Annotated in this window: 200 protein-coding genes, 1 tRNA gene and 2 pseudogenes (2 of these 203 only partly in view); 90 read left to right on the forward strand and 113 right to left on the reverse strand. The window is 42.0% G+C overall.

All coding sequences use genetic code 11. The features are described from left to right. On the reverse strand, nt 1-452 hold the 5' portion of the coding sequence (locus V7K84_RS05175; RefSeq protein WP_334836786.1) for a dienelactone hydrolase family protein. 289 nt of this gene lie to the left of the window's left edge; 452 of the gene's 741 nt are visible here — the first part of the coding sequence; its start codon is at nt 450-452; its stop codon lies off the left edge, out of view. Between the two features lie 286 nt (nt 453-738). On the opposite strand from V7K84_RS05175, the gene V7K84_RS05180 reads away from it, so the two are divergent. Both V7K84_RS05180 and V7K84_RS05185 read left to right on the forward strand, forming a co-directional pair. After that, nucleotides 739-1,722 (forward strand): GntR family transcriptional regulator, encoded by a 984-nt coding sequence (locus V7K84_RS05180; RefSeq protein ID WP_292732563.1) that lies wholly within the window; start codon nt 739-741, stop codon nt 1,720-1,722. Nucleotides 1,723-1,776: 54 nt separating this feature from the next. Further along, entirely contained in the window at nt 1,777-2,976 is a 1,200-nt protein-coding gene (locus V7K84_RS05185) for an FAD-dependent monooxygenase (protein WP_334836962.1), read from the forward strand. A gap of 14 nt (nt 2,977-2,990) precedes the next feature. On the opposite strand, the gene V7K84_RS05190 is transcribed toward V7K84_RS05185, so the two are convergent. The 4 genes from V7K84_RS05190 to tig form a co-directional block, all read right to left on the reverse strand. Next, nucleotides 2,991-3,908, reverse strand: coding sequence for an alpha/beta fold hydrolase (locus tag V7K84_RS05190; RefSeq protein WP_334836787.1), 918 nt, complete (start codon nt 3,906-3,908; stop codon nt 2,991-2,993). Nucleotides 3,909-4,123: 215 nt separating this feature from the next. Then, nucleotides 4,124-5,464 (reverse strand): ATP-dependent protease ATP-binding subunit ClpX, encoded by a 1,341-nt coding sequence (gene clpX, locus V7K84_RS05195; RefSeq protein ID WP_292730369.1) that lies wholly within the window; start codon nt 5,462-5,464, stop codon nt 4,124-4,126. 9 nt (nt 5,465-5,473) lie between these two features. Beyond that, nucleotides 5,474-6,172: an ATP-dependent Clp endopeptidase proteolytic subunit ClpP gene (clpP, locus tag V7K84_RS05200; RefSeq protein ID WP_069071412.1), complete on the reverse strand. Its 699-nt coding sequence runs from the start codon at nt 6,170-6,172 to the stop codon at nt 5,474-5,476. A gap of 338 nt (nt 6,173-6,510) precedes the next feature. Further along, on the reverse strand, nt 6,511-7,944 hold the full coding sequence (gene tig / locus V7K84_RS05205; protein ID WP_334836788.1) for a trigger factor: 1,434 nt from the start codon (nt 7,942-7,944) through the stop codon (nt 6,511-6,513). Nucleotides 7,945-8,836: 892 nt separating this feature from the next. Here tig and V7K84_RS05210 point away from each other — a divergent pair. The 3 genes from V7K84_RS05210 to V7K84_RS05220 all read left to right on the forward strand — a co-directional run bounded on the left by V7K84_RS05210 (nt 8,837) and on the right by V7K84_RS05220 (nt 12,961). Then, on the forward strand, nt 8,837-9,874 hold the full coding sequence (locus V7K84_RS05210; protein WP_334836789.1) for an aspartate-semialdehyde dehydrogenase: 1,038 nt from the start codon (nt 8,837-8,839) through the stop codon (nt 9,872-9,874). Between the two features lie 148 nt (nt 9,875-10,022). Beyond that, nucleotides 10,023-10,907, forward strand: a complete 885-nt coding sequence (dapA, locus tag V7K84_RS05215) for a 4-hydroxy-tetrahydrodipicolinate synthase (protein ID WP_099103918.1) — start codon at nt 10,023-10,025, stop codon at nt 10,905-10,907. A gap of 281 nt (nt 10,908-11,188) precedes the next feature. Then, entirely contained in the window at nt 11,189-12,961 is a 1,773-nt protein-coding gene (locus tag V7K84_RS05220) for a ribonuclease J (RefSeq protein ID WP_334836790.1), read from the forward strand. Nucleotides 12,962-13,140: 179 nt separating this feature from the next. Here the strand turns inward: V7K84_RS05220 and V7K84_RS05225 are convergent, their stop codons facing one another. Beyond that, nucleotides 13,141-13,755, reverse strand: a complete 615-nt coding sequence (locus V7K84_RS05225) for a hypothetical protein (RefSeq protein ID WP_334836791.1) — start codon at nt 13,753-13,755, stop codon at nt 13,141-13,143. A 520-nt stretch (nt 13,756-14,275) separates the two neighbouring features. Here V7K84_RS05225 and V7K84_RS05230 point away from each other — a divergent pair. Continuing rightward, nucleotides 14,276-14,653 (forward strand): Mo-dependent nitrogenase C-terminal domain-containing protein, encoded by a 378-nt coding sequence (locus tag V7K84_RS05230; protein WP_334836792.1) that lies wholly within the window; start codon nt 14,276-14,278, stop codon nt 14,651-14,653. 110 nt (nt 14,654-14,763) lie between these two features. On the opposite strand, the gene V7K84_RS05235 is transcribed toward V7K84_RS05230, so the two are convergent. Next, a complete protein-coding gene (locus tag V7K84_RS05235; protein WP_334836793.1) occupies nt 14,764-16,641 on the reverse strand; it encodes a caspase family protein in 1,878 nt (625 codons plus the stop codon). 202 nt (nt 16,642-16,843) lie between these two features. Between V7K84_RS05235 and V7K84_RS05240 the strand changes: the two genes are divergently transcribed. From V7K84_RS05240 to V7K84_RS05250, 3 genes are all read left to right on the forward strand, one after another. After that, complete coding sequence (locus V7K84_RS05240; protein ID WP_334836794.1) at nt 16,844-17,335, forward strand: hypothetical protein; 492 nt, start codon at nt 16,844-16,846, stop codon at nt 17,333-17,335. 196 nt (nt 17,336-17,531) lie between these two features. Then, on the forward strand, nt 17,532-17,705 hold the full coding sequence (rpmF, locus tag V7K84_RS05245) for a 50S ribosomal protein L32 (protein ID WP_012407602.1): 174 nt from the start codon (nt 17,532-17,534) through the stop codon (nt 17,703-17,705). Nucleotides 17,706-18,000: 295 nt separating this feature from the next. Further along, nucleotides 18,001-18,606 carry a sulfite oxidase-like oxidoreductase gene (locus V7K84_RS05250; RefSeq protein ID WP_334836795.1) on the forward strand — a complete coding sequence of 202 codons (606 nt, stop codon included), beginning with the start codon at nt 18,001-18,003 and terminating at the stop codon, nt 18,604-18,606. A gap of 69 nt (nt 18,607-18,675) precedes the next feature. On the opposite strand, the gene V7K84_RS05255 is transcribed toward V7K84_RS05250, so the two are convergent. From V7K84_RS05255 to V7K84_RS05265, 3 genes are all read right to left on the reverse strand, one after another. Next, nucleotides 18,676-20,058, reverse strand: coding sequence for an aldehyde dehydrogenase (locus tag V7K84_RS05255; RefSeq protein WP_334836796.1), 1,383 nt, complete (start codon nt 20,056-20,058; stop codon nt 18,676-18,678). Between the two features lie 189 nt (nt 20,059-20,247). Then, entirely contained in the window at nt 20,248-21,393 is a 1,146-nt protein-coding gene (locus tag V7K84_RS05260; protein WP_334836797.1) for a hybrid sensor histidine kinase/response regulator, read from the reverse strand. Nucleotides 21,394-21,793: 400 nt separating this feature from the next. Further along, on the reverse strand, nt 21,794-22,009 hold the full coding sequence (locus V7K84_RS05265; protein WP_334836798.1) for a hypothetical protein: 216 nt from the start codon (nt 22,007-22,009) through the stop codon (nt 21,794-21,796). 375 nt (nt 22,010-22,384) lie between these two features. On the opposite strand from V7K84_RS05265, the gene V7K84_RS05270 reads away from it, so the two are divergent. Continuing rightward, complete coding sequence (locus tag V7K84_RS05270) at nt 22,385-24,667, forward strand: NACHT domain-containing protein (RefSeq protein WP_334836799.1); 2,283 nt, start codon at nt 22,385-22,387, stop codon at nt 24,665-24,667. A 91-nt stretch (nt 24,668-24,758) separates the two neighbouring features. Here V7K84_RS05270 and ureC read toward each other — a convergent pair whose 3' ends face one another. From ureC to groES, 11 genes are all read right to left on the reverse strand, one after another. Next, complete coding sequence (gene ureC, locus V7K84_RS05275; protein WP_334836800.1) at nt 24,759-26,474, reverse strand: urease subunit alpha; 1,716 nt, start codon at nt 26,472-26,474, stop codon at nt 24,759-24,761. A gap of 13 nt (nt 26,475-26,487) precedes the next feature. Beyond that, nucleotides 26,488-27,156: a Coq4 family protein gene (locus tag V7K84_RS05280; RefSeq protein ID WP_334836801.1), complete on the reverse strand. Its 669-nt coding sequence runs from the start codon at nt 27,154-27,156 to the stop codon at nt 26,488-26,490. A gap of 28 nt (nt 27,157-27,184) precedes the next feature. Continuing rightward, a complete protein-coding gene (locus V7K84_RS05285; RefSeq protein ID WP_334836802.1) occupies nt 27,185-27,499 on the reverse strand; it encodes an urease subunit beta in 315 nt (104 codons plus the stop codon). A 14-nt stretch (nt 27,500-27,513) separates the two neighbouring features. Next, nucleotides 27,514-27,816, reverse strand: coding sequence for an urease subunit gamma (ureA, locus tag V7K84_RS05290; protein ID WP_196520369.1), 303 nt, complete (start codon nt 27,814-27,816; stop codon nt 27,514-27,516). Nucleotides 27,817-27,858: 42 nt separating this feature from the next. Then, nucleotides 27,859-28,698 (reverse strand): urease accessory protein UreD, encoded by an 840-nt coding sequence (locus tag V7K84_RS05295; RefSeq protein WP_334836803.1) that lies wholly within the window; start codon nt 28,696-28,698, stop codon nt 27,859-27,861. Nucleotides 28,699-28,775: 77 nt separating this feature from the next. After that, complete coding sequence (locus V7K84_RS05300) at nt 28,776-30,059, reverse strand: photosystem II assembly protein (protein WP_334836804.1); 1,284 nt, start codon at nt 30,057-30,059, stop codon at nt 28,776-28,778. Beyond that, entirely contained in the window at nt 30,052-30,990 is a 939-nt protein-coding gene (locus tag V7K84_RS05305; RefSeq protein ID WP_334836805.1) for an SPL family radical SAM protein, read from the reverse strand. Before V7K84_RS05305 ends, V7K84_RS05300 begins: the two co-directional genes overlap by 8 nt. A 66-nt stretch (nt 30,991-31,056) precedes the next feature. Beyond that, nucleotides 31,057-31,836: a class I SAM-dependent methyltransferase gene (locus V7K84_RS05310; RefSeq protein WP_334836806.1), complete on the reverse strand. Its 780-nt coding sequence runs from the start codon at nt 31,834-31,836 to the stop codon at nt 31,057-31,059. 344 nt (nt 31,837-32,180) lie between these two features. Further along, complete coding sequence (locus V7K84_RS05315) at nt 32,181-32,993, reverse strand: DUF4351 domain-containing protein (RefSeq protein ID WP_334836807.1); 813 nt, start codon at nt 32,991-32,993, stop codon at nt 32,181-32,183. 83 nt (nt 32,994-33,076) lie between these two features. Continuing rightward, the gene (gene groL / locus V7K84_RS05320) at nt 33,077-34,711 is read right to left on the reverse strand and encodes a chaperonin GroEL (protein ID WP_012407589.1); all 1,635 of its coding nucleotides are present in this window, start codon (nt 34,709-34,711) and stop codon (nt 33,077-33,079) included. Nucleotides 34,712-34,820: 109 nt separating this feature from the next. Then, nucleotides 34,821-35,132 carry a co-chaperone GroES gene (gene groES, locus V7K84_RS05325; RefSeq protein WP_094348596.1) on the reverse strand — a complete coding sequence of 104 codons (312 nt, stop codon included), beginning with the start codon at nt 35,130-35,132 and terminating at the stop codon, nt 34,821-34,823. Nucleotides 35,133-35,631: 499 nt separating this feature from the next. Between groES and V7K84_RS05330 the strand changes: the two genes are divergently transcribed. Together V7K84_RS05330 and V7K84_RS05335 are read left to right on the forward strand one after the other, a co-directional pair. Beyond that, complete coding sequence (locus V7K84_RS05330) at nt 35,632-35,790, forward strand: hypothetical protein (protein ID WP_289796905.1); 159 nt, start codon at nt 35,632-35,634, stop codon at nt 35,788-35,790. A gap of 421 nt (nt 35,791-36,211) precedes the next feature. Beyond that, the gene (locus V7K84_RS05335; protein WP_012407592.1) at nt 36,212-36,889 is read left to right on the forward strand and encodes a response regulator transcription factor; all 678 of its coding nucleotides are present in this window, start codon (nt 36,212-36,214) and stop codon (nt 36,887-36,889) included. A 77-nt stretch (nt 36,890-36,966) separates the two neighbouring features. Here the strand turns inward: V7K84_RS05335 and V7K84_RS05340 are convergent, their stop codons facing one another. From V7K84_RS05340 to V7K84_RS05355, 4 genes are all read right to left on the reverse strand, one after another. Further along, the gene (locus tag V7K84_RS05340) at nt 36,967-37,275 is read right to left on the reverse strand and encodes an NIL domain-containing protein (protein ID WP_334836808.1); all 309 of its coding nucleotides are present in this window, start codon (nt 37,273-37,275) and stop codon (nt 36,967-36,969) included. 407 nt (nt 37,276-37,682) lie between these two features. Next, the gene (locus V7K84_RS05345; protein ID WP_334836809.1) at nt 37,683-39,077 is read right to left on the reverse strand and encodes an ATP-binding protein; all 1,395 of its coding nucleotides are present in this window, start codon (nt 39,075-39,077) and stop codon (nt 37,683-37,685) included. Between the two features lie 182 nt (nt 39,078-39,259). Next, the gene (locus V7K84_RS05350; protein WP_334836810.1) at nt 39,260-40,222 is read right to left on the reverse strand and encodes a chemotaxis response regulator protein-glutamate methylesterase; all 963 of its coding nucleotides are present in this window, start codon (nt 40,220-40,222) and stop codon (nt 39,260-39,262) included. A gap of 215 nt (nt 40,223-40,437) precedes the next feature. Continuing rightward, nucleotides 40,438-42,696 (reverse strand): hybrid sensor histidine kinase/response regulator, encoded by a 2,259-nt coding sequence (locus V7K84_RS05355; protein WP_334836811.1) that lies wholly within the window; start codon nt 42,694-42,696, stop codon nt 40,438-40,440. 469 nt (nt 42,697-43,165) lie between these two features. Between V7K84_RS05355 and V7K84_RS05360 the strand changes: the two genes are divergently transcribed. Beyond that, nucleotides 43,166-44,356: an RNA-guided endonuclease InsQ/TnpB family protein gene (locus V7K84_RS05360; protein WP_334836812.1), complete on the forward strand. Its 1,191-nt coding sequence runs from the start codon at nt 43,166-43,168 to the stop codon at nt 44,354-44,356. A 35-nt stretch (nt 44,357-44,391) separates the two neighbouring features. On the opposite strand, the gene V7K84_RS05365 is transcribed toward V7K84_RS05360, so the two are convergent. From V7K84_RS05365 to V7K84_RS05380, 4 genes are all read right to left on the reverse strand, one after another. After that, nucleotides 44,392-45,108 carry a chemotaxis protein CheW gene (locus V7K84_RS05365; RefSeq protein ID WP_334836813.1) on the reverse strand — a complete coding sequence of 239 codons (717 nt, stop codon included), beginning with the start codon at nt 45,106-45,108 and terminating at the stop codon, nt 44,392-44,394. 9 nt (nt 45,109-45,117) lie between these two features. Then, on the reverse strand, nt 45,118-46,890 hold the full coding sequence (locus V7K84_RS05370; RefSeq protein ID WP_334836814.1) for a methyl-accepting chemotaxis protein: 1,773 nt from the start codon (nt 46,888-46,890) through the stop codon (nt 45,118-45,120). A gap of 470 nt (nt 46,891-47,360) precedes the next feature. Beyond that, complete coding sequence (locus V7K84_RS05375) at nt 47,361-48,641, reverse strand: CheR family methyltransferase (RefSeq protein ID WP_334836815.1); 1,281 nt, start codon at nt 48,639-48,641, stop codon at nt 47,361-47,363. A gap of 21 nt (nt 48,642-48,662) precedes the next feature. After that, entirely contained in the window at nt 48,663-49,139 is a 477-nt protein-coding gene (locus tag V7K84_RS05380) for a chemotaxis protein CheW (protein WP_334836963.1), read from the reverse strand. 153 nt (nt 49,140-49,292) lie between these two features. On the opposite strand from V7K84_RS05380, the gene V7K84_RS05385 reads away from it, so the two are divergent. Next, on the forward strand, nt 49,293-50,078 hold the full coding sequence (locus V7K84_RS05385; RefSeq protein ID WP_334836816.1) for an Rpn family recombination-promoting nuclease/putative transposase: 786 nt from the start codon (nt 49,293-49,295) through the stop codon (nt 50,076-50,078). Nucleotides 50,079-50,220: 142 nt separating this feature from the next. Here the strand turns inward: V7K84_RS05385 and V7K84_RS05390 are convergent. The 5 genes and pseudogenes from V7K84_RS05390 to V7K84_RS05410 all read right to left on the reverse strand — a co-directional run. Then, nucleotides 50,221-50,340 (reverse strand): annotated as a pseudogene (locus V7K84_RS05390) (amino acid--tRNA ligase-related protein); the annotation flags it as partial. 44 nt (nt 50,341-50,384) lie between these two features. Continuing rightward, nucleotides 50,385-50,753 (reverse strand): type II toxin-antitoxin system PemK/MazF family toxin, encoded by a 369-nt coding sequence (locus V7K84_RS05395; RefSeq protein WP_334836817.1) that lies wholly within the window; start codon nt 50,751-50,753, stop codon nt 50,385-50,387. Next, a complete protein-coding gene (locus V7K84_RS05400; protein ID WP_334836818.1) occupies nt 50,747-50,977 on the reverse strand; it encodes a DUF2281 domain-containing protein in 231 nt (76 codons plus the stop codon). The genes V7K84_RS05395 and V7K84_RS05400 overlap by 7 nt, the downstream gene beginning before the upstream one ends. Before the next feature lie 83 nt (nt 50,978-51,060). After that, complete coding sequence (asnS, locus tag V7K84_RS05405; RefSeq protein ID WP_334836819.1) at nt 51,061-52,452, reverse strand: asparagine--tRNA ligase; 1,392 nt, start codon at nt 52,450-52,452, stop codon at nt 51,061-51,063. Nucleotides 52,453-52,454: 2 nt separating this feature from the next. Then, nucleotides 52,455-52,817, reverse strand: a complete 363-nt coding sequence (locus tag V7K84_RS05410; protein WP_322677398.1) for a hypothetical protein — start codon at nt 52,815-52,817, stop codon at nt 52,455-52,457. A gap of 44 nt (nt 52,818-52,861) precedes the next feature. Between V7K84_RS05410 and V7K84_RS05415 the strand changes: the two genes are divergently transcribed. Then, the gene (locus V7K84_RS05415; RefSeq protein ID WP_334836820.1) at nt 52,862-53,137 is read left to right on the forward strand and encodes a DUF6439 family protein; all 276 of its coding nucleotides are present in this window, start codon (nt 52,862-52,864) and stop codon (nt 53,135-53,137) included. Nucleotides 53,138-53,227: 90 nt separating this feature from the next. On the opposite strand, the gene V7K84_RS05420 is transcribed toward V7K84_RS05415, so the two are convergent. Together V7K84_RS05420 and rlmD are read right to left on the reverse strand one after the other, a co-directional pair. After that, on the reverse strand, nt 53,228-53,677 hold the full coding sequence (locus V7K84_RS05420; protein WP_334836821.1) for an ATP-binding protein: 450 nt from the start codon (nt 53,675-53,677) through the stop codon (nt 53,228-53,230). Between the two features lie 389 nt (nt 53,678-54,066). Next, entirely contained in the window at nt 54,067-55,473 is a 1,407-nt protein-coding gene (rlmD, locus tag V7K84_RS05425; protein WP_334836822.1) for a 23S rRNA (uracil(1939)-C(5))-methyltransferase RlmD, read from the reverse strand. 239 nt (nt 55,474-55,712) lie between these two features. Between rlmD and V7K84_RS05430 the strand changes: the two genes are divergently transcribed. The 3 genes from V7K84_RS05430 to purF all read left to right on the forward strand — a co-directional run bounded on the left by V7K84_RS05430 (nt 55,713) and on the right by purF (nt 61,327). Then, nucleotides 55,713-56,198 carry an allophycocyanin subunit alpha-B gene (locus tag V7K84_RS05430; protein WP_094348587.1) on the forward strand — a complete coding sequence of 162 codons (486 nt, stop codon included), beginning with the start codon at nt 55,713-55,715 and terminating at the stop codon, nt 56,196-56,198. 844 nt (nt 56,199-57,042) lie between these two features. After that, the gene (purL, locus tag V7K84_RS05435) at nt 57,043-59,430 is read left to right on the forward strand and encodes a phosphoribosylformylglycinamidine synthase subunit PurL (RefSeq protein ID WP_334836823.1); all 2,388 of its coding nucleotides are present in this window, start codon (nt 57,043-57,045) and stop codon (nt 59,428-59,430) included. A 397-nt stretch (nt 59,431-59,827) separates the two neighbouring features. Next, nucleotides 59,828-61,327: an amidophosphoribosyltransferase gene (purF, locus tag V7K84_RS05440; RefSeq protein WP_334836824.1), complete on the forward strand. Its 1,500-nt coding sequence runs from the start codon at nt 59,828-59,830 to the stop codon at nt 61,325-61,327. Between the two features lie 82 nt (nt 61,328-61,409). Here the strand turns inward: purF and lysS are convergent, their stop codons facing one another. Next, on the reverse strand, nt 61,410-62,948 hold the full coding sequence (gene lysS / locus V7K84_RS05445) for a lysine--tRNA ligase (protein WP_334836825.1): 1,539 nt from the start codon (nt 62,946-62,948) through the stop codon (nt 61,410-61,412). A gap of 480 nt (nt 62,949-63,428) precedes the next feature. Between lysS and V7K84_RS05450 the strand changes: the two genes are divergently transcribed. Both V7K84_RS05450 and V7K84_RS05455 read left to right on the forward strand, forming a co-directional pair. Further along, on the forward strand, nt 63,429-63,662 hold the full coding sequence (locus V7K84_RS05450; protein WP_094348581.1) for an EF-hand domain-containing protein: 234 nt from the start codon (nt 63,429-63,431) through the stop codon (nt 63,660-63,662). 344 nt (nt 63,663-64,006) lie between these two features. Then, nucleotides 64,007-65,137: a hypothetical protein gene (locus V7K84_RS05455; RefSeq protein ID WP_334836826.1), complete on the forward strand. Its 1,131-nt coding sequence runs from the start codon at nt 64,007-64,009 to the stop codon at nt 65,135-65,137. A 95-nt stretch (nt 65,138-65,232) separates the two neighbouring features. Here V7K84_RS05455 and V7K84_RS05460 read toward each other — a convergent pair whose 3' ends face one another. The 5 genes from V7K84_RS05460 to V7K84_RS05480 form a co-directional block, all read right to left on the reverse strand. Next, nucleotides 65,233-65,658 carry a hypothetical protein gene (locus V7K84_RS05460; protein WP_334836827.1) on the reverse strand — a complete coding sequence of 142 codons (426 nt, stop codon included), beginning with the start codon at nt 65,656-65,658 and terminating at the stop codon, nt 65,233-65,235. A gap of 54 nt (nt 65,659-65,712) precedes the next feature. Then, nucleotides 65,713-66,834 carry a geranylgeranyl reductase family protein gene (locus V7K84_RS05465; protein ID WP_334836828.1) on the reverse strand — a complete coding sequence of 374 codons (1,122 nt, stop codon included), beginning with the start codon at nt 66,832-66,834 and terminating at the stop codon, nt 65,713-65,715. Nucleotides 66,835-67,028: 194 nt separating this feature from the next. After that, complete coding sequence (gene frr / locus V7K84_RS05470) at nt 67,029-67,577, reverse strand: ribosome recycling factor (protein ID WP_292730245.1); 549 nt, start codon at nt 67,575-67,577, stop codon at nt 67,029-67,031. Continuing rightward, nucleotides 67,564-68,292, reverse strand: coding sequence for a UMP kinase (gene pyrH / locus V7K84_RS05475; protein ID WP_094348577.1), 729 nt, complete (start codon nt 68,290-68,292; stop codon nt 67,564-67,566). Before pyrH ends, frr begins: the two co-directional genes overlap by 14 nt. A 71-nt stretch (nt 68,293-68,363) precedes the next feature. Further along, the gene (locus V7K84_RS05480) at nt 68,364-68,918 is read right to left on the reverse strand and encodes a thioredoxin family protein (RefSeq protein ID WP_334836829.1); all 555 of its coding nucleotides are present in this window, start codon (nt 68,916-68,918) and stop codon (nt 68,364-68,366) included. Nucleotides 68,919-69,386: 468 nt separating this feature from the next. Here V7K84_RS05480 and V7K84_RS05485 point away from each other — a divergent pair, with 468 nt between their 5' ends. Then, nucleotides 69,387-70,286 (forward strand): alpha/beta fold hydrolase, encoded by a 900-nt coding sequence (locus tag V7K84_RS05485; RefSeq protein WP_334836830.1) that lies wholly within the window; start codon nt 69,387-69,389, stop codon nt 70,284-70,286. A 249-nt stretch (nt 70,287-70,535) separates the two neighbouring features. Here V7K84_RS05485 and V7K84_RS05490 read toward each other — a convergent pair whose 3' ends face one another. Together V7K84_RS05490 and V7K84_RS05495 are read right to left on the reverse strand one after the other, a co-directional pair. Beyond that, on the reverse strand, nt 70,536-71,162 hold the full coding sequence (locus V7K84_RS05490; RefSeq protein ID WP_334836831.1) for a pentapeptide repeat-containing protein: 627 nt from the start codon (nt 71,160-71,162) through the stop codon (nt 70,536-70,538). Nucleotides 71,163-71,232: 70 nt separating this feature from the next. After that, a complete protein-coding gene (locus V7K84_RS05495; RefSeq protein WP_334836832.1) occupies nt 71,233-71,934 on the reverse strand; it encodes a diacylglycerol/polyprenol kinase family protein in 702 nt (233 codons plus the stop codon). Nucleotides 71,935-71,995: 61 nt separating this feature from the next. On the opposite strand from V7K84_RS05495, the gene yidD reads away from it, so the two are divergent. The 3 genes from yidD (at nt 71,996) to ychF (ending at nt 73,800) form a co-directional block, all read left to right on the forward strand. Beyond that, nucleotides 71,996-72,232, forward strand: a complete 237-nt coding sequence (gene yidD, locus V7K84_RS05500; protein WP_012412579.1) for a membrane protein insertion efficiency factor YidD — start codon at nt 71,996-71,998, stop codon at nt 72,230-72,232. A 203-nt stretch (nt 72,233-72,435) separates the two neighbouring features. After that, a complete protein-coding gene (locus V7K84_RS05505; RefSeq protein WP_196508711.1) occupies nt 72,436-72,663 on the forward strand; it encodes a hypothetical protein in 228 nt (75 codons plus the stop codon). A gap of 45 nt (nt 72,664-72,708) precedes the next feature. Next, complete coding sequence (gene ychF / locus V7K84_RS05510; RefSeq protein WP_334836833.1) at nt 72,709-73,800, forward strand: redox-regulated ATPase YchF; 1,092 nt, start codon at nt 72,709-72,711, stop codon at nt 73,798-73,800. 170 nt (nt 73,801-73,970) lie between these two features. Here ychF and V7K84_RS05515 read toward each other — a convergent pair whose 3' ends face one another. The 4 genes from V7K84_RS05515 to V7K84_RS05530 form a co-directional block, all read right to left on the reverse strand. Next, complete coding sequence (locus V7K84_RS05515; protein WP_334836834.1) at nt 73,971-74,882, reverse strand: hypothetical protein; 912 nt, start codon at nt 74,880-74,882, stop codon at nt 73,971-73,973. A 144-nt stretch (nt 74,883-75,026) separates the two neighbouring features. Next, a complete protein-coding gene (locus tag V7K84_RS05520; RefSeq protein ID WP_334836964.1) occupies nt 75,027-77,309 on the reverse strand; it encodes a hybrid sensor histidine kinase/response regulator in 2,283 nt (760 codons plus the stop codon). Nucleotides 77,310-77,314: 5 nt separating this feature from the next. After that, the gene (locus V7K84_RS05525; RefSeq protein ID WP_292814634.1) at nt 77,315-77,764 is read right to left on the reverse strand and encodes a response regulator; all 450 of its coding nucleotides are present in this window, start codon (nt 77,762-77,764) and stop codon (nt 77,315-77,317) included. Next, nucleotides 77,749-80,322 carry a GAF domain-containing protein gene (locus tag V7K84_RS05530; RefSeq protein ID WP_334836835.1) on the reverse strand — a complete coding sequence of 858 codons (2,574 nt, stop codon included), beginning with the start codon at nt 80,320-80,322 and terminating at the stop codon, nt 77,749-77,751. Before V7K84_RS05530 ends, V7K84_RS05525 begins: the two co-directional genes overlap by 16 nt. Nucleotides 80,323-81,038: 716 nt before the next feature. Here V7K84_RS05530 and V7K84_RS05535 point away from each other — a divergent pair. Further along, the gene (locus V7K84_RS05535; protein ID WP_334836836.1) at nt 81,039-83,978 is read left to right on the forward strand and encodes a hypothetical protein; all 2,940 of its coding nucleotides are present in this window, start codon (nt 81,039-81,041) and stop codon (nt 83,976-83,978) included. 70 nt (nt 83,979-84,048) lie between these two features. Here V7K84_RS05535 and V7K84_RS05540 read toward each other — a convergent pair whose 3' ends face one another. Further along, nucleotides 84,049-84,480: a hypothetical protein gene (locus V7K84_RS05540; protein ID WP_334836837.1), complete on the reverse strand. Its 432-nt coding sequence runs from the start codon at nt 84,478-84,480 to the stop codon at nt 84,049-84,051. Between the two features lie 510 nt (nt 84,481-84,990). Then, entirely contained in the window at nt 84,991-85,527 is a 537-nt protein-coding gene (locus tag V7K84_RS05545; RefSeq protein WP_334836838.1) for a hypothetical protein, read from the reverse strand. Between the two features lie 726 nt (nt 85,528-86,253). Between V7K84_RS05545 and ppk1 the strand changes: the two genes are divergently transcribed. Next, the gene (gene ppk1, locus V7K84_RS05550) at nt 86,254-88,425 is read left to right on the forward strand and encodes a polyphosphate kinase 1 (RefSeq protein ID WP_334836839.1); all 2,172 of its coding nucleotides are present in this window, start codon (nt 86,254-86,256) and stop codon (nt 88,423-88,425) included. A gap of 211 nt (nt 88,426-88,636) precedes the next feature. Then, nucleotides 88,637-89,053: a response regulator gene (locus V7K84_RS05555; RefSeq protein WP_094348557.1), complete on the forward strand. Its 417-nt coding sequence runs from the start codon at nt 88,637-88,639 to the stop codon at nt 89,051-89,053. Between the two features lie 131 nt (nt 89,054-89,184). On the opposite strand, the gene V7K84_RS05560 is transcribed toward V7K84_RS05555, so the two are convergent. Next, nucleotides 89,185-89,358: a hypothetical protein gene (locus V7K84_RS05560; protein ID WP_094348556.1), complete on the reverse strand. Its 174-nt coding sequence runs from the start codon at nt 89,356-89,358 to the stop codon at nt 89,185-89,187. Between the two features lie 401 nt (nt 89,359-89,759). Between V7K84_RS05560 and V7K84_RS05565 the strand changes: the two genes are divergently transcribed. After that, nucleotides 89,760-90,329 (forward strand): DUF2854 domain-containing protein, encoded by a 570-nt coding sequence (locus V7K84_RS05565; protein ID WP_334719157.1) that lies wholly within the window; start codon nt 89,760-89,762, stop codon nt 90,327-90,329. Between the two features lie 33 nt (nt 90,330-90,362). On the opposite strand, the gene V7K84_RS05570 is transcribed toward V7K84_RS05565, so the two are convergent. Then, entirely contained in the window at nt 90,363-90,623 is a 261-nt protein-coding gene (locus V7K84_RS05570; RefSeq protein ID WP_094348554.1) for a chlororespiratory reduction protein 7, read from the reverse strand. A gap of 645 nt (nt 90,624-91,268) precedes the next feature. On the opposite strand from V7K84_RS05570, the gene V7K84_RS05575 reads away from it, so the two are divergent. Further along, nucleotides 91,269-92,294 carry a PleD family two-component system response regulator gene (locus tag V7K84_RS05575; protein ID WP_334836965.1) on the forward strand — a complete coding sequence of 342 codons (1,026 nt, stop codon included), beginning with the start codon at nt 91,269-91,271 and terminating at the stop codon, nt 92,292-92,294. 24 nt (nt 92,295-92,318) lie between these two features. On the opposite strand, the gene V7K84_RS05580 is transcribed toward V7K84_RS05575, so the two are convergent. After that, the gene (locus tag V7K84_RS05580; protein ID WP_334836840.1) at nt 92,319-93,524 is read right to left on the reverse strand and encodes a histidine kinase; all 1,206 of its coding nucleotides are present in this window, start codon (nt 93,522-93,524) and stop codon (nt 92,319-92,321) included. Between the two features lie 574 nt (nt 93,525-94,098). Between V7K84_RS05580 and V7K84_RS05585 the strand changes: the two genes are divergently transcribed. The 4 genes from V7K84_RS05585 to V7K84_RS05600 all read left to right on the forward strand — a co-directional run bounded on the left by V7K84_RS05585 (nt 94,099) and on the right by V7K84_RS05600 (nt 98,037). After that, nucleotides 94,099-94,308, forward strand: a complete 210-nt coding sequence (locus V7K84_RS05585; RefSeq protein WP_334836841.1) for a hypothetical protein — start codon at nt 94,099-94,101, stop codon at nt 94,306-94,308. A 766-nt stretch (nt 94,309-95,074) separates the two neighbouring features. Continuing rightward, nucleotides 95,075-96,469 carry an S-layer homology domain-containing protein gene (locus V7K84_RS05590; RefSeq protein ID WP_334836842.1) on the forward strand — a complete coding sequence of 465 codons (1,395 nt, stop codon included), beginning with the start codon at nt 95,075-95,077 and terminating at the stop codon, nt 96,467-96,469. Nucleotides 96,470-96,787: 318 nt separating this feature from the next. Then, nucleotides 96,788-97,828, forward strand: coding sequence for an SGNH/GDSL hydrolase family protein (locus V7K84_RS05595; protein WP_334836843.1), 1,041 nt, complete (start codon nt 96,788-96,790; stop codon nt 97,826-97,828). Nucleotides 97,829-97,881: 53 nt separating this feature from the next. After that, entirely contained in the window at nt 97,882-98,037 is a 156-nt protein-coding gene (locus tag V7K84_RS05600; RefSeq protein WP_334836974.1) for a hypothetical protein, read from the forward strand. Between the two features lie 121 nt (nt 98,038-98,158). On the opposite strand, the gene V7K84_RS05605 is transcribed toward V7K84_RS05600, so the two are convergent. The 4 genes from V7K84_RS05605 to V7K84_RS05620 all read right to left on the reverse strand — a co-directional run bounded on the left by V7K84_RS05605 (nt 98,159) and on the right by V7K84_RS05620 (nt 99,122). Then, nucleotides 98,159-98,320: a hypothetical protein gene (locus V7K84_RS05605; RefSeq protein ID WP_334836844.1), complete on the reverse strand. Its 162-nt coding sequence runs from the start codon at nt 98,318-98,320 to the stop codon at nt 98,159-98,161. Then, complete coding sequence (locus V7K84_RS05610) at nt 98,289-98,513, reverse strand: hypothetical protein (protein ID WP_334836845.1); 225 nt, start codon at nt 98,511-98,513, stop codon at nt 98,289-98,291. The genes V7K84_RS05605 and V7K84_RS05610 overlap by 32 nt, the downstream gene beginning before the upstream one ends. Beyond that, nucleotides 98,506-98,709: a hypothetical protein gene (locus tag V7K84_RS05615; protein ID WP_334836846.1), complete on the reverse strand. Its 204-nt coding sequence runs from the start codon at nt 98,707-98,709 to the stop codon at nt 98,506-98,508. The genes V7K84_RS05610 and V7K84_RS05615 overlap by 8 nt, the downstream gene beginning before the upstream one ends. A gap of 341 nt (nt 98,710-99,050) precedes the next feature. Further along, nucleotides 99,051-99,122 (reverse strand) — tRNA-Thr (locus V7K84_RS05620). Nucleotides 99,123-99,155: 33 nt separating this feature from the next. Between V7K84_RS05620 and V7K84_RS05625 the strand changes: the two genes are divergently transcribed. Beyond that, nucleotides 99,156-99,449 carry a DUF3493 domain-containing protein gene (locus tag V7K84_RS05625; protein WP_334836847.1) on the forward strand — a complete coding sequence of 98 codons (294 nt, stop codon included), beginning with the start codon at nt 99,156-99,158 and terminating at the stop codon, nt 99,447-99,449. A gap of 353 nt (nt 99,450-99,802) precedes the next feature. On the opposite strand, the gene V7K84_RS05630 is transcribed toward V7K84_RS05625, so the two are convergent. Continuing rightward, entirely contained in the window at nt 99,803-101,497 is a 1,695-nt protein-coding gene (locus V7K84_RS05630; protein ID WP_334836848.1) for a DUF1565 domain-containing protein, read from the reverse strand. Nucleotides 101,498-101,879: 382 nt separating this feature from the next. Between V7K84_RS05630 and V7K84_RS05635 the strand changes: the two genes are divergently transcribed. Then, nucleotides 101,880-102,416 (forward strand): alpha/beta hydrolase, encoded by a 537-nt coding sequence (locus V7K84_RS05635; RefSeq protein ID WP_334836849.1) that lies wholly within the window; start codon nt 101,880-101,882, stop codon nt 102,414-102,416. Here the strand turns inward: V7K84_RS05635 and V7K84_RS05640 are convergent. The 7 genes from V7K84_RS05640 to V7K84_RS05670 all read right to left on the reverse strand — a co-directional run bounded on the left by V7K84_RS05640 (nt 102,413) and on the right by V7K84_RS05670 (nt 111,256). After that, nucleotides 102,413-102,610: a hypothetical protein gene (locus tag V7K84_RS05640; protein WP_322660560.1), complete on the reverse strand. Its 198-nt coding sequence runs from the start codon at nt 102,608-102,610 to the stop codon at nt 102,413-102,415. The two genes, V7K84_RS05635 and V7K84_RS05640, sit on opposite strands and share 4 nt — an antisense overlap. Nucleotides 102,611-102,804: 194 nt before the next feature. Continuing rightward, on the reverse strand, nt 102,805-103,425 hold the full coding sequence (locus V7K84_RS05645; RefSeq protein WP_334836850.1) for a low-complexity tail membrane protein: 621 nt from the start codon (nt 103,423-103,425) through the stop codon (nt 102,805-102,807). 103 nt (nt 103,426-103,528) lie between these two features. After that, a complete protein-coding gene (infB, locus tag V7K84_RS05650; protein WP_334836851.1) occupies nt 103,529-106,690 on the reverse strand; it encodes a translation initiation factor IF-2 in 3,162 nt (1,053 codons plus the stop codon). Between the two features lie 479 nt (nt 106,691-107,169). Then, the gene (locus tag V7K84_RS05655) at nt 107,170-107,439 is read right to left on the reverse strand and encodes a YlxR family protein (RefSeq protein ID WP_334836852.1); all 270 of its coding nucleotides are present in this window, start codon (nt 107,437-107,439) and stop codon (nt 107,170-107,172) included. Nucleotides 107,440-107,587: 148 nt separating this feature from the next. After that, nucleotides 107,588-108,874 (reverse strand): transcription termination factor NusA, encoded by a 1,287-nt coding sequence (gene nusA, locus V7K84_RS05660; RefSeq protein ID WP_334836853.1) that lies wholly within the window; start codon nt 108,872-108,874, stop codon nt 107,588-107,590. A gap of 237 nt (nt 108,875-109,111) precedes the next feature. Then, nucleotides 109,112-109,573, reverse strand: coding sequence for a ribosome maturation factor RimP (gene rimP, locus V7K84_RS05665; protein ID WP_289796851.1), 462 nt, complete (start codon nt 109,571-109,573; stop codon nt 109,112-109,114). Between the two features lie 234 nt (nt 109,574-109,807). Next, nucleotides 109,808-111,256 carry a hypothetical protein gene (locus V7K84_RS05670; protein ID WP_334836854.1) on the reverse strand — a complete coding sequence of 483 codons (1,449 nt, stop codon included), beginning with the start codon at nt 111,254-111,256 and terminating at the stop codon, nt 109,808-109,810. A 521-nt stretch (nt 111,257-111,777) separates the two neighbouring features. Here V7K84_RS05670 and V7K84_RS05675 point away from each other — a divergent pair. After that, nucleotides 111,778-112,479, forward strand: coding sequence for a peptidoglycan-binding domain-containing protein (locus V7K84_RS05675; protein WP_334836855.1), 702 nt, complete (start codon nt 111,778-111,780; stop codon nt 112,477-112,479). A gap of 35 nt (nt 112,480-112,514) precedes the next feature. Here the strand turns inward: V7K84_RS05675 and V7K84_RS05680 are convergent, their stop codons facing one another. Further along, nucleotides 112,515-113,408: an SDH family Clp fold serine proteinase gene (locus tag V7K84_RS05680; protein ID WP_334836856.1), complete on the reverse strand. Its 894-nt coding sequence runs from the start codon at nt 113,406-113,408 to the stop codon at nt 112,515-112,517. A gap of 105 nt (nt 113,409-113,513) precedes the next feature. Next, complete coding sequence (locus V7K84_RS05685) at nt 113,514-115,415, reverse strand: serine/threonine-protein kinase (RefSeq protein ID WP_334836857.1); 1,902 nt, start codon at nt 115,413-115,415, stop codon at nt 113,514-113,516. A 294-nt stretch (nt 115,416-115,709) separates the two neighbouring features. Here V7K84_RS05685 and V7K84_RS05690 point away from each other — a divergent pair, with 294 nt between their 5' ends. Then, nucleotides 115,710-116,630, forward strand: coding sequence for a Tll0287-like domain-containing protein (locus V7K84_RS05690; RefSeq protein ID WP_094348532.1), 921 nt, complete (start codon nt 115,710-115,712; stop codon nt 116,628-116,630). Nucleotides 116,631-116,972: 342 nt separating this feature from the next. Here the strand turns inward: V7K84_RS05690 and V7K84_RS05695 are convergent, their stop codons facing one another. The 4 genes and pseudogenes from V7K84_RS05695 to radA form a co-directional block, all read right to left on the reverse strand. Beyond that, nucleotides 116,973-118,223 (reverse strand): serine/threonine-protein kinase, encoded by a 1,251-nt coding sequence (locus V7K84_RS05695; protein WP_334836966.1) that lies wholly within the window; start codon nt 118,221-118,223, stop codon nt 116,973-116,975. Between the two features lie 583 nt (nt 118,224-118,806). Further along, nucleotides 118,807-119,635, reverse strand: a pseudogene (locus V7K84_RS05700) (Uma2 family endonuclease). 775 nt (nt 119,636-120,410) lie between these two features. Further along, nucleotides 120,411-121,160: a Uma2 family endonuclease gene (locus V7K84_RS05705; RefSeq protein WP_334836858.1), complete on the reverse strand. Its 750-nt coding sequence runs from the start codon at nt 121,158-121,160 to the stop codon at nt 120,411-120,413. Between the two features lie 133 nt (nt 121,161-121,293). Continuing rightward, nucleotides 121,294-122,817 (reverse strand): DNA repair protein RadA, encoded by a 1,524-nt coding sequence (radA, locus tag V7K84_RS05710; RefSeq protein ID WP_334836859.1) that lies wholly within the window; start codon nt 122,815-122,817, stop codon nt 121,294-121,296. Between the two features lie 170 nt (nt 122,818-122,987). On the opposite strand from radA, the gene rpaB reads away from it, so the two are divergent. Together rpaB and V7K84_RS05720 are read left to right on the forward strand one after the other, a co-directional pair. Then, nucleotides 122,988-123,716 carry a response regulator transcription factor RpaB gene (gene rpaB, locus V7K84_RS05715; RefSeq protein WP_012412029.1) on the forward strand — a complete coding sequence of 243 codons (729 nt, stop codon included), beginning with the start codon at nt 122,988-122,990 and terminating at the stop codon, nt 123,714-123,716. Between the two features lie 161 nt (nt 123,717-123,877). After that, on the forward strand, nt 123,878-124,516 hold the full coding sequence (locus V7K84_RS05720) for a cofactor assembly of complex C subunit B (RefSeq protein WP_334836860.1): 639 nt from the start codon (nt 123,878-123,880) through the stop codon (nt 124,514-124,516). Nucleotides 124,517-124,679: 163 nt separating this feature from the next. On the opposite strand, the gene V7K84_RS05725 is transcribed toward V7K84_RS05720, so the two are convergent. Further along, a complete protein-coding gene (locus V7K84_RS05725) occupies nt 124,680-125,603 on the reverse strand; it encodes a M48 family metallopeptidase (RefSeq protein ID WP_334836861.1) in 924 nt (307 codons plus the stop codon). Nucleotides 125,604-125,963: 360 nt separating this feature from the next. Here V7K84_RS05725 and V7K84_RS05730 point away from each other — a divergent pair, with 360 nt between their 5' ends. After that, entirely contained in the window at nt 125,964-126,482 is a 519-nt protein-coding gene (locus V7K84_RS05730) for a DUF456 domain-containing protein (protein WP_334836862.1), read from the forward strand. A 555-nt stretch (nt 126,483-127,037) separates the two neighbouring features. After that, entirely contained in the window at nt 127,038-127,703 is a 666-nt protein-coding gene (locus V7K84_RS05735; RefSeq protein WP_334836863.1) for a PEP-CTERM sorting domain-containing protein, read from the forward strand. Nucleotides 127,704-127,863: 160 nt separating this feature from the next. Here V7K84_RS05735 and nblB read toward each other — a convergent pair whose 3' ends face one another. The 7 genes from nblB to V7K84_RS05770 all read right to left on the reverse strand — a co-directional run bounded on the left by nblB (nt 127,864) and on the right by V7K84_RS05770 (nt 136,657). Further along, a complete protein-coding gene (gene nblB / locus V7K84_RS05740; protein ID WP_334836864.1) occupies nt 127,864-128,529 on the reverse strand; it encodes a phycobilisome degradation protein NblB in 666 nt (221 codons plus the stop codon). A 101-nt stretch (nt 128,530-128,630) separates the two neighbouring features. Continuing rightward, nucleotides 128,631-129,095, reverse strand: a complete 465-nt coding sequence (locus V7K84_RS05745; RefSeq protein ID WP_334836865.1) for a CBS domain-containing protein — start codon at nt 129,093-129,095, stop codon at nt 128,631-128,633. Between the two features lie 181 nt (nt 129,096-129,276). Continuing rightward, on the reverse strand, nt 129,277-129,693 hold the full coding sequence (gene mutT / locus V7K84_RS05750; protein ID WP_334836967.1) for an 8-oxo-dGTP diphosphatase MutT: 417 nt from the start codon (nt 129,691-129,693) through the stop codon (nt 129,277-129,279). A gap of 542 nt (nt 129,694-130,235) precedes the next feature. Beyond that, nucleotides 130,236-130,580 carry a DUF760 domain-containing protein gene (locus V7K84_RS05755; protein ID WP_099102117.1) on the reverse strand — a complete coding sequence of 115 codons (345 nt, stop codon included), beginning with the start codon at nt 130,578-130,580 and terminating at the stop codon, nt 130,236-130,238. Nucleotides 130,581-130,802: 222 nt separating this feature from the next. Next, the gene (locus V7K84_RS05760; protein ID WP_094348517.1) at nt 130,803-131,759 is read right to left on the reverse strand and encodes an RNA polymerase sigma factor, RpoD/SigA family; all 957 of its coding nucleotides are present in this window, start codon (nt 131,757-131,759) and stop codon (nt 130,803-130,805) included. Nucleotides 131,760-132,304: 545 nt separating this feature from the next. Next, a complete protein-coding gene (carB, locus tag V7K84_RS05765; protein ID WP_334836866.1) occupies nt 132,305-135,571 on the reverse strand; it encodes a carbamoyl-phosphate synthase large subunit in 3,267 nt (1,088 codons plus the stop codon). A 531-nt stretch (nt 135,572-136,102) separates the two neighbouring features. Next, on the reverse strand, nt 136,103-136,657 hold the full coding sequence (locus V7K84_RS05770) for a Dps family protein (RefSeq protein ID WP_322669776.1): 555 nt from the start codon (nt 136,655-136,657) through the stop codon (nt 136,103-136,105). 454 nt (nt 136,658-137,111) lie between these two features. Between V7K84_RS05770 and V7K84_RS05775 the strand changes: the two genes are divergently transcribed. The 4 genes from V7K84_RS05775 (at nt 137,112) to V7K84_RS05790 (ending at nt 139,291) form a co-directional block, all read left to right on the forward strand. Next, nucleotides 137,112-137,369 carry an Asr1405/Asl0597 family protein gene (locus V7K84_RS05775; protein ID WP_334836867.1) on the forward strand — a complete coding sequence of 86 codons (258 nt, stop codon included), beginning with the start codon at nt 137,112-137,114 and terminating at the stop codon, nt 137,367-137,369. A 63-nt stretch (nt 137,370-137,432) separates the two neighbouring features. Continuing rightward, a complete protein-coding gene (locus tag V7K84_RS05780; RefSeq protein WP_334836868.1) occupies nt 137,433-138,101 on the forward strand; it encodes a (2Fe-2S) ferredoxin domain-containing protein in 669 nt (222 codons plus the stop codon). Nucleotides 138,102-138,449: 348 nt separating this feature from the next. Next, the gene (locus V7K84_RS05785) at nt 138,450-138,815 is read left to right on the forward strand and encodes a hypothetical protein (protein WP_334836869.1); all 366 of its coding nucleotides are present in this window, start codon (nt 138,450-138,452) and stop codon (nt 138,813-138,815) included. Nucleotides 138,816-139,045: 230 nt separating this feature from the next. Further along, nucleotides 139,046-139,291, forward strand: coding sequence for a toxin-antitoxin system HicB family antitoxin (locus V7K84_RS05790; protein WP_334836870.1), 246 nt, complete (start codon nt 139,046-139,048; stop codon nt 139,289-139,291). A 108-nt stretch (nt 139,292-139,399) separates the two neighbouring features. On the opposite strand, the gene V7K84_RS05795 is transcribed toward V7K84_RS05790, so the two are convergent. Next, complete coding sequence (locus tag V7K84_RS05795; protein ID WP_334836871.1) at nt 139,400-139,558, reverse strand: hypothetical protein; 159 nt, start codon at nt 139,556-139,558, stop codon at nt 139,400-139,402. Between the two features lie 47 nt (nt 139,559-139,605). Continuing rightward, the gene (locus V7K84_RS05800) at nt 139,606-141,561 is read right to left on the reverse strand and encodes an ATP-binding protein (protein WP_334836872.1); all 1,956 of its coding nucleotides are present in this window, start codon (nt 141,559-141,561) and stop codon (nt 139,606-139,608) included. 111 nt (nt 141,562-141,672) lie between these two features. Here V7K84_RS05800 and V7K84_RS05805 point away from each other — a divergent pair, with 111 nt between their 5' ends. Both V7K84_RS05805 and V7K84_RS05810 read left to right on the forward strand, forming a co-directional pair. After that, nucleotides 141,673-141,960, forward strand: a complete 288-nt coding sequence (locus V7K84_RS05805; protein ID WP_334836873.1) for a hypothetical protein — start codon at nt 141,673-141,675, stop codon at nt 141,958-141,960. 184 nt (nt 141,961-142,144) lie between these two features. Beyond that, nucleotides 142,145-142,363, forward strand: a complete 219-nt coding sequence (locus tag V7K84_RS05810; protein WP_334836874.1) for a toxin-antitoxin system HicB family antitoxin — start codon at nt 142,145-142,147, stop codon at nt 142,361-142,363. A 131-nt stretch (nt 142,364-142,494) separates the two neighbouring features. On the opposite strand, the gene V7K84_RS05815 is transcribed toward V7K84_RS05810, so the two are convergent. The 3 genes from V7K84_RS05815 to V7K84_RS05825 all read right to left on the reverse strand — a co-directional run bounded on the left by V7K84_RS05815 (nt 142,495) and on the right by V7K84_RS05825 (nt 148,565). After that, nucleotides 142,495-145,167, reverse strand: a complete 2,673-nt coding sequence (locus V7K84_RS05815) for a pentapeptide repeat-containing protein (protein ID WP_334836875.1) — start codon at nt 145,165-145,167, stop codon at nt 142,495-142,497. 241 nt (nt 145,168-145,408) lie between these two features. Continuing rightward, entirely contained in the window at nt 145,409-147,529 is a 2,121-nt protein-coding gene (locus V7K84_RS05820; protein WP_334836876.1) for a tetratricopeptide repeat protein, read from the reverse strand. Nucleotides 147,530-148,091: 562 nt separating this feature from the next. After that, entirely contained in the window at nt 148,092-148,565 is a 474-nt protein-coding gene (locus tag V7K84_RS05825) for a hypothetical protein (RefSeq protein WP_334836877.1), read from the reverse strand. A gap of 166 nt (nt 148,566-148,731) precedes the next feature. Between V7K84_RS05825 and tumA the strand changes: the two genes are divergently transcribed. After that, nucleotides 148,732-148,962, forward strand: coding sequence for an antitoxin TumA (gene tumA / locus V7K84_RS05830; protein WP_334836878.1), 231 nt, complete (start codon nt 148,732-148,734; stop codon nt 148,960-148,962). After that, nucleotides 148,952-149,335 (forward strand): toxin TumE, encoded by a 384-nt coding sequence (gene tumE, locus V7K84_RS05835; RefSeq protein ID WP_334836879.1) that lies wholly within the window; start codon nt 148,952-148,954, stop codon nt 149,333-149,335. The genes tumA and tumE overlap by 11 nt, the downstream gene beginning before the upstream one ends. 74 nt (nt 149,336-149,409) lie before the next feature. On the opposite strand, the gene V7K84_RS05840 is transcribed toward tumE, so the two are convergent. Then, nucleotides 149,410-150,717 (reverse strand): Rid family detoxifying hydrolase, encoded by a 1,308-nt coding sequence (locus V7K84_RS05840; protein ID WP_334836880.1) that lies wholly within the window; start codon nt 150,715-150,717, stop codon nt 149,410-149,412. 109 nt (nt 150,718-150,826) lie between these two features. Further along, a complete protein-coding gene (locus tag V7K84_RS05845) occupies nt 150,827-151,258 on the reverse strand; it encodes an NUDIX hydrolase (RefSeq protein WP_334836881.1) in 432 nt (143 codons plus the stop codon). 179 nt (nt 151,259-151,437) lie between these two features. Here V7K84_RS05845 and V7K84_RS05850 point away from each other — a divergent pair, with 179 nt between their 5' ends. Beyond that, a complete protein-coding gene (locus V7K84_RS05850; RefSeq protein ID WP_334836882.1) occupies nt 151,438-151,569 on the forward strand; it encodes a hypothetical protein in 132 nt (43 codons plus the stop codon). Further along, nucleotides 151,556-153,064 carry a 4-alpha-glucanotransferase gene (gene malQ / locus V7K84_RS05855; protein ID WP_334836883.1) on the forward strand — a complete coding sequence of 503 codons (1,509 nt, stop codon included), beginning with the start codon at nt 151,556-151,558 and terminating at the stop codon, nt 153,062-153,064. The genes V7K84_RS05850 and malQ overlap by 14 nt, the downstream gene beginning before the upstream one ends. 278 nt (nt 153,065-153,342) lie before the next feature. On the opposite strand, the gene V7K84_RS05860 is transcribed toward malQ, so the two are convergent. Both V7K84_RS05860 and V7K84_RS05865 read right to left on the reverse strand, forming a co-directional pair. Then, on the reverse strand, nt 153,343-154,155 hold the full coding sequence (locus V7K84_RS05860; protein ID WP_334836884.1) for a helix-turn-helix domain-containing protein: 813 nt from the start codon (nt 154,153-154,155) through the stop codon (nt 153,343-153,345). A gap of 29 nt (nt 154,156-154,184) precedes the next feature. Then, nucleotides 154,185-154,943, reverse strand: coding sequence for a pseudouridine synthase (locus V7K84_RS05865; protein WP_334836885.1), 759 nt, complete (start codon nt 154,941-154,943; stop codon nt 154,185-154,187). Between the two features lie 134 nt (nt 154,944-155,077). Between V7K84_RS05865 and V7K84_RS05870 the strand changes: the two genes are divergently transcribed. After that, nucleotides 155,078-155,791, forward strand: coding sequence for an LmeA family phospholipid-binding protein (locus V7K84_RS05870; RefSeq protein WP_334836886.1), 714 nt, complete (start codon nt 155,078-155,080; stop codon nt 155,789-155,791). A 194-nt stretch (nt 155,792-155,985) separates the two neighbouring features. Here the strand turns inward: V7K84_RS05870 and V7K84_RS05875 are convergent, their stop codons facing one another. Next, the gene (locus V7K84_RS05875) at nt 155,986-156,873 is read right to left on the reverse strand and encodes a phosphatidate cytidylyltransferase (RefSeq protein ID WP_334836887.1); all 888 of its coding nucleotides are present in this window, start codon (nt 156,871-156,873) and stop codon (nt 155,986-155,988) included. A gap of 290 nt (nt 156,874-157,163) precedes the next feature. Then, nucleotides 157,164-157,766: a precorrin-6Y C5,15-methyltransferase subunit CbiT gene (gene cbiT, locus V7K84_RS05880; protein WP_334836888.1), complete on the reverse strand. Its 603-nt coding sequence runs from the start codon at nt 157,764-157,766 to the stop codon at nt 157,164-157,166. 93 nt (nt 157,767-157,859) lie between these two features. On the opposite strand from cbiT, the gene V7K84_RS05885 reads away from it, so the two are divergent. Both V7K84_RS05885 and tatA read left to right on the forward strand, forming a co-directional pair. After that, on the forward strand, nt 157,860-159,263 hold the full coding sequence (locus V7K84_RS05885; RefSeq protein WP_334836889.1) for a serine/threonine protein kinase: 1,404 nt from the start codon (nt 157,860-157,862) through the stop codon (nt 159,261-159,263). Nucleotides 159,264-159,344: 81 nt separating this feature from the next. After that, nucleotides 159,345-159,518 carry a twin-arginine translocase TatA/TatE family subunit gene (gene tatA / locus V7K84_RS05890; protein ID WP_094348761.1) on the forward strand — a complete coding sequence of 58 codons (174 nt, stop codon included), beginning with the start codon at nt 159,345-159,347 and terminating at the stop codon, nt 159,516-159,518. Between the two features lie 41 nt (nt 159,519-159,559). Here the strand turns inward: tatA and cphA are convergent, their stop codons facing one another. Further along, nucleotides 159,560-162,265: a cyanophycin synthetase gene (gene cphA, locus V7K84_RS05895; RefSeq protein ID WP_334836968.1), complete on the reverse strand. Its 2,706-nt coding sequence runs from the start codon at nt 162,263-162,265 to the stop codon at nt 159,560-159,562. Between the two features lie 174 nt (nt 162,266-162,439). Further along, nucleotides 162,440-163,303 (reverse strand): cyanophycinase, encoded by an 864-nt coding sequence (locus V7K84_RS05900; RefSeq protein ID WP_094348499.1) that lies wholly within the window; start codon nt 163,301-163,303, stop codon nt 162,440-162,442. 538 nt (nt 163,304-163,841) lie between these two features. Here V7K84_RS05900 and trmD point away from each other — a divergent pair. The 6 genes from trmD to argH all read left to right on the forward strand — a co-directional run bounded on the left by trmD (nt 163,842) and on the right by argH (nt 169,647). Next, nucleotides 163,842-164,615 (forward strand): tRNA (guanosine(37)-N1)-methyltransferase TrmD, encoded by a 774-nt coding sequence (gene trmD / locus V7K84_RS05905; protein ID WP_334836890.1) that lies wholly within the window; start codon nt 163,842-163,844, stop codon nt 164,613-164,615. A 31-nt stretch (nt 164,616-164,646) separates the two neighbouring features. Continuing rightward, nucleotides 164,647-165,132 (forward strand): 2-C-methyl-D-erythritol 2,4-cyclodiphosphate synthase, encoded by a 486-nt coding sequence (gene ispF, locus V7K84_RS05910; protein WP_334836891.1) that lies wholly within the window; start codon nt 164,647-164,649, stop codon nt 165,130-165,132. Nucleotides 165,133-165,195: 63 nt separating this feature from the next. Further along, nucleotides 165,196-166,977 (forward strand): ABC transporter substrate-binding protein, encoded by a 1,782-nt coding sequence (locus tag V7K84_RS05915; RefSeq protein ID WP_334836892.1) that lies wholly within the window; start codon nt 165,196-165,198, stop codon nt 166,975-166,977. Between the two features lie 78 nt (nt 166,978-167,055). Continuing rightward, complete coding sequence (larB, locus tag V7K84_RS05920; protein WP_334836893.1) at nt 167,056-167,844, forward strand: nickel pincer cofactor biosynthesis protein LarB; 789 nt, start codon at nt 167,056-167,058, stop codon at nt 167,842-167,844. Nucleotides 167,845-167,950: 106 nt separating this feature from the next. After that, on the forward strand, nt 167,951-168,157 hold the full coding sequence (locus V7K84_RS05925) for a hypothetical protein (protein ID WP_292780927.1): 207 nt from the start codon (nt 167,951-167,953) through the stop codon (nt 168,155-168,157). Nucleotides 168,158-168,261: 104 nt separating this feature from the next. Further along, a complete protein-coding gene (gene argH / locus V7K84_RS05930) occupies nt 168,262-169,647 on the forward strand; it encodes an argininosuccinate lyase (protein WP_334836894.1) in 1,386 nt (461 codons plus the stop codon). Between the two features lie 169 nt (nt 169,648-169,816). Here argH and V7K84_RS05935 read toward each other — a convergent pair whose 3' ends face one another. After that, nucleotides 169,817-169,984, reverse strand: a complete 168-nt coding sequence (locus V7K84_RS05935; protein ID WP_012412073.1) for a hypothetical protein — start codon at nt 169,982-169,984, stop codon at nt 169,817-169,819. Nucleotides 169,985-170,699: 715 nt separating this feature from the next. Between V7K84_RS05935 and V7K84_RS05940 the strand changes: the two genes are divergently transcribed. Continuing rightward, nucleotides 170,700-171,194, forward strand: coding sequence for an NUDIX hydrolase (locus V7K84_RS05940; protein ID WP_094348491.1), 495 nt, complete (start codon nt 170,700-170,702; stop codon nt 171,192-171,194). 192 nt (nt 171,195-171,386) lie between these two features. After that, entirely contained in the window at nt 171,387-172,229 is an 843-nt protein-coding gene (locus V7K84_RS05945; RefSeq protein WP_334836895.1) for an alpha/beta fold hydrolase, read from the forward strand. Here the strand turns inward: V7K84_RS05945 and V7K84_RS05950 are convergent. Beyond that, the gene (locus V7K84_RS05950) at nt 172,221-172,376 is read right to left on the reverse strand and encodes a hypothetical protein (RefSeq protein ID WP_334836896.1); all 156 of its coding nucleotides are present in this window, start codon (nt 172,374-172,376) and stop codon (nt 172,221-172,223) included. The two genes, V7K84_RS05945 and V7K84_RS05950, sit on opposite strands and share 9 nt — an antisense overlap. A 152-nt stretch (nt 172,377-172,528) precedes the next feature. Beyond that, the gene (locus tag V7K84_RS05955; RefSeq protein WP_334836897.1) at nt 172,529-173,377 is read right to left on the reverse strand and encodes a pantothenate kinase; all 849 of its coding nucleotides are present in this window, start codon (nt 173,375-173,377) and stop codon (nt 172,529-172,531) included. Between the two features lie 109 nt (nt 173,378-173,486). Here V7K84_RS05955 and V7K84_RS05960 point away from each other — a divergent pair, with 109 nt between their 5' ends. Together V7K84_RS05960 and V7K84_RS05965 are read left to right on the forward strand one after the other, a co-directional pair. After that, nucleotides 173,487-175,211: a diflavin flavoprotein gene (locus V7K84_RS05960; protein WP_334836898.1), complete on the forward strand. Its 1,725-nt coding sequence runs from the start codon at nt 173,487-173,489 to the stop codon at nt 175,209-175,211. A 157-nt stretch (nt 175,212-175,368) separates the two neighbouring features. Further along, complete coding sequence (locus tag V7K84_RS05965; protein WP_334836899.1) at nt 175,369-177,081, forward strand: diflavin flavoprotein; 1,713 nt, start codon at nt 175,369-175,371, stop codon at nt 177,079-177,081. A 70-nt stretch (nt 177,082-177,151) separates the two neighbouring features. On the opposite strand, the gene V7K84_RS05970 is transcribed toward V7K84_RS05965, so the two are convergent. Then, a complete protein-coding gene (locus V7K84_RS05970; RefSeq protein WP_334836900.1) occupies nt 177,152-179,071 on the reverse strand; it encodes a M48 family metallopeptidase in 1,920 nt (639 codons plus the stop codon). Nucleotides 179,072-179,137: 66 nt separating this feature from the next. Between V7K84_RS05970 and V7K84_RS05975 the strand changes: the two genes are divergently transcribed. From V7K84_RS05975 to V7K84_RS05985, 3 genes are read left to right on the forward strand one after another with little or no spacing between them, the layout of a single operon-like run. Beyond that, on the forward strand, nt 179,138-179,227 hold the full coding sequence (locus V7K84_RS05975; RefSeq protein WP_334836901.1) for a BrnT family toxin: 90 nt from the start codon (nt 179,138-179,140) through the stop codon (nt 179,225-179,227). 12 nt (nt 179,228-179,239) lie between these two features. After that, nucleotides 179,240-179,416, forward strand: a complete 177-nt coding sequence (locus V7K84_RS05980; protein WP_334836969.1) for a BrnT family toxin — start codon at nt 179,240-179,242, stop codon at nt 179,414-179,416. Continuing rightward, on the forward strand, nt 179,397-179,606 hold the full coding sequence (locus V7K84_RS05985) for a hypothetical protein (protein WP_334836902.1): 210 nt from the start codon (nt 179,397-179,399) through the stop codon (nt 179,604-179,606). The genes V7K84_RS05980 and V7K84_RS05985 overlap by 20 nt, the downstream gene beginning before the upstream one ends. A 166-nt stretch (nt 179,607-179,772) precedes the next feature. On the opposite strand, the gene V7K84_RS05990 is transcribed toward V7K84_RS05985, so the two are convergent. After that, the gene (locus tag V7K84_RS05990; protein ID WP_334836903.1) at nt 179,773-179,940 is read right to left on the reverse strand and encodes a type II toxin-antitoxin system HicB family antitoxin; all 168 of its coding nucleotides are present in this window, start codon (nt 179,938-179,940) and stop codon (nt 179,773-179,775) included. 92 nt (nt 179,941-180,032) lie between these two features. After that, complete coding sequence (gene ribBA, locus V7K84_RS05995) at nt 180,033-181,706, reverse strand: bifunctional 3,4-dihydroxy-2-butanone-4-phosphate synthase/GTP cyclohydrolase II (protein WP_334836904.1); 1,674 nt, start codon at nt 181,704-181,706, stop codon at nt 180,033-180,035. Between the two features lie 306 nt (nt 181,707-182,012). On the opposite strand from ribBA, the gene argC reads away from it, so the two are divergent. Continuing rightward, nucleotides 182,013-183,071 (forward strand): N-acetyl-gamma-glutamyl-phosphate reductase, encoded by a 1,059-nt coding sequence (gene argC, locus V7K84_RS06000; protein ID WP_334836905.1) that lies wholly within the window; start codon nt 182,013-182,015, stop codon nt 183,069-183,071. 70 nt (nt 183,072-183,141) lie between these two features. Here argC and eno read toward each other — a convergent pair whose 3' ends face one another. Continuing rightward, nucleotides 183,142-184,431 carry a phosphopyruvate hydratase gene (eno, locus tag V7K84_RS06005; protein ID WP_334836906.1) on the reverse strand — a complete coding sequence of 430 codons (1,290 nt, stop codon included), beginning with the start codon at nt 184,429-184,431 and terminating at the stop codon, nt 183,142-183,144. A gap of 269 nt (nt 184,432-184,700) precedes the next feature. Between eno and gloA the strand changes: the two genes are divergently transcribed. The 11 genes from gloA (at nt 184,701) to V7K84_RS06060 (ending at nt 201,362) form a co-directional block, all read left to right on the forward strand. After that, nucleotides 184,701-185,135, forward strand: coding sequence for a lactoylglutathione lyase (gene gloA / locus V7K84_RS06010; protein ID WP_334836907.1), 435 nt, complete (start codon nt 184,701-184,703; stop codon nt 185,133-185,135). 602 nt (nt 185,136-185,737) lie between these two features. Continuing rightward, nucleotides 185,738-188,380 (forward strand): ATP-dependent chaperone ClpB, encoded by a 2,643-nt coding sequence (gene clpB, locus V7K84_RS06015; protein ID WP_334836908.1) that lies wholly within the window; start codon nt 185,738-185,740, stop codon nt 188,378-188,380. 931 nt (nt 188,381-189,311) lie between these two features. After that, complete coding sequence (hpsA, locus tag V7K84_RS06020; RefSeq protein ID WP_334836909.1) at nt 189,312-194,219, forward strand: hormogonium polysaccharide biosynthesis protein HpsA; 4,908 nt, start codon at nt 189,312-189,314, stop codon at nt 194,217-194,219. A 204-nt stretch (nt 194,220-194,423) separates the two neighbouring features. After that, a complete protein-coding gene (hpsB, locus tag V7K84_RS06025; protein ID WP_334836910.1) occupies nt 194,424-195,071 on the forward strand; it encodes a hormogonium polysaccharide secretion pseudopilin HpsB in 648 nt (215 codons plus the stop codon). Nucleotides 195,072-195,136: 65 nt separating this feature from the next. Further along, the gene (hpsC, locus tag V7K84_RS06030) at nt 195,137-196,132 is read left to right on the forward strand and encodes a hormogonium polysaccharide secretion pseudopilin HpsC (RefSeq protein ID WP_334836911.1); all 996 of its coding nucleotides are present in this window, start codon (nt 195,137-195,139) and stop codon (nt 196,130-196,132) included. A gap of 38 nt (nt 196,133-196,170) precedes the next feature. Next, entirely contained in the window at nt 196,171-196,848 is a 678-nt protein-coding gene (locus tag V7K84_RS06035; RefSeq protein WP_334836912.1) for a prepilin-type N-terminal cleavage/methylation domain-containing protein, read from the forward strand. Between the two features lie 185 nt (nt 196,849-197,033). Further along, a complete protein-coding gene (hpsE, locus tag V7K84_RS06040) occupies nt 197,034-197,993 on the forward strand; it encodes a hormogonium polysaccharide biosynthesis glycosyltransferase HpsE (protein WP_334836913.1) in 960 nt (319 codons plus the stop codon). Between the two features lie 21 nt (nt 197,994-198,014). Further along, the gene (hpsE, locus tag V7K84_RS06045) at nt 198,015-199,016 is read left to right on the forward strand and encodes a hormogonium polysaccharide biosynthesis glycosyltransferase HpsE (protein ID WP_334836914.1); all 1,002 of its coding nucleotides are present in this window, start codon (nt 198,015-198,017) and stop codon (nt 199,014-199,016) included. Continuing rightward, entirely contained in the window at nt 199,009-199,974 is a 966-nt protein-coding gene (locus V7K84_RS06050; protein ID WP_334836915.1) for a glycosyltransferase, read from the forward strand. The genes hpsE (V7K84_RS06045) and V7K84_RS06050 overlap by 8 nt, the downstream gene beginning before the upstream one ends. 53 nt (nt 199,975-200,027) lie before the next feature. Further along, entirely contained in the window at nt 200,028-200,678 is a 651-nt protein-coding gene (locus V7K84_RS06055) for a pilus assembly FimT family protein (RefSeq protein WP_334836916.1), read from the forward strand. A 30-nt stretch (nt 200,679-200,708) separates the two neighbouring features. Continuing rightward, complete coding sequence (locus tag V7K84_RS06060; RefSeq protein WP_334836917.1) at nt 200,709-201,362, forward strand: TIGR04282 family arsenosugar biosynthesis glycosyltransferase; 654 nt, start codon at nt 200,709-200,711, stop codon at nt 201,360-201,362. Between the two features lie 130 nt (nt 201,363-201,492). On the opposite strand, the gene V7K84_RS06065 is transcribed toward V7K84_RS06060, so the two are convergent. Next, nucleotides 201,493-202,149 (reverse strand): NAD(P)H-binding protein, encoded by a 657-nt coding sequence (locus V7K84_RS06065; RefSeq protein ID WP_334836918.1) that lies wholly within the window; start codon nt 202,147-202,149, stop codon nt 201,493-201,495. A gap of 178 nt (nt 202,150-202,327) precedes the next feature. Between V7K84_RS06065 and V7K84_RS06070 the strand changes: the two genes are divergently transcribed. Further along, on the forward strand, nt 202,328-202,999 hold the full coding sequence (locus V7K84_RS06070; RefSeq protein WP_334836919.1) for a DUF1997 domain-containing protein: 672 nt from the start codon (nt 202,328-202,330) through the stop codon (nt 202,997-202,999). An 81-nt stretch (nt 203,000-203,080) separates the two neighbouring features. On the opposite strand, the gene V7K84_RS06075 is transcribed toward V7K84_RS06070, so the two are convergent. Continuing rightward, complete coding sequence (locus V7K84_RS06075; protein ID WP_099099590.1) at nt 203,081-203,551, reverse strand: DUF4079 domain-containing protein; 471 nt, start codon at nt 203,549-203,551, stop codon at nt 203,081-203,083. Between the two features lie 196 nt (nt 203,552-203,747). On the opposite strand from V7K84_RS06075, the gene V7K84_RS06080 reads away from it, so the two are divergent. Beyond that, entirely contained in the window at nt 203,748-205,031 is a 1,284-nt protein-coding gene (locus V7K84_RS06080) for an ankyrin repeat domain-containing protein (RefSeq protein ID WP_334836920.1), read from the forward strand. Nucleotides 205,032-205,602: 571 nt separating this feature from the next. Here V7K84_RS06080 and V7K84_RS06085 read toward each other — a convergent pair. The 6 genes from V7K84_RS06085 to hpsJ-B all read right to left on the reverse strand — a co-directional run bounded on the left by V7K84_RS06085 (nt 205,603) and on the right by hpsJ-B (nt 214,586). Beyond that, complete coding sequence (locus tag V7K84_RS06085; RefSeq protein ID WP_334836921.1) at nt 205,603-206,994, reverse strand: PP2C family protein-serine/threonine phosphatase; 1,392 nt, start codon at nt 206,992-206,994, stop codon at nt 205,603-205,605. Between the two features lie 1,364 nt (nt 206,995-208,358). After that, complete coding sequence (gene ftsY / locus V7K84_RS06090; RefSeq protein WP_334836922.1) at nt 208,359-210,032, reverse strand: signal recognition particle-docking protein FtsY; 1,674 nt, start codon at nt 210,030-210,032, stop codon at nt 208,359-208,361. A gap of 254 nt (nt 210,033-210,286) precedes the next feature. Continuing rightward, a complete protein-coding gene (gene nusB, locus V7K84_RS06095; RefSeq protein WP_292787087.1) occupies nt 210,287-210,928 on the reverse strand; it encodes a transcription antitermination factor NusB in 642 nt (213 codons plus the stop codon). A gap of 280 nt (nt 210,929-211,208) precedes the next feature. Beyond that, nucleotides 211,209-211,973 (reverse strand): DUF502 domain-containing protein, encoded by a 765-nt coding sequence (locus V7K84_RS06100; protein WP_334836923.1) that lies wholly within the window; start codon nt 211,971-211,973, stop codon nt 211,209-211,211. Between the two features lie 736 nt (nt 211,974-212,709). Beyond that, nucleotides 212,710-213,618, reverse strand: coding sequence for a glycosyltransferase family 2 protein (locus V7K84_RS06105; protein ID WP_334836924.1), 909 nt, complete (start codon nt 213,616-213,618; stop codon nt 212,710-212,712). A 125-nt stretch (nt 213,619-213,743) separates the two neighbouring features. Then, nucleotides 213,744-214,586: a hormogonium polysaccharide biosynthesis protein HpsJ gene (gene hpsJ-B / locus V7K84_RS06110; RefSeq protein ID WP_292814800.1), complete on the reverse strand. Its 843-nt coding sequence runs from the start codon at nt 214,584-214,586 to the stop codon at nt 213,744-213,746. A 782-nt stretch (nt 214,587-215,368) separates the two neighbouring features. On the opposite strand from hpsJ-B, the gene V7K84_RS06115 reads away from it, so the two are divergent. Then, a complete protein-coding gene (locus tag V7K84_RS06115; protein WP_334836925.1) occupies nt 215,369-216,016 on the forward strand; it encodes a glycoside hydrolase family 24 protein in 648 nt (215 codons plus the stop codon). Between the two features lie 17 nt (nt 216,017-216,033). On the opposite strand, the gene menH is transcribed toward V7K84_RS06115, so the two are convergent. From menH to metG, 6 genes are all read right to left on the reverse strand, one after another. Then, the gene (gene menH / locus V7K84_RS06120) at nt 216,034-216,852 is read right to left on the reverse strand and encodes a 2-succinyl-6-hydroxy-2,4-cyclohexadiene-1-carboxylate synthase (protein ID WP_334836926.1); all 819 of its coding nucleotides are present in this window, start codon (nt 216,850-216,852) and stop codon (nt 216,034-216,036) included. 157 nt (nt 216,853-217,009) lie between these two features. Next, the gene (locus V7K84_RS06125; RefSeq protein WP_334836927.1) at nt 217,010-217,312 is read right to left on the reverse strand and encodes a hypothetical protein; all 303 of its coding nucleotides are present in this window, start codon (nt 217,310-217,312) and stop codon (nt 217,010-217,012) included. A 359-nt stretch (nt 217,313-217,671) separates the two neighbouring features. Further along, entirely contained in the window at nt 217,672-218,073 is a 402-nt protein-coding gene (locus V7K84_RS06130) for a metal-sensing transcriptional repressor (protein WP_334836928.1), read from the reverse strand. Nucleotides 218,074-218,233: 160 nt separating this feature from the next. Continuing rightward, nucleotides 218,234-219,445, reverse strand: a complete 1,212-nt coding sequence (gene lptC / locus V7K84_RS06135) for an LPS export ABC transporter periplasmic protein LptC (RefSeq protein WP_334836929.1) — start codon at nt 219,443-219,445, stop codon at nt 218,234-218,236. Then, nucleotides 219,445-220,074 (reverse strand): LabA-like NYN domain-containing protein, encoded by a 630-nt coding sequence (locus tag V7K84_RS06140; protein WP_094348455.1) that lies wholly within the window; start codon nt 220,072-220,074, stop codon nt 219,445-219,447. The genes lptC and V7K84_RS06140 overlap by 1 nt, the downstream gene beginning before the upstream one ends. A 166-nt stretch (nt 220,075-220,240) precedes the next feature. After that, nucleotides 220,241-221,845, reverse strand: coding sequence for a methionine--tRNA ligase (gene metG / locus V7K84_RS06145; RefSeq protein ID WP_334836930.1), 1,605 nt, complete (start codon nt 221,843-221,845; stop codon nt 220,241-220,243). A gap of 379 nt (nt 221,846-222,224) precedes the next feature. Here metG and V7K84_RS06150 point away from each other — a divergent pair, with 379 nt between their 5' ends. The 8 genes from V7K84_RS06150 to fabD all read left to right on the forward strand — a co-directional run. Then, on the forward strand, nt 222,225-222,950 hold the full coding sequence (locus V7K84_RS06150; RefSeq protein WP_334836931.1) for a lysophospholipid acyltransferase family protein: 726 nt from the start codon (nt 222,225-222,227) through the stop codon (nt 222,948-222,950). A 186-nt stretch (nt 222,951-223,136) separates the two neighbouring features. Beyond that, the gene (locus tag V7K84_RS06155; protein ID WP_334836932.1) at nt 223,137-223,955 is read left to right on the forward strand and encodes an alpha/beta fold hydrolase; all 819 of its coding nucleotides are present in this window, start codon (nt 223,137-223,139) and stop codon (nt 223,953-223,955) included. Nucleotides 223,956-224,053: 98 nt separating this feature from the next. After that, on the forward strand, nt 224,054-224,275 hold the full coding sequence (locus tag V7K84_RS06160) for a type II toxin-antitoxin system PemK/MazF family toxin (RefSeq protein ID WP_442940927.1): 222 nt from the start codon (nt 224,054-224,056) through the stop codon (nt 224,273-224,275). A 152-nt stretch (nt 224,276-224,427) separates the two neighbouring features. Further along, on the forward strand, nt 224,428-225,594 hold the full coding sequence (locus V7K84_RS06165) for an EcsC family protein (protein ID WP_334836933.1): 1,167 nt from the start codon (nt 224,428-224,430) through the stop codon (nt 225,592-225,594). Nucleotides 225,595-226,346: 752 nt separating this feature from the next. Next, the gene (locus V7K84_RS06170) at nt 226,347-227,828 is read left to right on the forward strand and encodes a leucyl aminopeptidase (RefSeq protein ID WP_334836934.1); all 1,482 of its coding nucleotides are present in this window, start codon (nt 226,347-226,349) and stop codon (nt 227,826-227,828) included. 242 nt (nt 227,829-228,070) lie between these two features. After that, nucleotides 228,071-229,093: a phosphate acyltransferase PlsX gene (gene plsX / locus V7K84_RS06175; protein ID WP_334836935.1), complete on the forward strand. Its 1,023-nt coding sequence runs from the start codon at nt 228,071-228,073 to the stop codon at nt 229,091-229,093. Nucleotides 229,094-229,275: 182 nt separating this feature from the next. After that, the gene (locus V7K84_RS06180; protein ID WP_334836936.1) at nt 229,276-230,268 is read left to right on the forward strand and encodes a beta-ketoacyl-ACP synthase 3; all 993 of its coding nucleotides are present in this window, start codon (nt 229,276-229,278) and stop codon (nt 230,266-230,268) included. A 95-nt stretch (nt 230,269-230,363) separates the two neighbouring features. Further along, on the forward strand, nt 230,364-230,686 hold the start of the coding sequence (gene fabD, locus V7K84_RS06185) for an ACP S-malonyltransferase (RefSeq protein WP_334836937.1). It continues 559 nt past the right edge of the window; the window shows 323 of its 882 coding nt (coding positions 1-323); the start codon lies at nt 230,364-230,366; its stop codon lies off the right edge, out of view.

Here is a 230,686-nt window from a genome sequence, read left to right on the forward strand (position 1 = left end):
CCGTAGAAGGAAGCAGTAGCTTTAATATCTGGCAAGGTGGCTGCAAGATATGCGACATGACCGCCAAAGCAGAAGCCAATACAGCCAAAACCATCTTTTTTTACTTGAGAGAGATTTTTGAGGTAGTCAATTGCTAATTGAATATCGCTCAATAACTCTGAGGCTTGGGTTTGCATGGCGTAGCTTCTGCCCGTTTCAATATCTTCGGGTGTGTATCCGGTTTCAAAGCCAGGGGCAATCCGTTGAAAAAGTGCAGGTGCGATCGCTACATACCCAAGTTTGGCAATCCGTTCTGTAACTTCCCGAATGTGAACGTTGACACCAAAAATCTCTTGTAATACTACAACTCCTGGGTAAGAACCAGATTCTTTTGGCTCTGCAAGATAAGCAGACACTTGAATATTATCTTGCAAAAGATTAACCGTTGTGGTAATTGTTGCTTCCTCTGTCATAATAATTTTTACCAGTGCTATGTGATTAGCCGTGTGTTTATTTGATATAACTATGCCAGTATGCCTAGCTTTTTTCTAATTAAATTATCAATTACCAATAGTGAGAGCATTAAAAATTTGTATCAGAAAAACTTTATATGTAAATAGAATATTAAATATGTAGCAAATGCATCTGGATAGCAAAAGAGTGCTGAGTTAAAAGTGCTGAGTAGGCAAGCAACACTTAATACTCAAACCTCAGCACTCAAAACTCAACACTCAGCACTTAGTATTAGGAGGTTTGGTGATGATTCAATTCCGTATTCAGCCAGACAGCGAAATTCCCGCATCAACCCAGCTGTTTAATCAAATCCGATTTGCGATCGCTTCTCGACAATATCCCCCAGCCTACAAATTACCAAGCACACGGGCGCTGGCAATGCAAACGGGTTTACACCGCAATACCATTAGTAAAGTTTACCGTCAACTGGAGGAAGACGGATTTGTTGAAAGTATGGCTGGTTCGGGTATTTATGTTCGCGCCCAAGGTCATGAGGGCGGTAGTAGGTTGCAATCACCAATTCTCAAACAAAATCCTGATGCATATCAAGTTGTCCAGCAAGCACTTGACGAACTGCTCTCCCAAGGATGCTCGCTGAATCAAGCTAGAGAGCTATTTTTAGCGGAAATTGACTGGCGCTTGCGTTGTAGTGCGCGGGTACTGGTTGCAGTGCCATCTTATGACATGGGTGCTGGTGAATTGATGGTGTATGAATTAGAGCGATCGCTAAAAATTCCAGTCCAGTTGGTAGCAATGGAAGAATTAACAGCTGTGCTAGATAAAACTACCTCTGCGACAGTAGTCACCAGTCGGTATTTTATCAGTAATGTAGAAGCGATCGCAGCTCCAAAAGCCGCACGAGTAATTCCTCTAGATATCTACGACTACAGCAAAGAACTCAGCATATTGAAAACCTTACCAAAAGAAAACTGTGTTGGGATAGTTAGCCTCAGTTCTGGGATTGCAAGAGCCGCAGAAGTCATTCTCCACGGTTTGCGCGGTGATGAACTATTGGTGATGACTTCGCAACCAAAAGATGCTTACAAACTTCAGGCAATGGTTAAACGGGCTGAGGTAATCATAAGCGATCAAGCCAGTTTTGCGGCAGTGCAAGCAGCCGTGCAAGCATCTGATGAAGATATTATTCGTCCGCCAAAGCTGATTAAGGTTGAGAATTATATCGGCGCTAACTCAATTAACTTGCTAAAACGAGAACTGGGTTTAAGTTAATCTCAAGATAATTCTACCAACATCTTTGAGAGCAACTGATACAGGAGGGATAGGATAGTGCAGATTGTGATTGTGGGCGCAGGCCCAACAGGTGTAACCCTTGCCCTGCTTCTTGTAAAACGTGGTATTGCTGTAACGTTAATTGAAGCAGCAAAAGACTTTCATCGTGTATTTCGCGGTGAAGGATTAATGCCCAGTGGCTTAGATGCCCTAGAGCAAATGGGTCTATCGGCGTTGTTGGAACATATTCCCCATCGGCAACTCGACGCGTGGGAATTCATTATCGGGGACAAGCAGTTGTTTCGAGTTGATGAACCAATGGGGGCAACCCAACCCTGTACGCTAGTTTCACAACCACCACTGCTCAAAGCACTGATTTCGGAAGCTCAAACCAATGATGGGTTTCAATTTATCCAAGGTGTTCCTGTCAAGGATTTGCTGTGGAGTAACGAACGTGTCGCAGGTGTAGTACTGAGCGATGGGAAAGAATTTGCTGCTGACTTAGTGATTGGGGCAGATGGTAGAAATTCTCTTGTGCGACAACGTATAGGATTAGAATTGGTACGCCAGCCCAAAAATATTGATATTCTCTGGTTTAAACTTGCCGCCAGCCCTGAGTTTGCAGCCGATAATGTGTTTCGTACAATTGTAAATGGCGATCGCGTATTTACCATCTTTCACGGAGCAGAGTCAGGAAAACTGCATCTAGCTTGGGTGATGTCGGCAACCGAAAATACTGACTCCAAACAAGCCAACTGGGCAGAGATTTTTGCCTCACTGTCGCCCTCATGGCTAGCAGAGCATTTCTGTAATCATGCAGACACCATAGAATCTCCCATTCGGCTCTCTGTTGTGGTTGGTTATTGTCCACAATGGCACGTACCAGGGGTACTGCTTTTAGGCGATGCTGCACACCCAATGTCTCCCGTCCGTGCCCAAGGAATTAATCTCGCATTCCGTGATGTGATTGTCGCTGCTAATCATCTTGTGCCACTGTTGCAAAAAGAAGCTGGACACCAGGATATTGACATGGCACTATCGTACATCCAAGCAGAACGTCAGCCAGAAATTATCCGCGCCCAGCAACTCCAGTTAGAAGAAGCTAAACAAGGCGAACTACTGCGAAAAAATGCACTGCTGCGATCGCTGTTAATTCAACTTGCTCCCTTACTCCGTAAAATAATTAAAAAGTCTTGGTTAAGGCGACAATATAAAATGCGTCAAGGTATCACACAGGTACACTTAACTGTCTAAAAAACCGCCATCAGTTATCCAACTTGTGGTTGTGGGCTGTTAATTTGCAAAAACTCTTGTACCCGTTGCATATAAGTTGGCGCATCCTCCAACATTGGGAAATGCGCTGTGTTACGAATCATCACAAATTCCACTTTGTCATTCAATGCAGCCGCTTGACGCCCCATCTCAGCTGGAATAATTTTGTCATACTCCCCTGCCACAAGCAGAGTCGGCACTGTTAACTTGGCAAACTCTTGCGGCATCACTTCAGATTGAGCCTTACTGACTGAAGTAAAAATTGTTCCTAAAGCCGCATCGTAATCTGCTTCGAGAAAATCTTCCAAAAAAGCTTGCCGCTCAGAATGTGGTATGGAACTATATAAAAATCTGGCCATAAACATCCGGTCGACAAATGGGATTTTGCTTAACCATTTGGGACGGAATTTCACTACATAGCCACCAAATTTATGAAAGGCACTAAAAGATTTTTCGTCATACTCAAAAATGCCGCTACAAGTTAAAATTCCTCGTTCTACTCGTTCGGGATAGCGGTTAAAAAATAAAGTGGCAACAGAAGCGCCCATCGAGTGAGCATTGATATACACACGCTGAAGATGCAACCCATCTAACAAAGCTGCCAAATCATCAGCGTATTCCTCTAATTCATAGGTTAACTCTCTGATTGCCTGTGATTCCTGGGGAGATTCAGATTCGGCAACAGCTTCACTTGCTTCGGCTATGGTTGGCTTTCCACCAGAACGGCCAAATCCCCGCATATCGTAGAGTAAACAATCAAATTGCTCTGATAAAGCATCGGCAGTATTTTGCCAATATCTAGCCGAACCAGCCCAACCATGCATGAAAACCATCACTGGTTTTACCAAAGAACCGGATGGTTTTTTCACCCATTCGTAGTAATGCTCAACGCCACGAACATTAATATAAGGCATTAGTCATTTGTCCTTTGTCAGTTGTCATTAGTCCCTGGTATATGGTTATTATTCCTTATTTTTTGACCAATGACTAATGACCAATACAACTCTTGGAGAGGCTACACTTCGACTAAGCTCAGTGACCACGCCAACCACTACGCGGTAGTTGAATCTCGATTTCGCTCGATTTCCGCGCAGTCGAAACTCAGTTCAGTACAAGTGACTAATGACTATTAAGCTGATTCTGGCTTCGGTAGTGAAGACGGATGTATTATCAGTTCAGCAGTCGATCGCTTCTCGACCATCTCCCTTGTAACTGTACAGCGTGTCACATCCTTACGGGATGGTAACTCATACATTACATCCAACATTAATTCTTCGACAATACCACGTAATGCTCTCGCACCAGTTTTACGGCGGTAAGCTTCTTGAGCGATCGCTCGTAAAGCATCTGCTTTAAAATCTAGTTGGACATTATCCATCTTCAGCAGCTTTTGGTACTGCTTCACAAGGGCGCTGCGTGGTTGAGTAAGAATCGCCATCAGCGCTTCTTCATCTAGCGGATCTACAACTGCTACCATTGGCATCCGCCCAATAAACTCTGGAATCAGGCCAAATTTTACTAAATCATCCGGTTCTAGATGCCGAAGCGTGTCTGCTGCTCGTTTCTCCTTAGATTGGCCTTCTCCCGGTTGCACAAAACCAATTGCTTTTTTGCCAACTCTCTGATCTACAATCTTTTCTAAGCCTACGAAGGCACCACCACAGACGAACAAAATATTACTTGTATCAATCTGGATGCAGTCTTGATAAGGATGTTTACGCCCTCCTTGGGGTGGTACATTAGCGATCGTTCCCTCTAACATTTTCAGCAAGGCTTGCTGCACGCCTTCGCCAGAAACATCGCGGGTAATTGACGTGTTCTCACTCTTACGAGCAATTTTGTCAATTTCGTCAATGTAAATAATTCCCCTTTGCGCTTCTTCTATATCCAAATCTGCCACCTGCAACAGTCGCAGCAAGATATTTTCCACATCTTCTCCCACATACCCTGCTTCCGTCAGCGTCGTCGCATCGGCTACGGCAAAAGGTACATCCAGGATTTTCGCTAGAGTTTGCGCTAAGAGAGTTTTGCCGCAACCAGTCGGGCCGATTAACAAGATGTTGGACTTTTGCAGTTCTATGGCATCATCTGACCCAGGTTTGCCACTGGCCTTAGACTGAATGACTGCCAGCCGCTTGTAGTGATTGTAAACAGCTACTGACAGAACTTTCTTCGCTTCGTCTTGACCAATGACGTGTTCGTCTAGATACTTTTTAATCTCTCTTGGCTTGGGTATTTGATTAAACGAAATACTAGCAGAGTGGGTACGCCGTTTTTCAGGTGGCTCTGCTCTTGGTGCTGGTTGTGCTGCCGCACCATTGGTATCGAGTAACTCCTCGTCTAGTATTTCATTACACAAGTCAACGCATTCATCGCAGATGTAGACTCCCGGCCCTGCGATTAATTTACGCACCTGCTCTTGAGACTTGCCACAAAATGAACATTTTAAATGGGAGTCGTACTTAGACATACCAGCCTCTTATTTCAGAATGGTGACGTTTTCCCCTGCTACGGGAAGATTTTGCCTGGAAATGACTTGATCGATCAAACCGTAGTTTTTTGCCTCTTCAGCCGACATAAAAAAATCGCGCTCAGTATCTGCTTCAAGTCTTTCTAAGGGTTGACCAGTATGGTGAGCCATTAACTGATTCAACTTAGCCTTAACATAAAGAATTTCTCTGGCTTGAATTTCAATGTCAATGGCTTGACCTTGAGCGCCACCAAGTGGTTGGTGAATCATAATCCGGGAGTCGGGCAGAGACATTCGCTTACCGGCAGCTCCTGCTGTCAACAAAAATGCCCCCATGCTCGCGGCTAATCCAAAACAGATGGTAACAACATCAGGGCGAATTTGCTGTATTGTATCATAGATTGCCATCCCTGCGTAGACGGAGCCGCCAGGAGAATTAACATACAGTTGGATGTCTTTTTCTGAGTCTTCGGCGTCTAGGAATAACAACTGAGCCACAATTGAGTTGGCTACGGCATCGTCTATTGGCGTTCCTAAAAAGATAATCCGCTCTCGCAGCAGGCGGGAGTAGATGTCGAAAGCTCTTTCTCCCATGCCAGATTGCTCTATCACCATCGGTACGATGTTGCTAGGGCTGCTTAACTGGGAGTTAATGTTTATTCGACTTAAGTTGCTGATTGGGGAATTTCCCGACTGCGATTCAAGCATACAAGCTTTCTTTGACGATTATTTAGGACAAATGTTTCAGCAGCGGATACTGCCTTTTCAACGAATGGAATTTTATAAGCTACGTGTTAACCATTATGCCTCATATAATTTCCTCTCGTGTAACACAGTATCAAGCTCAAGTGATAACAGGTGTCACTATTTGCCGAAAATTCATTAATTCTTTAATTATTTTGACTTCATCCCTGAGTTATTGGGCATTGGGCATGGGGCATGGGGCATTGGTTATTTTTCCCTTTACTTCCTCATCTCCCTTACCTTACCCATTTCACCAGTACTTTAACTCAGAACTGGTGAACTCATGGTTGTGGGATTTTTTATTATCCTTCTGTAACTTCTGTAGAAGTTTCGCTGTTTTCTTCCTCTGTCTGAAGTGCATCAGCATCAGATTCTGTGTCTTCCGTTTCTTCTGCGGGACTCAAAGAACCTTCGGGTACAAGTTCAACTGAAGAGTGTTCTAAGAGCCAATCGATGATTTTTTCGGTTAACAGTTCGTTTTCCACGATTGACCGCAGTTTATCTTTATCAACGTCCTGTTCCTCTGGGTACTGCTCTAAAAGTTCTGTGACTCTGGCTGCGATTTCTTCTGGTGTTACCTCGATAGATTCGCGTTTCCCGATTTCCCGCAAGGATAAAGAGCGTTTGATGCGTTCAATTGCTTCAGTACGCGATCGCTCCCGCAATTGCGGAATAATATCTTGAGTAAACAGCTTTTTCACATCCAATCCCTGCTGAGACAGCCGCATTGCTGTTTGCGTTAGCATCGCATCCACTTCTTGCTCAATCAAAGTTGCTGGTAAGTCAACTTCTACGTGCTTGAGCAGTTCCGTTAACAAAGCTTCCTGCTTATTGGTTTTTGTTTTGTCGTCCGCCTCTTTCTGATATCGCTCTACCAAAGAAGCGCGTAACTCTTCTAAGGTTTCAAAATCGCTGATTTCCTGGGCTAAATCGTCATTTATTTCTGGTAGTTCCTTTTCTTTGATTTCTTTGAGCGTCACGGTGAAAGTTGCCGCTTTTCCAGCTAATTCTTCATTAGCATAGGGATCTGGGAACTGTGCCGCAATTTCTTTGGTTTCTTCAGGATTCATCCCCACTATTCCCGAAATAAATCCTGGAATAAACTTATCTTCCTGCAATTCAACTTGAAAATCAGTTGCTTCGGCTCCGGGAATCGGTTCTAGTTCAGTTGTTTCGTCCTCGCCCTCAACTCTGGCGAATGAACCTTTAAAATCGACTACAGCAATATCGCCAATTTGGGCTGCACGTCCTTCCACAGGAATCAATGTCGCCAATTCTTGACGTTCTTTATCCAGAGTGTTCTCCACTCGCTCTGGAGCGTACTTCACTTCTTCGGCTTTGGCTTGCAAATCAGTGTACTGCACTAGATTCACTTCTGGTTCTACATCGACAGCAGCGGAAATCGTCAGGGGTTTTCCAGGTTCATAATTATTAATCAAATCCTCAAAAGAGGAGCGCAATTGCGGCTGACCGATTGCTGGGATGGCTTCTTGTTTGACTGCTTGCTCAATACCATCTTGAATTAGTTCTTCCAGCGCCGCTGCCTTGATTCGAGTTGTACCCAGCCGTTGTAATAATATCGGCCGAGGCACCTTGCCTTTCCGAAACCCAGGAATATTGGCAGTACTCGCTAAGTTTTTAATGACCTGTTCGTAAGTTTGCTTGGTAATTTCTGGCGTAATCTCTATTTCCAGGCCAATTTGGCTGGCGGGAAGTTTTTCCTGGGTGACTTTCATGCTTCGTCTCTAGTTTTCTGGTATTTTATACTCCGAGTACACACAAAACGCAATAAAATAAATTGTTTGCGTTTATGGCTTGATGTCTCTTAGGGGTAATGGGAGTTTGCCAAAAGGTCTTGTGACATCCAAGGATGGATGTTTGCCCCAGGACAAACATCCAGTTTACTGCCAATTATCAAGGACTTGACATTTTACCTTCATAACAATTTGATTAATGGGGCATTGGGTATGGGGAAGAGAACAAGGGGACAAGGGGAAAACTTGTTGTAAGTTCTCACCTCTTGTCTCCCGACTCCCACTCTCACTCTAAAACTTGGGAATTAATTATTCAGTGGGCTAACGCCGTGATATCCTGGTTCTCAAAGAGTGGTTAGTACCCCCAGGTTAAAGTTATAGTATTGAGTCTAGCTATTATCTAGCTATTATTAAATTGTTTGTAGTACGAGAGTCTATCTGTTAGTTAACCGCATAGCTCAGTTTTACGTTGTGCTGGCTTTATGCATTTAGATCCTAGTATATTCATCATCTTAGTAAGAAAGTTTGCAACCAATCATTTGTTTCTTTACGGGTAGGAGGCTTGTTAAACGCAACTCCTAAGTGCAGATATCTCCGCTCTTCTGATAAATGGCGGTTTGTTGTATAATATATAGTTATAGTTAGAATCGATGAAAAAAATAAATCACCGCTACTCTAAAATGCAACATCACTTAACTTAATTAAACAACCAAAAAAATAAATGTCTTAAATATCTAAAGATAGACTAAATTAAAGAAAAATCTAAACCTATTAAAAAAAATATTTCCAGACTGCGATCGATATCTAAATATAACTAAATTGTCAATTGTTCCAAGAAATTGCAGATTAAGTCTCTTATAAGGAGGAAGCAAGTTTGTCGAAATCCTATCGTTTAGCTATTTTAGGAGCGACTGGTGCAGTCGGCACAGAGTTGCTGGAATTATTAGAAAGTCGTAATTTCCCGGTTGCTGACTTGAAGTTATTGGCATCAGAGCGGAGTGTGGGGCGATCGCTGCGCTTTAAAGGTGAAAATATACCAATAGAGGCAGTAAGCGATCGCGCCTTTGAAAATGTCGATATAGTACTAGCTAGTGCAGGCGGTTCCACATCCAAAACTTGGGCAGCAGTTGCCGTCGAAAAGGGCGCAGTGGTAATTGACAACTCTAGTGCCTTTCGGATGAACCCGGAAGTACCCTTAGTAGTTCCAGAGGTGAATCCCCAAGCCGCAGCGCATCACCAAGGCATTATTGCTAACCCCAACTGCACAACGATTTTGATGGCTGTGGCAGTCTGGCCATTGCATAAAGTTAAACCAGTGCAACGCATCGTCGCTGCAACCTACCAATCTGCTAGTGGTGCTGGGGCTAGGGCAATGGCAGAAGTCAAAACCCAAACAAGCGCTATACTACAAGGACAGCCAGCGATTGCCGAAATATTGCCTTACCCATTGGCATTTAATTTATTCCCGCATAACTCCCCATTAAACGATTTGGGTTATTGTGAGGAAGAAATGAAAATGGTCAACGAAACTCGAAAAATATTTGGTACGCAGCAAATCAGAATCACTGCAACCTGTATACGGGTTCCCGTACTCCGCGCCCACTCAGAAGCCATTAATTTAGAATTTGAGACTCCCTTTAGTGCGAAGGAAGCCAGAGAAATTTTAAATTCCTCCCCTGGAGTAAAATTGGTAGAAGATTGGGGAACGAATCATTTTCCGATGCCAATAGAAGCAACCGGTCGAGATGAAGTTTTAGTGGGAAGAATTCGCCAGGATATTTCTCATCCTTGTGGCTTGGAATTATGGTTATGTGGCGACCAAATTCGCAAAGGTGCAGCATTGAATGCAGTACAAATCGCTGAGTTATTAGTAGAGAAAAATCTACTCAAACCATTAGCTATTAGTCATTAGTCATTAGTCATAGGTCATTGGTAAAGTGACAAAGGACAAATGACTAATGACAAAGGAAAAATGACACTTGAAAGCAATTTGCAGATAGGTTATTACAATAGAGAACCACCAAGATATAAAAACATGGGTAATCAGGAGTGAAAAAAGGGTGGGAGATTTTGGCAATGTTTTAACCGCTATGATTACGCCATTTAAAGCAGATGGTAGTGTCAACTATGATGTAGCGGCAGAACTGGCGGCGCATCTAGCTAACAACGGTACAGATACATTGGTGATGTGCGGCACAACCGGAGAATCCCCGACGCTAAGTTGGGATGAAGAATACCAGTTGTTTGTCGAAGTATTGCAGTCCGTGGCTGGAAAAGCCAAGGTAATTGCGGGTTGTGGATCGAATTCCACCAAAGAAGCGATCGCAGCCACCCAAAAAGCGTCTAAGATAGGAGTACATGGTTCCTTACAAGTTGTTCCTTATTACAACAAACCGCCGCAAGCGGGATTGGAAGCGCACTTTAAGGCAATAGCACAAGCCTGTCCCGACTTACCGTTGTTGTTATATAATGTCCCCGGTCGTACCGGACAAAACCTTCAGCCAGAAACAGTTGCCCGGTTAGCTGAGGTTAGCAATATTGTCGGGATTAAAGAATCCACTGGTAATATAGATCAGGCAAGCGAAATTCGTCGCTTGACACCAAAAGAATTCCACATCTATTCTGGTGATGATTACATGACTCTGCCCTTGTTAGCGATCGGGGCAAAGGGTGTGGTAAGTGTGGCTTCTCATCTGGTAGGAAACCAACTACAGCAGATGATTCAAGCTTTTAGTGCGGGAAAAGTTGAGGTAGCAAGCGACATTCATCTCCAACTGTTCCCGTTGTTTAAAGCTCTATTTCTCACTTCAAATCCCATTCCAGTGAAAAAAGCACTGCAACTTCAAGGTTGGGAGGTTGGTTCAACTCGTCCGCCGCTATGTGAAGCTGATTTAGAAGTCAGTCAAAAATTAGAAGCGGTTCTCAAAGAACTTAGTTTAATTTAACCACCAACTTATTTAAATGCTGGTAGTCTCCTCCTTGTCAAAGATACATATAAACAACGATCATAATTGTTCATAAGTTGCAATTTAAAAACCTGTGCTAGGACTGATAGATATACTATGAATCCTTGAGTCTTACAGTTGATTTTATTGAATAAAAAATTGAAATCTTCAATTAAAACTTGATTGCTTTGGGACTGACTTAAGAGACAGATGATGTTGTCTTAAATACAAGTTCGTTAACTATCAACTTAATTAACCACAAGTAACAATCTAAGGAGAAAATGGCTAAAAACGAAGCTAATAATTCCGCCTTGAAAATTATTCCTTTGGGCGGTTTGCATGAAATTGGTAAAAATACCTGTCTTTTTGAGTATGACGATGAAATTATCCTGTTAGATGCAGGATTGGCTTTTCCCACAGAGGCGATGCATGGAGTCAATATTGTTTTACCAGATACGACTTATTTGCGGGAAAATCGCCACAAAATTAAAGGGATGATCGTTACTCATGGTCATGAAGACCATATCGGCGGGATTGCTTTTCATCTCAAGCAATTTGATATCCCGGTGATTTATGGGCCCAGATTAGCAATGGCAATGCTAGAGGGTAAATTAGAAGAAGCAGGAGTCCGCGATCGCACAGAAATCAGAACAGTTCTACCACGTGATGTAGTGCGGATTGGCAAAAACTTTTTAGTTGAATATATCCGCAACACTCACTCCATCGCTGATAGTTTCACTGTTGCCATTCATACTCCCCTGGGTGTAGTCATTCACACCGGGGATTTTAAAATTGACCATACCCCAGTGGATGGTGAAAAGTTTGATTTGCAAAGGCTAGCAGAACATGGTGAAAAAGGCGTTCTTTGCCTCCTAAGTGATTCTACTAACGCTGAGATACCAGGGTTTACACCTTCGGAACGTTCAGTTTATCCCAATCTTGAGAGAGTATTTAGTCAAGCACCTGGACGACTATTTGTCACGACCTTTGCTTCTAGCGTCCATCGCATCAACATGATTTTGGATATCGCCAAGAAGCAGAACCGTGTAGTGACGGTTGTAGGGCGTTCCATGCTGAATTTGATTGCTCATGCCCGCAATTTAGGTTACATCAAGTGTGAAGATAATTTGCTGCAACCATTGCACGCAGTTCGTAATCTCCCTGACGAAAAAGTTTTAGTCTTAACTACAGGTTCTCAGGGTGAATTAATGGCAGCAATGACCCGCATTGCCAACAAAGAACATCCTCACATTAAAATCCGCCAAGGAGATACGGTAGTATTCTCTGCTAACCCAATTCCCGGAAATACGATCGCAGTAGTCAACACCATTGATAAGTTGATGATTCAAGGTGCAAAAGTGGTCTATGGACGAGATAAAGGAATTCACGTCTCCGGTCACGGCTGTCAGGAAGAACAAAAACTGATGATTGCCTTAACTCGACCCAAATTCTTTGTGCCATTTCACGGCGAACATCGGATGCTAGTGAAGCACGCAGAAACGGCTCAGAGTATGGGCATTCCCGCAGAAAATATGATCATTATTCAGAATGGTGATATTGTCGAACTGACTGAAGATGCTATTCGTGTCGCTGGGAAAGTGCCATCTGGTATCGAATTGGTGGATACTACTAGTTCGGGTATGGTAAGTGCCAAAGTGCTGCAAGAACGGCAACGCATGGCTTCAGAAGGGATTATCACCATTGCCGCTGCCATTGATTGGAATGGTAAACTGTTAGCAAAACCAGAAACTCACCTGCGGGGTGTAGTTACAAGTGTAGAGCGATCGCTGTTACAAACCTGGGTAAAACAACGCATTGAAGAAATCCTCACTGTGCGCTGGACAGAATTTGCTCCTGAGCAAGGTGAAGCAGCAGATATAGACTGGGGTGGATTGCAAGGAACTTTAGAACGAGAATTGCAACGTTCCATCCGTCGGGAATTGCAATGTCAGCCATCTGTGACTTTGTTGATGCAAATCCCTGATGAGCCACCTGTAAAAGTTGCTGATGGCAGAAGACGGCGGACTCGGACTGCTGCTCAGGTAGCATCATAGAGAATTTAAGGTAAAAATCTCATACAGAGAGAAGTTTGAGCAGTGGCTTTCACCGCTCAAATTTCGATTGGCGCAAAGACACAGAATTTTTCTGAACGTCTTTGCGCTTTCTTTTATTATGAGTATAGAAATTATCTATAGTTATTGGAGGCGATCTGACTTGTTAGGTTGCTGTCGCCTCAAGCAACTGCAACCAATATCTCCTCATTTTTCTCGGCTGCTAAAAGATACAGATTTCTCCACCGCTCGAAGTCTTCAAAACACGATTCATCTCTTGTAAACAGTGTTTCAGGATCGATCTGTCGAAAAATGCTGGCTCCTTGACTGACTAGCTCAAGAGATATAAGTCCCAATGACTCTTCTGTTGATAACAGAGTTGGAGCAAGAGTTCGATCTCCGAACATGAGCTTTTCAACAATCTCATCGGCATTCGCAAACTTTCTTCTCGATAGCTCCTGCGACAAACGTTTCTCGATCTCAACAGATGTTTTTTCTAGTAATGCTGTTCTATCTTCAATCCCTGGATAGGCTTGACGAGTAAGCCTTAACTCAGACCGCAATTCAGCAATTACCCAATCTGCTTCTAGTTCAGATCCAAAAATCTCTTGGTGTGTTTCGATAAAATCTTCAAGGATTTCATTAATCTCTTCAGGATCAATCTCAAAAAAGCGGAAAATACCGCAGCCATAGGGGAAAAGATAAACTACAAGGATGCTGAGTGCCTTTTCACGTTGAAGGCGTGCGTACAGCGTACTGCCAGGAGGAATTGCGCTGTAGAGTACAGAAACACCCATAAGCAAGTTCATCTGAATTTTAACGCTTCAGACTATATCATTCTCAAATCGCACTGCCAACCTAAGTTTTGTGAAATGCGATCGATTCTACCCAATGAAAAATCACTACTTTTACGGTATTCAGTTAGCGATGAACAAGACACACTTACGTGAGAAAGTGGGAACACGGAGAGGAAAAATGCCTTCTAGGATATTACTGATGTTTATACTTAGCAAAAATTCTTTTAGAAAGACCTTATATTAAGTTCTGTAAATGTTACACTAAAACCTATCCAATGACGGATGTCTTTATTAAAATTTAAACTGTGTCAAGTTATGAACAAGATCGTAATATTACACTACCGATCCCCAGAAATTTGCGATTAACTTGACGTAGTAATAAATTAGGTTCTGACTTAAGTGGCTAATCAGGTATTACATTATATCGCAGTCAGAACGCGATTTTTCCGGGAAAGTTCGTTGCCACGTTGTATATATTCATCAAAAAGGTGAATAGCCTCAATAACACAGAGGGTTAACCATGAAGGTATTTGACAATACCACCAAAAAGATTTTTCTGGCTAGCTGGGTATCAATCAATCAAGCAGAAACTACTGACCATAAAGCAACCCAGCTAAACCATTCTGTTTCCAAGCCTTACTGGGATATTCTCCAACCCTTACGGCAGCGAGTAGAAAACATTCAAGTCCGCGATCGCAAACTAGCTCACCGCTTGTGCAAACTGATTCCATCTCAGTGCCCCTTTGAGCGCGATGTCAAATTATTTGGGAAGACCTTATTTCACATCCCGCCCATGTGCAAGCTCAACCCCTTATATGAAGAAGTGGTTGGTTTACGTTTCCGAGCGTTGTGCTATCTAGCCGACGAGTGTGGCGAAGATGTATCGCAGTACTGCTAATACTGAGATATGAACGCTGAGGAAAAAGTTAGGAGTCAGGAATAAGAGGTCGGGGATCAATAATGTAACTCCTAATTCCTAACTCCTAACCATTTTTTATTATTTTTTTACTATTTCTTTTGCCATTTTTGAATGGCATCCTGAGCATCTTCATAAGCACCTGTCTCCTCTGGCACTAAAGCTGCGGTGGCAATTGCGGCTTTACGTTCTCCTTCGGCGGCGCGACGCTTGGCCAGGTCTAAAATTTTCTCACTCCATTTATTGATCGATTTTTGGGCTGCATCGAAGCCTGGTTGATCGGCTGGTACTTTCTTGGCAACTTCAATCGCCCGATTGTAGGTAGATGCCTGTTCGGGCTTAATTAAGGCATTAGCTGCATCTAAAAGAGTTTTGTTACTCACATACTGCTTACCCTCTAAGCGCCACAGGTTAATTGCTGCTTGTGCTTTGGCGTAGGGGGCTTCGTCTTTGGCGATTAATCGAGCCGCAGCAATCGCGCTGGCATACTGTCTTTGTTTAGCACGACCTTCTGCTAAATCTAAAATCATCTGGCTCCAAATCTGAATATTCTCTTGAGCTTGTTCGTACAGTGGTTCGCCAGGTTGAATTTTTCGGGCTGTAGCGATCGCCATGCTCAAATCGCTAGCCTGAGTTTGTCTGAGCGACATTTTCGCCAGGTCTAATACTGCTTGATTTCGCTTTTTTGACTGGAAACTAGAGGCTATTTGAGCGCTAGATTGGTTGTTAAGCCTAACTGGTGGAGTGCGTAGGCGTAGCCCGTCGGAGACATCGCTTGGTAAATTTTCGACAATCTGGCGATCGCTAACAGTAGCATTGGGTGATGCACTTGATATTTGCTTAATTCTAAAAGTTTCTTGATTACGAAGAAAAACTACAGCGATTAAACCCGCTACTAGCAAGCTGCCTCCGCCCCACAAGATAAACTGTTTCCAAAAAGGGATGCTTGGCTGATTCGCTGGCAATCGCGAGACGTAACCTTTCGAGGAATTGGGGATAAATCTTCCTCTGGTATTCACTCCCAAGGAAGTTTCTGCCATTGGCTGGACAACTAATCCGCTACCTGATTCCTGGACTTTTTTACCTTTCACCTGTTGGGAGGGGTTCACACTAACTTCTCCCCGTCTGCCTCGATCTGCTGAAGTTCTAGCGGAATCATCCAGGGGAGGAGCTGCAAGGGCAATAGCAAAAGATTCTTCAGGATAAATCACCGCTTCTAGCTGAAAATCAGTTTCCATTGCCAATTTTGGCAAGATTACTTGCTGCCTTGATGGGATGATAGTGGCAGGGTTTTGGATAGGACGCCAGTGGTGATGGCATAACTTTGGCACGATCAGGCTTAGGTAGGTTTCTAAATCTGCCAAGTTGCTGCCATTACCAGAACGTAAAGCTTCTAACAAAGCTGCTGTAAAGAATCCGTGGCCTAGTTCGCTACTCTCATGGGAAAATTGCTCTGGTTGGCAAGAAAGAATTGTCGTCAGTTGTAGCTCTTGGGCTAGTTCTATTGTTTCTTCACCAACGGGAGCATCTGCTTGAGTACCAAAGGCGCGGTTGATATCGAGTAGTAGCAATACATTCAGATCGGCAAGTTGCAGACTTTGCATTAGCGATCGCAATTCTATGCCAGTCTCTTGTACGAGTTCCGGGTTGCCCTCTGCTGGCATTAAGTAATCTTTGCCTTTGTAGTTGACTCCATAACCGCTAAAGAATAACCACAGATAGTCTTCCGGTTGCCAACTTGTTGCTGCCAAATCTTCAAGCAGCAGCAAAATATTCTCCTTCGTCGGGTAAGTCGATCTATCCCCAATCGGCGGCGAAGTATCTGTCATCACTAGACAGTGCTTGGGGAAAAAACCTGCCTCTGTCACCAAAAAATCTTCTAGTGCCTCAGCATCTGCTTGGGCACAACTTAAAGGTTGAAATAACTGATATTGATTGATACCAATCGCGATCGCCCAGTAATTTGCCATCCCGCTCTTTGTCAGTTATTGTTGTTTGCTGGTCTTAAAATTGTGGTTGGCTTTGCCAAAAAAACAAAGCTAACCTATGTCTTATACTCTAGGTGATTCTAATTGAATCTTAAGTTAGAATGTAATTTTTATTACGTTAATTGGTCGGAAAATACCTTTACCTAATTTCAATAACAGATCATTACTAAGGAGATAGAAGGTCATGAGCAAAATTTCTGCTCACCTACCATCATCGCTCGCTCCCTTTTCAGTTATTAGCCAAATTGCCAGAAGAATCCGGATAATTCCTTTAGTAGTTTTGCTTATATCTACTGTCCCTGCGTGGTTTTTGATGGAAGCGATCGCACCGCAGGTTGTGCGAGCTTACACCGCTAGAGTCGATCTAGCTATTGACCGCTTGCCAGAAGAAAACTATGAAACCGTTCTCAGGAGGGCGGAAGCGGTCGCTAGGGCAGCTGCTCAAAGGAGCTTCGACCAAGATATCTTGGTGACAGATGTTTCCATTATTGTGTCCGTACAAAATTATGGAGCGATCGCACCAGTCCTGACATTAGATGTCAGTCGTCCCCAATGGCGATCGCGCCCTGATGCTCAAAATTGGGCCACTTACTTCAAAACTTCGCGATCTTTACTTTTCTTTGAAAATAATTCCAATCAAGTTCCAGCAGCTAGCGCTGTGTCAACACCAAAATGACGGGTTGAGTTTGAAGTCCGAGCCAAAGCTTTCTTGGCTCGGAACCTTGGGGGATTTAAAGAAAGTCATTCTTGCTGTTCCTGCGTCCTGGCGTCAGTCTTAACCCAACTTACTTATTCCTGACTCAACTGTTGTCTTTGGCGTCAGTGGATGGCCTAGAATAAGAAGGTTGTCAAGAATCGCGATATCTGCTGACATGGCTGTTCCTAAGAAGAAAACTTCCAAATCAAAACGAGATAAACGTCGAGCTACCTGGAGGCATAAAGCCGTCGTTGAAGCTCAAAAAGCCCTATCTCTGGGTAAGTCAATTTTGACTGGACGTTCTACATTTGTTTATCCAACTGCTGAAGAAGAGGAAGAAGAATCATAATTTCTCAATCAGGAAAAGCACGAACAGCACCGATAGATTTGATTGCCAAGCTCAACAATCAAAGTTCCGATCGCTAGATAAATGCTTTTTCTTAGCTTTCCTGATTGCATTATGAATCATAGACACTCTACATAAGCTCATTAGATCGAAAAAAATTGGTAGTGAGTAATTGGAAATATCCATTACCCATTACCTATCATTCAAGAGTTTATATAAAGAGTAAAACATCTGATACTGTTGGCAACTCAGCAAAAAAGCTTGTAAACATCTTGAGAAAACTTATTTTTCTCTAACTATGCTAGGAAAATTTTTTCAGAAACCAGGCAAAGAAGAGAGCGATCGCGTCCCTCCTGGTCAACACTTAGCTAAAGGTTTTCCCGTATTAACTTACGGTGAAACTCCCCAAGTCAGCGCTGAGGAATGGGAGTTTCGAGTTTGGGGTTTAGCAAAATCTACCACCTTTAGTTGGTCAGATTTTATGGCGCTACCTCAACACGAATTCACAGCTGACTTCCACTGTGTAACGCGCTGGTCCAAACTTGATGTCAAATGGACTGGCATTAAAGTTACAGATTTCATGGGTCTGATTGAATTAGACCCGAAAGTAGCCCACGTTATGGAACACTGCTATGGCGGCTACACCACCAATATTTCTGTAGAAGATTTTCTGCGCGAAGAAAACTTCTTTGCCTTTAAAGTCTTTGGTGAAGACCTTCCATCTGAACACGGTGGGCCGATGCGGCTGGTTGTACCCCACCTCTACGCTTGGAAAAGTGCTAAGTGGATTAATGGTTTGGAATTTTTAGCTGGTGAAGAACTTGGTTTTTGGGAGCGCAATGGCTATCATCGCCGGGGTGAACCCTGGGCTGAAGAGCGTTACAGCAACGCTTTTGGGATTTAATAGTTAGGAGTTAGAAGTTTAGAGTTAGGAGTTAGGAGTGAAAAATTCATAACTCATAACTCATAATTTCTAACCTAGAAGTTTCTTGATTAGCGGCAATTTGCCCTGATATGGAGCATATCGCCATTTTAAATCGAGCCAAAAAGAGTTTTGCAATACACTTTTCTTATGAGAAAAGGTGTCAAAGCTAGCTTTGCCGTGATAGTTGCCGATACCGCTATCTCCCACTCCACCAAATGGTAAAGACGAGACACCAACCTGCATCACTGTGTCATTAATACAAACTCCACCAGAGGAAGTTTCCTGCAAAACTCGCTTTTGCAGGTTCTTGTCTTGAGAAAATAAGTATAACGCCAAGGGTTTGGGTCTAGAGTTAATCAAAGCGATCGCTTCTGTAATGTCAGTATATTCAATGATGGGTAAAATGGGCCCAAAGATTTCTTCCTGCATGACAGAATCTTCTAGTGAGACATTATCAATTAGTGTTGGAGCGATATAACGCTCTGAAGGTTGATTTTCTCCACCGATGACGACTTCACCGTCCTTGAGAAAACTCACCAATCTTTCAAAGTGTTTTTCACTGATAATGCGGGCATAATCAGGACTGTTTACAGGATTATCACCATAAAATTCTTTTAAAGATTTTTCCAGACCATCTATTAAATCTTTCTTGATTGTTTTATTAACTAAAAGATAGTCAGGGGCAATACAAGTTTGTCCAGCATTAATGAATTTTCCCCAAGTAATTCGTCTGACAGTGTGTTCAAGATTAATGTCAGTATCTACAATGCAAGGACTTTTGCCACCCAATTCTAAAGTAACTGGTGTGAGATATTTTGCTGCTGCTGCCATGATGATTTTGCCGACAGCTGTGCCACCAGTAAAAAAGATATGGTCAAACTTTTCTGCAAGTAGTTTTTGACTTGCTTCCACGCCTCCTTCAATCACTACAAGATAAGCAGGATCAAAATGTTTGGCAATAATCTTAGCAATGACATCAGACGTATGAGAAGCAATTTCTGAAGGTTTGATAATTGCACAATTACCGGCTGCGATCGCACCTATTAACGGTGAGATAATTAACTGAAATGGATAGTTCCAAGGGCCGATGATTAAGACTACACCCAATGGTTCTGGATAAATTTTCGCTGAGTAGGAAAAAAAATCCCAAGAAACCGCTGCTTTTTTGGGTTTAATCCAGTCTTGAAGATGTTTGATGGCGTAATCAATATCCTTAATTACACTGATTTCTGTAAGGTAAGTTTCTACTTCTGGTTTATGTAAATCCGCTTTTAATGCCTCGACTATTAACTGTTCATGCTCGATAATTGCCTGCTTAAGATTTTTCAGTTGTTCAATGCGAAAATTCACATCTTTAGTTTTGCCCGTTTGAAAAAAATCTCGCTGAGTCTGGATAATATTGCCAACGTTAGATAATTCAGTAGTAATCATTGTTTTGTCCTATCAAAAACTATTTAATCCTAATGCTATTATCTCAGCCTATTTGATTCTTCAAGTTTTAGCGTTTATTTTCTAAGTGATTTTTTACTTTAAATCACCGGGAGATAGTAGTAAGGTTATAAATCATGAATTACGAGGATAAAAAACTCTACAATTCATAATTTATAATTACTATTTTTTTCATGCTTTGGTGGGTAGAAGCACAATAAATACACTACCTTTGCCCAACTCGGAATTAAGCAGAATAATGCCTTGATGTGCCTCGACAATTCGACGAGCAAGATACAATCCTAAGCCACTACCAGAACTCTTATGGCTGCCTTGGCGAAATCGTTCAAAAATGGTGGCTTGTTCTTCAGGGGGAATACCTGTGCCAGTATCCGCTATTTCAATTCTAATGTAGTCAACGGAATTGGATGTTCCAGAGAATTGAGATTGATTGCTTTTATCGAACTGGCGTTGAGAAGTAAAACGAATAGTAATAGATCCAGCTTCGGTAAATTTGATCGCATTTCCGATGAGATTGGTAAATAGACGATGCAGTTCCAAGCGATCGCCCATCACTGTATTTGTGACTGACTCTTCAGTAACGTCCAAATTTAGGGAGAGTTTTTTATCTTGAGCTAAGGGTGACAATTCTCCAGTCACTTCATCTAGCAATTGACCCAAATTAACTGGTTGAAATGCCAAACTTTTGCGACCTGCTTCAAAACGATAAACTTCTAATAAAGTATTCACCATAGAAAGTAGGTTGATATTGCTACGCGCCATGATAGCGATTACTTCTTGCATTTGCGGTGATAATGTTCCCAATGCACCTTGCTGAAATAGCATCAACATGCGATCGGCGGCTACCAAGGGAGTGCGTAAGTCGTGGGTGAGGCGGGAGACAAAATCTTCTCGCTGACGGGCAATTTCATCACGTTCATCCATACTATGCTTCAAACGTAGGAGCGATCGCACTCGTGCTAGCAATTCATCTACTGTTACAGGTTTGCGGATAAAATCATCAGCACCCAAGTCTAATCCGTGGGCGACATTAGGCGCATCGTGGGCAGTAATCAGCAGTATGGGGATATATTGCGGCAATTTCATATCACCGCGAATGTGCTTGGTGACTTCGTACCCGTCCATACCTGGCATCATCAGATCCAGCAGAACCAAGTCACAAGGAGAAGCTTTCAATTCTGCCAAAGCCGAAATCCCATTTTCTGCGGTGCTAATCGTGTAACCTTCTTCCTCCAAAATAGTTTTGATCAAAAACACGTTATCAGGAGAATCATCAACAACGAGAATTTTGTCAGAGCGAGAAGATTGTGAAGTCATATAGATGCAAGGTACGGGATAAAAGTAATTTTTTGTAAGACTAGCTGTATTTCTAACAATTTGTCTACCAATTTTTTTAGTAAGCCTCCCTACCTAAGAAGTATTTTTAACTATTAAATTATGGCTGGTAGAATTTTAGCTTTAGATACAGCAAATGCTTGAATGACTTATGTAGCCTTCGATGTATCGGTTTCGGTAGGGGACTAGAAATATAATTGCGTAGGCGATCGCCCAAGACTAAGAGTGCCTTCTGACTTTATTAAGGCAACATACTTCTTATGGTAGAGTGAGCTTTCCCGTATGTAGAATAATCCCTGTTAAGCATTCTGTGCAATTTGTTTTCAAAGTAAGACCATAGAGAAAACCCTTGCTTCCCTCACCTAAACTAGCCAGATGTGTGTCAATCATTCTCTTTTGCTGGCTCCGGCAGAAATTTTAGAGATGTTTTGAGTAAAATCCAATCCAGATAGAATGCAAGAATCTGCATTTTCAGAAAGTGGTTGAAACGTTGGAAGCTTTCATCCCTCAGCAGCCATGCCCAGACTTTTTTCAGCAGTAGCACTAGGATAACTTCAACAGATTTCTTGAGAATCAGAGTAATTAATATTTCTAACATTGCGATCGCCTCAGTTGCTTGACTGAGTTCAATGTCGCAATTTTGTTTTGTAGTTATTTATTTGACTTGTAGTGACTTATCTTGACTTATCTTGACATCTGATGACTTGCCGTAATTCTACTTGAAACGCACGCTAAACTGAACTTGAAGCTGATTTTACAATAGGTATATGTCGTTACTAAAAGACTTCCTGACACAACTAAAGCAATACAGCGAATTGTCAAACCGAGAAAAGGCAGTCTTTTTGGAAATCTTTGGTAATGTAATGGCAAGAGTCGAGTTCAAGTTGCACAAGTGCTTAACATCTCTAACAGCAATCTCAACAGTTTTCTAACGGGGGTTTACAAAAAGTTCAGTATTTGCGGCAGTGGGCCTGTGAAAGAAAGCCGCTTGCGAGAGTATCTTGAAAAGCGATATTCCCAGCAGAAACCTTCTGGTGGCTCAACTGCTGACATTGCAGAAGATGATATTGATGGTCTAGTTCAAGAAATCCGGGAAAAGATTAAACCCAGCATCAAAGAAAAGTGTGGAACGATGCGCGTGCTGGATATGGATCAACCTGTTGAGTTAACTGGAGAGCGAGGGATCTATACTAACGTCAACATTCTGGAGAAAACCACAAAACGCAGGCGGGTGAAAATTGGGCAACTGCTGCAAAAGTTTGATAGGCAGGACTTTGATCATTTTGGACTTCATGAAGCCAGTGAGAAGCGAGTACCAGGACTGCAAGCAGTGCAGCATCACAATAAACTAATGGTTTTAGGTAAACCGGGCGCAGGAAAGACTACATTTTTGAAGTATTTAGCAATGCACAGTATCGAAGGGCAGTTTTTGACAAACCGAGTTCCCGTATTTATCATCCTCAAAGACTTCGCACAAGACCCTAAACAGCTAAATATTCTCCAGTACATTACTCAACAATTATTTATCTGTGGTATCCAAAATAGCAGCGTGAAAACTGAGCAGCTGTTGAGACAGGGTAAAGTTTTGGTTTTACTGGATGGTCTGGATGAAGTTAGAGAAGAGGATACAAAGCGTATTTTATGGCAAACTCGGAATATTTCCGAACAGTTCCACACCAATCAATTTGTTATAACCTGTCGGATAGCTGCCAAAGAATACACTTTTGAACAGTTTACTGAAGTGGAAGTAGCAGATTTTGACGAAGAACAGATTGCTATTTTTGCTCACAACTGGTTCCGGTTAAACTGTCAAGTGAAAGCTGAAAGATTTATTGAAAAACTACAAGATAACAAACGAATTTTTGAACTGGCAACTAATCCACTATTGCTAACCTTGCTGTGTCTGGTATTTGAGGAAAATGAAGATTTTCCAGCAAACCGTTCAGAACTTTATAAAGAAGGGTTAGATATATTGCTTAAGAAATGGGACTCTAAACGGAACATTGAGCGCAATCAAGTTTATAAGAATTTATCTTTGGACTGTAAAGAAGATTTACTAAGTGAAATTGCTTTTACTACCTTTGAGCAGAAAGACTATTTTTTTAAACAAAAAACTGTAGAGGCATATATCGCCAAGTTTATCAGTAATTTACAGGATGCTAATTTAGAACCAGAGGTTTTGAAAGTTGATAGCGAAGACGTTTTGAAATCTATTGAAGCCCAGCATGGGTTACTGGTGGAAAGAGCAAAAGGAATTTATTCTTTTTCGCATTTGACTTTTCAAGAGTATTTTTGTGCTAGAAAAATTTTAGCTACTTTAGCATATAAAAATTTAGTGCATCACATCAATGAAAAACGCTGGCAGGAGGTGTTTTTACTCACAGTTGGAGTTATGGAATATCCAGATAATTTAGTATTATTAATGAAGCAAAAAATTGATAATTTAGCTGCTTCAGATGAAAAATTACATCATTTTTTAGAATGGCTTGATTGTAAATCTAGTTCATTTGAATCTTTTTACAAGCCAGCAGCTATCAGAGCATTGTATTTTACAATGACTTTAGATAGCGAACAAAATAAATTAGATAATGCTCTTGAATGGGATTCAAAAAATACTTTATCTGGTTTAGATAATGCTCTTGGATGGGATTCAGAAGATACTTTAGATGATATAGAGATAGATTGGTTACTCAATCATGCTCTCACAAATACTCTTGTTCTTAGTGATGACTTAGCTAACGCTTTTTTTCAAGGTCTTGATGCTACTGATATTCTTGATGAAACTATTGATAAATCATCTCGTGGACAAGCGTTAGTTGCTCGGGATGATGCTTGGTGTAATATAGCTGATCTTGATGATTTTCTTATACATGCTATAGATTTAGCTTCTTCTTTTCAATCAGAATTGAAGACGGCATTGCAGTTACTAAGAGATAAACTCAATGAGGCAATACCAGAATGGGAAAACCTATTTGAGGAACTAGAAGGATTTGGAGAATGGTGGGATAAAAATAGTCAAGCCTGGACTGAGCAGTTAATAGCTTTAATGATTGAACACCGTAATATTGGTCATAACTGGCAATTCAGTTATAGACAAGCTAAACTACTACAGCAGTATTATAATAGTAATAAGCTCCTGGTTAACTGTTTAAACAGCGATTGTAATATTAGCGATAAAATTAGACAAGAAATTGAGCATAACTTGCTATTACCAATAAGTAAATTAGAAACGGAAAATAACAAAGAGATTTCCTAATTTTGCATTTTAAACCTTTATCTACGTCTTTAGAAGTTTCGATAATCCTTTCTTGGTAACTTCTGACTTCAGTAGATTGATCTGTGATGAATTAAAACAAAAAGTACCTCTGTGCCATTGGTAAAACTGTCGCAGGTTCACAAATCAGCAACTCACCATCTGTCCTGACTTGGTATGTTTCTGGATCTACTTCTATGTGAGGTAATGCATTATTCAGCTTCATATCCCGCTTACTCAATTGGCGTGTCCCAGAAACTGCAACTGCTGCCTTTTGTAAACCTAGCTGGCTGGGAATTTCTTTCTCTAAAGCTGCTTGCGAAACAAAAGTTAATGATGTGGCATGGCGCGCACCTGCAAAACTACCAAACATCGGCCGCATATACACTGGTTGCGGTGTGGGAATACTGGCGTTAGCATCGCCCATTTGCGACCATGCAATCATTCCGCCTTTAATCACTATCTCTGGTTTAACGCCAAAAAATGCAGGACGCCACAAACATAAATCTGCTAATTTTCCTTCTTCCACTGAACCCACATATTCAGCAATTCCGTGAGCGATCGCAGGGTTAATCGTATACTTAGCAACATATCTTTTTGCCCGAAAATTATCTGCTTTTTGCTGAGTTCCTTGTGGGTTAAGAGTTCCCCGTTGCACCTTCATTTTGTGAGATGTCTGCCAGGTGCGAATTATCACTTCGCCTACTCTTCCCATCGCCTGGGAGTCGGAAGAAATCATGCTAAATGCGCCTAAGTCGTGCAAAATGTCTTCAGCAGCAATGGTTTCCCGACGGATGCGAGATTCGGCAAAAGCGACATCTTCAGCGATCGCAGGGTCGAGGTGATGGCATACCATCAACATATCCAGGTGTTCGTCTAAGGTGTTGAGGGTGTAAGGGCGTGTGGGGTTAGTGGAAGATGGCAGAACGTTGGCTTGGCCGCAAACTTTGATGATATCTGGTGCATGTCCTCCACCTGCGCCTTCGGTGTGGTAGGTGTGGATGGTACGATTTTTGAAAGCTGCGATCGTATCTTCAACAAATCCGGCTTCATTCAGGGTATCAGTATGAATCGCTACTTGCACATCATAAGCATCGGCAACGCTGAGACAAGTATCAATGGCTGCGGGTGTGGTTCCCCAGTCTTCATGAAGTTTTAACCCCATTGCACCAGCGGCTACTTGTTCTACAAGTCCTTGGGGTTGACTAGCGTTACCTTTGCCCAAAAATCCTAAGTTGACGGGAAAAGCATCAGCAGCTTGTAACATTCGGTAAATATTCCAAGGGCCTGGGGTGCAGGTAGTGGCATTTGTACCCGTAGCTGGGCCTGTACCGCCGCCGATCATGGTGGTAATACCGGAAGCGATCGCCACTTCAATTTGTTGGGGACAAATAAAATGAATATGGGCATCAATACCGCCAGCAGTGAGAATCATTCCTTCACCAGCTAAGGCTTCGGTTCCAGGGCCGATAATAATATCTACATTATTTTGAATATAAGGATTTCCGGCTTTACCAATTTTGAAAATCTTGCCATCTTTAATGCCGATATCGGCCTTGACAATACCCCACCAATCGAGAATTAAGGCATTAGTAATTACTAAATCTACAGCACCATCGGCATTAGAAATGGGGGATTGTCCCATACCGTCTCTGATGACTTTACCGCCGCCAAATTTTACTTCATCGCCGTAGGTGGTGAAATCTTGTTCAACTTCAATAAATAATTCTGTGTCTGCAAGTCGGATGCGATCGCCTACTGTTGGCCCGTAGGTTTCGGCGTAGGCGCGGCGATCCATTCTGTAACTCATTATCTCATTCCTTTTAATTTAAAATATCTGAATCAATTCCTAATTCAGTTCTCCATTCTAATAAAGGTTTATCCCAATGTTCTTCCCACTTTTGCGCTAATAATGGTTTTGCTTTTGAACCCATTGTGTAACCGACAGCTATCTGTTCTAATAAATTAGGGAGAACATCTGGTGATTTTACAAGGATAGATAATAACCCGCCTCCTACTAAGAAAACAGCTAAATTTCTCCGAGTTTGGGCTAATTCAAAAGCTTTAAGACCTAGTTCTCCTAATCCATCAGTTTTAAAACCTGTAACTACATGCCAAATATCATGAGTTTGACGGCTGCGTAACAGCACATAACTCACATCATCTTCTACTTGCATTTGACGATAAAAACCGGGATCAAAACCAGAGTTTTTAATATAAGACGCATAGGCATATCCTAATGAATCTTCAGGATATTGCAACAATACTTCGATATTAGGATATGGTGCAATATAACGTTCTTGAATTAACAGGGATACTTCCGGTTGAGTTTTTAACCACTCAACAGCTAATAAACTCGCTTGAGTGGAACGCAACTCATCTTCCAGATTGTAAATATAGTCTAGATTAGTTGGTTCTCTAAAAAGACACACCATTGATTTCAATATAGTTTTAAAATCACGGCTGATGCGTCGCTGTTCTGCTATTAACATATAATCCTCAATGAAGTCTGAGTTTATTTTAGATTCTTGGCAAGTTTCCGTTAATTTTGGCGTTGAAGCCGTAGACTTGGCGAGTACCAACTAAGGGGATTAAAGTTACTTCTTTTTCGTCGCCTGGTTCAAAGCGAACTGCGGTTCCTGCGGGTATATCGAGGCGCATTCCTCGCGCTTGTTCTCTGTCAAAATGTAAAGCAGCATTAACTTCATAAAAGTGAAAGTGAGAACCAACTTGTATGGGGCGATCGCCTGTATTTGAAACTTGTAATTTTATAGTTGGACGACCAACATTTAGTTCAATTTCACCTAATGGTGTGATAATTTCCCCAGGAATCATAATAAATTCAAAAGTTAACGAATTGGATTATGTACTGTCACTAACTTTGTGCCATCAGGAAAAGTAGCTTCTACCTGTACTTCATGCACCATTTCTGATATCCCTTCCATGACATCATCCCGCGTCAATAGAGTTGTACCATAACTCATTAATTCAGCTACAGTTTGCCCATCCCTTGCACCTTCTAAAATAGCAGCAGAAATATACGCGATCGCTTCAGGATAATTCAGTTTTAAACCCCTTCCTTTACGTCTTTCTGCTAATAAAGCAGCAGTAAAAATTAATAGCTTATCTTTTTCCTGCGGCGTAAGTTGCATTCTTACCTCTTCCTTCGCGTCCTTCGCGCCTTCGTGGTTCGTTCAAAGCTGCCACACTCTTGGTATACAATTACCACAATTCAAAAAAGAAACTCGCAGCAGCTGCCAAACATCAATAAACCAGTTTCTCACTTCAGATGTAGAAGAACCGCGATATCGACACAATAATCCATGTTGTAATCGGCTAACACCCGCTTCTCCTTCCCCATTCCATAAATTTCGCGTTTTTTGGACAATTTCTGCTGAAACTGCACCACCAACCCAAACTAAACTACCTACTATTGGTTTTCCAGCCAAGCCGTGGGGACTGTGGAAAATTTCTTCGCTACCCCGTAACCATTGCCGATCAATCCATAAAGGAATACCTTGCTGCCATATTTCCGTGTGCGATCGCCATTCTCCCTGTAAGAATTTTTCTCCTCTAGCACTGCGACCAAATCGGGTAATTTCCCAGCCTAACCAACTGCCCCCGGTTGCTAATTCTACCCGTAAATCTTGCCGATAAATCGCGTCGTTAAACAAAATTGTCTCTTGCGGCAACCATTCTAAACAAGCACCAGCATCAACTTGCATCTGGATGGTTTGTCTAGCTTGTAAGGCATTACTGCGATATATTTTGCTTGCAGCAGCTGTAGTGATTAAGGCTTGGGCTTGGGGTTGGAGGTGGATGTTAGAGGATAAGCGATCGCCTCCCACCATTCCCCCAGCTGTATGTAAAATTACGCTATGACAAACTTTTTCCCCTTCTGGATAGAATGGGCGTTGTACCTTCAAGGGCGCTTGTTGGTGATTATAAATTAATTGAGTTTTACCTTGGCGATCGGCATAGACTAAATTAAGTTTGCCATGCCAACCTTCTGCTGCTTGCGGATTGCAGGTCATTTATAAATTAAAGGTTAAAGTTCATATACCTTATATTTATTTAATACATTTTCTGCTACTTTACTTGCAATTTCTCATTATTTTCTCGCCAAGATTACATAATCATCTAATGTATAGTGTAAGTGATGCTTCTGACCAAAATACTGTTGAAGTATTGGACTCATATACAGTTGCTTTGGTAATTTTTCTCTAGCAAACTTACCAAATTCAACACCAGGCAAAGGTTTTCTTGAATCTGTTGAGGTTAAATATTTATACCAGACTAACTCTAATCCAAGTTCTGCCAGAAATTTCTCCACTACATTTTTTTCTTGCTCTTGATTTTCAACTTGGTGAACGTCGTAAATTTTGAATAATTTCTTATCTTGCACAATTAGTAGAATATAGCCTGATTTTTTTAAGCTACTGGCAAATATTTGCTTGTAAGTATTATTAGCTTCAACCCTCTTAGCTTTATCTATAAAGAAGCAGTGGGAAATTACGATAAAGTCGAAAAAATCTTTGGGTAGATTATTCGACTGAGTTTTCCAAGTAAAAATATCAGTAGTAACAAAGCGGAAGAAAGCATTTACTGGGGTTAGACGTGATTCTATATATCGTCGCCAAAACTGAAGTCCACGAAATTGGAAGGCATCTTGTTTTTCTAAAGAGTAGTAAGATATGTGCATTTGCGGGATATGAAAAAAACCGCTACTACTTTGGAGAAATAAAGCTAAACCATAAGCAACTGTTCCTGGCCCTGCTGCAATATCAAGGATATTAACCTTACTTGGTAGAAAAGCATCCTGGTAAATGAGAAACCAAGCTAAATATATGCAATATACATTGTCTAAAAAATACTTCATAAAGTAGACATGAGGAGTTAGACTAAAACGGTAGCCTGGATCTTGTCCAATTTTTAAGTTATTAATATCTTCAAGAGCATCTTCTAGCTTAATAAATAATTTTTTTTCAGGAATCTTACTAAATTCTTCTTTGAGATATTCAACTAGTTTTGATTCAAAATCATCAAATATACGTTCATCAATACCAGTAAATTGCAGTTTAGATTCATCGTGCTGTATTAAATGAAAAGCTTTATACATATATTTAATAAACTCATCATCTGGGATTAATATCAAATCATCTTTTTGCTGAGATGCTTCTGTTAGTTGTTTACTTAAAGTTTCTGTTTGTCGTTTATATTCTTGGGAATAACGTTCAAGTTGAAGTTTATCCCTAAATAGTTTTTCTAACCATGATAATGTTGCACCCGATTTTTGAATCTCTTGCAATAATTGGGTTGCACGTCGGATATCCCCGCGCTTTAAAGATAATTTAAACTGCTGACTTCGCCACCAATTTACGATAGGATTATTCATAACCAAATCCTTCTTTGCCTTCCATAATTTCTACACCTGGAAGCCGAGAAACTAACTTTTCCTTAAATTTAATATAGTTTAATTTCTCATCCTCATACCACCAAGAGTATTTTTGCTTAATTTCTTCAGCTTCTTGGCGAGTTGATGCTATAAGAGAACGACTGTTACTAGCATGAAAAGCTTGAATTACAACCCTATCGGCGATAGCTAATTTGTCAATAAAAGCAGTTTCATCAGTTGGGAAAGTAGGAAGTAGAGGGGTAATAGTGATAGAAATTTTAGGAAGAAAACCTTTGAAGTAATCAATACTTTGTTTGATTTTAGTGATAGCATTTAGTTTAGCTTTAATACTGGGCGATCGCGGTTCAAAATCTTTTCTTACTAATTCGCTCCCAGTGGGAATACTCATATTAATTCGCAATCGCTTAAATCGTTGTAAATAATCAATATCTCTAGTAATAATTGGGCTACGAGTTTGAATCACCAAGGTTGGAGTTGGATAACCGTCAATCCTCACATCTAGCATTACCTCCAACAACCGACGAGTCAATTGATGTTTAGACTCAAGTGGTTGATAAGGATCGGTAACGCTACTCATATATATACTAGGAGGAGTCTGGGGATTTTTTACATACCATTTTTTTAATTCTTTCGCTAAAATATCAGCAGAATTTTCCTTAAAAATTACCCATTTACCCCAATCTTGGCGCATTTGAGCATTAGGAGTAAATGCAGCAGCATAGCAATAACTACAACCGTATTGACATCCCCTGTAAGGATTTAGAGTGAAATCATAATTACCAATAAAACCAGTAGCTTTTGTTAAGAGTGATTTAGCGTTTTGAGCATAAACATTGACATCTCCAAATTTTTCTCGGACTAATTTCGTAGGAGTGCATTCGCAATAACCTTCATATTTTGGTTGTGCCATGTGAATCCTGATATTTATTGAGAGTGAATTAACGCACCCTACTTTTTATGATTCCCATTTTTATTTTTAAATTACTTCCCCAAGGTGTACGCTAGTGCGATAGCTCATATAGACAAAACCACTCTCATCACGAAAGCGCTGATATAATTCTTGAAACCTATCAATAAGCTGTTCGTATGCCAAACCTTCACGCGGAAGGTAAGAAACACTCATTGCTCGTCCAATAAGTCCTGTTAAATCTAACTGTTGTCTATAAGTAAAATTATATTCACGGATGTCAATAAAATAGGGAGTTACTAATAGTGGCTCTACCGACTGCATTCTAGATTCTGCTGGATGATTATTAGATGCTTCGCGGACTATGCGGCTATATTCTGTAGTGAATGCATCTTCTCGATCGCGGTTATTCCACACCACAGCCAAGCGTGCTGATGGTTTTAAAATGCGCTTAAATTCCAATAAAGTTGGTTCGGGATTGAACCAGTGGAAAGCTTGAAAACAAGTAACTAAATCAACTGAATGATCGGGGAGTTGGGTAAATTCTGCTGTTCCATCGCAAAACTCTATCAAAGGATGTGGTTTAGCAGCTTCTCGCATCGCCGCGTTTGGTTCTATGCCTATGACATTAACCCCCCGTTCAGCTAACAATCTTGAAGCAATTCCTGTACCTGCGCCAATATCTGCTGCTACGAGTTGTGAATTTTCACCTAATCCTTCCAAGATAATATCAATTGCATCTATGGGGTAACTTGGTCGATATTTTACATAATCTTCTGCTCTGTCAGAAAATCGGTTGAGTGGGTTTAAGATATGTAAGGGGGTTGTTTCAGGATTAATTTGGCTCATGGGTTTTTATGGAAAATAGAAGTGCGATCGCTCTAGTCCAGAAAAGCGATACGATAAAAATTAAAGTCGTTAAAACACGATCGCCTCTTAAGGTCTATGCCAAATCGATAAACCATGTAGACAAAATCACAGTCCTTATGAAAACGCTGATACAAGGTCTGCAAATAAATATAGATGTAAATTTATTTTTTTAAATACAGTGCTTAATTACTCTAAAGGATGCGTCAATTTCTTAAAAAGGCTGATTTAGTAGACATCAGATTATAGTTTATTAACCTAGTTTTATTGCTGCAAAATATCTTGATAAATTGCAGACTATTTAATAATATCCTTCTGTAAAAACTTTAGTCCCTCTCCTGCCGCTCTAACCAAGCTATCAAATCAGCCACTTCCGAAAAATCTAACAACGCCTCTCCCAAATTCTCTAACTGTTCAGCAGATAAATTCCGAACCTGCTCAACTAATGATCCATCAATATCACCAAAACGCCGTTTCAACTGACGACTAATCAATTTAAACGCTTCTTTCTGAACGATATCTTGATAAATTACAGACTCTTTCATAATATCCTCCCGCAAAAATTGCCGAACCAAATCCTTATCAAACCGCAAACCCGCCAAAATTTCTACACAACCTGCAATATTTTGTCGCTCCTCCCTATCTGGAATTGTAGCGACTTGTTCAGCTACTTGTGCCAGCAAAGTTTGTGGCGAGTCAGTTCGCGTCAAACTTGCTAAAGGTAACAGCGCCGGATTAACTAAAAATAGTGTTGAATCTTGCTCCCAAAGACGAACAACCTGATATTGGTGAATCGTCGTGTTGTCCCGATATTCTTCAGTAAAAGCCATTTCATTAGTAGTTTCTTGCAAAAAGATTAGCACTTGCACTACAGGACAACGGTATTGGCGCTTCAATCTCACAGAATAATCAAGCATTCGGAAATTAAGCGCCGGATTAGATTTCGCCAAAGTTTGAAATTCAATGTGCAAAATTTGGTTAGCTGCTTGCAAAAATGTCACAGAATCCGCGCGAATTGGTTCAAGCGTGAGTTCCGTTTTTAATACTTCAATTTGTTGCACCTCTACCCCAAGTAACCAACGCACAAAATCAGCAGGGTACTGTTCAGCTAAATATTTACAAGCGTTGTCGTAACTCACCCTTTTCCTCTTCTTTTGACACAAAAAAACAGCCACCTCCACAAGGGAAGCAGCTGTTTTTCAACTTATGTAACTACAAAGTATTAGTAATCGAAGTCACCGCCGCCAGCACCAGCGCCAGCAGGAGCGCCATCTTTAGGCTCAGGCTTGTCAACTATAATACATTCGGTTGTCAACACCATACCAGCGATGGAAGCAGCGTTTTGCAGAGCAGAACGAGTCACTTTCGCAGGGTCAACAATACCAGCAGCCAACAAATCGACGAATTCGTTTGTTGCAGCGTTGTAGCCAACGTTGAATTCTTTCTCTTTCACGCGTTCAGCGATCACAGCACCATTCTGACCGGCGTTTTCAGCAATCCGCTTCAGAGGTGCAGGTAAGGCGCGAACGACAATCAACGCACCAATCAACTCTTCATCCTTAAGATTGCTCTTTGCCCAAACTTCCAATTCAGGAGCAAGGTGAGCCAGAGTTGTACCACCACCAGGAACGATACCTTCTTCCACAGCAGCTTTAGTAGCGTTGATAGCGTCTTCTAGGCGCAACTTCTTGTCTTTCATTTCGGTTTCGGTCGCTGCACCAACTTTCACTACAGCAACACCACCAGAGAGTTTAGCAAGACGCTCTTGTAATTTCTCTTTGTCGTAAGAAGATTCGGTTTCATCGATTTGACGACGAATCTGTTCTACACGAGCCTTAACAGCAGCTTCGTTACCTTCGGCAACAATTGTGGTGCTGTCCTTGGTGATGGTGATCCGGCGAGCTTTACCCAGGCTATCTAGCTTGGTGTTATCTAGCTTCAAACCAGCATCTTCGGTAATTAGTTGACCACCAGTTAAAACAGCGATGTCTTCTAGTAGTGCTTTGCGGCGATCGCCAAAGCCAGGAGCCTTAACAGCAGCCACGTTGAGTACACCGCGCAAACGGTTTACTACCAAGGTTGCCAAAGCTTCTTTTTCAATATCTTCGGCAATAATCACCAAAGGACGACCAGCACGAGCTACTTGCTCTAACACTGGTACGAGGTCTTGTACCAAAGCGATTTTCTTATCGGTTAGCAGTATGAAAGGCTCATCAAAAACCGCTTCCATCCGCTCAGGGTCAGTAGCGAAATAAGGAGAGATGTAGCCTTTGTCAAAGCGCATCCCTTCAGTGATTTCCAACTCGGTGAACATAGATTTCCCTTCTTCTAGGGAAATTACGCCTTCCTTACCCACCTTGTCCATTGCTTGGGCAATCATCTGACCAACTTCTTCGTCATTACCAGCCGAGATCGCACCAACTTGGGCAATGGCTTTGGAATCTTCCACTGGACGGGCGTGTTCTTTGATTTTGTCTACCAAAAAGGCAGTAGCTTTATCAATACCACGCTTCAGGGAAATTGCGTTAGCACCAGCTGCAACGTTCCGCAAGCCTTCTTTGACGATCGCATGAGCTAAAACGGTAGCAGTTGTGGTGCCATCGCCCGCAGCATCATTGGTCTTAGAAGCAGCTTGACGAATCAAAGCTACACCAGTGTTTTCAATATGGTCTTCTAATTCGATTTCTTTAGCGATCGTTACACCGTCATTGACGATTTGCGGTGCGCCAAATTTCTTTTCTAGAACTACGTTACGACCTTTGGGGCCAAGGGTAACAGCTACAGCCTCAGCCAGGATGTCAATGCCTCGTTCCAAGGCGCGACGGGCGTTTTCGTTGTAGATAATGCGCTTTGCCATAGGTGTCTAAATTCCGGGAGTAAGTCAATTTTTTTCTTGAATTGGGTATTGGGTATTGGGCATCGGGCATTGTCTTTGACGTTCCCTATTGCTTATTCCCCACTCCCCACTAGATAACAACTGCTAAAATATCTTTTTCAGAAAGCAGTACATATTCTTCAGTGCCGAGCTTGATGTCAGTACCAGCGTACTTAGAGTACAGCACCTTATCGCCGACTTTAATTTCCAATTCCTGACGGTTTCCATCGTCATTACGCTTGCCAGGGCCAAGGGCCACTACTTCCCCTACTTGGGGCTTTTCCTTGGCGGTATCGGGCAAATACAGACCACCTGCGGTCTTTTCCTCAGAGGCGCTCACTTTTACGAAAACGCGATCGCCTAAAGGTTTAACTGTAGAAACGCTTAGAGATAAAGCTGCCATAATTATTTTCTCCAGTTTAGCACTCTCAACTCCTGAGTGCTAATTTACCGAAAAGTGGCGTCTAATGGCAAGAATGCCTTGAGTACGGGTTCCCGAACTAGAGGGTCATAGATGTACTTAAGTATAAATGCTTAATTATTTCTACTTTGCGGGTTTTGTTCCATAAGTTACGAAGAGAGTAGGAGTAGGGAGGTATGAGAATTCTTCTCCACTCCCCAGTCAACTTTATTTGCAAAGCTTGCAAATTGTTATAGAACTGTAATCAGGGAGCCACTCGATAAGTAACAATACAGTGACAGCCAGCCAGTCCAGCCATAAAATCCCCAAAACTACTAAGTCTCTGGAACATAAGACCCTGAGTAATTGTGTAGAAAGCTTAGGACTTGCAAAAATTCAGCAATACATTTTTATTTGCGCTAACCAGGCAATTGCTGCCCAAAAGGAGCTAGTCTGGAATTCTGGGATTACTTAAAAAAGCGACTTAAAGATTTAAAACTCGATGAGCCGCACTAAAGTTATTCTATTTGCGTCTATCAAAACTAAAGCTAATTGCTTGCGTGTTTCTTGTTCTAGATCGATAATGGTGGTTTACCCTGATGGTGTCTGGTATCGCCAAGCAAACCCGGAAGTTACCCTGCGGATCATCCGAGAACACTGAATAGGCAATAAGGTGGTAGAAGAATATGCGTTTTCAATCCATCTTTTGCCAGAAACTTCCCTAGTTTCTTGTGAACACCTCATAGAGGCTTAACAACTAAAGGATATGGTATAGCAGTAAGCTTTAAGAAAGTGCGGGTTGGTTTTGAGGTAGGGTCATCTTTAAGCCAATACTTACTTGTGAGTCCGAAAGATTATTATTTAATCAGTGTTTTTTACCCCGCCCCTTTCAAAGCGATATATAATAGCGCATTATAGATACTACTGCTATACGTATCCTTGCTGGACTTTTGCTATCGAGCTACTAGTCTATTGAAAGTGCTCGGCATTTTTGAGACTTCGAGACAGCAAAGGCAAGTTAAGTAGGAAAAAGGACAACATCTCGAATAACCCACCATAGAGGATAAATATTCAAGACTTTGATGGACCGAAGCGCGACAAGTGCCACTGCTATGAAAGAGCCCAGCATGAAAGATCACAAACGACTTCTATTGATTGATGATGACCCTAACCTCATCTTGCTGGTGAAGGATTACTTAGAATTCCGGGGATATGAAGTCATCACCGCTGAAAATGGACGTGAAGCTCTGGAAATTTTAGAGCAAGATGTTCCAGACATGATCATCTGCGATGTGATGATGCCGGAAATGGACGGATATACTTTTGTGGAACAAGTCCGGCAAAACGAACGCACCAGCTGGATTCCGGTTCTTTTCCTTTCAGCTAAGGGACAAAGTGCAGACCGAGTTAAAGGTCTGAACAAAGGTGCTGATGTTTATATGGTCAAGCCCTTTGAACCAGAAGAACTCGTCGCCCAAGTTGAATCCTCGCTGAAACAAACTATCCGTTGGAAAGAACACCAAGCAAAAGGAGGCGAAAACGGTTCCCGTATCCAAGTTCCCTTCGATGTGCAATTAACCCCAACCGAACTGAAAGTAGTTCAGTTTGTTGCTAGGGGTTTAGCTAACCGTGAAATTGCTGAAGAACTCAATGTTAGTCAGCGCACGGTTGAAAGCCATGTGTCCAATATGTTGGGCAAAACTAATCTCCACAATCGCACTGAACTAGCGCGGTGGGCGATTGAAAATCAAATGGCCTAAAATCAGCAACGAGTGCTGAGTGCTGAGTGCTGAGTGTTTTTGACTCAGCACTCATAACTCAGGACTTAGCACTCAATTTACCAACCATCTTCTTCAGGGCTGGATTGGTGCAAAACTTCTAAATCCAGTTCATCCAGGTAAGTTAGGGCGCTTTCAATCTGAGAAACAGTACCTCGCAGTTCCAGATCGAAGCAGCTATATTGTGGCACGTTTGCACTTACCTCGGCATCAGCAATAATGACTGTTACTCCATAGTGAGAAACCAGTCGTGAAATGACTGGTTCCTCATGCAGGTCTTCAGGAATGCGAACCTGGATGCGAGTTTGGGTGCGTCTATTATCTAAAATATCAGTATTAGATTTTACTTGTTTATCTGGAATTGCCATTGTAGCTTCCTATTCGATTTGTTGGATAAGGGTTTAGCTTTGCACGATTTCTTTTAACACTAGCGTCACTCATCCCATGTACGCAAGCGGTAGCAAATGATTCATAATTCATCATGAAGATTAGATGAGATGAATTACGGATTCCGATAAACAAGTGCGATAGCATCTAATGCAATACGGTTCGGTTAAGGTTTTTTGATAAAAATTATAGAGCGCAAAGATGCGATAAATTATTGTAGAGACGGCGATTCATCGCGTCTCTTGTCTTAACCAAATAGTATTAGCATTTAATGGATTATCTATTTATTAAAACAGAATTCAGCATTCTTATTTAGAAACTTATAAGTTAAATTTTGTTAGAAGATAAATCAACGCCCTAAAAAATAATTATCCGGTGAAGTCTTAATTTAAATGTCGCTTTTATGATTAACAGCTAATGCTATTGGAATTTCAATCGCAAATTCAGTTCCATAGCCAAATTCAGACTTTAGCTGGATATTTCCCTGATGTTTCTGAATAATTTGATGGCTAATTGCTAAACCTAGCCCCGTTCCTTTGTTGATGGGTTTAGTTGTAAAAAAAGGATCGAATATCTTGCTTTGAATCTCGGAATCTATTCCATCACCGTTATCTCTAAATGTAATTATGACTGTTTCTAATTCAGTTACTTCAGTCTGAATCACAATTTGCTTTTGGATATGATTATCTAGCTCTAGTAAAGCATCAATGCCATTACTAAGGATATTCATGAATACTTGGTTTAGTTGTGCTGGATAACATTGAACTGGTGGGAGATTTCCATATTTTTTTATAATTTCAATTTTTGGTTGTAGTCGATGATTTAAAAGTAATAAAGTACTTTCAATACCTTCATGAATATTCACAGCTTTTTTCTCTGACTGATCGAGTCGAGAAAAGTTTTTTAGCGATAGCACGATGTCACGAATCCGATCGGTTCCTATCCTCATGGATGAAAGAATTTTTGGTAAATCATCGATGATAAAATCAATATTAAAGTCGCCAAACTTCTCTTCAAATAAAGAATACGAATCTGGATGTTCTTGTTGATATAGTTGGATTAAATTTAAAAGACAGTTTACATGGTTATTAAGATGATTAAAATTCCCGTGAATAAAATTAACAGGATTATTAATTTCGTGCGCTAAACCTGCAACCATCCGGCCCAAGCTAGACATTTTCTCTGTCTGGATCAATTGAACTTGGGTAGTTTGTAATTCTCGTAAGGTATTTTCTAACTGTTGTGCTTGAAGTTGGGCAGTAGCAGTTGCAGTAGTGAGGGCTTTGAGGTTATTGTAAGCTTTGGAATGATAACGAATGCGGGCAATTAACTCAACTGGATCTGGTAATTTGATTAGGTAGTCATTCGCGCCTTCAGTAAAAGCTTCTGCTTTGAGCTTTGCTTCTTCTTTACTGGATAGCATGACGATCGGAATATCACGAGTTACTGGATGAGAGCGAAACCAACGCAGTAACATTAATCCATCGATATCTGGCATGATCATATCCAAAAAGATCGTCGTTGGTTCTATGGCGATCGCATCTTGAATAGCTTTAGCTGGATTACTTGTGTAGTGAAGGGAAATATCTGTTTCTGTCGCAACCATCCGACGGAAGGCTTCGCTGATAATTACCTGATCGTCAATTAGCAAAAGTCTGACTGTGCATATTTTGGTATCCAGAATAAATGGCGCAGTTTGTGGGGTTTGTGGTTCACTCCACTTTGGTGATAATCTTTCTGTCTTTTGAGATATTTGTAAGAGTGCTGTTTCTTGCGGGTTCATTTAGCACCTCTAAATAGGTCTTTGTTTTCACGACTACAAACTAATAAGTTAAATATACTAGCTTGTGATTGTCGCAATTATATCTCAGTAAATCATTATATTAGTGTTTTGAAATAGTTCGTAAAGATATTTTAAGTATTTGCTTTAACACAAATATGTGTATTACCGTGATATAAAATTTGCTATTTAATTAAGTATTTTCCCGTAAAATTGATGCAGGCTGATGCGATCGCCTCAACTGGCAAAACCTCCACCGCAGCTTTTAATTCCACTGCTACTTTCGGCATACCATAAACAACGCAAGTTTTGCGGTCTTGAGCAATAGTATGCCAACCTGCTTCGCGCAATTGTTTTAAGCCTTGAGCGCCATCTCCACCCATCCCCGTCAGCAACGCCCCAACCCCCTTTCCAGTCCAATTTTTAGCCACACTCTTGAAGAAAACATCAACTGATGGACGATAGAAAAAATGTAGTGGTTCTTTGTCATAGCCAATAGTGAGGTCGGGACGCATCACTAAATGATGGTTTGTGCCAGCAAGCAGAACTTTACCAGGCTGTGGTGTAGAACCTGCGATCGCTAGTTGCACAGGCAGAGGAATTTGCTCATTCAACCAGGCGGCAAAACTTTGAACAAATTGGGCATCTATATGCTGAACAATAACCACCGCCGCCGAAAAGTCTTGAGGAAATTGGCAGAGAATAGTTTTCAATGCCTGGGGGCCACCAGTGGAAGCCCCGATAACGATTAGAGGTGGAAGTGATTTTGAGTGATGGACAGGCGGCGATCGCCGATATGAAGATTTACCAATTAAACGGGCGATCGTGGCAATTTTATTTAGTAGCCCATCATCACCTAAGATTGGCGTATTGATAGCATCCAAGGCTCCATACCCCATTGCTTCAAAAACCTTGGCTGCATAGCGATTAACGCTAGCTGTTACCATCACAATCGCACAGGGAGATTGCCTCATGATATGCCGTGTAGCTTCTACTCCATCCATACTGGGCATCAGCACATCCATCAAAATCAAGTCAGGAGTATCAGCCGCACACTTGCTCACAGCTTCCGCACCATCGTAGGCAACCCACGCCAGCTTGTAACCTGGTATTTTTACTACAGCCCGCCGCAGTACCTCTACAGCCATGAACATATCGTTAGCGATCGCAATTCTCACAGGCTATACCATTTTGGATTTTGGATTTTGGATTGTCAAAGGTTTATTGTTAATTTTATTTGTGGTTGATTCCTTGATTTCTTAATTTAAAGTTGACACAATAAATAGTTCGGTTAAGGCAAGAGACGCGATAAATCGCCGTCTCTACAAAAGATTTATTCCAAAATCTAAAATCTAAAATTGGTTTATGCTTCTCCAATTAAATCAATCACCGCCTTTAACAGAGTGTCGTCATGAAAGCTGCTCTTAGTTAAGTAGTAGTCTGCACCTGCTTCTAACCCTTGCAGTCGGTCTTCTTCCCGGTCTTTGTAAGAAACGATAATCACAGGTATTTGCTTCAGCTTGGCATGAGTTTTTATCTGGCTGGTGAGTTCAAAGCCGTTCATCCGGGGCATATCAATATCTGTCACCACCAAGTCATAATCGCCGCTGCGGATTGCATTCCAACCATCAATGCCATTAACCGCCACTTCAGCTTTGTAACCATTGTTTTCCAAAAGTTTGCGCTCCATTTCGCGCACAGTTATTGAATCATCTACTACTAATACTCGCTTGTAAGTTTTGGTAACTGCCTGATGAGCAGACTGATTTACCTGAGAAAGTTGTCCGCTGGAAAACACCTTCGCAATGGAACGGACTAAATCTTCGACATCGACAATCAACACCGGAGAACCATCATCCATCAGGGCGGCGGCGCTAATATTCGGGACTTTACCCAGGCGGGGATCTAGGGGGCGGACAACCAAATTGCACTCACCGAGAAACCGATCTACAACTAATCCATAACGATTGAAGCGATCGCTAATTACAATCACTGATAGCGATTCTATATTCACCGCAGGCGAGGCTAACTCTAAAACTTGACTTGCTAAAATCAACTCCACAGGTTGATTATTTATGACGAAAAATGGGCGATTTTCCGATACAGCAATCTTAGACTTCGATAATATCAACACCTCTTCAATGCGTGTCAGTCCAAAAGCATAAGGTTCGCCAGCAATTTCCACCAACAGGGTGCGAATCACAGATAGTGTCAGGGGTAACTGTAAGTGAAAGGTCATACCCCTTCCCAACACAGAAACCGCCCGCAGCGTGCCGCCAACTTCCCGCACTGTGCTATGGGCGATATCCAGCCCCACACCTCTACCCGAAATTTCAGTTACAGTCTGGGTTGTGGAGAAACCAGGTAAAAATAGGAACTCCATCAACTCAACTTCGGTAAGTTGGGCTGCCATTTCCGGGTTTGTCAGTTGTTTGCCGATCACAACTTGGCGCAAAAACTCGATATCGATTCCCCGCCCATCATCTGCAACGGTGATAAACAGCATTCCGGCGCGATGTGTAACTTCAATCCGAATAATTCCTTCTTCTGGCTTTCCTGCTGCTAGACGTTCTTGGGGCAATTCAATCCCATGATCGATCGCATTCCGCAGGATATGAGTCAAGGGAGCTTCTAGACGTTCTAGAATATCTCGATCTACCAAAGTAGACTTACCAACGATTTCCAGTTTCACCCGTTTACTCAATTGTCTAGCTAAGTCGCGCACCATTCGCGGAAATCCCTGTCCCCCATCTGCAAAGGAACACATTCGAGTAGCAATAACTTCTTGATAGAGGCGCTGGGCAAGGTTAGCAGAACGCTGAGAAAATTGTTCTAGTTCGTTTTGGCGATCGCTCATCATCTGGTAACATTCGTTAGCTTTTTGATGAGTTGCACTCAAGGTTTCCTTAATTTGCCGATCCAGATGATAGTTGCCCAATAACTCCTGCAACTTCTCCAGCAAGTTGGACAATTCCCCCTGATTGCTTCTCAGTTTCAGCAAAGAGTTAGCAAATGGTTCTAATAAATTCGCCTCAACTAAAGACTCTCCTGCTAAACCCATCAAGCGATTCAGATTTTCAGTACTCATTCGCACCGCCCGATTTTGGGTGATGCCCAGTTCTTCTAATGGGGATGGGGAAATCAGGGTTGTCTGTTGGTTGTCTTCTAACTGCGCTGTTGTTACTAGGGGATGAATTTCTGTAGAGGTTGCCTCTAGAGTTAGGATATTAGCGATCGCACTCACCAATGATTGAATGCCGATATTTTCTAACAGCTGCAAATTTGGGTTGGCTGTAACCGTTTCCGCTATCCGCAGGAGCATATCTACCCCTTGCAACAATACATCAATGCGATCGGCAGTTAAGGTAACTTTTCCCTCTTGAGCCGCCACAAAGCAGTCTTCCATGACGTGGGCAAGGTTGACAACCGGATCGATTTGGACAATTCGCGCAGCGCCTTTGATACAATGGGCTGCTCGCATTAAAGCTGCCAGTTCTAGTTGGGGATCGGGCTTAGTTTCCAGTGCCAACAGGCAATCGTTCAATACCACAACTTGAGCTTTTACTTCCATGTTGAATAAATCAAGCAAGGAAAGATTGCTGACATCAAATTCTTCTAACATTACTGCACCTTCCTAGACACACCGATTCATTAATCCTGGAAGAACCTCTCCCCCTACCCCTCTCCTACGAAGCTACGGTGGTGTACACAAGTCTCTTCATCTGCACGTTTGTTGCATCGCCCTGCACGTTTGTTGCATCGCCCCGCACCTTTGTTGCATTGCCCTGCACGTTTGTTGCATCGACCTACAAAAATTAACCCACCCTACGTTACGCAGCAACTTTAAAAGACTTGTGTATACACGGTAGCTCCTACGAGGAGAGGAGAGTTTAGCTCCCCCTTCCCTTGTAGGGAAGGGGGTTGGGGGGTTAGGTTTTTGATTACGAGCCGTGATGCGTAAAGCCCCCGTCATTCATGCGGGGGATATAAGCGAATAGCTGAATTTATTCAGCCGTCAAGATTGAAAAACTTTCATCTTCCTTCCTAGTATCTTATACCAAACGTGGTAGTATAAGATACGAGGTAGAAAGATGCTTGTTTTTGAGTTCAAAGCTTATGGAAAGTCAGCGCAATTAGTTGCAATAAATGATGCAATTCGGACTGCAAAGTTTATTCGTAATAGCTGTATTCGGCTATGGATGGATGTTAAAGGTACGGGCAAAAACGATTTGCAAAAATATTGTGCTGTACTTGCAGCTAACTTTCCCTTTGCTAATGAACTTAACTCAATGGCTAGACAGGCTAGTGCTGAACGGGCATGGTCTTCTATTTCTAGGTTTTATGACAACTGCAAGAAGGGTATTCCCGGTTTAAAAGGGTATCCTCAGTTCCAGAAAGATTGTCGTTCTGTTGAGTACAAATCGACTGGGTGGAAGCTTGCAGATAACCGAAAATCAATAACCTTTACTGACAAAAAAGGTATTGGAAAGTTAAAACTTAAAGGTACTCGTGATTTGCACTTTTACGAAATTAACCAGATTAAACGGGTGAGATTGGTAAAACGTGCAGATGGTGTGTATGTTCAACTCTGTATTGATGTAGCCCGTTCTGAAGACATAGAGCCAACTGGTAATACAGTTGGGCTGGATGTAGGTTTGAAAGAATACTACACCGACTCTGACGGCGTTATGATCCAGAATCCTAAGTTTCTTCGTGTTGGAGAAAAAGTTCTTAAACGTTCACAACGTCGAGTTTCAAGGAAGATAAAAGGTTCAAAAAATAGAGGCAAGGCTAGACAGATTTTCGGGTTACGCCACCTCAAAATAAGTAGGCAACGTAAAGACCATGCTGTGAAATTAGCACGGTGCGTAGTTCAGTCTAACGACTTGATAGCCTACGAAGATTTGAGGATTAAAAACATGGTGAAAAATCATTGTTTAGCCAAGTCTATTAATGACGCATCTTGGTATCAGTTCCGTGTCTGGGTTGAGTACTTTGGTAAAGTATTTAAACGTGTCACGGTTGCGGTTAATCCGCAATACAGTAGCGCTGTTTGCTCTAGCTGCGGTGAAATTGTTAAGAAAACTCTATCCACTAGAATACACGTATGTTTATGCGGATGTGTCATGGATAGGGATGAAAACGCAGCTAGAAATATCCTTAGTCGAGGATTGGGTACGGTAGGGCATATCGGAACCTCTGCGCTAGACGTAGGCAACGCTTGCGGAGATGAAACCTCTACTCTTGTTGGTGCAAACCTGCAAGAGCAAGTTATGTCTTAGATTCAAGAATCCCCGTCGATTTATCGCGGGGAGTGTCAAAGCACCTTCCTTGCTAAGGTGGTGAATAACAATTCATCATCCAAATAACTGACACTGTGCGATCGCTCCATTGGTGACACGCCAGGTTGCCAGTGAAATAATCCTTTTGTATAAGTTTGAGTCAGACTCTTGGGCGGATCTTGTAACTCATCCCGGTGAAATCGGTGTACTCCATAAAGTTCATCTACACCAAACACCCAAGTTTTATCTGCCTTTTCCAGCACCACCATGCGCGAATACACCACTGGACTCAGCGATTGTACTGCTGTATCGGCAGTTTCCAGATTCAACAGATCGCTCAAAGAAATACACAATCGCAATTCGCCTCGGATACTTACCAATCCCCGCAAGATTTGGTTGCTGCGATGCGGTAGGGTATGAACCACGCTGGGAGGAGAAATTTCTTTGAAGATTTGGGCAGAAAGTGCCAGCCATTCCCGTTGCAGACGAAAAATCACAACCGTGATTTGAGTGGTGGCTAAAGTATGGGATATCTGGGAATTTTCATCAGTTCTAGATTTAGCTAGTAACTCAGTCCACTCATGCCGATAATTTTCAGGTATGGAGCGCTCTAGCAAATAGCGTCCAGCAGTAGAGTAAACGGGGCAATTGCGGCAATGGGTATAGGTGGCTAATTGCGGACAAGAGCGATCGCCCTCAATACCGATAAAATTCCAACAACGTTCAATATTTAATGGCGTAGCGGGGTTCATAAGGGCTGCTCAAGAGAATTGGTGAATCAGGGGTATAACGTCTTCTGTTTTCACCTGAAAGCGGGCAATCTCTTGACGCAATCCCTGCGCCACTTGGTTAAGTTGGGCTATTGCATGATTAATTTCCCGCAAAGAATCTGTACTTTGCACAGAGGTACTGCTCAACTGCACCATCGCCTCACTAATTTGTTGCGCTCCCACAGATTGGGTTTCCATACCCTGGTTGACAAACTCAAATCGCGGATTCAAGTCTTGCACTTGCTGGATAATTTGCCCAACCTGTGTACTAATACTGGCAACATCTTCTATATTCCGCCCAACTTCTGCGGCAAACTTGTCCATTTCCATCACACCTGTAGAGACTGACGATTGCATCTGCTTCACCATCTGCTCAATATCGAGGGTAGCAACGGCGGTTTGATCTGCTAGCCGGCGAATTTCTCTAGCAACGACAGCAAAGCCCAAGCCATACTCTCCAGCTTTTTCAGCTTCGATCGCCGCATTTAACGACAGTAGATTCGTTTGGTCTGCTACCTTGGTAATTGTGACGACAATAGTATTAATGCTATTTGCCTTTTCGCTAATTACTCCCAATCGAGCAGCGATCGCATTAGTGGCTTCTGCCAACTGCCGCATAGTGGTTTCCATCCGCACTATATCTTTTTGACTATCATTCGCTGCTGTCGTTGTGATTTGTGAAATGGCCGCAACTTGTTCCATTGCACTTACTAATTCTCTAGAGGTAGCGGAAATTTCTTTGGTAGCAGCAGCTACCTCATTAGTAGAGGCGACCTGTTCCGTGAGCGTCCCTTCTAATTGTTTACCCGAAACTGCTATTTGAGTAGCTGAGGTAGTCACTTGGATACCTGAATGCTGTACCTGACGAATCAGAGTGTTGAGATTCTGAGTCATGGTTTGGAAAGCAGTTAAGAGTCTATTCATTTCATCTTTGCTGTTGGCATCAGCCGTGACCTGAGTTGTTAAGTTCCCCGTAGAAATTTGCTCTGCAACCCTAACAACACCAAGAATCTGAAATGCAATTTGTCGAGCGATTACAAACCCAAAAATAATCGCAGTTATGGGGCCAATGGCAATTCCGACAGAAATCCAGAAAATACTGCGGGCCACATTCTGTTCAACTTCTTTTTGTGTATCTGATATGTAACCTTCATTAAGTTTCAAAAGTTTACCTGCTTGATCGTCAGTTATTTTAAATAACGGTTCTTCTCTATTTGCTCCCTCAGAATCCATGCGATTACGTAATTGAATTGGTGCTTGAATAATGGCAAAATCTGATGTTTTTTCTTTTCCTTGACGCATTAAGTCAATTTGTTTTTTCCAAGGATTGCGAATACCCAGTTGAGTGAATTGTTGTTCAATATCTAACAATTTTTCATGAGCTTGCTTCCAGGCATCCAGTTGTTCTTTAAGTAAGCCATACTCTTTTTTTTCTTGCTCGCTTAAGGGCGTTGCTTCGTACTGTTTAATACCTTCATTAATCTGTTTCCAAGCATCCTGGATTTGAGTAATTGCACCTTGTCTTTCACTAACAGTGATTTCAGGATCGAATAGTAACCGTTCTGCTGATTGGATTTGTGTCTGACCTTCGTTAATCTTCCATATCCCGGACACACTGGGGATGTTATCCGTCGCCAGTATGTTAATGTACTGATTTAACTCGTTGGTGGTGAACCATCCTAGCAAGGCCATCGTGAGTACAATCAGTCCCATGAAAAAAAATGAACCGATCAACCGTGTTTGCAAGGTCATGTTCTTGAACATTGGATATCCTATTGTTCCTCTGTTGCTGTAAAACGCATTCATCTCTTAAAATTCCCAAATCATAAACAAGATGAACAGTCTGTATTTTTATTTTTAAACAAATTATTAAGTAGCTAGCTTAGTTCAGAGACTAGATTTTACTGATGATGTAAAAGTGTTGAATCCTGAGTAAGAAGTTTGAGTATCTGAGGTGGATAAATCCAGTTCAAAGGTGGATGAACGGAGTTCAAAGGTGGATGAATCCCAATACTGCTCGGTTAAGAATATAGCGGTTCTCAGTTGAGTCCAATACAGACCTAACCCCCAGCCCCTTCCCTACAAGGGAAGGGGAGTAAGACTCAAAGCCTCTCTCCTTTTAGGAGAGAGGTTTGGAGAGAGGTCAAAGTTTATTGCATACAAACGAGAACTTAACCTACACATTTCTATTTTTTAGGCAAAACCTACACAGTATTGCCTTCTACTCGCTCTCCTCAGAACTGCTTATCCTTCGTTAATCGATGAATTCGCTGCCAGAGAAGATTAGCACTATCCGCATTCCCTTGATTTTCTTTGAGTAATGCCAGATGAGTCAGCGCCTCTTGGTGAGTCGGTTGTAAATAAATTGCTTTTTGAAAAGATTGTGCCGCCCGCTCATTTTGTGCCATCGCTTGCTGCACCTGACCTAGTAAAAGATATGCTTCAGTACTCGCCTGATTTTGGTTGAGATAGTCGTTGCATAGTTTAACCGCCTCATCTAATCGACCTCGATCGGCTAAAGCTCTAGCTGTTTCTAACAAATTTACCTTCAGGTCTATTGGCAATATCGGATTCTGGGAAGCAACACTTAACCTCTCTTGGGCGACAAACTTGGAATGGTTTTTTTTCGGTAGCTGTCGCTTGTTGAGAACATCTATATTTTTGCCTGTAAAGCCTTGTCTCTGAAGATTTGGATGATGATTTTTACGAACATTTTCGCCTCCCGTGGACTTTCGATGAGCAACTACTGAATTTTGACGAACTGAGATCAATTGAGTTTTAAACAATAACCAAGTTTCAGCGTGTCCCACAAATAGCAGGCCTTCTTCCCTTAGCAACCTTTCTAAGACTTGAATGCTGCGCTCTTTTGTTGTCACATCGAAGTAAATCAACAGGTTACGGCAAAAGACTACATCGTAAAGCGGCGTGTCAGCTAGAAAAGCCGGATCTGCCAAGTTGCCATTAATAAAATTCACCATACTTTTCACCTGTTCGCACAGGCGATATCCTGCCTCAGTTCCCTGAAAATAGCGCTTTTGAAACGATTGGCTATTGCCGCGAAACGAGTATTGATTGTAGATTGCTCGTTGGGCTTTTAGTAGGCACTTGTTGCTAACATCAACAGCATCGATGTGAATGTTTGTCGGATTTAATCCTGCTTCCAAAAGAGCGATCGCAATGGAATATGGTTCTTCACCCGTTGCACAGGGTACACTCAAAACCCGCAGTACGCCTTGGGGATTTTTTGGCAACCACTCAGATAATACGTAATGCTTCAGAAATGCAAAAGACTCTGGTTCTCGAAAAAACCAAGTTTCTGGAACAATTACATTGTCAATCAGTGCTTCCCATTCCTGGGTAGATACCTGTAACTTCCCCAGATAGTGAGCAATATCCGTGATGCCGCAATCTGCCATGCGTTGATAAATTGCACTAGCGATCGCATCAGCACCAATAGAATTTGCATCTAAACCAATCTTGCTTTTTAGTAAAGCCTCAATAACAGATTGTGCCATTTATAGAATGTTCAGACCAATCTAAAATCTAGTATTGTGATGACTTTCTGGCAAGAGATTGACTTGCTGCGCTTCTGACAACAAGTACTCAATGCGAAGACACTGAATCATCCCTAGATCATCTACAATCATCTTGCCCAAATATGGCGCTGTATCTATCTGGATATTGGGATTAACAAATTCAGACTCAGACTTATGTAATGTTTCTACAACTTGTTCTGTCATCAAACCCAAAATATAGGGAGCCTGAAGTTCTATATTATTACTCCCCCAATAATTGACTAATACAATCCTAGTACTCAGGTACTCACTGGAAGGTTTACCACGCATCAACTGACATAAATCAATTACTGGTACAATGCGTCCGCGATAGTTAAAAACACCAGCGATATGCTCAGGCTGGTGGGGCAAACTTTTGAGTACAACAAGTGGTATTACTTCTACAACCTGTCGGCTTTCTATGGCATATCGCTCATTCCCAATATTGAGAAGTAACATTAACACTAATTTTCATCTCCAGTGCTAGCTTTTGTATTACTTGTTTAACATAAAATAAAATCGTAGCAATAGATTGGGTTAACTAAAGGAAACCCAATACCAACAAATTTAATTTTTTTCAAAAATACTCGATACCTTTACTTGAAGGCTGCTATGTATGACAATATCTGTAAATTCATTGCCGAAAACTTCAAAGATGACTTGGCAACATGGTTACTAGGTTCACCGATTAAATTAACAGAACTTAGCCCTACTGAATTATCAAACGAACCAATTCGTGCCGATTCGTTAATTTTATTGCAATCTGATGATTTAGTTCTACATACCGAATTTCAAACCGACCCTGATGAAGATATCCCCTTTCGGATGTTAGATTATCGAGTTAGGGTTTATCGCCGCTTTCCTAATAAAGAAATGCGTCAAATAGTAATCTATTTGAGAAAAACCAGTTCAGAATTAGTCAGTGAAAACAGTTTTAGATTAAACAACACTTACCATCAGTTTGAAGTAATACGTCTGTGGGAACAACCAACAGACAGGTTTATGAGTATTCCAGGTCTATTACCCTTTGCCGTGCTAAGTCAAACAAACGATCCTACAATGGTATTAACCCAAGTCGCCAAAGCAGTTGAAGCAATTAGCGATCGCCAGCTACAACGAAATATAGCTGCTGCCAGTGGCATCTTAGCAGGTTTGGTATTAAAGAAAGATGTAATTAGCAAGATTTTAAGGAGTGAGATTATGCGCGAATCAGTCATTTATCAACAAATCCTAGAAGAAGGCGAAGCTAAAGGTGAAGCCAAAGGCAAAGCAGAAACAACAAGAAAATTGGCTTTAAATTTGTTGCGAATTGGAATGAGTTTAGAACAAATTGCTCAAGTTACTGAATTATCTATTGAGCAAGTTCAAGTTTTACAAGAGGAGATTCAAAATTCTTAATTTTAATTAATCGCTTTAGAAAAGTAGATGCCTATACAAGCAAAACCCGCTAATGCGGGTTTCAAAGTTTTTATAAGTCCGTGCAGACGGACTTGGTTTGTGTAGATGCTATTTATAATCGCCTAGTTTTCAAATTCTCAAACTAAAACTCAGCACTTTGCGGTGTACGCGGGAACGGAATCACATCACCGATATTTCCCATCCCCGTCATAAATTGCACGAGTCGTTCAAAACCTAACCCAAAACCCGCATGGGGGACAGTTCAATAACTATGTAAATAAATGATGTGAGAATACCTAATATTTATCAATCATTATCATTGTTCATAATCCTTAACCCAAGGATAGTACATAAAGCTATTGCCAATTCATCTAAATAATTATCATCCAAATGACCAATTACTCTGATAATTCTTGATTTATCAACAACTCTAAGTTGCTCACAAAGCACTACAGAATCTTGACTTAAACCACCGATACCAGCAGGTACAAACACATGAGAGGCTAAAATAGCCCGTCTAATTTTTGAGGTGAATGGTGCAATAATGGTATGAGGACTAACAGCATTTGCCCGATCAATTTGCACCACTACAACAGGTCTAATTCCTGCTTGTTCTGTACCAACAACAGGATTGAGATCGCACAAAAGCACATCTCCCCGTGTGATATCTACCACTGAATTTCCCCACGCGCCAAGCGTTCTTCATAATCTTCTAAATTAGATAAATAGTCAGAAAAATCTGATTCCACTATTTCCACTGACTCGCTAAACTGAAGCCATAATTCCCAGTTATTGCTGCTATGCTTCATTAATAGGAAGTCGATAAAATCACTTACTTCCTGAACTAAAGCTTCTGGCATTTGTCGGATTTTACCAATGGTTTGGTCTTGTATACTCATGATAAATGTTTTCAGTTAGATTTCTCTTTATCCACAAAAGTCAAAAACCTGGCGATTATAAATGGCCAGGTCTAAAATTTAAACTAAAACTCAGCACTTTGGGGTGTACGCGGAAAGGGAATCACATCACGAATATTTCCCATACCAGTTATAAATTGCACGAGTCGTTCAAAACCTAGTCCAAAACCCGCGTGTGGAACAGTACCATAACGACGCAAATCAAGATACCACCACAAGTCTTCTGGATTTAATCCTTGCGCTAATACACGACGTTCTAAAACTTCTAGGCGTTCTTCGCGCTGGGAACCGCCGACAATTTCACCAATTTTCGGTGCGAGAATATCCATTGCGCGGACGGTTTTTTCATCGTCATTCAAGCGCATATAAAAGGCTTTGATTTGCGCTGGGTAATCTGTGACAATTACTGGCTTTTTAAACTGTTGTTCAGCTAGGTAGCGTTCGTGTTCTGATTGTAAATCTAAACCCCAACTGACTGGATATTCAAATTTAACATCAGCTTTTTCTAAAAGTTTGATGGCTTCTGTATAAGTTAAGCGTTCAAACTGATTATTAATAATATTTTCGGCTGTAGCCAACACAGATTTATCAATGCGTTCATTGAAAAATTCCATATCTTCTGGGCAAGTTTCCAACACATATTTAAAAATGTGTTTGAGAAACGCCTCAGCTAAATCCATATCGCCTTCTAAGTCACAAAAAGCCATTTCTGGCTCAACCATCCAAAATTCTGCTAGGTGGCGGGAAGTATTGGAATTTTCTGCACGAAAGGTAGGGCCAAATGTGTAGACATTGCTAAACGCCATCGCCATGACTTCCGCTTCTAACTGGCCGCTAACTGTTAAATATGTGGGTTTAGCAAAAAAGTCTTGGCTATAATCTACTGCTTGGTTTCCTGTGCGGGGAATATTCTTTAAATCTAAACTGGTAACGCTAAACAGTTCACCCGCGCCTTCGCAATCGCTAGCGGTGATGATGGGTGTGTGTACCCACAAAAAGCCTCTTTCTTGGAAAAATTGGTGAATTGCTGCCGAACAAGCATTTCTAACGCGGAAAACTGCACCAAAAGAATTAGTACGCGATCGCAAATGTCCAATGGTTCGCAGAAACTCAAAGGAATGGCGTTTCTTTTGCAGGGGATATGTATCGGGATCAGCTTCGCCGTAAACTTTCACTGTCTCGGCTTTCAACTCAATCCGTTGTCCTTTACCAAGGGAAGCCACTAGTACCCCTGTTGCTTCGACAGCAGCACCCGTATTCAATTTTTTCAATATAGCTTCGTAATCTGGCAAATCCTGATTAATGACGACTTGCAAATTAGCTAGTGATGAGCCGTCATTGACTTCAATAAAAGCAAACCCTTTGGACTCGCGCTTCGTCCGCACCCAGCCTTGAACTTGGAGGGACTCATCAGGTTGGCCACTTCGCAATATTTCTGCAATCCGTCGATTTACCATATTTACCCAGCATAAGACTTTAATATCCAGCCTATGATAACGCCCATTCCACCAAAGCGGACGACTTGCCAGAAAGGTTTTTTGAGGCTACGCCAAGAAAATAACTGGCTTTCTAAGTTTAGTTCTAGCCTTTCTAACTGCTGTTGAATGTGCCGTAACTCTGCTTTGATTTCTGGTGTCTGAGATTTATTGTGCTTTAGTTGATCGCGGCGCTGTTGCCATTGTGCCTGTTGTTGGCGATCGCGTTGCACTTGATCATAACGTTCTCTTAAGGATAGGAGCGATCGCTCTACTTCCTCTAGTTCTTGTTCAAAATCTGGTTCGGGATTTTCTGCTGACGGCTGTGATTGTTTAGGCGGCTTCATTTACAAGTAGTAAAGTAGAAGTAAATGCAAATGTGCCAATAGTTATGTCCCAATCTACCCAGCTGCCGAAAACCAGTCAACTGAATGAACTTAGTACTCTAGAACTTGCTCAAGCCCTGATGGAAAGACTGAGCATTTCCCCTAACGATTGGCATCGCCTCAAGTCTAACCGCAATTCCCGCGCTAATGAACAAGTGGCAGCAGCTATTGTGTATCTTTTAAAGGATCAGCCACAAGAAGCTCAAGCGAGATTAGAACAGGCAATTGGTTGGTTAGATCGCTCTATTTCTGCCCCTCCCTGTCCAAGTCACGGAAAATAAGGAATAGGGAATAGGGAGTAGAGAATAGTTAGTCAAAAACAATCAACTAATAACTTTTCCTACTCCCCTTTACCATTCCCCACTCGCCTCTTATCGTCGCAGAGATAAACGGGGACGATTTTCCACTTGTTTACAAAGCCTCAATTCTGTGCCTTTGCGGTTCCACTCCACCCGATCAAAAATTTGATGTAGAAGACATAAACCACGACCATTTTCTGACTCATCTGGTGGAAGATAGTCTGTTGGTTCTTCATTACTAGTAGATGAAGGAGTAAAGCCACTACCCTGGTCTGATATTATCCACCAATATTGATTATCTATTACGGAAAAACGAACTACGACTGTTTTACTCGGATCGAGATTATTACCATGTTTAGCTGCGTTGACTAGAGCTTCTTGAAGTCCTAGCCGCAGTTCTGCTTGTAATATTGCTGGAATTTCTGCCAACAATAAGTCTAATATGGGACAAAGGTAGAGGGTTGAGGCAAAACTAATAGTGCCCCAATAACGTCCAACTGGACGGAGTGAAATAGTAATCACAAGAGAAACCCCATAGCTTTCAGTTAGCTAGACATCAGTTTGCTATTACAGTCACCCTGATAAAACTTGAGGTGGTCATGCTGCCTTCAAACTTGCGTCTTTAAAACTAAATTTTGAAAATGCTAGGGAGCATTGGCTCTATAACTATGAATTGGGATTGTTTCGAGATATCGGCTGGAATAAGTTTGATAATGAAGTCAGCAAATTAAGAATATGCTGTTAATTTTAGAGAGTATTGGCATACTCTAGTTAGTTGCCGATTTATAATTTACGCAATCTTCTTCATGTTTTTAATAACCCATGCAACTTGAATTTATTTAAACAAAATGAATTTTTATTTTTGCCTTAATTCAATTTTAGCATCTTTAGTATGCACTAGACTAAAATTTTCAAATTTCAGTTTTTTTGAAGGAATTACTACCCTTGTCAAAATGTGATAGCACAAGAAAGGCGGCAGTTTCAACATGAGCAGTTTGAGGAAAAAAATCAGCAGGTTGTACCCGTGTGATGGTATATTGCCCATCTTGACAAAGCAATTTTAGGTCACGGGCGAGGGTAGCTACTTTACAGCTGACGTAAACAATCCGAGATGGTTTCAATTGCCGTAAAGTGTCGATGACTGCGCGATCGCACCCCTTACGTGGTGGATCGAGTATTACTACTTCTGGTATTGTGCCCATTTGGGGAAGCAATTTCTCTACTGCCCCGACAAGGAAAGTCACATTATCAATTCCGTTGCGGTGGGCATTCAAAATTGCTTGTTCTACTGCTGCTGCTTGCACTTCTAATCCTGTAGCAACACGTACTTTTTTGGCGAGCGGTAAAGTTAAAGTCCCAATACCACAGTAGGCATCAACTAGCAACTCATGCCCTTGAAGATTGAGTTCTGATTGAATTACCTGCAATAGTGCCTCTGCTGTTTCGGTATACACTTGGAAAAATGTATCTGGGCGTACTTGAAATTCCAGTCCAGCAAAATTTTCACGCAGGTGGGGTACTCCAGCGATGCAACGGGTTTCCGATCCAAAGATAGCATTTGTGCGATCGCTATTGCGATTGAGCGACACTCCCACTAACTGCGGATAGCGCTTTAACCATTCCTGGGCTTGGGTTTCAATTCCTGATAAATTCCAATCCTTTACCACCAAAGTCAGCAACATTTCTCCAGTGTGTCGGCCAATGCGTAAACCGAGATGGCGAATTTGTCCAATATGGCGCTGTTCGTCATAAATTTGCCAACCCTGTTGTTGGATATCCTGCTTAACTTCGGCAAGTAAGGGATTTAATCGCGCATCTTGAACTGGACATTGATTTAAGTTAATTAATTGGTGACTACCTTTTTGATAGTAACCAGCCTGTACTTGTTCTGTTGCCGATAGCGAGAGAGGATATGTAGATTTGTTACGGTAGCCAAAAGCAGAAGGGGCAGCAAGTACCGGATCTACTGGTGGTTGAATAAAACCGCCAATGCGTTCTAAAGCTTGGATAACTTGATTTTGCTTGGCTACTAGCTGGTAATCATAATTAATATGCTGCCACTGGCAACCACCGCACTTGTCAGCCACAATACAACTAGGTCGGATACGGTGAGGAGATGGTGACAATAGCTGTTGGAGCTTACCGTGGGCGTATTTCGGTTTAACATGAACCAAGCGAACAATGACGCGATCGCCTGGAACAGTATCTGGGACAAACACTACACGCTCATCAGCACGCCCCACACCATCGCCTGTATCACTCAGATTAGCGATCGTCACTTCAATTAATTCACCCTGTTGCCAAATTATTTTAGTCATTAGTCATTAGTTATTGGTCATTAGTCATTAGTCATTGGTCATTGGGAAAACACTTTCTTCGTTCCCAATCCCCATTACCCCTTATCCCCAGAGGGGGCCCCACCATCCCCAATCCCCAGTCCGCAGTCCCCAGTCTCCCCAAACAGATAAATTCAATACATAAGTAGCTCCGATCCCTTCACTTGTGTACCTCCAACTCGCTAAACTAACAGATAATATTTCAGGTGATTTCAATAATCATGACTGTAATTAGCCAAGTTATTCTCAAAGCCGACGACGAACTGCGTTATCCCAGCAGTGGCGAACTTAAAAATATCAAAGACTTTTTGCAAACCGGCGTACAACGGACGCGGATTGCGGCTACCTTAGCCGAAAACGAAAAGAAGATAGTTCAAGAAGCAACCAAACAACTTTGGCAGAAGCGTCCTGACTTTATCTCCCCTGGAGGTAATGCTTACGGTGAACGCCAACGCTCTCTATGTATCCGTGATTTTGGCTGGTACTTACGCCTAATTACTTATGGTGTACTTGCCGGTGACAAAGAGCCAATTGAAAAAATCGGTTTGATTGGTGTGCGGGAAATGTACAATTCATTGGGCGTTCCCGTGCCTGGAATGGTAGAAGCGATTAATTCCCTCAAAACAGCTTCCCTTAGCTTACTGAGTGCGGAAGACGCTGCTGAAGCAGCACCTTACTTTGATTACATCATTCAAGCGATGTCTTAATACAAAGTGTGTGCTGGTTCTAGAAGTTTACTTCCGGTCTACTAGAGTGAGTGCAAGATATTAGCACTCGATAGGCATAAGATCCCCAATTTGATCATACCCTCCCCACATTTGGTAGTGACTATGGCAAAATCTCTGTCAAGTTACCAAGCAATTGTGGGGAAATTTTATGCATATGGGCATGGGGCACTTGCGTTCGGCTTCTCTACGAGATGCTACGCGTAGCTTGCTTCCCCCCAGGGGTACGCTCAGGGGAAGTGGGCATTGGGCATTTAACTGATGACAAATGATAAATACAAAAAACCGACAGTCCTTGATTAAGGCTGTCGGCTATTAAGTGTGTTCCCTATTAATGACTCGGCTAGAGTTCAGTTGTCATTAATTATGCCTAGTTAGCGAGATGAAGGAGACGATCCTAATCATCGATATGTGTGATTCTCGTCACTTGATTGTTACATCTAAACTGCATATACCCGAATAATCTCTGAGTGAGACTAGACTCACGTAAGTAAAGGAGCTAGAAATTTCACCAAGATTAAAAAATCAAGTTATCTTTAAAGACTAAAGCATTTGGTGTGCTAATTATCTTCATCTTGTCTAGTTCATGGTCAGAAGCAATCCTGTTGACTGCATTCTGAGGTTGTACTACCTCTCGATACAATAAACAAGTTTGCTTGTAAGAAAGGCTGCACAAGCATCTTCTGCCAGTATTTATCAAGATGGAAATACTGCTATTTAGTTAGAGTTTAAATTGAAGAGCGATCGCGCTTCAATTAAGAACTGCACTTACAGGGCAAGTAAATCGATAGAATAATGCTCTGTCCCCCCAGAGTGCATTACTTCCATGACTGCAACCTCAAAACCAGCCTTTTCCCCCCAAGAAATTGCTGCTGAAGGTCTTAAACCAGAAGAATACGCAGAAATTGTCCGTCGGCTAGGCCGTCATCCCAACAAAGCTGAACTGGGAATGTTTGGCGTCATGTGGTCTGAGCATTGTTGTTACAAAAATTCTCGACCCCTACTCAAACAATTTCCCACCGATGGCCCCCGCATCCTGGTGGGGCCTGGTGAAAATGCTGGTGTTGTAGACTTGGGTGACGGACTCCAACTAGCTTTTAAGATTGAATCTCACAACCATCCCTCAGCAGTTGAACCCTTTCAAGGAGCCGCAACGGGAGTCGGAGGTATTCTCAGAGATATTTTTACAATGGGTGCGCGTCCCATTGCCCTATTAAACTCGTTACGCTTCGGTTCCTTAGAAGATGCCAAAACTCAAAGGCTGTTCCAAGGCGTAGTGGCAGGAATCTCTCATTATGGTAACTGTGTGGGAGTACCCACCGTTGGCGGCGAAGTTTACTTTGACTCTGCTTACTCTGGTAATCCTCTAGTGAACGTTATGGCATTGGGGTTGATGGAAACCTCAGAAATCGTCAAATCTGGAGCATCTGGCTTAGGCAACCCCGTGCTGTATGTTGGTTCCACTACTGGGCGCGATGGTATGGGAGGCGCGAGTTTTGCTAGTGCAGAATTGAGCGATCAATCCATAGACGATCGCCCTGCTGTACAAGTGGGCGATCCATTTTTGGAAAAGTCGTTGATTGAAGCTTGTCTGGAGGCGTTTAAAACGGGTGCAGTTGTCGCCGCCCAAGATATGGGAGCTGCGGGAATCACCTGTTCTACCTCAGAGATGGCTGCAAAAGGCGGTGTGGGAATTGAATTAGATTTAGATAAAATTCCCGTCAGAGAAATGGGAATGGTTCCTTATGAATATCTGCTTTCGGAATCTCAAGAACGAATGCTGTTCGTTGCACACAAGGGACGCGAGCAAGAATTAATTGATATTTTCCACCGTTGGGGACTTCAAGCCGTTGTGGCTGGGACAGTTATTGCTGAACCTATTGTGCGGATTCTCTTTCAGGGTGAAGTAGCAGCAGAAATTCCCGCTGAGGCTTTGGCGGAGAATACCCCACTATATAACCGGGAGTTATTGGCAGAAGCGCCAGAATATGCGCGTCAAGCTTGGGAATGGACTCCTGATTCCCTACCTCTTTCTACAATTGCTGGGATAGAACTTCCAGGAGGACTGCAAAGTTGGAATGATATTCTCTTAACTTTGCTCGATACACCCACGATCGCTTCTAAAAATTGGGTATATCGTCAGTACGACCATCAAGTACAAAATAATACAGTAATGCTGCCAGGTGGCGCAGATGCGGCTGTTATCCGTTTGCGCCCTCTGGAAGAGGACAAGGGGACAAGGGGACAAGGAGACAAGGAAACCCTCAATGCCCAACGCGGTGTTGCAGCAACGGTAGATTGCAATCCTCGTTATGTTTATCTTGACCCTTACGAAGGAGCTAAGGCAGTGGTGGCAGAAGCTGCACGCAATCTTAGCTGTGTGGGTGCTGAACCTCTGGCGGTGACGGATAATCTAAATTTTGGCTCTCCAGAAAAACCCATTGGTTACTGGCAATTGGCAGAAGCTTGTCGCGGTTTGGCGGAAGGTTGTCGAGAATTGGCAACACCCGTCACGGGCGGAAATGTCTCTTTGTACAATGAAACTTTTGATTCTCAAGGCATCCCACAACCCATTTATCCCACTCCTGTTGTCGGAATGGTGGGCTTAATTCCCGATATAACCAAAATTTGTGGTCAAGGTTGGCAAGCAGCCGACGATGTGATTTATCTTCTCGGATTGCCTCTGGCATCGGAAATCAGTTTGGGAGCATCTGAATATTTAGCCACTATCCACGATACTGTTGCCGGAAAACCACCACGGGTAGATTTTGGCTTGGAACGTCGCGTCCAGAAAGTTTGTCGTGAAGGAATTTGTAATGGTTGGGTACGTTCAGCCCACGATTCTGCTGAGGGGGGAGTGGCGATCGCACTAGCCGAATCTTGTCTTGCTGGCAATCTGGGTGCTGAAATCAATTTAGAAATAACACCAACACAGTTAAACCGCCTTGACGAGGTGTTGTTTGCCGAAGGTGGTGCCAGAATTTTAGTTTCTGTAGCATCAGCACAACAAGAAATTTGGGAATCATATTTACAGGAACATCTGGCTCAAGAGTGGCAAAAACTGGGTGTAGTTAGTAATTTTGAGACGGGTTTGGGGGTTTTCACCACTGATAACCAAACCTTAATCAAAGTTAGTATCGAAGATATGAACGATCGCTATTCCCATGCGATCGCCAAACGTCTCGCCATCCATACCACTACTTCTGAGCGCTGAATGCGGAGTATTTAGACTTCACTCACAACTTTTAGCGTCTCTGAGCAAATTTACGGTACTGTTTTAATGGATGGTTAAAGATTTGTTAAGAACTCCCCAGCCATCTATATAATCCCAGTGACTGACTACCAATTTTAGATTTTGAATTTTAGATTTTGGATTAGAGGCGTTGCTTCTAGTTCATATCTTGCTCTTACTGGGCAAAAAATCTAAAATCGCCATTCTAAAATCCCAAGCCGCATCTTTACTACGGTGCGATCAATCCAAAAGACGCTCTCTACGAGACGCTGCGCGAACGCGGACTCGCTAACGCTCCGCTATCGTCAATCGTTCGACTGAGCGTAGCCGAAGTCTCAAATCCAAAATTGATTGACCCCCCACCAGGAGCAAAGCTAGCATGATTTCTATTCATTCTGTCACTTCGGATGAATACCCCGACCAGACCAACAACCCAATCAATAGTCATGAAAATCAACCTGACAAGCCCGAAGAAGCTTGTGGTGTTTTTGGCATCTACGCCCCAGGAGAAAACGTTGCTAAACTGACCTACTTTGGATTGTATGCCCTCCAGCATCGGGGTCAAGAATCAGCTGGTATTGCCACCTTTGAGGGGACAAAGGTACATCTCCACAAGGATATGGGTTTGGTGTCTCAAGTTTTCAATGAATCTGTCTTGGATCAATTGCCCGGTAGTCTTGCTGTTGGTCACACTCGTTATTCCACCACAGGTTCTAGCCGCAAAGTTAATGCCCAACCCGCAGTACTAGAAACCCGTTTGGGTTCATTAGCTCTTGCACATAATGGTAATTTAGTCAATACTGTGCAACTACGTCAAGAGTTGCTTGACAATAAATGTAACTTAGTGACAACAACAGACTCAGAAATGATCGCTTTTGCGATCGCAGAAGCCATAGATACGGGCGCTGATTGGCTAGAAGGTGGAATTCAGGCATTTCAACGTTGCCAAGGAGCCTTTAGTTTAGTTATTGGCACTCCCGTCGGCGTTATGGGTGTCCGCGACCCTAATGGAATCCGCCCCTTAGTAATCGGCACTTTGGCTGGTAATCCAGTCCGTTACGTTTTGGCTTCCGAGACTTGTGGTTTAGACATCATTGGAGCCGAATACCTGCGAGACGTAGAGCCAGGTGAATTAGTTTGGATTACTGAAGAAGGTTTAGCTTCTTATCATTGGAGTCAAAAATCTGAGCGGAAATTGTGTATTTTTGAAATGATTTACTTTGCCCGCCCTGATAGCGTTATGCACAACGAGAGTTTGTACAGCTATCGAATGCGATTAGGACACCAGCTCGCTAAAGAATCTTTTGTAGATGCCGATATTGTCTTTGGTGTTCCTGATTCTGGTATACCTGCTGCTATTGGATTTTCTCAAGCGTCTGGTGTCACTTACGGCGAAGGATTGATTAAAAATCGCTATGTTGGGCGAACCTTCATTCAACCAACCCAAACCATGCGGGAATCGGGTCTGCGGATGAAACTCAACCCCCTCAAAGATGTGCTGGTAGGTAAACGAGTAATTATTGTAGATGACTCGATTGTACGGGGTACTACCAGTCGTAAACTAGTCAAAACCTTACGTGACGCAGGTGCAGTAGAGGTACACATGCGAATTTCTTCTCCGCCTGTAACTCATCCCTGCTTCTATGGCATCGATACCGATTCTCAGGATCAGCTAATTGCTGCTACCAAGTCAGTGGAAGAAATTGCCAAGCAACTGGAAGTAGACAGCCTCGCCTATCTGAGTTGGGAAGGAATGCTAGAAGCGACACGAGAAGACACCAATAGTTTCTGCTCTGCCTGCTTCACTGGAGATTACCCCGTCACCATTCCTGAGCAAGTCAAACGTTCTAAGCTGATCTTAGAAAAAGTAGTGGTATAAAAACTGGGAGATTAGGGAGATGAGGAGGAAGGGTTAAAATCTTCCCCAGTACCCAATCCCTAGTCTCTAATCCCCAGTTCAATTACGAATTGTTACTACTGGCTTCATCTGGGGATGATTCTGATTTTTCTGGCTTGAGTAAAGGGAAGGCGATCGCATCTCGAATACTGGCACAATCAGTTAATAACATCACCAAGCGATCGATCCCAATCCCTAAACCACCTGTAGGCGGCATCCCGTATTCCAAAGCTGTCAGAAAGTCCTCATCCACACCTTGGGCTTCCAAGTCGCCAGCAGCTTTCCGCGCCGCTTGTGCTTCTAAACGTTCTCTTTGATCGATGGGATCGGTAAGTTCTGAGAAGCTATTCCCAGTTTCTCGCCCGACTATAAATAACTCAAATCGTTCTACCAAACCAGCTTGAGAACGGTGAGGTTTTGCTAGGGGCGAAATTTCTACAGGGTAATCAATTACAAAGGTAGGTTGAATTAAATTGGCTTCTACCTTCTCTTCAAAGGCTAAATTTAGTAACTTACCAATTGATTGGGCTTCATCTATACCAGGAATGCCAGCATTTTTACTTGCTGTTTTTGCTTCTTCCAAACTTTGGAACGAATTAAAATCCAAGCCTGTAAATTCTTTAACTAAATCGTGCATTGTCACCCGCCGCCAAGGTGGTGTCAAATCTATCGGTTCCCCTTGGTAGGTGATTTCCAATGTGCCGAGTACCTCTTGGGCAACAGTAGTAATAATCCCTTCAGTCAACGCCATCATATCGTTATAGTCGGCGTAGGCTTGGTAAACTTCAATCGTCGTAAATTCAGGATTGTGTCGAGTCGAAATTCCCTCATTGCGGAAAACCCGCCCCAATTCAAACACCTTTTCAAAACCACCCACAATCAACCGTTTGAGATGAAGTTCTGTGGCAATTCGCAGATACAACTCCATTTCCAAAGTGTTGTGGTAGGTGATAAATGGACGCGCATCTGCACCTCCAGTTTCACTTTGCAAAACTGGCGTTTCAATTTCCAGAAAATCCCGCTGTTCTAAATAGCGGCGGATACCAGCAGTAATTTGAGCGCGACGGCGGAAAGTTTGCCGCACTTCTGGGTTAACAATCAAGTCAACGTAGCGCTGACGATAGCGCTTGGCAACATCCGTTAATCCATGCCACTTGTCGGGTAGGGGCAACAGGGATTTAGTAAGGATAGTATATTGTTTAACGTAGACAGATAACTCGCCCTTTTCAGTCCGTTTAATAGTACCTTTAACTCCCAGGATATCGCCTGCATCTGTGAGTTGTTTTAAATGATTGAAGGCATCAGCATCAATATCTGCCATGCTTTCTTGGATGCGATTTTTATCCAAATAAAGCTGAATTGTGCCAGTTTCATCTTGCAAGGTGAAGAAAGCCAGTTTACCAAAAACGCGACGCGCCATAATGCGTCCGGCGATCGCAACTTCTAAATCAACTTCTTCACCACTGACTAAATCGGCAAACTTTTCTTGCAACTGCGCTGTATGATGGGTAGATTCCCAACGATAGGCATAAGGATTAGTCCCTAGCTGCTTGAGTTGTTCTACTTTCTCCAGCCTTGCGGCTCGGATATCTTCTTCCGACATGGTAACGAACTAAATAGGGCAAGATTAATTATAGATGCTGCCAAAGTTGAGAGTAAGAGATAATCGCCTAAAAGTGATATGCGATGGCCAAAGGAAATCCAATGATACAAACTAGAGTGCGCCTGTAGACTGTAAACGAATATCATCGAATATTTGAAACGGGTATTATTACAGAGGATGAACGGGTAGAACTGATTGATGGACAAGTTATCCCGATGAGCACCAAAAATCCTACCCATGCAGCGACAACGCTTTGTACATCTGACTATCTCAAGCGGCTGCTAGCAGAAGTTGCCTTAGTTCGCGTGCAAAATCTCCCAATACCCCGAACCTGAGCCAGATATCGCTGTTGTCCGCACCGATTCGCGAAAGCATATCGATCGCCATCCCGCACCCAATAAAATCTTTTTATTAACTGTCCTTGCGTATTTGTCAAGATTTTGAGATATTAAATTGAAAAATCAATTCAGATAGAAACTTATGACAACCGAGCAAGAGCTTCAATCCCTTTTTAATAGCTTAGATGGCGATCGAGACGGCAAAATCTCCATTAACGATCTTTTTTTAAGTCCTGGCTTAAGTGCAATCATCTCATCAGAAACAAATACCACTAGTCCCCAAGAGTTACTAGTACAGTATGATTCGGACAAAGACGGTAGTATTACCTTTGAAGAGTTAAAGGAAGCAGTTGAGAAAGCAAATAATTTAAACTAGCAGTCAAAAAATCAACGCCACACTCACCCCAAAATCTCTTTCTAGCCCACACTAAATCCCTCTCTAGGCAACTATTGAGGGATTTGCCTTTATTTGCCCCTTAGTGACACTTTGCTATCCTCTACATGAACTTCATTCTTGCTAGTAATAACCTACCATCGACTCTGTAGCCATCTCTCAGAGGGTTTTCGATTGGTTAATGATTTTGACTATAGTCTTGATGAACTCCGAATTAGACTTTTGTCAACAGCAGAATTAACAATGACGCTTTTACTAATGACAGGTTACAACAGAATATTGTATAAAACGAAACTTGTTTTATTCTGCTGAAGCCATAAATAGCTATGTTCCTAACCCCTGTTATATTGGATGTCCTCTTTACCCTGCTGAAAAGTGCTGCTTATAGCCTTGGGCAAAAACTTGGAGAAGTTGCTGGTGACTATATCGGCTCCAAGGTTGAGCGTTCGAGTATTTCTGCTTTGTTACCATCTTCAGTGAAAGAAGACCCTCGTTATGTGGAAGCATTAACAAAATATGAGCAAAGTTTTACTCATGCCAATCAGCTTAAAGAACAAGAATTACAACAGCAGAAGGAGTTTAGTAAACAACTTTTGGAACTGTTGCGGGAATGGCAAGCAAATCAAATTCAGGGCAAGCTCAAAGAAATTCAGGCAATTTTTGACCAGAAAAACTTAGCGACTATTTTTAGTCGAGAAGAAAGCTATAACATTTTGGTAGAGGGGCAGAGAAAACACCGTTTATTAGTATTAGTTTCACCGCCAAATGTGAGTCCAAGTTGCCCATCATCTTTACAACATGACCTACAAATAGAACTACCAGAGAAGTTAAAAACTTTCTTGAATCAGTATTATAGTCTCGATAGTAATTTATGCCCTGTTGAATGTTTTGGCGACTATTTTAACCGTGCAATTGGGGATGCAGATATTCGTCAGTTACAGACAATTTTAGCTCCCGTGCCAACAGTTATATTACATAGCAAAGTTACTGATTATGAAGTTTACTTTCACGTCAATTTTTGGAATCCGCAAAGCAGCGCTATTGCGAAGTTTTCTATAGCAGCTTGGAACTGGGAAGACGCAAAGGAATCTTTACAAACAGTAGGTAATAACGAGACGCAAGCTATCCGCATCATTCGGCAAATTATCGTCACAGTTCAACAACTTTTAGCAGCTTTTGTTGCTGATTGGTATTATCTAAATCTCAACCCAACTTATGAACCACAATTATTTTATCTAGAGTCAGCTTTTGTATCGGGTGGTTTAACAAGAGACTTGGTGAAACCGTACATTAACAGTTTACAAGAAATTCAGCAGCAGCAACGGGAAGCTTATGAGCAGAAGTTAATGGGACTCAGACGAAAAATAACCAAAAAAGAGCCTAAAAACTATACACAGAATGATTTGGACATCGTTTTGCTTAGTTTCTTGATATATATGGGTTTCAGCCATTTTTGAACATTTGCTGTATTTCTCTTACCCATACATAAGTTTGAGCCTTCTTTCTCTCTTGAAAATGTTTAAGTCTCGATTTACTAGTATTATTGAACCCTTTACTTCTGTTTTATTTTTAGCAAATGTCTAGATGAAACAGCCTTCATTTTCAAGTTAGTAAATTGCACGATCGCCTTTACTAAATCTTGCTGTTCTGGTTGCAAATTTAGTTTTTCTAGGGCTTGATTAATATTATTACCAGCCCGGAGATTGTGATTAAGTTGGGCGCGCTGGGATGAGTTTAAGACTGCCGCAATTTCCCTGTTTCTTCTCTGACGCACAGCCTGGAGTTCCTGGCGTTGTAGGGGAGTCAGGTTAATCTCTGACGAGGTGGAGTAGCTTGCAGTTTTGGTAGTTTGGGCGAAAATAATACCAGAAGTAGTATTGATTTGAACGGGTGCAGCTACGGCAATTCCCGGCATGAAGAGGACAAGAGCAAGAATATTAGCTAACACAGATAGCCGTTTTGTCAAGTAAATTGCCATATTGAGAAATATCTAGTACACTGCGGCGGAAGTTTGCTTACTTTAACAAGTTGCTCAAGTCCCAAAACCAGGAATTAAACGCTTGAGGGCACGACCAGCAACGTCGCCATAGCGCAGTTCTCCACACAGAATCTTACCCATAATTTTCGCACCGGAAGGACGCTTAACACCAACTTTGTAGCCAATGCCAGGAAAGCGATAAAATGCTCCCCCTAATTTTTGCGCCCAAGCCATCTCAGTACCCCATTCTTCATTAATCGCTTCGCTATATTTTTCTAAAGCGTTGGTATCACCAGAAAGTGCCTCATTAATGGCTCCTGCTGCCATTAAACCGCTAAAAATTGACGGACGAATGCCTTCTGCTGTCATTGGATCGACTACACAAGCAGCTTCCCCAGCTAAAACTGCATTTTGAGTATGCAACTTTTGGTTGCCATCCCACAAGCAAAGAGGATAACCATATTGCTTGCCAGTTTTGATATCTACATTAAACGATCGCGCGTACTCATCTAAAATTTTCTTAAAATCCTGGGGTTTGCCGCCGACAAATGTACCGACACCAATGGAATAACCGTCCGCTTTCGGGAAGTTCCAAATGTAACCGTTTTTCACCAAGCCAAACTCGAAATGAATTGTAGATTTATCCTTGACCTCCGCGGCAACTTCTGCTTCCAAAGCTCCTGCTAAACGGCGTTTACGATCTTTGAAGCCTAGCCATTTTGCCATTGGCCCTTTGACACCATCAGCCGCGATTAAGTAGCGACCTGTAACTGAGCCATTAGCTGTGTTAACTTGCCAGTAGTCGCTTTGAAACTCAATACCTGTTACTTCCGTATTATCTCGTAGTTCAGCTCCTTGCTTTTGCCCTTGCTGCACTAGGAAATGGTCAAAAATATCTCGTCGCACCATCCAGACTGGTTCTTTTGTGGCGATTTTTGCTTCTACGGGGTCGCCCAAATTCCAGGTAAAGCGAAGGGAGTCAGCTTTTACAGAAATTACTGGGCTAAAATCAAAGTCGAACCATTGAGCGATCGCTGGAGATACACCACCACCACAAGGTTTATATCTTGGCAGAGACTCTTTTTCCAACACTAATACTGAGCGACCTTGTTTGGCTAAATGATATGCAGCTGTTCCACCAGCTGGCCCAGCGCCGACGATGATGCAGTCGTACATATTGAATTTTTGCTCCAGAATTAGTTTATTTTCTATTGAGTAGGGGCAATTTATGAATTGTTCCTACTTTAATTATTCATGTCTACTTACTTACTCGATCAATTTTTCTAAGATTTATGCAATAAGTTAAGAAATGATAAAGGCTGAAGAATTTATCCATTATCCTTCAGCCTTTATGCTTAAGACTTAAGACTTTAAACAGTCGTAATGTCTTTTTCTTTTTCTGCCAACAGCGAGTCTATTTTGGCAGTATACTCATTTGTCAATTTTTGCAAGTTGTCTTGTTGGTCTTTTGATTCATCTTTGGAGATTTCAGAGGCTTTTTCCTGTTTGCGAATGGCGTCTATGGCATCGCGGCGAATGTTACGAATAGCAACACGGCCCTCTTCAGCATATTTGGATGCCATTTTGACGAATTCTTTACGGCGTTCGCTGGTTAAGGGCGGAATATTTAACCGGATTACAGAACCGTCGTTACTGGGTGTTAAACCCACATCTGAGAGGGAAATAGCCTTCTCAACGATGTTTAGGGTGTTGCGCTCGTAGGGTTGAATTAAGATTGTCGTAGCATCTGGCGTGCTAATATTTGCCAGTGATTTCAAGGAAGTAGGCGAACCGTAATAGTCCACCAATACCTTATCTAATAGACTCGCATTGGCGCGACCAGTGCGAATCGAGTTAAAAGCTCGTTGAGTTGCCTCAACAGTTTTTTGCATCGTACTTTCAGCTTCAGCTAATTTCACAAGAACCTCCCACAAGGGTGCCGATGGATTCTCCCAAGACTGCTCGGTGGATATTTCCTCGCACCGTTAGGTCAAATACCAGAATTGGGATATTATTTTCTTTACACAAGGCGATCGCAGTACTATCCATCACCCGCAAATCTTGGGCTAAAACGTGCGCGTAGGTTAAGCTATTGTAACGCTTGGCGTCAGGATAAATATGAGGATCGGCATCATAAACTCCATCTACTTTGGTGGCTTTAAAAATCACCTCAGCATCGATTTCTGCTGCTCTTAATGCCGCAGTCGTATCTGTAGTAAAAAAGGGATTTCCAGAACCAGCACCAAAAATTACCACCCGTCCTTTTTCAAGATGACGGATGGCACGACGACGAATATATGGTTCTGCTAATTCTTGCATAGCGATCGCGGTTTGTACTCGCGTCTGTACTCCTATGCGTTCTAGCGAATCTTGCAGCGTCATGGCATTCATTACCGTGGCAATCATCCCAATATAGTCAGCGGTTGCCCTGTCCATCCCCGCCGACGCTGCTTTGACGCCACGAAAAATATTGCCGCCGCCAACAACTATGGCGATTTGAGTACCAGTGGCTATCACCTCTGCTAATTCTTGTGCTATTCCTTTGACCACTTCGGGATCAATGCCATAGCCCATGTTGCCCATTAAGGCTTCACCGCTCAGTTTGAGTAAAACCCGTCGGTAATTCGTTCCCATGAAGTTACGCTTTATCAAAAAAGTTGCAATTGCCTCCAATTTAAGATAACAGTTACAGGGACTATCTATGTCTAGTTACGCCAAATCAATGTAGTACCTACTGGTTCTGTTTGTGGTATGGCTATTTCTTCACCTTTAAACAGAGAAGCGATCGCACTTCTCAAATAATCCTCTCCCACTGAAAATGGCTCTTGGGGATGATTATCAATTTTACCTTTATAGCGGACTATACCGTTAGTATCTATGAGAAAAGCCGTTGGTGTTTTTGTTGCGCCGAAACTACCGGTCACATCTTGCGTTGAGTCCCACAGGTAGGGGAAGTTCAACTGGTGACGTAGGGCAAAAGCTTTCATATTTTCAAAGCTTGACCTAGTGTCGTAGTCAACATTACTACCATTCAGTCCAATTAGTGTGAAGCCTTTTGGGGCAAATTCGGCTTGAATGTTTTTTAGTCTGCCTAAATACCGATCGACATAAGGGCAGTGGTTACACATGGAAATAACGCCAACTGCTCGGAACTTCTCAAGATAACGCCTGAGATGGTGTACTTGACCATCAATTCCTGGCAATTCAAAATCTGGTGCGTAGCTCCCAACGGGAGTATCAATTGTTTCTAGTAGATTCATGATTTCTGGCCCGCAGAACTAGGAACAAGAAAAATATTGTTAAATTCAGCGTCAGTTTCCAGTTGCAAACCACCCCTTAGCCGATGCCTCATATTCGCCAATCTTATAGACCAAATTTGCGATCGTAAATTGTGAAACTACTGAATCTAGCACTGATGCTAATTCACTCAAATCTAAAAAATAGCCCAAATATTACTCACATTAGAGAAGTTATGATTTCTAATACTGACATAATCTCAGTTGTGAGTAAATTATCTCTATAAAGAAGACGAAAACTCTCTACACTGGATAAATTTATCAGCTTAATGCTAGTATTATCGGCCTATAAGCTTTTGTGGTATATGTATAGGCTATCACTAGAGCCAAGGATTTATTTTGAAAATCTGATAAATTTTATGCAAATTCAAAACAATTTTACTTGTGCCTTGCTGCTAAAAAGCTTTTAGCATTCTTTACATCAAATTTATCATGACAACCTCAAGTTCAAAAACAGCACTTAACTCTACAAAAACCTGGATTTGGCAAGATTTTCCGATCTGTTACCAAACCCAAGGGACTACTGGGCCAGCTGTTGTCCTGGTGCATGGATTTGGTGCTTCTTGGTGGCACTGGCGAAAAAATATTCCGGTATTAGCGGAAAATTGCCGTGTTTATGCGATCGATTTGATTGGTTTTGGGGCTTCTGCAAAACCTCAACCTGGTGAAAAAATTACCTACACATTAGAAACTTGGGGACAGCAAGTCGCAGATTTTTGCCGTGAAGTTGTCGGTGAGCCAGCTTTTTTAGTGGGAAATTCCATTGGCTGTATTGTCGCCATGCAAGCAGCAGTAAGTAATCCAGATATTGCCTTGGGAGTTGCTTTACTCAACTGTTCTTTACGGCTGTTGCACGATCGCAAACGGGTAACTTTACCTTTATCTCGTCGTTACGGAGCGCCTCTACTGCAACGCCTGTTATCTATCAAACCAGTTGGCGATTTCTTTTTCAATCAACTCGCCAAACCGAAAACGGTGCGGAAAATTCTGCTGCAAGCTTATGCAAATGCTGACATGGTGACAGATGAGTTGGTAGATATTCTCACTTCACCAGCAAGCGATATGGGGGCTAGTGCTGTGTTCCTGGCTTTTACTTCTTATTCTACAGGGCCATTACCTGAAGAACTTTTGCCACTGTTACAGTGTCCAGCGATTATCTTGTGGGGAACAGCCGATCCGTGGGAACCAATTAAGTTAGGGAGAGAATTAGCTAACTTTCCGCAAGTAGAAAAGTTTATTCCTTTAGAGGGAGTGGGGCATTGTCCGCAGGATGAAGCGCCGGAGTTAGTCAATCCGATTTTACTCGATTGGATTTTGGAGCGATCGCGGTAATAAACTCTGCTCAATTTTAATGTAATGGCTGGTATTGAATATAATCAAAAAGATTTATTTTTTGTTGATTGAGCCGATACGAAAAATTTACTTTCTACTACTTTTTTGTACCCAGATTATATTTGGGGTATGTTTATCGAGAGTTTAATCACTTTAAATGTTCTCCTTCTTTAGAAGGAGAATACTAGCCTTGCCAGGATCGGGGCGACTTTGCTGTTCCCACGCTGTTCAGAATCTATAGTTTTTGACTCAAGTTCGCTCACAACCGTCATTGCAAATACTTCCATCGGGCAGGACAGTGTTGCAAAAAATAGCACCTCCTTTCTCAATTCGGTTCAGGTTGATCGGCTTGACAGGAGTATATCTCAGATAAGTGGCAAAAATGTAGATATCATCAATGCTGGCATCTCTAGCACCTCTGAAGTCAGCATCTCTCAAGTTGGCGCTGTCGAAGTCAACTTCACTCAAAATAGTATTTCTGAAGATAGCTCCAGAAAGGTTGGCATACAGGAGACGGACAATAGACAGAGAAGCACCACTCAAATTAGCCAAGGCCAGATTAGCACCTACGAGACTGCTTTCGCTCAAACTAGCACCTCTCAATTTGGCACTGCTCAGGTCAGCATTCTCCAAAACGACATCTACCAGAACAGTACTTTCCAAGTTGCTACTACTCAGATTAGCACTTATCAAGCCGCTTTCTTCGCAGTAGCAGTTCCTCAAACTAGCACCTCTCAGGTTGACATTGCAGAGATTTACCATTCTCAAAGCAACATTCTCCAAAATGACACCACTCAAATCGGCTCCTCTCAAATCAACCCCACTAAAATCTCTCTCCCCAGCAGCATATCGACTCAGCAGTTCCTCTCTATCCATAACTCAATTCCAGGATTAATTTACACCTGTCTCTTATTTGCTCAATTAGGAATAGCACTCAAGGCAATTACTAACTTAAAACTAACTGACTTAAGAAGAAGGCAAGTGCTGCACTGCCCAAAGGAACTGTCAAATTGTCAATACCCAAAAATGAAACAGCTTCTAAAGCCGTAGCTATAACTGCGACTAAGAGTGATACTGCCCAAGTTTGCCAACTGTTTCCTTGAGTTCCAACTAAAATCAAACTACTGACGACATAGCTAACGAGCATCATAGTTAGGGAGCCTTCCCAACTTTTTTCTGTGCCAAAAACTTTATACTTATGTTTACCAAAACGTTGCCCAATTAAGGCTGCTAATCCATCTCCCCAAGTCATTACCAAAATTCCGAGTGCTGCGTACTGGGGTTGTTGTAAATACCAGAACCAGGCAACTAAAATACCGAAACTGACAGAGTAAAAAAATGTCCCTAAGCTTTGCCGTCCAACGCTATTAATACCAGGAAGAATTGGTAATCGGTAGGATAATAAGGTGATTGCACTCGCTAAAATAGAAGCTGCGATCCCTACACTGGCGGGAATATCTAGCCACCAAGCGATTAAAATCACATTACCAGTGCCAATATGAACTATCTTCCGCACGATTTCTGGCTTGTCGGCAAAGCGGTTTACTACCCATGCAATCAGAAGGATGAGTAACACCCAAATTGCAGCCGACGCGATTTGCAGCCAGAAAACCGGAATTGAGGTGGAGTCAGAAAATGTAATTAGCAAAGATGCAACAAAATGAAAATTTTTACCTCTGTTACTAATTTATAAGATTTGGGTAGCTGCAATGAAATTATTATTTATTTGGCTGATTCGGGGCTACCGAATGTTTATCTCGCCGTTGTTTCTCCCGACTTGTCGCTTTCAACCAACTTGTTCGATGTATGCTATTGAAGCTATTGAACGATTTGGTGTGTTGCGTGGTAGCTGGATGGCAACTCGGCGGATTTTGCGCTGTCATCCGTTTCATCCAGGTGGTTACGATCCAGTGCCAGAGGTGGTGGAAAAAGTGAAGGAGGAGTAGTTTTGTGCAAATGGTGGGGAATTGAGGGGTGAAATTTAAACGCAAAGGGGCGCAAAGGGAAGCGCAGAGGGACGCAGAGAATGAGAAGAGGGGGAAATTATTAAAGGATGTGTTCGTGGGTATAGATAGCTATTTGGGGAGATGTCAACAGATGAGGTTGTCATCTAGCGTGGGAAGGTTAAATAATTTAATTTAGACTTACGATGATTAATCCTACTGCGATTTCTATACCTGAACCACAAATTCCTACTCCTGGGCCGAGTCCGCTACCTAGTCCCAATCCTGAGCCGAATCCGCTACCTAGTCCCGAACCTGTACCGGGACCAGCGATACCCCAACCCTTACCGGGGCCTGTACCAGAACCAGTACCTGCTCCCATTCCTCAGACGGTTCCAGGGCCAATTCCCCAAACCATACCGGAACCTGTTTAGATTACCTTGGTAATGTAATCCAAAATCTCAAATCTAAAATCCAAAATGCTAAGAGCCGGAATTGTCGGACTTCCCAACGTCGGAAAATCTACTTTATTTAATGCTGTAGTTGCTAATGCCAAAGCAGAAGCAGCTAACTTCCCTTTTTGCACGATTGAACCGAATGTCGGCGTTGTCGCAGTCCCGGATGAACGGTTAAATGTTCTTGCTAAGATTGCCAGCTCGGTACAAATTATCCCGGCGCGGGTTGAATTTGTAGATATTGCCGGTTTGGTTAAAGGTGCTAGTCAGGGTGAGGGACTAGGGAATCAATTCCTGTCCCACATCCGGGAAGTTGATGCGATCGTCCATGTGGTACGTTGTTTTGAAAATGACGATATTATCCACGTTGCTGGTTCTGTTGACCCAGCACGAGATATTGAAATCATTAATATAGAACTGGGTTTATCAGATTTATCACAAATTGAGCGGCGAATTGACCGTACTCGTAAACTAGCTCGTACTAGCAAAGATGCACAGTTTGAAGTCTCAGTTTTAGAAAAATTAGCTGCGGCTTTAAATGAAGGTAAATCGGTGCGTCAGGTGAGCTTGAATGAAGAAGAAACAGAAATTATTAAAGGATTAGAACTGCTGACTTATAAGCCGATTATCTATGCCGCCAATGTATCTGAAGATGAGTTGGCAACTGGTAATCATTTTGTGGAAACAGTCCGGCAAATTGCATCGACAGAAAATGCTCAAGTTGTGATAGTTTCGGCCCAAGTTGAAGCCGAATTAGTGGAATTACCAGAAGAAGATAAAGCTGATTTTCTTGCGTCTTTAGGTGTGGAAGAAGGGGGTTTGAAATCATTGATTCGGGCAACTTACACGCTTTTAGGCTTGCGGACATATTTCACTTGTGGCCCTAAAGAAACCCGCGCTTGGACAATTAATGCGGGAATGTCTGCACCTCAAGCTGCTGGTGTAATCCACAGTGATTTTGAGCGGGGATTTATTCGCGCCGAAACTGTTGCTTATAAAGATTTGGTAACAACTGGTTCGATGAATGCTGCGAAGGAGAAAGGGTTGGTTCGCAGTGAAGGTAAAGAGTATGTTGTGCAGGAAGGGGATGTAATGTTGTTCCGATTTAATGTGTAGGGGTAATTAATTAATGTGTGGCCGTTATCTTTGAGATAATGGTCAACCTACACGAAGTTGCGTAGGCTTTGCCCCCCGTAGGCATCGCACCAAATAAATTGACAAATATTCTATAATATGCGTCAAAATATGCAAGGCGATCGCAAATAAACCAGCAATCCAAAATCTAGTTAGCTACTCCCACCCACAATATACAGATAAGAACCCAAATTCTCGTCGTCTGTACCAACTACTACACCGCCTTCTGCACCAGGAACAAGTTCCATAGCTTCAATTTTGTGATAATCAGAGCGGTAGAGAGGAACAAATTGAGAATTTTGCCGCCATACAATTTTGTTTTCACGCAATCCCAAGTAACCAGCGATATATACAGCTGAATGAAATGGCCCATCATCCCCAGCATCACTTGCTGAGGTGATGTACACAATTCCTACGGGGTCTACTTTAATATCTGAAATATGGCGAACATTGCCAGATGGAAACGGTACTTTCAGATTGGCAGAACCTGCGATAGTAATTTGATATTTAGCTAAATCAAATATTCCCCAAAAAATAGTTGCTGGTTGTTCGCCTTCACCTCGATGCCCCCAGATAGCAACTAATTTCCCATCTATATTTTGTAATCCAAATGCTTCAAAATTATTTTTTTGAATAATTCCTGGTAGATTGAATTCCTTAAGAACCGAGATTGTCTTATTGGCAGGCTCTAACCTGATGTAATAAGCTTTTCCAGAACTGCTTAAAGCGATAAAAGAGGATTTTGTCTTTTCTGGAACAGATGTTAAAGCTTCTAAGTCAATGGGCAATTCTATGTTATTCGGCCAGCTTAAAGGGAAATATTCAGGTTGGTTTTTACCCTTAATGCTGATGATTGCTAAACGACCTTGGTTTTTTTGTTTGTTGTCATGGGCAATCAGAAAATTTAGTGTATTGCTTTGTTGCTCTATCAAAGCCATACCACTGATACCGAAAGGGATTCCACCGCGAACCGGACGCCAATCTTGCGCCCAAACTTGCTGGGATATAAGTAACAATATACCCAAGACTACTATATTGATGATTAACCTAAGAAACCTAGGCATATTGATTTAGCCAAGCTGTGAGTATAGGTAAAAGGAGTGGGTTAACGGATGCTCAATCATATCAAATCCAGGCAATTCGTACCCACATCAATAAAGCAGCCTTTTGTACTCACTGCTAACAGGATATTTACGTAATTTATTGACTCACAATAAAACTTTCTGTAAAGAAAGCAATAATTCGTTGACAGTATAGGGCTTCGACAAAAATGTATTGACACCAATAGCTGCTACTGCACTAAGCTTATTGTCAGACATGAGTCCACTGCTGGCGATAATTCTGACTTGGGGGTTGATTTTTTGTAAGGTACGTATGGCTGTTAAACCATCCAGTGAGGGCAGCATAATATCCATGAGGACGGCACTAATTTTGTCTCTATTTTGAGCATATAGTGCGATCGCCTCAATGCCATCACTGGCAACTAAGATTTTGTAGTTGTGAGCTTCTAATGATGTTGTCGTAATCTCTTGAATGGCGGCTTCATCATCCACAACCAAAATCAATTCTCCATGTCCTGTCTGTGGTGGCAAATTTTCGGGGTTGCGTGTTTCTATTCCCCCCACTGCTGGCAAGTAAACCTTAAAGCTAGTGCCACTTTCCAGTTCACTATACACGTTCACAAAACCTCCGTGACTTTTAACAATTCCCAATACTGTGGAAAGTCCTAAACCCGTGCCCTGTCCGACATCTTTTGTAGTAAAGAATGGCTCGAAAATTCTATCTAGCATTTCTTTAGGAATCCCAACTCCGGTATCGGAGACAGTAATCACTATGTAAGGCCCTTCTTTGGCTTCTAGGTTCATGCGGGCATAATTTGCGTCAATCAACATATTTTCAGCAGAGATACTCAAAGTACCGCCATTGGACATAGCATCGCGGGCATTAACGCAGAGGTTCATCAGCACTTGATGCAGTTGAGTACTATCTCCAGAAACCATCCACAAATCTTGCGGTATATTAGTGCTGATTTCTATCGATTTGGGAAATGTCTCTTTAAGAATCTTGGCAATTTCCACAATTATATGTCTGAGTTGCAAAGTGATGTGCTTCCCTTCTACACCCCGCGCAAAGGACAGCACCTGTTTAACTAAATCAGCACCGCGTCTAGCGTTAATTTCTAAAATTTCTAGGAGATGACGAGTCCGCTCATCTGCATTAGGAAATTTCAGCGGTAGCAGTTGCGCTCCTGCCAAAATCGGTGTCAGGATGTTGTTGAGGTCGTGAGCAATACCACTAGCTAAAGTGCCAATACTTTCCAGGCGTTGAGCGCGAAATAATTGGGCTTCTAGGTGCTTTTTCTCGGTAATATCTGTGTCAACGGTGAGAATTGATTTGGGTTTTCCTTGTTCATCGCATACCAGAGTCCAGCGACTAGCCACAAGGACTTCTTTGTTCATTTTAGTAAGTTTTGTTAATTCGCCCTGCCACTTACCTTTACTAATGGCTTGCAATAGAGCCGCTTCAATTTCCGGTGAAGGTTCGTCATACAAAAGTTCGCTAGCATTTTTCCCCCAAGCCTCTGTAGCTTGCCAGCCGTAAAGTGTTTCTGCACCTTTATTCCAGAAGATAATTTGATTGTTTAAATCTCGGACGCAAATGGCATCTGTGGTGACATCTAGTAATGCTGCTTGTTCGCGAATTTTTTCTTCTGCCAATTTGCGATCGCGTAGCGCAGCTTGTCGTTCGCTAATATCTATACTGGCGCATGTCACCCCAACAATTTCTTGGGTTTCATTCCGTAGCGGCTCGACGGTTAAATCATAATATCGCGTTGTATCTTTGATGGTAATTGATACTTCCTCTCGCGTTCCGATACCTGTAGTCAGCACTCCACGTTTAATTGCGATTAGACGTTGAGCATCTTCTACTGGGATGATATCTAAGTCTTGTTTGCCCAATATTTTCTCAACTGTCAATCCAGATGGGGGATTGTAAACCCAGGTGTACCGTAAATCTCTATCCTGGTTATAGACAAAGATTGGAGAGCTTTTGAGAGCAACTCGAAATCGCTCCTCGCTCTGCTGCAGTGCGTTGTCTGCCCGTTGGCGTTCGATGGCATAACGCATAGATCGCACCAGCAAGTCACCAGTTACTTGCCCCTTCACTAAATAATCTTGCGCTCCTTGTTGCATTGCTCTAGTTGCCAGCGTTTCATCATTTATACCCGTTAGCACAATGATTGGAGTTGCTTTTGCCTGATTGTGAGCAATGACAAAGGTTTGTAAGCCCTGGCTATCTGGCAGCGAGAGGTCTAATAAAATAACATCAAAAGTTTCGTTTGTTAGCTGGTTGACTGCTTCATAAAGCCGTTCAACGGGCATTAACTCAACTACAACTGTGCTAACTTCCTTAAATAACTCTTGTAACAATAAGACATCACCAGGGTTGTCTTCTACTAACAAGACTTTAATAATATTTTTACCTGCCATTTCCACTACTCCGGCGGCAGTTTTACGATCGCAAACCAAAAATTTTCTATTGATTGGACAATTTTCACGAATTGATCGAAATCTACTGGCTTGGTTATATAACAGTTGGCAAAAAGGTTATAAGCTTTGAGGATATCTTCTTCAGCTTGGGAAGTAGTCAAAACTACTACAGGAATTCGTTTGAGGTTTTCATCTCCTTTTATTTCTGCTAATACCTCTCGTCCATCTTTTTTCGGAAGGTTAAAATCGAGCAGCACAATATCTGGATGAGGTAATTTAGCATATTTTCCCTGTTTTCGCAAGAATGCCATTGCCTCTACACCATCCTCGACTACGTTCAAGTGAATTGAGATTTTACTATCTTCTAGGGCGATGCGTGTAAGTTGGACATCGCCAGGGTTATCCTCTACCAACAAAACCTCAATAGGCATAATCGCTGTTATGGTGTTGACCATTGCTTACCTACTCTATCTGGAATTGTGAAGTAGAAAGTCGAGCCTTGACCTAGCTTCGACTCAACCCAAATCCGCCCGCTGTGGCGTTCGATAATTTTCTTACAAATTGCCAGACCAATTCCAGTACCTGGATACTTGTCTCTACCGTGCAGGCGCTGAAAAATTATAAAAATACGCTCAGTATATTGGGATTCCAAACCAATTCCATTATCACGCACTGAGAACAACCATTCATCCTCCGAACGGGTAAAATTTAAATTTTTTCCATCTAATATATCTGCATCTCCCTTACGTACCCCAATGTGAATTAATGGCTGTTGATGCTCGCAAAATTTGATCGCGTTGGCAATCAGGTTTTGAAATACTTGTGTCAATTGGGTAGCATCAGCCATCACTTGAGGTAGAGTATCGTAGGTGACAACTGCCTTTCGATCTGCGATCGCAACTTGCAGATTAGCAAGCACCTGTTCTAAGACAACACTACAATCAACTGGTACAAAAGGCTGTCCACGCGTGCTGACGCGGGAATAGTTTAACAAATCGTTGATTAGGGTCTGCATTCGGCTGGCCCCATCTACTGCATAGGCAATAAACTGATCTGCATTGGCATCCAGTTTGTTTTTGTATCTCCGCTCCAGCAGTTGTAAATAACTAGTTACCATCCGCAATGGCTCTTGTAAATCATGGGAAGCTACGTAGGCAAACTGTTCTAATTCTGCATTAGAACGAGTAAGTTCCTGACTTTGCTGGGTTTCTTTTTCTAATAGTTTTGCCTGAGATAAAGCAATCCCAATTTGGTTCGCTAATTGCTGTAACAAATCCATCTCAAACTGATTCCACTGTCGAGGTGCGCTACATTGATGAGCTAGCAATAAGCCCCAAATATCGTCCCTGACAAGAATCGGCACTACCAGATTAGCCCTAACAGCAAACCGCTGAAGAAATTCTCGATGGCATGGTTGGATATGAGCAGATTCAATGTCTTCAAGGGCACTTACTCTTCCCTGGCGATATCTTTCTATATATTCTTCTTTAAAGCAGGGGTCAAAAAGATTTTCTCCTAGAATTACCGGCCAACCAGGCAGAACTGCCTCTTGTACGACTGTTCCCGAACCGTCAGGTTCCAGCCGAAAAATCAACACCCGGTCAGCTTGCAGTAATTTTTGTACCTCTGTGACAGTGGTTTGAAGAATTTCATCTATTTGTAAAGATTCTCGAATTTTTAGGGTGATTTCGGCAAATAGTTGCGATCGCAGATTTTGCCGCTTTAATTCTTCATCTGCCCGCTTGCGAACTGTGATATCAGTATAAGAACCAACCATCCGTACTATATTACCCAATGCGTCCCAAAGTGCCTGTCCTCGATCTAGAATCCATTTATAGCTGCCATCTTCGCACTGGACTCGATATTCACAGACGTAAAACGGTGTTTTCTTGGCAAAGTGGTCTTGGAAAGACTGAAGTACCCAATCTCGCTCATCGGGATGGATTCGTTTTGTCCATTCATCCCAATGGTTGGAAACTTCGTGGTCTTTATAGCCGAGCATTTCCTTCCATCGAGTTGAGAAGAACACTTCATTAGTCTTAAGGTTCCAATCCCAAATACCATCATTATTACCATGTAATGCTAATTGCCAACGCTCTTCACTTTTTTGTAGTGCTTCTGCTGTTTTCAGTCGTTCAGTAACGTTTTGGAAATAAACAGACAACCCATCTTTTGCCGGATAGGCATGGACTTTAAGCCACTGCTGCTGTGGCAGATAGAACTCCTCAAATTCGACACTAACCTGTTCTAAGATTGCCCTGCGATATTCACAATCAAATGTTGTGCCGATAATTTCTGGAAACACCTCCCAGATATTTTTACCTAAAAGCTCATTGTGAGTTTTTTGCAACAGCCGTTCTGCTTGACCATTAATATAGGTGAATTGCCACTTTCGATCCAGGGCAAAAAAACCATCAGTGATACTTTCGAGAAGATTGGTGATGCGGGTTTTGGCAGCTTCAGATTGGGCGCGGGCTGCTTGCTCGTGTGCCACTAGTTTTTCAGTAACTTTAGATACCTCACTTACATGACGTCTGAGTTCGAGTTGGTCGATTACCAAGCGACTCAAACCCACAAACGCCTCCACTTGTTTTTGGCTTAGTTGTCGTGGAACTTGGTCAATTGCACACAGAGTTCCCACCATATCTCCCTTCGGAGTAATTAAGGGTACACCTGCATAAAACCGTATATATGGATAGCCAGTTACTACCGGATTACTTGCCAACTTTTCATCAGCTAGGGTATCAGGAACCACCACAACATGACGCTGCTCTTGGCAAAGATAAGATAATCCAACACTCCGAGGCATTTCTGATACATCTAAACCTATTTTTGCCTTAAACCATTGACGGTTTTCATCAATAAAATTTACCAATGATATGGGAGTGCCACAAATAAAGGCCGCTAACTGAGCAAGATTGTCATAGGCTTCTTCGGGTTCTGTGTCAAGAATTTGATACTGGCGGAGGGCTTCTAACCTCGCTACTTCTGTATCAATATGTCTAGGTTTCATTAACTTTTTTTAATAAATCTAAATGTGATATCGAGTCGTCAGAATGTTTATCTTAAAAATAGCTTAACGTTTTTTAATAATTGTTAGCCCTTTCCTCACCTTTGGCTGTTCGGGAAAGTCTGTTAAAAACGATTCTTGAAGGATGTTTCAAGGATGTTTGAAAAGTATTTTTCGTAATATCTAAGCCTTAGAAACCTAACTCTCCCAGCCCCTTTGCTTAAAACTCTAGTACCACTACATGACTAAGGGTATCCTCAATTCGCTCAATCAATGTACTGCGCGGATGTATAAATAAACTCCGCTAGCAAACAGCAGTAGTAATATGAAAGTTAGCGAAGCGTATCAAATTATCAGACAGAAGTGAGTAGTCTGAAGTATATTTTTTACTTTATTTTGGAAATTAATAGCCTTTAATTACGTATTTATACGGCTAAATCACGGCTCAATTTTTGAGTTGTGGTGATTTTGCTGATGTTGAATTTTTGCTCAAGAATTACACTCTTGTTGCAGTAAATCTGCTTAATCATATTTTATTCTTTGCGCCAGGATAAGAAATCAAACTTTTTTGACTATCTATATTTACTGAAACACTGTTGAATCCATCGAATCAAATAAATCAATAATAAATTCAAAGACTAAGTATTAAATAATGGTTAATTTTCGACATTAGCCAATGCTCAATAGTTTGAATCGCCAAAAATTTTATTCTGAAAACATTGAAAAATTCAAATCGAAAAGGTATCAATATCTCCCTAACGAGATTCAAAAAAAATCTAAAAATTCTTGGAATTTGTTTATTGTATTCAACAATTCTATACAAAATTGTATTTATTAAATTACCTGCGATCGCTCTAAGCATAAACAGGCAAAACAATATTGATTTAATCGCTAATCATAACAAGTTATTAATCAATTCCGATCAAAAAACGAATAACTTATCAAGCCAAGAACTGTTAAAACAGGCTTTAAGAAAGTCTAACTCTAACCTAAAGAAACCAAAACGGTTACGCCAATTCACCATTGCTGATGTTATCCCGATTGAAGAATACAAAGAAAAGCCTCCCAATCTACCTGAAGAAGATCGAGAAAAGCCTCAACTTAATACAATTCAACCATCAAATTCAAATCCGTTAAAACCATACACACCCCAGCAACAAATACTAATAGAAAAATTACGTCGAACAAAAAAGCAACCACAAGCAATCCAAAAGACAATAATTCTTGATGCTCTAACATTTAGTGCCAATAAATATCCTTGGATTGTTAATCCTACAGATAACCTTACTTTTTCCACAGAATTATTTAAGCCAAATAAAAATGAAAATTATATAGATACGGATATAAGAGTCAGATTTTCTGGAGAGAATCAGATTATTGATAAGTTTACTTATGCCAAATTTCCCAAGGCTGACCAGTTTTACTGGGTTTTAGATCGCAATAGAATAGTAGTTGAAACGAAAGGCTCGCAAGCCGGTATCCTCTATCAAGGAAGACAAACTAATACTTATATTACCCAAAATGTTACCTCACAACAAGCATTTTGGGGATTGCAAACTCTGTTCGCTATACCGACAGATTTTCGAGAGTTAGCTGGAGAAGTTGATACTAATAACTTTTCTGTAACTTCAATAGCCGGACAATTGATAAATCCTGAAGGAATACCTGCTGGCAGAGTTATTATTAATAGCGGAATTGACTCAAACAATCCTAATGTCACAGTTCTAAAAAACTCTATTCCAGCTATTGGTAGTGGCTCTACCTTGAGTGTTGATGGTGGGCAAGCTTTATTTCAAGTTTTAGATGCTACTAATGCTCCCAAAATTCTACAAGGCTTTCCAACGACAAATATACAACCTTTGCTAGACGATGGAAACGTCAGGCTCCAAGAAGGCGAAATAATTCCTAATAGTGCCCTAGAAGCTGCTGGCATCTTTTGGGGAGATGTCTTGACGGAAAAAGGTTTTGGTTTTACTGCTCCTGTCTCTTCCTTTCCAGGTATTAAAGTTGCTCAACTTGGAAAATTTGATAACTTTGATTTGTTAAATGTAGCAGTCAATCCTTTTCTTTCTCAATCCGAAAAAGATTTTCATTATCTTAACTCTTTACAGTGGCTATCTTTAGGAAAAAGAGATCCTGTATTTGAGACACTATCTCAAACTCAAGAAAGTTCTGATTGGCACAGACTGTATGTTAGCCATCCTCATAATCGGAGCTTAATTCAATACGATCCAGTTGCAAGTAAAGCTACTTATTCTAACATTTTTTCTGCTCCAGGATTATCCCTAACAGCTAAATTTAGCGATACTAGTATTGATGCTATCCAATCAGTGAATTCTACATTAGGTTTGCTATTAGGTGGAGTTTTTGAAGCTATTAAAATTGATAAGATTCAACAAGGTTTAGAAGAAGCTAGACAAAAACTAAAAAATGGGGAAGGTTTTGTTCCTTTAAATACATCTGTTACGGCTGATCAAAGAAGACAAATTAATAACAGGCTGAATCGCACTTTATCTTATGCCAATGCATCTAGTGGGTTAGAGCAGGTATCTGGAACTTACACATTTCCCAGTCAAGTCACTCCTAACAACTCTAACATCCTGCAAATTAGAACAGGAAACCACAAACGAGCAGTTCAGTTTCTTGAAAGAAATATTTCTATTTTAGATGAAGGTGATACATTTTTTTCCGATCTCAGGCTCTCTAATGAAAAATTTGGCCCTCTAACATACATTGGGATTCCAATCCCTTTAAATGGTACTTCCATCGATCCTATTAACGAAGCCTCTGCTGTAGAAGTCATTTTAACAAACCCTCAAGGGCAAAGATTTGTACAAAAATATAATTCAGCAGATTCAACACTAGTACCACTGCAAATAAGAGCAGCCGATTTAGCATTCGATTATATGGAACTCACTAGAGTTAGCAAAATAGGTGTTGATTTTAATAGCTTTAACGGTTATCTATCTTTACCAACAGTTGAATTGTTAGCAGCAGGTTCTTCTGGAAATTTTAACTATAGTGCTAATGTTGGAACGTGGTTTAATATAGATGCTAACTCAGCACCAGGCGTTTCTAATAATAATTTAGGAACGGAAGAACCAACATTAGGTTTATATACTAATATACTTCTCAACTATATTAAAACTGATATACGGTTAAATTCAGCCAAAAAACCTGTAGCTATCAACACTCACGTACCATACTTGAGAGTTGATTGGAATAGTGCCTCTAATAAAAATAATCCTTTTTCTACTTATTTAAGTTATTTATATCAACACCAAGAAAGAAATTTTGGTTTTTCTTTAGCTCCTGGCATCGCTTTTGTTGAGAATAATAGTAATGGGGAATTTTTAGGTCTTTTCAATGGAGAGTTTAGTACTAGTCATGGTTTGAATCTCAAGACAAATTTAGAGATGGGCAAAGAGTTCTTCTTTGAATTTCAGGGTTTACACAGAGTCAGTAAAAATATTTCTGCTGGTGTTTATCTAAAAAATTATGCTATTAATAATCTGGGCTTGAGCAGCCGAGTTTCTGGCTTTAATTATGGAATTATTATGAGACATAATTTCCCCGACAATAGTGTGTTTATAGAAACTCAAATTGGTACAGGTGAGAATGGATTTGACTTAAAACTTCAAGGTGGTTATCGATTTTGATAGCATTATCAAATATCCCCAAATTATTTGAAAATTCGGGGATCTAAGATTTTTAATTTGCCAATTATGTCTAATCTAAAGCACCTAAACCATTATTACCAGCACCTGCTTGGATTATAGATGTTAAATCTTCAACAGAATTACTATTATTTAATAAATTTGCTGCTGTATCAATAAATGGATTTGGGTTAGAGATGATAGTAGTTTGAGCTACTCCTGGAGTTATAGTCAGACTAGTTATGGTTTCGTTATTTCCACCTGCTATACCTCCATAGGTAGGAGAAATTGTTAAACCTCTTTCATAGTAAGAGCCAGAAGGTAAAGTTACTTCACCACTGACACTGAGAAAAGTACCAGAAGGTCTAATAAGAGTAACAGCGCCACGAGCAGTAGCTTGTTGTGCATTTGCCGATGTCGCTAAAAAATATTCCCCACTCACTAAACCTAATAAACAGATACTTCCTCGAATAATTATAGATAATTTGTTAGATAAGCTATTCATGTTTTATAAACTCCTCATGTTGTTACCTTAACTTGTTTCCAGATTTTGCTTGCGAATGCAAAATTAACCTCGACTAACAAAAGTAGAGGTGGAATGTTTTTTATCTTGTTTATTACTTTCATCATAGAAAAATATAGAATTCCTGACATGAGCATTTTGTTAACAATGAACATTTTGGGGATTCGTATTATTACGCAAGTGCTGGATTCATTCTTTTCTGGGAGTTTCAGGGTTTATATTGATTCTACTAAAGCTATGTAAAGTGATGATGAGGAGTCGTATGATAATTTCTTAACCCAAAAACCTGTATAACAAACAAGATTCCCGACTTCTTAGAGAAGTCGGGAATCTGAGCCGCAAAGAAGCGTCGTATCATATATATAAAAATAAATATAGGGAACAGATATAGCATTGCTATTTCTCCTCCCTACGATCGATTGATTTATTCAACTGTTCTGTCAGTTGCTAAAAATTTTGTAAGTACTTACAAGACGAAAGCAAAAACTTAATCTATTCTAAACCGCCTAAACCATTAGAACCAGAACCAGCCCGAATGATAGCTGCTTGTGCGCCAATGTCGCCAGCAGTTACAGCTGCGTCTAAGGCTGCTGCTGCTGAAGCAACGAAAGGATTGCTGCTAGTAGAGAGGTTTGTAACGTTAGGTGTGCCTGGAGTTAGAGTTAAATCTGTTATAACTTCATCGTCTGCGGCTGGTGTGCCAGTAATAGTGGCTTTAACGACTAAATCCTGATCGTAGTATGCGTTGTTGGGCAAAGCTAATTCACCACTAACACTGATAGAAGCGCCTGAAGCTCTAACAATAGTTACAGCACCACGAGCAGATGCTTGGCCTGCACTTGCTGGTGCAGCCAGGATATTACCAACGCTAACCAAACCTAATAAACAGATGCTTCCTTTAACGATCGCAGAAATTTTCATGATTAACAAACTCCCCGTGTTGTTTTTCTTTACGTTCTCAATATAACCATTGACTCCCAGAAATATCTCAGCAACAATACTGAAATTTTTATAAATTGCAGAGGTCATAAATTAAAAAAACTAATAGATAGAAGTATTGGTGTGGCTCTGAATAAAAGCTTCAAATACCTCATTAAAATAGAGTTGCAGTAACGCTTATGCCTACTAAATATCTGTATTAAAGTTGTGGCAATGATTACCAAAATTGGGATTTTGGAAAGCCCAATCCATAAAGACTTGGAGGTAAGCCTTTAGACTGGTTCCAATGCCTCAATTCCCTGTAAACACTGCTTAATAATTTGTTAAAACTTGTCAGATATGGCTATGTCATATCTTTGCTAAATCTTAAGTGCATCTTTATAGGTAATATGCTGTGGGTAACGATTTGAATCCCAGTCCGATCGCAGTTATTGTATGGATGCAATATTTTGAAAGGGCAGATAACTATACGCCAACACCATATTCCACAAAATTGAAACCGGCTATAAAATCTAGTTATAGGTTGGGTGGGTAGGGTGATTATCTGGAAGATACCCAAGGTATCGCGCAAAGCGCCCAAAAATTTCTTAGTAATGTTGGCTTTCGTGTCTACACAAGTTAATTTTTGAATCTTTGACTAAAGTTATTTGAATACAAATAGATTTTTAAAAGTCTGATGTCTGTCCTTTACCAGTAGTGAGCTAGATAATAAGCACAGCAAAAAATTGCCTCAGCGTTTTGCTCAAGCACCATTTAACTTACTATATTTATTGTCCCCCAGTTGAATGGGCTACATCTGCCTGCCTTTAGGTCATTATGGCAAAATCTAAGAAAAGCGCTACCCCCATCAATCTCAGCGATCCACAATATTATCTTAACCGAGAGTTAAGCTGGTTAGAATTTAATGCCAGGGTATTACATGAAGCCTGTGACGATCGCACCCCACTTCTGGAACGTCTTAAATTTTTGGGAATATTTAACTCTAATTTAGATGAGTTTTTTATGGTGCGCGTTGCTGGCTTAAAGCAACAAGTAGAGGCAAAAGTTAGCCTGTTAACTCCCGATGGTCGCACACCACAACAACAGCTAGACGATATTAGGTCTACCCTCACTCCCCATGTCAACAAACAGCACCAACATTTTGAGGAAGTACTTCGTCCTCTACTAGTAAATCATGGCATTCATATTCTGAATTACATAGATTTAAATCAAAAGCAGCGGACTCATCTCAATAGCTATTTTGAGGAACAAGTTTTTCCAGTTTTGACTCCTCTGGCTGTCGATCCCAGTCATCCCTTTCCGTTTATTTCTAATCTGAGTTTAAATCTGGCTGTTGTGGTCAAAAACCCAGACACCGAAGAAGAATTTTTTGCCAGAATCAAAGTCCCTAGTGTTCTACCACGATTTTTACCGATACCACCTGAGTTGGGAGATCAAAATAACGAAAAACCTGCCCACTGGACTGGAGTACCTTTAGAACAGGCGATCGCTCATAACTTGGAATCTCTATTTCCAGGGATGAACATTCAAGAATATCATCCGTTCCGCATTACCCGTGATGCCGATTTGGTCTTAGAAGAAGATGAAGCAGATGATTTGTTGTTAGCGATCGAACAGGAATTGCGAAAACGGCGTCTGGGTGGTAGTCCAGTCCGGCTAGAAATTCAATCCCAGACTCCAGAAATAGTGCGATCGCGATTATTGCAAGATTTGGAATTAACAGAAAGTGATGTTTATGAGGTAGATGGTCTTTTGGGACTGCGGGATTTAATGTACTTTATGTCCTTGCCATTGCCAGAACTCAAAGATCCACCACGCCAATCTGTTGTACCGTTACGCCTGCAAAGGCTGAGAGAACCGAGTTTAGACCCAGATGCGCTGGAGACGGACGAAGGAAAAGACTTTTTTGCTGTAATTCGGGAAAAGGATTTACTAGTACACCATCCTTATCAATCCTTTTCGGCTACAGTAGTCCGTTTTATTACCCATGCTGCCTACGATTCAAATGTGTTAGCTATCAAGATGACCCTTTACCGGACTTCTGGTGACTCGCCCATCGTCAACGCCTTAATTGCCGCTGCTGAAAATGGCAAGCAGGTATCTGTGCTGGTGGAATTAAAGGCGCGATTTGATGAAGAGAATAATATTTACTGGGCAAAACGACTAGAAAGAGTTGGAGTTCATGTCGTCTATGGTTTAGTCGGGCTAAAAACTCATAGTAAAACCGTCATGGTGGTACGGCGCGAAAAAGACCGGATACGTCGCTACGTGCATATTGGGACTGGTAACTATAACCCTAAAACAGCACGGCTGTATACAGATTTGGGATTGTTTAGTTGCCGTGAAGAATTGGGCGCTGACATTACAGATTTATTTAATTTCTTAACCGGGTACTCTCTACAAAAATCTTATCGAGAGTTGCTGGTTGCACCTGTGAATATGCGCGATCGCTTTTTGGCACTAATTCACCGCGAAATCGAAAATGTTCAAAATGGATTTTCTGGACGGATTGTCGCCAAAATGAATTCCTTAGTCGATCCAGAAATTATCGCCACTTTATATGAAGCTTCCCGCGCTGGAGTGCAAATCGACTTAATTATCAGGGGTGTTTGTTGTTTACGCCCAGGAATCAAAGATATTAGTGAAAACATTCGTATCATTAGCATTGTCGGTCGCTTTTTAGAACACTCTCGAATTTATTATTTTCATAACAATACACAGGAGGAAATATATATCGGCAGTGCTGACTGGATGCGTCGCAACCTAGATCGCCGAGTCGAAGTAATTACCCCAGTAAAAGACCCAGATATTGCTAAAGATTTGCAAGAAATTATGGGAATTATGCTCGCAGATAATCGCCAAGCTTGGGAATTACAAGCTGATGGCACTTACATTCAACGGCGTCCTTATGATGATTCTCCAGAAGCTAATTCACAAAAAATTCTCATGAACATGGCATTGCGCTCAACTGGTGTAGTCCCAACCTGAGTCCCAACCTGATTGATAAAAAATAAGTTACTTATACCTTGACAACTAGCTCAACTTAGTTCTTTTTGGAAAAATTGAATTTTTTGAGCAGTTGTCTAAGTTGTTTATCATAGGGTTCACACAAGTTATTCAACCATAGGATAGAGTCAGTGCTGGCACTTGTTCTCATAAACTGGAGAGGCTATTCTGAATAAATTTGTCTTTCCCCTCAATGTTAATGTTATCCTGCGAGCTTTCTACCTTGCGTGTTTTAGTAGTTGATGACCACGAACTGACTCGTTTAACCTTACAATTGGTTTTTTCTTGCCAGGAAAATATTCAAGTAGTAGGTTTAGCCAGTAATGGTGAAGAAGCTATAGAAATGGTTAAACGTTGCCATCCTGACGTAATTGTTCTAGATTTACAGATGCCAGTCATGGATGGCTGGAGTGCGTCCAGTCACATTAAAGCTATATCTCCGAACACCCAGATACTTGCTTACTCCTCAGTGGAAGATGTCAATTTTCATGGGACAAAGGCAATGTCTAGCTTTGATGACGTTTGCAAGAAAGATGTGCCTACAAGCGAACTTATTGCCTTAGTTAGGCAGCTGGGTCAGCGTGCAGGAGATGGTTCAGTGGCAGGATAAATGATGCAGTCATTATTGCTTCGCCAACTCAGGCTTAGTTCAATTCTGGGGATTGAAGACATGATACTACTGAAGAAAGAACGTCGGTCTAGCCTGAAGTTGAGGTTGAACCGACGTATTTTTGATAACTTCTACTCTACCGGAATAGTGCGTGTAAATTCATCAATTAGTTCATCCAGTTCTTCCAAAGCCTGATTTACGTCAATTCTCAAAGTTCCCAGGTTTGGTTGCTCCAGTAAGCTTAATAGGTAATCGCGTTTACTTTGAACTGCGACAATTCGTTCTTTTATAGTCTGTAAATCCATTATTTTTTTCCTATCTTTAACTACCTTTAAATTTAAAGTTAACTCAAAATCTAATATTCTGGCACACTATACGCCGTTAGTAGTCAACTTAGAGCTACCTGCCTTCTCTACGAGATGCTGCGCAAATAGTAGACTAAGGAAAAATTGAGTGTTTGAAAATCACAAAGACAAAAGTGGGTAAAGTCTCGTTTAAACGAAGCTAGTGCTTTGGGCGGAAATGCCTGACTTGTTGGCTCTTGGTGTGTTGCCTTCCGGCTCTTTAGTAACTGCCGTGCGGTTTAACCGCCTTAATATGGCAATGTTGAATACTAGCGCCTGGAGACGATATTCTTTCCTAATTTGTTACTCATAGCCGATGATAATAAAACTAAGGTATTCAGACTTTATACTAATTTAAGCTCATGCTACGCCAAATCTCTTTAGGAACACTCGGTCTAACTATCGGTGGCATATTAACCATCATTGGCTTCGTCGCCTATGCTGATAATAATGCCACACTCAATCTTGTCGGATTTTTTTACGGGATTCCTCTATTATTGGGAGGGCTGGCGCTAAAAGCTAATGAACTTAAGCCAGTACCATTTACCCAAACTACGTCACCATCAGCATTGATACTGCGCCAGCAGCAAGCAACTGATACGCAAAATAAAATTCGCAAAGACATCACCCGATATTGCTACGGTCAAGATGCTCATCTAGATACAACACTTTCTTTTTTGGGTTTGAGTCCCACCGATCAGGAACGGCCAACAGTCACAGGGTTACGAGAAACAGAAGTTGATGGGAGCTATGCCCTAATTTTAGAATTTGATTCACCGTTAATACCAATTGATGTGTGGCAAAAAAAGCATGAAAAAATGACCAATTATTTTGGTCCTGGATTGGAAATTCAAATAACACAGCCATCTGAAAATACAATTGAGCTAGCGCTAATCAATATTCAAAAAGAATCACTAGTCACGAGTCAATAGTCAAGAGCAAAATCTTAAGCATTTACCAAAAAGTTACTTTTCTAAACGAACTGCGTACCACTGTAAATATTTCCCAGGCCCAATATCTAATTCGCAACTAGTGTCAATTAAATATTGGGCTTGAGTTTCCACTGTATCAAACTTTTGCAAGTCAGGTGGTAAATCTTGAATTATGAGTTGTTGAAGAGTTATTTTGAGCTTTTCTAATAGCTCTGATGGTGTCATAAATTGTTCTGGTTGATTTGTTTCTAGAACAACAAAATGATCCTGCTGGTACATTAATGAGTCTGGCATTTTAAAGATTTAGCGAATGTCAATAGGTTTGGATGGTTTTTGTAACAACTTTTGCTTGTTTGTGTAATCAACTTGAGTTCTGAGTGGTTTATGACTAGAAATCAATGGTTATGAAGTCGCTTGAAAATAAAGTTTTGCACTAAGTTTTATCTCAATCTTATGTAATTATACTAAACCTCAGCAAGCCTTGTCGGATATACTAAATAAATTTCAGTCAGGTGATATTAGTATTTAGTATTAGCTATCTTCTGAGGGTACTTTGGCAATTGCTTTTCCTTGTCTCACTAGGTTTACAAACTAACTACATAACTAAATAATTAGGGTGTGTATTTGTAATTCTCAAAAAAATCGTAATTTGACTTTAACAATAGGGAAATATAAAAGTAACATTTTCTCCCATAACCATCGCTGAACAAAAAGGCAGCAATTGCCTTCGTGTTCCAATTACAGATTGTCTATGCAACTTATTTATCTACCGCTTGCTTGGCCCAACAACATTGGGCAGTCCATTGTCAAAAAACAGTTGATTGTGAAGCCAGACACGCCTTTGCCGCAAATCCTGGCATTGATGAAAATAGCGATCGCCCCCATGCGATTGAGTTGCACAGCCTTTTTCAGGATAGTTCCGCAAGTGGAAGGCAACTCATGTCAGGCATAAGCCCATTTACTGTTTCTAAGCAACCACCACTGATTCTAGTGGCTGATGATGACAAGACCATCCGGGTATTGTTGCGTAAAGCAATGGAACAAGAAGGTTATCGAGTAGTCGAGGTCAATGATGGTAAGCAATGTTTAGATGCTTACGAGACTATCAAACCGGATATAGTTTTGCTAGATGCTGTAATGCCTGTGATGGATGGCTTTACCTGCTGTAAGAACTTGCTCCAGATTGCTAGGAATAATTTAATCTCAGCCCTTGCCACCTTTGATACTGACTCGACTCTTAACAATACAGTCATCTCCAAGATATGGGAGCGCACTCCCATCTTGATGATCACATGCTTGGACGATGAGGAATCTGTAAACCGTGCTTTTGAAGCGGGAGCAACTGATTATGTTACTAAGCCAATTCACTGGCCTGTATTACGCCAGCGGTTGCGCCGACTGCTACAGCAAGCACAAGTATACAAACAGTTAGAGGCGGCAAACGAAGCTTTGCATCACCTTGCCAATGTAGATGGCTTAACTGAGTTGGCTAATCGTCGCCGCTTTGACGATTATCTCAATACTCAATGGATTAATCTCGCACAAGAGGGATTTCCTTTGTCAATGATTTTGTGTGATATCGACTTTTTTAAATTTTATAATGATAAATATGGCCATCCGGCAGGGGATGTCTGTCTACAAAAGGTGGGTGCTGTCTTAAGCCTTAAGGCACAAAAACATCAGGATTTAGTAGCGCGTTATGGTGGTGAAGAATTTGCTGTAATTATGCCATACACTCCTGCATCTGGCGCACTTCACGTTGCCGCCGCAATCCAAGCGGGAATCAAAGATTTGCAAATTGTCCATGACGGTTCTGCGGTGAGTCAGCACGTCACTCTCAGTATGGGCGTGGCAACTGTTGTCCCGACTTGGGAATCTTCACCTTCAGAGTTGATCGTGCTGGCAGATAAAGCACTCTACCAAGCAAAGGCCGGGGGACGCGATCGCTTTGTCTCAAGTTCTTAATTGTCATTTGTCAATACCCAATACCTAAGAAGGATAAACTGGCAGTGTGAAGTGAAACCATGCTCCGTTATTGGGGGCAGAATCCACCCAAATTTGACCATAGTGTGCCAGAACGATGCGTTGGCATAGACAAAGGCCAATGCCGTAACCTTCTGTACCTTCATCCCGTTGCAGGCGGAAGTGGTTTTCAAAAATGCGATCGCGATTTTCTACAGGAATACCAGGCCCAGTATCGCCAATACTAAACTGAACTTTTTGAGTAGTGCGGTGCAATCCGGCGATGCTAATCTTGCCACCTTCTGGGGTGTATTTGATGGCATTATCCAACAGATTCACTAGTACTTGCCGGATGCGTTCTGGATCGGCATATACATAAGGTAGGTCGTTGGGAATATCTGTTTCGACCTCTTGGGATTTGGCGGTGTAGCGATCGCACAATTCTTCTAGTACATCTAAGCACAGTTTACCTAGTTGCACCTTTTGTGGTAGAATTGGAAACTCAGTATCTTTGCCGCGACCTACCTGCAAAAGGTCGGCAATCATCCGGTCGATGATCTTAGTTTGATTACGGGCTTGTTTTAATAGATGCGCTGTCAAGGATGGTTTGAGGCGCTGAAATTGGCCTGTCTCTAAATTGTAGTTAGATTGGAGAGTTTCGATGGCGATCGCGGCAGCAGTTAGGGGATTACGGAGATCGTGTGCCAGCATCGCAATCACCCGATCTTTAAACTGTAGCTGCTCTTGGAGGTTATCTTTTTCTTGTTTTAAACGAAAAATTTCGTCTGAGAGTCGGATGAGTTCGGCAGAAACAGCAACTGAACGAATAGTGGATTTGGGTGATGTCACTCTAGCAGTATCGTCTATCCGTTCTTGTAAGTCTTCCTGTAATTTTAAATAGGCGTCTACAGCGGCTTGCCAGCGAGGCCACCAGTTTTTCAATTGCGCTATGATATTACTCCCAGCCAAAACCTGTCGTGGTTCCGGGTGAATTTTGATTAAAGCTGGCGTTGCTACCAATTTAAAGTGTTCTGCTAAGTAAGGTTGTTGTCCAACATCAATAGTTTGAAGTTCAAAACTATACTCAGCCTGCAATTCTTTTAAGTAAGCACGTATTCGCTGCACCTGTTGACGGGACTTGGGGCGTCCATCGACAAACAGTAACAGCTGGAGTGGAGCCTCAGAATAAATAGGCTGATCCTGGGAAACTTGCATGTAATCGTGTTTCAGCACTGGTAACAACCCGGTGACGCTTTACAGAAAGTAAAAAAGACTGACGGTTGTCAATGGTCGTTGTTTTTTCTTAATATCTATTTTAGATTTTTATACTCCTATCCGATCTGCGTTTTTGACATCAAACATATCTTATTCAGCCTTTTGCTCCCGTTTGGTTAACTTTATCTCCAAGAAACACCCAAGCCCCTTGAATATAAGTCTTAATTTGCCCTGAATCAAAAATTTTCGCCAGAGCCAGCAGGTGAAAGGCTTAGTAGTATGTCAAATCGGCTAGTGCAGCACCATATCGATTTGAGCAGATCGCCCAAGAAAACACAGATGCTAATTGTATCTAATCTATCAGGAAGCTGTTAACTGTTCAGACCAAGTTTGTAGAGGTTTTTTTCAACCGCCAGTGCATTTGATGAAGTGTCTTTTTCGCCTCAAGCCAATCATTAACTAGGATTGGGAAAAACAGCCATAGCTAACTATGTACTACTTCTATAACTTGCGAAGCGCACCTTCCAGCTTTCCTAAAAGAACCACAGCACTATCCCAGAATAACAGGGGATGGGTTGATTGAGGGAAAGTTTTGGATAACATCGAGGCGGTGCCTACGGCGGTAGACTACGCACTTTTAGAGCAAGCACTCACTGCTTTCGAGGCTGTCAAGAAACCCTTGACTACAGCACAAGTAGCACTTTCTCCAGAAAATCAATTTAGAAATACTAGGGAAACTGCTGCAACTCTTGACTGCTTTACCTATTTACCCCAGTCGCCAAGAATAACGAACTTACGCTAATTTCCTGGAATTGTTTGAAACTGGCATTTTCCAGAGATTCCCTTACTCAGCTTACCATCGTCAGATGAATAATTTCCAGAATCGATTGTTGGCCAGTGTTAGCGAACTCGAACTATTCCCCTCTTTGGGTGAGGCTAAGGGGGGCTTTATTCCTAGTCTATCACTTCAGTTGTTTGGCGTAGGCTTTGCCCACCGTAGGCATCGCATTACAACTAGTGCATCTGGAAGTAGATTCCAGGTTTTGCTAGCTAAACTGTTTTTTGGCCAGTTATCGAATCAGTTATCTGCTCTACAACTTGGATGTTTAAGTAACTATCTGAAAAATTGGTTCGCAATCAAGTATCGATCGGTTTGTAGTCGGTGGCTCGAGTCCTCATCTAAAGACTAAATTCTTTACTACGAACTTTCAATTCCTAAAACTCTTATCTAGCAAGGATTTCAGATTTATTTATGTTTTTTCTCAAAAATGTTAGTTTTTCAGAATTTTAGGGAATTCTATAAATAAGCATAGGAACTATCAAAACCTAATGGCTGTAAAACGAAGACAATACGGTAGCTTTTGCTACCGTTTACTCATTTTTGGAGATATCATCGCTAAAATAGACATTTAGGAAGAAGACGTAGTAAGTCGGTAGTGTCTTTTAGTGATATGGATAGTCAGAGGAGGGCAGGGGAATAAAGGAGAATAACCATGTCCCATGCCTCATTCCCATTTAATGGACAGTCTGCGCTAGGGTAGGAATTGAAACTCAATTTGTGATTTCCTGTGCTTCCCTGTAAACGTCCAGCTGTATTTCTAATTTGGGCTGTTATACTCACTTCGTTAACAGCCTGTGCTAATAGTCCAGTCGCCAAAAACCTTGAAGAATCTTTGGCGGCAGATCCGAAACTGCAAAGCAATCCAGTTGTCTTTGGAGAATCTCAGAGTAACCAACCGCAAGCACAGCAAAACGAATCAACTGTTCAGCTACCAGCTGATTTTCCTAAAGATATCCCTTTATATTCCAATGCCAAGCTACAGGAAGTTACACCTGCTAGCGGCTCAGAAAACAAAATCTCAACTCGTTGGTTAACTTCTGACCCCAGTAATTTTATTGCTAGTTTTTATCGCAGCGAATTTCAAACAAATAACTGGCAGATTTTCCAACAGCCGACAGATGATACAGGAGGAGCTTTTGAGGCACGTCGCAACGATTTGCTGTTGAAGGTTTCCATTCAGCCCAAATCAGTTACTAACGCCACACCTAATCAACCCCAAACAGCCACTGAATTACTGATTGATTACGTACCGAATAGTACTGTAACAGCACAATCTACTTCAACTACAAATCCTAACGAAACTGCTAACGCCGTTCCTCAACCGGGAAATTCACAGTTCATTGGCCCAATACCACCAACAAACTTGGCAGCACAGCCACCAAGCACAGCTAATAACCAAACAATCCCTACAGCCACCCCTAAATCTCAGGTATTCAACGATCTGAATAAGGCACCACAAGAATGGCGGCAACATATCCAAGACTTGGCTGCATTAGGTGTTTTATCTATAGAAGCAAAGACAACTAAGAGCAACTCCACGACCACAACTAATCAGTTTGAACCCGGTAAAATCGTTACACATCGAGAATATGCCCGTTGGCTAATTGCTGCTAACAATGCTGTATATACCAACAATCCAGCTAAACAGATTCGTTTGGCATCAGAAAGTACTCAACCAGCTTTTAGTGATGTGTCAGCAAAAGACCCTGATTTTCCAGCAATTCAGGGATTAGCAGAAGCTGGATTAATTCCCAGTCCTTTGTCTGGAGATTCTACAGTTGTTTTGTTTCGTCCTGATGCACCTCTAACGCGAGAACAGTTGCTGCTGTGGAAATTACCCCTAGATAGTCGCCAAGCTTTACCCTCTGCTAACTTAGATGCGGTCAAACAAACCTGGGGTTTCCAAGACGCAGCGCGAATTGACCCCAAGGCTTTAAGAGCAGTGTTGGCTGATTATCAGAATGGCGAACAATCGAATATTCGGCGGGTGTTTGGTTATACGACTCTGTTTCAACCCAAAAAATCAGTAACTCGTGCTGAGGCTGCCACAGCTTTGTGGTATTTCGGCAGTCAGGGTGAGGGTGTATCGGCTACTGAGGCTTTGAAATTAAAGCAAAGTTAAAGCTATGTCTACGACGGTCTACCTAATTTAGTTGCGGTTAGTCCAGCATCAGCATAAAAGTAGGCAATTCCGTCCTTTAGGATATAAATTTTGCTATTTCTTTGTAATATACCTATTTTTCATCAAGAAAATGTAAATCTAAGTGTTTTAAGCGTTTTTACCTGTGTTTCATAAATTTTTGAGGCATAGTTAAGTGAAACAACGTAAATTAACTCAATAGACGTACTTAATTTTGAAGTATCTCAAAAGAGTAAGTTGTCAGACTATCGCCCTTTCATTGCTTTTAAACAGGTTAAAAAGACCACAGGTAAAACAAATATGAAAAAACAAGCTGTAGCAGCAGGATTTGTTCTTCTATCTTTCATGTTGCCGACCAAAGCCTCAGCTGCGAGTTTTGATCGGCTTTATGTATTTGGTGATAGTCTTTCTGATACAGGCAATATATATAATGCTACGAGTAAAACATACCCTGCAAGCCCACCTTACTTTGAAGGACGTTTTTCGGATGGGCCGATCTGGATAGATTATCTCGGAGATCAGCTAGGATTAAAGCCCACTTTATTGACTACTATTCCTTCCATACCTCCTACTCAAGGGATAAACTTCGCTTTCGGTGGTGCTAGCTCTGGTTTAGATAACGCTGTCGTTCCTAATCAAAATTTACCGGGAGTACTCAAACAAGTCCTTGGTTTTGCTGGAACTCTGCAAGCAAATAATCAAACTGCTGATCCAGATGCACTTTACACATTGTGGGGAGGTGCTAATGATTTCTTTTTTCTTAACCCGGAAGACTCGAAGACGCCAATCAGTAATATATCCCTGGCGTTGAATACTCTGGTAGGAGTTGGCGCCAAAAATATTTTGGTGTTTAACTTGCCAGATTTGGGACAGCTACCAGCAGCTAAAATCAACGGTCGCAACCCTACAACCCTCAGTAAATCGACTAGTGAGTTTAACTTGGGTTTAGCACAAACTGTGAAGGCTTTGAATCAAAACCCAAATCTCAACATCATCTCTGTTGATACTTATTCTTTATTTAATCAGGCAAGTGCATTAGGTTTTACAAATGTAACCGAGTCTTGCCTATCTAGGCCAGATATATGTAAACCAGGGGACAACAAGTTTCTAGTCTGGGACGGCTTCCACCCAACGACTGCTGCTCATAAGGAGATAGCAGACACCGCGCTGGCGGCGATTGAGGCTAAGTCTGTCCCGGAACCTGCGATAAACTTAGGAATTTTAGCCCTTGGTGCTTTTGGTGCGGTAGGAGTGCTGAAGCGTCAACAAAAAAGATCGGCACTTGTATCAGTAGGTCGGGTTATTGATGCACAATTGTCTCAAACAACAGTTAAAAACTAAACTAATTGATGTGAGATTGCGATCGCTTATTTCAAATTATTGAAGAATTAGTTATGCACCATTCTCCGAGTGGTGCAGAAGCCGAGATTAACCAGTTGTTGATGCAACGATTTTCGGCGCTGGGTGTAGAAGTCTGGTGCGTAGCTTGCCGCCGTAGACATTGCGCCGATAATATTATTGCCAAGATTCCAGGAAAAAATCCAGACTGAGCGATCGCTAACTGTATTGATTTGTTAAAAACTTTCTGCGAAACTGAGTTTGAGTGATATTTAGAGGCTTTGATTTGAAGGAGCGATCGCAAAGTTCTGTTTTTCAATTGATACGCTATTCTCATTGCCATTGATTCAACCAACGTATTTGCCCAGACCAGTCTTCTGCTTGAGTTTCTGATAGCAAGCGATCCAATGCTTGAATGAGGTCAGACAAATTCCAACTATTTTGTGCCCCTAGAATAATGCCTCTATGCTGCGGATACTGAATAACCAAGGACAAGAAATCTTTGATGTTGAAGGTAATAAATACACCGTCCGTTATCTGTGGCTTTCAGCAGTTGCATTTCATCGCTAGCATCTTCTGGCATCCATTCATTGGGAGTGCGAGTCACATCATGACCACGAGCAACTAGAGCCGTATGCAATGCTTTAATGGAGGTGTCTGCATCTAAATGCAGCAGGAGTTTAGACACCAGCAGTTTCAATAGCTTGTTCTGTAGCGATCGCTTCATCAATCTCGGTACGATGGGCAGTGTAAAAACCCAGTGCGTCATCGATCTGAGCTTCAGTAATACCATACTGTTGGACAATTTGCTCGCAAGACCAGCCCCACTGATGAGCAGCAATCGCTAGAGTTTGCACTCGAATTACTGCTAAGTGGAGTTGCAACTGTCTACGGCAAAAACAGTATAGAGTATTCCAAGGCTGGCGGCTCCAATCGAAAACGAAGTAAACAATCTAGTTCAAAAGTTACTCCACTTGTAGCGGTTCTTACGAAACCTACTCAAGCTGCAATTGCGAATGCCTCAACTAACGGTAATGGCACAACTCCTTTGCTGCAATAATCCACACCTACTTAAACAAGAAATCAGATCCCCGACTTTTTAGAAAAGTCAGGGCTCTTTTTGTCGCCAACATTTTGTTATATCGAGGATGCCCGACGACAAATAAATAGTCACTCTACAACATGATTTGTGTCAAACTTGACTATTGAGCAATACTTTTATCAAAGCCGATGATGGGATTTGAACCCACGGCTTGCTGATTACGAATCAGCTGCTCTACCACTGAGCCACATCGGCGTACACAATCTAAGAGTATAACATGATTTAGTCATGGTAGATCAAAATCCCAAAAATCGCCTTAATCCCGAACAGTATGCCAGCCTCAAAGCAGAAATAGCTGCTCCTTTTCGGGGTTTACGACAATTTTTTTACATTGCTTTCGCTGCTTCTGGTTCGCTCGGTGCATTCGTCTTTTTCTTCCAAGTGCTTGCCGGACGCAATGTTGAGAGTGCTTTACCTAATTTAGCTCTCCAAGTAGGAATAGTTGCCTTAATGGTTTTCCTTTGGCGCTGGGAACAGCGTCGGCAACAACGCCCCCAATCGGGTAAAAATTCTAATTCCTGAAGGGAGAAATTTTAGCTAGTTAATCTTTGACTACTTTCTTTTGATATATCTTTATATTCTTCAAATTTATTAATGCTTTTATGAAGATTAAAATATCTAGAAAGAAAAAATCAAAAAATTATTAGGAAATCCTAAAAAGCAAAAAATTCTGGGAAAATAGAAATCATTGAAACGGGGTCAGCCAATATAAAGACCCTGACCATAAACCAAAGAACGTTCAAATGGGGTCAGCTATATTTAAAGACCCCAAACTTTATGTTTAAAAACTCCCAAATTTAACAAAACTCATATTATTTGGAAGCGCCAGACTAACAAATTATTAGTCTGGCGCTTCTAATTTGCTAACTAGACATTTACTGGGCTGTTACCAAATAAGATGAAGGAATTGGTTGGGCACGTCCAGCATTTACAAGTGCCTGGTAAACAAAGGCAGCAACCTCGGCTCTAGTTGCCTGACGATTAGGATTGAGTTGCTTCACTGTGGGATAGTTGATTACTAGTTGCCGTGCAGTTGCCGCAGCAACAGGAGCGATCGCATAATTAGGAATCTGGGCAGCATCGGTGTAAAAGGAAAGGATATTTTGATTACTCGCAGTTAAGCCCAAACCATTAGCTAAAGCAACTAACGCTTGTACTCTGGGAATTTGCTGCTGTGGTTTAAAAGTGCCATCGGGATAACCAGAAACAAATTGACTCTGGTAAGCAGATTGAATGGCAGCGTAAGCCCAAAAATTGCTTGCTACATCCTTAAACTGAATGCCTGGGCGTTTGGCTGCTGGCGTTAAAGCTTTAGTAACAATAGTGGCGAATTGAGCGCGGGTTACAGGTTCATTGGGTTTAAAACTGCCATCAGGAAAGCCCGCAATAATATTTTGGGAAGCTAAAGCTTCGATGTAGGTTTTTGCCCAGTAATTTGCTGGCACATCTTTAAAGGCAACAGGCCCTCCGGGGGGTACGTCAACACTTGCAGCAACAAAATCTACTGAGCCAAAAATCTTTTTCTGATCGATATCGTTGCCAACAGCGACAATCTTACCTGTTTTGGTGGCGTTGTTCACATCATAACGAGTGTTGTTGCGAATAAGATTGCCACCAGGATTTTCGTTAGTGCCAAGGTCGGGTAAAGCACTAACAGTTGCTACAACTCCATCCCGCTTATTATTTTGAATGACATTCTTTCGCAATACGGGCTTCGCTGACTCTGAGATAAAAAGACCGTCTTGGTTTTCGATAATTTGGTTTTCTACAACTAGAGGTGTGGAAGTGCCACCGATCGCAAGACCAAAACCGGTATCCTGAAATAAGTTACTCCGAATTTCTCCTTGAGCAGCTTTAGCAATTGAAATCCCATTGCCTTTGTTTTGTACAAAGAGGTTACTTTCAATTTTGGGATTGCCTGTACCCGTCACAAAAACACCTTCTCTGACACTGTTAGTAAAAGTACTGTTTTTGATAATCGGATTAGTTGACTCTACCCACACACCCGTACCCCGGCTATTTGGGTTGGTAACGGTGACACCAGCGATCGTGGTATCTTGCTCGGCCAGGATGGTAATGTCTTGTCTGGCAAAGGTGCGGCTAGTGTAGAAACCTCCACCTGTAATCAATATCGGCTGACCTTTTGTAGCTTCATCACCCCGCAATGTCACCCCTGGTTTAAGTAAAAGCGGGAAGGTTTCACCACTTTCTTGGTTATAGTTACCAGGTGCTAATTGAATCACTGCACCTGCTTGGGCTTGACTAAGAGCGAAACTGATGCTTTTATAGGGTGCAGCTGAGGTGGCACCAGCACCAGCCCTATCTGCACCAGTTGCTGGATTAACGTAAATTGCTGCGGCAGTTGCAGGAGCTTGCGCTGTGAGAGGTGGGGCGATATTTTCTGGATGAGTGGCACCAGCATTAACCTCATTAGGTAGTAGTATTGACCCACTAGAAACAACAAGTATTGCCGTTAGTCCGGCTCCTACGCGCAAAGTATATCTGAGATGACTGCTAGAAAGAAGGCGAAAATTTTTCGCTAGAGAAATGTGATAACCCCGATATTTCATTTTTTGAGTCTGTGATGTGCTGAATTACGGTATGTCGAACAAGGTTAAAGGTAGCAGCTTTGTAGCTGCTGTAAAACCCATGCAAACTATACTGGATGATTAGCACTGATTCAGCTCAATTCCCTAGATAGATCACAGAACTTATACATTGCTTATATTTAGGACTTACGCACAGTCATGGAAAATCAAACCACAGAGGACGCAGAGGAATAAAAGGTAGAAAGTTTTTTTGCGTAAGTCCTAATATTGTGTTATCTAGAAAATTTTCTTATGGGTACTATGGTGATGAGGCGATTTTTAGTATTCTTTAAAGCTAGATACCGCGACTAATTCTGCTGGAATACGATCGCAGGAAAAACAAACCTATTGGAAATCGGGAGAAATGTGTTTTAATTTTTTGGGGCTGCGTCGCGTCTTAATTTTAGTAGGTAGTATCTGTCTTCTATTTTTGTCCACTCCTGCCTTTGCTGCGGAACGAGTAGTGCTGAAGTATGGTATCTTCCGTGAATCAATTTCTGTAGAGGAACTATCCACCTTTTCCCAAACAGGTGAACTCTCACGTTCACTAAAAGTGAACTTAGCTTTGGCGCGACAAGACCCCAAAACCATTCGTCAGTATTTAACAAAGCCAGTGAAGGTAAACCCTGTATTTTTAGATAGAGCGCTAAATAGCCAGATTGGTAATATTATTTTGGATCGAATTAGTCAAGTTATTTCTACACCGTCTCAAAGAGCAAATCGGCAAGCTTTACGAGCCGCTTTGGTACTTTCTGCGAATCAAGACGGGCAAGTGTCGCTGATTGAAGTTATTAAAAATTATCCCACAAATGAAGTGGAAGTTGATGGCGATCGCTTGCAGGGTGCATACCGTCAACTCCGCCGCTTGCAAACAAACCTACAAGATTTATTTGGTCTTTAGTAAGCTAAAGTTTCTAAAGTTTCTCTTAAATACCGTTGTACCTGATGTTCCAAGCGAATTCCCTCTAATTGAGCATCGCGTTCTAGTTGCCAGCGTTGAAAACCTGAACTAGTGGAGATCGCACATTTGAGGCTATACCAAATTTCAGTATCGGCAGAAAATTGGCGATCGCTAGAAGCTGGAATTTGAGCCATAGTTCCTTATTCCTTTATTTTAAACTTTAACGGTAACTGAAGATAGGGGAGCCAGCGCCGTGGGCGGGTTTCCCGACTTGAGGCGACTGGCGTCATTGGGCATTGGTTATTTATTCTCCTTTGCTCTTCTGCCCCCTGCCTTCCCTGCTCTTCTCTCTAGCCCTTGAAAGTTAAATAATATACTTTACGAGCTACTAAGAATCTGGATTTATCCTAAACAAGGATTGCAATAATCGGGGCACGATTTGATTAACCCGCACTCCTAAAATGGTGAAATCTTGCTTAATCTTTTCTAAAGATAATGGCTCAATGCCAGCGAATTCTGTCTCATTAATCACCAAAACTCGCATTACACTCACAGGTATTTGTAAAAATAGATTGCTGCCCAAAAAGGCTAATCCCGCAAGCACTAGTGCAAGGCTGCGCCATTGTGGGAGGAATTTAGCTGAATTTGCTACTAATGGGGCAATTTGGTAAAGATTCCACAGTATCCAAACCGACAATACTGCTGCCACTAATGCCAGGACACGATTTAATTTTGTATTAATTAAACAAAGAATTTTCCGCTGCCGTTCAGTCAGATTTTCTGGCTTTAGGGCTATTCCTAAAAGAGCAAATATATAAAAGGGGCGACGCAACTGCATCCATAGCAGGGGGAGAACACCAATGGCGGCAACTAAGAATAGCTCCATCCAGACTGGCAAAAACGGTTTGCCTACAGACAGGAACAATAAGCAGAGTATTAAAAAAACAGGCAACGTCGCCAATCCAGCGACGTGAATCCACAAAATAGGTTCAGAGCGAAATGAATGCATAATAAAAAGTTATGAGTTAAGAGTTAGGAGTTAAGAATTAGTAGCCTTTAACTCCTAACTCCTAATTTATCACTCCTAACTTCTAACCATTTTACCCTTAACACTATCTCGTTAAGGTGAGAGTGCGGCGTTTCGTAACCATCTGATAGGATTCGATGATGTCACCTTCAACCCAATCATTGAATTTATCCATGCCGACACCGCATTCATAACCGGCGTTGACCTCACGAGCATCTTCTTTCATCCGTTTTAAGGAGTCAAGGACGCCTTCAAAGATCACCTTACCACCGCGTCGCACCCTGACTTTACAGTTGCGAACTAGCTTGCCAGATTGAACGTAGCAACCGGCAACCGCACCACGACCAACTGGGAAGACGGCACGGACTTCGGTTTGACCCAAGGGTTCTTCCACCAACTCTGGTTCCAAAAGACCTTCCAAGGCATCTTGGATATCTTCTAGGAGTTTGTAGATGACGTTATATTCTCGGACATCGACACCTGCTTCATCGGCGGCTTGTCTAGCGCCACTGGCAAAGGTGGTGTTGAAGCCGATAATTACAGCATTACTGGCAGCAGCTAAATCGATATCTGTCTCGGTGATTTCCCCAGCCGTAGCCAACAGCATCCGAATTTGGACTTCGTTTTGCGGGATTTGCTTGAGCGCTCCCACAATAGCTTCCACCGAACCTTGTACGTCTCCCTTCAAGATCAAGTTGAGTTCTTTCAACTCGCCTTCTTGTGCTTGAGCTGACAGGGTTGTGAGGGTAACACGTCCTTGTAACAGGCGGGATAGGCGTTGTCTGTCTGCGCGATCGCTAGCGAGTGCTCTGGCTTCTTTTTCGTTCTGGAAGACCTCGAACTCGTCGCCGGCGGCTGGCACATCACTTAAACCTAGTACCTCGACAGCAAAGGAAGGAGAAGCAATGTCTACTCTCTTACTTCTGTCATCCACCATCGCCCGAACTTTACCAAAGGCCGAGCCAGCTACTAAGATATCTCCCACATGCAGGGTGCCATTCTGAATCAGCAGGGTAGCAACTGCTCCCTTGGCTTTATCCAGATGTGCTTCAATGACAGTTCCTTTGGCGGTACGATCTGGGTTGGCAGATAGTTCTGCAACCTCTGCTACCAATAGAATCATCTCTAAGAGCGTATCCAGATTTTCACCTCTGATGGCGCTCACGGGAACCATGATTGTCTCACCACCCCAGTCTTCTGATGTCAGACCATACTGGGTCAGTTCTTGTTTAACCCGCTCTGGCTGTGCTCCTTCTTTGTCAATTTTGTTGATGGCAACAACAATTGGCACTCCCGCAGCTTGGGCGTGACTAATGGCTTCAATGGTTTGGGGACGGACACCATCATCAGCAGCCACTACTAACACGGCAATGTCTGTTACCCGCGCTCCTCGTGCCCGCATAGCTGTAAAGGCTTCGTGACCAGGAGTATCCAAGAAGACTATCTGCTGAGGTTTGCCCTCATGCTCCAAATCTACATGGTATGCACCAATGTGTTGAGTGATACCGCCAGCTTCGCCAGCAGCCACTTTGGTTTTGCGGATTGAGTCGAGCAGAGTTGTTTTACCGTGGTCTACGTGACCCATAATTGTCACGACAGGCGGACGACGGTGAAGGTATTCTTGGTCTTCTGCGCCGACCATTTCCGTGATTTTGCGAGCTTCTGCTTCTCGTTCGACAGTTTCAACTTCTATTTCTAGTTCTTTTCCTACTAGGGTAATTGTGGGAATATCTAGATTTTGAGTGATACTCACCGCCATACCTTTAAGGAAAAGGATTTTGACAATCTCTGTATCGGCAACGCCTAATACGTCAGACAGTTCTTGCACAGTCAATGGCCCTGTGATCGTCACTTTTTCGGGGCGATCGCGCTTTGTCTCGGCTTCTTGGCGACGGTTTTGGTGATGGTCGCGGCCCGAGGACTTGGAACCAGACCTAGAACCAGATTTTCTCCCTCTTGCAGTTGGGGCGCTAGCAAGGGTTGCACCTGGCATCTGTACAGGTCGAGTCGCTTTCGGTTTGGGAGGACGAGCGATAGAAAGGCTGACTTGGACTGTGGCTGGTGAATCTATATCGTCATCATCAAGCAAATCTTCTTCAAACTCATCATCAAGTATGGGTTTGATCCGCTTGCCTTTGACGCCAGCTTTTGCCTTCTCTTTAACTTCGTCAATTATTTCCTCTTCTACCCATTTTTTGCCGCCTTTGGTCGGTCGAGGCGGACTTGGGCGTTTCAAATCGAGGAGATCCGGTGTGACTGGTTCATCACCCAATCCTTGGGATTTGCCCGCTATGCCTGACATCTGTCTGGGTGGAGTAGCGATCGGCATTGCGGCTGCTACTGCTTCACCTGGACGTGCCGGTCTGGGTCTTTGTCCCTCTCCCAGTTGTGATGGTGCAGATGGTCTATTGCCTCTCTGCTCTGGTCTGCTGGGTGCAGGGGTAGGACGACTTGTCCTTTGTGGCGCACCTGGTGCGGATTGGTCTGTTGGCAGTTTAGCGACTCTCGGCTTAATTTGTTCGCGATCGCCTTCCGCGGGACGTAGCCGTTGGTCGCGTTTGAGGATCGGTTTATCTGCCTGAGATACTGGCTGCTCATCTACCACCTGGGCAACTTCTGCCTCAGGTCTGGCTGGAGGAGCAACTAGTTGTGGTTTGATCGGTTTTTCCGATTTCGGTCTGGGCGGAACTGTTTTTTCCGGTTTTTGGGATGCTATTTTTTCCGGTGCCGGATTTGGATTAGGCGTTTGTTCCAAGTCAGCGATCGGAGGTTGCTCTTGAGTCTCAGATTGAGTCCGGGGCACAGGTCGAGTTGGTGCTGCCGGTTTCAGGGGTGAGACTGGTGTAGCGAAAGGCCGTGGAGGAGAGGGAGGATTAGCTTCAGACAAGGCAGCTTGGGTATTGTTAGCAAGTGACGCCTCTGGGGCGTTGGGAGTAGTATTTCTCAATATTTTGGGTTTGCGTATTTCCAAAATTTGCTGTTTGTGGGGTGCAGCAGGTCGGTTACGTCCGCCGTTGGGTGGTGAATTTGGCTTATGGCTGGTTGTACCTAATTCCTTTTTGGCTGACACATTCGTAGCTGCAAGCTTTTCTGCTGCGGCCCGGATGTTTTCTGCCTCGGATTCGGAAATCGTGCTGCTATGGCTTTTGACCGCAATATCGAGCTGGTCGCAAATTGCTAGTAGCTCTTTGTTATCCAAATTCAATTCCTTTGATAATTCATAAATTCTAACTTTGCCGTTGGTCATCCACTCTTCCCCTTTAATTTACAGTTTTAGCGGATGGTTGCCTGGTTTGCGACATCTCCATCCTTGGATTACTGTTTTTAGACTGCCGTTCAGTTTTTGCCGGTGCCTCCAATCAGGAAAGAGAGATGTTTCGGTTTAATAATGGCATCCCCACCAGGAATGATGGTTGAGGGATACCCATAAAAATTTCTTAAATAAAAGATTTTTATAGGAACCCTTGACGCCGAACTGCGCCTGAGCGCTACCAGGTTGCCATTTTGTAGTTTCTTGTTTTGTTGATTCTGAGTCTTCCACAACACAATCGATTACATCTTGTTCTGGGAATCTTGCCTCGCCCCTCGTTATTGGAGAGCCGAATGCCTTTTACACCCATTTACTATTTTGGCACTAACCTTAACGATCGACAGAGGGTGTGATGAAAGCACGACTTCGGCTTTCGACACAATTCCGCTAATGATTACGTCACAAAGTTGTTCCAACTAAATTTGGTTTTGGGTATTACTGCGGGCTAGACGTTGCGACAAGCTTTGGTACAGTGCTTCTGGCACTGATGCATGTAGCGATCGCCCTAGTCGATTTTTTTTTTGAGCTGCTTGTAGGCAACTCATTTCTGGACAAATATAGGCAGAACGCCCCATGCCCTGATCTAATTGTACCTTTCCATCGGGAAAGACGCGGACAATCCGCCAAAACTCATCTTTTGAGCCTACTTTACGGCAACTAATACAGCGCCGATAATTTGGTTTCATCGGTTCTTTGCGATCTCAGTCCAGGATTTGGGGTGTAAAAAGAAGTTTATTATTACTATTTTTTACTTATACCAAGTAGCTTTTGAGAAAATAATCCTTGAGACTGAGACTACAATCTACAGTATCAAAACTTTACAAAATTAATCAATTATTCATCATCGTTATTGTCAAAACTATCTTCCTCTTCTAATTCTTCCTGACTTTCATCCTCAAATTCTTCCTCATATTCCAGATCGTCTTCTTCTGATTCCTCTGATTGATATTTTGTTCTGACAGCTGCAAATTTGGCATCCTCTCCTGCAAAGTCATACTTAGCTTTGTCTTTGATATCTATTTTCCAGCCAGTCAGACGGGCTGCCAAACGGACGTTTTGCCCTTCCTTACCAATCGCCAAACTCAATTGATCTTCGGCTACAAGTACGTGAGTTTGCCGCGATTCTGGGTCCATTAAGCGTACTTCATCTACCCGTGCTGGACTTAAGGCATTAGCAATGTATGTTGCTGGGTCTGGCGACCAGCGAATTACATCTATTTTTTCACCGCGTAATTCGTTGACTACCACTTGAATTCGCGATCCCCTGGCTCCAATACAAGCGCCTACTGGGTCTACATCGCGATCGAGAGTATCTACTGCTATTTTAGTCCGGGGGCCGACATAACGGGAAGGGGGGTTTGCCTCCCTAGCTACGGCAACAATCCGTACAACTTCATCTTCAATTTCTGGGACTTCGTTGGCGAAAAGATAAACTACCAAACCAGCATCAGCACGAGACACAAGCAACTGTGGCCCTCGTTGCTGACCTTGGGAGACTTTTTTCAGATATACCTTGAAGGTGGCATTCGCCCGATAATTATCGTTGGGCAACTGTTCCCGCTTCGGTAATTCGGCTTCTACTTCTGGCTGACCAAAATTACTGGTGACTGCCAAAACCACTGATTGCCGCTCAAACCGCAGGACTCTTGCTTGGAGAACAGTTCCTTCTAAATCTTGGAACTCTTCTTGCACCATCTGGCGCTGTTGATCCCGTAATTTTTGCGCCAATACTTGCTTAGTTTGCATCGCCGCCATCCGACCAAATTCTCCTTGATCGGGGGTAACATCCAGCACCACAGAGTCTCCTAACTGCGCTTCGGGAGCGACTTGTTGAACTTCGTCTAGGGAAATTTGGTGGTCTGTATTATCTACTTCTTCAACAATGGTTTTGGTGGAAAGAACGCGAAATCCTTCTCCTTCAATATCGAGTTCTACCTCAAAATTTTCAAAATAATCTTCGTCAAACTGTTTGCGCTCTAAATTTTGGGCGCGGCGATAACGTTCATAGCCTTTGAGTAGTGCTTCTCTAATCGCTGATTGAACTGCAAGCCGGGGTAAATTCCGTTCGCGACTTATACTTTCAATTAATTCTTTTAATCCAGGTAAAGTAACCATTGACATAAGCAATCTCCTTTAAAAATTAGGGAGTGGGGAGAGACGCGATTAATCGCGTCTCTACTGAGTGGCGACTGGAGACTAGGGACTGAAAACTACGCACTAGAGCCAGGGATTAGAGAATAGCTTTAAACTAATCTCTAACCTCTAGCCCCTAGCCTCTAACCTTTAGCCCTTAGTTCCTAATCTTTAGCCTTGAGCTAAGGTGCTCTAGTCTCTAACTCTTGAGCCATAGCCCTTTGTTTATCGGCGCTCCTCTAACTGCACCTTAGTAATTAGGGAGCGGGGAATTTCGACTACACGACCTTTTTGGTTTAAGTAAAGTGCTGTCTCATCCCGACGAATCAACAGACCAATCCACTCTTGTTGTCCGTCGTAGGGGGGCGTTGTGGAGATAATGACAGGAAATCCTTTAAAGGAAATAAACTCCCTGTCTGTTACCAGTTGCCGCGAAATACCAGGACTAGACACTTCCAAGACGTATGTATCTGGAACGATTTCCGCAGCATCTAAGGAGGCTTCTAAAGCACGGCTCATCCTCTCACAATCGTTCAACCCAGTGTCTTGCTCAGGATTGCGAATGTCTACCCGCAAAACTGGTGGACTTTGGTTGGTGTGAAAAACCACGCCAACAACTTCCAATCCCAGTTCTTCTGCTACTGGTGTCGCCAAATCAATAATTTGTGGAACTAAAGGATGAGCCATGAGAGAATTCAATAAAAAAAGTGGGCATCGACCCACTTCCTGCGATAGGTATATCTTTCAAGAAGTCTTGTGACGAACCAAATGATGATTCGCCTAATTCGAGTTTAGCGCATTTCTTTTATAGTCGTGCATTGGGCATTGAGCATTGGGCATTGAAAAGAGGCAGAGGGGCGGGGTGTGGGGGGCGGAGGGGAAAACTCTTCTCCCTTGCTCCTTGCTTCCCCTGCTTCCCCTCTACCCTTCCCGGATTTTTGGGAGAGTATTACCTTTATTAACTACTGTGGAAACTGATGTTTGTGTTCTTAGCTTCCGAGTTTGCTCGATAATTTGGTCTATGTCTTCTTGGGATAAACGCTGGACGTAGTTGAGTTTGATTTCCTCTAAGAAGTCAAAAAGTAAACTCTGAATTTCTGAGAGTACATGTTTTTCCTTGATTTGAGATCCCAATACTTTAGTGAAGCTTTCTACTAGTTGACTGGTGAGTTTTGCGGCCACAGGGTCTTCAACAGCACTAACTAACGTTTTGTAAAGATTAGTTGTGATTTGAGTCGCCAATTGTTCGCTTAATTGGGTTTGGGCCTGTCCCACGCCAGGGAGATTCTGGAGGTTGCGGTAGACGGGGACTTGATGGAAGACGGTTTCGATGTTGTGGCGCAGAATGGCAACGATCGCAGGTTGGATATCAGGTAGCACTTGGTAAACAATTGTTTTTACCAAAAGACCTGCGATCGCTTCCACTTCATTCACATTATTAATATCTATGTAGGGACGTAAATTTTCTTGTTGCGAGAGCCAGCTTGTCAATTCACCCCGCTGAATTGAACCCTGAATCTGATTAATCACTCTCACCACGACAATTTCTGTAAGTTCTTCGGCAAAATTAGCGACAATCCCCTGATTAATTTGCTTTCGTACTGGATGCAGATTCAATAACCGCGCTTGATCGAGGCGAATTAATACAGGTATGATTCGCAACTCTCGCCAAAATGGTATTAGTAAAAATAAATCGTACCAACGCCACAATAGTGCTTCTAACCAGCTAAAACCAGGATGTTGGCGTCTGAGCAAGAAGGTGCGCCCCAGCAATTCTACGCCAAATAAAATCACAAAGGGTAAGTCAATAATCCAGAATTTATCGATAAAATCGCCATTCTCTCCGATTTGGCGGTAGTAGTTACTGGCGATCAAAGGGCGAATGCTTTTGTTAAAAAAATTAATTTCTTCAAGCCAGCCATTTTGTGATAAATGCGGCTGACTCCAAAAAGTAGCGAAGGACTGTTTTGCAGATTCTTTGCGGATGTGCGATCGCATCCTTTGTTTGATTTTTTCCAGCGTCCCACTCTTATTCGCTCCCGCAAACGGGTTACTGTCAATCATCTCGCTGCTAAGACGACTTATTTGTATTAGCCTGCCATTTACTTGAGGCGACTGTAACCCTGTTTGTCTAACTTCTTCTTCTAATGCGTCTACTGTTTCTAGATAACTTTTTGTGTCTCGATGACTTTCAATACCTTTGATTGGGTCATAAATCTTAGTAATTTGGGGAAGTTTTCGCAAGTAGAAATCTCGCCAAGGTACGTAACTTAAATCAAACAACACTAAACTTAAATTTACGGTGGCAGCAATTGCCATAAATCTTTCAAACCAAAGATTACGCTGCTTAGAAGATTTTACATGTTTCATTTTCTGTAAAATATGATACTGGTTTGGGTATTTAAAACATAAACTCTTTCATTTATTTATTTTCTTTCTGCCCTTTCTAACCAATTACAGCAATTTCCAGTGCAGTAGAACCCTAGCACAAGGACACATCTGTTATGGATGTCAACTTCAGCCCAAACCAAAACCCCTTTTTCAACCTTAGGCTAAAAATACTCCTGATTGAAGCATAGCCATAGGTCAAGAGACTGCCTTTCATCTTAAGTTGACATCAATGCACAGATGTGATCTACACGGCAATTTAGTGTTAAAAAGGTGTATTCGATTTAAACGAGCGGATCGCTGCTGCACCCCTGCCAATGCAAAATACTTCTTTTGATAGATGACATAAATTACTTTTTAAGAGGCTGGCTAAATTTAACAAAAAAAAATCACAATTTGTTCAAAATTCATTAAAAAATCGTGAAAAAAGTTATTAAACAAACTTAAAATGCAGCTGTTAACGTTTATGATCCTGCTGATTTAACCCAAAGGAGTTTTTAAGTATGTGGTGTGGGTTTGGAAAATCAAGCGCAACCTTTGCTGTTACTTGCCTGATGACTGCTAGTTTGGTAATTGCAGACACAGGTTTTGCAGCCCCTCAAAAAAGTTATACGCCCCAGCAATTCCGTGAAGTATTGCGGGGATTAGGCTATAACGTCAAGGTAACAAATACCGCTTTGACAGACGCAGAAACTAAAAAGGCAATTCGAGAATTTCAGACTGGTTACAAGCTAAAACCAGTTGATGGCATCGCAGGACCAAAAACCCAAGATTTTGCTGCTAACATTGTTCAAATTCTGCACAGAAATTTGAATGTAGTGGTGAAGCCAAATCCTCCCCTGCCGCGCGATCATTTTTATGGTTCCCGCACGGAAGAAGTGGTGAAGGAGTATCAGAAGAAATATCAGTTTCAAGAAACTGGAATTGCTAATTTAGCACTCCGCCAAAAGTTGAATGAAGAAGCAAAGACACTCTTCAGCCAGCCGACAACTAAACCAACAACTAAGCCGACAACTAAACCGACAGCTAAACCAACAGCTACACCGACAGCTACACCAACAGCTACACCAACAGCTACACCGACAGCTACACCGATGTCTACACCGATGTCTACACCGATGGCTACACCGATGGCTACACCGATGGCTACACCGACAGCTACACCGATGGCTACACCGACAGCTACACCAACAGCTACACCCTAGTCCCCACAAAAAACTCCTACCCCAAAACTAGCCCCTCAGGTCATCTGATTTGGTTCCTCTAAGGGTCTGCCCTTGGGTGTAGGTAGAATTGGACGGAGATCGTTGTAAGGCATAGGAATGTACTGCACGCTGGGTCGTCCTCCTTGTGACTGTGGGTACAGATCCATGAGATCGTAAATAGAATGGGGCAGTCCGACGGTTACGGGCAGCCCCATTTCTGTTGCTTCTTCAATGGTGATGGGATAGTCGTGAGTGACGCGCCCAGTTGTCAAGGCTTCGATAATCGGTTCGATATTTTCTGGCAGAACTTTTTGTTTGGGTATACTGTCTTTTAGCAAAGCTCGCACAAATCGCTGTACCTGCTGTATGGCTTTGCGTGAGAGGTCGGCCATAATTAGAGTTTGGTCATCAATCTCACTGATGGGTTTATCTTCAACCACTTTCAAGATACTGGCTGCGGGGTAATTACCCAGTTGGGGATCAACTGGCCCCAAGACAGCGTTAGCATCCATAATAATTTCATCAGAGGCGATCGCAAGCATTGTACCGCCACTCATAGCATAGTGTGGTACAAAGACTGTAACTTTTGCTTGGTGGCGAATTAACGCTCTGGCGATTTGTTCTGTAGCCAAAACCAAACCACCAGGAGTGTGCAAAATTAAGTCAATCGGTACATCTGGGGGTGTGAGGCGAATTGCTCGCAATATTTGTTCTGAGTCTTCAATAGTAATGTAGCGAGATATGGGAATTCCCAAAAAGCTAATGGACTCTTGGCGGTGAATCAGTAAAATCACCCGACTTTTGCGTTCCTGCTGGAATTGTTGTAAAGCACGCAAGCGCCGATATTCTATTTGACGTTTTTGCCAAAGGGGTTGCAAAGAAGTCAGAAGCAGAAAAATCCAGAATAAATCACCAATACCAAAGCCCATATAATTTATTTTTGTTCAAAAATAACGGTTGCCGTCATTATTGTCACAAATTTGGGGCGATCGCAGTTCTATCTGTAGATTCATAGAAAAATTACGAATTATTTACTACCCCCTTCGCCAAATTTTAATAGTGTCGTCATCACTACCGCTAACTAGGGTTTGGCCATCGGGACTGAAGGCAACGCATCTAACATAGTTGGAATGCCCTGTAAGTGTGCTGATTTCTGTACCACTGTGTATGTGCCACAGTTTGATAGTGTTGTCCCAACTGCCACTAGCGAGAAATTGTCCATCCTGGCTAAAGGCGACTGACCAAACTGAATCAGAATGACCTGTGAGAGTACGAATTTCTCTGCCTGTATTTACATGCCAGAGTTTAACCGTGTTGTCACCACTACCACTAGCAATAATTTCTCCATTTTTGCTGAAGGCGATACAGTTGACAAAGAAAGAGTGGCCTGTGAGTGTGTAAATGTTTCTGCCTGTGTATACTTGCCACAGTTTAATAGTGTAATCATTACTGCCACTAGCCACTAGTTGTCTATCCTGGCTATTGGTTGCAAGCGTTCTCGGAGAGTAGGCGACTGACGAAACTGGGTCGGAATGACCTGTGAAAGTTTGGATTTCTATGCCTGTGTGTACCTGCCACAGTTTGATTGTGCAGTCAGCGCTACCACTAGCCAGAAACTTGCCATCTGGACTAAAAGTAACGGAATTTACCCAATTAGCATGACCAGTGAGAGTACGAATTTCTTTACCCGTCTTGACATCCCACAATTTGATTGTATTGTCCCAACTCCCGCTAGCTAAGATTCCCCGGTTCAGGTCTGCAACTCCCGCAGATTTCCCGGATTCGCCTTGATAAGAAAGGTTTGAAGAGATTGGGCTAAAGGCGACGGAATTAACCATACTGGAATGACTAGAAGACCAACGACCCAGTTGACGCACTAACTTGCCAGTGCCTACTTGCCAAAGCTTGATAGTGTTGTCATTACTGCCACTAGCAAGAAATTGTCCATCGGGGCTAATGGCGATCGCATGAACCATACTAGAATGACCTTTGAGGGTCTGTACACATTGCCAGTTCTGCCGATCTAATACAACAGGTACAGGTACAGCTACAGGTAGTTTCACTCTAGGCGTTATCACTAAAGTAGATGATATTTTAGTTATATCTTCCCCAGTATCAGGACCCAATAAATCCAACCACTCCTGTACAGACTGGGGACGATACGTTGACTCCAGATCCATGCCGCACATAATAGCCTGATTTACCCTGTTGCTGATGTTGGGATTAAAATATTGTGGTGGTTCTAAATTAATATTGTGACGTCTATCATCTGCACTAGTTGGTACAACTGCGGTAAGCAAGTTATACAAAGTAGCGGCTAGGGCGTAAATATCAATGTATTCTCCTCGCGGCGCTTCTGATTCATACTGTTCAGGTGGGGCAAAACCAGGAGTACGATACACTGTATGCCTTTGGATCATATTAGGAACAAATTCTCTAGCGATGCCAAAGTCTATCAGCACTGCTTCTAATTTATCAATGCGGATCATGATGTTGCGTGGTTTAAGATCCCGATGCAACAGTCCTTTAGAATGGATTAGGGTCAAAGCATCGCCAATTTGCCGGATGTACAGTAGTGCTTCTGCCTCTGATAGCACCCCTATTCGCCTCAAGCGCTGTGCTAAGTCTTCCCCTTCGATGTAATCCATCACCATGCAGGGCAAATTCCCCTCATCAAAGATGGTTTCTATCTGTACTATATGAGGATGGTGGCACACAGCCAGCCGAACTGCTTCATCACGAAAGTCTTGCCGTAACTTGTTTCGGTGGAGTATCCAGGCGGGGTGATTCAGGATTTCTTCTTTGAGGGTTTTAATCACTCGCTGTTGATTTCGTTGATTTCTGGCAAGATAAGTAATGCCAATTCCGCCTTCACCTAATTGGCCTTCAATAATGTAGCGTCCCCCGAATAAAGACTTTCCTGCATTCCACACCATTAGTAATATTTGACAATTGCTGGTATTTATTTTGGCAAGGTATCAGAACAGCCAACACGAATTTTTGGGAATTCCATTTGAATTGCTGTTGTAGCTTTTTGGAACTTAATTACTTAGATAACATTTTCATTAACCTCAATAATTACTAATAGTATAAAGTTGGATATACCCTCATAGTTTTGCCTAAACTATGCCTTTATACGAAAACATGAAAGTTGATTGCTCATGGTAGAGTAAACAGTAACTTTAGACATATTTGTTCATAATAATTTGACTTGTAGGTAATCTAAAATTATGCTAAAGAATCTCAATTTGAAACAAAAATTTACAATTCTGCTACTGGTAATTTTGACATTTGGTCTGAGCTTGAGTGGATTTACTCTTTCTTCTCTACTGAGGGAGAATGCTAAACAAGATATTAGCTCCACTGGTCTCATGCTCATCCAAACAATGAGTTCTGTTCGTAAATACACCAGTACTCAAGTGAATCCAGAGCTAGTTGATAAATTAGCTACTGAATTTTTGCCGCAAACCGTTCCTGGATACTCAGCACGAGAAGTGTTTGAAATTTTACGTAAAACAACAGACTACCGTGATTTCTTTTATAAAGAAGCAACTCTCAATCCCACAAATCTTCGGGATAAGGCTGACGGTTTTGAGACGGAAATTGTAGAACAGTTCAGAAATAAATCAGACCTTAAAGAAGTTAGTGGATTTCGTTCAATTCCTGGAGGGGATATCTTTTATATTGCTCGTCCCTTAGCAGTTTCTGAACAAAGCTGTCTGGTCTGTCATAGTGTACCTGAAGCTGCACCTCAAAGTATGATTAGTCTTTATGGTGCTGCTAATGGATTTGGGTGGAAGCTTAATGAAATTGTTGGCGCTCAGATTATATCAGTACCTGCAAAGAATGTCATCAGCAAAGCAAATCAGTCTTCCTTACTAATTATCTTGATTGTATCAGCTATATTTATAGCGACTATCCTGTTAGTCAACTTGTTCTTGAATCGACAAGTTGTGATGCCTCTCAAACGCATGACTCGCATAGCCGAAGAAGTTAGTACGGGACATATGGAAGTTGAATTCGAGCAGATGTCTAATGATGAAATCGGTAATTTAGCTAAAGCCTTTAAACGGATGCAGTTAAGTTTAGAAATGGCGATGAAAAGAATCAAACGTACTCAAGGAGGTACAAGCGATTACAATAATTCGTAATCATGCTCTCTACGAGACAATGGGTTTAGTTTGCTTAAGAGCAGTGGTACGTGGACTAGCTACAGCTACGCTAACGTAATAACTTTCTGTAATATCATGTTCGGCTAATTAGTTATAATTCCCTTTCTCTATGCAGAAAACCCAAAAACCCCTCCCCTTTGCCCCCTGCCCCTCTGCCCCTCTGCGGTCTTAATGATAAGTCTTTAACCGGACATGATATAAAAGACGTTGCGTGTACCTTTACCAAAAAACTTTTTTACTTTTATTAGCTCTCTTGACTTAAACTTACAGAATTAGTTAAGAGATGAAAAATTATTCATCAATTTCATGATGTCTAAATCTCTATGAAAATAAGCTTTTTTTGAATTCAAAAGCTGCTTGAAAGTTAGGAATTTCCTTAGTTACAAGTTCAATGAATTGGTCAGCTGAAATATAAGGATTGTGAGCTAGTATTTCTTCTATAATCAGATTTGCCATTGGTCCGATGTGGTAGGCTAATTCTTGCTGGCAATGTTTGATAAATGCTGGTTGGAGTGATGATTGTTGTTGCTGTTGTTCAATTTGACGCCCAGTTTGTGGGCTAGTAGGTAAACTAAAAATTGTTTCTTTAGATTGGTTATATGACTGCGATATGGCTGACATAGCCTGAAATTCAGGGTTAAATACCGTGGCTGGCAAATCATCAACCATGATTGCAGAAGATATTGCTATTTCTGGTTCTCCAATACGCTCTAAATCTCTAAGAACTTCGCTGGCTGTTTGGTATCGCTTGTTAGGTCTATCTTCCAACATACAATCAAGTACTTGAGCAAACCCATCAGTAACATAGGTATAATCACGCCAGTTCCATTCAAGTGAGTATTGATCCATTAATAAAGATGGATCTCTAGCTGTGAGTAATACAATGGCAGTTACACCCAAAGCATAAAGGTCACTAGAGGGTGAACATAAACCCAAACTAATCTGTTCGCGGGGAGCATATCCAACTTTGCCTACAAGAGACATTTTGCCAACAAACGTTATTTGGTGGTTGGAACTTCTCCCCTCGTTAATATCAGCAATTTGCTTGCCTACCCCGAAATCAATCAGCACTGGCAGATCCTTGCCATCGGGTAACATAATGTTGTCTGGAGAAATATCTCGGTGGATGATGTTGTGCTGATGGACATATTCCAAAACAGGCAGCAGATTCTTTAGCCACTGTATAACTTCGTCTTCAGAAAAATTTCTTCCTTGACGTTGAAGTTCTCCTAGCAGTCTTGAATATGTTTTACCGTCAACATACTCTTGTACTAAAAATAGCCGGCCATCTCCTTCAAAGCAAGCCAAAAACTTGGGAATTTGAGGATGTTGCAATTGATGAAGAATTTTTGCCTCTCTTTTAAATAAGTTACGATATTGTTCCAGTCCACTTTCACCTGTGCCAATGGGTGCAAATTCTTTGAGAACACAGGCTTCGTTAAACCGACGAGTGTCAAATGCCAAGTAAGTTCGCCCCAATCCTCCCTGTCCTAGAAGTTTTTGGATAATATAGCGGTTATCGATTAGAGTTCCAGCAGCTATTTCTGGTCTTGTCATAGGGGACTGTGACATCATCATCGCACTCCTAGCGATTTTGTTATTGATAAATTATCTAATTTGCTGAAAGTCAGAAACTCTAGCAGATAAGGGCTGATAACATCCTTTAAATTGAGGTTAGCACCACTATCAAGTCAAGGAAATACACTTTTCTACAATTTTCTGATGGTCTTGTGTTACCAAATAGACAATTTTAACCTGAGTAGTTAGATCCTACTACTCATACTTAAGTATTTTAGCCGCCGCAACATAATCAGTGTCTGCGGTAATATCTGCAAATGTTCAGGGCATCGCCTTTGAGATTTGCTGCTGAACCTTATTTTCCCTATAGTTACCCAATTGAAACTGGGTTGAGGAACAGTAAGGATATAGCGTGACATCATGGTTTTTCATAAAAACTGAGGTTGCTATAGACTTGCCGAAAGGAATATTATATGTATTTCAACTGCTAAATATGCGATCGCTCTCAAAAATTAATCTTTCTGAGAGCTAATATCGTTAAGAGATAGCTGTTTCGGCATCGGCTATGAAAGTTTTCAGTACAGGTGATTCCTCAACAGCAGGAAATTAGGCTGTGTATAAAAAACTACTCCTGAAGCTACAATAGTTCATCTAGTTCATCAGGATTCACGCCTAACTGACGCAAACGTTCTGCTAATTGTTCTGCTTTTCGTTTGGCTTGAGCAGCTTCTTGTTTAGCTTCTGTAGCTTCTTGTTTAGCAATCATAGCTCGTTCAGTTGCAGCCGCCGCTTCCTCTGTGGGTGCGGGAATTAATTCTCCTGTCAAAGTGAACCACCTTAACCACAACCTTTCAATATCTCGAAATGAACCTTGCCATAAGCCTAAACTTAAATCTATCTCTGGTATTAGTACGTATCCATCAGTCAAGTTCATCGATTCATAGTGACCGCCGACTAACTGAAAAGCCCGAAGTTCATTAGTGTAGCGACTAAATACAACATAGTAAGGAATCCGCAAAATTCGCTCATAAACTTCCCATTTGCTAGGAGGTTTATCTGCTGCACTTTCTTTTCTTGTGCCTAAATCTTCGTCTTCCGTACCTGGAGATAATAACTCAACAACTACAAAGGGATTTGCTGGTTCTTGCCAAGTTACATAACCTTAAGTCTTGCCCTTTGTATAACTTTCCTACACCTACTACACCAAACCAATCTGGACGCTTATACCACAAAGGATGCTGGAGATCATAGTAGAGATTAAGATTAGCAGCACTGTAAACTAGTTCGGGATTCCAGTTAATGGGCTGAAAAGTTAAGTATAAAAGTAAGGGTTGTAAAAAGTGAAAATCGTCTGGCAAACCTGGTTCCTCTGGGTTGTCACTTGGTAAATCATACATCGTTGGTAGAGTTTCCCAAGGAGGAAGCGGTGGGTCAGATTGAGGGATGTAATGGGGAGAAAAAGTCATAGTAAAAATTGGGTTTGATATTTTTCGGCTATTACTTTTATGGCTTTACCGTACTGATTATGCTAAATTTACAGCTTCCAAAAGGGAATAGGGAATAGGGAATAGGGAACATAAGCGAATACATGTGTGCTGAGTTTTTTCAGGCAATCAAATAGGATTGCTATAGTTAGGACGGTATAATTTATTGATATGTGTTTCTACAAATGTGTTTCTACAAAGATTTTGTATCAAGGAAAATTTATATAAATATTTTTACGATGTGCGACTCTTTGACAAATTAATGTTTGTGTTTCTTTGTCAACACTAATACCTATTCTGTAATCACCTACGCGAATTTTATATTTATCGTCGTAGCTTTTCATTTTTTGCAAATAGCCTAAATCAAAGGGATTTTCTGATTCTAGTTATTGAAAGACGATTGGTTCAATCCGAGCTTGCACATCTTGTGGTAAATCTGCTAATTATTTTAAGAATTTTTTATATTCAACTTTCCACATTCTTTTGCTTTAATGATTGGTAATATTCCCATCCTTCGTGTTTAGAGAGGCGTTCATTATCTTCCGATTTTGGCAAAGGATATTTGAGGCAATTTTGATGCAGCCTACAATAGCAGTATATTCAATCGTAATAAACCTATGGCGATCGCAGTTGTTAAACCCTCATCTTGTCTAACAACTGGTATTCAGCTTTACTTAATGATTCGTGAGAAATAAGATCCCCGACTTATCAAACAAGTCGGGGATCAGTGGCTTTTAATTTTTCCTAAAACATTTCATCACACTTCTGGCTCAATCCCCGCCGCCCGCAATTGTGCTGCTAGTCGTTCGGCGCGTTGGCGTTCTTGTTCGGTACGTTGGCGTTCTTGTTCGGTACGTTGGCGTTCCTCTTGGGCTAACTCAGAACCCCAAGGTAAAAGGTTTCCTTGTTCATCCCACCACCGCAACCACTTTCCGACGCGGTTTTCACGAGTACCTTGCCACACCCCAAGGTAAAGATTCATTTCTGCTATCCAGTAGCGTTGATTTTCATCAGGTTCTTGCAAAATGTACTGTTCTGTGTTTTGTAAGCGATACATCTCAAAACTGCCGCTATCTGGTTCAAAGATGATGTAGTTTGGTACTTTTAAGATGCGCTCGTAGAAAAACCATTTTCCTGGGGGATATGTCGCTTTGATAGAATATTCTGTTTGCTGTGTATCGGAAACAAATTCCATCACAATTACGGGAATGTCACCTTGTAATTGAGGTGTGTAACTGCGTATTACTTCTTCTCTACTAACATTAATTTTGGCAATGAAAGCCCAATCAGGAGCTTTAATGACCATTTTGTTGTTTAGAGTGACACAAATGCCGTAATTAGTTGTTGTTAGGGCGTTAGCGGAAATTTTTCCAGCTAATTGTAGGCTTTCTGTAAGTGCAGCAGCTAAGGCTGGTTGGTTGATGTTGTCCACTGGATCATCTGGGAGTTTGTAATCATCAGGTAGTTTTTCCCAAGTGATTTGGTAGCCTTTGGTGAGGGTTGTCATGAGGGTTTTCCTTTAGGATTGGGCATTGGGCATGGGGCATGGGGCATTGGGCATTGGGCATTCGGCATTGGGGAATGGTTATTAATTCTTGATCCCTCACTCCCTCATCTTCCCAGTCCCCAGTCCCCAATAGTTACTCATCTTCATCGGGTTCTAAATCGTCGGCTGTTAATTCCTGATGCGGGATGGCGGCGATAATCGCATCTATTACTTTAGATACTGGTAATATCTCAATATTTAAGTCGGGAAATTTTGTCCCTTTTGGCACGATCGCTCGTTTAAATCCCAACTTAGCAGCTTCTTTCAACCGCAGTTCCATTTGGGAAACCGATCGCACTTGTCCACCTAACCCAACTTCACCGATTAATACTGTACCGGGATCGACGATGCGATCGCGGAAACTTGCAACGATCGCGATCGCAATTCCCAAATCTACCGCCGGTTCTTCCACATTCAACCCACCCGCAGAAGCAACGTAAGAATCCAATTTCGACATGGGAATTCCCACGCGTTTTTCTAAGACGGCAAGAATTTGCACCAAGCGGTTGTAATCTACGCCAGTTCCAGCACGACGGGGTGAGGGGTAGCTTGTGGGACTCACCAAAGCTTGCAATTCTACAACTATCGGGCGAGTACCTTCACAAGCAACCACAATGGCAGTACCAGGTGCAGGATCGTCACGGTTGCCTAAAAATAGCTCTGAGGGATTGGAGACTTCTCGCAATCCCTCGGCTACCATTTCAAAAATGCCGATTTCGTGAGTTGCGCCAAAACGGTTTTTCACTGTCCGTAATAATCGGTGGGAGGCAAAGCGATCGCCTTCAAAATACAACACTGTATCGACTAAATGTTCTAAAACTTTTGGCCCCGCGATCGCTCCTTCTTTGGTAACGTGTCCGACAATCAGCATGGTGACATCTTCGTGCTTCGCCACCTTCATCAGTGCTGCGGTACATTCCCGTACCTGAGCTACTGAACCTGGTGCAGAAGTCAGCGCCGGAAAAAACACCGTTTGGATACTATCAATCACCGCCACATTTGGCTTGAGAGAGTCTATTTCCCGTAAAATTTCTTCTAAATCTGTTTCTGGTAGTACATATAAATCTGCACCAATGCTGTCAGGATCTATGGGAAGTGCTGGATCTACTACTTCAACCTTCCCCTCATTAACCACACTTAGGGGTTTTGATACTCCCAAACGAGAAGCTCGTAATTTTACCTGCTGCCCTGATTCTTCACCAGTGACGTAAAGGATGCGATATTTCTGTGCTAATTGATTAGATACTTGCAACAATAAAGTCGATTTACCAATACCTGGATCGCCACCAATCAGCACCATAGAGCCAGGGACAACCCCACCTCCAAGCACTCGATCTAATTCTTCATAACCAGACTCCCAACGAGCGATTTGGCGATCGGTAATTTGATCGAATGTTAAAGAGGCTCGCGCTTTAGCTGGTTTATTGTGAGATTTGCCATTGCCTTGAGCGGATTGCCAACTACTCACTCCTCCTCGACTGGGTACATCTACTGAGGATTGAATAGTAATTTGTTCTTCTAGAGAGTTGTAAGTACCGCAAGCTGGACACTTACCAAACCACTGGGGCGATTCTGCTCCACATTCGTTACAAGTGAAAAAGGTTTTTGGCTTTGCCATTCTTAAATCTTATTAAATAATCTTAATATTTACTTAATTCTTGAAAAAAACTAAAAACTAATAATAGTGGTATTTAGAGCTTTTTCCAAATCAATTCATGGAATGATATCTTAATATTATGGTATTAAAAATTAATCATGTAAATTTTTAGTCAAGGAGCCTAGAGAAACTTGGAAAGCCATAAAGAAAAAATCTTGGTGGTAGACGACGAAGCCAGCATTCGCCGGATTTTGGAAACGCGCCTTTCCATGATTGGCTACGATGTAGTGACGGCTGGCGACGGGGAAGAAGCTTTGGAAACTTTTCGCAAAACTGAGCCTGACCTGGTAGTTTTAGATGTAATGATGCCAAAGCTAGACGGCTATGGTGTATGTCAAGAATTACGAAAAGAATCAGATGTCCCCATTATTATGCTAACAGCCTTGGGTGATGTCGCCGATCGCATCACCGGGTTAGAATTGGGTGCTGATGATTATGTAGTTAAACCATTTTCCCCCAAGGAGCTAGAAGCCCGGATTCGCTCGGTGCTGCGGCGAGTAGATAAAAACGGTGCTTCTGGAATTCCCAGTTCTGGGGTAATCCATGTCGCTAATATTAAAATCGATACGAATAAGCGACAAGTCTACAAAGGCGATGAGCGCATTCGATTGACGGGTATGGAGTTCAGCTTGTTAGAGTTGTTAGTCAGTCGCTCTGGAGAAGCTTTTTCTCGTTCGGAAATTTTGCAGGAAGTTTGGGGTTATACACCAGAACGTCATGTGGATACCCGTGTAGTAGATGTGCATATATCACGATTGCGGGCAAAATTAGAAGACGATCCTAGTAACCCAGAATTGATTCTCACTGCACGGGGTACTGGTTATCTTTTCCAGCGGATTATTGAACCAGGAGAGGAGTAAGGGGGAGATGAGGGAGCAGGGGAGCAGAGGGGCAGAGGGGCAGGAAAGCAGAGGAGACAAGGGGACAAGGGGAATTATTGAACAAGTCTCTCCCTTGTCTCACTCTCTTCATTGTCTGCCTTGTCTCTTCTCCATACTCAATGCTCAATTCCAAATTTCTAATGACTAAACCTGATCCTAATCGAGTTTTGCGGCGTCTACCTATTGTCGTGGGTGGGCTAGGCGCTGTACTTTTATTGATTAACCGTTTATTGACACCGGAATTAACCCAGTCTCAATCGCGTGGTGATGTAGTGGGTGTGATTTTGAGTGCGGTGTTAATTTTGACGGGTTTAATTTGGCAGCAAGTTCAGCCGCGATCGCCTGATATTGTAGAACTAATTGGAGAAGAAGGTTTTGTACTTGCAGCAGATTTACCCGAAGCCGTGAAAACAGAGCTAGCCTGGGCATCTCATTTATTGTTGACTAATACAGTAACGCGATCGCTTGTGGTTTTTTATCAAGGTAAAGTTTTGTTGCGTCGTGGAATTCTGGGTACTAAATCTGAAGTTGTGCCAGGAGTAATCTTAAAACAGGTACTCGAAAAACAAAAACCGATTTATCTAGTTGCTCTAAAAATATATCCAGGTAGGCTTGAATTTGATTATTTACCAGAAAATACTCAAGGTGTAATTTGTCAACCTATTGGCAACCAAGGTGCATTAATTTTGGGAGCAAATGCTCCTCGCAGTTACACCAAACAAGATGAAAACTGGATTGCGGGAATTGCTGATAAGTTAGCCGTTACTCTTAGTACTTAGGTTGTCAGCTAGTTTAGGAGCCAGCCAATTTTAGTGAGACAAGGGGCTTAAGCCCCTTGTTTGGGAGCAAGCTCACAGCTAATCGGTATTAGCAAGTTATTAAGTGTCACAAGCGCATTTTAAATTTAAAAATTAAATCTCAAATTTAAAACTTAAAATTCAATCACCAAGAAGTTAAAAAATTCCAACCTTCCTTTTCTTGCGGTGTCTTTCCTTCTTTTTCTTCTAGTTCTTCTAGTTCTTCCGGTATCTTTAAATTTGTCTGTTGAATTAAATTATTATATTCTCCTGAATCAACCCATTTCAATAACTCGCCAGCCCGCATAACTACCCAAGAAAGCCCAGATTCTGTATAGCTTAATATTTTGGTGACTTTATCCACACTATCAAAGTTATTGGATGCAAACTCACGGGCTTGGATGAGAAAATCTTCAATTACAGCAGTAGTCAAGTACTCATCTGGTAAACCCGCGAGCTTCATCAGTGTAGTAGTTGCTACGTCAATATCTTGACAAGCAAGCAAAGCAGCCCGATCGGCAGTGAACCTAGCCATCATCCGCCAATTATACAAACCTAGTTCCATTCCACCAGCTACCAAGCCACCTACACCCAGTGTGGTACTGCTCAACAAATTTTTCAACGTTGGCATAACAATTGCCATTTGGTGATAAACCATGTGCTGACTCTTGATTCGAGCAACTTCATGTCCGAAAACGTAAATTAATTCATCCGAATCAAGCCACTCCATTGCATCTAAATTGATACCGACAAGGGGTTTTTCCACGCCAACAATGTAGGTTTGAATGTTACCTGTGCCTCGAAATAGATACAATTCAGGAAGTGGATCGACATCAAGAATTTGGCAAGTTTCTACAAATGCTTGATGTAATTGGGGAAAATTACGAGGTGAAATTCTGATTTCACTACCAAGGCTTTGCAGTCTGAGTAGGCGATCGATACCGTATTCGTTAATTTTTTTGAGTAGTAGGGAAACACCGGGCATATTTTGCAAAGAAGCCAAGGCTTTGCGATCGAAGGGGTGCTCGTAGGCTTTAGAACTTAGTCCACTTAATATTTTTCTCGTCATAGGTTTTGAGCTTTTAAATAGCAGTTTAGAAGCATTAGGCAAACTTGCACCACATTGTACTAAGCATTTTTCGCTATCTTACCCAGATAGAATAAACAGTAGGAGCGCGCAGATGTGCATACGTGTCAACTTAACGCTAAACCCGCTTGGTGACAACGTTTTGCCCTCACCCCCAGCCCCTCTCCCATCCGTGAGAGGGGAGCTAGATATTTGATTCCCCTTCTCCCTTGGGAGAAGGGGTTAGGGGATGAGGGCGTGAGGGATTTGCAAAACGCCTGTCCGATATAGTTTTCGGCTTAAGTTGACACTAATGAAAGATGTCCGCCCCTATGGGAAAATTTGGCAATTTACAATTGATCTATGCAAATTATTTATTGGCTATTAGTCGCCGTAATGGTTGTGGGTATTATTGGTGCTGTAGTTCCCGCGATTCCCGGTAGCAGCTTAATTTTAATTGCAATTATCATCTGGGGAATCGTTAGTAGTTCCTTTGCTGCTATCAAGATTCCACTAATTGTGACAATTGTAGTTTTACTGCTCAGTGTCGGAGTAGATTTTTTAGCTAGCTATGTAGGAGCAAAACAAGCAGGAGCTAGCAAGTGGGGGCAAATTGGCGCAATTGTCGGCTTAGTGGTAGGATTTTTGGGATTATTGCCAACTTTACCTTTTGGGGGGCCACTGTTAGGAATTTTACTAGGCCCCCTTTTGGGAGCAATTATTGGTGAGTACCTTTACCGGCGCGAATTTGGGTTGGCGGTTAAAGCGGGTATAGGAATTGTAGTTGGGTCTTTGGTTGGAAATTTGATTCAAGGGTTGTTAGCGATCGCCGCAGTTGTAGTTTTTGTTGTAACAACCTGGCCACAAGTCTTTGGCTCTTAGCATTTGAAAAATCTGACAGATTTGAGAACAGCGTTAATAGCTAGCAATTAACTATTTGTTACAAACATTCAATTTGAGCGCAAAGACTATCCGTAGTAAACAAATACAGCGGTTTCTCCCATTTATTCTATGAGAGGAACCGTTTCAGTAAATATTGGCAACTCGAAAGATTATAGATACACTGCATACTCCATTGAACTAAAATCTGGTTTAGTAGTATTAAGTATAAATAATTACTTTTTTTGGACATTATGCAGATAGTTTTGATTAAAGTCAGAGCTATTGTCAATAATTTAAACCCTAGAGAGTAAGAGATATACGAAGCGCAGATATGTAAGAAATTAAAATTTTATGAAGACTATTTATTAGTTGAAGATGTGATGAAGACCACTCAGTAAATATTGCAGGTTCTAAGTCTATGTGATTTTATGGAGATAAGAAATACATCACGCAAGTTTTGCTTTCACTGACAGTATTTTAGATAGATTACTGAATAGTAAAAGTCAAGCAATCAATTTCTCTGTTCCAGGTTATTATTAGGACTCTCAAAGGCTCATGATTAATTTTAAATCTAAATTACTAAACGCTACTCTGGCTGCTAGTTTTGCAATCCCTTTGGCAACTGCTGGGTTGTTTACATCTGCTGGTTCGGCTCAAGCTGTAACCTTGAACGGAAGTATTGGTCTTACTGGTACATCTATCGTTCCTAGTGATGGAATCAATCCAGCTACTACCAGTATTAAATTTGTCGATGTTGATAGTGTTGATACTGATGGTGATTTTGCAGCCTTCTCACCAAGCTTATCAGGCGCAGGTATTAACATTAACACTCTAAATTTAACCAAGATAGCTAATATATCAAACACAACAGCTACATATTCTACAGGCGTTTACACTCCGTTCATTAATTTCGGATCGCAAACCTTGGGTAGTACTACTGCGCTTCTCACTTTTGATCTAGATGATTCTGTAGTTACCAGAACTCGGAAATCAGCTACCAACATTAATGACGTAATATTGGATGGGATTACGGGGAAATTTAATTTCAATGGAAAAACTATTGGGGTTGGCAATTTGGGTGCTTCTCTTAATGGAAAAACAAGCGAGTACCACTTAACTCTCGAAGCAGTTAGCGTTCCTGAGCCAACCACAATGCTAGGTTTAGGTTTAGTTGGTGCTGGCATGGTTATGTCTCGCCGTCGCAAAAGTGTCATTCAATAGTCCTATCCTAAATATAAAAAAGTTACTTTTAATTGCTAAAAGTAACTCTAATTAATCTATTTCGATCTGGCTGGAATGCAAAATTTACCAACCAGGTCGAATTTTTTATACTGCCAGATAAATCTATATGAATGGTGAATTTTCTTAACCTTAGATAGACTTAAACTGACTGCAAAGAATTTTTAGCTTCGCTTGCGATCGCATCTACTTCATCATTAGCCAGAATTTCTAATATAGATTTGGCTTCTGGATTACCTAAACGAGCCAAGGCTTGTACAAGTCTGTAACGAATTTGCCAATCTGGGTTGGTAGCATAGGGAGCCAACAGAGGAACTGCTTGTACATCTCCCAAGTCACCCAAAGAACTAATAGCAGCAGTTTGGACTAATTCATTTTCTGATGAAAGTGCCTCTTTGAGTAGTTCAAAGGCTCGTGGATCGCCCAACTCTCCTAATGTAGCAATAATACTGAATTGTATTAGCCATTCCCCAGTTGTATGATAAAGCTGCTGTAAATCTTCAAAAGCTTCACGTAACTTTAGAGCGCCCAAGCAGTCTGCTGCTGCTGCTTGTACATCTACTTCGGAGTCATGAAGTAAGCGATCGCGCAAAATATCCAAGGATAACTGTAAATCCTGCGTTCCCAGTGTATCCATTTGACTAACTGCTGAGTAACGGACACGGGAATTGCGATCGCCAATAGCACTTTGAATTAATTCAAAGCCAATCGCAGGTTCCAATTCGCGGATTTGATTTACTGCACGTAAGCGATCGCCTAAATCCTCAGAACTGAGCAATTGCTTAACAGACTCCGGAGTAATACTCATTTAGTTATCCTTGATTTTCAAATGTATAAAAAAGACAGACGCGATTAATCGCGTCTCTATTTTTGGCTTTTGTACGCGATTAATCGCGTCTCTATTTTTGACTAATCTTGACTAGCAGCCATAGCCCGAATAATATCACCACGAGTGAGGATACCAATTACTTGACCTGCACTATCAAGTACTGGCAAGCGGTGAACGCTGCGATCGTGCATGATTGTAGCTGCTTCTTTTAAAGTTTTATTAGGGGAAATAGCGATCGGGTTTTTACTCATCACCTCCCCAACGGTTTGCCCTAGAGCCTTGTGCAAATCACGGTCATACGTAGCAGGATTTTTTAAATAGATAACACTATCAAGAAACATAATGTACGCAGGTGGAGTAACACCAGTTTCTTGCCACATCAAATCGGTTTCCGAGATAATGCCCACCAATTTACCGAGATCGTCCACAACAGGTAGTCCGCTGATATGGCGTTCTGCGAGAATTTGGATAGCTTCCTTGAGTGGAGTTTCCTCCCGAACAACAATAGGATCGCGGCTCATCACATCGGCAACGGTTTTAGGCATTTATTTGCTGACACCTTAAATCAAAGTCCCTGCGCCTATTGTAGAAAATTGCGGGACTCAACCTGATGCAATTAATAGATTGTTACGGGATTAGTAATTTCTCATTTGTCATTTGTCATTGGTCATTGGGCATTGGTTATTAATTATTCTCCTCTGCTCCCCTGCTCCCTCTGCTTCTTTCCTAGCCCTCAGTCCCTTTTAATGCAGCAATAATTTGAGTATTTGCTTTCGGAAAAGTAAAATGCTCCAGTTCTTCCAAAGTTACCCAGCGAATTTCATCGGATTCCAAAGGTTGGGGGATACCTGTAAGATGGCGGCAGTGATGTACTGTAAGGGTAACGCGCAAGTTTGTATAGCTGTGGTCAATAGTAATCAGATGCTCTCCCACTTCAATCACTATTCCCAGTTCTTCGGAAATTTCCCGTTGAATACATTCTTGGATGGTTTCACCAGCCTCAATTTTACCACCAGGAAATTCCCACAAACCACCCATTGCTCCTTCTGGACGACGGCGGTCAATTAAAATTTGCTTTTGGTCATTCCAAATTACTGCAACACCAATGATTTTATGGGGTGGGAAAGAACTGGTTTCACTCATAGTTGAATGGGGAGTAAGGAGTAGGGAGAGAATTGGTGAATTTTGACTCTTGACTAATAACAAAACTCGGCAGACTAGTTGTAACTCTGCCGAGTTTTGATTTATTGCAAAGGTCATTTAGCGCTGTTCGTTTATCCACAAATGTGAATTCATCATTTATAAATAAGCCTCTAATACCATATTCGGTTAAAGACTTATTATTCAGGCCGCAAAAAAGGTTTAGAGGAGAGATTTTTATGCTTTCTGCATAGGTTTGGGAGTTATAACTAACTAGCCTGACATCCCTGACATCATATAATTGATTGAATTAATCACAAAATTACAGGAGTTTACAGAGAAGCGAAATCAAAGACTCCGCGTTCCTCTGCGTTGAAATTTCAACCTGAATTTGTCACTAATTTTGGATATTTGAAAAAACTTAGCTAGATGTATAATTGGGGATTATTGGCAAACATTTAGCAGAGATTTATTTTCAATTCGTATCACTGTAACTCTGATTAGCTCTCAACCCAACAATATTGAATTTCCCAAATTTTACATTTCTAGTCAATTTCGCTGTTGTCGGTTTCAGATCCTTGTAGGGCCATTTCAAAATTCATTCTCTGTTCAGCGTTACGCAAGAAATAACCACTAATCATCGCAGAAGCAAGAAGCCTACCTAGATTTTCCCGATTTGTGGTTACAGTAACACCAAAGTGTTCTGAAGGTAGATTACCTAATAGTCCTGTAATATTCCGTTCCATCACCTGAAAGACTTCGGCAGACGTGGGTTTGGATAGCTGGGTAACTGTCTCTGGACTCAAGGATTTAACGTACTGCCAGAGTAAATCGTTAGTTTCTGATTCGCTATTAAAAAATTCTGAGACACGATTGGATGGGTTACTCATTTTTTAGCTCCTTAACTACCACTATTGGCTGCGGTGCTTGTGATTTGAATATTAAATGTCTGTTTTGGATTTGACTTAGTTATTTTGTCTTCCTGTCAACTAATGTAACAGCCTAGCGCAAGAGTGGAAGTAGGTGTAACCGTACCAAAGTCAGCGTATTTTCTCACCCTAATAAATAGGTGAGGAGTGGGGAGTTAATTACAAACTCATCACTCCTAACTTCTAACTTGCCAAATATTCATCCATGTTGGCTTTAGACTTGCGAAGTTTGCTTAAGGCTTCCCGTTCAATTTGGCGGACTCGTTCTCGACTGATGTTCAATATTTCACCAATTCTAGCCAGAGTCAGAGCTTGCCCATCAGTTAAGCCAAAGCGCAGTGTGATTACTTCCCTCTGTTGTGGTGTTAGATCGCCCATCAGACGATCTAAGTCATAAGATAGGGAAGATTGCATAACAAACTCTTCGGGAGAAGCTCCTGGATCTTCCAGCATTTCTCCGAGTTCGGTGTCGTAGTTATCACCCAGCCGCAAATCCAAAGAAAGAGGCAAACGCGCCTTTTCTAAATACTCTCGTACTTGTTTGGGGGTCAATTCTAATTCTTCAGCTAGCTCCCCAGCCGTAGGAGCGCGTCCCAATTTTTGAGACAGTTGGCGCTGTGCCTTTTTAATCTTATTTAATTTTTCGGTGATATGGATCGGCAGCCGAATAGTGCGAGCTTTTTCGGCTATAGCACGAGTAATCGCTTGCCGAATCCACCAATAGGCATAAGTAGAAAATCTGTACCCTTTGGTGGGGTCAAACTTTTCTACGCCCCGTTGCATACCAATGCTACCTTCTTGGATCAAGTCCAGTAAATCGACATTGCGCTTGATATATTTTTTGGCAACGGACACTACCAGCCGCAAATTGGCTTCTACCATCTTGCGCTTGGCAATTTCACCATCTGCGATCGCTTCGTTCAACTCTGCTGGTTCTAAGTTTGTTGCTGTGGCCCACTCTTCTAGAGTCGGTTGACGATCTAGCTGGGTGGCAAGAGATTCCCTTGATTCGTGCAAAGCACAGGAACGTTGCACCTGTTTACCATAGAAAATCTCTTCCTCGTGTGTTAACAGTGGCACACGGCCAATCTCACGCAGGTAAGTCCGCACGAGGTCTGTGGCTGTCTGAGCGGTCTTCATGGCGCTACTCTTTGGTAATGATGGGGTTGGCGGTAGGGTCATTAAGGGATAGATGCTTTCTTTATTTATTAGGGTGCTACCCAGTCAGACTGGGAACCCATGTTATGGTTTGCAACTTACGCGCCTGAGAAACTCGGCTGCTCATAATCATCAAATTTAGGCTTCTTAACTGCTAAAACTACAGTTATTTCCTAGTTTTCACAAGTATCTACAGTTAGATAAAAGGTTGCTTTTTAAACATTTTTTATGGAAGTCTTATTAAAAATTGTAACATTTATGAGAAGATTTTGGCTAGATAACGACATGAAATCTCCTGGTTTTTCCAGTTAATGCAACGTTGCCCTCTATCTTAAGGCTGACTAAAAGTCAATTTAAGAAATTATCTGGTTCAAATAATTTTCCTCATATTTGTTAAAGTATCTCAATGAGAACTATATTCATTCCCTTCTAACAATTGTTTAATTTTTTCTGAGAATTGGGCATGGGACATGGGGCATTAGTTATTTATTAATTATTCTCCCCTGCCCCCGTGCCCCCCTACATCCCTATTCCCTCGCAATCGGGCAGTACTCTTGGATAGTTTTTACATCCAAAGTCGTATTTTGTAAGGAACGGATGGCGGCGACGGTAGCTTTTGCACCGGCGATGGTAGTGATGATGGGAATTTTGTAAGCTAAGGCTGTGCGGCGGATTAACCTAGCATCAGTCTGGGCTTCTTCCCCTGAAGGTGTGTTGATAATAAGTTGGATCTTCTTGTTTTTGATCGCATCAAGCACGTGGGGACGACCTTCATGGAGTTTTAAGACTAATTCAATCTTTAGCCCCTGTTCCAGAAGAACTCGGCGTGTACCAAGGGTAGCCATCACTGTAAAGCCCAAATCGATAAATTCTTTCACCACACCACTTGCAGCAGCTTTATCGCGATCGCTCATTGATACAAATACAGTTCCCGTTAGCGGTAAACGCTCCCCAGCACCCAATTCCGCTTTGGCAAAGGCACGGCCAAAGTCGCTGTCAATCCCCATCACCTCACCAGTGGATCTCATTTCTGGGCCCAATATTGTATCAGTTCCTGGGAATTTATTAAAGGGTAATACTGCTTCTTTTACAGCAATATGTGTGGGAATGACTTCCTCAGTGAAATGTAGCTCCTCTAAGGTTTTCCCCGACATAATTAAGGATGCTAGTTTCGCTAACTGTATACCCGTTGCTTTAGATACAAAGGGCACTGTGCGTGAGGCGCGGGGGTTGGCTTCTAGAATGTAAACTTGGGGAGAATAGCTGCTTGCACCGACAACGGCAAATTGAATATTCATCAACCCTACGACTGACAATGCTTGTGCTAGCTGCACCGTCCAAGTGCGAATTTGATTGAGAACTGCTGGTGATAGGGAAATGGAAGGTAGGGAACAAGCAGAATCTCCTGAGTGAATTCCTGCTTGCTCAATGTGTTCCATGATGCCACCAATCACCACCCGTCCTGTATGATCTGCGATCGCATCTACATCGACTTCAATGGCGTTTTCTAAAAACTTATCAATCAAAATCGGATGTTCTGGTTCTATGAGTACCGCAAAGCTCATGTAGCGTTCCAACTCAGAATCGGAATAGACGATTTCCATCGCTCGTCCCCCCAACACATAGCTGGGACGCACCACCACCGGATAGCCAATGCGTTTGGCGACAATCAGCGCGTCTTCGTAACTCCGCGCGATACCATTAGGCGGCTGGGAAATATTCAACTGTTGGAGAATCTTTTCAAACCGCTCCCGGTTTTCTGCCATGTCGATGGAATCTGGCGATGTACCCCAAATTTTAGTGAGCAGTCCAGAAGTTTCATTTCTAAGAAATTCTTGTAATGGTAGAGCCAACTTTAGCGGTGTTTGTCCGCCAAACTGAATTATTACACCCACTGGATTTTCAGTTTCAATGATGTTAATAACATCTTCTTTTGTTAACGGCTCAAAGTAAAGGCGATCGCTGGTATCGTAATCTGTCGAAACTGTCTCTGGGTTAGAGTTGACCATAATCGTCTCATACCCCGCTTTCTTCAAGGCATAGGCGGCGTGACAACAACAATAATCAAACTCAATTCCTTGTCCAATGCGGTTGGGGCCACCACCCAAAATTAATACTTTTGGCTTGGTTGCGGGCATTACCTCTGTTTCTTCTTCGTAGGTAGAATAGTAGTAAGGAGTAAACGCTTCAAACTCAGCAGCGCAGGTATCTACGGTTTTGTAAACTGGGATAATCCCTAGTGATTTGCGGTAAGCGCGAACTTCATCTTCGGTGGTTTTGGTGGCATAAGCAATCTGGCGATCGCTATATCCGTCTCGCTTCACTTCATAAAGTTGCTCTTTTGTCAATTGCTGCAAAGGTGTCCGCTTCAGGAATTTTTCGACATCTAGCAGTTGCTGAAATTTATCTAGGAACCACGGGTCAATACCAGTTAGTTCATAGATTTCCTCAGCACTAATTCCTAGTTGCAAGGCATGGCGCACGGAGAAAATGCGATCGGGGTTAGGTGTCCGCAGTTGGGCGCGAATTTGTTCGCCACTAGGTAATTTTTCGGCTTTGTCGCAACCCCAACCAGCGCGTCCGGTTTCGAGCGATCGCAGTGCCTTTTGGAAGGATTCATTGAATGTCCGCCCAATTGCCATTGCTTCCCCGACTGATTTCATTTGGGTTGTCAGCACTGGGTCAGAACCGGGGAATTTTTCAAAGGCGAAGCGGGGGATTTTTGTCACTACATAGTCAATTGTCGGCTCAAATGACGCGGGAGTTTTCTTGGTGATGTCATTTTTAATTTCATCCAAGGTGTAGCCCACAGCCAATTTTGCAGCCATTTTGGCGATCGGGAAACCCGTGGCTTTGGAAGATAAAGCCGAACTACGGGAAACGCGGGGGTTCATTTCAATTACAACCACATCACCATTCAGCGGATTGACGGCAAACTGGATATTAGAACCGCCAGTTTCCACCCCGATCTCGCGGATGATTTTGATTGCCATATCCCGCAGCCTTTGATATTCTTTATCAGTGAGGGTTTGCGCGGGAGCGACGGTAATAGAGTCCCCTGTGTGAATGCCCATCGGGTCAAGGTTTTCGATGGAGCAGATAATCACCACGTTATCAGCCAAGTCACGCATCACTTCGAGTTCATATTCTTTCCAGCCTAGTAAAGACTGGTCAATGAGAATTTGCGAAACGGGGCTGGCATCTATACCCACTTGTGCCATTTCTTCAAATTCTTCTTGGTTATAGGCAATGCCACCGCCACTTCCTCCCATTGTGAAGGCAGGACGAATAATTAGGGGATAAGTACCAATTTGGCGGGCAACAGCTTTGGCTTCTTCTAAAGATTCAGCTGTGTCGCTAGGACAAACAGCTACCCCAATCCTTGCCATTGCTTCACCAAAAAGTTTTCGATCTTCGGCTTTTTCGATCGCTGGGAGTTTAGCGCCAATTAACTCAACGCCGTACTTTTCCAACACGCCATTTTTGGCTAAAGCAACGGCGAGATTGAGGGCGGTTTGTCCTCCCATCGTTGGCAGTAAAGCGTCGGGGCGTTCTTTCTCAATGACTTTTTCGACCAATTCCGGCGTCAGCGGCTCAATGTAAGTGCGATCGGCCGTTTCCGGGTCGGTCATAATCGTTGCAGGGTTGGAGTTGACCAAAACCACTTCATAGCCTTCTTCTCGGAGCGCTTTGCAGGCTTGAGTGCCAGAGTAGTCAAACTCACAGGCTTGTCCGATCACAATTGGACCAGAACCTAACAGTAGAATCTTCTGGAGGTCATCACGGCGGGGCATAGTCGTTGCCTTGGAATATGAGAATAGAAATCCTGATCATTTTAAGGGTCTTTACCCCCTCTGGTGCTTTTTATTATTAAGTTTTCTAAGTTTGATGACAGGAAGGAGTGGGGAACGGGGAGCAGGGGGGCAGGAGAGCAGGGAAGCAGAGGAGAATAATTAATAACCAATGCCCAATGCCCAACAATTATTTTGTATTTTTAATTTTATTTAATTATGAACCTAAAATTTCTAAAGCTTTTGCGAATCTTTATTATTTAATCTGATGAAACTTGCAATAAATGATGATTTATTTTGGTGTATATCTGCCTGCTTATTTATGCACAAATAGAGTACTTAGATAAAAATTTATCTTAACTAGCTAATTGCTAAATATTTTCAACGTTAAATATTATATAAATATGTTTACTTAGATTAAAAATGGCAGAGAAATAGGGATACCATTCTCTGCCATTTTTTATAATATTTTAATAGTTGGTGCTGCCAACTTTTCCTTTCAGTCTAGTTAGACAAATCTAGATTATGAAAATTTTAGCTTTGAGCCGCTTGGACAAACCCTAAAGTTAAGCTGTCTTTGGCGAGGAAGTGAGATAAATGATACGCACGTTCCTCAGTTTTCAACAAAATCTTTTCGTATAGATAGCGTGTGCCCCGATCGCCTAAACTCTCTGCCTGAGCGGCTTGGCGACGAATTACGCCAATGATTGCTTGTTCGGCAGCTAGGTCATTTTCCACCATTTGGCGAGAGGAATATACGCCTTCAGATTCTTGCTCAAAACAGGTTAATTCTGCTAATTTGCTGAAGGTAGCTACTGGCACACCACCCAGTCCATCCAAACGTTCTCCAATTTCATGAACGTGGTCTTGTACTTGGTTGTAGCTTTCGTTAAAAAACTCATGCAGAGAGTAAAATTCTGAGCCTTCAACTACAAAATGATGCTTTTGGTACTGCAAGTACAGTGCCTGGAAACTAGCTAATACAACGTTAAATCCTTCTGTAACTGGAGCGGTTACACTGCGATCCAGCAACACAGGATTGTCATATACATGACCAAAGTTCCGTAACAAAGTTTGCGTTTCAGACATTGTTCTCCTCGCTATTTAGCAATTATAGATTTTAACTGCTTATTCTTTACATATTAACATTTTCGCAATAATAGCAAGCCAATTTGCCATCACAAGATTTTGTATTTTTGTTTACTAAAAGTCTTAAGTTGATCGTTGGCTAAATTATGGCAAGCTCATCAAGTTGTGTATATTTCTCATTACTATTGACATAAAAAGTTAAATGTGCATATATTCCGAAAGAGTGAGGGGAGATAGAGAAGTAAATACCTCCTTGCCCTAATACTCCTTGTCATCCCCCGGATCTCTCTCATGGGACGATCGCAAGAATTTTATTTTTTTTGCAAAATTAATGAGAATTGTTTGCACTTAAGGTATGCTGGTTTTAAGAAGCTAGACTACTAAGATTTTCAAAAAGCAGGGAGTTAAATGGCGGTAGTTACTGCAAGTTTGTTGCACTTTGAGGGCAATTCTCTTGAAATCGCATAGTTCAGAAATAGAAATAAACCACCTTGTAGAGGTGAATTGGGTAGACCGCTGGCAAGTCTATCAACGCTTAGAGGAGTTAGACATTCCCTGTAGTTGTGCGGCTAACCAGCCATTAAAAGTTGAAATTAGCAATCCGACTGCGGCTGTTCAACTTTGGAGTGTAGTACAGCGATTTACAGCCTCTCGTCAAGACCAAATTTGGACTCTTGAGTGTTGCTGGAAAAGTCGCTATCAACAGTTCTAATTTTTTGCTACTGCTGAGAATATCTCGCTTAATAGCTTGTACTAGTTAAAAGGAGGTTAAAAAATGGGTGCATCTCACAATATGGAAGTATCAGAATTTTGCCTTGAGGGCAGATTTATAGATTTTGTGATTAAAGACGGCTATAAGCTGAAAGGTTTGCTGCTAGGTACTCATGAGGGTGAATGCTACATTAAACTTGCTAAACACTTACGGGCTGGTTTTGACTTGCGGCTACCAGCAGGTACTTGGCTACAAGTTGTTGGTTATAAAGAATACGATATAAAAAAAGACAAAGTTACACTGAAAGCTGAACGTGTGATGGCGGCGCGTTCTGAAATAGCAACAATTCAAACGATCGCAGCACCACAAGAACCCCCATCTATTGATAATGTCAAGGTAAAACCAGCTAAGGCTAAGGCCACTATTTTGGTATGTCAAAAGTCTGATTGTATGAAACGCGGTGGTAAAGCAGTTTGTCAGGCGTTGGAGGCGGCTTTAAGCGATCGCGGTTTAGAAGACCAAGTTACAATCAAGGGCACTGGTTGTATGAAGAACTGTAAAGCTGGGCCGAATTTAGTAATGCCAGATAAAACACGCCATAGCCGAATTCAAGCTGCACAGGTTCCAGCCTTGATGAATCAGCATTTTGGCGACAAAAATTTAGAAGCACAGCCTGAGAATTTAAGGAAAGTAGCGATATCTAATGGCAAACTTTGGGGAACTAGTTCATAAAATCTTGACATTTGAATGAGAAAGCTTAATAATATCTTCTCAAGTGTGTTCCGTTAATACTCGGCCGTAAAATCCGTTAGAAGTTTCCAATAAAATCAAAAAACTGGCTTTCATTAAGGCCAGTTTTTTGAATGAATAGAGTTTAAATTAAGCAATTTTTAACCGGAATGCTTCGGTAATTTGGAAAGATTCAAAGGGATGTGATTGATTGATGAATACGTAGACGCACTGAGGCTTGTTGTTAAACATCGCTTACAGTGGAAGCGTCAATCATCAATGACTTAAAAACAAATGCCACACACCCCGCAGTGGATATACATCGTTTTTTTGACATTTTCTACGATAGTCATGATTTTTGTATTCCGTCATGACTGGAATCGCCTCGCTAAACTCTACAGCACCCAAGAAGCGCCGCCACAAAACTTCTCCCGAATGCAAAGCGGTTCTGTGGGTTTGGTGTATTACAAAGGAACTTTAAACGTTGGTACAAATCCTCAAGGGATTTATCTGAGTATTTTCCCGTTGTTTAGCTTGGGACTTACGCCGTTGTTGATTCCCTGGGGTTCTATTAGGAAGATTGAACCTGCTAACCAACTTTTTATTGAGCGTTTTCGTTTGTATCTTAGTTCTCCAAAAGTCAAACTGATTTTAAGCAAAGATATTTTGGAACCAGCTAAAGAATTTTTAGCCACACAGGGATTTGAGTGGATTTAGACAAATCTCTTTTTTACCTGGCTGATAACGTAGGGATACATCATTGCGGCAAGCTACGTCTACGAAATGCTGCTTGTCATCACAAAGGTAATAATCCATTGCAATCATTTTCAAATGGGGATTAGAACCGCAAAACAGCATTGATTCCTAAAGCGAGAGACAGTATCATGCCTCTATGACAGTTCCACAATGACACCTGCGGAGTTTTTGCAATCTATTGGAGCATTGTCATGAGCAACCTGAGCGTCCAACTTCCTGACTCTTTGTACAAAAGTTTGCAGGAACTTGCCAAACAAGACGGCATTTCTATCGATCAGTTTGTGGCGACAGCAGTTGCGGAAAAAATCGCTGCACTAACAACTGAAATTTATCTAGGGAAGTTAGCAAAGCGAGGCAGTCGAGAAAAATACGACGCAGTTTTAGCGAAAGTACCAGATATTGAACCGGAATCTTACGATCAATTACCGACAGCCTAACAAAGCAGTGCAGGGTATTTACCTTTAGGGGTAATTTTTCCCAAGTGTTTGCAAGAGTTTTGACTTAAGCAATGCCTGCGGTTCTTACTAGCCTACGCCTAAGATTTGTCATGAGAAAGGTAAAGTAGTAGTAGCGTAGACGTAGCCCACCGCAGGCATCGCTTCATATTTGTAGGCAATTAGGTTTAGCCCAGTCTCCCGAATACAAGTTAACTGGGATATTGCGCTTACTCGTTTTTGTGCCAGAGTTTGAAATCTCAGGCTCATAGTGTAAGTCCACTCAAATAGACTTGCACTATGAGAGAGAGAATTGATTAGCAGTTTGTTGTTGGGACTTGTAGGTTTTCTGGGGGGGTAGGTTGAAAATTATATGACTTCGTTAGAGAAGACTGCAACAACTTTAAGATGAATGTAGCTTGCAGATGATTGGGCAAGACAGTTAAAAAGTCATTTAGGTCTTGGATAGCTTCACTAATAGATTCTGAGGAAGCACCCTTTAATAAAGCATAGCGATATAAGTGGTCTGCTTCTTGAGTATATTGAGCAGCCAAGTAGTAAAGAGCTAAATTAAAGGCATTATGCCAGTCTTTAGCATCTTTTTTACAATGCTCTGTGGCAAGCTTGATGGCAGGCACTAGGCAAGTTCGTGCATTGTCTGGTTGCTTAATAGCCAAGTAGACTAAAGCGCGATTATACACAGCATCTTCATAGCGTTTTTCCTCATAAGCTTTTAACATATTTGCTAAGTGCTTACCCCAATACTTAACTTCCGCAGAATCCCCATCTTTACCAGCCTGAAGCATTGTTTTTGCATATTGCTGGGCAAAAGTTGGTTGATTTTTGAGTAGAGCAAGAAACTCATTAAGAGCTATAGATAAATTTCTTTGCGGTGACTGACATAATTTATGGTACAAAACGTTTAATGTGTGACTTTGCCAGCTAGGATCGCGCTGTTTGTTATCTTCCTCTAATTGCAAATCGTTCCGTAGGCTGTCATAATATTGTGCCAACTTCCCATGTATGTCAGCCCAACCTTGCGGCGATGAATGGCGTTTGTGGCATAACATTTGGGTTTTGACCACATCATGATAAACCCAGCCGTTGCTATGTTCTTTGAGAAAAGATGTTTCTTTGAGCCAAGTAAATAGCTCATCAGCTTCTTCTTCCGATCTTAACTTGGCTATTACATCCCGGTTCAAACACCGAGGAATAGCAGCATCAAGCGCCACTTGTCGCCGTTTAGGATCGTCAATCCATCTTAAAAAGCTTTTTACAGCACTGCTGCTAGGCTCAATTACCTGGTTGGGGTCATTAGGACGAGCATCTGCTAACATTTCCATTAGCAGGGGTAAGTTTCCAGAAACGTTTTCAATCACTTCAATAATGCGATTGTCCGTAATGCCTTTGCGAGTTAGATATTGTCGGGCTTCTTCTTCTGTAAAGGGTTCCAGAGGTAAACGAACTATTAATTCCTCGTAGGATGCCCAGTTATTTTTATCTAATTCTTGCCGACCGGCGATGATTATTAATATATTGGCAGATACTTTACCGTGCTGGTTCTCAAAAATTTCCCGTAGCCAGTTATCTAGGAATTCTTCGGTGCGCTCTGAGGTATCGAAAAACAGGAATAAAGGAGTTTTATCAGCAATTTTAGAAATATCTTGCAAAAATAGCGGGGTCAGAACTTCTTCAGGTTCTTTAACTAATTGCACTTCATCTCTATTTGTTATTTTTTTAGCAACATAAGAAGCCCATTCTCCAGCTTGGGTAGCCAAAGCATCCTCATTTACAAAATCAAATACAGCACCGCCAACTGGAACTCGACGCGCCAGATGCACACTAGTTTTTACTATAGTTTTCCCGACAAAAGCGGAAAAACCTTGAGGAGCATCTGGATCTGTTTCTAATTCTTGGCACTTTTGGCGGTAAACTTTGTAGCGATCGCTAAACTGCGTTAGTTTATAACTTTGCTGTTCTAACTCCTCAGCTAAACGACCCATGACTTCTGGTATAGTTTTTTCAGCTTCATCAACATAAGCCGAAATCATTTTTGCATCGTCAGCAATTTTACGAAACTGTCGCAGCAAGGTACTTTTACCAATTCCGCCTTGACCACAAACGTTAAACAAAAAACAACGGCGATTGTCTTCTAGGGGTAGTGCTAAATTGTGGCGAAATTGGTTTATTTGGTCTTCACGACCGATAAAATTTGATTGTTGACGTTGCTTAACAATATCTTGTAGGCTTTTAGGCTTATCTTGTGCGTTCATAATAAGATTTAATTTTGAAGCGTCTATGTTTATAGACAGAACTACTAAATATAAATGCTGTATTTCGGAATTTTCTCAACTTTTTTGAGGTAATTTTTAGGCGTTGACCTTTTGAGGCTCGAAGTTGACCTTTTGAGGCTCGAAGTTGACCTTTTGAGGCTCGATGTTGACCTTCTGAGGCTCGATGTTGACCTTCTGAGGCTCGATGTTGACCTTCTGAGGCTCGACGTTGACCTTCTGAGGCTCGACGTTGACCTTCCGAGGCTCGAAGTTGACCTTCTGAGGCTCGATGTTGACCTTTTGAGGCTCAATGTTGACCTTCTGAGGCTCGATGTTGACCTTCTGAGGGTCAAAAATGCCTTGGCGATTAGAAATCGCGGCTATACAGACTTGTGTTGAGCGGAGTCGAAATACAAAACCCGCACTTCTCTACGAGACGCTGCGCGAACGACAAGCTCAGTAACCACCTGCGCGGGTTTCAAAAATCTTTGGATACAAAATGCAAAAACTGCATAACATCAGAGTTTTTGCAATCTATTGGAGCATTGTCATGAGCAACCTCAGCGTCTAATTTCCTGACTCTTTGTACAAAAGTTTGCAGGAACTTGCTAAACAAGACGGGATTTCTATCGATCAGTTTGTGGCGACAGCAGTTGCGGAGAAAATCGCTGCACTCACAACTGAAATTTATCTAGGGGAGTTAGCAAAGCGAGGCAGTCGAGAAAAATACGACGCGGTTTTAGCGAAAGTACCAGATATTGAACCGGAATCTTGCGATCGCTTAATATTTGTATGCAATTGAGTTGAGCGATCACCTGCACATTGTCATGAAAAGGAAAAATCGCTTAATATTTAGCTGTGTCACGTCACTACAAATTTTTAATATTTGTAAATCGCTCATCGGAGTCTTAACTAGAATCTTCTTCAAGTCTGCTACCTTTTCGACTCTTTAAGATTCGCCCGTTCAAGATTCGCCCCTTCAAGATTTGCCCCTACAAGAAACGCCCGTAGAAGATTCGCCTCTTCAAGATTCGCTCGTGCAAGATTTGCCCCTTCAAGATTCGCTCGTGCAAGATTCGCCTCTTTAAGATTCGCCCTTTCAAGATTCGCCTCTTTAAGATTCGTTCGTACAAGATTCGCCCCTTCAAGATTTGCCTCTTCAAGATTTGCTCTTTTAAGATTCGCTCGTACAAGATTCGCTCCTTTAAGATTTGCATTTTCAAGATTCGCCCTTTCAAGATTCGCCTGAACAATATCTTTAAAAACTAAAACGCAACCTTGTAAATCCAAAAAACTCAGGCAATTCAAGCAAAACACATCAGTATTAGTAGTGATTCTTTGCCCTTGCAAGCGGGAAATCCAGATACCGAAAGCTTCAGGAGTATGCCATTGAATCTTTGAAACTGTCTCTGTCACTCTAGCGCAAGCATTTAACACAGCCAACAGCGCTTCTTCTGCATTTCGTGCTTGTCTGTTTTCTTCTTGAAAATCAGGTCTGGGAGTCAAGCGTTCCATCGGCATTCCATGATGCAACATAAAACCAATCAGATGGCATAATGTCTGCTGCCAATTGCCAACATCCGATGCATTCTGTAAACGCATTTCATCCGCAACAAACTTAAAAAGGTATTCATCTATATGGGATGCACCGCACAGAATTGCCCACCTTTTTAAAGCCTCGCGCTCATCCCATCCTTCGTCTGGATCGTTCTGGCGAGCCTTCAGCTTTTTATGAATAAGTCTAACTTCTCGCACGATGCGTTTTCCTGCCAAGTATTCACCAAAACTTTTGTGAGTAAATTCAAAAGTTTTTTCCTGTTCCTTAACTCCACTCTCACGAAAATAAAAGGCAATCAAAAGACGAATTACGCCTAATTTTGCACTTTTCTGAAACTTGTCTAAAAGACGTTTTAAATTACCGTTTTCACAATGGGCTTCAATTTCTCTGACTGTTGTTGTTCGTCCATCTCCATGCCAAGAAGCTAAAGCAATTTCTTCCAAGATGCGAACAAAGTCTGTTTCCTCAATTCCACGAATAGCCGGATGTTGATAACCAGCCCAACCACGCTGATAAACTGCCGTGAGTAAATTTGCATAAATTGCATTTAGATTGCCGTCTGTAGGAAATTTATTTTGCTGGTTAAAACTCAATGCCACCAGGTAATTCAGTAAGGGTTGGGCAGTAATTTCTGTAAGGTTATCTTGGTTTAACTCTTGTGGTAAACCATCATAAGCTCGTCCGCTAGCATTGCCGTATTTCTGCCACCAAATTTGACGTTGATCTTGCTGCAACAAGTTTTGATCGTCAATGTAATTATTTCTTTCATCTTCAGTCACAAAATAAGGCAATATATGCAAGATTTGCTGTGGTTTGCGAAAGTCGCTAATATTTGCTTGCACTACCAGTTCTCGACTACTGATTAATACTTGTAAGCAATTTTCACGCGCATTAAAGCGCTCTACTTTTCTTTGGACTTCGCGCACAAATTGTTTAGCAGTTTCAGTGGCAATTTTGCCCTGTATGGCAAGCTCATCCAAACCATCAAATATAATGAGTAAGCGTGAATCAGCCTTATCTTTATCTAGCGGATTATATTTGAGAAAGCCATCGTCTCGCACAAACTTACCAACTGCATCAACTAAGTCATCCGAGGGTTCAAAATGGTGCAAGGGAATAAATAAAACTGGAATTTTCCCTTTTTGTGCTTGGTTAGCTGCAAAGATTTTGGCAAAGGAGGATTTACCACTTCCTGGGCCACCACTAATCACTCTAATTGCATCATGGCAATCGCCTTTTTCTAACCAAGCTTCTAGTTCAATTTCTAAGTCAAGAACAATTCGCTGATATTTATCATCATCTCTCACGCTGCGTTCAAATTCTTCTGATTTTTCACCTGCAACTTTCCGCTTATAGTAGGCGTGTAAAGGAACATAAACCTGTTTTAAACTAAAAGCTTCTAAAAACATCGGTTCTTCAATCTGTTTTTGTAGCCAAGCTAAATAACACTGCCATGACTGTTCCCGTTTATTGGCTTGAGTAAAGGGGGTATCCAGTTCTTCTTTTAAACAAGCATATTTCTCTGGATGTTTTGCCCACTCTTCATGTAAAGCAAATACAAAATAGGTAGGAAGACGATGACTAATTGTTAGTGCCTGTGCCGGATTGACGCTAAAGTATTTTAACCAGTCGGCAAAAGCAGTTTTAATCACTTCCAAAATGGGCAACTCTTTAGGACGGTTAAAAAAATCTTGGTCAATACGCAATTCTATACTTTCTAGGGAATCGTTGAGGCGATCGCACAATAGCTCAAGATCGCTCTCGTTTGGTTTTTCAAACAGTAACTCTTGATTTCCTTTTATCAAACTAACTATTGCTTCTACCAAAGAACGGTAAATTAGTAACCAAGCAACTTCCTCTGGTGCTGATCCTAAACCTAGTGCTGCTGTAGCTTCTACTGCATCTTTGGCTACTTCTCCCCACTGACCTAAGACCCCATTTATCACACCTTTTCCTAGTGATTTGAATAGTTCTTTAAAGTCAGCGTTAATGGGTTTATTCCATAATGCAACAGGTTTGCTAACTGAAAATCCAGAGGTATTGCTCATAGCTGTTGTATGACGCTGGTAGATGTACCGAGTTCGTATATTTCAACAAGGTTTTATCAGATTTTTCCTGAAAACCAGTAGTAAATTTAACAATTTATCTAGATATACTTCTAATTTCAGCCTCAAAGGCTCAACATTGGGGATAAAAGGCTCAACGCTGAGGTTCAAAGGCTCCGCTTAATATTTGTATGTAATTGGGTTGAGCGATACCTGGGTTGGGCTACGCACACGCAAAGAAGTTTTAACTTAGAGAAGACTGCAATAACTGTCGTATAGATGTAGCCTGCACATGGTCAGGGAAGACGGTTAAAAAATCATCTAGGTCTTGGATAGTTTTACGAACAGATTCTGAGGAAGCACCCTTCGATAAGGCATAGCGATATAACCGCTCTGCTGGTTGAATATATTGAGCAGCTAAATAGTAAAGGGCTAAATTAAAGGTGTTAGACCAGTCTTCAGCATCTTTTTCGTAATGCTGTTTAGCAACGTTGATAGCAATTGCTAGGTCAGCCCATGCTTTATCTGGTTGGTTAAGGGCTTGGTAGGCTAAAGCGCGATTATATAAATACCAATTACTGTCAGAATGTAAGTCAATAGCGCGGTTAAAATCTACAAGAGCCTCATTATATAGCTTCAGCATCAGATAAGTTTGACCGCGATGGGCGATCGCCGAGTCAAGTTTAGGGTTAAGTTCGATTGCGCGGTCAAAATCTTCTAGGGCTTCTGGGTAACGCTTCATTAATCGGTAAGTTTGACCGCGACGTGCGATCGCCCAGTCATATTTGGGGTTAAGTTCAATATAAAGGTTCTCTTCATAAGCTTTTAACCCATTTGCTAATTGCTCACCCCAACGCTGAACTTCGGCAGAATCGGCATCTTTACCAGCCTGAAGCATGGTTTCTGCATATTGTTGGGCAAATTTGCGTTGATTTTTGAGTGCAGCAAGAAATTCATTGAGAGATACAGACAAATTTCTTTGCGGTGACTGACATAAATTGTGGTAGAACACGTTTAATGTGTGGCTTTGCCAGCTAGGATCGTGCTGTTTATTCTCTTCGTCCAATTGCAGATCGTTTCGCAGGTTTTCATAATAGTCTGCTAACTTGCCATGTATGTCAGCCCAACCCTGCGGCGATGAAAGGCGCTTGTGGCGTAACATTTGGGTTTTGACGACATCATGATAAGCCCAGCCATCAGAGCGTTCATTGACAAAGGATGTTTCTTTCAGCCAAGTAAATAGCTCATCTGCTTCTTGTTCTCCTCTCAACTTGGCTATAACATCCCGATTCAAGCACCGAGGAATGGCAGCATCAAGCGCCACTTGTTGCCGTTTAGGGTCATCAACCCATTTTAAAAAGCGTTCTACAGCAGTGCTGTTAGGTTCAATTACTTGGTTGGGGTCATTGGGATGAGCATCTGCTAGCATTCCTACTAGCAGGGGTAAGTTTCCAGAAAGGCGCAAAATCACTTCAATAATGCGATTGTCTGTAATGCTTTTGCGAGTTAGATATTGTTGGGCTTCTTCTTCTGTAAACTGTTCCAGAGGGAAACGAACTATTAACCCCTCGTAAGGTGCCCAATGATTTTTATCTAATTCTTGCCGACCGGCGATCGCTATCAATATATTGAGAGATACTTCACCATGGCGACCCTCCAAAATTTCTCGTAGCCAGTTATCTAAGAATTCCCCGGTGCGTTCGTATGTATCAAAAAACAAAATAACAGCAGTTTCTTTTGCAATTTTAAAAATATCTTGCAAAAATAACGGGGTCAGAACTTCTTCAGGTTCTTGAACTAATAGCACTTCATCTTTATTTGTTATTTTCTTTGCAACATAAGAAGCCCATTCTCCGGCTTGGGTAGCAAAAGTATCCTCATCTACAAAGTCAAATTCAGCACCGTCAACGGGAACTCGACGCGCTAAACGCACACCAGTTTTAAAGACAGTTTTTCTCACAAAAGCCGAAAAGCCTTGAGGAGCATCTGGATCGGTTTCTAATTCTTGGCGCTTTTGACGGTAAACTTTGTAGCGTTCTGTAAACTGCGTTAGTTTATGACCTTGCCGTTCTAACTCCTCAGCTAGACGACCCATGACTTCTGGTATAGTTTTTTCAGCTTCATCGATGTAAGCCGAAATAATTTTTGCTTCATCAGCAATTTTACGAAACTGTCGCAGCAAGGTACTTTTACCAACTCCGCTTTGACCCCAAACGTTATATACAAAACAACGGCGATCGTCTTCTGGGCGTAATGCTAAATTTTGGCGAAATTGGTTTACTTGGTCTTCACGACCCACAAAACCTGATTGTTGACGTTGCTTAAGAATATCTTGTAGACTCTTGGGCTTGTTTTGTGGGTTCATTACAAGATTCAATTTCGGGATATTAATGTTTATAGAATAACTACTAAATATAAATGCTGTATTTCGGAATTTATTAAACTTATTTTAGGTAATTTTGACGTGTAACCTTAATTTAATTCCAATTTTGACCTTCTGAGGCTCGACGTTGACCTTCTGAGGCTCGACGTTGACCTTCTGAGGCTCAATGTTGACCTTCTGAGGCTCAACTTTGACCTTCTGAGGCTCGACTTTGACCTTCTGAGGCTCAATGTTGACCTTCTGAGGCTCAACTTTGACCTTCTGAGGCTCAACTTTGACCTTCTGAGGCTCAACTTTGACCTTCTGAGGCTCAACGTTGACCTTCTGAGGCTCAACTTTGACCTTCTGAGGCTCGACGTTGACCTTCTGAGGCTCAAAAATGCCCTGGCGACTGAGAAGTCGCGGCTACACAGACAAAACCCGCCTGCGCGGGTTCCAAAAATCTTTGAATTCAAGACGCAAAAAGGGCATAACATTGTTATGCCCCTACAAATGAGGTGTATTTTACTAAGTTGACAACTGGTATAGTTGCCTGTTTCAAGCTTTAGCTAACTGGGACTTCGGATTGCTTTTTCTTAGAACGGCGGTTAAACCTGCGTCCCATCTCATCAATTACTGCATCTAAACCTGCGACATCACCGCTAGCTTTGGCATAACTATAAACTGCTAGTGCTGCTGCATACGCTTCACTAGCAGCAGCTATACAGGTATCATCCACCAATTCTTGCAGTTGCGTTAGAGACAACAGCACCGGATACAAGTCCTCATATATTTCCAAGTCCCGGCGCATTTCTTCTAAATCAAAGTAACGAGGCAAAAAATTAGGGTTTTGTGTTGCCACTTCTAAAGCTTTGCCGACAAAAGCCCGACTTTTATCTCCCATCTTCAGCATTGTTCGCCGATCTTCAGGGGTCAAATCAACCAAAAACGGTAACTTTTCTCTAATTGTAGCGATCGCCTGCATGACCGCTTCTTTGTCTGCTGGGGCTAAACTGGCACTGATACGATTTTCTGCCATTTTTAATACTCCTTTAAGGTACTTAATTTCAGTATTCCCAAAGTTAGAAAGGCGATCGCGTTTGTTGAGAGGTAATTAACAGAATTTTATCTAGATTTGCAAAAAAGAGACGGGAGTTTATAAGAAGAGGCTTAGGATAAACTAATGAAACTGAATCAAGAAATCAATGCGCAAACAAATTATCGAATATACATCTCCACTAGATGCACTGATTGCTCTTACTAAACAGTTAAATACTTATGAAATAAAGTACCAAATAAATTCAGAAGAATTTTTTGCTAAATATAGCCAAGGCGAAACTTCTGACGATGAAGTGTTTGTCGAATGGGCAGCAAACTACCAACATTATTTAGCTCTACACCAAGAAATAGAGAGCAAACTCAGAGATGTCGCGTGAAGTTATTCAAGCCTATTTAGATGAAGTTGAGCAACTTTTACTCAACTGCCATAACACATACGTTGAGGAATTTAGTGCAGTAATTTTAACGACAGAGAGAGCTAATCTCCGCATTAGGATACGTTTCGCTCTTAAATATTTACTGGCAGTCAGTGAAGCCTTTGTTATTGTAGATAATCAAATTACATATATTGATTACCGCTATCACTTTCAAGATGAGCAAAATAGTCTGATTTTCCGTTATGACAGTACACCGCACTTTCCCAACTTGCCTAGCTTCCCGCACCATAAACATCTTTTAAACGACGTAATTGCTTGCGATAAGCCACATATAGCCGATGTGCTACAAGAAGTGATGGAGTTTCTAGAGTAAGAATATGAAATTTGCATTGCAAAACAGAACCATTAAATGGAACAGTTAAGATTTTACTTATTGTTCTATTTCTCCTAACCGCTAATTACAGCGATCGCATCAATCTCTACCAACACATCTTTAGGTAAGCGCGATACCTGCACACAAGCCCGTGCTGGGGCTGTATTTTCCGGGAAATATTTCGCATATACGGCATTCACTGCCGCAAAATCATTCATATCAGCCAAAAATACAGTAGTTTTTACCACATCTTCAAAAGTCGCACCAGCTGCTGTGAGAATGGCTTCAAGATTAGCTAATACCTGCTCAGTTTGCTTTTTGACATCATCAGTGTAGACGACATCACCAAGGCGAGGATCGATGGCAATTTGTCCAGCGATGAATACAAATTGACCTGAAGCTGCGATCGCTTGATTATAAGGGCCGACTGGTGCGGGTGCGTTATCAGTATTAATTACTTTACGGGTCATAGATATTACTTTCTCTAACGATGTTTCCTGTTTACCGATTTCTGCTTCAGCTGCGATCGGTTTGTAGACTTCTCCATCTGGCATTATCGCACCAGTTAGGTCAGCATTTTTAAAGGTTGCCTCATAGATATTTGCTCCAGTTAAATCAGCCCTTCTCAAATTTGCTACATCTAAATTTGCCTTGGTTAAATTTGCCCATCGCAGATTGGCTTTTTCTAAATTTGCTTCTTGGAGAAATGCTTTTGTAAGGTTTGTACTTTGAAGAGATGCTGCTGTAAAATCTATACCAGCCAAATTCATACCTGAGAGATCAGCTTGGTACAGATTAGCTCTATGAAATATACTTCCTTGGAGTTTGGCACTTTGCAATATTGCCTCAGTTAAGTTTGCCAGAGTTAAGTTTGCTCCAATCAAGTACGCCTGACCGAAATCTGCCTTAGTTAGATTAGTTTTACTGAGATTAGCTTCAGCTAAGGAAGCCGCAGTCAGGTCTGCACTACTAAGATTTGCTCCACTTAAATTTGCTGTATCTAAGTTCGCATAAATTAATTTTGCACTACTTAGGTTTACACCTGTCAGGTTTGCCTGTTCTAAGTTTGCATAATTCAAATTTGCGCTATTGAGAGTTGACCAACTTAAGTCAGCACCATACAAGTCTGTCCAAGCAAAAATTGCTGAAGAAGCACTTACTGCATTTAACTTTGTATTTGCTAGAGACGCTTTAGTAAGATTTGTACTATTAAGCTTTGCTTGGGTTAAATTCGCTCTACTTAAATCAACTCCAGCCAAATTTGCACCGTATAGGTCTATTTCACTGAGGTCTGCACCTTTGAGATTTTCTTCACTCAAATTTTCTGAATGAAATTTCCGTTCCCCTGCGGCGTATTTCTCCAATAGTTCCTCAGCGTCCATAATGCACCTTTAAATACCACTGACACAGTATAATCACAAAAACTTTGTGTCATAGGTATTCCTCTCCTCTCTTCCTTCGCGTCCTTCGCGCCTTCGCGGTTCGTCCCTCTTACCCCAACCTCGGACGTATCCCATAATGCCGATACCGCCAATAATCGCGCAGAATGCGATCGTGGTCAAAACATAAATTACCAGGCACACGCCAATACTCAAAAATGCCTACACCCTGAGCATCATCACCAGCCTTTGGTTCCCCCGTAGCTGTCGCCAAAAACACAATACTAATGGTATGCTGACGCGGATCGCGATTTGGGTCAGAATATACCAGTAATTGTTCAACTAATTCCACCTGTAAACCCGTCTCTTCCTCAGCTTCTCGCCGCGCCGCCACTTCCACCGCTTCGCCATAATCTACAAAACCACCAGGAATAGCCCAACCTAAAGGTAGATTATGTCTTTCAATTAACACTATTGGCCGATGAGGTCGATCTACTAGTTCAATGATGATATCAACTGTTGGTGTAGGATTTCGGTAAGTCATATTTATTTAGTCATTAGTCATTAGTCATTAGTCATTGGTCATTAGTCACTTGTACTGAGTTTCGATTGCGCGGAAATCGAGCGAAGTCGAGATTCAACTACCGCGTAGTCATTGGCGCAGCCTCTCCAAGAGTTGTATTAGTCAATGGTTATTCCCAAAGGACAAATGACAAAAGACAAATGACAAACAAAATGAGTTTACTTGATTTCCCCTACAAATACCGTTCAGTGATAAATTTGATGCGATCGCCTAGCGTTTCCATCAGACAATTGCTCCCTCTCATAATTCAGGTTACTTATGCCTTTTCCTAGATCCAGTGGCATTTTGCTGCATCCTACCTCCTTTCCCAGTCGATTTGGCATTGGGGATTTAGGCTTAGAAGCCTATCACTTCATTGATTTTCTTAAAGAGAGCCATCAACAATATTGGCAAGTTTTACCACTGGGCCCCACTGGATACGGCAATTCTCCGTATATGTGCTACTCGGCAATGGCAGGAAGTCCTCTGTTAATTAGCCCAGAAAAGCTCTTAGAAGAGGGTTTGCTATCTGAAGAAGACTTTGCTAATTTACCAGAATTTCCGTTAGAAAAGGTAGATTTCGAGCAGGTTGTGCCGATTAAGATTGGGCTACTCAAAAAAGCCTGTGAGAACTTTAGAACCAATGCTACGCCCATCCAGCAGAAAGAGTTTGCAGGTTTTTGCGACAGTAAAGCTTATTGGCTAGATAATTACGCCTTATTTATGGCGCTGAAAGATGCCAACGAGAATGCAAACTGGCACGCATGGAAGCCAGAATTTGTCAAGCGCGATCCCCAAGCATTGGAGCAAGCACAGCATCGGCTCAATGGAGATATTTATTATTACAAATTCGTCCAATTTGAGTTTTTTCGCCAGTGGTCAGAACTAAAAAGTTACGCTAATATGCGCGGCATTAACATTATTGGCGATATCCCCATCTACGTATCTCATGATAGTGCCGACGTGTGGGCCCATCCCAACATTTTTTGCTTAGACGAAGAGACAGGTGCTGCTGCTCAAATGGCAGGAGTTCCACCAGATTACTTTAGTGCCACCGGTCAATTGTGGGGCAACCCGGTTTACAACTGGGAGGAATTGCAAAAACAAGACTTTAAATGGTGGGTACAGCGCTTTGAGGCAATGCTGGATTATGTAGATATAATTCGTATTGACCACTTCCGCGGCTTCGAGGCTTATTGGGCTGTGCCGCAAGGCGAACAAACTGCCATAAATGGTAAATGGGTGGAAGCGCCTGGAGATGCTTTTTTTGAAGTGATTAGGCAAAAGTTGGGCAAGCTACCCGTCTTAGCAGAAGATTTGGGAGTAATTACACCGGGGGTAGAAGCGCTGCGAGACAAGTATGAATTTCCGGGGATGAAAATTTTGCAATTTGCCTTTAGTGCTGATTCCACTAATCCATTTTTACCATTCAATTATCGGCACAATGCTGTAGTTTATACCGGAACTCACGATAATGATACAACTATAGGCTGGTTCAATACAGCTGAGGACGAGGAAAAGCAAAACTTGTTGCTTTATTTAGGTTCTATCAGCCCTGATGGCATTCACTGGGATTTGATTCGCCTAGCTTTGAGTTCTATAGCCAATCAAGCGATTATTCCCTTGCAAGATATTTTGGGATTAGGAAACGAAGCGCGGATGAATTTTCCCAGTATTGCTGAGGGTAACTGGGAGTGGCGCTATCAACCAGGAGCGATAACAGACGAATTGCGCGATCGCTTAAAAGTTCTTACCAAACTCAATGGACGCGCCCCAGAAGCACAATAAGGTAGTTCTTGATCGGGGAAGCAGGGGGAGATGGGTAAAAGAAGGCAGACAAGGAAGACAAGGGAGAGGGAAGAATAAATGCTTCCTTTTCCTCCTTTTCTCCTTGTCCCCCTTATCCTTCTCATCTTCCACAGTCTTTTTGTTCTCTATGAGACGCTGCGCGTAGCTTGCTTCTCTGTAAGAGTAGAATTTTGAGTTTTGTTAGCGCAGCGTTAGCGAGTCCGCGTTCGCGTAGCGTCTCGTAGAGAGCGTCATTTTGAATTGATTTCTCCCTCATCTCAAAACTTAGGCTTGGCAGCAATCCTAACTTCTTCCTCTTTCCCTGGTTCTCCCATTTCCTTGGCTTTCTCTTGATTGACGCTCACCAACACACCGCCAGCATTATCAGTTTTCACTGTCAGTTGCTCTTGGGCTTTCCAAACTCGGTGAGTTCCCTCTGGCAGGATACCCTCAAACTCGGTTTTGCCATCGGCTACTACACGAATCCAAGATGAGGCTTTTAAAGTCACACCAACCTGTACAACCTGTCCCTTTTGGACACCGCTCAGGGTATCGCTGACAGGTTGTACCTGTGTTGACTCTTTTAGTTGAGCTAGTTCTGGTTTAACAACAGACTTTTGTTTTGGATATTGCTGGTTTGGGCTATTACCTGCTTGTAGTAAAGCGTTATTTAATAACTGAGACAACCCATTTACAGAGCATACTATTAGCAATATGTAAAGAAAGTAAAGATGAATCGGACGTAGTTGAGCCAGGGGTGAAGTATTCCCCCTACTGAGAGGGCTAACTTGTGCAGAACTGATTGGAAAAGTGCCAGAAAATTCTACTCCATTCAAGCCTAGTGCATCGGCAAATTGCCTGATTAAACCCTGAATATAGACTGGTTCTGGTAGATCGTTTAAATTACCTTCTTCGATCGCCTGCAATAATCTTCGGGGAATCCGAGTCAATGCAACCACTTGCTCTAGGGATAGACCCTGTTCTTGACGCAATGCCCAAAGTTGAGCGCCTAATTCTGCCAACTTTTCGGCTCGTTGTTCCTCTAATGAAAGTGATGGCTGGTGCTTATTCTTCTTTCTTAGCCATTTCATGCCTACTGACACTCCTTAACTCCACTGAATCAATAATTAGGTTGCGTTATCTGATCTTGCAAAAAGTGAATCTCACGATCTTTGAGGGAACGATATTTACCCTCTGACAAAAAGGGTTGCTTTGGAGTTTGTAATTGAATTGGGCCGATAGCAGTCCGATGCAGTTTGATTACTGGGTATCCCAACTGTTGAGCTATACGGCGAATTTGGCGATTTCTTCCCTCCTGCAACACTATTTCTAAAACGCTTTCCTCGGTACGACGTTCTATTAGGCGTACCTTAGCGGCCCTGGTTTTTCTACCCTCCAATATCACACCTTGACGCCACGTCTGTAGTACTGTTTCTGGAGGATGTCCTTTGACCAAAACATGATATGTCTTGGAAATACTGTGACGTGGATGGGTTAGTCCAAATGTCAGTTCTCCGTCATTAGTCAGGATTAATGCTCCTGTAGAGTCTGCATCTAGACGGCCAACTGGGTGAATACCTGAACCCTCCCGTAATTCTTTCGGTAGTAGATCCAGGACTGTTGGTCTGTGATGAGGGTCGTAGCAAGTCGAAACCACTCCCGCTGGTTTGTGCAGCAATAGATATATTAAAGGCGGACGCTGCTTTTCGGATACAGCCTTACCATCAATTGCGATCGCATCTTTTTCGGGATCGACTTTTTGACCTAAATGTGCCAATACCCCATTAATCCGCACCCGTGAGTGCCTAATCATTTCTTCGGCTTCACGACGTGAGGCGATACCCCATTGAGCAAGAATTTTTTGTAACCGTACCTCCATGTGGAAATTGCTTATTTACTGCTATCAATTAAATGATATTTGCATTTTGTAGCGAGTAGGCATAAATGTTACATTTAAAGCTTATTTAATTTCGGTTCGGTTGTTGAGCAAATACTCCTAAATAGATTGGTTAAATGCCAGAGCAAAATCCCCAAACAACAAGTGGAAATAAAATCCGCATAATTACGCAGGTACTCACAACAGCAGTCAAGCTCTGGTTGAGAGCGCAGGTCAGCCAAATATCGGAATTAGAAGTAGAGATTAAAGCTAGCGATCGCCAACTTTTCTCTGGACGCATTCCTTCGGTATCTGTTTTTGCTACTCATGCAGTTTATCAAGGTCTCCTAATTACACAAATTCAATTAATAGCAGAAAATATTCGAGTAAATATCGGTTCCGTACTCAAGGGTAAATCTCTGCGACTGTTAGAAACAGTACCAGTGGTTGGCGATTTAATCATAGACGAGAAGGATCTGAATGCTTCTCTCTCATCAGACTTATTATCGACTGCTTTGAACGATCTATTGGTTAAGGTTTTACCAAAAGATTATCCCCAGTCACAACCAATCAAGTGGCAAGAAATTCTCCTTGGGAACAACCAAATTATACTGCGAGGTTTGAGAGTAACCAATAGTGAAACAACGCCTCTAGAGATTTGTCTGGGCTTACAATTACTCAGTGGACATGAGTTGCAACTGGTAGATATCCCAATCAAACCAGACCAAGGAGATATATTAAAAGACAATTATGAGTACAATCTGGATCTTGGCTCAGATGTAGATATCGAAGAATTAACGCTGATCCCAGGAAAGCTGGTATGTCGTGGGCGGATTAACGTTAACCCTTGACGATCGCAAATTAAAAAATATTAATACCCTATTTTAAAAGATGTGGCATCTCTTGGAACAAGAGGCAGGGGAGCGGAGGAGCAGGGGAGCAGGGGAGAAGTAAGTTGCAGTCAGTTTTATCTCCTCTGCCCCTCTGCCCCTCTGCCCCTCCGCCCCTCTGCCCCTCTGCCTCTTCTTCCCAATACCCAACTCACCTATTTACTAAGTAGTGGCAAAAGTAATGTCACAAAATAGTAAACCAAAGGAGCAGTAAAAATATAACTATCGGTACGGTCTAAAATACCACCATGACCGGGGATTAACTGCCCAGAATCTTTAACTCCAGCATCCCGCTTGAGCATAGATTCTGTCAGATCCCCTAAAAGACTAGCAATGCCAATCAGCAAACCCAATGCCAAACCTGTGAAGAGGGATTTGGGCAAGTGAAGATAATAGGCTCCTGCTATGGCTACGGCAACACTTGAAGTGATACCAAAGACAGCCCCTTCGACAGTTTTTTTCGGGCTAATATCAGACAAACGGGTTTTCCCAAAGAATTTGCCAATAGTATAAGCACCGATATCAGCTGCCCAAATACACAAAAAAGTCAGTAGTGTGGCTGTAAAACCTTGTGCTAAAGAAGCGGAATTTGCCTTTTCCCAGAAATCTGTCCAGGTTGTGGGCCAGTAACCTCCGAAAGGGAGATTGCTAAAAGCAGCGCTATCAATTGCTCGTAATCGCACCCAGTAACTTGGTAAATAACCGACGTAAAACAGCCCCATAATAGAAGCGGAAACATCAGCGATCGTGGCAAATTTGGGTTGAAACAGCAAGTAAAAACAAATAAGTGTGCCAGCTATTGGCATCACAGCGTCAGCTAAACTGCCATCAATGGTACAAATCACCAGCAAGACTTGGCTGACACCCATAGTGGTTTTAGCGGCGGGAGCGATGCCTCTGGCTCGCACCAAATTAAAATATTCCTGTTGGCCCAAAAAGATGATGACCGCAAAGATGATGGTAAAGTACCAACCCCCCAAAAGGGTTGCGGAAAGAGCAAGAGCGATCGCAACAATTCCACTAATAATCCGAGACCAAGGCATAAAAGTATTTTGGATTTTGGATTTTGGATTTTGGATTAGAGATTAGGTATTCGAGATTAGGGATTGGTAATTGTGGCTTGGTTTCTGATGACATATCACCTAAATCCCCAATCTAAAATCTAAAATCGTTCGACTGAGCGACTTGCCTTGACTTGTGCCAAGCCTGTCCTGAGCGTACCCGTACCCCTCCGGGGAAGCAAGCTACGCGCAGCGTCTCCGACAGGAGAAGGGCAAAGCCGAGGTAGCGAAGTCGAAAGCAGCCGAAGTCTAAAATCTAAAATCTTTTTGATTTAGTCTAGTTTCTCACCACTGAGGATAAAAATGGGATCGACGGCGGTAAAGGTTTGAGAAAAGCCGCGTGTCTCTAGGCGGTTAACCGCAGACTGAACGACTTCGATATTTCTAGCTCTTAATAGGGAAAAGCTCTGGGAAATAGCATACAGACTTTCTAGATTAGCAGCTGTGGCTACAACCCGACCGGATGGCGGCAAATAATGCCAAGCTGCTTGCAGAATTTCCTGAATAGGTCGTCCTCCCTCAATACAAACGCGATGAGGGGTAATTTTGAGGTCATGTAAACACTCTGGGGCGCTGCCTTCGACAACTTCGACATTTTTCACATCAAAGCGATCGCAGTTACGCTTGATCAGATTAGCGACTTCTTCATCCCTTTCGATAGCGATAATTTGTCCGCCTGGACACAATAGCCCCACCTCTACCGGAATTGTACCTGTCCCTGCACCAATATCCCACAACACAGAATCTGATTTTAGCCGCAGTTGAGAAATCAATAGCAGTCGGACTTCTCGCTGGCTCAGGGGAATTCCTGGCAAATGCTCAAATAAGTCATCGGGAATACCTGGAGTAATATAAGGCCAAAGTTGGGAGGTCATAGAATTACGCAATTATACTAAAGATATCGATTTGCCAAATTGAAAAGCTATCAGCTATAAAACTTTTCAACCGTAGCATTATAAGAAAACATAATGATTGGTGAAATATTAGGCGAACGCTACGAAGTTCAGCAGCTATTAGGAAAAAAAGCAGGGCGACGGACGCTATTAGCTCGTGATTTGCAAACTCAAAAATTAGTTGTCATTAAATTACTCTCTTTTAGTAGTGACTTTGAGTGGGATTCACTCAAGTTGTTTGAGCGAGAAGCTGAAACTTTAAAAAACCTAGCACATCCCTCAATTCCTGGCTATTTAAACTATTTTGAGGTAAATTTACCAACCATCCAAGGATTTGCTCTAGTACAAACTTATATCCCTGCACAAACTTTAGAGCAATGTTTACAAACTGGGCGGACTTTTACCGAAGCTGAAGTCAAACAGATAGCCAAAGCACTTTTAGAGATTCTCGTTTACCTACATGAACTACATCCGCCTGTAATTCACCGTGATATTAAGCCTAGCAATATTTTATTGGGGGAGCGTTCTGGAAATAGTGTCGGTCAAGTTTATTTGGTAGATTTTGGCTCAGTGCAGACTGTCCTAGCTAGCGAAACCGGCACAAGAACTGTAGTAGGAACTTATGGTTATATGCCACCAGAGCAATTTGGCGGACGCACTGTTGCAGCATCAGACCTTTATAGTTTAGGCGCAACCTTAATTTACTTGGTGACGGGGACTCATCCAGCCGATTTACCCCAAAAAGATTTTCGCATTCAGTTTGAACAATTGGCTAATCTGAGTCCCAGCTTTAGCAATTGGTTAAAGTGGATGATTGAACCTAGTTTAGAACGGCGTTTGAGTTCTGCTAACCAAGCGATTGCAACTTTAGAGAAACCACAACCGACAAATTTGCCTACTTTGGTTGTTGGCAAACCAAATGGAAGTAAGATTCAACTAACCAAAAATGGGGATTCTTTAGAAATTATCGTTCCACCATCTGGTTTCGATCCATCAATAATATTTACAGGTTTGTTTGCGATCGTCTGGAATTCATTTATCTTATTTTGGACAATTGGCGCACTCTCAGCACCTTTTCCTGTCAACATCCCCTTTGCCTTGTTCTCGCTTCCATTTTGGGGTGCTGGCTTTATGATGGTGTATAAATTTTTCTTTCATTTTTTTGGACGCATCTGCTTACGCCTGAATCCCGAACAAATAACCCTAACCTGGGAGTTGTTTGCTTGGAAATTTTATCGTCCCCGTGCATTGCCAAGACACAGTATTAATAAATTAGTTTACATTCCCAAACATTTTACAAAAGATTCTGAAGGCACGAGAATTGCTGTTCCCGCACAATTGGATATTTGGGTAGGAGTAAAAAAATATCAACTTGGTGGTAGTGATGGTGCAATTAAATCGGAAGCGGAATTGGAATGGCTAGCTCATGAATTAAGCGATTGGTTAGGTTTGCCAATTACCAATCCAATGAAAAGTTAGTTGCACTCATCAGTGGCGAACTTATGGGATGTGAGCCATCAATGTCTATATTTAATTACAGATGCCTTAGAGGAAATTTATATGTTTGGACTGGGATGGCCAGAAATAGCTGTAATTAGCATAGTCGCTATTCTAATTTTCGGCCCAAAAAAAATTCCTGAACTGGGGACTGCACTGGGCAAAACCTTACGAGGTTTTAAGGAAGAGATGAAAACTCCCAGTGAAGAAACCAATCAGGAAGAAGAAAAACAGTAATTAAAATAGTCAGGAGAAGTCAGCGCACTGACTCCTCCTGACTACAGCAAGGTATTAACAACAGAAGAAGGCGCGATCCCATTTTGGGAATCAATGACAGTTGTGCCGGGATTTTGTTGGTGTGTCTCTTCCTTGGCTAAACCACGCAGCTTAATTAACTTAATCGCGCGAGTAACACTTTCTGGCAAAATTACGACCAGGCTGTTATCAGGAGCCATGTCTAAGCCTTTATTGATCGCTTGGGTTTCATCCAGAATTGATTCATAGCGGATATCAGGTTTAACTTCCGTGATGCCTTGAATAATCAACTGGGCGGCTGATCCCCGTAGTCTTCCCCGTGTATCATCATCTTCTTTGATGATGATGTAATCAAAAATTTGCGCTGCTAATTTGCCCAAAGTAACAAAGTCTTCGTCGCGGCGATCGCCTGGCCCGCCAATTACGCCAATCCGTTGTCCTGTAGTCCAGTTCCGCACAAAGGAACCTACAGCTTCATAACTGGCTGCGTTGTGGGCATAGTCCACCAAAGCGTGGTAGTTGCCTAAATTAAATAGATTCATTCGTCCCGGTGTTTGGCTAACTGAAGCCCGGAAGGTCTTCAAACCAGCACGAATCTGCTCAATTGTGACGTTTTGCACAAACGCTGCCAAACTTGCTGCTAAAGCGTTGGCAATCATAAACGGCGCACGTCCGCCCATTGTTAAAGGTATATTTTCGGCTCTTTCTATGCGGTGTGTCCAATCACCTTTAACAATTGACAAATAGCCATTTTCATATACTGCCGCTACTCCACCCTTTTGGATGTGCTTCCGCACTAATTCCGAATCGGGATTCATGGTGAAGTAAGCAATATTAGCTTTAGTTTTTTCTGACATAGCAGCAACGCGGCGATCGTCGGCGTTAAGTACCGCATAGCCATCAGGGAATACAGCTTCCGCTACTACACTTTTGAGGTTAGCTAACTGCTCAATGGTATCTATATCGCCGATTCCTAAGTGGTCGGATGCTACATTCAATACCACCCCCACATTTGCGGCTTCAAACCCCAATCCAGAGCGGAGAATGCCACCGCGAGCTGTTTCCAGCACTGCTACCTCTACTGTGGGATCTTGGAGGATGACGTGGGCACTTTGGGGGCCTGTATTATCACCAGCTTCTACTAAGTAATCACCGATATATGTTCCATCGGTAGTAGTATAACCTACGACTTTCCCCGTCTGTTTATAAATATGTGCTAGCAGTCGAGTAGTGGTGGTTTTGCCATTAGTACCCGTGATGCTGAGGATGGGAATTTGGCTAGATTGCTCGTTAGGAAACAGCATATCCATCACTGCGCCAGCGACGTTGCGGGGAATACCCACGCTTGGGGCAACGTGCATCCGAAAGCCGGGAGCGGCGTTAACTTCAACAATCACGCCATCAACTTCCCGCAGAGGACGGCTAATATCTGTGGTGACGATATCAAGTCCGGCGATATCCAAACCGATTATCTTGACTACTCGTTGTGCCAACCAAAGATTTTCTGGGTGAATTTCATCGGTACGATCGACGGCACTACCACCTGTACTTAAGTTTGCCGTTGCTCTGAGATAACAAATAGTACCCTTGGGTGGCACGCTATTTAGGGTGTAACCTTGCCTTTCTAGCAACTGGTAGCTGGTGCGGTCTAGTTCAATTTTGGTCAGGACGTTATCATGTCCTTCACCGCGATTTGGGTCAAGGTTGGTTTCTTCGATTAGTTCGGAGATGGTGGATCTGCCGTTGCCGATCACATGAGCCGGGACACGTTCGGCTACTGCTACTACTTTTCCATTTACCACTAGTACCCTGTGGTCGCGCCCAACGTAATATCTTTCGACAATAATTGACCGGGAAACTTGTCTGGCAGCTTCATATCCAGCTTCAGCTTCTTCCCAAGTTCTGATATCAATGGTGATCCCACGTCCATGATTGCCATCTAGTGGCTTGATAACGATGGGATAGCCGCCAACGAATTCAATGGCTTGTTCTAAGTCGTCTAAGAAGTTGATTACTGTACCTCTGGGTACTGGCGCACCAGCAGCAGCGAGGATACGTTTAGTGGCTTCTTTATCGCAAGCTAGCTCTACGCCCAGAATGCTCGTGTTGTCCGTCATCGTGGCCTGCATCCGCTTCTGGTTGACGCCGTAGCCTAGCTGAATCAAAAAGCGGGCTTCCAGCGACATCCAGGGAATGCCTCTTTTTTCTGCTTCTTTGACGATCGCTTCCGTAGAAGGACCTAAGGAAGCATCACGCGTGAAGTCTTTCAGGTCTTGGATATCTTGCTCTAGTTCTGCCTTGGGATAACGTCCTCGATCGACGATACTCTGGCACAGCCGTACTGCGGCTCGTCCAGCGTAGCGTCCCGCTTCCTCATTCAGGTATTCGATTACTACTTGGTAAATTCCGGGTGTGGCAGTTTCGCGGGTGCGACCAAAGCCGACATGCATACCAGCTAATTCTTGGAGTTCTAAGGCTACGTGTTCCACTATGTGGCCAATCATAGTGCCTTCTTTGACTCGCATTAGAAAACCACCACGACAGCCAGGCGAACAATAGTGGCCCTCCAGACTTGGCAGCGCCTCAACTAATCCTTCATAAAAGCCAGGGATTTCATTCGAGGGCGTCTCGCCAAGGGTTTCTAAATCGAGGCGCATGACGATCAGCTTGTGGCGTCGAATGCTCCAATAGTTTGGGCCGCGTAATGTCTGGATCTTGAGGATTCTCATGGGAATAGGTAGATGGAGATTCGGAACCAAAATTCTAGTTTCTTACTGGAATTGACCGCTAAACTGTTCGCTAGAAACAGTTTTTTCTTTTTACATGGTATTCTTATCATTTTTCTACGGTAAGAAATAATAAATGTGCGGTCAACTCAGTGTAACCTCAGATACTCTATCCCGTCAGCTGGAGATTCGGTGTACAGCAGGCAATACAGTCCGCTGGTACAAGTGGAAGCGATCGCCGTAGCTGAGGATATGAAGACGTAAATTATGTACGGTTAAGGGTTCATTAGCGCCGACATGGGGTTCGTTGGTGTGGGTTAGCTCAGTGGGATCGACAATGGTGACACTGCCTTTGCCCATGACTTGTAACCAACCATCACGTTCAAACACAGCACAAGTATCTTCGTCAATGCCAATACCTAAGCGATCGGGATGAGCTGCGATCGCACTAATCAGTCGCCCCATCCGATTACGGTTGTGAAAATGTTGGTCAACGATCACTTCTGGAATAAATCCCAAACCCGTTGCCATATCCACTAGGGAACGATTGGGCGTCTCTCCACTACCGCCGCCTGCAATCATGTGATGCCCCATCACCGCTGCTCCTGCACTGGTACCTGCTAACGTCAGTTGCCCCGCCCTCACCCGCTGACGAATAATTTCCATTGCTGGCGTATCTGCCAATACGCCACAAAGACGCAGCTGGTCTCCTCCTGTCAAAAATACCCCACTACAGGCTTCTAAGGATGCTTTGATCTGGGAAGCTTCACACTGTTCTCGTTCGCGGATGTCTAAAATCTCTACCTTCTGGGCACCCATTTCTTCAAAAATGCGAATATACCGACCACCGATGATGGCAGGTTCGCGAGAGGCAGATGGAATAATTGTAATATAAGCCTTACTAGCACCGGCACGTCCAAAAAAAGTTCGTAGGATTTCGCGTCCATGAACTTTATCTTCTGCACCTCCGATAACCAGAACGGCGGTTTTTGTTGCTTGGGGTGTCCTCATTTCTAGCGATTTAGCTTGTAATTGCGGCATTTTGGTTCTCCTGTCAACAACTTCAGGTGAATTTAACAAGGTTCAGTTGCCTGATAATTTTTGCGCTTTGCAACTTTCGAGAGGACACTTTTTGGAAGTTTGGAACTGGATCGGCTACTCTCCAAATTCTCGCTTAACGCACACGAAACCTCAGTCTAAACGTGTTTGTTGCTATTCCTCAAAGCCAGCGCCTTGTTTTTCACCTGTCCACTTGTAGCAGGGCAAAATAGTCTTTAAGTGGCTATATTCCCCCTTTATGGTTGGGGAAGAGCAGTTAAGACTACGCTTTTTTCTGAGGCTGGCTCGATGCATCCTGGAAGTTGTTAACTTGATATGATTATTAATTTAAATGTAGTTGTGACAACATTTAAACATAAATTAAGTAATTAGAAAAACTTTTGATCCCATCTAAAATCCAGGAGGTCTGGTAGTTTTAGATACTATTGATAAAGTTTAACTGGAGTTTAACCCGACCTTGGCTTGCTGGTGTTTGCTAGACATTCAAATTTAAGATTAGTGTCCTCGAATACGAATAACTGTGCGCTTTGATATAGTTACGCTTTTTCCTGACTGTTTTAACTCTGTTCTCAATTCTGGGCTGCTAGGTAAAGCCTTAGCCAAACAGATTGCCGAAGTGCATCTGATTAATCCACGGGACTTTACCACTGACAAGCACCGAAAAGTAGATGATGAACCCTACGGCGGTGGTGTTGGGATGCTAATGAAGCCAGAACCTATTTTTACCGCTGTGGAGTCGCTGCCGATGCTACCCCGAAGAGAAGTAATTTTGATGAGTCCACAGGGTCAAACAATTAATCAACCTCTTTTGAAAGAATTGGTGACAAATTATGACCAGTTAGTAGTTATTTGTGGGCATTACGAAGGAGTTGATGAAAGGGTACTACATTTGGTAACTCGTGAAGTATCTTTGGGCGATTTTATTCTGACTGGTGGGGAAATTCCAGCAATGGCTTTGATTAATGGCGTCGTGCGGCTGCTCCCAGGAACCGTTGCCAAAACTGAATCCCTCATAGCAGAAAGTTTTGAGGAAGGGTTATTGGACTATCCCCAATATACTCGCCCTGCGAATTTTCGCGGGTTGAAAGTGCCTGATGTCTTGCTTAGTGGGAATCATGCAGCGATCGCCCGGTGGCGTTACGAACAACAAATTCAAAAAACCCGCGATCGCCGCCCCGATCTCTTGGAGAAATTGACGCAGGGGGAGCAGGGGGAGCAGGGGAAGCAGGGGAAGCAGGGGAGCAGGGGAGCAGGGGAGCAGGGAGAGAATAATAATTTCATTTCTAACTCTTGACTAATGACCAATGACCAATGACTAATAACTAATGACTAAAATTCGTATTGGTAATGGCTACGATATTCATCAACTGGTGAGCGATCGCGCTTTGATTTTAGGTGGAATTAAAATTACCCATGAACTCGGTTTATTGGGGCACAGTGACGCTGATGTGTTAACACACGCAATTATGGATGCCATGCTTGGGGCATTATCTTTGGGAGATATTGGTCATTATTTTCCGCCTAGCGATCCTCAATGGGCAGGAGCAGATAGTTTAATACTATTAACTCAAGTAAATCAACTAATTCGGGATCGAGGCTGGCAGGTGGGAAATATTGACTCGGTGATAGTAGCAGAACGTCCAAAATTAAAACCACATATTCACAATATGCGTGACAAACTAGCGGCGGTTTTAGAATTAGAACCAAATCAAATTGGCATCAAAGCTACCACTAACGAAAAATTAGGCCCCGTTGGACGTGAAGAAGGTATATGTGCTTATGCTGTTGTCTTACTAGTTGTTTCAGAGTAACTTTTGTTTTAACCTCTGATCGAGATATTGAAGGCTGATTAGGATGGAAATAAATTTGGAATTATGAAATTTTTTAGACAAATTTTTCTGGCAATTAATTATTTTTGGTTGCCAATAATTTTGACTTCAGCAACAGCACTTACACTTACCGCCTGCAACCCCACTAACTTTAAAAGTGCCGCTGCTCAAATGCCGCAATTGGTAAGTGCCATTCTTAGCGATCCCAAAACCTTCAACTATCCTTTGAGTCAGGAATCTCCGAATGTTTTTCCTCTGATTTATGAAGGATTAACTTCTGAAAACCCCATAACTGGCAAAATTGAGCCTTCTTTAGCAGAGTCTTGGGAAATTTCTGATGACAAATTGCGATTTGTTTTTACCTTACGTAAGGAATTGAAATGGTCTGATGGAGAACCTTTAACAGCAGATGATGTAATATTTACCTTCAACCAAATTTACCTGAATGAAGCGATTCCCGCAGATGCTAGAGATGTGCTACGGATTGGTGAAAGTCGGGCTTTACCAAAGGTACGAAAAATCGATACTCAACGGATTGAATTCACAACTCCAGAACCATTTGCACCATTTTTGGGAACTCTAGGACTACCAATTTTACCTGCTCACACCCTAGAACCATTTATCAAGACAAAAGACCAAGAGGGTAAGCCCATATTTTTGTCAAAGTGGGGTGTTGATACTCCTCTAGATCAAATTATCGTTAACGGCCCTTACAAGCTAGAGCGCTACGACACCAGTCAGCGTGTAGTGTTCAGGCGTAACCCCTATTATTGGCGCAAAGGGCCAAAAGGAGAATCCCAGCCTTATATTGAACGGATTATCTGGGAAATTGTGGAATCAACAGATACCTCCTTGCTACAATTTCGTTCTGGTGGATTAGATACTGTGGGAGTCTCACCAGATTATTTTTCTTTGCTAAAGGTGCAAGAAGAGCAGGGAAATTTCAAAATTTTCAATGGTGGCCCAGCAACTGGTACGACGTTTGTTTTATTCAATTTGAATAAAGGTAAAAGGAATGGAAAACCGCTGGTCGATCCAGTTAAATCGCGTTGGTTCAATACTGTAGAGTTTCGGCAGGCAGTAGCCTATGCAATTGATCGGCAAACAATGATTAACAACACTTTTCGTGGCTTAGGTAAACCACAAAATTCGCCAATTTCTGTGCAAAGCCCTTATTATTTGTCGCCAGAAGAAGGTCTAAAAGTTTATAACTACAATATAGAAAAGGCCAAGGAACTGCTATTAAAAGCAGGATTCAAATATAACAACAACCAACTAATTGACGATCGAGGAAACCGCGTCCGCTTCTCGTTACTCACCAATGCTGGTAACAAAATCCGCGAAGCAATTGGATCGCAAATTAAACAAGACCTGAGTAAAATTGGTATTCAAGTCGATTTCACTCCTCTAGCATGGAATACTTACACAGATAAGCTGTCAAATTCATTAGACTGGGAAGTTTCTATGCTGGGTCTGACTGGTGGTTTAGAACCAAATGATGGGGCTAATGTCTGGTCTCCCGAAGGTGGATTACACATGTTTAATCAGAAACCCCAAGCTGGACAAAAGCCAGTGCAAGGTTGGGAAGTGGCTCCTTGGGAAGCAGAAATTGCTAGGTTATACATTCAAGGAGCAAGGGAATTAGATCCAGCAAAGCGGAAAGAAATTTATGCCGAAACCCAAAAGATTACCCAAGAAAATTTACCGTTTATTTATCTAGTTAATGCTTTATCAATGTCAGCAGTGCGTAATCGCTTTGAAGGCATCCAATACTCTGCACTTGGTGGCGCATTCTGGAACATTCATGAAATTAAAATCACGGATTAATCATGGGGCATTATAAGGTATTGGAAATTAGTTATTGAACTACTGAATAAATGACAAAGAACAAAGGGCTAATTACCAATGACTGATGAAAAAACTTTGCGATCGCTACTCGTCGCGGTTGCCAATGGTAAAGTTACCCCAGATACGGCTTTAGACTCACTCAAAGACTTAACTTATGAATCTGTGGGTGAGTTTGCCAAAATTGACCATCATCGCCAGCTAAGAACTGGTTTCCCAGAGGTGATTTGGGGCCCTGGTAAAACTCCCGAACAAATTGCTCAAATTATGGAAGTGATGCGCCTCCGCAACCCGGTGGTGATGGCGACTCGGATTGAACCAGCAGTTTATGCCGTATTAGAATCAAAAGTTAGCGGTTTGCGATATTACGAATCGGCGCGAATTTGTGCGATCGCTCCCCTTACTATCGAACCACAATTTGCGGGTGAAATTGGCATTCTTTCTGCTGGTACCGCCGATTTACCCGTTGCTGAAGAAGCAGCTGTCACTGCTGAACTTTCTGGTTTTCGAGTACAGCGTCTCTGGGATGTTGGCGTTGCTGGGATTCATCGGTTGCTGAGTAACCGCCATCTGATTGAGTCAGCATCAGTGTTGATTGTTGTAGCTGGGATGGAAGGCGCTTTACCCAGCGTTGTCGCAGGTTTAGCAAGTTGTCCCGTGATTGCCGTACCCACCAGCATTGGTTATGGCGCAAGTTTTGGTGGTTTAGCACCTTTATTGACAATGCTTAACTCTTGTGCAGCGGGAGTAGGCGTAGTAAATATTGATAATGGTTTTGGCGCAGCAGTTTTGGCGGGACAGATTTTGCGGACTGCCGAGAAATTGCGGTTGGCATCGGCTACATCTTGAGTTAAGACATTGAAGTTACATCCAATATTTCAGTAAATATCAGTAATTAATGTAAATAATAAACTGATGCTGAAATTTGCCACCCCTAACTTCTTAATCACCAAAGATGAGCAATTACAGCGATTTGACATCTCAGTTACTTTGGCATTTGCCTGTAAATTGGACAGCCCTAGCACAAACAATCACCGATCCAAACGTTATGGGTCAGATGCAAAAAGCTTGGAGCCACTTTATACAAACAGGTCAAGTATGGGCATTGTTGATTGGTTTAGTCATTGGCTATATGATTCGGAATCTAACTAGCTACGGTTAAATTTAAAAGTTAGGAGTTGAAAGTGAGGAGTGAGAAGTTAGGAGTCAAAAACTCATAATTCCTCACTCTTAACTCTTAACTCTCGCCCACTCTTTTCATAATTTATGACCAAAAAAGAAACTTGGAGCCAGCGGTTTGAATCAGCGTTGCATCCAGCGATCGCTCGTTTTAATGCCAGCATAAGTTTTGATATTGAATTAATCGAATACGATCTCACTGGTTCTCAAGCTCATGCCAAAATGCTTGCTCACACAGGCATTATCTCCCCAGAAGAAGGAGAGCAACTGGTTGTCGGTTTAGAACAAATTCGCCAAGAGTACCGCCAGGGAAAATTTCAGCCCGGTGTCGATGCTGAAGATGTACATTTTGCAGTTGAAGGCCGACTGACAGAAATTGTTGGCGACGTGGGTAAAAAGTTGCATACAGCGCGATCGCGCAATGACCAAGTTGGTACTGATACCAGACTCTACCTGCGCGACCAAATCCAACAAATCAAAAGCGAATTGCGAGAATTCCAAGGCGTTTTACTGGATATAGCCGAAAAGCACGTTGAAACCCTGATTCCTGGTTATACCCACCTCCAACGCGCTCAACCGGTGAGTTTAGCTCACCACCTTTTGGCATACTTTCAAATGGCGCAACGTGACTGGGAACGCTTAGGAGATGTTTCTCGCCGCGTGAATATTTCACCTTTGGGATGTGGTGCTTTAGCGGGAACTACTTTCCCCATCGATCGCCACTACACAGCCAAACTCTTGAATTTTGACGATATTTATGCTAATAGCCTCGATGGAGTGAGCGATCGCGATTTTGCGATCGAATTTTTGTGTGCTGCTAGCTTGATTATGGTTCACCTCAGCCGCCTTGCAGAAGAAGTCATTCTTTGGTCATCTGAAGAATTTCGCTTTGTCACCCTCAAAGATAGCTGTGCTACTGGTTCCAGTATCATGCCCCAAAAGAAAAACCCCGATGTCCCAGAATTGGTGCGGGGGAAAACAGGACGTGTATTCGGTCATCTCCAGGCGATGTTAGTGATTATGAAGGGGCTACCCCTGGCATATAACAAAGACTTACAAGAAGATAAAGAAGGTCTATTTGATAGCGTTAACACAGTCAAAGCGTCTCTAGAAGCAATGACGATTTTGCTCAGGGAAGGCTTAGAATTTCGTACCCAACGGTTAGCATCAGCGGTGGCAGAAGATTTTTCTAATGCTACCGATGTAGCAGATTATCTGGCAGCACGGGGCGTTCCTTTCCGGGAAGCTTACAACCTTGTGGGTAAGGTAGTAAAAACTAGTATTGCCGCAGGTAAACTCTTAAAAGATTTGAAATTGGAAGAGTGGCAACAACTACATCCGGCATTTGCAGCAGATATTTATGAGGCGATATCCCCCCGTCAAGTTGTTGCTGCGCGTAACAGTTACGGTGGCACTGGCTTTGCACAGGTAAACAAAGCACTCATAGCCGCCCGTGCTCAAATTGCTCAATAGAGGGAGTGGGGAGTAAGAATTTTAGATTTTGGATTTTAGATTGAAATTGAATCCAAAATCCTCAATCCAAAATTGAATTGTCCAATGCCCAATAATAAATAAGGGCGTACAAATAAATGTGCGCCCCAAAAGGTAAATAACCCAAACAATAAGGATTTAGGCAAGCACCTTAGTCAGTGTCAGCTGCTGTTGCTGCGCCTTCTTCTTCTTCACTCTTTGGTGGTCTTTGTTGGAACCTTCTCTGCATTCTTCCTGTCGTAGTCCGTTTACGAAACTTTCTGGCATACGCCTGGTTACGTAGCGCCTTTTCTTTTTTCGGGTTACGGCGCTTGGCCATGTTCACCTCTATTAATAAACAACAAAAAAGTAGCAACTAGGCATCACTTAGGCAATATTAGCTACCAATGTTATTGATATACTTCTAGCCTAGTGCAGCAATAAATACGCTTTAAACAGTGTACTAGTCTATCGCATTATACCTAAGTTTGTCAATAAAAATTATGAATTTTCCCTGCTAGCAAGACGAAAAATATCTTTTCTGAGATTCCAATCTATTTAATAGATTGGAAATTAGCTCATTAGTTATTGTTCTTGAAACAAACCAATATTATCAAGAAATAATTCATAAGGCATAGCTGGGTTTAAGAATAGAGTCTAAATATTTGATTTAGCGATCTTTAATTAATTGTAGGTTTTAAACCCTACTTAATTGCCTCTTATAAATTCAGAATTCAGAATTTTGGATTTTGACTCATTATTCATATTATTTTTTTAATGTGTTCTAAAAATCTATTAGTAACAGCTGCTTTCAGCAGCACTAATGCTACCTATAAACTGGAAATTTACCTTTTTCAAGAAATATTATGTATATATAAACACAGTGCTGCTCTTGAAACTTGATGTTAGAATTGATAATATTCTACGTAAATCGTGAGAATAAAATCTCAACCCACAAACATTTTTGTATAAAACAAAACTCAGCAAAAATTTGATTAGTTGAGCCTATGTTAAGTGGTAGGGAACTACAGAATACAACACATAAATTTTGAAGATTGAACGTTATTGCTTTTTTTCCGGCAGCTGTAGAGTCCACACGTAGCTTATGGCGTATTGGACAAACAGTATTGGGTATAATATTTCGTCATCCCATTACTGGCACTAGTATCATCCCAATTTTACCCGATGGTCGGATTGTACTGATCCGGCGGCGCGACAATGGTCTTTGGTCATTGCCTGGAGGGATTGTAGATTGGGGAGAAGATATTCCCAATACAGTTCGCCGGGAATTGATGGAGGAAACCGGGCTAGAATTGGTGAAAATTAACCGTTTGGTAGGAGTTTACTCTGCACCAGACCGCGATCCCAGAATCCATTCAATTTGTATTGTGGTTGAAGCCGAAGTGTATGGGACAATGGAGATTCAAGACACTTTAGAAGTCATGGAAATCCAAGCTTTCTCTCCCAGTTTACTACCTTCAGAAAAGATGTCTCACGACCATACTAGGCAGTTGCAAGACTACTTGAATGGCTTGACAACACTGGCATAATAATATTTTGTCATTTGTCATTTGTCATTGATCATTTGCCACCAAAGTTACGATTTAAGGAATCTTCTCTACGAGAGGCTCCCTCAAGGAGACGCTAAACGAATCGCACCACATCTTTGTGTTTGTAATTTGACTAATGACTAATGACAAATGACTATTTATTATGGTGCTAAAAGTTAACTACTAAATAAAATGGATACACTATTCCGTAACTCCCGGAGAAAGCTCTCTCAAGGGCTACTTTTCTGGCGTGAAGTCGGTGAAAAAACTCCTATAATTTTTTTACATGGTGCTTGGAATGAGAGCAGTCAATGGTTATCTGTGATGGAATCCCTTGCACAAGATTTTCATTGTTTTGCACCTGATTTGTTAGGATTTGGTGAATCAGAAAATCCCAATATCCACCATTCGATAGATTTACAAGTTGAATGTCTAGCTGAATTTTTGCAAGCTGTGAAGCTAGAAAAAGTATATTTAGTGGGGCATTCTCTTGGGGGTTGGATTGCTGCTAGCTATGCTTTAAAGTATCCAGAGAAAGTTGATGGTGTGGTACTGCTAGCACCAGAGGGCGTGGAGATACCAGGACAAGAAGAGTATTGCCAGAAGATGCGGCGATTATTGAATTATCCACCACTAGTAGTTAAGTTGTTGCGATCGCTAACTCCCTTGACTAAAATCCTGGGTTGGCATGAAAAAATTGCACAAGACTTGCAGTTGCGTCAATCGCTATTGCCGTATCCTATAGGTTGCCAGTTACTTTTCAAACGGCGACAAGTAGAAATTGAGGCGGAATTACTGCAAAAGCAGCTTTATATGATAGATGTCCCAGTTTTTATTTTACAAGGTGGACAAGATACACCAGATGCTTTAGCCAAAAGCCGTGTTTATGCTCAACTGATACCGAAAGTCGAGTTGAAAATGATTGCTCATGCTGGAAACGATTTACCAGAATCTTGTGCTGAGGTTGTGGCAACCGAAATTCAGGAGTTTATTCAAGGTATTTTAAAAATCCATAATTTCAACGAGTTAAACTAACTCATTCAGGGTTTGTTGCCAATCCACTACACATATTCCTTCGCTGTTCCGAACGTTACGCCAAGGAAAAAAAGGTGGTAGAACTTTACCCAATGGCAAGGATTGTGCCTCAATCAAGGCATCGATTTTTGCCCTAACTACTAGCAATTATGCTGAAGAAAGGGTATCCAATTGCTGCATAATTACATCTAGCTGTGAAGTTTTGGGCATAGTTTATTTAGGGGCAAACTTCTCTTTTAATTCTATGCTATCTGGGCTTTGGATTTTGGATTGTCTCTTTGCCGTGAAAAATCGGATTCCTATTGCTTATTCTCCATTACTATTTCCCGCATTCCCCAAAAAATCAAATTTTGTTCCACAATTAAACGTGCTGCAATTTCAGGATATAAAGCTTGCAAATAGTTAATTAATAAAGTGCGATCGCCTCCTTTAATGGCAATTTTTCCATCAGCAAATAAATCCCACCATGCTTCAATAAAATTTTTAATTCCAGCTAATACTGTGTAAATTACTCCACTTTTAATTGCTTCTGTAGTATTGAGAGCAAAACGTGGTGGTAGAGACGAAAATTTTTGCATTTCCACTAATGGTAATTGTCCTGTTTGTTGACCGAGAGTTGCAAATTGCAAACCTAATCCCGGCAAAATTGCACCTCCAACTAAAGACTCATTCGCATCCGCAGCTGTAAAAGTTAGCGCTGTCCCAGCATCAATTACCAACATCGGAAAACCCCAAGTTTTCGCCGCACCCCACAAAGCTAAAGCGCGGTCAATTCCTAGTGTGGGATACACGCCTTTTAGTGGTATTTGGTTTAAGGTAATAACGCGAGTATTTGGGTAAGTTTGCCAAATAGCAGTTTGGCTGGGAACTACCGAGGCGAGGAGAAGAGGGCACGGAGGCAGAGAGACAAAAGCGCAAAGGGGTGGAGTATTTGTGAGAAAATTACTTTGTTGATGGGGTGGAGAAATTGCTAGCAATAAATCATCTAGGGTTTGACATTCAGCTAGATGTTGTATGACAGACTGAGGAAAATAGTCGGTATCCCAAGCTGAGTAAAGTGTCTCGCCAATAAACAATGCCCAATGCAGCCGCGAATTCCCAATTTCCAAGGCTAGCCAAATTTCCTCTCTGTGCCTCTGTGGGTTCACACTTTTAACTTTTTTAAGTCAAGTATAGGTTTTTTAATAAAAATTAACATTAAAGCCGTGTAACAATAAAAGGAGAGGAAGAAATACTCATTGTGTCAAGGAGGGAGTTATGGTAGCGCTCACCGAGAAAACTGAAAAACGGCTCACCATACAGACTGTAGAGATTGCTCAAGAGACGACGGCTATTCGCTCTTTGGATTGGGATCGCGATCGCTTCGATATTGAGTTTGGTCTGCAAAACGGTACTACTTATAACTCGTTTCTCATTCGTGGAGAGCAGACTGCCTTAGTTGATACCTCCCACGAAAAGTTTCGTCAACTATACTTTGATACGCTCACCGGACTAATCAACCCAACAGAGATTGATTATTTAATTATCAGCCACACTGAGCCAGATCATAGCGGTTTAGTTAAAGATTTGCTGCAAATGGCTCCAGAAATAACCGTTGTCGGTTCTAAAGTGGCGATTCAGTTTCTTGAAGATTTAGTACATCAGCCATTTAAGCGGCGGATTGTGAAAAATGGCGATCGCTTAGATTTGGGCAATGGGCATGAATTTGAATTTGTGATTGCTCCAAATTTACATTGGCCGGATACCATTTTCAGCTTTGACCATAAAACCAAAGTTCTCTACACCTGCGATGCCTTTGGGTTGCACTATTGCTCAGATAGCACCTTTGATGAAAACTTAGCAGCGATCGAAGAAGACTTTCATTACTACTACGATTGCTTAATGGGGCCGAATGCCCGGTCAGTTCTGTCTGCCCTGAAGCGCATGGCGGAACTGAAAACTATCGACACGATCGCCACAGGGCACGGCCCATTATTATCTCACAATGTAGAAGAACTAGTTGGACGTTACCGCACTTGGAGCCAAAGCCAAACCAAGGCAGAAACAACAATTGGCATATTTTACGTTTCTGAATACGGATATAGCGATCGCCTCGCCCAAGCAATTGCCAACGGTATCGGTAAAACTGGTGTTGCCGTGGAAATTGTCGATTTGGGATCTGAAGTCGATTTACAAGAACTACGGGAACTAGTTAGCCGCTGTGCTGGACTAATCGTTGGTCTACCTCCGGCTTCTGGTGCTGCTAGTATCCAAGCTGCACTCAGCACAGTTTTAGGATCTGCCAAAGAAAAGCAAGCTATTGGCGTGTTTGAAAGTGGCGGTGGCGATGATGAGCCGATAGATCCTTTGGTGAGTAAATTCCGCAATTTGGGTTTGACAACAGTTTTTCCAGCGATTCGGATTAAACAAACGCCTACGGAAAATACTTACAAGTTGTGTGAAGAAGCGGGTACAGACTTAGCTCAATGGGTAACACGCGATCGCACTATCAAAGCCATGAAATCCCTTGGTGCTGACTTAGATAAAGCATTAGGTAGAATTAGCGGCGGATTATATATTATTACTGCCAAAAAAGGCGATGTATCCAGTGCCATGTTAGCCTCTTGGGTTGCTCAAGCTAGCTTCAAACCCTTGGGATTCTCCATTGCAGTCGCCAAAGATCGGGCAATTGAATCACTCATGCAAGTAGGCGATCGCTTTGTCCTCAACGTTTTAGAAGAAGGCAATTTCCAACCATTAATGAAACACTTTTTGAAGCGGTTCGCCCCTGGTGCCGATCGTTTTGAAGGTGTGAGAACTCAGCCAGCCGAAAATGGTGCGCCCATCCTCAACGATGCGCTTGCCTACATGGAGTGCGAAGTAATCAGTAGAATGGATTGCGGCGACCATTGGGCAGTATACAGCACAGTCTACGCCGGACGGGTTTCTAAGCCAGAAAGTTTGACTGCTGTGCATCATCGTAAAGTCGGCAACCACTACTAAAAAGTTAGGAGTTAGGAGTTAGAAGTTAAAAATTAGGAGTTGTAGGGACGAGTTTAACAAAACATATCGTCTGCACAACGGAAGTTACAAGATTTAGATTAACGACTTTCTTCAACTCATAACTCATAACTCATAACTCATAACTCTTGTTTTAGCCATGTCAAAAAATAAACCCCGCGACGTTCAAGTTTTCCCCATTGCTACAGATACAAGAATACTGCGATCGCGTAGTTGGTCAAGGCTCAGATTTGAAATTGAATATGCTCTTGCTAAGGGTACAACTGCTAATTCTTATTTAATCGAAAGTGAGAAAACTGCCATTATCGATCCTCCAGGGGAAACGTTTACGCAAATTTATTTAGAAGCTTTACAGCAACGTTTTCATCTCGAAGATTTAGATTATGTAATTTTGGGACACGTAAATCCTAACCGCGCTGCAACTTTAAAAGCTTTGTTAGAAATTGCTCCCCAAATCACCTTTGTGTGTTCTAATCCAGGAGCGATAAATTTACGTGCGGCGCTGGAAAATCCAAATTTGCAAATTCTCGTCATGCGGGGCGAAGAAACTCTAGATTTGGGTAATGGGCATAATTTACAATTTATTCCCACTCCCAATCCCCGCTATGCAGATCAACTTTGTACCTACGATCCACAAACAGAAATTCTGTACACAGATAAGTTATTTGGGGCGCACGTTTGTGGAGATCAGGTATTTGATGAAGGTTGGGAAGTATATAACGAGGATCGGCGCTATTATTTTGATTGCCTCATGGCTCCCCACGCCCGTCAAGTTGAAACAGCGCTGGATAAACTTGCTGATTTTCCCGTGCGAATGTATGCCAATGGACACGGCCCTTTGGTACGCTATGGCTTAATCGACCTGACCAAAGCTTATCGAGAATGGAGTCAGCAGCAAACTTCTGCTGATTTGACAGTGGCGTTAATTTATGCCTCAGCTTATGGAAATACAGCCACATTAGCCCAAGCGATCGCTCGTGGGATCACAAAAGCTGGCGTTGCCGTAGAATCGATTAACTGCGAGTTTACTGAACCAGAAGAAATCCGGGCGGCTGTGGAAAAAGCCGGTGGTTTCATCATCGGTTCTCCTACCCTCGGCGGTCATGCACCAACACCTGTGCAAACAGCTTTAGGAATTGTGCTATCCACCGCTACTAACAATAAACTCGCTGGTGCTTTTGGTTCCTTTGGCTGGAGTGGAGAAGCGGTTGATTTAATTGAGAGTAAATTGAAAGATGCTGGCTATCGGTTTGGTTTTGATACAATCCGCGTAAAATTCAAACCCGACGATGCCACCTTACAATTATGTGAAGAAGCTGGAACCGACTTTGCCCAAGCACTGAAGAAAGCCAGAAAAGTGCGATCGCCAAGTCAACCTGCAACAAATGTAGAACAAGCAGTTGGTCGGATTGTCGGTTCTCTTTGCGTTCTCACAGCAAAAGAAGGCGATCGTTCCAGTGCCATGTTAGCTTCTTGGGTGTCTCAAGCCAGCTTTAAGCCACCTGGTTTAACCATCGCCGTTGCCAAAGACCGCGCAGTAGAAACACTGACTCATACAGGAAACAAATTTGTCCTCAACATCCTTAAAGAAGGGAATCACTTGGGATTGATGAAGCATTTCCTTAAACCTTTTGGCCCAGGACAAGACCGATTTGCTGATGTCGCATCCCAAGAAACTGAAAGCGGTTCTCCCATACTTACCGATGCCCTAGCATATCTCGAATGTTCCGTACAAAATCGGATGGAATCTGGCGACCACTGGCTGGTTTATGCAACTGTCGAGAGCGGCAAATTGCTAGATACTGATGGCGTTACAGCCGTGCATCATCGCAAGTCGGCAACTCATTATTAATTAGCGTTTTGGATTTTGGATGAATTATTTAAAATCTAAAATCCAAAACAGTAATTTTAATCTCGCAAAATTACTGTTTGTAATAAATAAGAGATTGTTTTATTTTTTGCATCTTTTTGATAACTTTGGAATTGCCATTAGCCACGACTATAATCTCCCAATTTGGCTGAATTTGGAGTTTATTTTTTAAAATTGTTGTTAGCTCTAAATCAGCATCACTAGACTCTAGTCGAAGGAAGCTTGAGTGGCGAACAATCCCCAAAATGAAAAAAGGTATATTCGAGAAGTGATTGATGACTTTTTGCACTAAGAAAGCTTTTTTAACTTGGGGACATTGGGATATCAAAGTGCGAATTTTGCGTGTTTCAGTTTTTTCTAATCCGTGCTGACAGAAAGTGTCTTGATGACTCACAATAGAACGTTCCTTCTTAGCTTTGCTCAATTGCTCATTAAAAGCATCTAGCCTATCCCGATAATAGTTAGATTTTTCTACTTCACCGCGTTGCCAAAACAATTCATACAGAATTTGTAGACAACGATTTGTCAAACTAACATCTTGGCTTAAAGCCGTTTCTAAGTGCTGTACTCCATCCAAATTATCTTGTTTGAGCAAAATTTGTCCTAGTAAGTAATGTACGCTCACATTATCCGAATCCATGATGAGTAAATGATGTAGCCTTTGCATAGCTAATTCTTCTTTGTTTACTTCTAAACTCAAATTAGCTAACTTCCAGATATCTTCTAAACTTAAATTATCCTGAGTTTCCTTTTCTTCCAAGATTTTTATTTCTTGCAGAACTTCTTGTACAACCGCATAGCGTTGTCTCCAGGAACTCTCCACTTGCTGTTTCCAAACCTTATCTAAATCAAGGGTAAACTCTTGTAATGCCTGTTTACCCAATAGCACTTCTGCGGCATTTTCTTTAAGCACAAAACAGTGTGAAAGAAGTTCCTGAGAAACTGAAGTAAAACCTAGTATTTTCAAACGTTCATTCAGGCAAGGATGGGTATCTATATTATTGGTTTTGCGAGCTAAAGCTTGTTTAAGAAATTTATAGCTTTCCTGTAAGTTATTGGGTTGGAATAAAACTGTTAGTAGTTTGGTGTATGCATCAGCAGGTGGTTGTGATTTATGTTCTACCTGCTGGTATAGATTAGGCCAAAAAGTATGCAATGCAAATCCACCTGTTAACTGCATTTTAATAAGTGACACAGCACAAGTTTCAGATCCTGCTAACTTAAGAGCGCACTTGTCAGCATCATACTCATTAATTCGAGCAAGTACAAACGAATAAGCATTAAAAAACGGAATGTACCATTTAACAAAAGGTGTAATGAAGATAGAGGGATGTCCTTCATTGATTTGCTGCATGTGTTTAACGGTATCTGCTAAAGTTTGTCGCAACAGATAAATCCATCTATCAAATTGAGAATGATTTCCTGACAAATGCGCTAATTCATGAATCAAAACAGCCTTTAATTCATCACACGATAGAGATGCCACTAGAGGAAGCCCCAAAATAAGATAATTATCATACCAACCAAATATCCCTAGTCTAGGAGCTTGTATAACAGAAGCATTAAATTCCGCCGTCAGTAAAACTTTCTTTAGGGAAGTAACTTTGACTTTGACTTGTAATTCATCAATCAAGCTAAATAGTTTTGGAAACTGGGAGCGACTTAGACATTTTCCATAAATTGGCGAACTATTTCTCAAGAGAGCTGGTAAAGTTCCTATAGCAAACTGAACTCCAGGAAAACTAATAATAATTACATAAAACCATGCCCAAATATTGAAAGGCTGCTTGAGTATCACCAATCCAAGTACTAAAATTGCTGGTGATAGTAAAAAGACGAGCATAAACAGTAGATATCCATAACCCAGAAGGGCGAACAGAGCTACTTGTAATCTATATAAATTGGGATGCTTTCGGGCAAATTTCTCTGTACGCTCAATCAAACTATCGAACTGAGCTGTATTCCAAAGCATTTTAGACGACTCCCTGTTAAACAAATCTCTTTGTTTAGAATTCCCTAAATCGCATACGATCCGGTCATGGAGTTCGAGTGGGATAAATCAAAAGCAGCCGCAAATTTGCAGAAGCACGGTGTCAGCTTTGAAGAAGCCAAAACTGCCTTTCAGTAATTCTCGGCAGTCATCTTTGATGATGAAGCGCACTCTATAGATGAGCAGCGAGAAATCATTATTGGTCACTCTCAACAAAATCTCTTGCTGTTGATTTACTTCACTGAGCGTTCCAATGCTATCCGTATCATCAGCGCCCGTCTAGCTACTCGAAAGGAACGTGAAGATTATGAACGAAACGCCTTTTGAAAAATTGCAAAATTCTGACGATGAGCTTCAGGCTGAGTATCGCTTCGATTATCAGAAGGCAAAGCCTAATCGCTTTGCTTCCCGTAGTGGAACGCAACAATTAACAGTTGTGGTCTTAGACGGACGAAGATGTAGCTCAGGTTTTCACCACACCAGAATCGGTCAACAAAGTATTAAGGGCGTTGATTGAGTCAATGCCACAAGCAGCAAAGGGCGAGACAGCTTAACACTCCGTTGCATCGGAAGCTGTCTTATTCTGATAACTCATCGCTCTCTGTTAGAAATTATTACCATGACTTTGCGTGAACTTGAAAATCAAGCACTGAGATTATCTGCCGAGGATTGTTGGCAGTTAATTAATACCCAAATATCTCTATATGGCAGTGGATAGCAGATTTAACATCAGCGAGTGCTTCTTCATAGCTGTCACCTTCGCCAACTACAACCCCCTTGATACCCAAGGGATATGCTACGTAACCGTCATTATGTTTTTCAACAATAATTTTAATTGCTCTCATTGTCATATAAAAGAACCGCTGAAAAGTTCAGGAGGAATGTAGGACTTACACACAATAAATCCTCCAACCCATTAAAAAGTTGGCTTTTAGGGTTGTGACTATTTGCTAAAGCTGTAAATTTGCTGCGTCTCCAAGCGATCGCTAATTGATGAAGGCAATGTACCATCCGCGAATGTCTGCCGATCTAGTTGGACTTGTAAATTACTCAAAGGATCGCAACCAGAAGAAATCAGAAATTCTAGTTTTTGGATGTATGGCAAAGTAGCGAGGTTGTCCAAAATTTGGAAGATTGCCTGTATGTAAGGATGGCCACTTTGCTGATACCAATCACAGCTAGCAACTTTTGCCTGATCGAAACCTAAGTGTACTGTTAAAGATGGCTCGTCAAATATAGCGAGCGCTAACGGACGCGCTTCTTCCTGTAACAATAGATCGTTACTTTTCGCTAAATGCCGCAGTTTCTCCAAGCGTTCATAACGTTCCGTCACAGCTTCCGGGTCATCTTGCCAATGGATTGCTACTGTCACTAGATAAGTCTGTAACAGCATGTGACCCAGCTTTTTCGCCTTTGTCGCTAGATAATAGGAATTGTACTCGGTTGCCTCTATCAACAATGGCACGCGATCGACTACTTCCAACCCATAACCCTTGACTCCAGCAATTTTGCGGGGATTATTGGTAATCAAGCGAATCTTTTTAATGCCCAAATCCATGAGCATTTGTGCCCCCATCCCGTAGTCCCGCAAGTCAGCAGGAAATCCCAAACGCTCATTTGCCTCTACTGTATCTAATCCCATATCCTGCAATGAGTACGCTTTCAGCTTATTAATCAAGCCGATTCCCCGCCCTTCTTGGCGCAGGTATACAACTACACCTTGACCAGCAGCCTCAATCATTTTCAGTGCGGCTTGCAACTGCATCCGACAATCGCAGCGCAAAGAACCCAAAGCATCACCAGTTAAGCATTCTGAGTGCATCCGCACCATCACAGGCTCATCTTTGAAGTTAGCTGGATCGCCCTTGACAATTGCAACGTGTTCTGTATTATCCAGAGTATGGCGATAGGCGTAAATTTCAAACTGACCGAATTGACTAGGCAGCTTGGTAATTACCTCACGATACACTAGGCGATCGTGCTTTAGGCGATAGCTGATTAAATCCGCAATACTAATTATTTTTAAATTGTGACGTTTCGCGTATTCAACTAACTGCTGCAACCGTGCCATTGAACCATCGGAGTTTTGAATCTCACAAATTACCCCCGCCGGGTATAGCCCTGCTAATCTAGCTAAGTCCACAGCAGCTTCCGTATGTCCTGCGCGTTTGAGTACGCCTCCAGCCTTAGCCCGAATCGGAAAAATATGACCAGGACGACGTAAATCGGTAGGTTTTGTGGCTGGGTTGAGAGTAACCTGGATAGTTCGGGCGCGGTCTTCTGCTGAAATGCCTGTGGTGACACCTAATTCTGGCCCGGCATCAATACTGACAGTAAAGGCAGTTTGGTTAGTATCTGTAATATTACTTACCATCAAGGGTAAGTCTAGCTCGTCTAGGCGATCGCCTGTCATTGCCAAACAAATTAGTCCTCTTGCTTCCACCGCCATAAAATTGATCGTGTCGGGTGTGGCAAATTGGGCAGCACAAATTAAGTCGCCTTCATTTTCTCTATTTTCATCATCTACCACTACAATGACGCGACCAGCTTTTAGGTCTGCTAAAGCGGCATCAATCGAATCAAATTTAAAAGCTTGGGTAGGATTAGGCTGTGACACAGAAGATTTCCAGCTATAAACGTAAATTTTTTTAACAATTTCTTCTTTTAGATTGTAGCTCCTTTATAAGGCAGAGAAGTAGACTAGCAATGATTTGATAACGGGGCAAAAATTTTTGCCATAAAAAGTGGAGCGACAGTACAAAAATGAAGGGGATGAGGAAGAATAATAATCGTTTGTTTGCTCGCCCATCTTCCCAGAACAAAGTAGAGGGGTTTAAGACGTTTTGTGCGCTGTGCGTCTGGTCGCTGATATTGTTGATAGCTGAGAACGAATTAACCATTCATGGGATAAGGATTTCAGATCATGGGCAAATTTAGACGCGTACCGGTTGGGATTGTTGGCGCGTCGGGCTATGGTGGAGTGCAGTTAGTACGACTACTGATGGATCACCCAGAAGTCGAAATGGTTTATTTAGGCGGTGAGAGTAGTATCGGGAAATCCTTTGGGGATCTCTACCCACACTTGGCTCATGCAACTAACCTGCTAATAGAAGCGGTAGAACCAGAAATAATTGCTCACCGCTGTGAAGTAGTTTTCCTGTCTTTACCAAATGGTCTGGCTTGCCAAATCGCACCTAAACTTTTGGAAAAAGGATGTAAAGTACTAGATTTGAGTGCAGACTATCGATTCAGTGATTTGACAACTTATACAAATTGGTATGGTACAGAGAGAAGCGATCGCACAATTGCAGCTACAGCAGTTTATGGATTACCAGAACTTTATCGCGATCGCATTGCCGAAGCTCAACTCATTGGCTGTCCTGGTTCCTATCCTACTGCCAGTCTCCTTGCACTTTCGCCACTTTTAAAGCAAGGCTTAATCGTACCAGAAACAGCTATTATCGATGCCAAGTCTGGTACATCTAGCAGTGGACGACAGCCTCAAACCAACTTATTACTAGCTGAAGCAGACAACTCGATAGCCGCTTTCAACGTCGGTCGTCACCGTCATACCCCAGAAATTGAGCAAATTTGCAGTGACTTAGCTGGTCACGAACTCATGATTCAATTTACACCGCACCTGATTCCAATGGTACGCGGTATTTTGGCAACGGTATATGCCAAAATGAGCGACCCCGGTTTAGTGCGAGATGACTTAATCACAATTTTCTCAGCCTTCTACCGCAACTCTCCTTGGGTAAGAGTCTGCGGTAGCGGCGTTTACCCCCAAACCAAATGGGCTAACGGCAGCAATCTTTGTTATATCGGTGTAGAAGTTGACCCACGGACAGGTCGCGTAATTGTCATGTCAGCAATTGACAATCTAATTAAAGGACAGGCGGGCCAAGCGATTCAGTGTCTAAACCTGATGATGGGCTGGGATGAAACCTTGGGGTTGCCCAAGTTGGGGTTTTATCCGTAAATCAGTTAGGAGTTAAAAGTGATGAATTATGAATTAAAAACTCCTAACTCTTAACTCCTAACTTCTAACTCTACTTCGGCCCTAACCCTACAGCACCAGCATAAACGGCGCGATCGCCTAGTTGATCTTCAATTCGCAGCAAGCGATTATATTTTGCTACGCGTTCGCTGCGACACAGAGAACCTGTTTTGATTTGACCGGCACGAGTTGCTACAGCTAAATCAGCGATCGTTGTGTCTTCTGTTTCACCAGAACGATGGCTAATTACTGAACGGATACTATTGCGAGTTGCCAAATCAATTGTTTCCAAGGTTTCAGTAAGCGAACCAATTTGATTGAGTTTAATCAAAATGGCATTAGCGGCTTTTTCCTGGATGCCTCTTTGCAAGCGAGTAGCGTTAGTCACAAACAAATCATCCCCTACCAACTGCACCCGCGAACCTAACTTCTGGGTTAGCAATTGCCAACTTTGCCAATCTTCTTCGTGCAAGCCATCCTCAATTGATACAATGGGATATTGATCGACTAGTTGTCCTAAATAATCAATAAATTCAGCCGGGGCGTGAGGTTTACCATCGTAAACATACTGGCCATTTTTGTAAAATTCGCTAGCTGCCACATCTAACGCCAAAGCGACTTGTTCCCCTGGTTTGTAACCAGCTTTCTGAATGGCAGCAACCAGCAATTCCAAAGCGACCTGATTAGATTCTAGGTTAGGAGCAAAGCCGCCTTCATCACCTACACCAGTAAGCAAACCCTTTTCATCTAACACTTGACTGAGGGTAGCAAACACCTCTGCGCCCCAGCGCAATGCTTCCCGGAAGGAAGTTGCGCCAATTGGGACAATCATAAACTCTTGAAAATCGACGTTATTTGAGGCGTGTGCGCCACCGTTAATCACGTTCATCAACGGCACTGGGAGCAAATTCGCTAAAGGACCACCCAAATAGCGATATAGAGGAATTTCTAGAGACTCAGCACCGGCTTTGGCTGCTGCTAAGGAAACCCCCAAAATTGCATTCGCCCCCAAATTGGATTTGTTAGCAGAACCATCTATGCCAATCATTGTCCGGTCTAGCAGTTCTTGGTTGAGGGCATCCAAGCCTAGTAATTTTGGTGCAAGTGCTTCTCTGACGTTTTGTACTGCCTTGAGTACGCCTTTGCCCCCATAACGGCTTTTATCGCCATCACGCAGTTCGTGAGCTTCAAAAGTGCCAGTAGAAGCACCACTGGGAACTTGCGCCAGTCCGACAACACCGTTAGCTAAATGCACTTCGGCTTCAATTGTCGGTCTACCGCGTGAATCAAGAATTTCACGGGCTGCGATCGCCTCAATGGCAGTATCTAGAAATTTACTCATCTGTACTTTATCCTTTATTCGAGTGTGTTACGCATCCAGTCCAGTTGCCTAACCCAATCGCTAGCATAGGCGGTTAAGAGACTTTCTCGGCTGAGATTAAAGAAGATTTCCATTATAGGGATAGGAAGCAATGCCCAGAATGGGTAATTGTTTATCCTGCCCTTTCGGCTTTTAATTCTTTCTGTGACAGCATTTTTACCTTAAGACTTTGAGCTAGGTAAAATGTTTGCAGAGAATAACACTAAATCAATTACAGAGAAAAGGTCAATATGCGATTACTACACACAATGCTGCGGGTGGGCAACCTTGAAGAATCCTTAAAGTTCTACTGTGAAATTCTCGGAATGAAACTGCTGCGCCAAAAAGATTATCCAGGCGGAGAATTTACCCTGGCTTTTGTTGGCTATGGCGACGAAAGCGATAACTCGGTAATCGAACTAACCTACAACTGGGGTGTGGAAAAGTACGAATTAGGTAATGCTTACGGTCACATTGCTCTTGGCGTTGATGATATTTACGCTACGTGTGAAGAAATTCGCAATCAGGGCGGTAAAGTTGTGCGCGAACCAGGGGCGATGAAACATGGTTCGACAGTAATTGCTTTTGTAGAAGATCCAGATGGGTATAAAATTGAACTGATTCAACTGGGAACTCAAAGTTCGGCAGTCAAACAAGAATCACAAGAGCAACTTGTAAGTCAGTAATTTTATCAGGGATTTCCAAAAAATCAATTATCTAGTAGGGTGAAATGTCGCTTATTTAAGCTGGATTCAGATCCTCAACTTCTTTAAGAGTTCGAGGATCTGGGGAGTAACTTTTGCTTAAGAGCGATCGGAAAATCCACACTGATGTCTTGAAAAGTTGAGCTAGAGGGAGATTGATTCTTCTGACATACTGGCATCTCGTGCCAATCAAGCCAGACACGCCAGACTTCCCCTTTTTAGCCGGGTTAAAGGATCATTTTCTGGGTAGATCCGATTAATATTACCCCATACTCTCGTTAATGAGCAACACTAATAACGCTCGGTCCAACAATACCATTGGGGAAAGTCTGCTCATAACAGTGTTTTCGTTTTAAATTAGGAAATAGGTAATGGATTAAACTATCATCAATTGCCAATCCTAAATCGCCACCGGAGATACACGCGGATATACGCTAAGAATGTTTGGATAATTAGGGACTGGGGACTAGGGACTAGGAATTAGTGACTAGGGAAAAGTTTTTCCAATGCCCAATCCCCAATCCCCACTCCCAATCCCCACTCCCAATCCCTAAACTAAAAATCCAAATTCCAAAATTTTAAAGATGCAACCTACAGATCCCAATAAATTTACTGATAAAGCCTGGGAAGCAATTGTTAAATCTCAGGATATAGTCCGTGCTTATCAACAACAGCAACTAGATGTTGAACATTTAATTATTGCCCTGTTAGAAGAACCCACTAGTCTAGCAATACGTATCCTAGCTCGATCTGAGGTCGATCCAATCCGCTTACAACAGCAGCTAGAAGCCTTTACCCAACGCCAGCCCAAAGTTGGTAAAAGCGATCAGCTTTACCTTAGCCGCAATTTAGATATTTTACTAGACCGAGCCGAGGAAGCTAGAACTAGGATGAAAGACTCCTACATTTCCGTAGAACACATACTTTTGGCCTTTGCTGAAGACGATCGCATTGGACGAAAGATTCTCAAAGGCTTTAGCGCGGATGCACCTAAACTCGAAGCTACTATCAAAACGGTTCGCGGTAGCCAAAAAGTGACAGATCAAACCCCAGAATCCCGCTATGAAGCCTTACAAAAATTTGGCAGAGATTTGACAGAACAGGCAAAAGCTGGAAAACTCGATCCGGTAATTGGGCGGGATGACGAAATTCGGCGGGTAATTCAAGTATTGTCTCGTCGTAGCAAAAATAACCCCGTACTCATTGGTGAACCTGGGGTAGGTAAAACTGCGATCGCAGAAGCATTAGCACAACGGATGGTAAACGGTGATGTTCCTGAATCTCTGAAAAACCGCAAGTTGATCTCGTTAGATATCGGCAGTTTAATTGCTGGAGCAAAATTACGAGGTGAATTTGAAGAACGCCTAAAAGCGGTTCTCAAGGAAGTTACTGAATCTAACGGTGACATTGTTCTGTTTATTGACGAACTGCACACCGTAGTCGGTGCAGGCTCTACTCAACAAGGGGCAATGGATGCGGGAAATCTGCTTAAACCAATGCTGGCGCGGGGAGAATTGCGTTGTATTGGCGCAACTACCCTCGACGAGTTCCGCAAACACATTGAGAAAGACGCTGCTTTAGAACGTCGTTTTCAGCAAGTATTTGTCGATCAGCCAAGTGTGGAAAATACTATTTCCATTCTGCGGGGATTGAAAGAACGCTACGAAGTGCATCACAACGTCAAAATTTCTGATTCGGCTTTGGTAGCAGCAGCCACTTTATCAGCACGTTATATTAGCGATCGCTTTTTACCAGATAAAGCTATTGACTTAGTAGATGAAGCAGCAGCACAGTTGAAAATGGAGATTACCTCCAAACCAGCCGAATTGGAAACCATCGATCGCCGCCTCATGCAGTTAGAAATGGAAAAGCTGTCATTAGCTGGCGAAGAAAAGGGTACTCCCCAAACGAAAGAACGTTTAGAGCGCATTGAACAAGAAATTGCCAATTTAACGGTAAAGCAGCAAATATTTAATGAGCAATGGCAAGGTGAAAAGCAGATATTGGAGGCTATAAGCGCCTTAAAGAAAGAAGAAGATGCGCTGCGAGTGCAAATTGAACAGGCAGAACGCGCCTACGATCTAAATAAAGCTGCCCAACTAAAGTATGGCAAATTGGAGGGAGTGCAGCACGAGCGCGAAGCCAAAGAAGCGAGTCTTTTAGAAATTCAAAACCAAGGTTCCACTTTACTGCGAGAACAAGTTACTGAATCCGACATTGCCGAAATCGTCGCTAAATGGACAGGAATTCCCGTCAACCGCCTGTTGGAATCGGAACGACAAAAATTACTGCAATTAGAAAGTCATTTGCATCAACGAGTCATTGGGCAAGAAGAGGCTGTAGAAGCAGTAGCAGCCGCAATTCGCCGCGCCCGTGCGGGGATGAAAGATCCCTCTCGTCCCATTGGTTCATTTCTGTTCATGGGCCCCACAGGCGTAGGTAAAACCGAACTCGCCCGTGCCTTAGCTCAGTTTCTCTTTGATTCTGATGATGCATTGGTGCGCTTGGATATGTCTGAGTATATGGAAAAACACTCAGTTTCTCGTCTTGTGGGAGCGCCTCCAGGATATGTCGGCTATGAAGAAGGCGGTCAACTTTCCGAGGCAATTCGCCGCCGTCCTTACTCAGTGGTGCTGTTGGATGAAGTGGAAAAAGCGCACCCCGATGTGTTCAATATTCTATTGCAGGTGTTGGATGATGGGAGAATTACTGATTCTCAGGGAAGAACGGTAGATTTTCGTAACAGCGTTATTGTGATGACCAGTAACATTGGTAGCGAACATATTTTGGATATATCTGGTGATGATTCCAAGTATGAGACGATGCGGGTTAGGGTAATGGAAGCATTGCGATCGCATTTCCGCCCCGAATTTCTCAACCGCGTCGATGATATTATTCTCTTCCATACCCTAAATCGCACAGAAATGCGGCAGATCATCCGCATTCAACTCAAACGAGTAGAAAATCTCCTCCGCGAGCAAAAAATCTTCTTTGAGATATCCCAATCAGCCTGCGATCACCTTGTTGAATCAGGCTATGACCCAGTTTATGGTGCGCGTCCACTCAAACGGGCAATTCAGCGAGAAGTAGAAAACCCCCTCGCCACCAAATTATTGGAAAATACTTTTATCTCTGGAGACACGATTATCATTGACAAAAATGAAAATGGTCTGTCTTTTAGCAAAAAAGTGCTTGTGAAGGTGACAGTACCACAGATTGCTACATAGCACCTAGCGTCTCCCTTTCACTCAAAGGGAGACGCTAGCGCCTGCCGTATGATACCCAAAGGGCTGTAGGGAAAGATCACACTGCCTTCACAAACAAAGTTTAAGAAGAATTGAGGGTTTGAACCCACCTCCGTGGGTAAACCCTGTGTAGTTGCGGTTTCTAACCGTCTTTTTTAATGTTAATTTGACTGTCTTGTATCTATGATGCGTAGTAATATAAAGTCCGGGTAATTAGTTATGATTTCCACAATCATTGTACCCCACCCCCAGCCCCTCCCCGCAGGCGGGGAGGGGAGACGAAGCGTAGCTTTGGCGGGGTGGGGTTCTTGGGGTTTAGTAAGTAATCAAGCGAACATTATATAACATCTGCTACAGGGTACGAAAAATTAGTACCCTGTGGCAGAGGCTTGCTTGCCTTTAAAGGTAGTAGTGGGATTTACGCCAAGTCGTACTAGTAAGTAATTAGTAATTAATCAAAACAATGTGAACAATAAGATTCCCGACTTCTTTAATCAAGAAGTCGGGAATCTAAGCTGCACATCTGATTATTTTGCACCTAACTGATATCTTTCTTTTAACAGATGGGTATTATAAGTCTACATCTGCTAATAACATCTTCATAAACTTGCCTTACAATAAAACACATTTACGCAAATCTACTGTGAGGTAATGCTCTTATTATTTACCAGACTCGAACTAAATAATTCTGAAAAAATCAGTGTTTCCCGGATAAAATGAACAATTCATAAATGATATAACTTTAATAAATTATCTTTTTTGATAACTACTTTATTTGGAAGTTATTCAAGTCAAATAAAGTAGTTAGATAAATATCATCTGAACTAATGCCTGTAAGAATACTTTATAGGCATGAGTGAAAACTTTGAATAAATAGAAAATTCGCTATAATCCACTTGACCAGGAAGCAGATATGTCTCGAAAACGTCACCTATTCAAGGTAATTCAAAAAAACTTCAGACAAATTAACAAGCAGCTTTTATCTGCAATTAACAAGCAGATTATTTTGCTTTTGCGAACTATCTCTGGTACTCAAAGAAGACGCGGTTCGGTTAATTCTGGCTTTGTATTGCCAACAGTGGCGATGGTAATTTTGGTAGTCGTACTGTTAACAACTGCAATTTTGTTTCGGTCTTTTGAGCGTTCCAAAAATGCTAGTAACGTCCGCGTGAATGAAGCAACAATGCAAGCTGCCACCCCTGCTTTAGACAGGGCTAAAGCCAAAATAAGTGCACTGTTTGCCGACCCAACTTTACCACGCTCTGTCCCATCAAATCTAACCCTATACAATACCTTAGTTAATAAACTTTCTATCTATACGTTTGGTGATGAAACTCCTATAACCCTGGCTTATAACCTTAATGGAAGTACTTCAACTCCGATGATTGAAGCAGCTAGTAGTATGGCTTTAGAAAATCAAGAAAACATACAAACAGCCTGGAAATTTCCTGCCGATACAGATAATAACGGTAAATTTGATAGCTTTATTCTCTATGGTCTTTACTTCCGCACTCCCCCCCAAACTGGTACACTCCGAAAGAGAAGCCCACTAGATGCTAGAACCCCTCCGATGTTACCAACTAAGGCAGGTGGAGCTTGTGACGTAGCTGGTGATACTAGCGCCAGCTTAGTAGGTAGTTCGGGTTGGTATAAGCTACCAACTGGCGAATTGAAAAAAAGCTTTTTCGTATATGCAGTCACAGTTCCCATTAGTGATATTGCTCAAGCTACTTCTCTTGATACAACCAAATATGAGAAGTATCGAGGTAATAAGGGCTTCTCGGCATTAGAAATGCAACAAGATCGTAGTCAAGTTTCTATTACTAATAATGCCGTTGTTTATGAAGATGATTTAGATATTACACCTGGGCCTAGATTCCGTCTCAATGGACGCATCTTTACCAATAGTAATTTATTTACTGCTAAAAGCGATCAAAATATAACCCTATTTCAGGTCAGTAGTAGGTATTCATGTTACTACGAACGAGAAAATGGCAAAATAGTTGTTGGCGGTAATGTTGCAAATAGTAGCCCAATTAGTGCAACTGATACAGGTGGAACACGCGTAGATTTATTTGTAGAAAATGGTCTACCTGATACAAGTAAAACGTTGGGAACTTCTGCTACAAATACTAATAAAACTACCTCAAATAACTCAAATGACATTGCCTATAACACTCAGGCTTATGCTCAACGTATAGACTTATTAGTGAAGGCACAACTTAACAATGATGCTACTACTGATCCTCAAGAAATCAGAACTAATATAACCAACCGGATTCTAAACGATCCAAGTTTAGATACGACTAAAGTACGTAAGGAAGAATTAGAAAACTGGTTCCGTAAGCGTACTAGGCGTGTACCATTTAAAGAAGTTCTTTATGGTAATTCTGCTATTGAAAAATCTGCTGGTGTCGATTACACCACAGCAGATGCAGCAACTTTTATGAAAGGTTCTGTTAATACGCTACGTCCAATGGATGCCTGGATTTATCCAACAGATACTAATACAAAATTAACACTAAATACAGCGCAACTACCTACCAGAGATCCAGACGTTGTAGATAATACTCCCGTAATAGAAACACAGTTAGGCGATCGCATCGTAGTAGGCAACAACCTGCCTGAACTTATCTGGGATAGCACAAAAGGAGACTTTGTAGGAGAGAATGATCCCCAAACCATCAGCCCTGCTGTGAGGTGGACAAGTAGTACTACCAAAGATCGAACTCGTACCACTCGCGTCAGACAGTTATCAGATTTAGGGGTAACTGGACGTGATGGTTTTTGGGAAATTTCAGCCGCTTCACCCCGATCTAATCCCCTTGATGTGGTCGGTGGACTGAGGGTGATTACAGGTGCTGGAGTATATAGGCCTACAGGTTCCGGACTAACACTTACTCGTCCAACACCACCTGATGATCCAAGCACGCCAGTGTCGGTAGTCAACGAAAGTGCTGGCACAGTAGTCTGGCCTGATACTATGCCTATGCTTGTACCCGATCCGACCGATCCTCTGAATGCGAGTAAACAAAAACGTGGTGATTTGGTAATGCGTGCCACGGCAGTGTATCACTACAATTTTGATTCCTACGATCCTGAGGCAGCTACACCAGACGATTATCAAACACCGATGGCCTGTGTAAGCAGCTACTACGATCCCACAAACAATGAGACAGCAAGAAATACAGATACACTACCAGATGTGAGCGGTGACACAAGTGGTACTAGACCTGTCGGAGCTAGATCAAATAATGGGGTTGTTTACGCTGCTCCCGCTACTACATCTGCTGGCATAACTAGAGGACAGACAGTAAATAGCAATGGTTTTTTTGCAGCTGCGACTAGCGCTGATGATGTGACTAACACTGGTGTAACTTTGCTAGATCGCTTGAAATATCAAGCCAACTTGGTATTTCCCAATGGACGCCTTGTGAATCCTCTGCTACGGCAAGCACTAGCCAAAGCAACTACCAGCAAACTCACTCTCTCTGAGCAATCAGCAATTGACTCTGCCATCTGTGCGATAAACATTGCTGATGGCACTCTAGCTCAGAGTACTACTTACATTCCTCATGGTGCAATCACAGAAAGGGCATTTCTTGATGCCCGACAAATTAAAGCTACAGATAAAGGTGGTGCATTAACTGGAAACTACAATCTGGAAGTCGAACAGCGTCAGCCTCTAGAAATTCGTGCCACTACCATAGATTTAAGTAAGCTTCGTACACAAGCAATCGGCGCTGCATCTGATAACGAATATCTATTGCCCAATAGCGGCATTATCTATGCCTCTCGTGATGATGCTCAAAAAGATACCAGTAACTCAGCTAGTGAAAATGTCAGTGCTAGTGACTACAGGCTCGATCCAGAACGGCGACCCAACGCCATTATGTTGATTAATGGCAGTAACTTGAGTCGTCAGACTAATTACAGAGCAGAAGAAAAAGGCTTAATTTTAGCCACTGAGCTACCAGTGTATGTTAAAGGCGATTTTAATCTGCACACTAAACAAGAATTCAAAACCCCGGATCTTTTACCTGCTCCTAGCGCTACTAACTACGATACTAAATTTTACACTCGTGCTGCGGCAAACCGCGATCCTGACTTTGCTTGTCGGCCTAGTGACCCCAGACTACCCAATTGCACAACAGGCGAAACCTGGCGACCAGCATCAGTAATTGCTGATGCTGTCACCTTGCTTTCTAATAGCTTCCGCGAAGGTTTCCGTGATGAGGGTGATTACGACTTGCGAAATAACCAAGGAAGCGATCCTAACCTCGTACTCAGCCGACTAAAGGTAGGTTTCTGGAATAACAACTTCGTCACTTCATCTAAATTCTTGATTGACTCTGGTGGTGATGCCTACTATCAAGGTACTCCCACTTCTACCGACAATAACAGTTCTTACTTGACCAATTTCGTCACACCCATTCAACGCCGAGGAACTTTCCCAGAGTATGTAATGGAAATGTGCTTTAAAATACCAGTTTCGGAATGTGGAGTAACTGATTGGTATATTGGTTACGATGGCGATCGAACAATACAATCCCATAATCTTCCAACAAATGCAGAGCGTAGCAAACTCTTAGCTGGTACTACTGCCCAACTGGCACAGCCTGGTTTTGAAAGATTTGCCCGCCGGGTTGCCTACAAACGAAATATTTTGGGTCAAACAGTTAATGCTGCTGGTGTTTTTATACCTTTTAATACCGCTACTCCGGTTGTACTGGGCATAAAAACAGTGGGCGGAAATAAGGTAGTAGACCAATTTAGTAACGGCACCTTACCTGAAACAGCAAGTAATGCCCTATGGTTTGCAACTACAACAGATACTGATTACACTAAAGCACCAGGGTCAGGACTCGATAAAATAGAATATAACGCCACTAATCGTCTATTTTTCAGATACCACAAACCACCAGCTTCTAGTTTGAGGGATTTTCCTGGAACTACTACAGGATTGATTCTTACAGCCAGAGATGCGACATACCAGCCGTTATTAGAACCTGTATTGCAATTACAGGTAACAACCGCAGCACCTCAAGATCAAGGTTACGCCAGTTTAGCAGGATCATCTAGTCTCGTTAAAAACACTAGATGGTTGTCTCAGGCAAGTGCAACAAATTTTAATCTAGTAGTTGCGGGTGGCGATACTCCTGCTCGTGTGGGTTCAAGTAGCTACGAAATCAATGGGGGTTTGCATAACTTTGTGCGCTTCTTAGAAAACTGGAGTGGGATTGATGCCAATATCAACGGTTCATTCATCCAATTTAAACGCAGTATCTTTGCTAGCGCACCATTCCAAGCTTTTGTTAGACCAGGACCAACAACTGCTCCAGCAACCACTGCTGACCCTAATTTTACTGACGCTGCTAGCCTTGCTAAGAATAACAGTATCTTTTACAGAGTTCTGCATTCTGACAGACCTGGTTACACATCAGATAGTACTTCTATAGGTATTACTGGTGCTGGTGAAGCGCCTTATTATATGCCTCCTAACCGTAACTGGGGTTTTGATGTGGCTTTATTGGCGCAAAATCCTGACTTGTTTGCCCAGCGCTTTGTAACTCCAGCAGCAGATCCTCCGAATGAATACTTCAGAGAAGTAGGCCGGGATGACCTTTGGGTGAAAACTCTATTGTGTGCTGTCCAAGATGAGAATGCGAATGCAGGGAATGGGTTTGAGGATGCGCCCAGCGCCTACTTTGGCACCATCGTCTCTACCCCTGTTACTACCCCTCCGGCCCCTGACCGCAAGTTCAAATTTGCGCTACCTGCAACCGAACGTCCTACTAACTGCCAACTCCAGCCATCCTAAAGTGTCTGAATGAGAGTTTTCACAGCACTTTTTGGGTAAATAAATCGCGTTAACAGACCTAATCCTCTAGCCTCCTTCGCTGATAGGAAGGGGTAAAATTCAAAGCCTCTTCTCTTTGTAGGGGAGAGGTTTGAAGAGAGGTTACGAGTGTATTACACCCGATCGCAAATTACTTTAAAACATAGCCTTATTAAGAAATTGAGTATGAACCCACGCCAACTACAAGAATTTTCTGCCCAGTCTAACGAGTCAGGTTTTACAATCATTGAGTCGCTCGTGGCAATCCTCGTGGTTGCCATTTTGCTGGTAGCGATCGCACCTGTCCTAGTAATGTCAACAGCAACTCGTGTGCAAGCTAAACGGGTGGAATTGGCAACAGGAGCGGCTAAAGCCTTCATTGATGCTATTAAGTCTAAAACAATCTCAGATCCGACAATCAACGTTACACTGGCTGCTAGCACAAGTAGAAATGTATCTAGTTCAAGCAGTGATTATTTATTGAGTAGTACGTCAGCTCCTACTGCTAGGACTGGTTTGTATTGCTTTAACAAAAATGGCAGCCTTTCTAATCCCGACTGTACTAGCGATTTGTTTTACATTCAAGCTATTCGTGTTGCTGTCACAGGTAGCGACGCTGATAAAGGTCAAGGCTATCGTTTGGGAGTTCGGGTATATCGTTCAGATGCTGAATTTGGTTCTTTAACTGCGGGTAGCAGTGGAAAAACAGCAGCAACATTTACTGGGGGACTAGGCAATCGCAAAGCACCCCTAGTAGAAATGACAACTGAAATTGTCAGGGGTCAAAGCTCCTATAGCGCTTTGTGCGATCGCCTTGGTGGTTGTCAACCATAATTAACCCGGTAAACATAAATAATTTCATGACTCAGTATCGGTCATTAAGGAGAATCTGTAGCAAAATGAATATATTGAGGTGGCTGTTAAGTACTCAGCTAAAACCCTCTCACAAGCAAAATAAAAATAGTGGTTTTACCCTGATTGAATTATTGGTGGCTATGCTCATTGCATTTTTAGTAATTACGCCGTTACTAAGTTTTATGATCGGTATTTTAAACACTGATGGTCAGGAACAAGCCAAAGCGAACTCTGAGCAAGAAATTAAAGCTGCACTAGATTATATTACTCGCGATCTCCAACAAGCAATATATATATATGATGCTACTGGAATTGCTTGTCTAAGCGGTACTGTTGATACTAACACTTGCCCAAATGCAAGTACAAATCAACTACCTAGTCCAACAAATGGAGTTCCTGTGATTGTCTTTTGGAAACGAGAATTAGTTAATCAAGCAATTACAATTACAGGCACTCAAAAAGATGATACTTTTGTTTACTCATTAGTTGCCTACTATTTAATTAAAGACACTAGTACTACTTGGTCTAACGCTGCACGCATCGCCAGATGGGAAATTAAAGATGGCGTTCCAAATAGTGCTGCTACAGTAGGTGCTTGCGGCGTGGGATTTACCACTGAACAATATCTCCCATGTCCAGATAAAGGTTTTAAACCATTTGACTTGTCACAAAAGGGCATAACGTTACAAGCAAAAATGAATAGTTGGACAGGAGGGGGGAGTTACACTCAAGATCCCTTAGTTTTAGTTGATTTTATAGATCAAACAACAATAGCACAGGGAGCGCCAGCAGCAACATGCTCTACTAACTTTAGTCAAGTTCCAGTAGCAGCAACTATTGCCAGAACAGGATTCTATGCTTGTATAAATTCAGTTGGCACAGATAATAGAAGTGCTGCGGAAGTTTACTTAAGAGGTAATGCACAAGCTCGTCTCATACAAAATGATGAAACTAAAGTACGTTACGCGCAAAGCAAATCTAGTTATTTTCCGAGTGGAAACATTAAAGTTCAAGGAAGCAGCTTCATTTTTACCAAATAGCTTCTATCTTTGATAAAGATTAATAAAAACAGGATAGTATGCCGAATATTCTTAGTTTAAAACTATTAGATTCTTTACAGTTGCACATCCGAAAAACAAAGCTAAAGCAGCAATATTTAGCAAATAGACTCTCTATCAATGGCTACAATCAACAAGATGCTGGATTTAGTCTTATAGAGTTAATAGTAGTACTGCTGTTAGTAGGAATTTTAGCAGCGATCGCAGCTCCTGGTTGGGCTGCCTTTGTAAATCGGCAACGGATAAATAAAGTTAACGACGCCGTTTTCGCTGCATTGCAAGAAGCACAACGCGAAGCTAAAATCAAAAAACTTAGCTACAGTGTCAGTTTTCGGAAAAATAGCACAACCCAAGAGGTTGCTATTTATCGTACCGATATTGGAATCAGCACATGGAAACCTTTAGGAACGGATGTAGGCGTTAGCTCTGATAAATTTTTGTTAGGTACAAATCTAAATAGCACTACTGAAAACACTGCCGATTCTAATGTATCCTATTCTTTAAATGCATCAGCAAAAATTACTTTTGACTATATGGGAACTTTACCCAATACAAGCCTTGGAACATCTGGGTTACAAATAGTGGTAGCTGTACCAAGCTCTGCAAATCCTACATCACCTAGTAGCGTAAAGCGATGTGTCATTGTGAACACTCTCTTAGGCTCAATGCTGACAGCAAAAGATAATAAATGCAGTTAAGTAATTTAAATACCAAGATTGGTTTAAAAATACGTAATATTGCTGAACATAAAACTGCACATTGATAGCAAAATTGAAACATCATGTGCAGTTTTAATATTTGATAGATTCATTTAAGAGCCATTGATAAATTAGCCATTGCCTGAACATAATAATAAGCGTCATCAAAATACACTTTTCGGAAAATGACTGAGAACCTTGACTTTACTGTAGCTATCCCAACTTATAACGGTGAAAGTCGTTTGCCTGAACTACTAGAACGACTACAAAACCAAGTTCACACCGAAAATTTATCTTGGGAAATTATAGTTGTAGACAATAACAGCACTGATAATACAGCTAAAGTTGTTCAAACCTATCAAAAAGATTGGCGATGTCCTTACCCTTTAAAGTATTGCTTTGAAGCAAAACAAGGCGCAGCTTATGCGCGAAAAAAGGCAGTTTTAGAAGCTAAAGGTAAATTTATAGGTTTTCTAGATGATGACAACTACCCAGTATCAAATTGGGTAGTCGCAGCTTATGCTTTTGGCGAAAAATATCCCAAAGCGGGAGCTTATGGCAGCCAAATTCACCCAGACTGGGAAGTAGAACCACCGGAAAACTTTAAGCGAATTGCTCCATTCTTAGCAATTACAGAGCGGGGGAATCTACCGCTATTATATGAAGCATCTAAAAAATTGCTACCTCCTTCTGCCGGACTTGTTGTCCGTAAACAAGCATGGTTAGAAAGTGTACCAGATAAGTCTATTTTAACTGGTAGAGTTAAAGGTAATATGCTTACCAGTGAAGATTTAGAAATGTTGTCTTATATTCAAAAATCAGGATGGGAAATCTGGTATAACCCAGAAATGGAAATATCACACAAAATACCAAAGTTGCGTTTGCAAAAAGATTATTTAATTCCATTTTTCCGAGGGATTGGACTTAGCCGCTGTGTAACTAGAATGGTAAATATAAAACAAATATATAGACCATTTGCTCTTTTGTCTTATATGATAAATGACTTGCGTAAAATCACCTTACACTTACTCAAATATCGAACTAATCTGAAAGATGATTTGGTAGCTGCTTGCGAAATGGAACTTTTTTTAAGTAGTTTTATTAGTCCTTTTTATCTTTGGAAAAATGGATACTTTAAAAAATAAATTATTAAAACATTAGGCATTATGACTGAATTAACAGCTGAAGATTTAGATATTAGCGTAGCCATTCCTGCATACAATGGAGCAACCCGTTTACCTAAAATTTTGGATAAGCTATTAACCCAGACAGGAGTAGAACAACTTAGCTGGGAAATTATTATTGTGGATAATAATAGTTCTGATAATACATTTGAAATAATCCAGAATTACCAAAAAATATATGATTGTAACTGTCATTTAAGATATTTTTTAGAAACCGAACAGGGAGCAGCTTTTGCCAGATTGCGAGCAGTACGTGAAGCCAAAGGGCAGCTAATCGCATTTTTAGATGATGATAATTTACCTGCTCCTGATTGGTTATCAGAAGCATATACTTTTGGATTAGAGCATCCTCAAGCAGGTGCTTGGAGTGGACAGATTCATGGTGATTTTGAAGTAAACCCGCCAGAAAATTTTGAAAGAATTCAAGCTTTTTTAGCTATTAGAGAACATGGTTCAAATCCATATTTGTTTGACGCAGATAATTTAAGACTTCCTCCTGGTGCAGCGCTTGTTGTTCGGAAACAGGTATGGCGTGAAAATGTACCACAGCGGCCTAATTTAAGTGGAAAGTTGCCTGGTATTTTGGTACAGGGTGATGACTATGAACCATTGCTTTATATACATTATGCAGGCTGGCAGATTTGGTATAATCCTACCATGCACACTTATCATCAAATACCAGGCTGGCGACTTGAGAGAGATTATCTCTTAACTCTGGCACGCGGTTGTGGCTTGTGTATTTTCCAGTTAAGCTTGATAAATACTCAAAATTGGCAAAAACCAATAGTGTTTATGAAAACTATTCTAGGAAATTTACGCCGAGTATTAAAGCACCGTATTCACTATAAAGGTGAATTGAAAAATAATTTAATTGCACTTTTTGAAATGGAATTTTACTTGGCTAGTATGATGAGTCCTTTTTACTACTTAAAATCTCATTTTCGCAAAGGATTAAAAAATAAATTAGCCCTATCAAATGATTAACTATAGTCAAGATTTGCCGAAAGCTTCTGTAATTATCCCCGCTTATAATAGTGAAAATACTATTCATCATACAATTCAATCTGTTCTAAATCAAACTTTAAGCAATCTAGAATTAATTGTAATTAATGATGGTTCAAAAGACTCCACTTTAGATGTTGTTACACAAATTCAAGATCCCCGAATAAAAATATTTTCCTATACCAATGCTGGCGGAAACGTTAGTCGTAACCGAGGCCTACAGCTTGCAGTTGGAGAATTTGTCAGTTTCTTAGATGCGGACGATCTTTGGACATCTGATAAGCTTCAGTCTCAGTTAAAGGCTCTGCAAGAAAATGCTACTGCGACAGTTGCTTACAGTTGGACTGATTATATCGATGAAAATGGTGAAATAGTACTCTCTGGTACACATGTTACAGCCAATGGAGACGTTTATGAAAAGTTATTGTTGACAAACTTTTTAGAGAATGGCTCCAATCCTTTGATTCGTAGAGAAGCTTTAATCAAACTAGGTGGATTTGATGAATCTCTAAGTGCTGCTCAAGATTGGGATATGTGGTTGCGATTAGCTTGCCAGTTTGATTTTGTATGCGTACCATCTGTACAAATATTGTACAGAATCAGTGCTAATTCCGTTTCTTCTAATCTTATAAGGCAAGAACAAGCTTGCTTGCAAGTGCTTGAGAGAGCATATAAGAAAAGACCTTTAGCACTTAAGACTACTTGGAATCTAAGTCTGACAAATTTATATAAATACCTGACATGCAAAGCCCTACAAAAGCCGTTTAATCGACAAAAAGCTTTAATTGCCGCTAAATTCTTATGGAATTATATTCTGAATAATTCTTCAAGACTTCAGCGGATAAATTTTACTTTAAAATTATTATTAAAAATTTTCATAATCATTTTAATGCCTACGTTGCTCGAAAATATTACTAACCAGCGCGAAGTAAAAAGCTAAACAAATTGAAAATTGTTTAACGGCTAAGTAGCTGAAAAACTCTCAGAATAAAAATGGATAGCCTGGTGCATCTACCATCTTTAGTTTATGCAAAAAATCTCTTGAAGCATAATCATTCCAACAGTGGTTTTACCTTACCAGAAATGTTAGTAGTTATTGTATTAATTGGTATATTAGCTACGATCGGAATATCCAATTGGCTGGCTTTTGTGGAGACTCGCCGTCTCAACACTACCCAAAATGAGGTTTATTATGCTTTGCGCCAAGCGCAAAGCCAAGCCACTAAAGATAAATTGACTAGGCAAACCAGTTTTCGCATACAAAATGGTGTTGTGCAATGGGCAGTTCATCAAGCAGAGGGAGGACAATTTATTTCTGATGCTGTTAAAAATAATAGCAACCTATGGCATAATCTTGAGCCAAGCATTGGCATTGATGAAGAGGAAAATAATAAAGGAAAAAAGGAGACAACTTTACTAAAACATCCTTCACAACAAATGTGGCGAGTTTTATTTAACTATCACGGTTGTCCTATCTCTGAAATTGGAAATCAGTGTACAGTCGGTGGATTAGGACAAATAACATTTTACAGCTTGAATGGTGGTAAAGCTAGACGTTGTGTCTATGTTTCTACAATTTTGGGGGCTATGCGGACGGGCAAAGATCATCCTAGAGCCAACGAAAACGACAAGTATTGCTATTAAGATATTTTTAGTTGTTAAACAAGGTATTGTGTGCTGAATTTACCAGCAAACTCAAAACAGCACCTGATTATTTTCACCCGCTATCCAGAACCAGGTAAGACAAAAACCCGACTGATACCTGCTTTAGGAACTTTTGGTGCTGCCAATCTTCAACGAGAAATGACTGAGCATACAATATTTCAGGTTCAAGAATTGCAAAAAGCCATTGACATATCTGTGGAAGTGCGCTTTGCAGGTGGCGATTCGCAACTTATGCAAGACTGGCTGGGGTTGGATTTGATTTACCAGTCTCAAGGTGAAGGGGATCTAGGTTCGCGGATGGCGCGATCGCTTTTTGATGCTTTTCAATCTGGTGCAGAAAAAGTAATTATCATTGGTACAGATTGTCCTGGAGTGAATGCCCAGATTTTAGCAACAGCCTTTGAGAAGTTACACGCTTTTGACCTCGTACTTGGCCCTGCGATCGATGGTGGATATTACTTAATTGCTTTGCGCCAACCCATCCCGGAGCTATTCGTTAACATCGAGTGGGGAACGGCTCAAGTATTTCAGAAAACGGTAGATATTGCCCAGAAACTTAATTTATTATACGTGGACTTGTTGCCCTTAGCTGATGTTGACCGACCGGAGGATCTGCCGATTTGGGAACAAGCCCTTGCAGGGAAAATAGAGCGATCGCTTTAAGGAGTAAAATCAAGGGGCGAATTGGAAAAGTGCGTAGGCAGAGCCATAGGAATCACTTTTTCATGAAAATGTGAGCCTATTATCTTGGGGATGAGAATAAGAGACAGAAGCAATAAAATCCTGTGGAATATCAGCACTGCTGAAATAGCTCCTTAAAACTTTTTGAGGCTGCTTCAGGTTTGGCAACAATTTCGACAATTTTATTGCGTGCATCTGCTTCAAACAGCGCTTCAACAGCAACTTTGGCGACTTTCTGTCTAGGAATACTACCATCAAACAGTGTATCTGCACTTTGCATCACGATGCGGTCGGAGTTGTCTTCATTTTTCAACCCCCCAGGCCGGACAATTGTATAAGTAAGACCGCTTTTCTGAATATACTCTTCAGCTTGTTTTTTCCACAACAAAATTAGCCAAAACAAGTTTAGCGGATGGAAAAGCCGGGAAGTACACAAAGAAGAAACTAAGATAAGATGCTCAATTCCCTTTGCCTTAGCAGCATCTACTAAATTTTTAGTCCCTTCAAAATCCACTTTATAGGGGCCAGTGGGGTCAAAGCTAGGTTTTGCCCCAGTCGCAACCAAAAGAACTGTGCTATCCCCCAAGGCAGCAGTTAAACTTTCTGGTTGTAACACATCGCCTACCACTAATTCGGCTTCAGGAGACAGAATACCCCTAGCTTTCTCTATATCCCGCACCAAGGCTCGGACGGGAATATTCCGCGCGATCAATTCTTGCACAATCCGGCGACCTGTTTCACCTGTTGCCCCTGCTACAAATGCTTTCATGATAAATGCTATCCTGGGAAACTATTGTGTGCTTCTTCAGTTCTTTATTTTAGTAATTCTATGGAGTCGATCGCAGATTCATGAGGTTTCGGTCAAAATGGGATCTGAATGCGAAATGACCCAGGTGTGTGGGGAATCATTAATATAGACTAACGCCAAAATATACAGTAATGCATTTATGCTTTCAAGAAAAGGCGAATATAAATCCTGGGAAATAACAGAAGCAGTTTTACCTGTAGCCTCCAGCCAAGAAGCCGAGGACACATTAACAGAACCAAATGTAGCGACGCTGACAAAATTTTACGGTCGTTATCAAGATTTTATGGAAATGGCTGCCCCAGTAGAGAAGGTTGCTGAGTATCTCAATTCTCACGCCTCATGGTTTTCGCGCTGCGCTGAACCCATGAAGGTACAATCACTTGGGGAAAATGGCTATGCTTTAACAATTGGTCGTTTTGGTTCTTTTGGTTACGAAGTAGAACCGAAAATAGGTTTGGAATTGTTGCCCCCAGAGGAGGGTATTTACCGCATCCGTACAATTCCCATTCCTGACTACCAACCGCCTGGTTATGACGTAGACTATCGCGCATCTCTAGAGTTAAAAGAAACCGATGTTTCTACTAGCATTGGTAAAGTTACAAGAGTTGAATGGGAATTGGATTTGATAGTTTATCTTCACTTTCCCCGGTTTATTCAGCGATTACCCCAGTCTATAATTCAATCTACAGGCGATCGCTTACTTAATCAAATTGTCCGCCAAGTCTCCCGCCGCTTAACTCGCAAAGTTCAGGAAGATTTTCATAAATCTTTAGAAATACCGTTTCCTGCTAATTCTAAGAAAAAGCGTTGATAGGGATTTCTAAAAAATCAATAATTCCAAATTATTTGTACGTTTTTAGGGTAGCACAACTGTGCTACCCTACTTTGCTAACTATGCTTGAGTGAGAATTTTTTGGACAATTTGCACGCCAGTAACAGCCTGCCAAGCAAAAAGTCCCAAAAGCGTGAAATTTATCAAAATATGAGTTGCACGTGCCCAATTTGCCCCTTTTTGCATATAAGGAGACAAGGCAGCAGAAAATGCAATCAAACCTGTCATACCTAGTCCTGCTAGTAAGTGAGGCCCGACAAATAACTTTTGGTTATTAATGTAAGTGACAGCCATCCCGCCGATCGCACCTGCCACCATCAAAGCTAGTAGTATAGAACCGATTTGGTAATGTCTGACGTTATATCTACCTTTAATCAGTTCTTTCTTTTCTTCCCCTTGAGCATTTCTGGTACGCTGTAATTGCAGTCCTAAATAGGCAGCATAAATTGAGAGTACTAATAGCGCCCACATTAGCACCGGATGGAAGAAGTTCAGCCAATATTTCACCGACGTAGAAAGTTCCAGACTCATCGTGTTCTCGCCTAATGATTAAATCTTCATAAAAATTAGCATAACTCTATTTTCTGTGCTTAAAGTTGCACAAATTAAAAGAGACTCCTCCATCTCCTGCGACTATTTTGCTTCGTCCTCTTGCCAAAGTGGATAAACAATCTCAGACTAAATTTTGAGGGTAGACGAACAAAACCCCCTGTGTGGGATCTCATTCATGACTGAAAACAACGATACTTTGCTGCTCAAAGCTGCTAAAAGTGGCGATATCAAGGGTCTGTGTGCGCTATTGGCTGCTGGTGCGAGGGTGGACGCGTGCGATCGCCAAGGCACCACGCCATTAATGTTTGCTGCCAATTTAGGCTACACCGAAATTGTGCGATCGCTGCTCGATGCTGGGGCAAATATCAACTTGCCCAGAAAACTCTATGGTTTAACGGCTTTGATGTTGGCGGCTAGTGCCAAACAGCTTGACATTTTGCAACTTTTACTATCTAAAGGTGCAGATGTCAATGCCACTAATGAAGATGGCAGTACAGCATTAATGGCAGCAGTCCTCAAAGGTTATATCGATGTAGTGCGAGTTTTATTGGCTGCTGGTGCCCAAGTTGATATCGCTGATAAAGATAATGATACGGCGTTGAAACTTGCCGTTAAGCAGGGAAAAATAGAAGTTTTACAAGCAATTCTCCAAACTGGTGTCGATGTCAATATTCCAGATGAGGAGGGTGAGACACTTTTAATGCTAGCGGCAGACTTGGGACATTTGGAGATTGTGGAAGCACTGCTAGCAGCAGGGGCTGATGTGAATGTGAAAAACGCTGATGGTGGAACTGCCCTATCGGCAGCAGCAGCGGCTGGACACAGTGCGATCGCAGCAGCTTTACTAGATCGAGGTGCCCAGATAAATCTTCAAGATCGAGATGGTGAAACTGCCTTACACCTTGCCGTTGTGGAAGGCTACATTGATGTCGTGCAAATATTACTTAACAGGGGTGCAGATGTCCAAATTAGCAACCACCTGGGCGATACACCACTGCTTGTAGCAGCATTGCAGGGACATAGCCAAATTGTCGAGGCACTGCTACGTTCTGGCGGAGATATAAATGGGAAAAATCTTGGTGAAGTACCTTTGACGTTGGCTGCATCACAAGGACACACCCAAACGGTACAAGTGTTGTTAGACTATGGTGCTGATGTCAACATTCCTGGGGATGATGGCAAAACTGCTTTGATTAAGGCAACCGAACGCCAACACAAAGAGATCGTACATTTGCTGCTGGCAAAGGGGGCAGATGTGAATTTTCAAGACTCAGCAAGGGCCACATCATTGATGTGGGCGGCTTCAGCAGGTTATGGCGAAATTGTGCAGTTATTACTCCAAGCTGGGGCAGATGTGAATTTGAAAAACCGTGGCGGTTATACTGCTTTGATGATTGCAGAATTTAATGGTTATAAAAATGTGGTGCGGAGTCTGCAAAAAGCTGGGGCGCAAGAATAGCAATCTCAATTCTTCATCTAAAATATTTTCAGAAATATCTTGACAAATTATTAAATGAAGTTTACTGGCTGAAATACCAAGGAAGTTTAAAAAAGCAAATCTAGGACAAAGAAACAAAGAAAGCAAAACTCCGTCCTAGCTGTTGTGAACTTGCTACGGCGGAGAAAGAAAAATTAAAACGCCAAAAGGGAGCAGACCAAATGCTTGCGTCACAAGGATAGAAAGAAAGCAAAAATGAAGAAGTAAATTTACCTTTTACTTTTTACCTTGTACATTTTACCTTTTACCTGCTCTCCCCCTTGGCGTTTCCTACTGTGCTAGATGTGCAAAATATATAGTTTTTAATTGAACAGAAAAGTATTCTAACGATCATTTTTTATGTATTATTCTAAAAGCTAAATACAAACAAGTTCCCAAAAAAGGTTGATATACAACCATTTGGGCGATCGCTACGGTAATTCAAAGAAAAATAAATAAAAAATTAAATTTAGTGGAATCACTGTAGTCAATCCTCTATCACCATAAACTCAAGCATTGACTCATGACTTGACCGAGCATAAATGCCCAATAATTATAAGATTTGCAGAACAACTAGTGTCATATCATCAGTGTTTTGTTTATCAGCACCGATGAATTGCTGAACTTGGTCAAATAGGTAATCCACAATCTCCTCTGGCCCATTGCAGTATTTACAAGCCGTATTGAAGCCAGTAACAAAATTGTCTTCATCGAAGCGATCGCCACCAGCAGCAGCAGCATCAGTCAGTCCATCTGTATAGTAAATAATTGTATCCCCAGGCTCTAACTGTGCCTGGGCATCTTCATATTGGCTGTTAGCATCCAAACCGATTAACATTCCCAAAGTATCTAAACGGCTGACAGTTTTTGTCGCTGCGTGCCACCATAAGGGAGGATTGTGTGCCGCATTGCTATAAGACAGAATTCGGCTGTGAGGGTTATATTCTGAGTAAAATAGCGTTACAAAGCGGTGGGAATTTTCCAAATCCGCATACATAACTCTATTTAAGTTTTGTAGAATTCTGGCTGGGGAATTACCATGTAGCACTTCTCCCCGTAGCATTCCCCGCATCATCGTCATAATCAGCCCAGCGGGGACACCTTTGCCCATGACATCTCCAATAACCAAACCCCAGCGACTAGTTTCGCTGCCACCTTTGATCTTGGGCTGAATTTTATTATGATTGGTAGCAATAAAGTCGTAGTAGTCTCCGCCGACACGATTGGCAGGTTTACAGCGTGCAGCCAGGACTGCACCAGGAATTGTAGGGCATTGACGTGGTAGAAGTCGCCGTTGAATTTCTGCACCAATTTCTAGTTCTTGGTCTAGGCGTTCTTTTTTTCTTAGTTCTACAGCTAGTTCATCGTTTTCGATCGCTACTGCTGTCTGGTCTGCCACTAACCTAACTAACTTTTGCCTGGTTTCTGTCCAACTATATTCTGGATCGCGGCTCAAGACATAGAGCCATCCTCGTTCTGTATGCTTTACCAGAATCGCCGTACCAAAGATTTGCACATCTGGTCCTAAATAGCGATGCATCTGGTCATCCAAAATCCCCGTGGCATTTGCTAGAGGGGCAGTATTTGGCAAAAGCGTGATTTGACTACTGGCTATTTCTAGCGCTTTGCGGATATTCTTGCGCTGGCCACTATCTTGCCAATGTAACTGTTCTAACCTGACTTGACCATTAGGTTTGTAGAGAAACAGGGCGCTACCGTCTGCATCTGTCACTCTTGTTGCCATCAGCGGAATCAGTTCCAAAAACTGATTCAAATTATTGAAACTTCTCAGGGCAAATCCTAAAGAACTTAGCAAATCTTGAATTTTGTTCTGTTCCCGGTGCAACCTTGCCACGAGTTCTTTGAGTGCCACGACTGGTGTGACATCCGTCGCGGCACTACTACTATTATCAGTGGGTTGAGAGGGCAGTTGAGACACAGGCACGGGTATTATTGCACTTTATATTGGCAGATTTTAGATTACTTATAAATCTTTTGGCTTTGGCATTGCTAAACCATATTTAGGCAAGACTTGCCATTTTAGCAAGAGTATAAAGACGTAACAGGCAAATTTTATAAGTATTTTATTTGCTTATTGTCTTTTTGATGGAATATTAATAATTTCAAATCATGTATTTTTAGTCCAAATTCTACCCGTAAAAATTACTAGTTTTGCTGATATATCAGAAAGCTTTTTATTTTTTCATAACTTAATTACCAAAGCATATCTCTAAAGTCATAAAAATACTTTATTCAAAGAATAATTTATAACGCTCTCAGAGGGACTTTTTGGGCAGAAGCAACTAGAAGACTAGAAGTCTTTTGAGTAAAAACCTCTATAAGCGCTCAAATCGAGCTTGATTTGCTCAAAAACAGAACTACACTCGTTCCCAAACCTGAGAATATTGTTAAGAAGTTTTCAAATACTTAATTTGTATACCATAAATGCTCGGATAAGTGCCAAGATTGAGCTTTTCCATTTTTAATTTCTCGTTTTGTGAATTTTGAGTTGCTGAATACGCAAAATTTAAACCCATCAAAACTGGATAAAAGTGAAGTAACTCGATCTTCTTAGTCAGAGGTAACAGAGTTAAACCATTAGCCTGTAATTTATTCTAGGGGTGAGTCATTTGGTAAGTGTAAGATATGAATAGAAGAGATGACACTAAAAATAGAAGAAATATCTTCTAAGAACTTTAAGTCAAAAGCCAGAAAGAGTGTTTTCATTTAACCATCAGAATTCCAACCTCTCAATAGACGTTGCACGAGTAAGTCGCCATAGCCAACACCAAACACCTATGGAGGAATAAACCTCCCGCAGCGCTGAAATCACCCGCGCTGGTTCCCCAATGCACTGCTCACCATTGGGACTGCTGTCTATCCCACAATAGAGTTGTATATTGTGGGCGTGAGCGTCTCGATTCCCTTTTCAATTGCTGCAAGATGAAAGTCTAGGGGATTTTCTATGTCGCAACTAAATACCGTGCTGCTACATTTAAAAAGCCCATTTCAGACTTCAAAAAGGGCATTAGCTAGAAATTTTAGCAAAAGTCACCTATTTATTGTGACAAATTCATGATTTTAGGACTTGAGCTGTTTCTAGTTAGTTCAAGTGATAATACCAGATCGGTCATCCCTAAATTTATCAGTTTTAGGACTTACGCAAAAATAGCTAAAAAGCTTAATTTATCGAACCTCCTTCTCTGTCAGAGGCTGACGCCAACGCGCAGTGTCTCCCAGAGAAGAATCATACAGTATTGCGTAAGTCCTAAGTCTGTTAACAAAAATTTTTAACTCGAAATTTTTCAGCTAACTACTCAAGAGAGCTTCGACAAACTCATAGCTCGAAAAGGGGCGTAGGTCTTCAATTCCTTCGCCAGCACCAATAAAGCGAATGGGTAAACCTAGCTGCTGCACAACGGCTAGGGCAACGCCGCCTTTAGCAGTTCCATCTAGCTTGGTTAAGACAACACCACTGAGTTGGGCAGCTTGGGAAAAAACTTCGGCTTGCCGCAGTCCATTTTGCCCTAAAGTGGCATCTAGAACCAAAAGAGATTCTACTTTGGCATCTGGGGCTTTTTTGTCGATAATTCGCCGGATTTTACCAAGTTCATCCATTAAATTTTTCTTGTTTTGCAGTCGCCCAGCTGTATCTACCAGAAGTAATTCGGTTTGACGCGCTTGAGCGGCTGCGATCGCATCAAATACAACTGCTGCCGGATCTGTATTCTTTCCCGGATTGGCAATTACATCCACACCACTTCTACTACCCCAAACCTTCACCTGTTCGACAGCAGCGGCGCGAAAGGTATCTGCTGCTCCAATCAAGCATTTATAGCCAGATTTTTGTCCCAGATGGGCAATTTTGCCAATGGTGGTGGTTTTACCGGCACCATTTACCCCAGTAATTAACCAAATATTTAAGGTTTCTTTTTCTGGGGTAAAGGTAGTTTTGTGGGATGTTTTACTTGGTGCATCCAGCATATCCCGAAGGATTTTTTTCAGGAAAGCGATCGCTTCTTCAGGTGCAGTAACTTCTTCTCGCAGTTTTGTCTGTAGGGCATTGATAATAAAGTCTGTCGCCTCTACACCAACATCAGCTTGTAAAAGCAATGCCTCAATTTCCGTTACAGCAGCTTGGTTTAGCGGCCCTTGACCAACGATCGCCTTCAGTTGATTGAGAATACTACGGCGAGTTTTATCTAATCCTTGCCGGAGCTTTTTCAGCCAGGTAATTTCTTCAATAGAAACGTCTTCTGCACTCCTACCTTGAGCTGCTAGAACTTTCGCTGACCAGACAAACCCATCATCAAATAACAGTCCGGGAATTTCCTCTCCTGTTTCTGAGGTTGTCGCTACTGGCTGTACTACCTCCGGTTCTGGAACTTCAATGGCGGTGGCTATTAGTTGTTCTAGCTTGGCTTGCCGTTCTGCCGCCGCCCGTTCTAAAAAGGATAAGTTAGCTGGTGCTGTTGGCTGTGTTGCCTCTGGCGTAGCTAGTGGTTCGGTGGGTGTTAGTTCAACTTCGCTTGCCGTGAGTTCTATGGTGGAAACATCTGGCTGTTCAGCAATTGCTGCCACTGAAGAATCTTCTGTAATTTCTTCCTGACTAGCAGCTTGGATAACTTCTGGCTGTGCTGTTTCTACGGTTGTATTAGCAGCTTGCTCAGTTGCTTCTGGTTCAGCTATTTCCGCAGTTACCGTTTCTGCGGTCTCAGGTTGTATTGATGGTGCTAAGGTATCTGCTGGATCGGGTGGGGTTTCTACTACCTCGACTTGCTGTTTTTGCTGAATATTTTTGTAGGCAGCTTTCGCAAATGCCAATAAGTCTGTCGTTGTGTCTGGTGTAGTTTCAGCAGTTGGTGTTGAGGTTTCGGCTGGCTCTGGTTGGGGTTCTTTTGCAGGAGGAGTTTCTTCCTGTTTCTTATCAGAGGGAGTGTTAGAGGAATCGTTATGTTGACGACGGAACCAATTAAAAACCATTGCAGCAGTATTGTTTATATGAGTTATGAGTTATGAATTATGAGTTTAATTTAACTTTGCACTTTTTCTTGGGGTGAAAACTTCCGAGTTATCCTCACCTTTCAACGCCAGTTTAAGGAAAATCGTGACAATAGAGAGTTTTTTGCGATCGCGCAGCGTCTCACTTTGAGCGAAGTTTCGCTTGGAGGAAGCCGCAGAAGCGGCTACAGATTTTTCTCCACGGCAGTATAAAAATTATGAATTCCGCAGCGGTACTACGCAGTTTTTTTCTGCTCAGTGACTCGGCGCAAAACACCGTTAATAAAGCGATGACCATCGTCTCCACTGTAGCGTTTGGCTAGCTCCACGGCTTCGTTGATGGCGATACTGTCTGGAACTCCTAAGAACTTCATTTCTGCAACCGCGATTTGCAAGATATCGCGGTCAATTTGGGCGAGGCGAGTTACTTGCCAATCTACTAAGGCAGCAGAAATTAGTTCATCTATAATGTGTCGATTTTCGTTCACGGTAATCACAAGCTCTTTAGCGTAATTCCGAACTCCCTTGTCCTGATTAGCTAACTGAATCAATACTGGGAAATCAACTGCTGTACCCAACTGATTGATGGCTGTCTGGGTGCAGGCGATCGCTTCTTGAAGCATTGTTCTGGCAGTATTGAGGTCGGAGGCCCGAGTTTGGCTACTTAAGAGGCGATCGTTACTGCGTTGCAGTTCACCTGCGGCATTATCGAGGGTATCTTGTACTTCTGAGGTCAGAGTGCGTACTGCACCTAGTACCAACTTGGATACTAGTTGGTCGTCTTCCAATTTATCTAATTTCTTTGGGTTGACTGGCAATTGGCTAAGGCTTAAAAGCGCCAATTCACGAGCAATTTGCTGGGGTTTACGAGGTTGCATAAAACTGAGGGGTGATTGTGCGAGAACTGAATTTACTAGGCAAGACAAACTTATAAGCCTATCAATTTTGGCACAGTTAAACAACAACATTACGCATTTGCTTGTGACTATGCCAGATTGATTCCAGAGAGGCAGAGGGTGGGAGGTGTGGGAGGTGTGGGAGGATGGGGAAGAAGTCTTACCCATCCTCCCACACCCCTCTGCCTACACTATGCGTGAGAAATCCGGGTGTGAGTCACTATTCTTTATTGAACCTCCTGCCTCCTGCCTCCTGTCTTCTTCACGTTTCTTCAACGGGAATAACCTGCTGCTCGATCTCTTTGTGTTTCACTTCCAATGTGGACTCGTTGGAAAAAACCAAAGGCGTATTGGGGGCGACAATGCCACCTGATACAACTATTTTAAAGGCGTCTTCAATCGACATGGAAAGGTTCACCACCTCGTCTTCAGGAACGACTGCGTACCATCCGGTAGTCGGATTTGGCGTGGTGGGGATAAAAACACTTAGCACGGGGCGAGACATCTGGGCTTGGATATCACTGCTGATTGCACCAGTAACAAAAGCGATCGCCCAAATTCCTCGGCGAGGATACTCTACCAAAATTACCCGGCGAAACTTGCCATTAGAATCTTTTAATATTGTTTCTAAAAGCTGTTTGAGAGTTTTGTATACCTGTCCTGCTAAAGGAATTGCTTGTAATAATCGCTCACCAAAATCTAACAACCATCGTCCAGCTATATTCCGAGCCATCAAGCCCATTAGCAATATACTTAGTAGTGGTACAGCCAATCCTACCAACAAATTAAGTATATTTACTAAAACGGGGTTTAACCCATCAAAGGGATTCAATTGTTTGGGAATTTGGGTGAGGAAGTTGATTACCCAAGTCGCAATGGTAATTGTCAGCCAGATAGTGGTTGCTAGGGGAATTATTACCAACAAACCAGCAATCAGGTCGTTTTTTAAATCCTGTTTTAGGCGATCGATTACCAAGCCCCGATTCTCCTGTTTTAAGCTAGAGGAACTTTTGTTATTCGTATCCATACCAGCAGATTCGTCAAATTCCGAAGGCTTTAACTTTGGCAGATTCTGCCGCAAGTAACTGTCTAAAACGCTAGCAAGTTGCCTGCTGCTGGAAATCAGCTATTTTCCTATAAGCATACACATAGACATTAACCAATCCGATGGCGACTAGTTATTCTTAGAGGATGTTGCTTTTATTTATAAGACTTGTAAATAATTGTTGCAAGTTCTTGGCTATTATTAATCTAGCGCGCTTAATCAAAAGCTGCTCATGATTGTGAAAGTACTACAGGATAAACTTAGGACTTACGCAAAATAATGAAAAAACGAACCGCAAAGGACGCAAAGGACGCAGAGAAATAAGAGTTTTAGAGAGTTATTGTCTAAATCCTGAAACTAATAAATTATTTTATCTGGTCAGTCACTCACATTTGAGCAAGGGTGGCTTTTATGAAAAGATTCTGTTACAAATATTAATTTCTTAGGTATTCTCAAAAAATAAATTATCCATCTTGTGGGGTAAGTATTCTGCCCGCCCTGAATATAGAAGAGATGGGAACACCCGTCCCACAAAACAATTTGGGATGTTTTTTATTTAGAAGTCTCTTTTATCTAGTCTTGAATTATAAAAAACAAGATCCCCGACAACTTTTACGAAGTCAGGGATCTGTGTAGCACATCGTGTGCCCTATGATTTTGCGTAGTTTACCGCCGTAGGCATCGCTATACAGGAAATCCTTCTAATCTCCAGCTATCTTCACGCCGCATCAACATGTGTAGTTTCAGAATCCGCGCCCTGCAATTGTTGCGTACTCTCTTGTACCAAAATTGCTGTTGTATCTAAATTAGGTTTTGGTAGATACTTCATTTCCCAGACTTTGAGCAAAATCAGGTATTCGTAGAATGCCTGCAATGTACACCAAGCGACTCCGGCGCGTCCATCTAAACATCCGCCTAAGATAAAATACATATATATAAACCGTAGCAACGGTCTGGCAGGCAAACGTAAAGACAAATCTTTCAGGGCACGCCGTCTTTCGACTTCCGATTTGCCAAAGAATAAATCTTGCCAGTTAACTTTTCCCTGTTCTAACTGATATAAGGTTTCTTGAGCTTCATCCGTAGAATAACGGTTGTGCTTGTCAATCCAGCGGCTCAAACCTTTACTACAAGTGTAGTGTGGGTATGTTTCTTTTAAAAAGCTAGTTGCACCCTCACAAACTTCTCGCTCAGTATGACCGTAGTCTGTAAACCATACTTTACCGTGGCGGAAGAGTCGCATTTGGTAACGCGGATACTGTGTGCTGTAGCGAATCCAACGATTCATGAACATGACGCGTTCAGCCACATAGTAACCGATGTAGTCTGGATTCTGACTTGCCTTTTTGCATTCCGCAAACAGTTCTGGTGTCATGCGTTCGTCAGCTTCGAGAATATAAACCCATTCATGCTTTGGGGGTATAGACTCTAACATCCAGGTGCGTTGCCGTCCGTGGCTTTCAAAAGCGTGTTGGACAACGCGGATGGGATAGCGACTGGCGATTTCCACAGTGCGATCGCTACTGCATGAATCCACAACAATGATGTCATCTGATAACATCGCCGATTCGATACAAGCAGCAATATCTAGTTCTTCGTTATATGTCAGTATGTAAATTGAGAACATTACTCAAGTTTTATAGCGATTTTACTCAGTGATAATTGCTTTGTTATTGTTATTAGCTATTAGGCGCATGGCAGTATCAGCCGTCAATAATTTTGGGATACTTCCTACTGCCATGCCAATAGTGATTAGCGTGCGGCAGTTCTAGGTTTACCACCTTGTACAGCACCCCTACCTCTTAAGCTTGTCCAGCCGATGATAATGTAACCAATGGACAATAGCAAACTGCTAATACCAATCCGCAGTCCCGACTTCCAAGCAGTATCTTTAGCTTGTTGCAGTGCTTCGTCTCGGCGCTGCCGAAGTTGGCTCAGTTGTTGAGTTTGCAGCGTTTGAATATCTGTTTGTTGTTCGATTGCTTTGTCAAGTACTTGGGGATTTGTTTTAGCCTTCTTCAGTAACTCTTTTATATTTGCGGGAATTTGAGGGCTTTCAATTGCTTGCTTATATTTTTGGTCATCTTTGAGGATTTCACTAAACTGAGCTTTGGTTTGGTTTCGCAGCTGGTCTAGTTGCGCTTTTCCTTGATCGGTATTCAGTTGTGCTTGTAATTGCGATAACCGAGTGTTTAGCTGAGTTTCTGCCTGATCTGCTTCTTGGGTGATTCGGTTGAGTGTTTGAGTCTTGGCTTGATTGACGTTATTTAGGTGCAGGGGAAAAATCAGCAAGAACATCAACCCTAAAATACTGGAGATAATCGCGGCGGGAAATCTTAAATCGATACCTTGGGGGCGATCGCTTGCTGGATCGGCATTCTCAATCCAATAGGCAGCAAACAGAAGCCCCAAACCGACTAGAGGAACAATTCCTCGATCGACAAGCGCTGTTCCCAAATTGATTTGCCATACCCGATCGGTGGGTTGAAAGGGTAACAACAGAATCAAAAAGTCAACAAAAAAGGACAAAATGCAGATTATTCCAACTACCTTAAGTGTGAGAGCAGTACTCACGGAAGTAAAACGGTTAACCATAATTTTTCAAACTGGTGGTGAATACGAGTGATTTTCATATTTCAAGCTACTTGAATATTGTGCCCATGACTATGACTATTGTGTAAAAACACAAAGCAGACTCAATATTGCTAAAGGCTATCTGCCTCTTGGTTTTCAACTAGGCCACAGTAACATTTGTTATCTACAGTGTCTTCAGGAAATTCCTGGTATTTTAAGATACGAATTTGATGCAGGGCTAGAGGAACAGACTGATTAATTATCCAATCTCCCCGATTGCAGTTGTCAATCGGTCGTAATCCCGACCTTTTTTAGGCGATCGCAGATGCGCATCGGTATCAACTTCAATCGAAACCTTTGCCATGAGGTTGTATCGACTTATCGTCCGATTTGAGTAAGGAAACAATTATTACTGGGATTAAATACTACTAAAAGTGATTGAGTTTATACTTGTCCGGGATTTTTACGAATATCTCGCTTGTTATACTTACAGTAGTTTTCTTTTGCATGGAATACAAAGCTACGGGTTTTGAGGCAGAAGGTAGAAACTCTTTATATTTGATGCGTGAGTCCTGCATTTTGCACCTCAGTTTTTTGCAAACTCCTGTATTTATACTCTTTTTTGCTAATTCCTCATAAAAAAGAAATAATAACTAACAATCAGGTGTGAACTTTACTAGAATCAGTTCGTCGATGATTTTTGTTAGCAAAGAGAGTGAATTTGAAGGAGTCAGACTCTGAAAGGCTTTGAATTCAAAGGTGTTGAAAAACTTATTGGCCCAATAGCCGCGCTTCTCGGCTTTGTGTATTTATTGCAATGGTATATTGGAGACTTGCGATCGCCTTCCGATCCCATCTTTGAAAATAAACAGCCGCCTTTGGTGATGAAAGAGGGCGACCCTTATATACGCGCTTTAATGCGAACCATCTCGGCAAGTGAGGCTAGTGGAAACCGTCCCTATTCGCTGTTATACGGTGGACAGCAAGTCAACGACCTTAGCCGACATCCTGAGATATGCGTCACAATTGTCACAGGCCCCAACACAGGTAATTGTTCTACTGCTGCTGGCAGATATCAAATTATCAACATTACTTGGTATCGTTTAGCTCCTCGTTATCACCCAAAGCCGATGCAAATGATGTTTTGGACTGCTTATAGTTTTGAAGCAGAATATCAAGATATAGTAGTTTACCGTTGGTTAAATGATTCTAAAGTTTGGGGAACTAATATTTCTCAACTGTTGCGTCAGGGAAAGTTAAATGACGTTTTGCGGCGACTCTCTCCCACTTGGACAAGTTTGGGATATGGCATAGAAACTAATTCTGTGAGTAACTCTTTGCCCAAGGTTTATCAGAAAATGTTGCAAGAAGAATTAACCGCAGCTAAACAACCAATAGCCCCGAATTTACCTCCATCCCCAACTCCTTCTAGCAAAGCAGTAAAAAAGTAGTAATGTTATCCTAATTTTTAAATTGCTGCGAACAAAAAACTTTTGATATTTTCCACAAATGTCAAGGTATTTTCAAAGTGGATATTGTGTCCAGTATTACTAATTATTTTTATCTGAAAAAAATCACATATTTTAGCCATTTCTGTATTAATAGATATAAATTTTTGATCGTATTCACCCACTAGTAAAAGCATGGGAATTGTATTTAATTGTAGCTTTTCCCATAAAGAAGGTTGACATCCAGTACCCATAAAGCGCAGTGATTTGTCTAATTCATGTGGATTGTTCTGCAACCGACTTTCTACCATGCGATCGTATTCTGGATGATTTTTTATATAACCAAAAATCGGTTGATTGTACCAATTTGACAAAAAAGCAGCAAAATCAGTTTGAATAATGCTTCTGCTTAATTTTCTAGCTATTTGAGCATCACGCCTAACTCGTTCTAATCGTTCTGCTTTTGTTGCTAAACCTGGAGAAGCTGATTCTAATACGACTTTAATAAAACGTTCTGGGAAATTTAGAGTTAGATATAAACCTAATCTTCCACCCATCGAATAACCAATTAAGTGGCATTTATCTATTTTTAATTCATCTAATAAATTGATTATTGCTTGAGCGGTAGTTTCCATTACATAGTATTCATCACCTCCTACAACTTCGGTTTCCCCATGTCCTGGTAAGTCAAGAATCAGATAAGAAAAATCTTCAGCTAGCAATTTTATAGCTTCATCAAATTCATTAATGTTTCCCATGAAGCCATGTAAAAAAATAATTATAGCTTTATTAATATTTAAATTAAAAAAATAGTTAAATTTATATTTTTCTAAAATCATTTTAGAAGATATGTGTAAATTACAAGCTGGTCTAACTTTTTATTTTATACCACGATCAGATGTTTAAAAACATGGCACAAGCCCAACTGATCTTTTGGTTTAGACACACTCAAACAACTTTTTACAATGAAATAGCCCGGCTATGGCAATTATTATTTTAAGGTTCTACATGGATAAAATTTGGAATTCTTTTTGAAACTTCTTCTATGGATATATCAAAATAATTAGCTTCAAGTACAGCAGGAATACGCACTCTTGAAAGATGTATTCCATGTAAACAAAATGGACACCATATTGCTATGTAGCCTATTCTAGTTTGCAAATCTCCTACAAATTGAAAATTTACTTCTTGTTGATGACAGTTTGGGCAGTTTAATACAGGCACATTTGGTAAAGAGTGATTAATTTCAGTAGCAATAGAAAGCCATTGAGAGAAAAATTTATTTTTTATCTTACTCATAACATTTACCTGACAGTATTTTACTCTGATAGTAATCCCACCATAAATTCTCAGAGGATATTTGGAAAGTCAAAAAAAGCTTAAGTAACGATATTCTGTCAGTAGATAAAAATGCAACAGTATTACTTGAGGCATGTCTAAATCATATCCAACAGACTGAACCGATGAACAATGGAAATTGCTATCGGTGCTGTTACCTCCAGCAAATCTAGGGTGTCGTCCCCGTTGCGTTTAATACTTTCCAAACATCCTCTGAGACATTTGTATTAATTTTGGCATAAAGAAGACTTTGCCTCGTTCAATATACTAAATCTCGCATCTCTACAAAATGTCTTTTCATCCGAGTGAATTTTTTATTTTTAAGGTAAAAATCGATCTAAAGCAGCTTTTAACTGTTTAATTTCAACGTCAATATTACCCTCTTGTGCAGCTCTAGCAATACATTCAGTTAAATGTTCATCCAAAACAATTCGCGCTACCTTATCCAATGCGCCACGCACTGCGGCAATTTGCAGTAAAACATCAGGACAAGGGCTATTTTGCTGCACCATTGTTTTAATACCACGAACATGGCCTTCTATACGTGATAATCGATTGGCAATTCGCCGTAAAGATTCTTCGCTATGGATGTGAGGATGAGCAGGCTCTCCAGTCCCATGAGTATGATCTGTATGGTCGTGGTCTATATCGTGATGCTGGGAATGTTCTGCTTGCTGGGATATTGGCAAGGATTCCTTGCCTAATCGGTTTGATCCATTCATGGCTTATCAAAGGACTTGTAATACTAAGATCCTAGCCTAGAGCGTTACAGGGAGTGGGGAATGGGAATTGGTAAGAGGACTTGTCCCGAATTCTCACTCAAGCCACCTTGTCCTCAAGTCCCCCCTACTCCCTACTCCCCACTCCCCATTACCACTAACTCTACTGCTGACGATTGGCTCTTTCTTGGGGAATAATTTCTGTTACTACCCTACCGCTAGAACTGCCACCTTTGACAACAATATTTTCTGTTTGCAGATTACCAACGGCTGTTTCACCTATAAAATTTAACGGTGGGTCAACTTGCCGATAAACAACATTTCCCTGAGCTTCAACTAACTTATTATCTAAATACCAAGTTAGTGTATTGGATCTTAGAGACTGGCGACGCTGACCAACGGCGTTGACGTTACCTTTTAAATAAACGGTTTTTTGGGGTATTTTCATTTCACCTTGATTGGCTGTCACTGTGACATTTTCGGCACGCTGGAACATTCGCGTAGGTGAGTTTGTAGTGACAGTTTCTGTATTCATGTTCCAGGTCATAGAATTACTAGCTATTTGCATTGGTGGGTCTAGTAATTCTAGTTGAGCATTCTTTTGGACAGTGGCAATTTTTGTTTTTAAGTTGACTTCGGCAGAATTTCCCTTGCCGCGATCGCTAATTTTATTATCTTTGTAGCGGTCAATTTCTAGGGGGCGATCGCCAATCAGTTTTTCTTCTTTAATATTCCAGATTAAATGTTCAGTTCTCACTTGCATCTGGGGATCGATAGAATTTGCTACCACTCCTCCAGAAAATTCCATCCGCTGTTCGCGGGTTTTGACTCGCACTTCCTGCGCTACTGCTTGTAGTTTTTTATGGGTGCCGTTAATCTTGTTACGAACAATCAACAAATCTTCTTTGGGACGCCATTCTAATTCATTACCTTGCAACACAATCCCATTACTCGGATCTGTGGCAAATATCTTACCTTTAAGAAACAACTGCTTCCCATCTTGTTCAATGTCTGCTACATCTGCCTTGATTTGGTAAACAATTTTGCCATCTTGATATAGTTCACCATAAGGACTTTCCGCCTGACCAATTTGTTTTTCTTTGGTGTATTGTGCGGTTTTAGCCCTGACTTTCCAAATTGGTCTTCCCACTTCGTCTGCTTGTTCTAGGGTGACATCAAAGAAAGTCAAATTGCTATCTTTATTAGATGAATCCGCAGTATTTTCTTGGGAAGTTGGCGAGGATTTGCCCCCGCAGGCGACTAAACCAAATACCAAAAAAAAGGTCAAAGGAAAAATAAGAAAGGAGGGAGTGGAGGAGAAAATTTGAATTTTTCTCTTTCCCCATCTCCCTCTTTTATGAAATTGATACGCCATTATTCTTGGATTTCTAGGTGTCCATCACTAGTTCTGGGGTCTTCCAAAAAACCGATCCCAGATAATGGGCGGTATGGATAGCTTTGGCGAGGAGTTTTTTGAATATCTTCTTTGATGGCTTCTAAATCAATGTAGCGATCGCTTACATTAATTAAGCTGTCACTGGTCATGGAACGCAAGCTCACAACTTCTACCCGCACGCCACGATAGCTGACCGAATTGACCGCATAAGCTAAATCTCCATCACCGCTAACTAAAACTGCGGTATCATAAGAATCTACTAACGCCATCATGTCTACTGCTATTTCTACATCTAGGTTAGCTTTTTTAGAGCCATCTGGTAGCTGGACTAAATCCTTAGCAATGACTCGATAGCCATTGCGACGCATCCATAGCAAAAACCCCTGTTGCTTCTCGTTTGTCCGGTCTACACCAGTGTAGAAAAAAGAACGCAGTAATCTAGAACCTCCTGTTAATCGACATAATAGCTTCGTGTAATCTATTTCAATACCTAGTTGCAGTGCAGCGTAAAATAAATTTGAGCCATCAATAAATATGGCGACCCTACCCCGATTCTCCAAAACCTGTTCTGGCGTAAAGATTGAATCATTTTCCAAATTATTCAACATCATTGTGATACCTCAATTTTTATCCCTGTTATTTTTGATACAAATTACCAACTTTTAGATGCTAGTCACAGCGGCTTATGATAATGTTCTGCGGCTAATTTAAATTGAGCCACGATAAATTTTGTGAGAAAATAAAAAATTGAACAAAATCAGAGTTTGATAAGGACTAATCGTTTTTCGGGGGTTCTATTCGTTGAAATACAGGTTGGTGTTTACCCAACTGTTGCTTGCTCGATAGTAGTCCCCATGTAGCATGGGTGGCAAAAGGAGCATTAACTGAACTTTGTATTCGATCGTTAAAATTTATTCCAAAGCCCAGTTGCTGATAAATATCGCTGCTGATGTTCGGAATAATTGGGGATAGCAGATAAGCTGCTAGTCTAACCGATTCTAGAACTGCGTAGAGAACCTTTTCCACCGACTCCTGCTGTCCCTGTTTATATAATGACCAAGGAGCCTGTTCATCAATAAACTTATTACTGGCTTGTGCCAGTGAAAGTATGGCTACGCAGGCTTGACTGAAGGCTAGCTCTTGGTATGCTTGTTTTACATGTTCCCCTAGACGTAAACCAATTGCTTTCAAAGGATTTTCGTCAGGAATCCCTTCATTGCCGATTGATGGGACATTATTCTCAGTGCAGTATTTCTTCACCATGCTCAAGGTGCGATTGAGCAAATTACCTAAATCATTTGCCAAATCTGCATTCAGAACATTAATGAACCTTACTTCATTAAAATCTCCATCTTTGCCAAATTCGATTTCCTTAAGGAAGTAATAACGAACGGCATCACTACCATAGCGCTGAACTAACGCCACAGGATCGAGGGTGTTACCCAGACTTTTGCCCATCTTTTGCCCGTCTTTAGTCAAAAAGCCATGCCCAAATACTTTCTCTGGCAAGGGTAAGCCAGCCGACAACAGCATTGCTGGCCAGTAAACTGCATGGAAGCGCAGAATATCTTTACCAATTAGGTGCAGGTTGATTGGCCACCATGTTTCTAAAGCATTTGCTAAAGTTGGTTCTGCATCTGGTTCTAGTAATGCTGTGACATAACCTAGCAGCGCATCAAACCAGACATAGAGAGTGTGCTTGGGATCGACTGGTACCGGAAAACCCCAATCTAAATTCACTCGTGAAATGGAAAAGTCTTGCAGTCCTTGATTGACAAAGTTGAGAACTTCATTACGCCGACTTTCTGGTTGAATAAAACCCGGTTTAGATTGATAAAATTCTGTCAGCTTAGTTTGATATTTGGATAAGCGGAAAAAATAGTTTTGTTCGTCTCGCCACTCCACTTCTTTGTTAGTATGAATTGGGCAACGGTGTCCTTCTAGCAGATCCCGTTCTTCTTTGAATTCTTCGCAAGATACGCAGTACCAGCCTTGTTGTTGTCCTTGGTAAATATCACCAGATTCCCAGACTCGCTCAAAGAATTCTTTCACGATCGCTTGATGACGAGGCGCAGTAGTCCGACTAAAGCGATCGTATTGAATGTCTAATAATTGCCATAAACTCACGAAACTAGGGACAATTTGATCACAAAATTCTTGTGGCGCTTTGCCTAAATTTTCTGCCGATCGCTGAATTTTTTGCCCATGTTCATCTGTACCTGTAATTAGTAATACTTGATAACCCAGTAACCTCTGAAATCGCGCCACTACATCGGCTGCGATCGTCGTATAAGCACTGCCTATATGAGGGACATCGTTTACATAATATAGGGGTGTGGTCAGTGCAAATGTCTTTTTTGTTTTATTCACTAGATTCATGCAAAATAAAAATTCACTTATTAAAAGGTTTTATCTCTTAGCTTTCAGCGGCAAAACCACGCAATTATACAATATTATTCCTATTTTTTCCAATAACATCTTCATACTAGCAAATTTATCAAGTCCAGAATTGTTTTGTAATATGCATCAATTAAACTCATTTTTACCTAAAAAATGGAAATTCACTAATCATAATTTTTTTGAATAGTTTCTATTAGATATTATTGTGATCGAGAATACATAATCAAGAATACAGAAAATCTAGTTGCTTTTGTAGATTAGATATTTCTATCTTAAGACGGTCATGGCATTAGTAAAGAAATGTAAAAATTAATTTAAGACAAATTGCCATATTTACCGGAAAATATATTGATTAGGTATGAGTGGAAATAGCCCCCTAGAGATTTCTCGCGCTTTGGTGGCGGCATTCTCAACGCAAATGTTCCGCTATTACGAAGACCGCATTCCCCAGGATGCAAGCGTCTTGGTAGTCAGCAATCACCGCAGCTTTATGGATGCACTGATTTTAATGGCAGCGTTATCGAATCCGATTCGCTTTGCTTGCCATCACTATATGGGACAAGTTCCAGTCATGCGAGAGATTGTCACCGGTCAATTGGGGTGTTTTCCCTTGGAAGATACTCAAAACCGCCAGCAAAGCTTTTTTTCGCAGTCACAGGTGCTATTGCAGTCCAAGCAGATGGTGGGAGTATTTCCAGAAGGGACTGAACCAATGGTGAAATTTACTCAGCCAAGCCAAGTAGGTGAGTTTCAGCGGGGATTTGCCCATTTGGCTTTGCGAGCGAATGTGCAGGATTTAGCTATTTTGCCGATCGCGATCGCTTCCTTAGAAGAAGTAAACACCAATGGCTTCCCATTAAGACTTTTGAGTGTATTTGACCCTTCAGAACCTTTATTTAATCAAAATGGTTGGCATCCCTTGGTAATTTATCGTCGAGTTGCGGTGTTAATCGGTCGTCCTTATTGGATTACGCCCCAACATCATAAAAAATATCACGGCAAACAAGCCAGAACTGTTGTGGCTGAACTGACAGAACACTGTCAGGGTGAAATTAGCAATTTACTGCTTCAAGGTTGCTATTAAAGTTATTCGATTTTGGACTTCGGCTCCTTGCCGCTCAGTCGAACAATTTTGGATTGTCTGCAAAACTTTGAGTAGCTTGTTCCGAGACTTTTTTGTTTTTGCTCAAAAGTACCGAAGCTAATAAAAGCAACAATTCGCAGTCCAAAAGTTTTATACCATTGACTAATGACTAATGACCAATGACTAATGACTATCACAGAAGTTGAGCTAAACCCTTGTTTTCTGACTCCTAAACGAGTACAGCCAGAGTATCCGCTATTGGTATATTTGCCAGGAATGGATGGAACTGGTCAACTATTGCGATCGCAAACCGCAGGATTAGAAACTGGCTTTGATGTGCGCTCGTTGGCGCTCCCCCGGAAAGACCTTAACACTTGGGATGCCCTAACTAAGAGTGTATTGGACTTGATCGACGCCGAATTAGAAAAAAGCTCTCAAAGGCCAGTTTACTTGTGTGGTGAGTCCTTTGGTGGTTGCTTGGCAATGAAAGTGGCAATCCAAGCACCCGATTTATTTAAGCGAATCATCCTAATTAACCCAGCTTCGTCTTTTCATCTTCGCCCCTGGTTAAGTTGGGCATCCCAGCTAACTTACTTAGTGCCATCAGGATTGTATGATATTGGCGCATTAGGCTTGCTGCCATTTTTAGCATCTTTGTCACGCATTTCTCGCAGCGATCGCCACGATCTGCTAAAAACGATGCGTTCTGTCCCAGTCGAAACCGTTCTTTGGCGGTTGTCTTTACTGCGAGAGTTTGATATTGATGAGGAAAAGTTAAGGCGTTTAACTCAACCAGTTTTGTTGATTGCTGGTGCTAGCGATCGCCTTTTGCCTTCTGTAAATGAAGTGAACCGGATAGCGAACATCTTACCAAATAACAAGATTGTGGTGTTGCCCAATTGCGGACACGCTTGCTTGCTAGAGCAAGATACTAATCTCTATGAAATTCTTAAGGATAACGACTTTTTAGAAAGTAAAGCTGATACAGGTAGAGTTAAAAAGTAAAAAGTGCGCTCCACATAAATTCATGCGGATCGCAACCATTTTTTCTTTTGCTTTTTAACTTTTGCTTAGTTCGGTGAGACCGAATTCCTACCACTATCATCAGCATTCTTTTAACAACAAATTTGCGTCGTGCGTCTTTGCCAACCTGTTTATTAATTCAAAGTAGTGAAGGTGGATTAGAACGGGATTCAGTTGCTCTTTACCACCAATTGCGGGTAATTGATAAAACAAGATTGCAAAGAGAAGTGGGCATTCTGACTCCAGAAATACTCACTATTTTAGAAGGCAAAGTGTTGTTGACATTAGGTTATCAGTGGTAGAATCACAACCCCTGTCATCCATCTTATGTCTATAGTTAAAGCTCAGAATAATTCCTATTTACTCTGACGAATTGTACTTATCGAGAGATGTCAAAGCCCCTCAAACTTGGCTACAACCAAAAGAGAGAGGCTTTACAAGATGGTGTCAAGCAATGGCAGACAAACCCCAAAAAATAGAGGTGAATAAATTAGTTAATTCACCCAGAGAAACTTCAGAAGCAGGAATTCAGGCTCAATCATCAATAGAAAATGAACCGTCTATAGTAGAGTCTTTTGTTAAAACTGTTGCTGAGACTGGCCAAGCAGTTTTAGACACAGCAATAGGGGTGGGAGAAGCGACGGCGAAAGAAACACACAAGTTTATTGAGCAAACAACTCAAACCAGCGGTCAGGTTGTGAATCGCGTCAGCGAAAATTGGCTGATTAGAAAACTATCTGGAGTCTTAAATCTCAATTGGCTGATTAACGATAGTAACCTTGTTGATTTAGAACAAGCAGAAGCGGCGGTAAACAAGCTCAAAAAACAGTATCCAAATGAATCACCTAGCCAGCTTGCTCACCGAATCATGGTGGAAAAAGCAACTCAAGCAGCCACAGTTGGACTAGCCACTAGTTTTTTGCCAGGAATAGCAGTGGCATTATTGGCAATTGATTTAACAGCCACAACAAAATTGCAGTCAGAAATGCTTTATCAAATTGCATCTGTCTACGGGCTAGATTTAAAAGATCCTGCCCGCAAAGGTGAAATTTTAGCAATTTTTGGGTTGGCTTTGGGTGGAGGGCGTTTGTTGAAAGCTGCGGGATTAGGCTTGCTGCGAAATGTGCCCTTGGCGGGTGCAGTGATTGGAGCTAGTTCAAATGCAACGATGATCTATTCATTGGGGTATGCTGCTTGTAGATTTTACGAAACCAAGCTGGATGAATCTACTTCTCTGGCATCGCCACAGACATTAGCAACATTAAAAGCTGAAAGTGAAAAGTATCTAGAAAGTGCGATCGCTCAAGAAGCCGTCATGGATCAAATCTTAGTTCACATGATTTTGGCTAGCCATCCAGATAAGACTTTGGAAGAAATTTTGCCAGAATTACAAGCTGTAAAACTCAGTCCTACCTCGTTGGATGCCATTGCCCAAAATATTAAATCACCTAAGTCTTTAGATATACTGCTCAATCAGCTGAATCGTGATTTTGCTATACCTTTGCTCGTTCAGTGTGAAAAAATTGCCCAACTTGACAATAAAACTACACCACTTGAGCAAGAAATAATAGCAGCGATCGCCAGTAAATTTGACATTGATACAAACAAAATTGGGGGATAGGCATTGGGCATCGGGCATCGGGCAAGAAGCAGGACGTAAAAAAATCTGACTTTTCACGGCATCTGGAAAACCTCTCTCTAAATCTCTCTCCTAAAAGGAGAGAGACTTTGAATTTTCCCACTTCCCGCGTCGGGAAGGGGGTTAGCCCGGATTTCTCACGCATAGTGTAGGCTTCAGGGGAAGAGGAGTGTGGGGAGTGTGGGGAGTGTGGGGAGTATGGGGGGTAAGACTTCTTCTCCATCCTCCCACACCTCCCACACCTCCCACACCCTTTGGATTTCTCACAAGAGAGAAATCCAGGGTTAGGGGGTTAGGTTTTTCGTGGACTTTTCCACATAACGCGAAAAGTCAGGTAAAAGAATGGAGATCATAGCTTCATTAACGAGTATCAAAGACTCGTTAACGGAGTTCTGAGGTGGATTAACGAGGATCAAAGACTCGTTAACGGAGTTCTGAGGTGGATTAATGAGGATCAAAGACTCGTTAACGGAGTTCTGAGGTGGATTGACGAGGATCAAAGACTCGTTAACGGAGTTCTGAGGTGGATTGACGAGGATCAAAGACTCGTTAACGGAGTTCTGAGGTGGATTAACGAGGATCAAAGACTCATTAATTAGTGCTATTTATACCAATTGGCTAAATTATAGCTACTGACCCTTGCTTACCCATGCCCAATACCCACTCCCCTCACCATGAAACCAGAATTTTGAGCAATACTGGTACAAGAAGGAATATTTACACAAAATCCCAAAATGACAATTCAACCTAGTGATAAGCCTTTACTAGAGTGGGCAGGCGATAGTTTGGCAATTGGATTATTTGAAGATGCAGTAGAGTTAACCGGAGAACTAGCTACTTTAGATCAAAAGTTTTCTGGGGTTTTAAAAGAACTGATTACTGAAGAAGAATTTAAAGGTAAAGCCAATAGCACTATTTTCACCCGTGTAAATGCTGGTAGCCCAGTGCGAAAATTGATTTTAGTAGGTTTAGGCAAACCAGATGCACTAAAATTAGATACTCTGCGCCGTGCTGCTGCGGCTGTAGCTAGGGTAGGAAAAAAGCAGAAAAGCAAAATTTTGGGTTTTAGTTTTCCATTGTGGAATAACGATCCAGCAGCCAGTGCCCAAGCGATCGCAGAAGGTGTGGAATTAGCACTTTACCAAGATATTCGCTTTAAATCAGAACCAGAAGATAAAGGTTCACAAATAGAAAGTGTAGATTTACTGGGTTTTAATGGACAAGAAGCCGCCATCACCCGCGCCAATCAAATTGTTTCCGGGGTAAATTTGGCACGGCAATTAGTGGCAGCGCCAGCTAATGCAGTAACACCAATTACTTTAGCCGAAACTGCTCAAGCGATCGCCAAGGAATACGGTTTACAACTAGAAATTCTGGAACGAGAAGACTGTGAAAAGTTAGGCATGGGTGCATTTTTGGGAGTAGCCCAAGCTTCCGATTTGCCACCGAAATTCATTCACCTAACTTACAAGCCAGAAGGTACACCCAAAAAGAAATTAGCAATTATTGGTAAAGGTGTAACCTTCGACTCCGGCGGACTCAACATCAAAGGTGCTGGTAGCGGCATCGAAACCATGAAGATGGATATGGGGGGTGCAGCTGCTACCTTGGGGGCAGCAAAAGCAATTGCTCAAATTAAGCCAGATGTTGAAGTTCACTTCATCTCAGCAGCGGCTGAAAACATGATTAGCGGTCACGCCATGCACCCCGGAGACATTCTCACAGCATCAAACGGCAAAACAATCGAAGTGAACAACACCGACGCTGAAGGACGTTTGACCCTCGCAGATGCCTTGGTGTATGCCGACAAATTGGGCTTAGATGCGATCGTTGATTTAGCCACCCTGACTGGTGCCAACGTCATTGCCTTGGGTGATGATATTGCTGGTTTGTACACTCCCGATGAAGATGTTGCTTCCCAAATCGAAAAAGCTGCCCAAACTTCAGGAGAAAAGATTTGGCGGATGCCAATGGAAGAAAAATATTTTGAAGGGCTAAAGTCTGGTATCGCGGACATGAAAAACACAGGCCCGCGTCCAGGTGGTGCAATTACTGCTGCCCTTTTCCTCAAGCAATTCGTCAAACAAACCCCTTGGGCGCACATAGATATTGCTGGCCCAGTGTGGACAGATAAAGAAAATGGCTACAACAGCGCAGGGGCAACTGGCTACGGCGTTCGGACGTTAGTTGATTGGGTGCTGGGGATAGGAGAGTAGAAGAGGCAGGGGAGCAGGGGGGCAGGGGAGCAGGGGAGCAAGAAAGAAGTTGCAGTCAGTTTTCCCCCCTCTGCCCCTCTGCCCAATGCCCTCCTCCCTACTCCAGAACAATTCGTGCTATCTTGAGCTTGCCAGCAAATATTGTTGCAATAGTAACAGAATTAATTTGGCAGTCAGAAAATTAAGCTTTTTCGGGCTTTGCCATCTGGTAAAATTTGTAAGGTTTCTAGAAGCTGTGAGCAATGGGATCGACTCGCGTACGGATCGCAATTGACGCAATGGGAGGGGATCATGCACCCGGTGAAATCGTTGCTGGCGCATTGCGAGCAAGAGAAGAATTGGGTGTGGATATATTTTTGGTTGGCGATCCCCAACAAATAGAAGCTGCCTTGCCATCAAAAACAAGTTTAGGGCAGGTAGAGATCGTGAATGCTGAAGAAGCGATCGCAATGGATGAGGAGCCTTTAAATGCAGTTAGACGCAAACGCAAGGCTTCTATCAATGTGGCGATGGATTTGGTCAAGCAGCAAAAGGCAGATGCCGTATTTTCTGCTGGTCATTCTGGGGCAGCGATGGCATCAGCTTTGCTCCGCTTAGGAAGATTGCCAGGAATCGATCGCCCAGCGATCGGGACAGTTTTTCCCACAATTATTGCTGGTAAGCCAGTGCTAGTACTTGATGTTGGCGCTAATGTAGATTGCCGCCCCAAGTTTTTAGAGCAGTTTGGCGTTATGGGATCGGCTTACAGTAAGTATGTCTTGGGTACAGCCGAACCGAAAGTGGGTTTGCTGAATATCGGTGAAGAAGACTCTAAAGGCAATGATGCAGCCGTCCGCGCCCACCAAATGCTCCGCGATAATTCCCAAATTAATTTTATTGGCAATGCTGAAGGGCGTGATGTGCTTTCCGGTCGCTTTGATGTGATTGTCTGCGATGGCTTTGTAGGCAATGTATTGTTAAAATTTGCCGAAGCCGTTGGAGAAGTGATTCTGCAAATTCTGCGGGAAGAATTACCCCAAGGATTACACGGTCAAATTGGTTCAGCACTCTTAAAACCCAACTTGAAGCGGATTAAGCAGCGAATGGATCACGCAGAACATGGTGGTGCTTTACTACTAGGCGTGGCAGGAGTCTGTTTTATCGGTCACGGTAGCTCCCAAGCACCTTCAATATTTAATGCAATTCGCATGGCAAAAGAAGCCGTTGACAACCAGGTGATACAACGAATTCAGTCCCAATATATCCTAGAGCGCGAGAGCGGTTAGTCATTAGTCATTAGTCATTGGTCATTGGTCATTGGTCATTAGTCATTGGTCATTTGTAAAGGACAACTGACATAGACGCACCAGCGGCTTCCCGCAGGGTAGGACAACTGACAAAGGACAACTGACAAAGGACAAAGGACAAAGGACAAAGGACAAAAAGCTGATAGCTTGGGAGATTAAGAGTGCAAAACTTAGGCGTAGCAATCACCGGAAGCGGCTCGGCAGTACCAGCAACTTCCCTACACAACGAGACATTGAGCGAACTAGTTGAAACATCAGATGAGTGGATTGCCACAAGAACGGGAATTCGTCAACGGCGATTAGCATTGCCATCTGAGTCCTTGAGTGTACTCGCTACTGCCGCTAGCAGTCAGGCGATCGCAGCTTCAGGAATTAAACCAGAAGACCTAGACCTGATTCTACTAGCGACTTCCACCCCTGATGATTTGTTTGGTAGTGCTTGTCAAGTACAGGCTAAATTGGGAGCTACCAACGCAGTCGCCTTTGACTTGACTGCTGCCTGTTCCGGCTTTGTGTTTGGTTTGGTTACAGCAGCCCAATACATTAGAACTGGTGTCTATAGAAACGTACTATTGATCGGGGCAGATATACTCTCTCGCTGGGTAGATTGGGAAGATCGGCGAACTTGTGTATTGTTTGGTGATGGTGCCGGGGCAGTGGTGTTACAGGCTGCTAAAAGCGATCGCTTATTAGGATTTGCCCTTAAAAGTGATGGTACTCAAAACCATTACCTCAACCTTGCTTATACAGGTACTTCCCAAGAATTGCTGACTGATATAAATATCACCAAAGGCACTTACCAACCGATTACGATGAACGGCAAAGAAGTTTACCGCTTTGCTGTGCAAAAAGTGCCAGAAATAATTGATAAAGCCTTGTTTCAAGCCAACATCAGCGTCGATCAAATAGATTGGCTGATATTGCATCAAGCCAATCAGCGGATTATCGATGCCGTTGCCCAACGCCTGAATATCCCAGAACATAAAGTTATCAGTAATCTCGCCCAGTACGGAAATACCTCAGCGGCTTCCATCCCCTTAGCTCTAGATGAAGCAGTACGACAAGGTAAAATTAAACCCAATGACATCGTTGCGACATCCGGCTTTGGTGCCGGTCTTACCTGGGGCGCGGCAATCTTTCAATGGGGAAAATAAATATTTTGTCATTAGTCATTTGTCATTTGTCCTTTGTGAATGACCAATGTCCAATGACCAATGACAAATGACCAATGACCACTGACTATTGACAAATGACAAAAACTGCATGGGTGTTTCCCGGACAAGGTTCCCAAACGCTGGGAATGGGAATAGATTTACTAGATATACCGTCCGCTAAAGACAAGCTTGCCAAAGCTGAGGATATTTTGGGCTGGTCTGTAACTGAAATTTGTCAAACTCAAGAAGAGAAGTTATCACAGACGCTATATACTCAACCAAGTCTTTACGTGGTTGAAAGCATTCTTGCTGACCTGCTTCGAGAACGAGGACACCAACCAGATTTAGTTGCTGGCCACAGTTTGGGAGAATATACCGCCCTTTATATAGCAGGTGTCTTTGAGTGGTCGGCTGGTTT

Source organism: Nostoc sp., assembly GCF_036917315.1.
Lineage (GTDB): Bacteria > Cyanobacteriota > Cyanobacteriia > Cyanobacteriales > Nostocaceae > Nostoc.

What these genes read in the sequence shown, in the direction of transcription:
- V7K84_RS05770 (WP_322669776.1), bottom strand. Translation starts at nt 136,657, where the DNA reads ATGTCTGAAACGCAAACTTTGTTACGGAACTTTGGTCATGTATATGAC.
- V7K84_RS05505 (WP_196508711.1), top strand. Translation starts at nt 72,436, where the DNA reads ATGATTAATCCTACTGCGATTTCTATACCTGAACCACAAATTCCTACT.
- V7K84_RS05965 (WP_334836899.1), top strand. Translation starts at nt 175,369, where the DNA reads ATGTCAAAAAATAAACCCCGCGACGTTCAAGTTTTCCCCATTGCTACA.
- V7K84_RS05565 (WP_334719157.1), top strand. Translation starts at nt 89,760, where the DNA reads ATGCTACGCCAAATCTCTTTAGGAACACTCGGTCTAACTATCGGTGGC.
- V7K84_RS05250 (WP_334836795.1), top strand. Translation starts at nt 18,001, where the DNA reads ATGCTAGGAAAATTTTTTCAGAAACCAGGCAAAGAAGAGAGCGATCGC.
- tatA (WP_094348761.1), top strand. Translation starts at nt 159,345, where the DNA reads ATGTTTGGACTGGGATGGCCAGAAATAGCTGTAATTAGCATAGTCGCT.
- V7K84_RS05755 (WP_099102117.1), bottom strand. Translation starts at nt 130,580, where the DNA reads ATGAGTAACCCATCCAATCGTGTCTCAGAATTTTTTAATAGCGAATCA.
- V7K84_RS05850 (WP_334836882.1), top strand. Translation starts at nt 151,438, where the DNA reads ATGACAAACAAAATGAGTTTACTTGATTTCCCCTACAAATACCGTTCA.
- ispF (WP_334836891.1), top strand. Translation starts at nt 164,647, where the DNA reads ATGACTAAAATTCGTATTGGTAATGGCTACGATATTCATCAACTGGTG.
- V7K84_RS05485 (WP_334836830.1), top strand. Translation starts at nt 69,387, where the DNA reads ATGACAACCTCAAGTTCAAAAACAGCACTTAACTCTACAAAAACCTGG.
- carB (WP_334836866.1), bottom strand. Translation starts at nt 135,571, where the DNA reads ATGCCCCGCCGTGATGACCTCCAGAAGATTCTACTGTTAGGTTCTGGT.
- V7K84_RS05690 (WP_094348532.1), top strand. Translation starts at nt 115,710, where the DNA reads ATGCTAAAGAATCTCAATTTGAAACAAAAATTTACAATTCTGCTACTG.
- V7K84_RS05780 (WP_334836868.1), top strand. Translation starts at nt 137,433, where the DNA reads ATGGGTGCATCTCACAATATGGAAGTATCAGAATTTTGCCTTGAGGGC.
- V7K84_RS05670 (WP_334836854.1), bottom strand. Translation starts at nt 111,256, where the DNA reads ATGAAACATGTAAAATCTTCTAAGCAGCGTAATCTTTGGTTTGAAAGA.
- V7K84_RS05385 (WP_334836816.1), top strand. Translation starts at nt 49,293, where the DNA reads ATGTATGACAATATCTGTAAATTCATTGCCGAAAACTTCAAAGATGAC.
- malQ (WP_334836883.1), top strand. Translation starts at nt 151,556, where the DNA reads ATGCCTTTTCCTAGATCCAGTGGCATTTTGCTGCATCCTACCTCCTTT.
- V7K84_RS05555 (WP_094348557.1), top strand. Translation starts at nt 88,637, where the DNA reads ATGTTAATGTTATCCTGCGAGCTTTCTACCTTGCGTGTTTTAGTAGTT.
- V7K84_RS05800 (WP_334836872.1), bottom strand. Translation starts at nt 141,561, where the DNA reads ATGAACGCACAAGATAAGCCTAAAAGCCTACAAGATATTGTTAAGCAA.
- V7K84_RS05815 (WP_334836875.1), bottom strand. Translation starts at nt 145,167, where the DNA reads ATGAGCAATACCTCTGGATTTTCAGTTAGCAAACCTGTTGCATTATGG.
- V7K84_RS06055 (WP_334836916.1), top strand. Translation starts at nt 200,028, where the DNA reads ATGGATAGCCTGGTGCATCTACCATCTTTAGTTTATGCAAAAAATCTC.
- V7K84_RS05280 (WP_334836801.1), bottom strand. Translation starts at nt 27,156, where the DNA reads ATGTTAATAGCAGAACAGCGACGCATCAGCCGTGATTTTAAAACTATA.
- V7K84_RS05285 (WP_334836802.1), bottom strand. Translation starts at nt 27,499, where the DNA reads ATGATTCCTGGGGAAATTATCACACCATTAGGTGAAATTGAACTAAAT.
- V7K84_RS06150 (WP_334836931.1), top strand. Translation starts at nt 222,225, where the DNA reads ATGAGTGGAAATAGCCCCCTAGAGATTTCTCGCGCTTTGGTGGCGGCA.
- V7K84_RS05595 (WP_334836843.1), top strand. Translation starts at nt 96,788, where the DNA reads ATGAAAAAACAAGCTGTAGCAGCAGGATTTGTTCTTCTATCTTTCATG.
- V7K84_RS06125 (WP_334836927.1), bottom strand. Translation starts at nt 217,312, where the DNA reads ATGAGTAAGATAAAAAATAAATTTTTCTCTCAATGGCTTTCTATTGCT.
- V7K84_RS05840 (WP_334836880.1), bottom strand. Translation starts at nt 150,717, where the DNA reads ATGGACGCTGAGGAACTATTGGAGAAATACGCCGCAGGGGAACGGAAA.
- V7K84_RS05460 (WP_334836827.1), bottom strand. Translation starts at nt 65,658, where the DNA reads ATGGCAATTTACTTGACAAAACGGCTATCTGTGTTAGCTAATATTCTT.
- V7K84_RS06155 (WP_334836932.1), top strand. Translation starts at nt 223,137, where the DNA reads ATGACTATCACAGAAGTTGAGCTAAACCCTTGTTTTCTGACTCCTAAA.
- V7K84_RS06050 (WP_334836915.1), top strand. Translation starts at nt 199,009, where the DNA reads ATGATTAACTATAGTCAAGATTTGCCGAAAGCTTCTGTAATTATCCCC.
- V7K84_RS05655 (WP_334836852.1), bottom strand. Translation starts at nt 107,439, where the DNA reads ATGAAACCAAATTATCGGCGCTGTATTAGTTGCCGTAAAGTAGGCTCA.
- V7K84_RS05735 (WP_334836863.1), top strand. Translation starts at nt 127,038, where the DNA reads ATGATTAATTTTAAATCTAAATTACTAAACGCTACTCTGGCTGCTAGT.
- clpX (WP_292730369.1), bottom strand. Translation starts at nt 5,464, where the DNA reads ATGTCTAAGTACGACTCCCATTTAAAATGTTCATTTTGTGGCAAGTCT.
- V7K84_RS06105 (WP_334836924.1), bottom strand. Translation starts at nt 213,618, where the DNA reads ATGTTCTCAATTTACATACTGACATATAACGAAGAACTAGATATTGCT.
- V7K84_RS05410 (WP_322677398.1), bottom strand. Translation starts at nt 52,817, where the DNA reads ATGAAGCCGCCTAAACAATCACAGCCGTCAGCAGAAAATCCCGAACCA.
- V7K84_RS05305 (WP_334836805.1), bottom strand. Translation starts at nt 30,990, where the DNA reads ATGGCACAACCAAAATATGAAGGTTATTGCGAATGCACTCCTACGAAA.
- V7K84_RS05375 (WP_334836815.1), bottom strand. Translation starts at nt 48,641, where the DNA reads ATGGCACAATCTGTTATTGAGGCTTTACTAAAAAGCAAGATTGGTTTA.
- V7K84_RS06065 (WP_334836918.1), bottom strand. Translation starts at nt 202,149, where the DNA reads ATGAAAGCATTTGTAGCAGGGGCAACAGGTGAAACAGGTCGCCGGATT.
- groL (WP_012407589.1), bottom strand. Translation starts at nt 34,711, where the DNA reads ATGGCAAAGCGCATTATCTACAACGAAAACGCCCGTCGCGCCTTGGAA.
- V7K84_RS05635 (WP_334836849.1), top strand. Translation starts at nt 101,880, where the DNA reads ATGTGTTTTAATTTTTTGGGGCTGCGTCGCGTCTTAATTTTAGTAGGT.
- eno (WP_334836906.1), bottom strand. Translation starts at nt 184,431, where the DNA reads ATGAGTAAATTTCTAGATACTGCCATTGAGGCGATCGCAGCCCGTGAA.
- V7K84_RS05560 (WP_094348556.1), bottom strand. Translation starts at nt 89,358, where the DNA reads ATGGATTTACAGACTATAAAAGAACGAATTGTCGCAGTTCAAAGTAAA.
- V7K84_RS05885 (WP_334836889.1), top strand. Translation starts at nt 157,860, where the DNA reads ATGATTGGTGAAATATTAGGCGAACGCTACGAAGTTCAGCAGCTATTA.
- V7K84_RS05415 (WP_334836820.1), top strand. Translation starts at nt 52,862, where the DNA reads ATGTCCCAATCTACCCAGCTGCCGAAAACCAGTCAACTGAATGAACTT.
- clpP (WP_069071412.1), bottom strand. Translation starts at nt 6,172, where the DNA reads ATGCTTGAATCGCAGTCGGGAAATTCCCCAATCAGCAACTTAAGTCGA.
- V7K84_RS05630 (WP_334836848.1), bottom strand. Translation starts at nt 101,497, where the DNA reads ATGAAATATCGGGGTTATCACATTTCTCTAGCGAAAAATTTTCGCCTT.
- V7K84_RS05465 (WP_334836828.1), bottom strand. Translation starts at nt 66,834, where the DNA reads ATGTACGACTGCATCATCGTCGGCGCTGGGCCAGCTGGTGGAACAGCT.
- ppk1 (WP_334836839.1), top strand. Translation starts at nt 86,254, where the DNA reads ATGGCAAAATCTAAGAAAAGCGCTACCCCCATCAATCTCAGCGATCCA.
- V7K84_RS05915 (WP_334836892.1), top strand. Translation starts at nt 165,196, where the DNA reads ATGAAATTTTTTAGACAAATTTTTCTGGCAATTAATTATTTTTGGTTG.
- rlmD (WP_334836822.1), bottom strand. Translation starts at nt 55,473, where the DNA reads ATGACTAAAATAATTTGGCAACAGGGTGAATTAATTGAAGTGACGATC.
- V7K84_RS05825 (WP_334836877.1), bottom strand. Translation starts at nt 148,565, where the DNA reads ATGGCAGAAAATCGTATCAGTGCCAGTTTAGCCCCAGCAGACAAAGAA.
- V7K84_RS05935 (WP_012412073.1), bottom strand. Translation starts at nt 169,984, where the DNA reads ATGGCCAAGCGCCGTAACCCGAAAAAAGAAAAGGCGCTACGTAACCAG.
- V7K84_RS06170 (WP_334836934.1), top strand. Translation starts at nt 226,347, where the DNA reads ATGACAATTCAACCTAGTGATAAGCCTTTACTAGAGTGGGCAGGCGAT.
- lptC (WP_334836929.1), bottom strand. Translation starts at nt 219,445, where the DNA reads ATGGCGTATCAATTTCATAAAAGAGGGAGATGGGGAAAGAGAAAAATT.
- V7K84_RS05490 (WP_334836831.1), bottom strand. Translation starts at nt 71,162, where the DNA reads ATGGATAGAGAGGAACTGCTGAGTCGATATGCTGCTGGGGAGAGAGAT.
- V7K84_RS05360 (WP_334836812.1), top strand. Translation starts at nt 43,166, where the DNA reads ATGCTTGTTTTTGAGTTCAAAGCTTATGGAAAGTCAGCGCAATTAGTT.
- V7K84_RS05760 (WP_094348517.1), bottom strand. Translation starts at nt 131,759, where the DNA reads ATGAAGACCGCTCAGACAGCCACAGACCTCGTGCGGACTTACCTGCGT.
- V7K84_RS05540 (WP_334836837.1), bottom strand. Translation starts at nt 84,480, where the DNA reads ATGAATAGCTTATCTAACAAATTATCTATAATTATTCGAGGAAGTATC.
- V7K84_RS05530 (WP_334836835.1), bottom strand. Translation starts at nt 80,322, where the DNA reads ATGAAACCTAGACATATTGATACAGAAGTAGCGAGGTTAGAAGCCCTC.
- hpsB (WP_334836910.1), top strand. Translation starts at nt 194,424, where the DNA reads ATGAACCCACGCCAACTACAAGAATTTTCTGCCCAGTCTAACGAGTCA.
- V7K84_RS06140 (WP_094348455.1), bottom strand. Translation starts at nt 220,074, where the DNA reads ATGTTGAATAATTTGGAAAATGATTCAATCTTTACGCCAGAACAGGTT.
- V7K84_RS05695 (WP_334836966.1), bottom strand. Translation starts at nt 118,223, where the DNA reads ATGTCACAGTCCCCTATGACAAGACCAGAAATAGCTGCTGGAACTCTA.
- metG (WP_334836930.1), bottom strand. Translation starts at nt 221,845, where the DNA reads ATGAATCTAGTGAATAAAACAAAAAAGACATTTGCACTGACCACACCC.
- hpsE (WP_334836913.1), top strand. Translation starts at nt 197,034, where the DNA reads ATGACTGAGAACCTTGACTTTACTGTAGCTATCCCAACTTATAACGGT.
- V7K84_RS05795 (WP_334836871.1), bottom strand. Translation starts at nt 139,558, where the DNA reads ATGAGCCTGAGATTTCAAACTCTGGCACAAAAACGAGTAAGCGCAATA.
- V7K84_RS05430 (WP_094348587.1), top strand. Translation starts at nt 55,713, where the DNA reads ATGACTGTAATTAGCCAAGTTATTCTCAAAGCCGACGACGAACTGCGT.
- ureC (WP_334836800.1), bottom strand. Translation starts at nt 26,474, where the DNA reads ATGAGTTACAGAATGGATCGCCGCGCCTACGCCGAAACCTACGGGCCA.
- V7K84_RS05945 (WP_334836895.1), top strand. Translation starts at nt 171,387, where the DNA reads ATGGATACACTATTCCGTAACTCCCGGAGAAAGCTCTCTCAAGGGCTA.
- V7K84_RS05520 (WP_334836964.1), bottom strand. Translation starts at nt 77,309, where the DNA reads ATGGCAGGTAAAAATATTATTAAAGTCTTGTTAGTAGAAGACAACCCT.
- V7K84_RS05450 (WP_094348581.1), top strand. Translation starts at nt 63,429, where the DNA reads ATGACAACCGAGCAAGAGCTTCAATCCCTTTTTAATAGCTTAGATGGC.
- V7K84_RS05345 (WP_334836809.1), bottom strand. Translation starts at nt 39,077, where the DNA reads ATGAACCCGCAAGAAACAGCACTCTTACAAATATCTCAAAAGACAGAA.
- V7K84_RS05355 (WP_334836811.1), bottom strand. Translation starts at nt 42,696, where the DNA reads ATGTTAGAAGAATTTGATGTCAGCAATCTTTCCTTGCTTGATTTATTC.
- V7K84_RS06100 (WP_334836923.1), bottom strand. Translation starts at nt 211,973, where the DNA reads ATGGATACGAATAACAAAAGTTCCTCTAGCTTAAAACAGGAGAATCGG.
- V7K84_RS05340 (WP_334836808.1), bottom strand. Translation starts at nt 37,275, where the DNA reads ATGGCAATTCCAGATAAACAAGTAAAATCTAATACTGATATTTTAGAT.
- V7K84_RS05455 (WP_334836826.1), top strand. Translation starts at nt 64,007, where the DNA reads ATGTTCCTAACCCCTGTTATATTGGATGTCCTCTTTACCCTGCTGAAA.
- V7K84_RS05725 (WP_334836861.1), bottom strand. Translation starts at nt 125,603, where the DNA reads ATGACGAGAAAAATATTAAGTGGACTAAGTTCTAAAGCCTACGAGCAC.
- V7K84_RS05960 (WP_334836898.1), top strand. Translation starts at nt 173,487, where the DNA reads ATGGTAGCGCTCACCGAGAAAACTGAAAAACGGCTCACCATACAGACT.
- hpsJ-B (WP_292814800.1), bottom strand. Translation starts at nt 214,586, where the DNA reads ATGGTTAACCGTTTTACTTCCGTGAGTACTGCTCTCACACTTAAGGTA.
- V7K84_RS06080 (WP_334836920.1), top strand. Translation starts at nt 203,748, where the DNA reads ATGACTGAAAACAACGATACTTTGCTGCTCAAAGCTGCTAAAAGTGGC.
- V7K84_RS05745 (WP_334836865.1), bottom strand. Translation starts at nt 129,095, where the DNA reads ATGCCTAAAACCGTTGCCGATGTGATGAGCCGCGATCCTATTGTTGTT.
- infB (WP_334836851.1), bottom strand. Translation starts at nt 106,690, where the DNA reads ATGACCAACGGCAAAGTTAGAATTTATGAATTATCAAAGGAATTGAAT.
- larB (WP_334836893.1), top strand. Translation starts at nt 167,056, where the DNA reads ATGACTGATGAAAAAACTTTGCGATCGCTACTCGTCGCGGTTGCCAAT.
- V7K84_RS06075 (WP_099099590.1), bottom strand. Translation starts at nt 203,551, where the DNA reads ATGAGTCTGGAACTTTCTACGTCGGTGAAATATTGGCTGAACTTCTTC.
- asnS (WP_334836819.1), bottom strand. Translation starts at nt 52,452, where the DNA reads ATGGTAAATCGACGGATTGCAGAAATATTGCGAAGTGGCCAACCTGAT.
- V7K84_RS05350 (WP_334836810.1), bottom strand. Translation starts at nt 40,222, where the DNA reads ATGGCTGTAGAGGTACTGCGGCGGGCTGTAGTAAAAATACCAGGTTAC.
- hpsC (WP_334836911.1), top strand. Translation starts at nt 195,137, where the DNA reads ATGAATATATTGAGGTGGCTGTTAAGTACTCAGCTAAAACCCTCTCAC.
- V7K84_RS05875 (WP_334836887.1), bottom strand. Translation starts at nt 156,873, where the DNA reads ATGCCTTGGTCTCGGATTATTAGTGGAATTGTTGCGATCGCTCTTGCT.
- V7K84_RS05970 (WP_334836900.1), bottom strand. Translation starts at nt 179,071, where the DNA reads ATGCTTTGGAATACAGCTCAGTTCGATAGTTTGATTGAGCGTACAGAG.
- groES (WP_094348596.1), bottom strand. Translation starts at nt 35,132, where the DNA reads ATGGCAGCTTTATCTCTAAGCGTTTCTACAGTTAAACCTTTAGGCGAT.
- V7K84_RS05190 (WP_334836787.1), bottom strand. Translation starts at nt 3,908, where the DNA reads ATGCCTTATATTAATGTTCGTGGCGTTGAGCATTACTACGAATGGGTG.
- cbiT (WP_334836888.1), bottom strand. Translation starts at nt 157,766, where the DNA reads ATGACCTCCCAACTTTGGCCTTATATTACTCCAGGTATTCCCGATGAC.
- V7K84_RS05310 (WP_334836806.1), bottom strand. Translation starts at nt 31,836, where the DNA reads ATGAGCCAAATTAATCCTGAAACAACCCCCTTACATATCTTAAACCCA.
- V7K84_RS05525 (WP_292814634.1), bottom strand. Translation starts at nt 77,764, where the DNA reads ATGGTCAACACCATAACAGCGATTATGCCTATTGAGGTTTTGTTGGTA.
- V7K84_RS05685 (WP_334836857.1), bottom strand. Translation starts at nt 115,415, where the DNA reads ATGGTGTGGAATGCAGGAAAGTCTTTATTCGGGGGACGCTACATTATT.
- V7K84_RS05230 (WP_334836792.1), top strand. Translation starts at nt 14,276, where the DNA reads ATGAAGGTATTTGACAATACCACCAAAAAGATTTTTCTGGCTAGCTGG.
- tumE (WP_334836879.1), top strand. Translation starts at nt 148,952, where the DNA reads ATGTCGCGTGAAGTTATTCAAGCCTATTTAGATGAAGTTGAGCAACTT.
- radA (WP_334836859.1), bottom strand. Translation starts at nt 122,817, where the DNA reads ATGGCAAAGCCAAAAACCTTTTTCACTTGTAACGAATGTGGAGCAGAA.
- cphA (WP_334836968.1), bottom strand. Translation starts at nt 162,265, where the DNA reads ATGAGAATCCTCAAGATCCAGACATTACGCGGCCCAAACTATTGGAGC.
- V7K84_RS05845 (WP_334836881.1), bottom strand. Translation starts at nt 151,258, where the DNA reads ATGACTTACCGAAATCCTACACCAACAGTTGATATCATCATTGAACTA.
- V7K84_RS05985 (WP_334836902.1), top strand. Translation starts at nt 179,397, where the DNA reads ATGAACGAAACGCCTTTTGAAAAATTGCAAAATTCTGACGATGAGCTT.
- V7K84_RS06035 (WP_334836912.1), top strand. Translation starts at nt 196,171, where the DNA reads ATGCCGAATATTCTTAGTTTAAAACTATTAGATTCTTTACAGTTGCAC.
- V7K84_RS05180 (WP_292732563.1), top strand. Translation starts at nt 739, where the DNA reads ATGATTCAATTCCGTATTCAGCCAGACAGCGAAATTCCCGCATCAACC.
- purL (WP_334836823.1), top strand. Translation starts at nt 57,043, where the DNA reads ATGACTGCAACCTCAAAACCAGCCTTTTCCCCCCAAGAAATTGCTGCT.
- V7K84_RS05975 (WP_334836901.1), top strand. Translation starts at nt 179,138, where the DNA reads ATGGAGTTCGAGTGGGATAAATCAAAAGCAGCCGCAAATTTGCAGAAG.
- gloA (WP_334836907.1), top strand. Translation starts at nt 184,701, where the DNA reads ATGCGATTACTACACACAATGCTGCGGGTGGGCAACCTTGAAGAATCC.
- purF (WP_334836824.1), top strand. Translation starts at nt 59,828, where the DNA reads ATGATTTCTATTCATTCTGTCACTTCGGATGAATACCCCGACCAGACC.
- V7K84_RS05990 (WP_334836903.1), bottom strand. Translation starts at nt 179,940, where the DNA reads ATGACAATGAGAGCAATTAAAATTATTGTTGAAAAACATAATGACGGT.
- V7K84_RS05380 (WP_334836963.1), bottom strand. Translation starts at nt 49,139, where the DNA reads ATGTTACTTCTCAATATTGGGAATGAGCGATATGCCATAGAAAGCCGA.
- V7K84_RS05625 (WP_334836847.1), top strand. Translation starts at nt 99,156, where the DNA reads ATGGTAGATCAAAATCCCAAAAATCGCCTTAATCCCGAACAGTATGCC.
- V7K84_RS05730 (WP_334836862.1), top strand. Translation starts at nt 125,964, where the DNA reads ATGCAAATTATTTATTGGCTATTAGTCGCCGTAATGGTTGTGGGTATT.
- V7K84_RS05575 (WP_334836965.1), top strand. Translation starts at nt 91,269, where the DNA reads ATGTCAGGCATAAGCCCATTTACTGTTTCTAAGCAACCACCACTGATT.
- V7K84_RS05260 (WP_334836797.1), bottom strand. Translation starts at nt 21,393, where the DNA reads ATGACTTCACAATCTTCTCGCTCTGACAAAATTCTCGTTGTTGATGAT.
- argC (WP_334836905.1), top strand. Translation starts at nt 182,013, where the DNA reads ATGGGCAAATTTAGACGCGTACCGGTTGGGATTGTTGGCGCGTCGGGC.
- V7K84_RS05860 (WP_334836884.1), bottom strand. Translation starts at nt 154,155, where the DNA reads ATGAAATGGCTAAGAAAGAAGAATAAGCACCAGCCATCACTTTCATTA.
- nusB (WP_292787087.1), bottom strand. Translation starts at nt 210,928, where the DNA reads ATGCAACCTCGTAAACCCCAGCAAATTGCTCGTGAATTGGCGCTTTTA.
- V7K84_RS05545 (WP_334836838.1), bottom strand. Translation starts at nt 85,527, where the DNA reads ATGACCTCTGCAATTTATAAAAATTTCAGTATTGTTGCTGAGATATTT.
- ftsY (WP_334836922.1), bottom strand. Translation starts at nt 210,032, where the DNA reads ATGGTTTTTAATTGGTTCCGTCGTCAACATAACGATTCCTCTAACACT.
- V7K84_RS05705 (WP_334836858.1), bottom strand. Translation starts at nt 121,160, where the DNA reads ATGACAACCCTCACCAAAGGCTACCAAATCACTTGGGAAAAACTACCT.
- V7K84_RS05675 (WP_334836855.1), top strand. Translation starts at nt 111,778, where the DNA reads ATGTGGTGTGGGTTTGGAAAATCAAGCGCAACCTTTGCTGTTACTTGC.
- V7K84_RS05790 (WP_334836870.1), top strand. Translation starts at nt 139,046, where the DNA reads ATGAGCAACCTGAGCGTCCAACTTCCTGACTCTTTGTACAAAAGTTTG.
- V7K84_RS05600 (WP_334836974.1), top strand. Translation starts at nt 97,882, where the DNA reads ATGCACCATTCTCCGAGTGGTGCAGAAGCCGAGATTAACCAGTTGTTG.
- V7K84_RS06070 (WP_334836919.1), top strand. Translation starts at nt 202,328, where the DNA reads ATGCTTTCAAGAAAAGGCGAATATAAATCCTGGGAAATAACAGAAGCA.
- ychF (WP_334836833.1), top strand. Translation starts at nt 72,709, where the DNA reads ATGCTAAGAGCCGGAATTGTCGGACTTCCCAACGTCGGAAAATCTACT.
- V7K84_RS05225 (WP_334836791.1), bottom strand. Translation starts at nt 13,755, where the DNA reads ATGGGTGTTTCTGTACTCTACAGCGCAATTCCTCCTGGCAGTACGCTG.
- hpsE (WP_334836914.1), top strand. Translation starts at nt 198,015, where the DNA reads ATGACTGAATTAACAGCTGAAGATTTAGATATTAGCGTAGCCATTCCT.
- V7K84_RS05925 (WP_292780927.1), top strand. Translation starts at nt 167,951, where the DNA reads ATGAGCAATTACAGCGATTTGACATCTCAGTTACTTTGGCATTTGCCT.
- ureA (WP_196520369.1), bottom strand. Translation starts at nt 27,816, where the DNA reads ATGCAACTTACGCCGCAGGAAAAAGATAAGCTATTAATTTTTACTGCT.
- nusA (WP_334836853.1), bottom strand. Translation starts at nt 108,874, where the DNA reads ATGTCAATGGTTACTTTACCTGGATTAAAAGAATTAATTGAAAGTATA.
- tumA (WP_334836878.1), top strand. Translation starts at nt 148,732, where the DNA reads ATGCGCAAACAAATTATCGAATATACATCTCCACTAGATGCACTGATT.
- V7K84_RS05335 (WP_012407592.1), top strand. Translation starts at nt 36,212, where the DNA reads ATGGACCGAAGCGCGACAAGTGCCACTGCTATGAAAGAGCCCAGCATG.
- plsX (WP_334836935.1), top strand. Translation starts at nt 228,071, where the DNA reads ATGGGATCGACTCGCGTACGGATCGCAATTGACGCAATGGGAGGGGAT.
- V7K84_RS05820 (WP_334836876.1), bottom strand. Translation starts at nt 147,529, where the DNA reads ATGAACCCACAAAACAAGCCCAAGAGTCTACAAGATATTCTTAAGCAA.
- V7K84_RS05865 (WP_334836885.1), bottom strand. Translation starts at nt 154,943, where the DNA reads ATGGAGGTACGGTTACAAAAAATTCTTGCTCAATGGGGTATCGCCTCA.
- V7K84_RS05240 (WP_334836794.1), top strand. Translation starts at nt 16,844, where the DNA reads ATGAGCAAAATTTCTGCTCACCTACCATCATCGCTCGCTCCCTTTTCA.
- V7K84_RS05220 (WP_334836790.1), top strand. Translation starts at nt 11,189, where the DNA reads ATGGCTAAAAACGAAGCTAATAATTCCGCCTTGAAAATTATTCCTTTG.
- V7K84_RS06130 (WP_334836928.1), bottom strand. Translation starts at nt 218,073, where the DNA reads ATGAATGGATCAAACCGATTAGGCAAGGAATCCTTGCCAATATCCCAG.
- V7K84_RS05235 (WP_334836793.1), bottom strand. Translation starts at nt 16,641, where the DNA reads ATGGCAAATTACTGGGCGATCGCGATTGGTATCAATCAATATCAGTTA.
- V7K84_RS05640 (WP_322660560.1), bottom strand. Translation starts at nt 102,610, where the DNA reads ATGGCTCAAATTCCAGCTTCTAGCGATCGCCAATTTTCTGCCGATACT.
- hpsA (WP_334836909.1), top strand. Translation starts at nt 189,312, where the DNA reads ATGTCTCGAAAACGTCACCTATTCAAGGTAATTCAAAAAAACTTCAGA.
- yidD (WP_012412579.1), top strand. Translation starts at nt 71,996, where the DNA reads ATGAAATTATTATTTATTTGGCTGATTCGGGGCTACCGAATGTTTATC.
- V7K84_RS05645 (WP_334836850.1), bottom strand. Translation starts at nt 103,425, where the DNA reads ATGCATTCATTTCGCTCTGAACCTATTTTGTGGATTCACGTCGCTGGA.
- V7K84_RS05870 (WP_334836886.1), top strand. Translation starts at nt 155,078, where the DNA reads ATGCCAGAGCAAAATCCCCAAACAACAAGTGGAAATAAAATCCGCATA.
- mutT (WP_334836967.1), bottom strand. Translation starts at nt 129,693, where the DNA reads ATGAGTGAAACCAGTTCTTTCCCACCCCATAAAATCATTGGTGTTGCA.
- tig (WP_334836788.1), bottom strand. Translation starts at nt 7,944, where the DNA reads ATGAAAGTCACCCAGGAAAAACTTCCCGCCAGCCAAATTGGCCTGGAA.
- V7K84_RS06165 (WP_334836933.1), top strand. Translation starts at nt 224,428, where the DNA reads ATGGCAGACAAACCCCAAAAAATAGAGGTGAATAAATTAGTTAATTCA.
- argH (WP_334836894.1), top strand. Translation starts at nt 168,262, where the DNA reads ATGACCAAAAAAGAAACTTGGAGCCAGCGGTTTGAATCAGCGTTGCAT.
- clpB (WP_334836908.1), top strand. Translation starts at nt 185,738, where the DNA reads ATGCAACCTACAGATCCCAATAAATTTACTGATAAAGCCTGGGAAGCA.
- V7K84_RS05330 (WP_289796905.1), top strand. Translation starts at nt 35,632, where the DNA reads ATGAGCCGCACTAAAGTTATTCTATTTGCGTCTATCAAAACTAAAGCT.
- rpmF (WP_012407602.1), top strand. Translation starts at nt 17,532, where the DNA reads ATGGCTGTTCCTAAGAAGAAAACTTCCAAATCAAAACGAGATAAACGT.
- V7K84_RS05265 (WP_334836798.1), bottom strand. Translation starts at nt 22,009, where the DNA reads ATGTTAGAAATATTAATTACTCTGATTCTCAAGAAATCTGTTGAAGTT.
- V7K84_RS05680 (WP_334836856.1), bottom strand. Translation starts at nt 113,408, where the DNA reads ATGGGCTTTGGTATTGGTGATTTATTCTGGATTTTTCTGCTTCTGACT.
- V7K84_RS05400 (WP_334836818.1), bottom strand. Translation starts at nt 50,977, where the DNA reads ATGAGTATACAAGACCAAACCATTGGTAAAATCCGACAAATGCCAGAA.
- V7K84_RS05480 (WP_334836829.1), bottom strand. Translation starts at nt 68,918, where the DNA reads ATGAATCTACTAGAAACAATTGATACTCCCGTTGGGAGCTACGCACCA.
- V7K84_RS05570 (WP_094348554.1), bottom strand. Translation starts at nt 90,623, where the DNA reads ATGCCAGACTCATTAATGTACCAGCAGGATCATTTTGTTGTTCTAGAA.
- V7K84_RS05365 (WP_334836813.1), bottom strand. Translation starts at nt 45,108, where the DNA reads ATGAACCCCGCTACGCCATTAAATATTGAACGTTGTTGGAATTTTATC.
- V7K84_RS05300 (WP_334836804.1), bottom strand. Translation starts at nt 30,059, where the DNA reads ATGAATAATCCTATCGTAAATTGGTGGCGAAGTCAGCAGTTTAAATTA.
- V7K84_RS05370 (WP_334836814.1), bottom strand. Translation starts at nt 46,890, where the DNA reads ATGTTCAAGAACATGACCTTGCAAACACGGTTGATCGGTTCATTTTTT.
- menH (WP_334836926.1), bottom strand. Translation starts at nt 216,852, where the DNA reads ATGATTTTAGAAAAATATAAATTTAACTATTTTTTTAATTTAAATATT.
- nblB (WP_334836864.1), bottom strand. Translation starts at nt 128,529, where the DNA reads ATGAGTATTACTCCGGAGTCTGTTAAGCAATTGCTCAGTTCTGAGGAT.
- V7K84_RS05515 (WP_334836834.1), bottom strand. Translation starts at nt 74,882, where the DNA reads ATGCCTAGGTTTCTTAGGTTAATCATCAATATAGTAGTCTTGGGTATA.
- pyrH (WP_094348577.1), bottom strand. Translation starts at nt 68,292, where the DNA reads ATGGGAACGAATTACCGACGGGTTTTACTCAAACTGAGCGGTGAAGCC.
- rimP (WP_289796851.1), bottom strand. Translation starts at nt 109,573, where the DNA reads ATGGCTCATCCTTTAGTTCCACAAATTATTGATTTGGCGACACCAGTA.
- V7K84_RS05785 (WP_334836869.1), top strand. Translation starts at nt 138,450, where the DNA reads ATGATTTTTGTATTCCGTCATGACTGGAATCGCCTCGCTAAACTCTAC.
- V7K84_RS05900 (WP_094348499.1), bottom strand. Translation starts at nt 163,303, where the DNA reads ATGCCGCAATTACAAGCTAAATCGCTAGAAATGAGGACACCCCAAGCA.
- lysS (WP_334836825.1), bottom strand. Translation starts at nt 62,948, where the DNA reads ATGTCGGAAGAAGATATCCGAGCCGCAAGGCTGGAGAAAGTAGAACAA.
- V7K84_RS05720 (WP_334836860.1), top strand. Translation starts at nt 123,878, where the DNA reads ATGACTAAACCTGATCCTAATCGAGTTTTGCGGCGTCTACCTATTGTC.
- V7K84_RS05295 (WP_334836803.1), bottom strand. Translation starts at nt 28,698, where the DNA reads ATGACCTGCAATCCGCAAGCAGCAGAAGGTTGGCATGGCAAACTTAAT.
- V7K84_RS05255 (WP_334836796.1), bottom strand. Translation starts at nt 20,058, where the DNA reads ATGATTACTACTGAATTATCTAACGTTGGCAATATTATCCAGACTCAG.